The 206,291-nt window shown below is 50.1% G+C and carries 208 protein-coding genes, 1 other RNA gene, 9 pseudogenes and 1 other annotated feature; of the genes and pseudogenes, 92 read left to right on the forward strand and 126 right to left on the reverse strand.

What is annotated here, in order from left to right; all coding sequences use genetic code 11:
* The first annotated feature begins 164 nt into the window (after window positions 1–164).
* Entirely contained in the window at window positions 165–401 is a 237-nt protein-coding gene (gene lpp / locus ACLJXE_RS08195) for a murein lipoprotein Lpp (RefSeq protein WP_003029373.1), read from the forward strand.
* A gap of 67 nt (window positions 402–468) precedes the next feature.
* Here lpp and ACLJXE_RS08200 read toward each other — a convergent pair whose 3' ends face one another.
* From ACLJXE_RS08200 to ACLJXE_RS08235, 8 genes are all read right to left on the reverse strand, one after another.
* Entirely contained in the window at window positions 469–1,473 is a 1,005-nt protein-coding gene (locus ACLJXE_RS08200; protein ID WP_410750724.1) for a L,D-transpeptidase family protein, read from the reverse strand.
* A gap of 123 nt (window positions 1,474–1,596) precedes the next feature.
* Complete coding sequence (sufE, locus tag ACLJXE_RS08205; RefSeq protein WP_410750600.1) at window positions 1,597–2,013, reverse strand: cysteine desulfuration protein SufE; 417 nt, start codon at window positions 2,011–2,013, stop codon at window positions 1,597–1,599.
* Window positions 2,014–2,025: 12 nt separating this feature from the next.
* Window positions 2,026–3,246, reverse strand: a complete 1,221-nt coding sequence (gene sufS / locus ACLJXE_RS08210) for a cysteine desulfurase SufS (protein ID WP_410750601.1) — start codon at window positions 3,244–3,246, stop codon at window positions 2,026–2,028.
* Window positions 3,243–4,514: a Fe-S cluster assembly protein SufD gene (sufD, locus tag ACLJXE_RS08215; protein WP_410750602.1), complete on the reverse strand. Its 1,272-nt coding sequence runs from the start codon at window positions 4,512–4,514 to the stop codon at window positions 3,243–3,245. Before sufD ends, sufS begins: the two co-directional genes overlap by 4 nt.
* Window positions 4,489–5,235 (reverse strand): Fe-S cluster assembly ATPase SufC, encoded by a 747-nt coding sequence (sufC, locus tag ACLJXE_RS08220; RefSeq protein ID WP_286630411.1) that lies wholly within the window; start codon window positions 5,233–5,235, stop codon window positions 4,489–4,491. The genes sufD and sufC overlap by 26 nt, the downstream gene beginning before the upstream one ends.
* Before the next feature lie 16 nt (window positions 5,236–5,251).
* Window positions 5,252–6,739: a Fe-S cluster assembly protein SufB gene (sufB, locus tag ACLJXE_RS08225; RefSeq protein ID WP_410750603.1), complete on the reverse strand. Its 1,488-nt coding sequence runs from the start codon at window positions 6,737–6,739 to the stop codon at window positions 5,252–5,254.
* A gap of 8 nt (window positions 6,740–6,747) precedes the next feature.
* Complete coding sequence (gene sufA / locus ACLJXE_RS08230; RefSeq protein WP_005120243.1) at window positions 6,748–7,116, reverse strand: Fe-S cluster assembly scaffold SufA; 369 nt, start codon at window positions 7,114–7,116, stop codon at window positions 6,748–6,750.
* Between the two features lie 327 nt (window positions 7,117–7,443).
* Window positions 7,444–7,623 (reverse strand): hypothetical protein, encoded by a 180-nt coding sequence (locus ACLJXE_RS08235; protein WP_410750604.1) that lies wholly within the window; start codon window positions 7,621–7,623, stop codon window positions 7,444–7,446.
* Window positions 7,624–8,131: 508 nt separating this feature from the next.
* Here ACLJXE_RS08235 and ACLJXE_RS08240 point away from each other — a divergent pair.
* Both ACLJXE_RS08240 and ACLJXE_RS08245 read left to right on the forward strand, forming a co-directional pair.
* Window positions 8,132–8,917: a hypothetical protein gene (locus ACLJXE_RS08240; protein WP_410750605.1), complete on the forward strand. Its 786-nt coding sequence runs from the start codon at window positions 8,132–8,134 to the stop codon at window positions 8,915–8,917.
* A 249-nt stretch (window positions 8,918–9,166) separates the two neighbouring features.
* Window positions 9,167–9,940: an LEM-3-like GIY-YIG domain-containing protein gene (locus ACLJXE_RS08245; RefSeq protein ID WP_410750606.1), complete on the forward strand. Its 774-nt coding sequence runs from the start codon at window positions 9,167–9,169 to the stop codon at window positions 9,938–9,940.
* 504 nt (window positions 9,941–10,444) lie between these two features.
* On the opposite strand, the gene fdnI is transcribed toward ACLJXE_RS08245, so the two are convergent.
* The 4 genes from fdnI to ACLJXE_RS08265 form a co-directional block, all read right to left on the reverse strand.
* Window positions 10,445–11,095: a formate dehydrogenase-N subunit gamma gene (gene fdnI / locus ACLJXE_RS08250; RefSeq protein ID WP_410750607.1), complete on the reverse strand. Its 651-nt coding sequence runs from the start codon at window positions 11,093–11,095 to the stop codon at window positions 10,445–10,447.
* On the reverse strand, window positions 11,088–11,969 hold the full coding sequence (gene fdxH, locus ACLJXE_RS08255; RefSeq protein WP_047462820.1) for a formate dehydrogenase subunit beta: 882 nt from the start codon (window positions 11,967–11,969) through the stop codon (window positions 11,088–11,090). The genes fdnI and fdxH overlap by 8 nt, the downstream gene beginning before the upstream one ends.
* A gap of 11 nt (window positions 11,970–11,980) precedes the next feature.
* Window positions 11,981–15,031: a formate dehydrogenase-N subunit alpha gene (gene fdnG, locus ACLJXE_RS08260; RefSeq protein ID WP_286630417.1), complete on the reverse strand. Its 3,051-nt coding sequence runs from the start codon at window positions 15,029–15,031 to the stop codon at window positions 11,981–11,983.
* A 494-nt stretch (window positions 15,032–15,525) separates the two neighbouring features.
* Window positions 15,526–15,900, reverse strand: coding sequence for a hypothetical protein (locus ACLJXE_RS08265; RefSeq protein ID WP_016150400.1), 375 nt, complete (start codon window positions 15,898–15,900; stop codon window positions 15,526–15,528).
* A gap of 216 nt (window positions 15,901–16,116) precedes the next feature.
* On the opposite strand from ACLJXE_RS08265, the gene ACLJXE_RS08270 reads away from it, so the two are divergent.
* Complete coding sequence (locus ACLJXE_RS08270) at window positions 16,117–16,479, forward strand: hypothetical protein (RefSeq protein WP_410750608.1); 363 nt, start codon at window positions 16,117–16,119, stop codon at window positions 16,477–16,479.
* A gap of 96 nt (window positions 16,480–16,575) precedes the next feature.
* Here ACLJXE_RS08270 and ACLJXE_RS08275 read toward each other — a convergent pair whose 3' ends face one another.
* From ACLJXE_RS08275 to ACLJXE_RS08310, 8 genes and pseudogenes are all read right to left on the reverse strand, one after another.
* Entirely contained in the window at window positions 16,576–16,776 is a 201-nt protein-coding gene (locus tag ACLJXE_RS08275; protein ID WP_410750609.1) for a hypothetical protein, read from the reverse strand.
* A gap of 120 nt (window positions 16,777–16,896) precedes the next feature.
* The gene (locus ACLJXE_RS08280; RefSeq protein WP_071524449.1) at window positions 16,897–17,064 is read right to left on the reverse strand and encodes a hypothetical protein; all 168 of its coding nucleotides are present in this window, start codon (window positions 17,062–17,064) and stop codon (window positions 16,897–16,899) included.
* 332 nt (window positions 17,065–17,396) lie between these two features.
* Entirely contained in the window at window positions 17,397–19,463 is a 2,067-nt protein-coding gene (locus tag ACLJXE_RS08285) for a TonB-dependent copper receptor (protein WP_410750610.1), read from the reverse strand.
* A gap of 82 nt (window positions 19,464–19,545) precedes the next feature.
* On the reverse strand, window positions 19,546–19,986 hold the full coding sequence (locus ACLJXE_RS08290) for a DUF2946 domain-containing protein (RefSeq protein WP_410750611.1): 441 nt from the start codon (window positions 19,984–19,986) through the stop codon (window positions 19,546–19,548).
* Between the two features lie 319 nt (window positions 19,987–20,305).
* Window positions 20,306–20,782 carry a DUF550 domain-containing protein gene (locus ACLJXE_RS08295; RefSeq protein WP_410750612.1) on the reverse strand — a complete coding sequence of 159 codons (477 nt, stop codon included), beginning with the start codon at window positions 20,780–20,782 and terminating at the stop codon, window positions 20,306–20,308.
* Window positions 20,779–21,290: pseudogene (locus ACLJXE_RS08300) on the reverse strand (hypothetical protein). The gene ACLJXE_RS08295 and the pseudogene ACLJXE_RS08300 overlap by 4 nt, the downstream one beginning before the upstream one ends.
* 10 nt (window positions 21,291–21,300) lie before the next feature.
* Window positions 21,301–21,603, reverse strand: a complete 303-nt coding sequence (locus tag ACLJXE_RS08305; RefSeq protein WP_410750613.1) for a hypothetical protein — start codon at window positions 21,601–21,603, stop codon at window positions 21,301–21,303.
* Between the two features lie 380 nt (window positions 21,604–21,983).
* On the reverse strand, window positions 21,984–22,859 hold the full coding sequence (locus tag ACLJXE_RS08310; RefSeq protein WP_410750614.1) for a LysR family transcriptional regulator: 876 nt from the start codon (window positions 22,857–22,859) through the stop codon (window positions 21,984–21,986).
* A 122-nt stretch (window positions 22,860–22,981) separates the two neighbouring features.
* Between ACLJXE_RS08310 and ACLJXE_RS08315 the strand changes: the two genes are divergently transcribed.
* On the forward strand, window positions 22,982–23,833 hold the full coding sequence (locus ACLJXE_RS08315) for a Vmh family MBL fold metallo-hydrolase (RefSeq protein WP_410750615.1): 852 nt from the start codon (window positions 22,982–22,984) through the stop codon (window positions 23,831–23,833).
* A 68-nt stretch (window positions 23,834–23,901) separates the two neighbouring features.
* Here ACLJXE_RS08315 and ACLJXE_RS08320 read toward each other — a convergent pair whose 3' ends face one another.
* The 3 genes from ACLJXE_RS08320 to ACLJXE_RS08330 form a co-directional block, all read right to left on the reverse strand.
* On the reverse strand, window positions 23,902–24,090 hold the full coding sequence (locus ACLJXE_RS08320) for a YdiH family protein (RefSeq protein ID WP_005120249.1): 189 nt from the start codon (window positions 24,088–24,090) through the stop codon (window positions 23,902–23,904).
* A 77-nt stretch (window positions 24,091–24,167) separates the two neighbouring features.
* Entirely contained in the window at window positions 24,168–24,578 is a 411-nt protein-coding gene (gene menI / locus ACLJXE_RS08325) for a 1,4-dihydroxy-2-naphthoyl-CoA hydrolase (RefSeq protein ID WP_286630094.1), read from the reverse strand.
* The gene (locus tag ACLJXE_RS08330; RefSeq protein ID WP_410750616.1) at window positions 24,575–27,631 is read right to left on the reverse strand and encodes an FAD-binding and (Fe-S)-binding domain-containing protein; all 3,057 of its coding nucleotides are present in this window, start codon (window positions 27,629–27,631) and stop codon (window positions 24,575–24,577) included. The genes menI and ACLJXE_RS08330 overlap by 4 nt, the downstream gene beginning before the upstream one ends.
* A 213-nt stretch (window positions 27,632–27,844) precedes the next feature.
* On the opposite strand from ACLJXE_RS08330, the gene ydiK reads away from it, so the two are divergent.
* From ydiK to ACLJXE_RS08375, 9 genes are all read left to right on the forward strand, one after another.
* A complete protein-coding gene (ydiK, locus tag ACLJXE_RS08335) occupies window positions 27,845–28,954 on the forward strand; it encodes an AI-2E family transporter YdiK (protein ID WP_271440778.1) in 1,110 nt (369 codons plus the stop codon).
* 189 nt (window positions 28,955–29,143) lie between these two features.
* Window positions 29,144–29,251: antisense sRNA RprA (gene rprA, locus ACLJXE_RS08340), an RNA gene on the forward strand.
* 195 nt (window positions 29,252–29,446) lie between these two features.
* The gene (locus tag ACLJXE_RS08345) at window positions 29,447–29,803 is read left to right on the forward strand and encodes a YdiL family protein (RefSeq protein ID WP_410750617.1); all 357 of its coding nucleotides are present in this window, start codon (window positions 29,447–29,449) and stop codon (window positions 29,801–29,803) included.
* A 148-nt stretch (window positions 29,804–29,951) separates the two neighbouring features.
* The gene (locus ACLJXE_RS08350) at window positions 29,952–31,172 is read left to right on the forward strand and encodes an MFS transporter (RefSeq protein WP_410750618.1); all 1,221 of its coding nucleotides are present in this window, start codon (window positions 29,952–29,954) and stop codon (window positions 31,170–31,172) included.
* A 243-nt stretch (window positions 31,173–31,415) separates the two neighbouring features.
* The gene (locus tag ACLJXE_RS08355) at window positions 31,416–32,651 is read left to right on the forward strand and encodes an MFS transporter (protein WP_410750619.1); all 1,236 of its coding nucleotides are present in this window, start codon (window positions 31,416–31,418) and stop codon (window positions 32,649–32,651) included.
* A gap of 21 nt (window positions 32,652–32,672) precedes the next feature.
* Window positions 32,673–33,539, forward strand: a complete 867-nt coding sequence (ydiB, locus tag ACLJXE_RS08360; protein ID WP_410750620.1) for a quinate/shikimate dehydrogenase — start codon at window positions 32,673–32,675, stop codon at window positions 33,537–33,539.
* Between the two features lie 34 nt (window positions 33,540–33,573).
* On the forward strand, window positions 33,574–34,332 hold the full coding sequence (gene aroD / locus ACLJXE_RS08365; RefSeq protein ID WP_410750621.1) for a type I 3-dehydroquinate dehydratase: 759 nt from the start codon (window positions 33,574–33,576) through the stop codon (window positions 34,330–34,332).
* Window positions 34,333–34,488: 156 nt separating this feature from the next.
* On the forward strand, window positions 34,489–36,084 hold the full coding sequence (locus tag ACLJXE_RS08370; RefSeq protein ID WP_410750622.1) for an acyl CoA:acetate/3-ketoacid CoA transferase: 1,596 nt from the start codon (window positions 34,489–34,491) through the stop codon (window positions 36,082–36,084).
* Between the two features lie 13 nt (window positions 36,085–36,097).
* On the forward strand, window positions 36,098–37,249 hold the full coding sequence (locus ACLJXE_RS08375; protein ID WP_040233722.1) for an acyl-CoA dehydrogenase: 1,152 nt from the start codon (window positions 36,098–36,100) through the stop codon (window positions 37,247–37,249).
* Window positions 37,250–37,303: 54 nt separating this feature from the next.
* Here ACLJXE_RS08375 and ACLJXE_RS08380 read toward each other — a convergent pair whose 3' ends face one another.
* Window positions 37,304–38,194, reverse strand: a complete 891-nt coding sequence (locus tag ACLJXE_RS08380; protein ID WP_286630103.1) for an AraC family transcriptional regulator — start codon at window positions 38,192–38,194, stop codon at window positions 37,304–37,306.
* A 509-nt stretch (window positions 38,195–38,703) separates the two neighbouring features.
* On the opposite strand from ACLJXE_RS08380, the gene ACLJXE_RS08385 reads away from it, so the two are divergent.
* The 5 genes from ACLJXE_RS08385 to fadK all read left to right on the forward strand — a co-directional run bounded on the left by ACLJXE_RS08385 (window position 38,704) and on the right by fadK (window position 43,790).
* Window positions 38,704–39,468: an electron transfer flavoprotein gene (locus ACLJXE_RS08385; RefSeq protein ID WP_286630104.1), complete on the forward strand. Its 765-nt coding sequence runs from the start codon at window positions 38,704–38,706 to the stop codon at window positions 39,466–39,468.
* A 21-nt stretch (window positions 39,469–39,489) separates the two neighbouring features.
* Window positions 39,490–40,425: an electron transfer flavoprotein subunit alpha gene (locus tag ACLJXE_RS08390; protein WP_410750623.1), complete on the forward strand. Its 936-nt coding sequence runs from the start codon at window positions 39,490–39,492 to the stop codon at window positions 40,423–40,425.
* 57 nt (window positions 40,426–40,482) lie between these two features.
* Window positions 40,483–41,772, forward strand: coding sequence for an FAD-dependent oxidoreductase (locus tag ACLJXE_RS08395; RefSeq protein ID WP_410750624.1), 1,290 nt, complete (start codon window positions 40,483–40,485; stop codon window positions 41,770–41,772).
* Window positions 41,769–42,062, forward strand: a complete 294-nt coding sequence (locus tag ACLJXE_RS08400) for a ferredoxin family protein (protein WP_410750625.1) — start codon at window positions 41,769–41,771, stop codon at window positions 42,060–42,062. The genes ACLJXE_RS08395 and ACLJXE_RS08400 overlap by 4 nt, the downstream gene beginning before the upstream one ends.
* A gap of 81 nt (window positions 42,063–42,143) precedes the next feature.
* Entirely contained in the window at window positions 42,144–43,790 is a 1,647-nt protein-coding gene (gene fadK, locus ACLJXE_RS08405; protein WP_410750626.1) for a medium-chain fatty-acid--CoA ligase, read from the forward strand.
* A gap of 94 nt (window positions 43,791–43,884) precedes the next feature.
* On the opposite strand, the gene ppsA is transcribed toward fadK, so the two are convergent.
* Window positions 43,885–46,263, reverse strand: a complete 2,379-nt coding sequence (ppsA, locus tag ACLJXE_RS08410; RefSeq protein ID WP_410750627.1) for a phosphoenolpyruvate synthase — start codon at window positions 46,261–46,263, stop codon at window positions 43,885–43,887.
* A 329-nt stretch (window positions 46,264–46,592) separates the two neighbouring features.
* Between ppsA and ppsR the strand changes: the two genes are divergently transcribed.
* From ppsR to ACLJXE_RS08450, 8 genes are all read left to right on the forward strand, one after another.
* Window positions 46,593–47,426, forward strand: a complete 834-nt coding sequence (ppsR, locus tag ACLJXE_RS08415) for a posphoenolpyruvate synthetase regulatory kinase/phosphorylase PpsR (RefSeq protein WP_137383349.1) — start codon at window positions 46,593–46,595, stop codon at window positions 47,424–47,426.
* Between the two features lie 126 nt (window positions 47,427–47,552).
* Window positions 47,553–48,599: a 3-deoxy-7-phosphoheptulonate synthase AroH gene (gene aroH / locus ACLJXE_RS08420; RefSeq protein WP_286630110.1), complete on the forward strand. Its 1,047-nt coding sequence runs from the start codon at window positions 47,553–47,555 to the stop codon at window positions 48,597–48,599.
* Between the two features lie 209 nt (window positions 48,600–48,808).
* On the forward strand, window positions 48,809–48,997 hold the full coding sequence (gene hemP / locus ACLJXE_RS08425; protein ID WP_410750628.1) for a hemin uptake protein HemP: 189 nt from the start codon (window positions 48,809–48,811) through the stop codon (window positions 48,995–48,997).
* Window positions 48,998–49,069: 72 nt separating this feature from the next.
* On the forward strand, window positions 49,070–51,055 hold the full coding sequence (locus ACLJXE_RS08430; RefSeq protein ID WP_410750629.1) for a TonB-dependent hemoglobin/transferrin/lactoferrin family receptor: 1,986 nt from the start codon (window positions 49,070–49,072) through the stop codon (window positions 51,053–51,055).
* Window positions 51,056–51,102: 47 nt separating this feature from the next.
* Entirely contained in the window at window positions 51,103–52,134 is a 1,032-nt protein-coding gene (gene chuS, locus ACLJXE_RS08435) for a hematinate-forming heme oxygenase ChuS (protein ID WP_410750630.1), read from the forward strand.
* Complete coding sequence (locus ACLJXE_RS08440) at window positions 52,131–52,952, forward strand: hemin ABC transporter substrate-binding protein (protein WP_410750631.1); 822 nt, start codon at window positions 52,131–52,133, stop codon at window positions 52,950–52,952. Before chuS ends, ACLJXE_RS08440 begins: the two co-directional genes overlap by 4 nt.
* On the forward strand, window positions 52,952–53,944 hold the full coding sequence (locus tag ACLJXE_RS08445) for a FecCD family ABC transporter permease (RefSeq protein WP_410750632.1): 993 nt from the start codon (window positions 52,952–52,954) through the stop codon (window positions 53,942–53,944). Before ACLJXE_RS08440 ends, ACLJXE_RS08445 begins: the two co-directional genes overlap by 1 nt.
* Window positions 53,937–54,716, forward strand: coding sequence for a heme ABC transporter ATP-binding protein (locus ACLJXE_RS08450; protein ID WP_410750633.1), 780 nt, complete (start codon window positions 53,937–53,939; stop codon window positions 54,714–54,716). The genes ACLJXE_RS08445 and ACLJXE_RS08450 overlap by 8 nt, the downstream gene beginning before the upstream one ends.
* On the opposite strand, the gene selO is transcribed toward ACLJXE_RS08450, so the two are convergent.
* The 14 genes from selO to thrS all read right to left on the reverse strand — a co-directional run bounded on the left by selO (window position 54,713) and on the right by thrS (window position 67,506).
* Entirely contained in the window at window positions 54,713–56,155 is a 1,443-nt protein-coding gene (selO, locus tag ACLJXE_RS08455; protein WP_410750634.1) for a protein adenylyltransferase SelO, read from the reverse strand. The genes ACLJXE_RS08450 and selO overlap by 4 nt on opposite strands.
* 64 nt (window positions 56,156–56,219) lie before the next feature.
* Entirely contained in the window at window positions 56,220–56,930 is a 711-nt protein-coding gene (locus tag ACLJXE_RS08460; protein WP_410750635.1) for an EAL domain-containing protein, read from the reverse strand.
* A 316-nt stretch (window positions 56,931–57,246) separates the two neighbouring features.
* Entirely contained in the window at window positions 57,247–57,711 is a 465-nt protein-coding gene (locus tag ACLJXE_RS08465) for an NlpC/P60 family protein (RefSeq protein WP_005120307.1), read from the reverse strand.
* Between the two features lie 77 nt (window positions 57,712–57,788).
* Complete coding sequence (gene btuD / locus ACLJXE_RS08470; RefSeq protein ID WP_286630118.1) at window positions 57,789–58,538, reverse strand: vitamin B12 ABC transporter ATP-binding protein BtuD; 750 nt, start codon at window positions 58,536–58,538, stop codon at window positions 57,789–57,791.
* Complete coding sequence (locus ACLJXE_RS08475; RefSeq protein ID WP_410750636.1) at window positions 58,538–59,089, reverse strand: glutathione peroxidase; 552 nt, start codon at window positions 59,087–59,089, stop codon at window positions 58,538–58,540. The genes btuD and ACLJXE_RS08475 overlap by 1 nt, the downstream gene beginning before the upstream one ends.
* Before the next feature lie 74 nt (window positions 59,090–59,163).
* A complete protein-coding gene (gene btuC / locus ACLJXE_RS08480) occupies window positions 59,164–60,144 on the reverse strand; it encodes a vitamin B12 ABC transporter permease BtuC (RefSeq protein WP_286630120.1) in 981 nt (326 codons plus the stop codon).
* 121 nt (window positions 60,145–60,265) lie between these two features.
* Window positions 60,266–60,565 (reverse strand): integration host factor subunit alpha, encoded by a 300-nt coding sequence (ihfA, locus tag ACLJXE_RS08485; protein WP_003030571.1) that lies wholly within the window; start codon window positions 60,563–60,565, stop codon window positions 60,266–60,268.
* Between the two features lie 4 nt (window positions 60,566–60,569).
* Window positions 60,570–62,957 (reverse strand): phenylalanine--tRNA ligase subunit beta, encoded by a 2,388-nt coding sequence (gene pheT, locus ACLJXE_RS08490; protein ID WP_410750637.1) that lies wholly within the window; start codon window positions 62,955–62,957, stop codon window positions 60,570–60,572.
* A gap of 15 nt (window positions 62,958–62,972) precedes the next feature.
* Complete coding sequence (gene pheS, locus ACLJXE_RS08495) at window positions 62,973–63,956, reverse strand: phenylalanine--tRNA ligase subunit alpha (protein ID WP_137383362.1); 984 nt, start codon at window positions 63,954–63,956, stop codon at window positions 62,973–62,975.
* 124 nt (window positions 63,957–64,080) lie between these two features.
* Window positions 64,081–64,205, reverse strand: a sequence feature (Phe leader region).
* Window positions 64,156–64,200 (reverse strand): pheST operon leader peptide PheM, encoded by a 45-nt coding sequence (pheM, locus tag ACLJXE_RS08500; RefSeq protein ID WP_001386830.1) that lies wholly within the window; start codon window positions 64,198–64,200, stop codon window positions 64,156–64,158. (Overlaps the previous feature by 45 nt.)
* A gap of 120 nt (window positions 64,206–64,325) precedes the next feature.
* A complete protein-coding gene (gene rplT / locus ACLJXE_RS08505; protein WP_003030578.1) occupies window positions 64,326–64,682 on the reverse strand; it encodes a 50S ribosomal protein L20 in 357 nt (118 codons plus the stop codon).
* A gap of 55 nt (window positions 64,683–64,737) precedes the next feature.
* Entirely contained in the window at window positions 64,738–64,935 is a 198-nt protein-coding gene (gene rpmI / locus ACLJXE_RS08510; RefSeq protein WP_003030583.1) for a 50S ribosomal protein L35, read from the reverse strand.
* Between the two features lie 96 nt (window positions 64,936–65,031).
* Window positions 65,032–65,574, reverse strand: a complete 543-nt coding sequence (gene infC / locus ACLJXE_RS08515) for a translation initiation factor IF-3 (protein ID WP_048997935.1) — start codon at window positions 65,572–65,574, stop codon at window positions 65,032–65,034.
* Window positions 65,575–65,577: 3 nt separating this feature from the next.
* Window positions 65,578–67,506 carry a threonine--tRNA ligase gene (gene thrS, locus ACLJXE_RS08520; RefSeq protein ID WP_040233697.1) on the reverse strand — a complete coding sequence of 643 codons (1,929 nt, stop codon included), beginning with the start codon at window positions 67,504–67,506 and terminating at the stop codon, window positions 65,578–65,580.
* 303 nt (window positions 67,507–67,809) lie between these two features.
* Here thrS and yniD point away from each other — a divergent pair, with 303 nt between their 5' ends.
* Window positions 67,810–67,917 carry a small membrane protein YniD gene (gene yniD / locus ACLJXE_RS08525; RefSeq protein WP_003030590.1) on the forward strand — a complete coding sequence of 36 codons (108 nt, stop codon included), beginning with the start codon at window positions 67,810–67,812 and terminating at the stop codon, window positions 67,915–67,917.
* 236 nt (window positions 67,918–68,153) lie between these two features.
* Here the strand turns inward: yniD and ACLJXE_RS08530 are convergent, their stop codons facing one another.
* A complete protein-coding gene (locus ACLJXE_RS08530; protein ID WP_286630123.1) occupies window positions 68,154–68,912 on the reverse strand; it encodes a YdiY family protein in 759 nt (252 codons plus the stop codon).
* Between the two features lie 287 nt (window positions 68,913–69,199).
* Between ACLJXE_RS08530 and pfkB the strand changes: the two genes are divergently transcribed.
* Both pfkB and ACLJXE_RS08540 read left to right on the forward strand, forming a co-directional pair.
* A complete protein-coding gene (gene pfkB / locus ACLJXE_RS08535) occupies window positions 69,200–70,129 on the forward strand; it encodes a 6-phosphofructokinase II (protein ID WP_410750638.1) in 930 nt (309 codons plus the stop codon).
* Window positions 70,130–70,399: 270 nt separating this feature from the next.
* Entirely contained in the window at window positions 70,400–71,260 is an 861-nt protein-coding gene (locus tag ACLJXE_RS08540) for a fructosamine kinase family protein (protein WP_286630125.1), read from the forward strand.
* 75 nt (window positions 71,261–71,335) lie between these two features.
* Here the strand turns inward: ACLJXE_RS08540 and ACLJXE_RS08545 are convergent, their stop codons facing one another.
* Complete coding sequence (locus tag ACLJXE_RS08545; protein ID WP_410750639.1) at window positions 71,336–71,872, reverse strand: YniB family protein; 537 nt, start codon at window positions 71,870–71,872, stop codon at window positions 71,336–71,338.
* A 167-nt stretch (window positions 71,873–72,039) separates the two neighbouring features.
* Between ACLJXE_RS08545 and hxpB the strand changes: the two genes are divergently transcribed.
* The 4 genes from hxpB to tcyP all read left to right on the forward strand — a co-directional run bounded on the left by hxpB (window position 72,040) and on the right by tcyP (window position 75,827).
* On the forward strand, window positions 72,040–72,708 hold the full coding sequence (hxpB, locus tag ACLJXE_RS08550) for a hexitol phosphatase HxpB (protein WP_410750640.1): 669 nt from the start codon (window positions 72,040–72,042) through the stop codon (window positions 72,706–72,708).
* A 147-nt stretch (window positions 72,709–72,855) separates the two neighbouring features.
* Window positions 72,856–73,617: a 2-dehydro-3-deoxy-D-gluconate 5-dehydrogenase KduD gene (gene kduD / locus ACLJXE_RS08555; RefSeq protein WP_286630127.1), complete on the forward strand. Its 762-nt coding sequence runs from the start codon at window positions 72,856–72,858 to the stop codon at window positions 73,615–73,617.
* A 95-nt stretch (window positions 73,618–73,712) separates the two neighbouring features.
* The gene (locus ACLJXE_RS08560) at window positions 73,713–74,300 is read left to right on the forward strand and encodes a metal-dependent hydrolase (RefSeq protein ID WP_286630128.1); all 588 of its coding nucleotides are present in this window, start codon (window positions 73,713–73,715) and stop codon (window positions 74,298–74,300) included.
* Window positions 74,301–74,435: 135 nt separating this feature from the next.
* Window positions 74,436–75,827 carry a cystine/sulfocysteine:cation symporter gene (gene tcyP, locus ACLJXE_RS08565; protein ID WP_286630129.1) on the forward strand — a complete coding sequence of 464 codons (1,392 nt, stop codon included), beginning with the start codon at window positions 74,436–74,438 and terminating at the stop codon, window positions 75,825–75,827.
* Window positions 75,828–75,892: 65 nt separating this feature from the next.
* Here tcyP and cedA read toward each other — a convergent pair whose 3' ends face one another.
* From cedA to osmE, 8 genes are all read right to left on the reverse strand, one after another.
* Window positions 75,893–76,156, reverse strand: coding sequence for a cell division activator CedA (cedA, locus tag ACLJXE_RS08570; protein ID WP_071887334.1), 264 nt, complete (start codon window positions 76,154–76,156; stop codon window positions 75,893–75,895).
* 169 nt (window positions 76,157–76,325) lie between these two features.
* Window positions 76,326–77,084, reverse strand: a complete 759-nt coding sequence (gene chbG, locus ACLJXE_RS08575; protein ID WP_410750641.1) for a chitin disaccharide deacetylase — start codon at window positions 77,082–77,084, stop codon at window positions 76,326–76,328.
* Between the two features lie 12 nt (window positions 77,085–77,096).
* On the reverse strand, window positions 77,097–78,452 hold the full coding sequence (locus ACLJXE_RS08580) for a 6-phospho-beta-glucosidase (protein ID WP_410750642.1): 1,356 nt from the start codon (window positions 78,450–78,452) through the stop codon (window positions 77,097–77,099).
* 123 nt (window positions 78,453–78,575) lie between these two features.
* Window positions 78,576–79,418: a transcriptional regulator ChbR gene (gene chbR / locus ACLJXE_RS08585; protein ID WP_286630185.1), complete on the reverse strand. Its 843-nt coding sequence runs from the start codon at window positions 79,416–79,418 to the stop codon at window positions 78,576–78,578.
* 10 nt (window positions 79,419–79,428) lie between these two features.
* Window positions 79,429–79,776: a PTS N,N'-diacetylchitobiose transporter subunit IIA gene (chbA, locus tag ACLJXE_RS08590; protein ID WP_137383373.1), complete on the reverse strand. Its 348-nt coding sequence runs from the start codon at window positions 79,774–79,776 to the stop codon at window positions 79,429–79,431.
* 54 nt (window positions 79,777–79,830) lie between these two features.
* Window positions 79,831–81,189: a PTS N,N'-diacetylchitobiose transporter subunit IIC gene (chbC, locus tag ACLJXE_RS08595; RefSeq protein ID WP_040233680.1), complete on the reverse strand. Its 1,359-nt coding sequence runs from the start codon at window positions 81,187–81,189 to the stop codon at window positions 79,831–79,833.
* An 82-nt stretch (window positions 81,190–81,271) separates the two neighbouring features.
* Window positions 81,272–81,592: a PTS N,N'-diacetylchitobiose transporter subunit IIB gene (gene chbB, locus ACLJXE_RS08600; RefSeq protein ID WP_003832547.1), complete on the reverse strand. Its 321-nt coding sequence runs from the start codon at window positions 81,590–81,592 to the stop codon at window positions 81,272–81,274.
* A gap of 301 nt (window positions 81,593–81,893) precedes the next feature.
* Entirely contained in the window at window positions 81,894–82,232 is a 339-nt protein-coding gene (gene osmE / locus ACLJXE_RS08605) for an osmotically-inducible lipoprotein OsmE (RefSeq protein ID WP_202038822.1), read from the reverse strand.
* Window positions 82,233–82,442: 210 nt separating this feature from the next.
* On the opposite strand from osmE, the gene nadE reads away from it, so the two are divergent.
* Complete coding sequence (gene nadE / locus ACLJXE_RS08610) at window positions 82,443–83,273, forward strand: ammonia-dependent NAD(+) synthetase (RefSeq protein WP_410750643.1); 831 nt, start codon at window positions 82,443–82,445, stop codon at window positions 83,271–83,273.
* A gap of 56 nt (window positions 83,274–83,329) precedes the next feature.
* Here the strand turns inward: nadE and ves are convergent, their stop codons facing one another.
* The 7 genes from ves to ACLJXE_RS08645 form a co-directional block, all read right to left on the reverse strand.
* On the reverse strand, window positions 83,330–83,905 hold the full coding sequence (gene ves / locus ACLJXE_RS08615; protein WP_286630186.1) for an environmental stress-induced protein Ves: 576 nt from the start codon (window positions 83,903–83,905) through the stop codon (window positions 83,330–83,332).
* Between the two features lie 350 nt (window positions 83,906–84,255).
* On the reverse strand, window positions 84,256–84,741 hold the full coding sequence (gene spy / locus ACLJXE_RS08620; RefSeq protein WP_286630133.1) for an ATP-independent periplasmic protein-refolding chaperone Spy: 486 nt from the start codon (window positions 84,739–84,741) through the stop codon (window positions 84,256–84,258).
* Between the two features lie 348 nt (window positions 84,742–85,089).
* On the reverse strand, window positions 85,090–86,055 hold the full coding sequence (gene astE / locus ACLJXE_RS08625; protein WP_410750644.1) for a succinylglutamate desuccinylase: 966 nt from the start codon (window positions 86,053–86,055) through the stop codon (window positions 85,090–85,092).
* Window positions 86,048–87,391: an N-succinylarginine dihydrolase gene (gene astB, locus ACLJXE_RS08630; protein WP_410750645.1), complete on the reverse strand. Its 1,344-nt coding sequence runs from the start codon at window positions 87,389–87,391 to the stop codon at window positions 86,048–86,050. Before astB ends, astE begins: the two co-directional genes overlap by 8 nt.
* Entirely contained in the window at window positions 87,388–88,866 is a 1,479-nt protein-coding gene (gene astD, locus ACLJXE_RS08635; RefSeq protein ID WP_410750646.1) for a succinylglutamate-semialdehyde dehydrogenase, read from the reverse strand. Before astD ends, astB begins: the two co-directional genes overlap by 4 nt.
* Window positions 88,863–89,897 carry an arginine N-succinyltransferase gene (gene astA, locus ACLJXE_RS08640; protein WP_286630137.1) on the reverse strand — a complete coding sequence of 345 codons (1,035 nt, stop codon included), beginning with the start codon at window positions 89,895–89,897 and terminating at the stop codon, window positions 88,863–88,865. Before astA ends, astD begins: the two co-directional genes overlap by 4 nt.
* Complete coding sequence (locus ACLJXE_RS08645) at window positions 89,894–91,114, reverse strand: aspartate aminotransferase family protein (RefSeq protein WP_410750647.1); 1,221 nt, start codon at window positions 91,112–91,114, stop codon at window positions 89,894–89,896. The genes astA and ACLJXE_RS08645 overlap by 4 nt, the downstream gene beginning before the upstream one ends.
* 444 nt (window positions 91,115–91,558) lie before the next feature.
* On the opposite strand from ACLJXE_RS08645, the gene xthA reads away from it, so the two are divergent.
* From xthA to ACLJXE_RS08680, 7 genes are all read left to right on the forward strand, one after another.
* The gene (xthA, locus tag ACLJXE_RS08650) at window positions 91,559–92,365 is read left to right on the forward strand and encodes an exodeoxyribonuclease III (protein ID WP_116360166.1); all 807 of its coding nucleotides are present in this window, start codon (window positions 91,559–91,561) and stop codon (window positions 92,363–92,365) included.
* Between the two features lie 219 nt (window positions 92,366–92,584).
* Window positions 92,585–93,244, forward strand: a complete 660-nt coding sequence (locus ACLJXE_RS08655) for a TVP38/TMEM64 family protein (RefSeq protein WP_286630140.1) — start codon at window positions 92,585–92,587, stop codon at window positions 93,242–93,244.
* Between the two features lie 14 nt (window positions 93,245–93,258).
* A complete protein-coding gene (locus tag ACLJXE_RS08660; protein ID WP_410750648.1) occupies window positions 93,259–93,951 on the forward strand; it encodes a TVP38/TMEM64 family protein in 693 nt (230 codons plus the stop codon).
* 26 nt (window positions 93,952–93,977) lie between these two features.
* Window positions 93,978–95,147, forward strand: coding sequence for an ABC transporter substrate-binding protein (locus ACLJXE_RS08665; RefSeq protein WP_410750649.1), 1,170 nt, complete (start codon window positions 93,978–93,980; stop codon window positions 95,145–95,147).
* Entirely contained in the window at window positions 95,120–96,655 is a 1,536-nt protein-coding gene (locus tag ACLJXE_RS08670) for a thiamine ABC transporter permease (RefSeq protein ID WP_410750650.1), read from the forward strand. The genes ACLJXE_RS08665 and ACLJXE_RS08670 overlap by 28 nt, the downstream gene beginning before the upstream one ends.
* Window positions 96,655–97,287 (forward strand): ATP-binding cassette domain-containing protein, encoded by a 633-nt coding sequence (locus ACLJXE_RS08675; protein WP_410750651.1) that lies wholly within the window; start codon window positions 96,655–96,657, stop codon window positions 97,285–97,287. The genes ACLJXE_RS08670 and ACLJXE_RS08675 overlap by 1 nt, the downstream gene beginning before the upstream one ends.
* A gap of 87 nt (window positions 97,288–97,374) precedes the next feature.
* Entirely contained in the window at window positions 97,375–98,682 is a 1,308-nt protein-coding gene (locus tag ACLJXE_RS08680) for a sulfurtransferase (protein WP_410750652.1), read from the forward strand.
* A 99-nt stretch (window positions 98,683–98,781) separates the two neighbouring features.
* On the opposite strand, the gene ACLJXE_RS08685 is transcribed toward ACLJXE_RS08680, so the two are convergent.
* Together ACLJXE_RS08685 and ACLJXE_RS08690 are read right to left on the reverse strand one after the other, a co-directional pair.
* Window positions 98,782–99,405, reverse strand: coding sequence for a CDP-alcohol phosphatidyltransferase family protein (locus ACLJXE_RS08685; protein WP_410750653.1), 624 nt, complete (start codon window positions 99,403–99,405; stop codon window positions 98,782–98,784).
* A complete protein-coding gene (locus tag ACLJXE_RS08690; protein ID WP_286630147.1) occupies window positions 99,398–99,967 on the reverse strand; it encodes a carboxymuconolactone decarboxylase family protein in 570 nt (189 codons plus the stop codon). Before ACLJXE_RS08690 ends, ACLJXE_RS08685 begins: the two co-directional genes overlap by 8 nt.
* 81 nt (window positions 99,968–100,048) lie before the next feature.
* Here ACLJXE_RS08690 and ACLJXE_RS08695 point away from each other — a divergent pair, with 81 nt between their 5' ends.
* Window positions 100,049–100,462: a pyrimidine (deoxy)nucleoside triphosphate diphosphatase gene (locus ACLJXE_RS08695; RefSeq protein WP_410750725.1), complete on the forward strand. Its 414-nt coding sequence runs from the start codon at window positions 100,049–100,051 to the stop codon at window positions 100,460–100,462.
* On the opposite strand, the gene ACLJXE_RS08700 is transcribed toward ACLJXE_RS08695, so the two are convergent.
* Window positions 100,422–100,697 (reverse strand): YnjH family protein, encoded by a 276-nt coding sequence (locus ACLJXE_RS08700; RefSeq protein ID WP_137383420.1) that lies wholly within the window; start codon window positions 100,695–100,697, stop codon window positions 100,422–100,424. The two genes, ACLJXE_RS08695 and ACLJXE_RS08700, sit on opposite strands and share 41 nt — an antisense overlap.
* A gap of 236 nt (window positions 100,698–100,933) precedes the next feature.
* On the opposite strand from ACLJXE_RS08700, the gene gdhA reads away from it, so the two are divergent.
* The gene (gdhA, locus tag ACLJXE_RS08705; protein ID WP_003832501.1) at window positions 100,934–102,277 is read left to right on the forward strand and encodes an NADP-specific glutamate dehydrogenase; all 1,344 of its coding nucleotides are present in this window, start codon (window positions 100,934–100,936) and stop codon (window positions 102,275–102,277) included.
* A gap of 49 nt (window positions 102,278–102,326) precedes the next feature.
* On the opposite strand, the gene ACLJXE_RS08710 is transcribed toward gdhA, so the two are convergent.
* The 3 genes from ACLJXE_RS08710 to ACLJXE_RS08720 all read right to left on the reverse strand — a co-directional run bounded on the left by ACLJXE_RS08710 (window position 102,327) and on the right by ACLJXE_RS08720 (window position 105,983).
* Window positions 102,327–104,267, reverse strand: a complete 1,941-nt coding sequence (locus tag ACLJXE_RS08710) for a DNA topoisomerase III (RefSeq protein WP_410750726.1) — start codon at window positions 104,265–104,267, stop codon at window positions 102,327–102,329.
* A 4-nt stretch (window positions 104,268–104,271) separates the two neighbouring features.
* A complete protein-coding gene (gene selD, locus ACLJXE_RS08715; protein WP_410750654.1) occupies window positions 104,272–105,315 on the reverse strand; it encodes a selenide, water dikinase SelD in 1,044 nt (347 codons plus the stop codon).
* A 116-nt stretch (window positions 105,316–105,431) separates the two neighbouring features.
* On the reverse strand, window positions 105,432–105,983 hold the full coding sequence (locus ACLJXE_RS08720) for an NAD(P)H nitroreductase (protein WP_410750655.1): 552 nt from the start codon (window positions 105,981–105,983) through the stop codon (window positions 105,432–105,434).
* 173 nt (window positions 105,984–106,156) lie between these two features.
* Here ACLJXE_RS08720 and sppA point away from each other — a divergent pair, with 173 nt between their 5' ends.
* The 5 genes from sppA (at window position 106,157) to yajD (ending at window position 111,701) form a co-directional block, all read left to right on the forward strand.
* Window positions 106,157–108,013: a signal peptide peptidase SppA gene (sppA, locus tag ACLJXE_RS08725; protein ID WP_286630150.1), complete on the forward strand. Its 1,857-nt coding sequence runs from the start codon at window positions 106,157–106,159 to the stop codon at window positions 108,011–108,013.
* 55 nt (window positions 108,014–108,068) lie between these two features.
* The gene (gene ansA / locus ACLJXE_RS08730; RefSeq protein WP_286630151.1) at window positions 108,069–109,085 is read left to right on the forward strand and encodes an asparaginase; all 1,017 of its coding nucleotides are present in this window, start codon (window positions 108,069–108,071) and stop codon (window positions 109,083–109,085) included.
* 14 nt (window positions 109,086–109,099) lie between these two features.
* A complete protein-coding gene (pncA, locus tag ACLJXE_RS08735) occupies window positions 109,100–109,738 on the forward strand; it encodes a bifunctional nicotinamidase/pyrazinamidase (protein WP_286630189.1) in 639 nt (212 codons plus the stop codon).
* A gap of 270 nt (window positions 109,739–110,008) precedes the next feature.
* Window positions 110,009–111,262 carry a glycoside hydrolase family 18 protein gene (locus ACLJXE_RS08740; RefSeq protein ID WP_410750656.1) on the forward strand — a complete coding sequence of 418 codons (1,254 nt, stop codon included), beginning with the start codon at window positions 110,009–110,011 and terminating at the stop codon, window positions 111,260–111,262.
* A 94-nt stretch (window positions 111,263–111,356) separates the two neighbouring features.
* A complete protein-coding gene (gene yajD, locus ACLJXE_RS08745; RefSeq protein WP_003832478.1) occupies window positions 111,357–111,701 on the forward strand; it encodes an HNH nuclease YajD in 345 nt (114 codons plus the stop codon).
* Between the two features lie 44 nt (window positions 111,702–111,745).
* On the opposite strand, the gene ACLJXE_RS08750 is transcribed toward yajD, so the two are convergent.
* Together ACLJXE_RS08750 and msrB are read right to left on the reverse strand one after the other, a co-directional pair.
* On the reverse strand, window positions 111,746–112,021 hold the full coding sequence (locus ACLJXE_RS08750) for a YeaC family protein (protein ID WP_005121124.1): 276 nt from the start codon (window positions 112,019–112,021) through the stop codon (window positions 111,746–111,748).
* A gap of 42 nt (window positions 112,022–112,063) precedes the next feature.
* A complete protein-coding gene (msrB, locus tag ACLJXE_RS08755; RefSeq protein WP_040233651.1) occupies window positions 112,064–112,477 on the reverse strand; it encodes a peptide-methionine (R)-S-oxide reductase MsrB in 414 nt (137 codons plus the stop codon).
* Window positions 112,478–112,818: 341 nt separating this feature from the next.
* Here msrB and gapA point away from each other — a divergent pair, with 341 nt between their 5' ends.
* Together gapA and ACLJXE_RS08765 are read left to right on the forward strand one after the other, a co-directional pair.
* Window positions 112,819–113,814 (forward strand): glyceraldehyde-3-phosphate dehydrogenase, encoded by a 996-nt coding sequence (gene gapA, locus ACLJXE_RS08760; protein ID WP_286630155.1) that lies wholly within the window; start codon window positions 112,819–112,821, stop codon window positions 113,812–113,814.
* A 73-nt stretch (window positions 113,815–113,887) separates the two neighbouring features.
* Window positions 113,888–114,772, forward strand: a complete 885-nt coding sequence (locus ACLJXE_RS08765; protein WP_410750657.1) for a D-hexose-6-phosphate mutarotase — start codon at window positions 113,888–113,890, stop codon at window positions 114,770–114,772.
* Between the two features lie 81 nt (window positions 114,773–114,853).
* On the opposite strand, the gene ACLJXE_RS08770 is transcribed toward ACLJXE_RS08765, so the two are convergent.
* The 4 genes from ACLJXE_RS08770 to ACLJXE_RS08785 all read right to left on the reverse strand — a co-directional run bounded on the left by ACLJXE_RS08770 (window position 114,854) and on the right by ACLJXE_RS08785 (window position 117,537).
* Complete coding sequence (locus ACLJXE_RS08770; protein ID WP_410750727.1) at window positions 114,854–115,708, reverse strand: aldo/keto reductase; 855 nt, start codon at window positions 115,706–115,708, stop codon at window positions 114,854–114,856.
* 215 nt (window positions 115,709–115,923) lie between these two features.
* Window positions 115,924–116,274: a hypothetical protein gene (locus ACLJXE_RS08775; protein WP_286630158.1), complete on the reverse strand. Its 351-nt coding sequence runs from the start codon at window positions 116,272–116,274 to the stop codon at window positions 115,924–115,926.
* 10 nt (window positions 116,275–116,284) lie between these two features.
* Window positions 116,285–116,527: a hypothetical protein gene (locus tag ACLJXE_RS08780; RefSeq protein WP_410750658.1), complete on the reverse strand. Its 243-nt coding sequence runs from the start codon at window positions 116,525–116,527 to the stop codon at window positions 116,285–116,287.
* Between the two features lie 263 nt (window positions 116,528–116,790).
* Window positions 116,791–117,537 (reverse strand): MipA/OmpV family protein, encoded by a 747-nt coding sequence (locus ACLJXE_RS08785; RefSeq protein WP_286630159.1) that lies wholly within the window; start codon window positions 117,535–117,537, stop codon window positions 116,791–116,793.
* A gap of 433 nt (window positions 117,538–117,970) precedes the next feature.
* On the opposite strand from ACLJXE_RS08785, the gene yeaG reads away from it, so the two are divergent.
* Together yeaG and ACLJXE_RS08795 are read left to right on the forward strand one after the other, a co-directional pair.
* Window positions 117,971–119,905: a protein kinase YeaG gene (gene yeaG, locus ACLJXE_RS08790; protein ID WP_005120355.1), complete on the forward strand. Its 1,935-nt coding sequence runs from the start codon at window positions 117,971–117,973 to the stop codon at window positions 119,903–119,905.
* A 109-nt stretch (window positions 119,906–120,014) separates the two neighbouring features.
* Entirely contained in the window at window positions 120,015–121,298 is a 1,284-nt protein-coding gene (locus ACLJXE_RS08795) for a YeaH/YhbH family protein (protein ID WP_410750659.1), read from the forward strand.
* Between the two features lie 92 nt (window positions 121,299–121,390).
* Here the strand turns inward: ACLJXE_RS08795 and ACLJXE_RS08800 are convergent, their stop codons facing one another.
* Both ACLJXE_RS08800 and ACLJXE_RS08805 read right to left on the reverse strand, forming a co-directional pair.
* The gene (locus ACLJXE_RS08800; protein WP_410750660.1) at window positions 121,391–121,801 is read right to left on the reverse strand and encodes a hemerythrin domain-containing protein; all 411 of its coding nucleotides are present in this window, start codon (window positions 121,799–121,801) and stop codon (window positions 121,391–121,393) included.
* A 13-nt stretch (window positions 121,802–121,814) separates the two neighbouring features.
* Window positions 121,815–122,585, reverse strand: a complete 771-nt coding sequence (locus ACLJXE_RS08805; RefSeq protein WP_286630162.1) for a class I SAM-dependent methyltransferase — start codon at window positions 122,583–122,585, stop codon at window positions 121,815–121,817.
* 179 nt (window positions 122,586–122,764) lie between these two features.
* Between ACLJXE_RS08805 and dgcJ the strand changes: the two genes are divergently transcribed.
* From dgcJ to ACLJXE_RS08820, 3 genes are all read left to right on the forward strand, one after another.
* The gene (gene dgcJ, locus ACLJXE_RS08810; RefSeq protein ID WP_410750661.1) at window positions 122,765–124,255 is read left to right on the forward strand and encodes a diguanylate cyclase DgcJ; all 1,491 of its coding nucleotides are present in this window, start codon (window positions 122,765–122,767) and stop codon (window positions 124,253–124,255) included.
* Window positions 124,256–124,299: 44 nt separating this feature from the next.
* Window positions 124,300–124,803: a YbaK/prolyl-tRNA synthetase associated domain-containing protein gene (locus ACLJXE_RS08815; protein WP_410750662.1), complete on the forward strand. Its 504-nt coding sequence runs from the start codon at window positions 124,300–124,302 to the stop codon at window positions 124,801–124,803.
* A gap of 139 nt (window positions 124,804–124,942) precedes the next feature.
* Window positions 124,943–125,389, forward strand: a complete 447-nt coding sequence (locus ACLJXE_RS08820; protein ID WP_410750663.1) for a DUF441 domain-containing protein — start codon at window positions 124,943–124,945, stop codon at window positions 125,387–125,389.
* A gap of 208 nt (window positions 125,390–125,597) precedes the next feature.
* Here the strand turns inward: ACLJXE_RS08820 and tnpA are convergent.
* The 9 genes and pseudogenes from tnpA to ACLJXE_RS08865 form a co-directional block, all read right to left on the reverse strand.
* Window positions 125,598–126,055, reverse strand: a pseudogene (tnpA, locus tag ACLJXE_RS08825) (IS200/IS605 family transposase).
* Window positions 126,056–126,239: 184 nt separating this feature from the next.
* Window positions 126,240–127,019, reverse strand: a complete 780-nt coding sequence (locus ACLJXE_RS08830; protein ID WP_410750664.1) for a hypothetical protein — start codon at window positions 127,017–127,019, stop codon at window positions 126,240–126,242.
* Between the two features lie 199 nt (window positions 127,020–127,218).
* The gene (locus ACLJXE_RS08835) at window positions 127,219–127,371 is read right to left on the reverse strand and encodes a hypothetical protein (RefSeq protein WP_410750665.1); all 153 of its coding nucleotides are present in this window, start codon (window positions 127,369–127,371) and stop codon (window positions 127,219–127,221) included.
* 114 nt (window positions 127,372–127,485) lie between these two features.
* Complete coding sequence (locus ACLJXE_RS08840) at window positions 127,486–127,857, reverse strand: hypothetical protein (RefSeq protein ID WP_410750666.1); 372 nt, start codon at window positions 127,855–127,857, stop codon at window positions 127,486–127,488.
* A complete protein-coding gene (locus ACLJXE_RS08845; RefSeq protein WP_410750667.1) occupies window positions 127,857–128,219 on the reverse strand; it encodes a hypothetical protein in 363 nt (120 codons plus the stop codon). Before ACLJXE_RS08845 ends, ACLJXE_RS08840 begins: the two co-directional genes overlap by 1 nt.
* Before the next feature lie 58 nt (window positions 128,220–128,277).
* Window positions 128,278–128,445, reverse strand: coding sequence for a hypothetical protein (locus ACLJXE_RS08850; RefSeq protein WP_410750668.1), 168 nt, complete (start codon window positions 128,443–128,445; stop codon window positions 128,278–128,280).
* Entirely contained in the window at window positions 128,438–128,914 is a 477-nt protein-coding gene (locus tag ACLJXE_RS08855; protein WP_410750669.1) for a hypothetical protein, read from the reverse strand. Before ACLJXE_RS08855 ends, ACLJXE_RS08850 begins: the two co-directional genes overlap by 8 nt.
* Before the next feature lie 575 nt (window positions 128,915–129,489).
* Window positions 129,490–130,125 (reverse strand): site-specific integrase, encoded by a 636-nt coding sequence (locus ACLJXE_RS08860; protein ID WP_410750670.1) that lies wholly within the window; start codon window positions 130,123–130,125, stop codon window positions 129,490–129,492.
* Window positions 130,126–130,700: 575 nt separating this feature from the next.
* The gene (locus ACLJXE_RS08865; protein ID WP_410750671.1) at window positions 130,701–131,489 is read right to left on the reverse strand and encodes an AraC family transcriptional regulator; all 789 of its coding nucleotides are present in this window, start codon (window positions 131,487–131,489) and stop codon (window positions 130,701–130,703) included.
* A 99-nt stretch (window positions 131,490–131,588) separates the two neighbouring features.
* Here ACLJXE_RS08865 and ACLJXE_RS08870 point away from each other — a divergent pair, with 99 nt between their 5' ends.
* Window positions 131,589–132,776, forward strand: coding sequence for a CynX/NimT family MFS transporter (locus ACLJXE_RS08870; protein ID WP_410750672.1), 1,188 nt, complete (start codon window positions 131,589–131,591; stop codon window positions 132,774–132,776).
* Between the two features lie 36 nt (window positions 132,777–132,812).
* Here ACLJXE_RS08870 and ACLJXE_RS08875 read toward each other — a convergent pair whose 3' ends face one another.
* Window positions 132,813–133,520 carry a CTP synthase gene (locus ACLJXE_RS08875; protein ID WP_410750673.1) on the reverse strand — a complete coding sequence of 236 codons (708 nt, stop codon included), beginning with the start codon at window positions 133,518–133,520 and terminating at the stop codon, window positions 132,813–132,815.
* A gap of 185 nt (window positions 133,521–133,705) precedes the next feature.
* Here ACLJXE_RS08875 and ACLJXE_RS08880 point away from each other — a divergent pair, with 185 nt between their 5' ends.
* A complete protein-coding gene (locus tag ACLJXE_RS08880) occupies window positions 133,706–134,053 on the forward strand; it encodes a DUF488 domain-containing protein (protein ID WP_410750674.1) in 348 nt (115 codons plus the stop codon).
* Window positions 134,054–134,060: 7 nt separating this feature from the next.
* Here the strand turns inward: ACLJXE_RS08880 and ACLJXE_RS08885 are convergent, their stop codons facing one another.
* Complete coding sequence (locus tag ACLJXE_RS08885) at window positions 134,061–134,309, reverse strand: DUF333 domain-containing protein (protein ID WP_410750675.1); 249 nt, start codon at window positions 134,307–134,309, stop codon at window positions 134,061–134,063.
* A gap of 186 nt (window positions 134,310–134,495) precedes the next feature.
* Here ACLJXE_RS08885 and ACLJXE_RS08890 point away from each other — a divergent pair, with 186 nt between their 5' ends.
* The 3 genes from ACLJXE_RS08890 to yoaJ are packed head-to-tail and all read left to right on the forward strand — an operon-like array spanning window position 134,496 to window position 135,744.
* Window positions 134,496–135,521, forward strand: a complete 1,026-nt coding sequence (locus ACLJXE_RS08890) for a diguanylate cyclase domain-containing protein (protein ID WP_410750676.1) — start codon at window positions 134,496–134,498, stop codon at window positions 135,519–135,521.
* A gap of 47 nt (window positions 135,522–135,568) precedes the next feature.
* A complete protein-coding gene (locus ACLJXE_RS08895; RefSeq protein WP_086523648.1) occupies window positions 135,569–135,667 on the forward strand; it encodes a YoaK family small membrane protein in 99 nt (32 codons plus the stop codon).
* A gap of 2 nt (window positions 135,668–135,669) precedes the next feature.
* On the forward strand, window positions 135,670–135,744 hold the full coding sequence (gene yoaJ / locus ACLJXE_RS08900) for a protein YoaJ (RefSeq protein ID WP_286630190.1): 75 nt from the start codon (window positions 135,670–135,672) through the stop codon (window positions 135,742–135,744).
* Between the two features lie 49 nt (window positions 135,745–135,793).
* Here the strand turns inward: yoaJ and ACLJXE_RS08905 are convergent, their stop codons facing one another.
* Window positions 135,794–136,042 carry a GlsB/YeaQ/YmgE family stress response membrane protein gene (locus tag ACLJXE_RS08905; protein WP_137382921.1) on the reverse strand — a complete coding sequence of 83 codons (249 nt, stop codon included), beginning with the start codon at window positions 136,040–136,042 and terminating at the stop codon, window positions 135,794–135,796.
* 361 nt (window positions 136,043–136,403) lie between these two features.
* On the opposite strand from ACLJXE_RS08905, the gene fdhF reads away from it, so the two are divergent.
* The gene (fdhF, locus tag ACLJXE_RS08910; RefSeq protein WP_286630171.1) at window positions 136,404–138,551 is read left to right on the forward strand and encodes a formate dehydrogenase subunit alpha; all 2,148 of its coding nucleotides are present in this window, start codon (window positions 136,404–136,406) and stop codon (window positions 138,549–138,551) included.
* 55 nt (window positions 138,552–138,606) lie between these two features.
* On the opposite strand, the gene ACLJXE_RS08915 is transcribed toward fdhF, so the two are convergent.
* The 4 genes from ACLJXE_RS08915 to leuE all read right to left on the reverse strand — a co-directional run bounded on the left by ACLJXE_RS08915 (window position 138,607) and on the right by leuE (window position 140,845).
* Complete coding sequence (locus ACLJXE_RS08915) at window positions 138,607–139,251, reverse strand: hypothetical protein (RefSeq protein ID WP_410750677.1); 645 nt, start codon at window positions 139,249–139,251, stop codon at window positions 138,607–138,609.
* Window positions 139,252–139,476: 225 nt separating this feature from the next.
* Entirely contained in the window at window positions 139,477–139,659 is a 183-nt protein-coding gene (locus ACLJXE_RS08920) for a DUF1869 domain-containing protein (RefSeq protein ID WP_410750678.1), read from the reverse strand.
* Between the two features lie 3 nt (window positions 139,660–139,662).
* Window positions 139,663–140,025, reverse strand: coding sequence for a DUF1971 domain-containing protein YeaR (gene yeaR / locus ACLJXE_RS08925; RefSeq protein WP_045441926.1), 363 nt, complete (start codon window positions 140,023–140,025; stop codon window positions 139,663–139,665).
* 181 nt (window positions 140,026–140,206) lie between these two features.
* Window positions 140,207–140,845, reverse strand: coding sequence for a leucine efflux protein LeuE (gene leuE / locus ACLJXE_RS08930; protein WP_048212597.1), 639 nt, complete (start codon window positions 140,843–140,845; stop codon window positions 140,207–140,209).
* A 247-nt stretch (window positions 140,846–141,092) separates the two neighbouring features.
* On the opposite strand from leuE, the gene ycaC reads away from it, so the two are divergent.
* The gene (gene ycaC / locus ACLJXE_RS08935; protein ID WP_005120379.1) at window positions 141,093–141,719 is read left to right on the forward strand and encodes an isochorismate family cysteine hydrolase YcaC; all 627 of its coding nucleotides are present in this window, start codon (window positions 141,093–141,095) and stop codon (window positions 141,717–141,719) included.
* A gap of 70 nt (window positions 141,720–141,789) precedes the next feature.
* On the opposite strand, the gene zinT is transcribed toward ycaC, so the two are convergent.
* From zinT to ACLJXE_RS08970, 7 genes are all read right to left on the reverse strand, one after another.
* A complete protein-coding gene (gene zinT, locus ACLJXE_RS08940; protein WP_410750679.1) occupies window positions 141,790–142,434 on the reverse strand; it encodes a metal-binding protein ZinT in 645 nt (214 codons plus the stop codon).
* Window positions 142,435–142,518: 84 nt separating this feature from the next.
* Window positions 142,519–143,034 (reverse strand): phospholipase D family protein, encoded by a 516-nt coding sequence (locus tag ACLJXE_RS08945; protein WP_286630173.1) that lies wholly within the window; start codon window positions 143,032–143,034, stop codon window positions 142,519–142,521.
* Between the two features lie 20 nt (window positions 143,035–143,054).
* Complete coding sequence (locus ACLJXE_RS08950) at window positions 143,055–143,660, reverse strand: ATP-binding cassette domain-containing protein (RefSeq protein ID WP_410750680.1); 606 nt, start codon at window positions 143,658–143,660, stop codon at window positions 143,055–143,057.
* Entirely contained in the window at window positions 143,644–144,438 is a 795-nt protein-coding gene (locus ACLJXE_RS08955) for an ATP-binding cassette domain-containing protein (RefSeq protein ID WP_410750681.1), read from the reverse strand. The genes ACLJXE_RS08950 and ACLJXE_RS08955 overlap by 17 nt, the downstream gene beginning before the upstream one ends.
* The gene (locus ACLJXE_RS08960; protein WP_410750682.1) at window positions 144,432–145,244 is read right to left on the reverse strand and encodes an ABC transporter permease; all 813 of its coding nucleotides are present in this window, start codon (window positions 145,242–145,244) and stop codon (window positions 144,432–144,434) included. Before ACLJXE_RS08960 ends, ACLJXE_RS08955 begins: the two co-directional genes overlap by 7 nt.
* Entirely contained in the window at window positions 145,234–146,208 is a 975-nt protein-coding gene (locus ACLJXE_RS08965) for an ABC transporter permease (protein WP_410750683.1), read from the reverse strand. The genes ACLJXE_RS08960 and ACLJXE_RS08965 overlap by 11 nt, the downstream gene beginning before the upstream one ends.
* Entirely contained in the window at window positions 146,208–147,794 is a 1,587-nt protein-coding gene (locus ACLJXE_RS08970; protein WP_410750684.1) for an ABC transporter substrate-binding protein, read from the reverse strand. The genes ACLJXE_RS08965 and ACLJXE_RS08970 overlap by 1 nt, the downstream gene beginning before the upstream one ends.
* A 432-nt stretch (window positions 147,795–148,226) precedes the next feature.
* Here ACLJXE_RS08970 and ACLJXE_RS08975 point away from each other — a divergent pair, with 432 nt between their 5' ends.
* Together ACLJXE_RS08975 and ACLJXE_RS08980 are read left to right on the forward strand one after the other, a co-directional pair.
* On the forward strand, window positions 148,227–150,314 hold the full coding sequence (locus ACLJXE_RS08975) for a TonB-dependent receptor (RefSeq protein ID WP_410750685.1): 2,088 nt from the start codon (window positions 148,227–148,229) through the stop codon (window positions 150,312–150,314).
* A 102-nt stretch (window positions 150,315–150,416) separates the two neighbouring features.
* Window positions 150,417–150,659, forward strand: coding sequence for a helix-hairpin-helix domain-containing protein (locus ACLJXE_RS08980; protein WP_286630180.1), 243 nt, complete (start codon window positions 150,417–150,419; stop codon window positions 150,657–150,659).
* Window positions 150,660–150,696: 37 nt separating this feature from the next.
* Here the strand turns inward: ACLJXE_RS08980 and ACLJXE_RS08985 are convergent, their stop codons facing one another.
* Window positions 150,697–152,625, reverse strand: a complete 1,929-nt coding sequence (locus ACLJXE_RS08985) for a putative bifunctional diguanylate cyclase/phosphodiesterase (protein ID WP_410750686.1) — start codon at window positions 152,623–152,625, stop codon at window positions 150,697–150,699.
* A gap of 17 nt (window positions 152,626–152,642) precedes the next feature.
* Window positions 152,643–153,137: a molybdopterin-dependent oxidoreductase gene (locus tag ACLJXE_RS08990; RefSeq protein ID WP_286630182.1), complete on the reverse strand. Its 495-nt coding sequence runs from the start codon at window positions 153,135–153,137 to the stop codon at window positions 152,643–152,645.
* Window positions 153,138–153,519: 382 nt separating this feature from the next.
* Between ACLJXE_RS08990 and ACLJXE_RS08995 the strand changes: the two are divergent.
* Window positions 153,520–153,855 (forward strand): annotated as a pseudogene (locus ACLJXE_RS08995) (Tn3 family transposase); the annotation flags it as partial.
* Window positions 153,856–154,019: 164 nt separating this feature from the next.
* Here ACLJXE_RS08995 and ACLJXE_RS09000 read toward each other — a convergent pair.
* The 3 genes and pseudogenes from ACLJXE_RS09000 to ACLJXE_RS09010 all read right to left on the reverse strand — a co-directional run bounded on the left by ACLJXE_RS09000 (window position 154,020) and on the right by ACLJXE_RS09010 (window position 157,821).
* Window positions 154,020–155,813: a hypothetical protein gene (locus ACLJXE_RS09000; protein WP_410750687.1), complete on the reverse strand. Its 1,794-nt coding sequence runs from the start codon at window positions 155,811–155,813 to the stop codon at window positions 154,020–154,022.
* Between the two features lie 758 nt (window positions 155,814–156,571).
* A pseudogene (locus tag ACLJXE_RS09005) lies at window positions 156,572–156,901 on the reverse strand (alpha/beta hydrolase); the annotation flags it as partial.
* Entirely contained in the window at window positions 156,901–157,821 is a 921-nt protein-coding gene (locus tag ACLJXE_RS09010; protein ID WP_410750688.1) for an alpha/beta hydrolase, read from the reverse strand. The gene ACLJXE_RS09010 and the pseudogene ACLJXE_RS09005, both read right to left, overlap by 1 nt.
* A gap of 138 nt (window positions 157,822–157,959) precedes the next feature.
* On the opposite strand from ACLJXE_RS09010, the gene ACLJXE_RS09015 reads away from it, so the two are divergent.
* Window positions 157,960–158,859 (forward strand): LysR family transcriptional regulator, encoded by a 900-nt coding sequence (locus ACLJXE_RS09015; RefSeq protein ID WP_410750689.1) that lies wholly within the window; start codon window positions 157,960–157,962, stop codon window positions 158,857–158,859.
* Window positions 158,860–158,888: 29 nt separating this feature from the next.
* Here ACLJXE_RS09015 and ACLJXE_RS09020 read toward each other — a convergent pair.
* From ACLJXE_RS09020 to icd, 3 genes and pseudogenes are all read right to left on the reverse strand, one after another.
* Window positions 158,889–159,904: pseudogene (locus ACLJXE_RS09020) on the reverse strand (AIDA repeat-containing protein); the annotation flags it as partial.
* A gap of 809 nt (window positions 159,905–160,713) precedes the next feature.
* Window positions 160,714–160,905 (reverse strand): DUF4222 domain-containing protein, encoded by a 192-nt coding sequence (locus ACLJXE_RS09025; protein ID WP_410750690.1) that lies wholly within the window; start codon window positions 160,903–160,905, stop codon window positions 160,714–160,716.
* A 900-nt stretch (window positions 160,906–161,805) separates the two neighbouring features.
* Entirely contained in the window at window positions 161,806–163,056 is a 1,251-nt protein-coding gene (gene icd, locus ACLJXE_RS09030) for an NADP-dependent isocitrate dehydrogenase (protein ID WP_003030769.1), read from the reverse strand.
* A 202-nt stretch (window positions 163,057–163,258) separates the two neighbouring features.
* Here icd and rluE point away from each other — a divergent pair, with 202 nt between their 5' ends.
* From rluE to ACLJXE_RS09060, 6 genes are all read left to right on the forward strand, one after another.
* A complete protein-coding gene (rluE, locus tag ACLJXE_RS09035; protein ID WP_410750691.1) occupies window positions 163,259–163,882 on the forward strand; it encodes a 23S rRNA pseudouridine(2457) synthase RluE in 624 nt (207 codons plus the stop codon).
* A 9-nt stretch (window positions 163,883–163,891) separates the two neighbouring features.
* A complete protein-coding gene (locus ACLJXE_RS09040) occupies window positions 163,892–164,353 on the forward strand; it encodes an NUDIX hydrolase (RefSeq protein ID WP_410750692.1) in 462 nt (153 codons plus the stop codon).
* 53 nt (window positions 164,354–164,406) lie between these two features.
* Window positions 164,407–165,513 carry a tRNA 2-thiouridine(34) synthase MnmA gene (gene mnmA / locus ACLJXE_RS09045; protein WP_410750693.1) on the forward strand — a complete coding sequence of 369 codons (1,107 nt, stop codon included), beginning with the start codon at window positions 164,407–164,409 and terminating at the stop codon, window positions 165,511–165,513.
* Window positions 165,514–165,547: 34 nt separating this feature from the next.
* Window positions 165,548–166,189 (forward strand): high frequency lysogenization protein HflD, encoded by a 642-nt coding sequence (hflD, locus tag ACLJXE_RS09050; protein ID WP_005120991.1) that lies wholly within the window; start codon window positions 165,548–165,550, stop codon window positions 166,187–166,189.
* Between the two features lie 3 nt (window positions 166,190–166,192).
* On the forward strand, window positions 166,193–167,563 hold the full coding sequence (gene purB / locus ACLJXE_RS09055; protein ID WP_286628732.1) for an adenylosuccinate lyase: 1,371 nt from the start codon (window positions 166,193–166,195) through the stop codon (window positions 167,561–167,563).
* 498 nt (window positions 167,564–168,061) lie between these two features.
* Window positions 168,062–168,922: a helix-turn-helix transcriptional regulator gene (locus ACLJXE_RS09060; RefSeq protein WP_410750694.1), complete on the forward strand. Its 861-nt coding sequence runs from the start codon at window positions 168,062–168,064 to the stop codon at window positions 168,920–168,922.
* Here the strand turns inward: ACLJXE_RS09060 and ACLJXE_RS09065 are convergent.
* The gene (locus ACLJXE_RS09065) at window positions 168,901–169,452 is read right to left on the reverse strand and encodes a tyrosine-type recombinase/integrase (RefSeq protein WP_410750695.1); all 552 of its coding nucleotides are present in this window, start codon (window positions 169,450–169,452) and stop codon (window positions 168,901–168,903) included. The genes ACLJXE_RS09060 and ACLJXE_RS09065 overlap by 22 nt on opposite strands.
* Before the next feature lie 107 nt (window positions 169,453–169,559).
* Window positions 169,560–169,760: a hypothetical protein gene (locus tag ACLJXE_RS09070; RefSeq protein ID WP_410750696.1), complete on the reverse strand. Its 201-nt coding sequence runs from the start codon at window positions 169,758–169,760 to the stop codon at window positions 169,560–169,562.
* 940 nt (window positions 169,761–170,700) lie between these two features.
* Here ACLJXE_RS09070 and ACLJXE_RS09075 point away from each other — a divergent pair.
* Window positions 170,701–171,786: an FUSC family protein gene (locus tag ACLJXE_RS09075; RefSeq protein ID WP_410750697.1), complete on the forward strand. Its 1,086-nt coding sequence runs from the start codon at window positions 170,701–170,703 to the stop codon at window positions 171,784–171,786.
* Window positions 171,787–172,250: 464 nt separating this feature from the next.
* Here ACLJXE_RS09075 and ACLJXE_RS09080 read toward each other — a convergent pair whose 3' ends face one another.
* The 3 genes and pseudogenes from ACLJXE_RS09080 to ACLJXE_RS09090 form a co-directional block, all read right to left on the reverse strand.
* Window positions 172,251–172,478: a DinI-like family protein gene (locus ACLJXE_RS09080; RefSeq protein ID WP_410750728.1), complete on the reverse strand. Its 228-nt coding sequence runs from the start codon at window positions 172,476–172,478 to the stop codon at window positions 172,251–172,253.
* Window positions 172,479–172,601: 123 nt separating this feature from the next.
* Window positions 172,602–173,054, reverse strand: a complete 453-nt coding sequence (locus ACLJXE_RS09085) for an NUDIX hydrolase (RefSeq protein WP_410750698.1) — start codon at window positions 173,052–173,054, stop codon at window positions 172,602–172,604.
* A gap of 213 nt (window positions 173,055–173,267) precedes the next feature.
* Window positions 173,268–173,572: pseudogene (locus tag ACLJXE_RS09090) on the reverse strand (arsenical resistance protein ArsH); the annotation flags it as partial.
* A gap of 69 nt (window positions 173,573–173,641) precedes the next feature.
* On the opposite strand from ACLJXE_RS09090, the gene ACLJXE_RS09095 reads away from it, so the two are divergent.
* From ACLJXE_RS09095 to roxA, 7 genes are all read left to right on the forward strand, one after another.
* Entirely contained in the window at window positions 173,642–173,962 is a 321-nt protein-coding gene (locus tag ACLJXE_RS09095) for a transcriptional regulator (RefSeq protein ID WP_410750699.1), read from the forward strand.
* Window positions 173,963–174,008: 46 nt separating this feature from the next.
* Entirely contained in the window at window positions 174,009–175,298 is a 1,290-nt protein-coding gene (locus ACLJXE_RS09100) for an arsenic transporter (RefSeq protein WP_410750700.1), read from the forward strand.
* A gap of 12 nt (window positions 175,299–175,310) precedes the next feature.
* Window positions 175,311–175,736 (forward strand): glutaredoxin-dependent arsenate reductase, encoded by a 426-nt coding sequence (arsC, locus tag ACLJXE_RS09105; protein ID WP_286628721.1) that lies wholly within the window; start codon window positions 175,311–175,313, stop codon window positions 175,734–175,736.
* Between the two features lie 234 nt (window positions 175,737–175,970).
* Window positions 175,971–176,573 carry a hypothetical protein gene (locus tag ACLJXE_RS09110; RefSeq protein WP_286628720.1) on the forward strand — a complete coding sequence of 201 codons (603 nt, stop codon included), beginning with the start codon at window positions 175,971–175,973 and terminating at the stop codon, window positions 176,571–176,573.
* Window positions 176,574–176,607: 34 nt separating this feature from the next.
* Complete coding sequence (phoP, locus tag ACLJXE_RS09115; protein WP_137382962.1) at window positions 176,608–177,279, forward strand: two-component system response regulator PhoP; 672 nt, start codon at window positions 176,608–176,610, stop codon at window positions 177,277–177,279.
* Window positions 177,279–178,742, forward strand: a complete 1,464-nt coding sequence (gene phoQ / locus ACLJXE_RS09120; RefSeq protein WP_410750701.1) for a two-component system sensor histidine kinase PhoQ — start codon at window positions 177,279–177,281, stop codon at window positions 178,740–178,742. The genes phoP and phoQ overlap by 1 nt, the downstream gene beginning before the upstream one ends.
* Window positions 178,743–178,834: 92 nt before the next feature.
* Entirely contained in the window at window positions 178,835–179,956 is a 1,122-nt protein-coding gene (roxA, locus tag ACLJXE_RS09125) for a [50S ribosomal protein L16]-arginine 3-hydroxylase (protein WP_061067742.1), read from the forward strand.
* 53 nt (window positions 179,957–180,009) lie between these two features.
* Here roxA and pepT read toward each other — a convergent pair whose 3' ends face one another.
* Complete coding sequence (gene pepT / locus ACLJXE_RS09130) at window positions 180,010–181,239, reverse strand: peptidase T (RefSeq protein WP_410750702.1); 1,230 nt, start codon at window positions 181,237–181,239, stop codon at window positions 180,010–180,012.
* 249 nt (window positions 181,240–181,488) lie between these two features.
* On the opposite strand from pepT, the gene potA reads away from it, so the two are divergent.
* The 10 genes and pseudogenes from potA to ACLJXE_RS09180 form a co-directional block, all read left to right on the forward strand.
* Window positions 181,489–182,625 carry a spermidine/putrescine ABC transporter ATP-binding protein PotA gene (potA, locus tag ACLJXE_RS09135; RefSeq protein ID WP_410750703.1) on the forward strand — a complete coding sequence of 379 codons (1,137 nt, stop codon included), beginning with the start codon at window positions 181,489–181,491 and terminating at the stop codon, window positions 182,623–182,625.
* The gene (gene potB / locus ACLJXE_RS09140; protein ID WP_040231977.1) at window positions 182,609–183,472 is read left to right on the forward strand and encodes a spermidine/putrescine ABC transporter permease PotB; all 864 of its coding nucleotides are present in this window, start codon (window positions 182,609–182,611) and stop codon (window positions 183,470–183,472) included. Before potA ends, potB begins: the two co-directional genes overlap by 17 nt.
* A 515-nt stretch (window positions 183,473–183,987) precedes the next feature.
* The gene (gene nikA / locus ACLJXE_RS09145) at window positions 183,988–185,562 is read left to right on the forward strand and encodes a nickel ABC transporter substrate-binding protein (protein ID WP_286628742.1); all 1,575 of its coding nucleotides are present in this window, start codon (window positions 183,988–183,990) and stop codon (window positions 185,560–185,562) included.
* Entirely contained in the window at window positions 185,562–186,506 is a 945-nt protein-coding gene (gene nikB, locus ACLJXE_RS09150; protein ID WP_286628716.1) for a nickel ABC transporter permease subunit NikB, read from the forward strand. The genes nikA and nikB overlap by 1 nt, the downstream gene beginning before the upstream one ends.
* Window positions 186,503–187,336, forward strand: a complete 834-nt coding sequence (nikC, locus tag ACLJXE_RS09155) for a nickel ABC transporter permease subunit NikC (RefSeq protein ID WP_286628714.1) — start codon at window positions 186,503–186,505, stop codon at window positions 187,334–187,336. The genes nikB and nikC overlap by 4 nt, the downstream gene beginning before the upstream one ends.
* Complete coding sequence (gene nikD / locus ACLJXE_RS09160; protein ID WP_286628713.1) at window positions 187,336–188,100, forward strand: nickel import ATP-binding protein NikD; 765 nt, start codon at window positions 187,336–187,338, stop codon at window positions 188,098–188,100. The genes nikC and nikD overlap by 1 nt, the downstream gene beginning before the upstream one ends.
* Window positions 188,097–188,882, forward strand: coding sequence for a nickel import ATP-binding protein NikE (gene nikE / locus ACLJXE_RS09165; protein WP_286628712.1), 786 nt, complete (start codon window positions 188,097–188,099; stop codon window positions 188,880–188,882). The genes nikD and nikE overlap by 4 nt, the downstream gene beginning before the upstream one ends.
* A gap of 26 nt (window positions 188,883–188,908) precedes the next feature.
* A pseudogene (locus ACLJXE_RS09170) lies at window positions 188,909–189,055 on the forward strand (DinI-like family protein); the annotation flags it as partial.
* A gap of 471 nt (window positions 189,056–189,526) precedes the next feature.
* Window positions 189,527–190,141, forward strand: coding sequence for a YagU family protein (locus ACLJXE_RS09175; RefSeq protein WP_040231974.1), 615 nt, complete (start codon window positions 189,527–189,529; stop codon window positions 190,139–190,141).
* A 68-nt stretch (window positions 190,142–190,209) separates the two neighbouring features.
* Window positions 190,210–190,311 (forward strand): annotated as a pseudogene (locus ACLJXE_RS09180) (DinI-like family protein); the annotation flags it as partial.
* 53 nt (window positions 190,312–190,364) lie between these two features.
* Here ACLJXE_RS09180 and ACLJXE_RS09185 read toward each other — a convergent pair.
* The 5 genes from ACLJXE_RS09185 to ACLJXE_RS09205 form a co-directional block, all read right to left on the reverse strand.
* Window positions 190,365–191,768 carry a phage tail protein gene (locus ACLJXE_RS09185; protein WP_410750704.1) on the reverse strand — a complete coding sequence of 468 codons (1,404 nt, stop codon included), beginning with the start codon at window positions 191,766–191,768 and terminating at the stop codon, window positions 190,365–190,367.
* A 59-nt stretch (window positions 191,769–191,827) separates the two neighbouring features.
* A complete protein-coding gene (locus ACLJXE_RS09190) occupies window positions 191,828–192,067 on the reverse strand; it encodes a cor protein (protein WP_286627954.1) in 240 nt (79 codons plus the stop codon).
* 108 nt (window positions 192,068–192,175) lie between these two features.
* Window positions 192,176–192,853, reverse strand: a complete 678-nt coding sequence (locus ACLJXE_RS09195; protein ID WP_286627955.1) for a hypothetical protein — start codon at window positions 192,851–192,853, stop codon at window positions 192,176–192,178.
* Entirely contained in the window at window positions 192,854–193,159 is a 306-nt protein-coding gene (locus ACLJXE_RS09200; RefSeq protein ID WP_286627956.1) for a hypothetical protein, read from the reverse strand. It abuts the gene before it with no gap.
* Window positions 193,159–196,344: a host specificity protein J gene (locus tag ACLJXE_RS09205; protein WP_410750705.1), complete on the reverse strand. Its 3,186-nt coding sequence runs from the start codon at window positions 196,342–196,344 to the stop codon at window positions 193,159–193,161. The genes ACLJXE_RS09200 and ACLJXE_RS09205 overlap by 1 nt, the downstream gene beginning before the upstream one ends.
* A gap of 162 nt (window positions 196,345–196,506) precedes the next feature.
* On the opposite strand from ACLJXE_RS09205, the gene ACLJXE_RS09210 reads away from it, so the two are divergent.
* A complete protein-coding gene (locus ACLJXE_RS09210; RefSeq protein ID WP_008784487.1) occupies window positions 196,507–197,139 on the forward strand; it encodes a hypothetical protein in 633 nt (210 codons plus the stop codon).
* 83 nt (window positions 197,140–197,222) lie between these two features.
* Here ACLJXE_RS09210 and ACLJXE_RS09215 read toward each other — a convergent pair whose 3' ends face one another.
* The 14 genes and pseudogenes from ACLJXE_RS09215 to ACLJXE_RS09280 form a co-directional block, all read right to left on the reverse strand.
* Window positions 197,223–197,813 carry a tail assembly protein gene (locus ACLJXE_RS09215; RefSeq protein ID WP_410750706.1) on the reverse strand — a complete coding sequence of 197 codons (591 nt, stop codon included), beginning with the start codon at window positions 197,811–197,813 and terminating at the stop codon, window positions 197,223–197,225.
* 54 nt (window positions 197,814–197,867) lie between these two features.
* Complete coding sequence (locus tag ACLJXE_RS09220) at window positions 197,868–198,278, reverse strand: hypothetical protein (RefSeq protein WP_410750707.1); 411 nt, start codon at window positions 198,276–198,278, stop codon at window positions 197,868–197,870.
* Window positions 198,279–198,307: 29 nt separating this feature from the next.
* Window positions 198,308–199,018 (reverse strand): C40 family peptidase, encoded by a 711-nt coding sequence (locus tag ACLJXE_RS09225; protein WP_410750708.1) that lies wholly within the window; start codon window positions 199,016–199,018, stop codon window positions 198,308–198,310.
* A gap of 1 nt (window position 199,019) precedes the next feature.
* The gene (locus tag ACLJXE_RS09230) at window positions 199,020–199,775 is read right to left on the reverse strand and encodes a phage minor tail protein L (RefSeq protein ID WP_410750709.1); all 756 of its coding nucleotides are present in this window, start codon (window positions 199,773–199,775) and stop codon (window positions 199,020–199,022) included.
* On the reverse strand, window positions 199,772–200,110 hold the full coding sequence (locus ACLJXE_RS09235; RefSeq protein WP_410750710.1) for a phage tail protein: 339 nt from the start codon (window positions 200,108–200,110) through the stop codon (window positions 199,772–199,774). Before ACLJXE_RS09235 ends, ACLJXE_RS09230 begins: the two co-directional genes overlap by 4 nt.
* Window positions 200,110–203,088, reverse strand: coding sequence for a phage tail tape measure protein (locus tag ACLJXE_RS09240; RefSeq protein ID WP_410750711.1), 2,979 nt, complete (start codon window positions 203,086–203,088; stop codon window positions 200,110–200,112). Before ACLJXE_RS09240 ends, ACLJXE_RS09235 begins: the two co-directional genes overlap by 1 nt.
* Window positions 203,085–203,318: a hypothetical protein gene (locus ACLJXE_RS09245; protein WP_410750712.1), complete on the reverse strand. Its 234-nt coding sequence runs from the start codon at window positions 203,316–203,318 to the stop codon at window positions 203,085–203,087. The genes ACLJXE_RS09240 and ACLJXE_RS09245 overlap by 4 nt, the downstream gene beginning before the upstream one ends.
* Window positions 203,318–203,665, reverse strand: a complete 348-nt coding sequence (locus tag ACLJXE_RS09250; RefSeq protein WP_410750713.1) for a phage tail protein — start codon at window positions 203,663–203,665, stop codon at window positions 203,318–203,320. The genes ACLJXE_RS09245 and ACLJXE_RS09250 overlap by 1 nt, the downstream gene beginning before the upstream one ends.
* A 66-nt stretch (window positions 203,666–203,731) precedes the next feature.
* Window positions 203,732–204,187 carry a phage tail protein gene (locus ACLJXE_RS09255; protein WP_410750714.1) on the reverse strand — a complete coding sequence of 152 codons (456 nt, stop codon included), beginning with the start codon at window positions 204,185–204,187 and terminating at the stop codon, window positions 203,732–203,734.
* A 14-nt stretch (window positions 204,188–204,201) separates the two neighbouring features.
* A complete protein-coding gene (locus ACLJXE_RS09260; RefSeq protein WP_410750715.1) occupies window positions 204,202–204,612 on the reverse strand; it encodes an HK97-gp10 family putative phage morphogenesis protein in 411 nt (136 codons plus the stop codon).
* A gap of 2 nt (window positions 204,613–204,614) precedes the next feature.
* Window positions 204,615–204,998: a hypothetical protein gene (locus ACLJXE_RS09265; RefSeq protein ID WP_410750716.1), complete on the reverse strand. Its 384-nt coding sequence runs from the start codon at window positions 204,996–204,998 to the stop codon at window positions 204,615–204,617.
* Window positions 204,979–205,323: a head-tail adaptor protein gene (locus ACLJXE_RS09270; protein WP_410750717.1), complete on the reverse strand. Its 345-nt coding sequence runs from the start codon at window positions 205,321–205,323 to the stop codon at window positions 204,979–204,981. Before ACLJXE_RS09270 ends, ACLJXE_RS09265 begins: the two co-directional genes overlap by 20 nt.
* Window positions 205,324–205,335: 12 nt before the next feature.
* Window positions 205,336–205,662 carry a head-tail connector protein gene (locus tag ACLJXE_RS09275; protein ID WP_410750718.1) on the reverse strand — a complete coding sequence of 109 codons (327 nt, stop codon included), beginning with the start codon at window positions 205,660–205,662 and terminating at the stop codon, window positions 205,336–205,338.
* Window positions 205,659–206,291, reverse strand: a pseudogene (locus ACLJXE_RS09280) (phage gp6-like head-tail connector protein); the annotation flags it as partial. The gene ACLJXE_RS09275 and the pseudogene ACLJXE_RS09280, both read right to left, overlap by 4 nt.

Below are 206,291 nucleotides of genomic sequence, written 5' to 3' on the forward strand. Positions count from 1 at the left end.
GTTTTCTCTCGGGTTTTTAGCTGTTTTTGCACAATTCGATGCTTCTTTGAGCGAACGATCAAAAATAAGTGCATTCCCATCAAAAAAATATTCTCAACATAAAAAACTTTGTGTAATACTTGTAACGCTACATGGAGATTAACTCAATCTAGAGGGTATTAATAATGAATCGTACTAAACTGGTACTGGGCGCGGTAATCCTGGGTTCTACTCTGCTGGCAGGTTGCTCCAGCAACGCTAAAATCGATCAGCTGTCTTCTGACGTTCAGACTCTGAACGCTAAAGTTGACCAGCTGAGCAACGACGTGAACGCAATGCGTTCCGACGTTCAGGCTGCTAAAGATGACGCAGCTCGCGCTAACCAGCGTCTGGACAACGCAGCTACTAAATACCGCAAGTAATAGTATCTGTGTAATAAAAATGGCGCACATTGTGCGCCATTTTTTTTGCCCGTGATTTCCTTCCCTGTTACTGCGTTGTGCGCATCTGCGCATCCTCCCCTGGCGCACCGTTCTGCGCTGACTTCACTTCGGGTCCATTGGCAACAACAGGTGTCTGCCCGGCACTTACAGTCACGGGATAACCCGCACGGCGATACAGTGCCCTGTCCACCAGACTATGATCAACGGCTTTACTGTCTTTAAACTGGGTAAAACCTGCTGGTAGCACATAGGGCATGGTCTGAACGTTTTGTTCCTCTTCCGGTGACAACGGCCTGTGCACCTCAACATAGCGCATACCATTTGGCTCAACGGCGTACTTTATCGGCTCGTTGATCACTCTGACAGGCGTACCGGGTCGCACCTGCTCGAACAACGCTTTGATATCCGGCGCGTTCATACGGATACATCCAGAGCTTACGCGCAGACCAACACTGTCAGGAGCACTGGTCCCATGGATAAGGTATTCACCATTTCCATGCGCCAGACGCAATGCAAAGCGTCCTAACGGGTTATTTGGCCCCGCAGGCACTACCGGCGGTAATGTTATGCCGCGCTCCAGAGAGCGCTTACGGATGCCCGGTGTAGGCGTCCAGGTCGGGTTGGGTATTTTTTGCCCTACACGGGTTTCCATCACCGGTGTTTCCAGCCCCTGCAAACCAATGCCAATGGGGAATACCTGAACCTTATTTTCTCCCGGCGGGAAGTAATACAAACGCAGTTCCGCCAGATTCACAATAATGCCTTCGCGTGGCACATCCGGTAGCAATAATTGCGAGGGAATGGTGATCAGGGTTCCAGGCCTGGGTACGGGGGCTATGGTGTTATTTGCTTCAAGGATCAGCATTGCAGCGGTGTCAAAACGCCGGGCTATCGCCTGGAGATTCTTATCACCTTCCTGCACGGTGTATGTTTGATTTTGCCCAACAAGACGGCTATTCGCCGGAGGCAACGGATAATCGACCGCCCAAGCGGTCTGTATAGCGCTGTAAGCGCCGATCAGCATTAACGTAATAATAGACGCGCGTTTCATACTCACTCACCCCCCTGGCGTTATTGCCGGATGACGGCAAGCGTCCGATCCGGCCTACGAGTCATTGCGGTGCCTTTCACGGAATCATTCCAGTCAGCCTGAAAGATGACGTGTTTTATCAGTTTAGCTAAGAGTTGCGGCTTTGGTGCGGATCGCCCGTATCATCGCTTCCAGCCCCTGTGAACGTGAAGGTGTGAGATGCTGTGCGAGCGCCATTTTTTCGAACCACGGACGCACATCAAAATTCACAATATCCTGAGCCGTCATCCGGTCATACAAAATGAAAACGACGGCGATAAGTCCTTTCACAATTGCCGCATCACTGTCGCCCTGTAATTCCATAATACCTTCAGCATTCTGCCGCATAACAATCCATACCTGACTTTGACATCCCTGAATGCTATTTTCCGGGCAGCGATCGTCGGCATTTAATTCCGGCAGCCGCTGACCCAGTTCAATGATGTACAGGTATTTCTCTTCCCAATTAGCGCAACGCAGAAAATTACGCAACAGTTTTTCTTTATCCGGTAGCGCAGCCATAATGCCTCCCTGTTATCCCAACAAGTGATGAATACGCTTGAGTCCCGTCACCAGGCGATCCACTTCTTCATGGGTGTTATACATGGCAATGGAAGCCCGACACATAGCGGGAACGTTATAATAAGCCATCAACGGCATAGCACAGTGATGTCCCGTGCGAACGGCAATGCCATAGTTATCAAGAAAGCTACCGACGTCATACGCGTGATGTTTGCCAAGGTTAAAGGCGATCACGCCTAAACGATTCTCCGGGCCGTAGAGCGTCAAATCAGGGACCTCCGCCAGTTGCTCCAACGCATAACGCATCATGAACTGCTCATATTCACTGATTTCTGCCAGCCCCAGCGCGCTAACATATTCAATGGCCGCCCCCAGACCGATAATCCCTCCGGTGTTCGGCGTTCCGGCTTCAAAACGCCAGGGGGCTTTGGCCCACGTCGTTCCCTGGCTCAGACTGACGGTTGCTATCATCGAGCCACCGCCTTCCCACGGCGGCATTTCCTGCAGCAGCGATTCTCTGGCATACAGCACGCCAATGCCGGTGGGTCCATAAAGCTTATGTCCGGAGAAAACATAAAAGTCACAATCCAGTGCCTGCACATCCACCGGGTGGTGCATGACCGCCTGCGCGCCATCTACCAGCACTTTTGCGCCGTACTGATGCGCCAGCGCGATCATCTCCGGCAGCGGGTTTTCCGTGCCCAGGACATTCGATACGTGAGTAATGGCCAGCAGTTGAGTGCGGTCATCAAACAGCGTCGGCAACGTTTCCAGTTGCAACGTCCCGTCGGCATTCAGTGGGATAACGCGCAGTTCCGCACCTACACGGGCGCACAGCATCTGCCAGGGGACAATATTGGCGTGGTGTTCCATTTCACTGATGATGATGTTATCCCCAGCCCGTACGTTGCCGGTTCCCCAGCTGTTCGCCACCAGGTTGATACCCTCCGTCGTACCGCGGACAAACACCAGCTCTTCGGCTGAACGCGCGTTAATAAACAATGACGCCAGCTTGCGGACATTCTCCATTTTTTCCGTAGCCTGGGCGCTGAGCGTATGAATACCCCGATGGACTGCCGCATAGCCATGCCGATAAAACTCAGCCTCGGCATCAATCACCTGGTTGGGTTTTTGCGCACTGGCAGCACTGTCGAGGTAAGCCAGCGGTAAGCCGTTGACCTCACGCGTCAGGACCGGAAAGTCCGCCCGTACTTTTTCAATGGGAAATGTCATGCTACGCCTCCCGGCAGACGTTGGGCTATCCGCGCCAGTACCTGTTGTTTCAGCGTTTCATCGCTCAGAGCTTCCGTCAGCTCAGCGGCAAACGCGTAGAGAATCATCTGTTGGGCATCCTGCTGGCCAATCCCACGTGAACGCAGATAGAACATCTGTTCATCGTCGATCCGCCCTACCGTCGCCCCGTGGCTGCATTTCACGTCATCAGCGTAGATTTCCAGTTGCGGCTTGGTATCCACTTCTGCCAGTTTACCGAGCAGTAAATTATTGTTCGTCATCTGGCCATCAGTTTTAATGGCATGCTGCGCCACGTTAATCAGGCCATTAAACACCGCACGGCCTTTATCGCTGACAATCGTTTTATGTAGCTGGCGGCTGTTGCAATACCCTTTATGGTGTGCAAGCCAGGTTCGGGTATCGCAAACCTCATTTTTCACCGGCATCGCCAGGCTGTTAAGGCGCAGCGTGCTGTTCTCCCCATTAAGCTGGGTACTGGTGTTATGGCGTAATACCGCACCACCGAGTAAGAAGCTGTAGCTCACCGCCGTCGCATCTGCTCCTAACTGGATATCGTTATGCGCGAAATGGTGGCTAACCGGATTCTCAAACGCCAGTTTGATATGGTGCAGATGCGCATTTGCCGCCACGTTCATCGTTAAGCGTGCACCAGTAAAATGTCGATGCGCATTCAGGCTAACATAGTGCTCAATGACGGTAGCTTCTGCGCCTTCAGCCAGTTCAAGATGGTGGCGATAGTGCGCAGTATTCACCTCATCACCCGCCAGTCCCTGGGTGATGTGCATCAACAGCAGCGGTTTCGCCGGATGTTGATGACGTTTAACCTGAATGCGGGTGACGCTGCGTGAGAGGCTTTCGGTCAGATGCAGAAACACCTCTGGCTGGATAGCCGCAGGAAGTGCCTGATGCGCATCATCAACGGTAATGTCAAAGCCGCTACCGTCAATGCTGTCGCTAAGCGCCTCGCAAAACTGACCGTCAACAAACACCAGACGTAGGGCATCAATAGCGCAGCTCAGTGCGTCACACTGTGCTGAAGTTATTGCAGAAAAACGACTGACAAACTGGCTGTTGGTTAACCCTTCCAGCGGCGTATATTTCCAGTCCTCATGTTTACGCGTCGGCAACCCCAGACGCAACATCTGTTGCAGGTGTTGTTGCGCATGCTGTGAGCGACGCTCACCCTGCGCTTCAAACAGATGATGCCACTGCTGGAGCGCGTTACTGCTGTTCACTGAGCCAGCCATACCCTTGCTCCTCCAGCTGTTTAACCAGCGTAAAATCACCAGACTTCACAATGCGCCCCTGGTAGAGAACGTGGACGTAATCGGGTTTGATATAGTCGAGGATTCGCTGGTAGTGGGTGACAATAACAAACGAACGCTTTCCGTCACGCAATGCGTTCACGCCATCTGCCACGATTTTCAGCGCATCGATATCCAGACCAGAGTCAGACTCATCAAGAATGCACAGCTGTGGTTCCAGTACCGCCATTTGCAGAATGTCATTACGTTTTTTCTCACCACCGGAGAAACCCACATTCACGGAGCGGGTGAGCAAATCTGCCGGCATCTTCAGCAACGCAATCTTCTCTTCCATCAGGTCCTGGAAGTCAAACCTGTCCAGCGACTCTTCGCCACGGTAACTGCGCACGGCATTCAGTGCCGTTTGCAGGAAAAACTGATTGCTGACGCCGGGGATCTCCACTGGATACTGAAACGCCATAAAGATACCTTCACCGGCCCGGTCTTCCGGTGACAGTTCCAGCAAGTTCTTACCGTTAAATTCAACCGTCCCGCCAGTGACTTCATAATCTTCTCGTCCGGCGAGTGTCGCAGACAACGTGCTTTTCCCGGAACCGTTCGGCCCCATAATGGCGTGTACTTCCCCGGGGCGAATCTCAAGACTCAGCCCACGCAGGATCGCCTTTTCTTCCACACTGACCTGTAAATCTTTAATGCTTAACATGTGCTTTCCTTAAATTTTAGCCGACGCTGTGTTCAAGACTTATGGCGAGAAGTTTTTGCGCTTCCACAGCGAATTCCAGCGGCAGCTCAGAGAACACGTCTTTACAGAAGCCATTGACGATCATTGAGATAGCATCTTCTTCGCTGATGCCTCGTTGCAGGCAGTAGAACAGCTGGTCTTCACCAATGCGCGAGGTCGTCGCTTCGTGTTCAAGCTGAGCGCTGTTGTTACGACACTCAACATACGGGAAGGTATGCGCCCCACAGTCCGCACCAATCAACATGGAGTCACATTGGGTGTAGTTACGGGCGTTAGTCGCGGTAGGCATAATTTTCACTAAGCCACGATAGCTGTTCTGGCTATGTCCGGCGGAAATCCCTTTCGAGATAATGGTCGATTTCGTGTTCTTGCCGATATGAATCATTTTGGTGCCGGTATCAGCCTGCTGATGCCCGCTGGTCAGCGCAACGGAATAGAATTCACCGATCGAATTATCACCGCGCAGAATACAGCTCGGGTATTTCCAGGTAATGGCTGAACCGGTCTCTGACTGCGTCCATGACATTTTGCTGTTTTCACCGTCACACAGCGCACGTTTGGTCACGAAATTCAGGATGCCGCCGGTATTGCCATCGCCGGGGAACCAGTTTTGTACCGTTGAATACTTCACTTCAGCATCTTTATGGATGATCACCTCAACCACTGCCGCATGCAGCTGGTAACTGTCACGTACCGGAGCCGAACAACCTTCGATATAACTGACGTAACTCCCCTCATCCGCCACCAGAATTGTGCGTTCAAACTGTCCGGTTTTTTCTGCATTGATACGGAAATAGGTCGACAGTTCCATTGGGCAACGCACACCTTTCGGCACATAAATAAACGTGCCGTCCGATGCCACCGCCGCATTCAGCGCGGCAAAGAAATTGTCATTCCCCGGGACGACGGTACCGAGGTATTTTTTTACCAGTTCGGGATGATCGTGGATGGCCTCGCCGAACGAGCAGAAAATAATACCTTGTTCCGCCAGCTTATCGCGGTAGGTCGTTGCGACTGATACCGAATCGAAAATGGCATCCACCGCCACTTCTTTGCCTTCACGGACCGGTACGCCAAGCTGCTCGAACGCGTCTTCAACCTCTTTGCTTAAAAACGCATTTGCGCCCGTTTGCTGAACTGCTCCCGGCTCAGAGGCGCAGGTTTCATCACAGTTGCCGCAAGAAGGCGCAGAGTAATAGCTGTAATCCTGATAGTTCAGTTTGTCATAGTGCGCTTTTAGCCAGTGTGGTTCTTCCATCGTCAGCCACGCTTTAAACGCATTCAGACGGAATTCCAGCATCCAGTCGGGTTCATTTCGTTTTGCCGAAATTGCCCGTACAACCTCTTCGTTGATCCCTTTGGCCAGTTCATCGGTTTTGAGTTGGGTAAAGAACCCCTCTTTGTAGTTGAGGTGCCCGCCAGCCCAGGTGTTGACATCGTCAGTTGCTTCAGTGTTACGAGACATAGTACCGCCTATACCCCAAAACTTTCGCCACAGCCACATTCGTTCTGGGCTTTCGGGTTATGAAATTTAAATAACTGATTTAATCCTTCACGAACGAAATCGACTTCAGTTCCATCGATAAACGGCATCGCCTGTAACGGGACATAAAGTCTGGCGCCCTCTGTTTCAAATAGCAGATCGTCTTTCTCAGGTTGCTTGACGGTGTCCAGCACATAACCGAATCCCGCGCACCCGGTTTGTTTCACGCCTAACCGCACGCCCAACATATCGGGTTGCCTTGCCACCAGTTCACGAATATGCGCCGCTGCCGCTGGCGTTAACGTCAGCCCGCGCCACGCAAAGTCGTTGGGATTAAATGTTCCTGAATGCAATTCCATAGGGTTACCTCGAGTCATTAGCTTTCACGCTATAACACCATGTTAGTGATAATGATTATCACTTCAACCCCTCAACAGCAGGGGCATTCGGGTTAACCGCCCTTTTTGACGACTTTTATTAAGCATAGACCCTGCGGCGAGGGTTAACAGAGATGGATTTTTTTGTTCAATACATTGATTAATAATAGATTATGAATGCGTAATCGTTCCGGCAGGTCAAACGCTAAAAGATGTATAGATAATGTCTATTTATGTGATAGCTTTTAAAAGTTTAATCAAATCATGCAATTACAACATAATCAGTGGCTTAGCTTTTTTACTATGCGGTCAGTTGCAGACATTTACGGGCTTTTTAATGCCCTTAATTACGCCCCAAATGCCATTTTGCCCCCAAATCTGCCCCCAAAAAATAACGCAAGCATGAGAAAAAGCAGATAAGCCGGACTGTTCAGGAAATGTTTGAAGAGGAAGTTCTTTCATGCGATCAATGGTTAATTCAACTTTCATAATGGCCTCCATTGCACACACTGTGTTTTTATACAGCATACCTGTGCACAGAAATGATCAACGTTTTAAGAGCACAAATTGTTAATTTTCTGTCAGGAGTAAAAAAGAAAACAAGCCATAGCGGGTTGAATTAGCAGTGTTTTATTAAGCCGCTATTCGTTTCTGCTGATACAACCCCGAGAGATTCGCCCTCACTAACGCCTCATCAATGAGCAACTGTGTAACCATGAGGCAAAGCGTTATCCAACTTTCATTCATATTTTTCAATCGCAATGGGGCTGGTTAGTGCCAGAAGCGGACCTTATGGAGGCTGTCATATGAAATACGCTTGTAACCTGACTCCAGACTCACTGATTGTCTCAACGACAGACAATGTGTGATTGTCCCTACCAAAAGAAGTGGGAGAACATACTACCTGCTAATGTTCGCACACAGAATGCCGTTTTATTTTGCAATGCCCCAATTTCAGGTGGCAAGGATCCGTTTCGGAATGCAAAAGGAAAAATTAATGCACATTAAAATGGGTAATTCTCAAAATCCAATTACGACCTATACCTCCGCCTCATCAACGACGGGGCAAAAAACTGAATCATCGACAACCGCTAAATCGACATCGTTAACTTCCGCCACGCAGACCACCTTTTCAAGCCAGGCGAGTCTGCTCAGCGATGCGGCAACCCGGGCAGAAATACGTGATGCATCCAGCAGTCGCAGCCAGTTGCAAAGCATGGCTGAGTCGCTGTTAACGGTGATTGATGGCCCGATTTATACCCAGAATAAGGCGAAACACGATCAGGAAATCCCTGATACGCAAGGCACTGAACTTCTGCAACTGGCGAGCAAAGCGACAGATTTTCTCAACGGCAAAACCACCAATCCGTTTGCAGGCATGCAGCGCGAACAGCTCGCACTGATTGCCTATGATGATGGCAGTGCATTTACCGTCAATGAGCGACGCGCGGCCTTAAAAGAGATCGGCAGTCAGGAAGATAAATGGACGCAACAATTTATCAGTAGTGCGCAAAAAGAGATCAGCGCTTCCGGCAGCTACAAAAAATCTTATAGTGCGCTGCTGAGTCACTATCGTGAGCTGCCGGCTATTGAACAGGCGCAATACTCTGAAGGTCTGGAACAACAACTGGTAAGCAAGGTGGCTAAATCCACAAGTGACAGTACCGGCGAAAATACGGTCTTTACCGACGCCTTACTGACGTTGCAAAAACAGCAAATTTCCTCCATGCGGATGCAAATCTCCTCCCTGAGCCTGTTTTCGCTGACTGCGAATAAACGTTAATCACCACGGCCAGGACGGCGCTCCGTTATCAACATGAAGGGCCATGTCAGTTTGTCCAGAGCCAGCGCTGGTTTCTTGCCGTTACACTATCTGTTAAAGCTAAGTTCGGATGTCCGCACTGTGCCAGAAGCGGACGTTGCTTTTACTTCGGTATATCAATCATAGGGGAGATTAACTGGTAATATTAGTTGTTAATCGACATTGCTATGTTAGCTTATGCCTCATTAATCAAGTACTAGGAGTTATGCCATGGATATCAAGGAGTTTCCTCCGGGAGTGATGGAACATCTTGGCTGGTATGTATACCGATTAATTGATCCAAGGGATGGAAGTACCTTTTATGTGGGGAAAGGAAAAGGGAATCGAGTATTTGCTCATATGCGCGGTGAAGTCGCTGCGGTTGATGATGATGAATTGCTCAGTAATAAACTCAAGCAACTTCGAGAGATAAGGTTGGCTGGTCTTGAGGTCATCCATGTAATCCACCGACACGGTATGGCAGATGAAAAGACCGCGTACGAGGTTGAAGCTGCACTTATCGACGCCTACCCCGGTTTAACTAACATCATGAGCGGTGCTGGCAGTAATGAATATGGTGCAGCACACATCAAAGAATTGATCGCAACATATCAACCCGAAACAGTCGTGTTCCAACATAAAGTCCTGATGATTTCCGTAAATAGAAGTTCAAAGGATGTAGACCTCTATGATGCCGTACGATTTAGCTGGCGTGTGCGTGTTGAGCGTGCTCGCAAGGCTGAATTTATACTGGCTACAGTTAGGGGAATCGTCAGAGGGGTTTATATAGCTGATGAGTGGCTCGAATCTACCCGTGAGAATTTCCCTGAGATGCCTTCATGGAATGCAGATGAGGAGTTTGAATCTACTCAAAAATCCCGCTTTGGATTCAGGGGAAGACTCGCCCCTCCTGATATAGCAAAAATTTATCTTGGTAAAAAGATTCCGGACGTTCTTAGAAAGAAAGGCGCTATGTCTCCTGTAAAATACTCTCCAGATTTTTGATGTCTGAATAGTGAAAGGCACTATTTCTGTTAGTGCTTTTTTGGGAAAAAGTGGCAACGTCTGCTCCTCGCTCTTAGCTGACATGATCGATCGGGAAAATCTTCCGCACATATCTCCCGACTGTAACTATGAAGCACAGGTTTAAGCTCAGAAAATTTTGGTTTATTAAGTATGGGTAAACGCGTAACTCATTAATTTATAATAAGTGTAATATTGCGGATACACCAGCACGGAAAGTTAACGTGTTGACAATAAATTCGGTATCGAAAACCGGGTTAGGTACAAGTCTACCGAGGTTAAAATCCCTGTCTCTCGGCGATTATTCAAGAAGTAACCCTTCCTGTTGATAGTGACACATACCGTTGAGAAAAAATGGGAAAAACCAGTGAAAAAAAATAGCGCCAGAGTAATGACTGACGCTACAGTGTTAATCACATTTTTATGTTCAGGGTTGAGCTTATTTTTACCTTTCTGTCGTATACGAGAACCTGAGATTCATGGATGTTATTTGGTCTTTTCTTGTACTTCTTTTTCAGCAGCTTCAACATCACGATACCAGCGAGGATGATGTTTCTTAGCCCACCGTCGACTGACTTTTCCTTCGATCATGCCGGTGATGGAGCCTTTCACCCAGAACGCCATATACATATGAATCAAAATAGCGTGGATCAGCACGATAGCCGCAGTTGCGTGAATCAATAAACCCCAGCGAACGACGACGATTGGAAAATAATGGGTAAAGTAAGGTCGCCAGATAATGCCCCCCGTCACCAGTAGTACAAAGATCAGGCTCATGATGCTCCAGAACATCATTTTCTGTCCGGCATTATATTTCCCGACATCCGCGACTTTATGTTCATTTCCTTTCAGTACCTCGACAATACCTTTAATCCATGGAATATCTTGTTTATCAGGGATATTGTGATGGACAAAACGGACGAACATAAACATCAGTACGACGAAGATCAGCACGCCGAAGAAGGGATGCAATATCCTTCCCATCTGCGGTGTACCAAAGGTTTCGGTCAACCATTGCAGAGTAGGGAAGAACAGAGCGATACCAGAAAGCGCTACCAGAAAGAAACTGATTACTACTGTCCAGTGACAGGCACGATCAATGAACTTCGTTCTCAGGATCATTTTGCTTTTACTCATGAGCGTTTTCCTCATCATCTGTCTCTTTGTTGGGCCCAATCCCTACATAGTGGTAAATCAGCCCAGCAAAGGTAGCGATAAATCCAGCAGCGGAAAGCGGTTTGAGGATCCCTTTCCATAGATTCACCGGGGTAGCAATATGCGGATCGTTCGGTAAGTTATGGTAAAGTTCCGGCTGATCGGCATGGTGCAAAACATACATCACATGAGTACCGCCCACACCTTGCGGGTTGTACACACCCGCGTTGGTGTATCCGCGTTTTTTTAGTTGTGTTGCACGGGTTTCCGCTACGTTCAGCATCTCTTTCTTGGTGCCAAACTGGATGGCACCTGTCGGGCAGGTTTTCACACAGGCTGGCTCCTGGCCGACGCTGATCCTGTCCACGCAGAGCGTGCATTTATAGACACGATTATCTTCAGGGTTCAGCCGTGGGACATTAAACGGGCAACCGGCAATACAGTAACCACAACCGATACAGTGCTCAGACTGAAAATCGACGATACCGTTGGCGTACTGGATGATTGCTCCTGCAGATGGACATGCTTTAAGACAGCCAGGATCCGCGCAGTGCATGCAGCCATCTTTGCGGATCAACCATTCCAGCTTCTCATTCTGGGTGGTTTCGCTAAAACGCATCACAGTCCAGGATTTGGCACTGAGATCTGTAGGGTTGTCATATACACCGTTGCAATATCCGACGTCATCGCGGATGTCGTTCCATTCGGAGCAGGCTACCTGACAGCCCTTGCAGCCAATACAGGTCGTGACATCAATGAGTTTTGCCACTTCGGCACGAAAATCCCGTGCATGCGGCGGTGGAGTAATATTGTTGGTTGCAGAGCGTTTAATAATATCTTGTGATTGCATAGCCATTAGATCCTCCCTTACGCTCGCTCAATGTTAACCAGGAATGCTTTGTATTCTGGTGTTTGTGAGTTGGCGTCGCCGACGGATGGCGTCAGCGTGTTAGCGAGGAACCCTTTGCGTGTAGCCCCTTCAAATCCCCAGTGGCATGGGATCCCAATTGTATCCACCTGCCTGCCATCAATTGTCAGCGTTTGCAGGCGTTTGGTTACAACGGCTTTCGCTTTGATAAAACCACGTTTGGACATGACCTTCACTGTGTCGCCTGCCGTAATCCCCTTCTTGCTCGCCAGCGCTTCGCCAATTTCGACGAACTGATCAGGTTGGGCGATGGCGTTCAGAAGAGCATGTTTAGTCCAGTGACGGAATAGCTCGGTAATCGAGTACGTGGTCGCGACGTATGGGAAAATGTCGGATTTGCCCATATTAGCGATATCTCCAGGGTAGATGCGCACAACCGGACTGGAAACAACATCCGGATGAAGCGGGTTGGTACCAATAGGTGATTCAATGGGTTCGTAATGTTCCGGGAATGGCCCGTCGTTCATTTTGTCGAGCGAAAACAGACGTGCGACACCTTCCGGATTCATGATAAAGGGCCCAACGTTACTGCCCGGAGCGGCCTGACTGTAGTCCGCCACATCCATTCCGGTCCATTTATTACCGTCCCAGTGTAGAAGGGCCCGTTTGACATCCCATGGCTTGCCGGCTGGGTCAGCTGAAGCGCGGTTGTAGAGAATTCGGCGATTCGCCGGCCAGGACCATGCCCAACCTGGCGTACAGCCCAGACCATACGGATCGCTGTTATCGCGATTGGCCATTTGGTTACCTTGCTCGGTCCAGCTTCCACAGTAGACCCAACAGAAGCTGCTGGTCGAGCCATCATCACGAAGCTGAGCAAAGCTGCTCAATTGTTGACCTTTCTTCGCGATCAATTGCCCTTTATCATCGTAGAGGTCTGCCAGCGCTATTCCGTTGGCTTCGCGGGCAATTTCTTCCGGATGTGGGTCATACGGGTCTTTATAGTTCCAGTTGATGCTCATAAGCGGTTCCGGATTCGCACCACCTTCTTGTTGGTATAGCTCACGCAGACGCATAAACAGACGGCCGAGAATTTTGCCATCATGCAACGCCTCACCCGGCGGTTCGGCTGCGGCCCAATGCCACTGTAACCATCGTCCAGAGTTAGCAATTGAACCGTTCTCCTCTGCAAAACAGGATGACGGCAGGCGGAACACTTCTGTCTGGATATCTTCCGGTTTAACCTCGTTCATTTCACCGTGGTGCTGCCAGAAGTTAGATGATTCGGTAACCAGTGGATCGATAACCACCATATACTTCAGCTTCGAAAGTGCGCGGGACGATTTGTTTTTATCGGGAAATGCAGCCAGTGGATTGAAGCCCTGAACGATGTAGCCGTTTATTTTGCCTTCCAGCATCAGCTCGGCCTGAGTCATCACGTCATAAAGACGATCCCATTTAGGCAGCCAGTCATAACCCCAGCTATTTTCCGCAGTTGCATGATCACCCCAGAAGCTTTTCATCATGCTGACAAAGAACTTCGGCGTATTCTGCCAGTAGTTCACTTCATTTACGCCCAACGCAGGTGGGGTAATTTGCGAGATATAGGTCTGATAGTCCGGCTGTTTTTCGGAAGGCAGCGGCATATACCCGGGGAGGTTGGTCGACAGCAGGCCAAGGTCAGTATAGCCCTGAATGTTTGAGTGGCCACGCAGGGCGTTTACGCCACCGCCAGCCATACCGATATTGCCCAATAGCAGTTGCAGCATTCCGGCCGCACGAATGATCTGCGCCCCGGCAGAATGGTGTGTCCAGCCCAACGCGTACAGAATAGTCGCGGTGCGGTCAGGTACGCTGGTGCTGGCGAGAATGTCGCAAATACGGTTGAAGTCCTCCACCGATGTTCCGCACAGGCGACTCACCATTTCCGGGGTGTAACGATCGACATGAGTTTTGAGTAAATTCCAGACACAGCGGGGATGACTCAGCGTTTCATCACGCAGGGCATTTTCCTGCTCATCAAGCTGATAGAACCAACTCGATTTATCATATTGCCGTTTTTTAGGGTCATAGCCGCTGAATAATCCGTCATTGAACTGATAGTCTTCGCGGATCAGTAGAGCAGCATTGGTGTAATGGAGTACGTATTCGTACTGTACGCGCTTGTGTTTCAGCAGATACCGAATGACACCCAGCAGGAACGCGGTATCCGAACCCGCACGGATCGGTGCATAGAGATCGGCAACAGCGGCGCTACGGTTAAAACGTGGGTCGACCACCACAACGGTGGCGTCATTTTTGGTCTGTGCTTCAACCACCCATTTAAAACCAACTGGGTGAGCTTCAGCCGCGTTGCCGCCCATAATCAGCACCACGTTGGCGTTTTTAATATCCACCCAGTTGTTGGTCATTGCGCCACGACCAAACGTTGGTGCCAGCGCAGAAACAGTTGGACCATGGCACAGACGAGCCTGGCAGTCGATGGCGACCATCCCCAGGCTACGGGTAAATTTGTCGTCGAGGATACCGGTTTCATTGCTGGCTGCCGAAGAACACAGCATGCCTGTGGTCGTCCAGCGATTGACGGTCACACCCTGCGCATTTTTCTCGATGAAATTAGCATCGCGATCATCCTTCATTAACCGCGCGATACGGTTGATGGCATCATCCCAACTGATACGTTCCCATTTATCAGAACCAGGGGCGCGATATTCGGGATACTGCAGGCGTGTTTCACTGTGAATATAATCCAACACGCCAGCACCTTTCGGACACAAAGAACCGCGGCTGACCGGATGATCAGGATCACCTTCAATGTGGTAGATGCTTTCTTTGACGTTTTTAGCTGTATCGCCAAGACTGTACATCAGCATGCCGCAACCTACTGAGCAATAAGTACAGTTATTACGAGTCTCTTTTGCTTTTAAGAGTTTGTACTGACGTGTTTCCGCATGAACGGAAAAAGATGATAAGAATCCGAGAGATGCAACAGTTGTTCCTGCCATACCACCCGCGCAGATTCGAAAGAACTGCCTCCGGCTGAGCTCCATTTTTTCTCCAGCTTAAACTTAAGACATGAAAAAGTTCGGTTATTGTAAGGTTAAATCGAATGATAAACCATTAACTTTTAGTGGTTATTGACATGATGAAATATTGTTTTTTTGATCTCGAGGGGATTGCCAGGTAAAGAGTTGAACTGATATCTGATGATGGAGAAGCGCTAGAAGGGTTGGCGCTGGATGGTGTCGAACTATTAGGCATCGTGACATACTTCATCAACCGTAGGAGTAATGATAATTGCCCGGTGATCTGACATCGATTCGCGTCGGGATAATACCCCCGGTTTTACCGCAACAATACCTCGCATAAAAAACCAGCATAACAGGCTAGTTCTTAAGGGGAATTTTGGTCGGCACGAGAAGATTTGAACTTCCGCCTCCCTGGCACCTTATAATGGAGCTGAAGGCTGCTATGTGCCATTAGCGGACGTTGTCAATAACAAGTCTTAGTTGAACAACGGGGAGCTGGTCAGTATTTCTGCTCTTCACTTTCGCAGACCAAACCGTATATAATTATGAGGGAATAAAGGTTTAATCATTATTTTATCATTAAAAATAAATAGGTTAGGCGATATGGCGATGACATCGTAGATATTATCGACAATGAGTTGTAGATGGGTTCTGAACACGGGTACATTCGCATCATCCGCTATGACAAATACAGTTTCATTGCCTAAACCGCCCCCGTTAAACATATCATGACTAAGTTCATAATCGCTGAAGTCCATTTCCGACCATCTGAGATTACCGCTATGCCATGGATATTGATGAAAAATATCCATTATCGCGCTCAAATCATCCCCTTCCACAACATTAAAATCTGTCTTGAGCAGTTCCTTACATTCCTCAAACAATGTCATGTCCACTCCCTTTAGGCTTTATGGCTTTATGGCTGTATCTTTTATCATAACCTCCCTGGAGGATTGTCTAAAGGAATTACGAACTTCTGCTCCTCGCGCACAGCCGATCTTCAGCATAGATTGCCTGTCCTCTTCGAGCCAGAATAGAAAGTTGCCTACCCTTATAAGATTGTGTTTACTTGATATCCGATGACGACTTTAGGTTAGGGAGCAATTATGAAGATCAACAGGGTGGTATTAGCGAGTGTAGTGATGTTAACAGGCTGCGTGGTCGCCGATATGGACTCATCCAATTACGACTACGTCCCCTGGGTTCAAGTATTCCAGAAGCCGGAGGCTTCTGGCTTAACCAATGTTGCACAACGTAAAGTCGATCTGTATGCCTGCGGTGTTAACCCAAGGGCAAACCTTGACGGAGCTAACTGGAGTCTGAATGGAATAGAACCTGGAGAGACATTTGAAAGTTTTAATACCAGGCGCGATCACATCCTGAGCTGCATGGAGGAAAAGGGATATAAAGTGTATGGCTTTGCGGCGTGCGGTCCGAAAAAAGCCCCGACGGGACTTTGTCCTAATTAGCCAGAACAGAGATGCTGAGTCGACACGTTTAAACTAAACCCAATAAGCAGAAATCCATAGTGAATGACAGGACGCTCCGGGCATCGCCATACTAATTCAGTTCCTGGCGGAGGTTGTCTCATGACGGGATGAGTGCTCACGCCAGACAATCCATGCTACAGCCGCTTCCCATGATATATATCCGTTATTGCCATGTTTCGCCCTACGGAGCTCAACTGCATCACCAAACCTTTCAATGCTTTCAATGATGATTTTTTCAAATTCTATGCGTTTTTCTTCGTCGTTCGTTGAATCCATGTTCTCCCCAGCAGCATCCTACTACTCGCTCTTAATGCATAAAAAATAACATATCCGTTAGAGAGTGAAAAACCCGCAAAAGCGGGTTTAATTTTGATGGTGAATGCCATTTTTCGGCAACTATTTCTGACAAACCTTCTTAGATTTGCTGATTGAGCCATCATTACAAACAAACTTTTCGCCCGAGCAATGCGATATTCCGCCTTTCTTACCTGAGCATGGTTTGTTTGCTGCCGTTGCTGTCAGTGAGAAAAGTGACACCAATAAAACAACAAGAACTTTCTTCATATCCCTATCCCATCAGTAAAAGACAGGGAATCGTAGCAGGAATTGATGAAGCGAAAAAGAAAACCTGCCGTAGCGGGTTGAATTAGAAATTTTTTATTAAGCCGCTATTTGTTTCTGCTGACAAAGCTCCGGCAAATTAGCACGCACCAGAGCTTCAGCGAAGAGCGGCGAAACCACTTTACCGCAACAGGCTACCGACTAGCCTTTCGCATACTTCACACTACGGAAGTCCTGGTCAATAATATAATACTGCTCCGATAAACGCTGGAGCAGTACATATAGTTATCAAGGCAAAACATAAGTAGCACTTTTACTGCCATGCAAAAATGTCATTAAAAAGTGAGATTAATTTTACCCCAAAAGGTTCTGCCCGATTCATTAACTGATGTGTTTGATGAATAACCGAAACTGCTGTTTCCAGCAAGATTCAGGTGTTCGCTGTACGTTTTGTCAAACAAGTTATCAACGCCGGCGCTAATTTTAACGTACTTATTAACTTTGTATGCAGCATTCGCCGAAAACACAGCAAAACCAGGACTACTATTAAAATCTTTACCAACGACGTTGCCTTCGTTAATAGCAACACGGTTCTGACTGCTAACAAGACGCAAAAGGCCAGTACTGCTCCAGTCGCCCCGTTCCCAGGTCAGCCCCAGACGGACTTCAAGCGGTGGCGTCTGTGGTAAAGGCTGATGGTTGGATGTATTTTCCCCCCAGGAATAAGCAAGGCTGGCATCCGTTTTCCATGAGTCTGACCATTTATATGCAATACCTGCCTCCCCCCCCATAATGGTTGCATTGACGTTATCAACCTGGCTGATAGATGCATTATCAGGATCATAGCGGAACAGAATAAAATCATTTACACGACCAATATAAGCGGAGACCCAAGTGTTTATACGTTCACCGTTGTACTGAGCGCCTATATCAATCTGAGTTGTTTTTTCCGTTTTGAGTTTATCGAAGGCATCACCAGAACCTCCAGGCCCATAAGTCGGCGAAAAAAGCTCCCAGTAATCGGGGAAACGCTCCGTGTAGCCTATCCCTGCATAAAACATAACCGGTATGTCAGCCATATTATGTTCGAAGCGAACAAAACCGGCCGGTAATGTATCAGTCCGTTTTGCTGAACCCACATCAGTGTAATTATCAACCAGAACGCGATCGAGACGTGCGCCCCCCTTCACCTTGTTCTGCTCTGTTACACTCCAGGTCAGTTCGCTGAAAAGACCGTAATCGTGGAAACGGGCGTCTTTATTCCAGCGATCATCAATTTTATTACGGTGTGTACTAAGTTGTGTATCTGCGCCACTGCGAAGCTCAAAATCTGAGAAAAGGAAGGTTCCCATCATTCTTCCACCAACAGTGCGACGGTCAACCTCCATCGCCATTGGCATACTCATATTCATCGAAGAGTCTGAGTCCATTGAGGAACCCATAGCATCTCCCATCTCATCACCTGACATCCCCCACGACATACTACTGCCCGGAGAGCGCAGGGAATAGTTATCCATAGTATGATCTGCATAGTTGTAATATACATTTGCCTCAAACTTATCGAATACCTCGCCAATACCGGATTTTTCAAAGCGCATTCCTAAGCTTTCCCTCTTAAACTGCGAACCATCCATACCGCGACCAGCATAGCTTGCTTCACCATCGCCTTTACCTGCAGTAAGCTCGAGAAGTGTGTCTTTGTCTGGTGTCCAGCCTATAGCCATATCGCCATTCCACTTATCCCATCTGGAGGGCACGCGGTCTCCATTTCCATCCTTGTAGTCATCCGAACGTGACTTATTGCCAATGAGGCGAAGATATCCCTCCTCTCCGCCCAGACTGACATCAGCATTTTCATCCCAGCGATTGTTTGACGCAGCAAGAAGACTGGCAGTACCCTGCCCCCCCGCCTTTTCAAAGCGTGGCTGTTCACGATCAAAACGGATAGTTCCCGCCGAGTTTCCAGACCCCCAGAGCACAGTTTGTGGGCCTTTAATCAGAGTTAATACATCAAAGCTTTCAGGAGAAATATAGGAGCTTGGTGCATCCATGCGTGCCGGACAAGCACCAGGCATTTCACCATTATCAGTCAGAATTCTAAGACGAGAGCCAAACATGCCACGAAACACAGGATCACCGTTGGTTCCACCGTTACGTATCTGTGAGAACCCAGGAATAGTTTTCAGATAATCCGAGCCGTCGCTTGCCGGAACTGGCTGACGGGGTATTTTGGGCGAGGTCACAATTTCGAGCGGAGTGGAAACTGGCGCAGTTACAATCATCACAGAATCATTCTCTATCTGAGAATGGTCGTGCTTTTCTTCTGCAAAAGTAGCGTCTGACATCAACGCCAGCAGGACAAGAGAAGCAAGTGGCGTACGTACAAAATAGTGGGGGTTCATAAAGTACCTTACTGTTTTTCAGGTGTAACAAAATCTGCCCTTAAAAAATGAGCATGACGTTACTGACTTACTGTTTTGTTGTTTAAAACGAAGACTGAAATACAGCAGGTGGGGCACGAGCACGCTGTGGTGCCCAGGGTTGAAAGAGCGTGACGCAGTTAAGCGGAATTAATGAGAAGCGAAGGACAAAAAGCAGGAGTAACCACAACAAAACTACAAGCGCAAACTGGATAAACGGTAGTTGTACAAGTAGCTGACAATAACCGCAGGCAATCTCTTCCATCGGAGACATAGCCTTACCAGACATCATCTGCTGATCCATCAGCGAAGACGGTTCACAGACCGCAGACATCGCCATGTCATGGTGTATCCCTGACATGGTCCCTGGCATAGAATGCGTGATGTGCTGGCAACCTGTCCGGTGGGCTATCGTTCTGGAGATGGCCGGTGCAACGAACAGCATGGCGACAGCAATCAGCGCCAGCCATGCGGCTATGTGATTAGTTCGTATGCGCCCTTGCAAAATGTTTCCAGCTATTAATTTATCTGCCGAAAGTGTATCTGATTTAATCTTTGAGTGTCACAAAAAGTTGAATGGTAACAATAAGTATTCTTATTATCTGGAGAGTGTAGGATTATGTGCTATTAAAGTGGAAGAACAAGAATCACTTTCGAAATATTTGCAATTACATAGCGAATATTGCTGCCATCACGTTGTATTGAAGCTTAATAGCTAAAACATATGCTGACTTCCGCTGGACCGACGGTTTCAGGAACATCAGCCAGTGGGAGGTTTTCCAGCTCGATAACCCTGTTGGTGGCCTATTGCAGTAGCTGCCCCATCACTTGTGCTCCTGCTGTTGATCAGCTTTGATGTGCAGCCGTGGTTCTCCGTCTTTCGGCTCCGGCCAATGGCGCGCCATATTCACCGCCAACTTTTCTTCCATCGCCAGGGTAATCTGCTCGTCACTGATACCGGCACGACGTTGCGCATCCCATAACAAGAAGTGCATGTCAGCCCATTCGCTAAGGTCGCCTGGTTCAGCAGCAGCCTCGAGCGCTTCTTTGGAAAGGTGCTTCAGCGGACCAACTGGACCGACATCGCCGAAAGTAGCCGGTGACCATGCTGCATGTTCACGGCGTACTTGTTCACGGACTATCGACTCCAGAACTCCATCAATCACCTTCACGGCATCAGCCATTGCGTATCCGCAGTTACCGCCGTCGCTTTGTGCTGCTGCTTTGCTGAGGATTTCGCGTATCTGGTGCAGGCGATCGAGTGATACAGGACCGTGCGCCGGGTGGTTGTTAGTTGTCATGCTGCGGTTCCTTCTGTCTTATTAGCGATTACGCCATCGTAAACCTCTTTAAGATGCCCACGTAAATCCATGCGACGTAGAGCGCTAAACATGTAATCGCATTCGGCCTGTTTGTTGGCCTGAAATGGTTTGCTATCCCGATTAACCCAAAGCCCGTTACCAGGCCATCCGTGCACCTTCTTAACCCGACCTTTAATAACGTGAAGTAAGCCCAGCCTGACGGAAGGTCTTCAACATTCACAATTCCCGGCTCGCTAATCATGAAGCGCCAATCTCCCATGCCCTTCTCGGGTTCAATCCGGAAAGGCTTCTTACGGTCTGCTAACAGGTCAGAGCGAGAGTATTTAGCCTCAATCAGACAGCTAGCGCCGTTGCGAAATCCGATAGCATCAGCCTGTTCGCCATAAAGTGTCCATGCACGGAACCGGTCATGAAACGCCACTTTGAAGCCGTTATTCTGAAGAAAGCGCCAGGCGATTTGGCAGAGCTCGTCGTGCGTTAATGGTATTAAGTCCATCTCACTCTCCCTTCACGCCAATGCCAGCGGCGATTAGCGCCTCTTTGTCGGCCTTTCCACGAGCATTCCACCCCTCATCAAACCAAGCGGTTGCGTCGTCTTCTGATAATTCAGATTCTGCCGCATTATCTGCTGGCAGCTTCACGGTGACGGGCATTGGGCGGCATACCAATAGCGCGAGAAGTTCACGTAGGCACGCTATTTCAAATTGCTGCTGCGGAACAGCCGTTCCCACGCCGCGCGCATTCAGTCCCTCCAGAAAGGAAAGACGCGCACGGACGCTATCAATGGTTACGGTTTTCATTCGACCTCCAACTTGATGCCAGCGGCTGGAGCATGGCAATACCAACAGCAATGCCCCCATCGCGCCCCAAAGCTAATGGTCGATTAAAAAAAGTTGTTTAGATTTAGCATAATACATTCAACTTACATAATTAATGTCTATTTAAGAGATAGGTGGGGATGACTACGGAGGCAATGCGGTTCAAAAGCCTGTGGGCCATAAAAAACCCTTAAGTCTGCTTGCTGGCAGACTTAAGGGTTCCGGCCCCATCCGGCGCTTATCTCCGGCACTCACAATGGCTTAGCTCTTGAAGGGGCGATCAGAACAATCTCATACACTAATAAATTTTTTTTAACACAAATTGCGCTTTGACTATTTTACAAACGCATTCAATCACATAGTTAGCGCTGAGTCTCATTCAGTGCGTCCAGCAACAGTCGCAGCCCCGCAGGCTGGTGATCACGGGAAAGATATAAACCATAAATTGGCAGGCGTTTAGGCTGTAGTTGCGGTAGAAGTCGTATTAATCTCCCTTGCACCAGCCCATCTCTCGCCTCCTGCTCAGGTACCAACGCAATCCCCATCCCCGTCAGGGCGGATTCACATAGCAGTGACGAGATACCGGCGCTTAAATTACCTTTAATAGCCACAGTGACGGCTTGCCCTTGCGCATCCAGAAAATGCCATGACTTTCCGGCGAATCCGCTGTAATAAAGGCAATTATGCTGCGCAAGATCGTCGACGGTTTTTGGGATGCCATGCTGGTTAAGGTAATCCACAGAGGCACATAACACCGACTCACAATCCCCTAAGCGCCGGGCAATCGTTCCGGGTTCGGGATTTTCCGTGATGCGGATCGCCACATCGATACGCTCCCCAACCAGGCTTACCGGTTGATTGTTGATCTCAACTTCAATGCGGAGTTCAGGATAGCGCGCAAGAAACGCGGGTAGCACCGGCGCCAGAATATGTATGGCAGTAAAATGTGCACACGCCACCCGTAGCGTGCCCGAGGGGGTTTGCGCGAGTCCGGCGGCACCGATATCTCGCGAAAGCTGTGCCAGGGTGCGGGTTTTCACCAACGCTTCTTCGCCGGCAGGTGTGATTGTCAACCGTCGTGACGAACGATGGATAAGCCGCGCCCCGGCCCACTTTTCCATTTCGTCCAGATAGCGACTGACCATCGGTCGGGAAAGCCCCAGCGCACGCGCGGCGGCACTCAAACTGCCTAAATCACAGATATGGTTAAAAACTGTTGCCGCCATAACTCTGTCCATTGCATCCCATCCGATCGTTTTATGAAACTCAGCATGTCCTGATAAGGGAATTCTAACAGATCCGAATTTCCTTAAAATACGGGAACGATCAAAAGACAATTTCCTGCACAAGGTTACCCATTATGAAAATCAATACGCTGGCTATGCTGCTCCCCCTGTTTGCCTCTTCGGCATTTGCCGCTCCACTACAGCTGGATGTCTATAATCCGCAGGAAAAGGCTATTTTCCCGGTCTCTTCTACGCTGGTGTCCGGCCCGAAAGAAGCAATTTTGTTTGATGCCCAATTCAGCACCAAAGACGGTGAAAAGCTGGTGCAAATGATTCGCTCCAGCGGTAAGACGCTGAAAGCCATTGTGATCACGTCTGGCGATCCGGATTTCTATTTTGGCCTTGAGCCACTCGTCAAAGCCTTCCCCGGTGTCAACGTGCTGGCTACGCCGCACGTGGTGGATCATATTCGTGCCACCAAAGAAGCCAAATTACAGTTCTGGGGCCCACAGATGAAAGACGGTGCACCCACTTCGCTCACTGTACCGCAGGCCACCACACAAACTCGCTTTACGGTTGATGGCGAAACGCTGGAATTACGTCATCCTAATGACTATGCGGCATATGTCTGGATCCCTGCGAACCGCGCCATCATTGGCGGAACCGGTATCGCTTCAGGTATTCACGTCTGGACTGCGGACACGCAGTCATCGGCAGAGCGCATGGCATGGCGTAACGTGCTGAGCGAAATGCAGCAATTACATCCTGCCCAGGTGGTTCCAGGTCATTATATTGGTGAACGCCCGGCGGGTGATAAGGCAATTCGCTTCACCCAGGATTACCTTCAGTCGTTTGAACAGGCGTTGGGTGCGAAAAAAGGTTCAGCCTACGTGATAAAAACAATGACCGCAGCATGGCCTGGCCTTGCAGACGAAAGCTCTCTGGAACTGAGTGCAAAAGTGAATACAGGTGAGATGAAGTGGTAAACAAGATGTAAGGCAAAAAATAACCCCGAACATGTGTCGGGGTTTTTATTACGACAGGCATACCGGAATCAATGAACGCCCAGGCGCCAGGCAAAATAGATCTCTTCTTTCAGTTCAGTCGAAGAGAGCGTTAATAAATCGGCAAACTCCAGCTCTAATTGTTTCAGTCTTTTCAGGTACTGAGCTGGTGAAAGATCGGTTTTATCACGACGTAAAAATTCTATTGCCAGTTGGGCCGGGTCTAATTGGGTAGACATATCATCCTCGCTTGTGTTCAGAACCTGCACAGTATAACACCATTACCTGCGCAGATAATGACCAAACTCAACATGCATCACAAAATAGCAGTCGTCAGTCGCGAGGTGCAGCATAACCGGCCCTGCTCATCGAAGATTTCGATTTGCCACACCTGATGACGTGAACCGGTATGCACAGGGCTGCACACCCCTCTGACAAGCCCTTCACGTGCAGAACGAACGTGGTTGGCGTTAATCTCAAGGCCCACCACCTTCTGATCGCCCTGCGTACACAGATATCCGGCCACCGAGCCAATGCTTTCAGCCAGTACGACAGACGCCCCGCCGTGAAGCAAACCAAAGGGCTGTTTGGTGCGATGGTCCACGGGCATTGTGGCTTCCAGAGTCGTGTCGCCGATATGCACAAAACGAATATCGAGCAGCCCTACCATATTCCCTTCACCCATGGCGTTAAGCGCCTCAAGTGTGACTTCACGTTTCCAGATCATCCTATAATCTCCAGTAATGCCTGTAATGGGTGGCGAACGCCCGTGCCTTCTACCCGTTTAACCTGGCTGCGACATGAATACCCGGCAGCCAGACAACGATTACGCGGCAATCGTTGCATTGCCTGGTGCCATGATAACTCATAGATCCCTAAAGAGTTCTGGTGATTCTTCACTTCATGGCCATACGTACCCGCCATCCCGCAGCACCCCACGCTGACATTTTCCAGTTTGGCCCCAAACCGGGCAAAAATCGTGGCCCACTGCGCAGGCGCTCCCGGCAGAGCGGTCACTTCGGTACAGTGTCCGAAGAAGTACCACGGTTCACCACCAATAGCGACCGGCGGTTGTGACGCCAGTACAGCCGATAGCCATTCATTGACCAGTAAGACATGGAAATCGCCGCGCTGCTCGCCGAGCGCCAGCTTGTATTCATCGCGATAGCATAGCACCAGCGCCGGATCGACACCGACCATCGGGATATTCAGCTTTGCCACCCGGTTGAGGAAATCAGCGGTCTTTTTCGCCGTTTTCGCAAACCGGTTTAAAAAGCCCTTTATATGCTGCGCTTTGCCGTTAGGCGAGAATGGCAACAGCACCGGCTGTAAACCCAATTTTTCTACCAGGCGGATGAAATCAGCCACTACCTGTGCATCGTAATAGCTGGTGAAAGGGTCCTGCACCACCAGCACCGTACGTGCTTTTTGCTCCTGGCTGAGAACTTCAAGCTGTTCCAGCGTCATATTCGCCGATCGATGCCCGACCAGCTGTCGTTGTAATGATGGCGCAGACAACAGCGGCAAATCCACCATGCCGATGTGTTTTTTAGCCAGATTACGTACCAACGGTTGATTGATGAAAAAGTTGAACGTTTTAGGTGCGCGCGCCATTAGCGGTGCATAACTCTCAACGGTTGCTACCATGTGATCGCGGAGCGGGCGCAGATAGCGCGTGTGATACAACTGCAGGAAGCGTGAGCGGAACTCCGGAACGTCAATTTTTATCGGGCACTGCGTAGAACATGCTTTACATGCCAAACACCCGGACATTGCCTCTTTCACTTCATGCGAGAAATCATATTCGCCCTTACGTGCATGCCAGCTGTTCCGGGTTCGGGCGATGAGTGTACGTAAACTGGCACGTTTTTCTGGCAACTCTTTTTCCAGTTTCACGGGGTCGATCCCACGATCGGCCAACAGACGCAACCATTCCCGTACCAGCGTTGCCCGCCCTTTTGGTGAGTGAATGCGATTGAGGCTAATTTTCATCGACGGACACATCGGGCTTTTCGCATCGAAGTTAAAGCATAACCCGTTGCCGTTACACTCCATTGCCCCACGCCACTCCTGTCGAACGGCCAGCGGGATCTGACGATCGTAAGTCCCACGTTTAACCGCATCCACTTTCATCATTGGCGCATCGATGGCTTCCGGAGGGCAAATCTTCCCCGGATTGAGCCGGTTTTGCGGATCAAACGCCGACTTCACTTTGCGCAGTTCGCGATACAGTTCCTCGCCAAAGAACGCCGGGCTGTATTCAGCACGGAAACCTTTCCCGTGTTCGCCCCACAGCAGACCACCGTATTTTGCCGTCAGCGCCACCACATCATCAGAGATGCGTTTCATCAGCACTTCTTGTTGCGGATCGCACATATCCAGCGCGGGTCTAACGTGCAGTACCCCGGCATCCACGTGACCAAACATGCCATAGCTCAGGCCATGACTATCGAGTAGCGCACGAAACTCGGCAATATAGTCAGCCAGGTGTTCCGGCGGTACGCAGGTATCTTCGGCAAACGGAATCGGCTTCGCAGAGCCTTTGGCATTACCCAGCAGGCCAACGGCCTTTTTCCGCATGGCGTAGATGCGCTCGACACCGGCCAGTTCGGTACACTGTTGCCAGCCAATCACACCGGCTTCCTGTCGGGCAATTAGCCCGTCCAGGCGTTCACACAGCGCACTGACCTGCGAATCAATTAATGCTTCATCGTCACCAGCAAACTCGACGATATTCAGCCCGAGCATCGTTTTATCCGGGACATCGGTGATCAATTCGCTGACCGAGTGCCAGACAATATCTTCACGCGCCAGATTAAGCACTTTGGAATCGACGGTTTCGACCGACAGCGCACGCGCTTCCACCATCACCGGCGCATTACGCAATGCAGAGTCAAACGAATCGTATTTGACGTTGACCAGTCGCCGAACTTTAGGCAGCGGCGTGATATCAAGGCGGGCTTCAGTGATAAATGCCAGCGTACCTTCAGACCCCGTAAGGATGCGGGTTAAATCAAACTCGGTCATCTCATCATTGAAGACATGCCGCAGGTCGTAGCCGGTTAAAAAACGATTGAGCTTTGGAAACTTGTCAATGATCAACTGCCGATTCTCACGGCACCGTTCATAAACCGTTTTATAGATACGCCCAATCGCCGTATTGTTTTTACCGAGCATTTCTGCAAACTCCACCGGCATCGGCTGAGTATCGAGAATATCCCCGCCCATCAATACCGCGCGAATACCCAGCACGTGATCGGACGTTTTACCGTAGACCAGCGAACCTTGCCCGGACGCGTCGGTGTTAATCATCCCCCCCAACGTCGCCCGGTTACTGGTGGATAATTCCGGCGCAAAGAAATAGCCGTAGGGTTTCAGATACTGGTTAAGCTGATCTTTTATCACCCCCGCCTCTACCCGCACCCAACCTTCCTGCGGATTGATTTCGATGATGCGGCTCATGTAACGGGACATATCAACAATAATGCCCTGATTAAGCGCCTGACCGTTGGTGCCAGTGCCGCCGCCGCGAGGGGTAAATATCAACGACGAAAAGAGCGGTTCTGACGCCAGGCGGGCGATAAGCGCCACATCAGCCGTCGAACGAGGGAAAACCACGGCATCAGGCAGAAGTTGATAAATGCTGTTATCCGTCGACATTGTCAGACGATCGGCATAGCTCGTTGCCGTATCGCCTGTGAACCCTTGCTGCTCCAGCGCCTGCAAAAAATTGAGCACCAGTTGAACGACACCTGGCGCCTGAGAAATTTGTGGAATCATTATAGTGACCCTTTCCTGCGGTCTGTGTTGTGGATTTAATCGTTTGCGTGTTGCTTTGTTTGTTGTATCACATTTTTTTCTAATACGCTCAGCAGATTTACAGGCAGAATCCGCCTGTTCAAAACCGCTGAAATTGCTCATCATTATAGAGTGTGATTAACGTGTTCACGTCGCGTCAACGTTCTGACGCAAAGACAAAGGTGAAAAGTATTTATGGTAAATTTCCGTCAGCCCAGGGATATTGCACAAGTGCTACTATCGGTGCTGTTTTTAGCCATCATGATTGTGGCCTGTCTCTGGATTGTGCAACCCTTTATCCTCGGTTTTGCCTGGGCAGGTACGGTGGTCATTGCGACCTGGCCCATCCTGATACGTATACAAAAATTGCTGTGGGGACGCCGCTCGCTGGCCGTGCTGGTGATGACCCTGTTGTTAGTTCTGTTATTCATTATTCCTATCGCTCTGTTGGTCAACAGCATCGTTGATGGCAGTGGTCCTCTGATTCATGCCGTTACCGCCGGCGATATGACGCTGCCGGACCTGGCGTGGCTAAACAGTATTCCTCTGGTGGGTGCCAAACTCTACGGCGCATGGCACAGCCTGTTGGATATGGGCGGTTCGGCTATCATGGCTAAGGTTCGTCCCTATATCGGTACCACAACCACCTGGTTTGTTGGTCAGGCCGCGCATATTGGCCGCTTTATGATGCACTGTGGCTTGATGTTGCTATTCAGCGCCCTGCTGTACTGGCGCGGTGAGCAGGTGGCGCTGGGTATTCGCCACTTCGCCTGCCGCCTTGCATCGAAACGCGGTGACGCTGCAATCCTGCTGGCAGCACAGGCCATTCGTGCGGTTGCATTAGGCGTGGTCGTCACTGCGCTGGTGCAGGCCGTCCTCGGTGGCATTGGTCTGGCGGTAACGGGGGTACCTTACGCTACGCTACTGGCGGTGTTGATGATCCTCTCCTGTCTGGTGCAACTGGGGCCTTTACCGGTACTGGTTCCTGCCATTATCTGGCTTTACTGGACAGGTGACTCTACCTGGGGCACGGTGCTACTTGTGTGGAGCGGCGTAGTCGGAACACTGGATAACGTTATTCGTCCCATGCTGATTCGTATGGGTGCTGATTTGCCATTGATCCTCATTCTTTCCGGGGTTATCGGTGGGTTGATTGCATTCGGTATGATTGGTCTGTTTATCGGCCCTGTGGTGCTGGCTGTTTCATGGCGCCTGTTCTCCGCATGGGTCAACGAAGCCCCTGCGCCGGGCACCGACCCGGATCAAATCCTCGAAGAAATCGCTGAAATCGAAAGCAATAAGTAATACAGCATCAGGCGGCAACATTGCCGCCTGATTGTTTAATGTTGCTTATCATCACCTCACCGTTCCCCGAACCAACCCCCCACGCCAGCCCTGTGTGAATACTCATTTATGTCGCAAATTCTTTACAGTTTTTAAACTATTGAGATGAATCTGATCGACGTGAAAAACCGGCATGCCTACTATTACCCCAAGGCTTTAGATCAACACATTGATTTATAAGCATGGAAATCCCCTGAGTGAAACAACGAATTGCTGTGTGTAGTCTTTGCCCATCTCCCACGATGGGCTTTTTTTTATCCTGCCCCCCCTAACGACCTCCATCACATTGGCTAGCCAATTGCTTTATTTCACTCTCTCACTCTCACACCAAATGCACTGACTTCACAGACTAATAACAAATAATATTGCACAAGATACTGTGACTCTCTTCAAGCCGAAATATCCACAGTAATGTTATTACTACTCCACCGTCTTTTATAAAGTGATCAAATAATGAACGCATTAGAATTGCAGGCTATCCGCCATATTTTTGCTATGACGGTGGAAGAAAGCGCCGCGTATATCGCGTGTGATGGCGACATTGTCGCCTGGCAACAATGGGAAAACGGGGAAAAAGAAATCCCGGAGAACATTGCGCGCATTTGTACGGAAATGAAAGCAAAGAGAAAGTTAAGAATTAACGCGATCATCGAAAAAATTAATAATCGTATTGGTAATAACACGATGCGTTTTTTCCCCGATCTGGTTTCTTTTCAGGCAGTTTATAGCCACGACAATTTTCTCGACTGGAAAATCTATCAATCGGCTGCTGTGGAACTCTATGCACACAACCTTGAGCGTTTGTGTTAAGCGGTTATAAAACATCACCACTACGTTGCAACACTGGCACCCGGCATGATGCCCTCGCTCACGCGCAGTCTGCATACTATTTGGGCTAATACGCCCTACGCGACATAGAACACAACATCCATTTAGCCTCTTCGCTGAGTAACACATTATGAAAAACACCTATTTCTCCACTGCGATAGGGCTGTACCTTAATTACCTGGTTCACGGTATGGGGGTCATTCTAATGTCCCTCAATATGTCCTCACTTGAACAGCAGTGGCAAACCAATGCCGCGGGGGTCTCGATTGTCATCTCCTCCCTTGGTATCGGTCGGTTAAGCGTCTTATTCGTTGCAGGCATGCTCTCCGATCGCTATGGCCGCAGACCGTTTATAATTTTTGGTATGATCTGCTACCTCATCTTCTTTTTTGGCATCATCAATACTCACAGCATTGTGATTGCCTACGCCTTTGGTTTTTTAGCGGGAATGGCAAACAGTTTTCTTGATGCCGGAACCTACCCAAGCCTGATGGAAGCCTTCCCCCGTTCGCCCGGCACCGCCAATATCCTGATTAAAGCCTTTGTGTCCAGCGGCCAGTTTCTGTTGCCGATGGTTATCAGCCTGCTGGTATGGGCTGAACTCTGGTTTGGCTGGTCCTTCTTGCTGGCGGCAGGAATTATGGCGGTCAACGGCATATTTTTGTTTCGCTGCCGCTTCCCCTCCCCCCCAGGTCCGAAGCATTCCATCGCGCCATCATCCGTTATACAGGAACCGATTCAACCAGAGCGCCGTTGTTCCCTTCTCGATCTGGGGAGTTACACTTTGTATGGCTATATCTCGATGGCCACATTTTATCTGGTTAGCCAGTGGCTGGCACAGTATGGTCAGTTTGTCGCCGGTATGCCGTATACGTTATCTATCAAGCTGTTAAGTATTTACACCTGTGGTTCGCTGCTGTGCGTATTCATTACTGCTCCCCTGGCGAGAAAAGCGGGTCGTGCAACATCTCTGTTGATGCTGTACACCTTTATCTCCTTTGTCGCGCTGCTGGCGGTTTGCCTGCATCCTACGACCTGGGTCGTGATTACATTCGCCTTTGTCATCGGGTTCTCTTCAGCCGGGGGCGTCGTGCAAATCGGTCTAACGCTAATGGCCGCTCGCTTTCCGCATGCGAAAGGTAAAGCTACCGGTATTTACTACAGCGCGGGCAGTATCGCGACCTTCACGATCCCATTGATTACCGCCAGGCTCTCCGAAACCAGCATTGCTCACATCATGTGGTTTGATGCGGGCATTGCTGCGCTCGGCTTCCTGCTGGCACTGTTTATTGGTTATCGCAGTCGACTTGCAGCAAAGCATCAGTTAAACATGGCACCACTCGCACAATAGCGTGGATGCAATATTGTTCCCCCTCTTATGCAAAATAATTGGACGTACTTTTAAAATAACGGCAAAACGTCGGTCTGGTGAATTAGGTTTCACAGTTTGATATGCAATATACCTGGTAACTTAAACGCCATGCTATGTAGGTACAATAACTACTGCCCGGTATATTAATCACAAGGTCGCCGAAATTTAAACTACACCGACGAGCACAGAATAATTTTAAAATCCGCAAGGAGTTGTGAAAAAATGTCTCAGAAAAAGACCTTTAACACGCCATTTCTTCTGGCGATAATCTGTATTTATTTAAGTTATTTTTTACACGGCATTAGCGTCATCACACTGGCGCAAAATATGACATCCCTGGCTGCAAAGTTTTCAACCGATAATGCAGGGATTGCCTATCTAATTTCCGGCATTGGTCTTGGTCGACTGGTCAGTATTTTATTCTTTAGCGTTCTCTCAGATAAGTTCGGTCGTCGGGCTATCATTCTGTTAGGCGTTATTCTCTATATGCTGTTCTTCTTCGGTATTCCCGCCAGCCCCAATCTGATGATTGCCTTTATTCTGGCTGTATGCGTTGGCGTAGCAAATTCAGCGCTGGATACCGGCGGTTATCCGGCGTTAATGGAATGTTTCCCCAAAGCATCCGGCTCGGCGGTTATTCTGGTTAAAGCCATGGTGTCGTTTGGCCAGATGATTTACCCCATCATCGTCAGTACCATGCTGCTCAACCATGTGTGGTACGGCTATGCAGTCATCATCCCGGGTATTCTGTTCGTGGTCATCACTCTGATGCTGTTAAAAAGTCGCTTTCCCAGCCAGATGGTGGATGCGGGTCTCGCCAAAGATCTGCCTCAGATGAACAGTAAACCCCTGGTCTGGTTGGAAGGTGTCGCCTCCGTGCTGTTTGGGGTTGCCGCATTCTCAACCTTTTATGTCATCGTGGTCTGGATGCCGAAATATGCCATGGCATTTGCTGGCATGGCAGAAACTGACGCCTTAAAAACCATCTCTTACTACAGTATGGGATCGCTGGTCTGCGTATTCATCTTTGCAGCCCTCCTGAAGAAAATGGTTCGCCCCATTTGGGCTAACGTTTTTAACGCGGGTCTGGCAAGCATTACCGCTGCGGTCATTTATTTGTATCCCTCTCCGCTGGTTTGTAACGCAGGATCGTTTCTGATTGGTTTCTCTGCTGCTGGCGGTATTTTACAGCTCGGCGTCTCGGTGATGTCAGAGTTTTTCCCGAAGAGCAAAGCCAAAGTCACCAGTGTTTATATGATGATGGGGGGTGTAGCCAACTTTATTATCCCACTGATCACCGGATACCTTTCTAACATCGGCCTGCAATACATCATTTTGCTGGACCTTGCATTTGCTCTGCTGGCATTCATCACCGCCATCATCGTCTTTATTCGCTATTACCGCGTATTTGATATCCCCAAAAATGATGTGCGGTTGGGCGAACGTTATTTTCAATAAATTGTTTAGAAGGAGTATCAAATGGACGTAACTGCAAAATATGAACTGATTGGTCTGATGGCCTACCCTATCAGACACAGTCTGTCCCCTGAAATGCAAAATAAAGCATTAGAGAAAGCGGGTCTGCCTTTTACATACATGGCATTTGAAGTCGATAACTCAACATTTGCTAATGCAATTGCCGGTTTAAAAGCGTTAAAAATGCGCGGCACCGGGGTTTCCATGCCCAATAAACAGTTGGCCTGTGAATATGTTGATGAATTAACACCTGCCGCCAAACTGGTTGGAGCCATCAACACCATCGTTAATGATGATGGCTACCTGCGTGGTTACAACACCGACGGCACCGGCCATATTCGCGCGATTAAAGAAAGTGGCTTCGATATTAAAGGTAAAACCATGGTACTGTTGGGTGCGGGCGGCGCGTCTACAGCCATTGGCGCTCAGGCAGCCATTGAAGGCATCAAAGAAATTAAGATCTTTAACCGTAAAGATGAGTTCTTTGAAAAGGCGCAGGCATTCGCCAAACGTGTTAATGAAAACACCAACTGCCTTGTCACCGTTATCGACCTTGCCGATCGCCAGGCTTTTGCTGAGGCACTGGCCAGCGCGGATATTTTGACCAACGGCACGAAAGTCGGCATGAAACCGCTGGATAACGAATCTATTGTGACCGACGTTTCCCTGCTTCGCCCGGAACTGCTGGTGACAGAATGTGTGTATAACCCGCATATGACCAAGTTATTGCAACAGGCACAACATGCCGGTTGCAAAACGATTGATGGTTACGGCATGTTGTTGTGGCAAGGGGCTGAGCAGTTCAAGCTCTGGACCGGGAAAGATTTCCCGCTGGAGTATGTCAAACAGGTTATGGGTTTTGCGGCCTGATGGGCAGTATTTGTGAATAGTTAAAGGGTAATCAATGAAAACCGTAACCGTAAGAAACCTCGTGATTGGCGAGGGTGCGCCGAAGATCATTGTCTCACTGATGGGTAAAGACATCTCAACGGTAAAAAGCGAAGCACTGGCCTATCGCGAAGCGGATTTCGACATCCTGGAATGGCGTGTTGACCATTTCGCAGATGTCGCTTCCATTGACGCAGTACTGGAAGCCGCACGCGCGATCCGTGATGTGATGGCTGATAAACCGTTGCTGTTCACCTTCCGTAGTGCACAGGAAGGGGGTGAACAGGCACTGTCCATCGAAAACTATATTGCATTAAACCGCGCAGCAGTGGACAGCGGTCTGGTGGATATGATCGACCTGGAGCTTTTCACCGGTGATGACCTGGTTAAAGCCACCGTCGAGCATGCACACGCGAAAAATGTCTTCGTTATTATGTCGAACCATGATTTTCACAAAACACCTGCGGCCGATGATATTGTCCAGCGACTGCGTAAAATGCAGGAACTTGGTGCTGATATTCCTAAAATCGCGTTGATGCCGCAAAGCAAAACGGATGTGCTGACATTGCTTAGCGCAACGCTGGAGATGCAGGAACGTTACGCCGACCGCCCAATTATTACCATGTCAATGGCGAAAACCGGTGTGATCTCTCGACTGTCCGGCGAAGTCTTCGGCTCAGCGGCGACGTTTGGTGCGGTGAAAAAAGCCTCGGCCCCAGGACAAATCTCCGTCACCGATCTACGCACCGTTCTGACAATATTACACCAGGCTTAATAGCCGAATATTATTAAATTGCAATAAATAACGCCCTGCCCCAGATATTCGTTTTACCACGAATATCTGGCAGACGATTAAATATTTTCAAATAACGCAAAACACTATTATCGAATATAGCGATAGGTATTCGCACGAATATAACCTGGAGTTTATATGAAACTTTCAAGACCGACACGTTTAGATGGTCGGGTACCGGTACTCTCTGCAGCTGACGCAATTGATTATATTCCTGATGAAGCCACAATCTGCGTATTAGGCGCTGGCGGTGGGATACTTGAAGCTACAACATTAATTAATGCACTGGCCGAGAAATATAAAAATAGCCAATCCCCACGTAATTTGTCGATAATTAGCCCAACAGGACTGGGCGACCGCGCAGACCGGGGTATTAGTCCACTGGCACAGGAAGGTTTAGTTAAATGGGCGTTGTGCGGCCACTGGGGACAATCTCCACGGATATCCGACCTCGCGGAACAAAATAAAATTGCGGCCTACAACTATCCACAAGGCGTATTAACTCAAACCCTGCGTGCCTCTGCGGCCCATCAGCCAGGTATTTTGAGTGACATCGGCATTGGCACGTTTGTCGATCCTCGCCAACAAGGTGGCAAACTCAATGAAGTGACCACCGAAGATCTGATCAAACTGGTAGAAATTGATAACAAAGAGTATCTCTACTACAAAGCCATTGCGCCCAATATCGCCTTTATTCGCGCCACCACCTGTGACAGCGAAGGCTACGCCACCTTTGAAGACGAAGTGATGTATCTCGATGCGCTGGTCATTGCGCAGGCCGTGCATAACAACGGCGGCATCGTCATGATGCAGGTACAAAAAATGGTCAAGAAAGCCACACTGCACCCTAAAGCAGTGCGGATCCCTGGCTATCTGGTGGATATCGTCGTTATCGATCCTGAACAGACTCAATTGTATGGCGGAGCGCCGGTTAACCGCTTTATTTCAGGCGATTTCGTCCTTGATGACAGCCTGCAAACTGCCCTGCCGCTTAACCAACGTAAACTGGTAGCCAGACGTGCTCTGTTCGAAATGCGGAAAGGTGCAGTGGGTAACGTTGGCGTAGGAATTGCCGATGGTATTGGTCTCGTCGCGCGTGAAGAAGGCTGCGCCGATGACTTCATACTGACGGTTGAAACCGGGCCAATCGGTGGTATTACCTCGCAGGGTATTGCTTTTGGGGCCAACGTCAACACCCGCGCTATTCTGGATATGACCTCCCAGTTTGACTTCTATCACGGCGGCGGGCTTGATGTGTGCTATTTAAGTTTCGCCGAAGTCGATCAGCACGGCAACGTCGGTGTGCATAAATTCAATGGCAAAATAATGGGCACTGGCGGTTTTATTGATATAAGCGCCACCTCGAAGAAAATTATTTTCTGCGGCACCCTGACAGCCGGAAGTCTGAAAACAAATGTTGCCGACGGCAAATTGAATATCGTGCAGGAAGGTCGGGTGAAGAAATTCGTTAGCGAATTACCTGAAATCACCTTCAGTGGAAAAATTGCCCTCGAACGTGGACTGGATGTGCGTTACATCACCGAGCGCGCCGTATTTACGTTAAAAGAAGATGGTCTCCATTTAGTGGAAATTGCCCCGGGAGTTTCTTTACAAGAAGACATTTTGGACAAAATGGATTTCACTCCCGTTATTTCTCCAGACCTGAAACTGATGGACGAAAGATTATTTATCGATGCCACGATGGGTTTTGTTTTGCCCGACGCTGCCAATTAAAAGGAGTATCCTGATGGACTTTTCATTAACTGAAGAACAAGAGCTGCTGCTTGCCAGCATTCGGGAACTGATCACCAGTAATTTCCCGGAAGAATATTTCCGCACCTGTGATCAAACCTCCACCTACCCTAAAGAATTTATGCGCGCGCTTGCGGATAACGGCATTTCGATGCTGGGCGTTCCGGAAGAATTCGGTGGCATTCCGGCAGATTACGTCACGCAAATGCTGGCACTGATGGAAGTCTCAAAATGTGGTGCACCTGCCTTTCTGATCACTAACGGTCAGTGTATCCACAGTATGCGCCGTTTTGGCTCCGCAGAGCAGCTACGTAAAACCGCTGAAAGCACCATGGAAACGGGCGATCCGGCCTATGCGCTGGCGTTAACCGAACCGGGAGCTGGCTCAGATAACAACAGCGCCACCACCAGCTACACCCGCAAAAACGGCAAGGTGTACCTTAACGGGCAAAAAACCTTTATTACCGGTGCCAAAGAATACCCGTATATGCTGGTCCTGGCTCGCGATCCCGAGCCGAAAGATCCGAAGAAAGCTTTTACCTTGTGGTGGGTGGATTCGAAGAAACCCGGCATCAAAGTTAATCCGCTGCATAAAATCGGCTGGCACATGTTAAGTACCTGCGAAGTCTATCTTGATGACGTTGAAGTTGACGAAAGTGATATGGTCGGCGAAGAGGGTATGGGCTTCCTCAACGTGATGTACAACTTCGAGATGGAGCGCCTGATAAACGCAGCACGCAGCACCGGCTTTGCCGAATGTGCTTTCGAGGATGCCGCTCGTTACGCCAATCAGCGTATCGCCTTTGGTAAACCGATTGGCCATAACCAGATGATCCAGGAAAAACTGGCGCTGATGGCGGTTAAAATCGAAAACATGCGTAATATGGTATTGAAAGTCGCCTGGCAGGCCGATCAGGAACAATCACTGCGTACCAGTGCGGCGCTGGCAAAACTGTACTGCGCGCGCACAGCGATGGAAGTTATCGACGATGCGATTCAGATAATGGGGGGGCTGGGTTATACCGATGAAGCCCGTGTATCCCGGTTCTGGCGTGATGTGCGCTGTGAACGCATTGGCGGTGGCACCGATGAAATCATGATCTACGTCGCCGGGCGTCAGATCCTGAAAGATTATCAAAACAAGTAAGCCGTTCTGTCATCCGGATAGTGGATAAACGCTATCCGGACTTTCGACAGAAAATCAGACTTCCGGCTGCAGGCATTCCTGCTCAGTCAGATTGTTTTTAAACTGCTTACGATAATCGCTGGGAGTACACCCTACGTGTCGCTGAAAAAGTTTGGCAAAATGATCAACATTCTCATACCCTACCCGCCACGAGATTTCCGCTAACGACGCTTCCGTATTCGTCAGCGAAAATTTTGCTTCCGTCATCCGCCGTTGAATAACATAATTTATCGGCGAAATACGATATTCTTTAGTGAATTCGTGACAGATATAACTCACACTGGCGCGAAATTTTTTAGACAACTGATCAAGTGTGATTTTTTCGCGAAAGTTGTTATTCAAATACACCAGAACATCTTTAATTAACACGTCTTTTTTAATATACCCCTGTTCTGAACGATAAGCATTTTTAAAGTTTTCGTAATACAAGACGGTTAATGCGTAGGCAAAGGCATCATAAGCAGAGGATGACAGATTATTTTTACACTGCGGTATCATAATACTCAGTTCATTAAAAATGCTCTTAATTACCTCCTTTCCCTGGCCGACGCTGATGACCGGACACGAATGTAATTGCAACAACTGGTTATCCTGCCAGCCATTGAAACGAAAACCATACAGTGCACAGGTATAGGTAGTGGCAGGCGCGCTACTATCCGAGGCGACGGCGTGTAACCGCCCTTGTTCTATCACTACAATATCCCCGGCGTGAGCGACGTACAATGAAGAATCAATGATTAATCGCGCGACACCTTTTTTGACAAAGATAAGTTCTGTTTCATTGTCATGCACATGGTGACCAGACTCCCAGTTAGGATCATCACTGATGACGAATCGCGAAAATCTGGGGGTCTTCCCCTGCTCAAAAAGGGTTTCCATGGCATTATCAAAACATCGTTGATACATGACAGCCTCCACCTTTAGATGGTAAATACGCGGAAAGTTAATAGTGTTAAATGAAAACGATTAACTACGTTATACAACGATATTCTATCCAGGCGAAACAAAATTATTTGCACCGGTTGCAAGATGACACTTCTTGCTCAAGAACGCTGTTAGCCTGCGTTATTTACGTTTTATCCTCATTGAAAATAATAAATGTTATTAACTCAACATTAACGATTTACATATCAGAAACAAACACCCCCAGATATCGATTAAAAATATGATGCTTTTCTCAATTCTCCTCTCGACTCTTGTTTTCGTGGTGTAATCTTCTGTACACAATATTTACCCCTCGCTTAAAAACCGAGCATTCCCATTGCACATTTTTCTGCAAGATTGTTGGGAATGAAAACAGATTGCCCCGTCGAAAACAGGCCCCGCTCTGCCGCACACTATTTTCAGTCAAATTTTCCCTACTGCCGATAATGACGCGCACCGTCATCATCCGAACGTGACTCACTGGAGATGCCATGAAAATAATAACCTGCTTTAAGTTGGTGCCTGAAGAACAGGACATTGTTGTTACCCCAGAGCGCTCGCTTAACTTTGATCGGGCCGATGCCAAAATCAGTCAATTTGATCTGAATGCGATCGAAGCCGCCACACAACTTACCGCTGAAGGCGATGAGATTGTCGCCTTAACGGTGGGCGGCTCCTTGTTGCAAAATTCTAAAGTACGTAAAGACGTGCTATCCCGCGGTCCGGATAGCCTGTTTATGGTGCAGGACCCACAACTGGAACATGCGCTGCCACGCGATACTGCCCAGGCACTGGCTTGTGCGGCTAAAAACATTGAATTCGATCTGATGCTGTTCGGTGAAGGGTCCGGCGATATCTACGCACAACAGGTCGGTTTACTGGTAGGCGAGCTCCTACAGCTTCCTGTGATTAACGCGGTAAGCAACATCCAACGTAGCGGCGACCGCATTCTGGTTGAGCGCACCCTTGAAGATGAAGTCGAAGTCATTGACCTGTCGCTCCCGGCAGTAATTTGTGTGACCTCAGATATCAATACACCGCGGATTCCATCAATGAAAGCCATTCTTGGTGCCGGCAAAAAACCCGTCACACCATGGCAGGCCAGCGATATTGGCTGGACGCCAGCGTCACCACTAGCGGAATTAGTCAGCCTTAGCGTTCCACCGCAGACAGAACGCAAGCACATCATTTTGGAAAATGACTCAGCAGAAGCCATTGCCGAACTGGCCGAACATCTGAAAAAAGCCCTGAACTAAGCCCAACGGAGAACAATCATCATGAGTAAATTAGCCAACGTATGGGTGTTTAGCGATAACGTAGAACGCTATGCGGAATTAATGACCGGTGCCCGCCAGTGGGGCGAGCAGGTACACCTTATTGTACAGGGCAACGAACAGGTCGATCAGGTTAAAGCGCTGGGTGCCGATGACATCATCGTGCTCGAACACGCCAGTGGACTGCAGCGTGTTGAAAACTACGCCGAGACTGTCTCAGCCTTACTGCAAACGCACACCGGCCTATTGCTGATGCCTGCGTCTAAACGCGCAAAATCACTGGGCGCGCGGTTAAGCATTCAACTCAATGCGGCGATGGTAAACGACGCCACAACGGTCACTCTCGATGCCGGTGCGCTGTTTGCAGAACACCGTATGTATGGCGGTCTGGCATTCGGTAAAGAAAAACTGAATAGCGCACTGGCGATTATCACACTTGCCCCTGGCATGTTTGAACCAGTAGAAGCAAATCCTGCGCACACTTGCCCTGTCGTCTCAGCACCTTATATCACGCCGCTTCATGAAATTGTTTGCCAGGAACGTCGGGCCAAATCCCTCAGCAGCGTGGATCTCAGTAAAGCCAAACGCGTGGTTGGCGTCGGTCGTGGCCTGGTGGCCGAGAGCGATCTGCAGATGGTACGCAATCTTGCCGCCGTTCTGGGTGCCGAAGTGGGTTGTTCACGCCCTATTGCCGAAGGTGAAAACTGGATGGAGCGCGAGCGCTATATTGGCGTTTCCGGTGTGCTGTTGAAATCAGATTTGTACCTGACACTGGGCATCTCAGGACAAATTCAACATATGGTCGGCGGGAACGGCGCGAAGATTATAGTCGCCATCAATAAAGATAAAAAAGCCCCTATCTTCAACTACGCCGATTACGGTCTGGTTGGTGACATTTACAAAGTCGTCCCGGCCCTTATCGAACAGCTCAGTCGCTAACTGCCACATTTAACGCACATATCCCGCTGCACTCGCGGCGGGAAAGGAGCAAATAACATGTCAGATGAGAAATTTGATGCCATTGTGGTCGGTGCTGGCGTGGCGGGTGCAGTAGCGGGTTACGTGATGGCCCAGGCAGGGCTGGACGTGCTGGTTATTGAACGCGGAAACAGTGCTGGCAGCAAAAATATGACCGGTGGACGGCTCTACACACATAGCCTTGAGCACATTATGCCCGGCTTCGCAGTGGAAGCCCCTGTCGAACGGATAGTTACCCGCGAAAAAATCTCTTTCCTTACCGAAGAAAGTGCCGTCACCCTCGATTTCCATCGTGAAAAAGACAATAGCCCGGCGCAGGACTCATATACCGTATTGCGCAACAGGCTTGATCCCTGGTTGATGGAAAAGGCCGAACAGGCCGGGGCTCAATTTATTCCTGGCGTTCGCGTCGATTCCCTGATTCGGGAAGGGAACAAAGTCACTGGCGTGCAGGCAGGTGACGATATCCTGGAAGCCAATATCGTTATCCTGGCTGATGGCGTCAATTCTATGCTGGGACGTTCACTGGGAATGGTACCGACCTCTTCGGCGCAGCATTATGCCGTTGGCGTAAAAGAGCTGATCGGCCTGCCACCAGCTGTCATTGCAGATCGTTTTAACCTATCAGGAAATGAAGGTGCCGCCTGGTTGTTTGCCGGTTCGCCATCTCATGGTCTGATGGGCGGGGGTTTCCTGTACACCAACAAAGACTCCCTCTCTCTGGGACTGGTATGTGGTCTGGGCGATATCGAGCATGCGACAAAAAGCATTCCACAAATGCTGGAAGATTTTAAACAACACCCTACTATTCGCCCACTGATCGCCGGCGGTGAGCTGCTGGAGTATTCTGCGCACATGGTGCCGGAAGGCGGTCTGGCGATGGTACCGAAGCTGGTTGATGACGGTGTGATGATCGTCGGCGACGCCGCCGGTTTTTGTCTGAACCTGGGCTACACCGTGCGCGGCATGGATTTAGCGATTGCTTCAGCAGAGGCTGCGGCCAAAACCGCTATTGCAGCGAAAGAACGTCAGGATTTCTCCGCCAGCAGCCTGATGGACTACAAACGCGCCCTTGAACAGGGTTGTGTGATGCGTGATTTACAGCATTTCCGTAAGATCCCCGCGCTCATGGAAAACCCCCGTTTGTTTACCCAATATCCGCGCATGGTGGCCGATATCATGAGTGATATGTTCACCGTTGATGGCAGCCCAAACCAGCCAGTTCGCAAGACTATTTTGTCCCATGCGAAGAAGATTGGGCTGATGAATCTACTGAAAGACGGCATCAAGGGAGCAACCGCGCTATGAGTCAGGACAACACCGTAAATGTTGACGTCAAACTGGGCGTTAACAAATTCAATGTCGATGAGGGGCATCCGCACATCATCCTTGCCGAACATCCTGACATGAAAGAATTTGGCAAATTGCTGAAAGCCTGTCCTGCTGGACTGTATAAGCAGGACGAAAGTGGAAATATCCATTTTGATTCCGCAGGCTGCCTGGAATGTGGTACCTGCCGGGTTCTGTGCGGTTCCACTATCCTCGAACAATGGGAATACCCGGCTGGGACATTTGGTGTGGATTTCCGTTACGGCTAACACGTATCGCCTGTTGTACGCCGGATACAGCACACCTGTTATCCGGCAGGACGTGTACCGAAATTATCCAGGGAATAACTCATGAGTGTCACATTAACGTTTAATGCCGAACGTCGGGAAGCTTATCGACAACAAGGATTTTGGGGGGATGCATCGCTGGGTGATTACTGGAGCCAGACCGCCCAGGCGATGCCGGACAAAATCGCGGTGGTCGATAACCACGGCGATTCATACACCTACGCCGCGCTCGACAGTGCGGCCAGCCGTCTGGCGACCTGGTTGTTAGCCTGCGGAATCCAGCCAGGTGACCGCATCGCCTTTCAATTGCCCGGCTGGTGTGAATTTACCCTTATCTATCTGGCCTGTCTGAAAACTGGGGCGGTTTCCGTACCACTACTTCCTGCCTGGCGCGAAGCCGAGCTGGTATGGGTATTGAACAAATGCAAGGCAAAGATTTTTTTCGCACCTACGCTGTTTAAACAAACCCGGCCAGTGGATCTGATCCTGCCCTTGCAAAATCAGCTGCCACATCTGCAACAGATTGTTGCCGTTGATAAGCTGGCACCTGCGACAGACTCACTGGCACTCAGCCAGCTTCTTTTATCACCACCATTAACTCAGCCCATTAGTGTGCATGCCGATGAGCTGGCTGCGGTACTGTTTACCTCCGGAACGGAGGGGATGCCCAAAGGGGTAATGCTGACCCACAACAACATCCTGGCCAGTGAACGCACCTATTGTGCCCGTCTTAATCTCACCTGGCTGGATGTATTTTTAATGCCCGCGCCACTTGGCCATGCTACCGGTTTTTTACATGGCGTGACCGCACCGTTTTTAATTGGTGCACGCAGCGTACTGCTGGATATTTTCACTCCCGAAGCCTGTCTCGAATTGCTGGTACAACAGCGCTGTACCTGCGTACTCGGCGCCACACCGTTCGTCTATGACATGCTGTGTAGCGTGGAAAAACATCCCTACGATCTCTCGTCGTTACGCTTTTTCTTATGCGGCGGCACCACTATTCCGAAAAAAATAGCCCGCGATTGTCAGCAGCTCGGCATTAAACTTTTAAGCGTCTATGGCTCAACAGAAAGCTCGCCGCACGCAGTGGTCAATCTTGATGATTCGCTTTCCCGCATGATGAACACCGACGGATATGCCGCAGCCGGCGTGGAAATTAAAGTCGTCGATGAGGCACGTAACACGTTGCCTGCGGGCATGGAAGGAGAAGAGGCATCCCGCGGACCCAATGTTTTTATGGGCTACTTTGATGAACCTGAACTGACCGCCCGAGCACTGGATAATGACGGCTGGTATTACAGCGGCGATTTATGCCGAATGGACGAGGCCGGATACATCAAAATCACCGGGCGTAAGAAAGATATTATTGTGCGCGGTGGAGAAAATATCAGTAGCCGCGAGGTCGAGGATATTCTGTTGCAGCATCCGCGTATCCATGATGCCTGCGTTGTGGCAATGCCGGACGATCGTTTAGGCGAAAGATCGTGTGCGTATGTAGTGCTAAAACATCCGCACCATTCGCTGTCGCTGGAGTCTGTCGTGGCCTTTTTTAGCCGTAAACGGGTAGCAAAATACAAGTACCCGGAGCACATCGTGGTTGTCGAGAAGTTACCGCGCACGGCGTCTGGTAAGATCCAAAAATTTCAGCTACGTAAGGATATTATTCAGCGCTTAAGCGTGGAGAACATGGAGAGCGTTGAAGGGTAAAGTGCCGGATGGCGATGCTAACGCGTCTTACCCGGCCTACGTTGAATGCCAATCGTAGGCTGGTAAGGCGTTTACGCCGCCATCCGGCATCATGTTACTTGTTCAGTTCAGCCAGACTCAGCCAGGTCTGCACAACGGTGTCCGGGTTGAGCGACAGGCTGTCGATCCCTTCTTCCATCAACCAGGCCGCGAAGTCTTCGTGGTCAGATGGACCCTGGCCACAAATACCAACGTATTTGCCCTGTTTCTTAGCGGCACGAATCGCCATCGACAACAGTGCTTTCACCGCATCGTTACGCTCGTCAAACAGTTCAGAAACCACGCCAGAGTCACGGTCCAGACCCAGCGCCAGCTGGGTCATGTCGTTAGACCCTATAGAGAAGCCGTCGAAGTACTCGAGGAACTGTTCAGCCAGCAAGGCGTTGGATGGGATCTCACACATCATGATGATCTTCAGTCCATTTTCGCCACGCTTCAGCCCCTGACGTGCCAGCTCTTCCACGACCGCTTTCGCCTGGGCAACGGTACGAACAAACGGTACCATGACTTCCACGTTAGTCAGCCCCATGTCGTTACGGACGCGTTTTACGGCATCACATTCCAGCGCAAAACAGTCACGGAAGCTATCCGCAACATAACGCCCCGCACCACGGAAGCCCAACATCGGGTTCTCTTCATGCGGTTCATAACGCTCACCGCCGACCAGGTTGGCATATTCGTTGGACTTAAAGTCCGACATACGCACGATGACGCGTTTTGGATAAAACGCCGCACCCAGCGTCGCGATCCCTTCAGTCAGGCGACCCACGTAGAACTCACGTGGTGAATCAAACCCTTTCATCATCGCGCGGATTTCGTTTTGCAGTTCCGGCGTTTGATCATCGAATTCCAGCAGTGCACGTGGGTGCACGCCAATCATACGGTTGATAATAAATTCGAGACGCGCCAGACCGACACCTTCGTTTGGCAGACAAGCGAAGTCAAAAGCGCGGTCTGGGTTACCGACGTTCATCATCACCTTCAACGGCAGATCCGGCATGGTTTCCACGCTGGAGCTCTTCACGCTGAAGTCCAGCATGTCGGCATACACGTAGCCGGTGTCGCCTTCCGCACAGGAGACAGTGACTTTCTCACCGTCTTTCATGCGTTCGGTCGCGTCGCCACAGCCAACAACCGCCGGAATGCCCAGTTCACGGGCAATAATCGCCGCATGACAGGTACGACCGCCGCGGTTGGTGACAATCGCCGCCGCTTTTTTCATGATCGGTTCCCAGTCCGGGTCGGTCATGTCGGTAACCAGCACATCGCCTGGCTCGATACGGTTCATTTCGCTGATGTCATGAATGACTTTTACCGGGCCAGCACCGATGCGGTGACCGATGGCGCGACCTTCAGCAATAATTTTACCCTGAGCATGCAGCGTATAGCGCTCCATCACCTGGCCACGAGAACGCACAGTTTCCGGACGAGCCTGTACAATGAACAGCTTGCCGGTATGACCGTCCTTAGCCCATTCGATGTCCATCGGACGACCGTAGTGTTTCTCGATTTGTACCGCCTGCTTCGCCAGCGCCTGCACTTCCTCGTTGGTCAGTGAGAAAATATCACGTTGCGCCTGCGGAACGTCTTCAATGGTAACCTGCTTGCCATGCTCCTGAGTCGGCGCATAAATCATGCGGATTTTCTTAGAACCCATAGTACGACGCACGATGGACGGGCGGTTGGCCGCCAGGGTCGGTTTGTGCACGTAGAATTCATCCGGGTTCACAGCGCCCTGCACCACCATCTCACCCAGTCCCCACGCGGAGGTGATAAACACCACCTGATCGAAACCGGATTCGGTATCAATGGAGAACATGACGCCGGAAGACGCCAGGTCAGAACGCACCATACGCTGAACGCCCGCAGAGAGCGCTACGCCGCGGTGATCATAGCCCTGATGAACACGATAGGAGATTGCGCGGTCGTTAAACAGCGAGGCAAACACGTGTTTGACAGCGACCAGTACTGCATCAAACCCCTGGACGTTAAGGAAAGTTTCCTGCTGGCCCGCGAATGACGCATCTGGCATATCTTCTGCAGTAGCGGAGGAACGCACGGCAAAAGAAGCATTGGCATCGTCCGCTGACAGCTGCGCGTAGGCATCGCGGACGGCATTTTCCAGTTCAGGCTGGAAAGGAGTGTCGATAATCCACTGGCGGATCTGTGCACCCGCTTTTGCAAGCGCGGTAACATCGTCGATATCCGTTTTATCCAGCAGCTCATAAATGCGCTGGTTTACGCCGCTTTGGTCCAGAAACTGGTTAAACGCATCGGCGGTCGTTGCAAAACCATTCGGTACGGAAACGCCCATACCTGAAAGGTTAGTAATCATTTCACCCAGGGAGGCATTTTTGCCCCCAACTCTGTCTACATCATTCATGCCGAGTTGGTTATACCAAAGCACCAGCGGTGACGAGCCATTGTTGGACATCGAACAATCCTTATATATGAACGAGGTTAGGAAACTCAATTTTGCGTAATTATCTTGGCATATTTACTTCAGCGAAAAAAACGGTGAATCGTTCAAGCAACTTTATTTTTTATTTTTTCAGATTCTTTACGCATTTGCGCAAACCCGCGAACGGCACGGGATCACCACAAAATCAGTCGGTATAAACATTTGTTCCGAAAAATGAAATGTACTTTTCATTAAATATAAAAATACTGTTTCAATTTATAAAATAGATGCAGCAATATTCGCTTCTGACGAATTTTAATTTATGCTTTCAGAGAATTATGTCTACCTCCAGGATGAGCAAAATGGATAATGCTGTTGATCGTCATGTATTTTATATTTCTGATGGCACAGCCATCACCGCAGAGGTATTGGGTCACGCGGTAATGTCGCAATTTCCGGTCACGATCAGCAGCATTACGCTGCCGTTTGTTGAAAATGAGAGCCGTGCTCGTGCGGTTAAAGACCAGATTGACGCCATTTATCAACAAACGGGTGTGCGTCCTCTGGTGTTCTACTCCATCGTGTTGCCGGAAATTCGCTCGATCATTTTACAAAGTGAGGGTTTTTGCCAGGACATCGTCCAGGCACTGGTCGCCCCACTGCAACACGAGATGAAACTCGACCCCACACCGATCGCGCATCGCACGCACGGACTGAATCCGGGCAACCTCAACAAGTACGATGCGCGTATTGCAGCCATTGATTATACCCTCGCGCACGACGACGGTATCTCGTTGCGCAACCTTGATCAGGCGCAGGTGATTCTACTTGGCGTTTCCCGCTGCGGAAAAACGCCTACCAGCTTATACCTGGCAATGCAGTTTGGTATCCGGGCCGCTAACTACCCCTTTATTGCCGATGATATGGATAATCTGGTGCTGCCCGCCTCTCTGAAGCCGTTACAACACAAACTGTTTGGTCTGACGATTGACCCTGAACGCCTGACGGCGATCCGCGAAGAACGCCGTGAAAACAGTCGCTACGCCTCACTGCGCCAGTGCCGTATGGAAGTTGCTGAAGTAGAGGCGCTGTACCGGAAAAATCAAATTCCGTGGTTGAACAGTACCAATTATTCAGTAGAAGAGATTGCCACCAAGATCCTCGACATCATGGGGCTGAATCGCCGCATGTACTAGAATGCTAGTGCATTGGTTCGATTTTTTGCTATTATGCTCGCCACCAGGCAGGATGAGTGTGTTATTGTGATGCACATCACTTCCCGGTAGTCCTGCCGTTGAAGCAACAAATTTCTGAGATAAGTAATGAACAGAACCGATGAACTCCGTACTGCGCGTATTGACAACCTGGTCACTCCAGCAGAGCTTGCGCAACGGCATCCTGTCTCGTCCTCCGTCGCCCGCCATGTTACGGACTCCCGACGTCGGATAGAAAAAATTTTGAATGGTGAAGATCCTCGCTTGCTGGTCATCGTTGGTCCTTGCTCGATTCACGATCTCGATGCCGCCATGGAATACGCCACGCGTTTGCAGGCACTGCGCACTAAGCACCAGGCGCGTCTGGAAATCGTGATGCGTACCTATTTTGAAAAACCGCGTACCGTCGTGGGCTGGAAAGGCCTCATTTCCGACCCGGATTTGAATGGCAGCTATCGTGTAAATCATGGTATTGAGCTGGCACGTAAACTGCTGTTACAGGTCAACGAACTGGGTGTACCGACGGCCACTGAGTTCCTTGATATGGTGACAGGTCAGTTTATTGCCGATCTGATCAGTTGGGGCGCTATTGGCGCACGCACCACAGAGAGCCAAATTCACCGTGAAATGGCTTCCGCGCTCTCCTGTCCTGTCGGGTTCAAAAACGGGACTGATGGCAATACACGTATCGCCGTCGATGCTATTCGCGCGTCACGCGCCAGCCACATGTTCCTCTCACCGGATAAAACCGGTCAGATGACTATCTATCAGACCAGCGGCAACCCCTACGGTCATATCATCATGCGCGGTGGTAAAAAGCCGAACTACTCTGCCGAAGATATTGCCGCGGCCTGCGATACGCTGCATGAATTCTCTTTGCCGGAGCATCTGGTGGTGGATTTCAGCCATGGCAATTGCCAGAAGCAACATCGCCGTCAGTTAGACGTGTGCGATGACGTCTGTCAGCAGATCCGCAATGGTTCGACGGCAATAGCCGGGATCATGGCGGAAAGTTTCTTACGCGAAGGTACGCAAAAAATCGTCAGCGGCCAGCCACTGGTTTATGGTCAGTCAATCACCGATCCCTGCCTGAACTGGGAAGATACGGAACTGCTGGTCGAAAAACTCGCCGCGGCGGTAGACAGTCGATTCTAAAATCATGCCCGGGTGGCGGTTTCGCCTGACCCAACCTACGGTTCGTGCCCATCCAGGCCCGGTCAGCGTAATGCTACCGGGCTTTTTTAATGCCGCACAATCCCGCAAATTTGATCCCGTCACAATTATTTCACAAAAAGGCTTGATGCAAATTCTCAGTTTATTGATAATGATTATCATTGTTACATTGATTGTTATTTTTAAACACTATGTCACGTATGGATAACACTACAGCAACGCCTGCAAAAGAAAAAACACCGCCTCCTGTCACGTCTAACGAACGTCGGATTGACAGTAAAAGTCTGCTGGGAAATGAAGGACGAGTGATCATAGAACATGCTGGTCAGCACTACCTGTTGCGCCAGACACATGCCGGTAAACTCATTCTGACTAAATAAATACCTATTACGCCAGCCACCCAGGTGATACCCAGGCAGCCAGCGCTTTCGATTTTCTAATGGAGAGTTGCTATGCCACACCTGCACACGACATCGCTGCGCCCATCGCTTTTGGCGCTGGCGATCGTAAGTAGCCTTCCCGTCGCCGCATTTGCGGCGGCTGAAGATATAACGGTCACCGCCACCGGCAATGCCCGCAGTGCCTTTGAATCGCCAATGATGGTCAGCGTTATTGATGCGACCGCGCCGGAAAACCAGACTGCCAGTTCAGCGGCAGATCTGTTACGTAAAGTGCCTGGACTTACCCTTGACGGTACGGGACGGACCAACGGTCAGGACGTCAATCTGCGCGGCTATGACCGACGTGGAGTTCTGGTGCTGGTAGACGGCGTACGTCAGGGAACCGACACCGGACACCTGAACAGCACATTTCTTGATCCGGCGCTCATTAAACGTATCGAAGTGGTGCGTGGCCCTTCGGCTCTGCTGTATGGCAGCGGTGCGCTCGGCGGGGTAATCGCCTATGACACAGCAGATGCTAAAGACTTACTTGAAGCGGATAAAAACAGCGGTTACCGCGTGTTCGGTACTGCTGCCTCGGGCGATCATAGCCTCGGCATGGGTGCCAGCGCGTTTGGTCGAACCGACACGCTGGACGGTCTGCTCGCCTGGTCAACTCGCGATCGCGGTGACTTACGCCAGAGCGACGGTACCACCGCACCGAACGATGAAGCAATAAACAATATGCTGGCAAAAGGGAGCTGGAAAATTGACAGTGCCCAGACGCTGGCAGGTTCACTACGCTATTACAACAATGATGCACGTGAGCCCAAAAATCCGCAAACCAGCGCAGCAGATACCAGTAACAACCCGATGACCGATCGCTCAACGATCCAGCGTGACGCACAGTTGACCTACACGCTCGCCCCTGCGGACAATGACTGGCTGAACGCTGATGCACGCATTTACTGGTCCGAGGCTCGCATTAATGCCCAGAATCCGGATGCGACTAATGAGTTTCGCAAACAAACGACCAAAGGCGGGAAAATTGATAACCGCAGCCGGTTGTTTTCCGACTCCTTTGCTTCTCACCTGTTAACTTACGGTGGGGAATACTATCGCCAGGAACAACGCCCCGGTGGTGCGACGACCGGTTTCCCTGAGGCAAAAATTGATTTCAGCTCCGGCTGGCTACAGGATGAAATCACCCTACGGGATATGCCAGTAACATTACTGGGTGGTACACGCTATGACTCATATCGCGGTAGCAGCGAGGGTTATGCGGATGTCGATGCCGACAAATGGTCGTCCCGCGCAGGAATGACCGTCACGCCGGCCGACTGGCTGATGCTGTTCGGATCATGGGCTCAGGCTTTCCGCGCGCCGACAATGGGCGAGATGTACAACGATGCAAAACACTTCTCCATCGGCCGTTTTTACACCAACTATTGGGTACCCAATCCTAACCTGCGTCCGGAAACCAACGAAACGCAGGAGTATGGCTTCGGTTTGCGCTTTGACGATTTGCTGATGGTAAGCGATGCGCTCGAATTTAAAGCCAGCTATTTCGATACCAAAGCGAAAGATTACATCTCCACCAGCGTCAATTTTGCTGCCGCGACAACCATGTCCTATAACGTACCCAATGCCAAAATCTGGGGCTGGGACGTGATGGCGAAGTACTCCGCCGATCTGTTCAGTTTAGACATGGCCTACAACCGTACACGAGGCGAAGATACCGACACCGGTGAATACATTTCCAGCATTAACCCGGACACCGTCACCAGCAAACTGGACATACCCGTGGCACACAGCGGTTTCTCAGTCGGCTGGATAGGCACGTTTGCGGACCGTTCAACCCATATCAGCAGCAGCTACACCAAACAGCCCGGCTATGCAGTAAACGACTTTTACGTGAGCTATCAGGGTCAACAGGCACTGAAAGGTATGACCACCACACTGGTACTGGGTAACGCTTTTGATAAAGAGTACTGGTCTCCACAAGGCATTCCGCAAGATGGCCGTAACGGCAAAGTTTTCGTGAGTTATCAGTGGTAATCACCCTGCCCCGACAAGCCGGGGCAGCAATCTGGAAGGAAGAGGCAATGAATCACTACACACGCTGGCTGGAACTGAAAAAAGAACATCCTGGAAAATATGCGCGTGACATCGCGGGGTTGATGAACATTAGCGAAGCTGAGCTGACCTTTGCACGCGTCGGTCATGACGCGTGGCGTTTACGTGGCGAAGTGCGCGAAATCCTCGGCGCTCTGGAAACCGTAGGCGAAACAAAATGTATTTGCCGTAATGAGTATGCGGTGCATGAACAGGTTGGCGCTTTTACCAATCAGCACCTGAACGGTCATGCCGGACTGGTTCTTAATCCGCGCGCCCTCGACCTGCGCCTGTTCCTTAATCAGTGGGCAAGCGCCTTTCATATCAGTGAGACCACCGCCCACGGCGAGCGTCAGAGCATTCAGTTCTTTGACCATCAGGGGGATGCGTTACTGAAAGTCTATGTCACACAGAATACCCTCGTTGAGGAATGGGCTGCGTTGCTGACCCGTTTCATCTTCGCTGAAAACCCGCCACTGGTACTGCAACCTGCCGACACTTCTGCACCAGCCACCATCACGGTCGATGCGAAGACGGTTGATCAAGAGTGGCGAGCCATGACCGATGTACATCAGTTCTTTGGTCTGCTGAAACGCCACGATCTCACCCGTCAACAGGCATTTAATCTCGTTGGCGACGATCTGGCCTGTAAAGTTTCTAATAGCGCACTGGCGCAATTACTTGATACCGCGCGCCAGGATGGCAATGAAATTATGGTCTTCGTGGGTAATCGCGGCTGCGTACAGATTTTTACCGGCGTGATAGAAAAACTGGTGCCGATGAAAGGCTGGCTAAATATATTCAACCCGGCATTTACCTTACATCTGCTGGAAGAGAGCGTGGCAGAAACGTGGGTAACGCGCAAACCGACCGCCGATGGCCACGTCACCAGTCTGGAACTGTTTGCTGCCGACGGTACGCAAATCGCCCAGCTGTATGGTCAACGTACGGAAGGCGAACCAGAGCAGACGCAATGGCGCGCGCAGATTGACGCGCTCACGCCTAAAGGGCTGGCCGCATGAAAAAACTGCTGGTCCTGATTGCGTTGTTCCCCGTCGCGGCGCTGGCAGCGCCTGAAGAAAGGGTTGTGGCTCTCGGTGGCGATGTCACCGAAATTGTGTATGCGCTGGATGCGCAATCATCCCTCGTGGCACGTGACAGCACCAGCCAGTGGCCACAGGAAGCGACCCAATTACCCGATGTAGGCTATTTACGTCAGCTCAACGCCGAAGGTATCCTGGCTACCCGCCCTACGCTGGTGCTAGCCAGCGCACAAGCGCAGCCTTCTCTGGCCCTGAAGCAGGTCGAGCACAGCAACGTCAGGGTTGTCATGGTCCCTGCCAGCAATACGCTTAGCGTGATTGATGAGAAAGTGCGGGTTATTGCGCAGGCTACACACCAGGAGGCTAAAGGCGAAGCCCTGCGCAACAGGTTACGCCAGGAACTCGCAGCATTACCCGCCACGGAGCTTAATAAACGCGTCCTGTTTATTCTCAATCATGGTGGAATGACCGCAATGGCTGCAGGGCAGGAAACGGGGGCTGATGCCGCTATTCGCGCAGCTGGCTTACGTAACGCAATGCAGGGTTTTAGCCGTTACCAGCCGTTATCACAAGAAGGCGTAATAGCCAGCCAGCCCGACCTGGTGGTGATCTCGCGGGATGGTATTCAGGCCGTTGGTGGTGAAGCTAACCTGTGGGCACTGCCAGGGCTTGCGCAAACGCCTGCCGGGCGCAATAAGCAGGTGCTGCAGATTGATGATATGGCATTACTGGGCTTTAGCGTTCGTACGGCACAGGCCATTTTGCAGCTACGCGCCAAAGCGGAGCAATTGCCCTGATGGCCCGACGAATCACCTGCTCGTTATGGACGCTGGCCTTTCTGCTGGGTGTAGTGACGATACTGGCGACCGGTTTTGGCGCGTTGCGCCTGCCGGTAAGCCTGCTCTGGCTGGACGGAGATGATGCGTTGCGTCAAATCTGGCTCACCATTCGGCTACCACGCGTTCTGCTGGCGCTGGTGATTGGCGGCTCACTGGCACTGGCTGGTTGCGTCATGCAGGGATTGTTTCGCAACCCGCTTGCCGACCCAGGGCTACTGGGCATTAGCAGCGGTGCGGCCTGCGCCGTCGCCCTGTGGGTGGTGTTACCTGTCTCATTACCCGCGTTACTCATGCTGTATGCGCCAATGATGGCGGCATTTCTCGGTGCGCTGGCTGCCACCGTGGTGATTTTTATCCTCAGCCAGCAGCGTGACGGTTCGCTATCGCGTCTGTTGTTGGTCGGAATTGCCATCAACGCACTCTGCGGGGCCGCGGTCGGCGTTCTGTCGTGGATCAGCAATGATGCGCAGCTGCGGCAGCTGTCACTTTGGGGGATGGGCAGTTTGGGTTCTGCGCAGTGGTCAACACTACTGGCTGTCACCTCGCTAATGCTCCCAACAGTACTGGTTATCTGGCGCCTGGCCACGGCACTGAACCTGCTACAACTGGGTGAGGAGGAGGCGCATTATCTCGGCATTGATGTTCGGACGATCCAACGTATTTTGTTGTTGTGCAGCGCATTACTCGTGGCCGCTGCTGTAGCGGTCAGCGGAGTCATTGGGTTCATCGGTTTGGTTGTTCCGCATTTAATGCGTATGTGGCTCGGATCAGACCATCGTGCCGTGATCCCCGGCTCTGTTCTGGCTGGCGCGTTGTTACTACTGATTGCCGATACTCTCGCCCGCACCGCAGTTGCGCCTGCGGAAATGCCCGTTGGTCTGCTGACCAGTATTCTCGGTGCGCCATGGTTTTTATGGCTTATTTTTCGTCAGCGAGGAGCGCATGGCTGAACATTTTATTGCCGAAGGACTTCACTATCGCCTTGCTGAGCGCTCGGTTATTGACGACGTATCGCTCAAACTCGCTAAAGGTGAACTGGTCGTGTTAATCGGGCCGAATGGTGCGGGAAAATCCACCCTGCTACGTCTGTTGACCGGCTTTCTTAAACCGACTGCCGGACACTGTTTGTTAGATGGCAAATCACTGGCTGACTGGAGTACGCAGTCGCTGTCGCGCCATCGTGCGGTTATGCGTCAGCAAACACAGGTAGGTTTTGACTGGCAGACAGAAGCCGTCATCGCGATGGGCCGTGCCCCCTGGTCCCAACATCCCGAGCCCGAGCTTATCGCTCAGGTAATGGCAATCACCGGCTGCACACCGTTGGCGGGCAGGCAATACGCTGCGCTTTCCGGTGGCGAACAACAACGCGTTCAGTTAGCCCGTGCGCTGGCGCAATTGTGGTGCAACACCGGACCCCGCGGTTGGCTATTTCTCGACGAACCGACGTCAGCGTTAGATCTTTACCATCAGCAGCATCTGCTGAGATTACTAAAGACACTCACCGCTGCAGGAGAATTGCATGTTTGCATCATCCTTCACGATCTCAATCTGGCTGCACTGTGGGCTGACCGGATCATACTGCTCCATCAAGGAAGCATTGTGTCTCAAGGGACGCCCGACGCCGTGTTACAGGCTGATGATCTGATACGCTGGTACGGTGCCCAGGTTCACGTTGGCCAACACCCGGCCAACGCATCCCCACACGTTTTTCTCGCACCTTAGCTGGAACAACTCACCTCCAGCCGTTTACCCCAGTCAGGTGGACGGCTGATATAATCATCATCCCGATCGATGAACGGCGTACGTAACGCAGCGTGTAACCGATGTAGTTCGCTATAATCACCCTGCTCTGCCTGGCTTATTGCCCGCTGCGCCAGCCAGTTACGTAGCACCATCGCCGGATTCGCCGTCTTCATCTGCGCTTGTCTGGCAACGTCAGCCACATTGTCTTGTTGCAGACGCGTGCGGTAACGTGTGAACCAGTCGTCAAATGCCGCACGGTCAATAAACTCATCGCGCAGTGGGGACAAGGCGCTGTGTTGCTCAGTTTGGCTGAGCATGCGGAACGTTCGCGTGTAGTCGCTACCTTCCCGCGCCATCAGGCTAAACAGTTCGCTAAGGATTTCGTTATCGTTTTTCTGCTCGCTAAAGAAACCCAGTTTTTGCCGCATGCGTTGCCCATAGCGGGTTAGCAAGGCCAGTTGATAACCGTCCAGCGCATCATTGAGCACATCAACCGGGATGAATGGTGAAAGCGTCTGCGCCAGACGTTGCAGGTTCCACAAAGCCGCAGCAGGCTGATTATCAAAACTATAGCGCCCCTGATGATCGGAGTGGTTGCAGATAAAATCTGGCACGTAATCATCAAGGAAACCGAAGGGACCATAATCCATCGTCAGGCCAAGAATCGACATGTTGTCCGTGTTCATCACCCCATGCGCAAAGCCTACGGCTTGCCAGTCGGCCATTAACGTCGCCGTGCGCGTAACAACATCCGCAAACCACAACTGATACTTATCCGCCTCTTCCTGCCATTGTGGCCAGTAATGACGGATCGCAAAGTCAGCAAGCTGGCGTACTTTTTCCGGTTCACGACGATAATAAAAGTGCTCAAAATGGCCAAAACGCATATGGCTTTGTGCCACGCGAATGAGCATCGCGCCTGCTTCAGTGGTCTCTCGCTGCACCGGAGTCTCGCTGGTGACAATCGACAAGGCCCGGGTTGTAGGTATCCCCAGATAATGCATGGCTTCACTGGCCAGACTCTCTCTAATCGTCGAGCGCAGCACGGCGCGCCCATCCCCCATGCGGGAATAAGGCGTTAATCCAGCGCCTTTCAGATGCCAGTCAAGGGTTGTGCCATCGGCAAGCAATTGCTCACCCAGCAAAATCCCTCGTCCATCGCCAAGCTGCCCAGCCCAGACACCGAACTGATGCCCGCTGTAGACTTGTGCCAAAGGCAACATCCCAGGTAATAGCGATTCGCCCCCCCATACACCTGCCCCACCAGAAGCATCAAACAACGCAGCTGGAATACCCAATTGCGCAGCCAGAGCATCGTTATGCCAGATGATGCGCGCGTTTTTCAGGGGGGTGGGCGAAAGAGCGGTATAGGTTGCTGGTAATTCATCATGCCAGCGAGTAGTAAAAGACAGGGTCATAGGGCCTCCTGTCTCTAGTGTAGACTGTTAATAGTCTGTTAAACACCAGCAAATAAAAGGGTTATCATTTTACCAGTGAAATGATCTTTGCAGGTGATACCGCCGGCCACAGCCCCCCTTGCATCGCGCTGAATCCCAAAGGTAATACCCGCGCCAGCATCTCTTGTGTATCAATACCGCTAATGATGATTGATTCACAACTGGGGGATAATTGCGCCAGAATAGCCCGCATAAACGGCTCAAACGAAATATGTGTAATCCTCTGTTGAACAAAGTTTTTATCCAGCACGACACGTTTAAACAGACCATCAAAAATTGCCCGCGTGGATATGCCCCCGGCTCCGTAGTTTGTCAGTATTAATGGGAATCGCGCAGCCAGGGCAGCCAGTGTGGGATTTTCTTTGCCACTGTTTAACTCCGGATAACTTTCATTAATCGTCAGTTCAATAAATGAAAATCGTTCAACACGTGAAGCATATTCAGCATCTGATAATAAAGTATTAGCAACCGCTGGCGTTAAATTAAGCCAGGCAGGAATTTTGCGTTGAATAAAAAAATGTTGGCACGTTTCGATTAATTCCAGCTTCTCGGCAAATAAACGACATTGATCGTCGTCTGACATCCGGGGCATCACCAGCTCTGTTGGCATGCGTACGTTGCCATCGGCACTGACAAAATTTGTAACAATATCGACGTACTCAAGGTCGCCTTTTTCACTTCGTGCAGGAAGAAAAGAGAACTCTGAATGATAAAGATAATCCAGTGAAACAATCATTGTGCCAGCCCCTCTGCATGGGTGTAATCCGGGATCCTGTAGCAAAGGATGGAAAAATACGTTGCTGCTGATACAAATAGAGGCCCTTTCATTTTTCCCTTTTTAGCCAGTAAATCGAATCCTTTTTTTTTAGCTTATCCTGATTATAAACGAATATCCAGCTTTGCACTTTTTAATATCTCGGGATAAATCATATTTTTAGCAAGATACGCTCTTAACGTTTGGGGTTATTGACCGACAAACAGCAGAAGTGAAAGTTGGCATTTAAAATGAGGATGACGAGACAACCGCGCGCCGATCTCGTCATCCGTAATGATTAAATTCGGCGTGCCTGCCAAAAGTTTTTACGCCAGTAGACGTTATCCAGCGAAGAACGCATCACTCCGCGACTGGTTGAAGCATGGATAAATTGATTATTGGTATCGTAGATTCCGACATGCAGACCACTTTCACCGGAACCCGTTTTAAAGAAAACCAGATCGCCGGGTAGCAAATCATCTTTATCGATCTCGGTACCAATCTTTGATTGAGTACGCGTATCTCGCGGTAATTGAAGATCGAATTGGTCACGCATCGTCATCAACACAAATCCCGAACAATCCACCCCGCTACGGCTCATGCCGCCATAGCGATAGGGAGTTCCATGCCAGGTTTGCAACTGATCGTTAAGACCCGCGATAACAGCGATAGAGTCCGACAGTCGGGCATTCGGCGCAGGAGCACGATGGCTGCTGCACCCCGCCAAAAACAATGCTGTGATGAAAAGGAGCCAAAAGCGCATTCAGGACGAATCCTCTGATTTTTATTTTTGTGTCAATTTAGCGTGGAAATTATGTGATTTTCAAGAACCCATTTAACTTAAGTGGTTGATATGAGCATTCTGTGGCCTTCAATATCCAGGCGACGGAAATTTACACCATAGGCCAACGACAGATTTGCTGGCGTCAACACCACATCACGCGAACCGCTCGCCAGCAGCTTTCCGCGTTTGAGCAACCACGCCTTGTGCGCATGGCGTAGCGTATGGTTAAGATCATGACTACTCATCACAATGGCGATTCCCTGCAGACACAGCTGGCTCAACACTCTATCCAGCGCGTTTTGTTGCGCCACATCCAGGCTATTCATCGGCTCATCCAGCAACAAAAGTTGCCCATGCGGATTAGACTGCGGACTCATTTGCAGGATGACGGCCGCCAGACGCACACGTTGCCATTCCCCCCCTGAAAGCTGATTAACACCACGTCCCAGTTTATCTCCCAGCCCAAGCGCATCAGCCACCTCCTGCAGCAGGTCTGTTCGCGCTTTATCAGACTGATGCAGCGTCAGAAAATGCCAGACCGGCATCGCAAATGGCGGATTTTGCTGTTGCGCAAGATAAGCACGATATTGCGCCAGCTTCGCTGCCGGCCAGTCACCGAGCGGTATATCACCGAAGGTGATGCTCCCCTCTCCGGTCGTCAGTCCCGCCATTCGCGCCAACAACGTACTTTTCCCCGCGCCGTTGGGGCCCACTAAATGCAGGATCTCGCCTGCTTTAATTTCACCAGATAGCGGGCCGAGTCGGGTCGATTCAGCAACATCCTGTAGCAGCATTAATCGGGACATTAGTTGGCCAATGCAGTCTTTATAGCGTGTACAAGAATCGGGTCCTCAGGCGTCATATCAGGTGAATAACGTTGCAGCACCTGTCCATCCCGACCGACTAAGAACTTTTCGAAGTTCCACAGAATATCGTCCGGGTAGAGCGGTGCCCGGCCTTTACTCGCCATACGCGCATAAAATCCGCTATCTGCCGGTGCAACCGCAGTGGGTGCCGCATCAATCAGCTTCTGATACAACGGATGGCGGGCTTCGCCATTGACATCAATCTTACTGAACATCGGGAAAGTAACACCCCAGGTTGTGCTGCAATACATCTTAATCTCGTCTTCACTGCCGGGCTCCTGCCCCAGAAACTGGTTGCAGGGGAATCCCAGAACGGTGAAACCCTGCCCATGCCAGGCTTTCTGCAGGTTTTCCAGTTGCTCATACTGTGGCGTTAACCCACATTTTGAGGCTACGTTGACAATTAACAGTACATTTCCGGCATACGCCTGTAATGAGGTCGCCTCGCCGTCGATGGTTGTCACTTCCGTATTAAAAAGCGTGTTTTGCATAGCATCTCCAGAACAACAGGTGAATAGTGGAATGACCCTGTTCAGCTTGTAAGCATAGACCGAATCTGCACTTTCTAGCGCGCAGCTTTTAACAATAACCAGATAAATACCGGTGCGCCCATCGTGGCCGTCACTACGCCAATGGGTAACTCAGCCGATGCCAGTACCAGACGTGCGACGACATCAGCAAACAGTAGTGCAATTGCCCCCGCCAACGCACACCCAGGGAGTAAAACGCGGTGATCGGTTAATCCACACAGTCGCAGAATATGGGGGATCACCAGCCCGATAAAACCAATTGCCCCTGCCAGCGCCACGCTCACACCCACCATCCATCCCGTGGCAACCACCAGCAGGTTGCGCCAGAACCATAAAGGCAGCCCCAGCTGGCGCGCGGAGGTTTCCCCCAGCGCCAGCATATTCATCGGCTGCGACTGGCAGCAAATCCACAGCAATACGGGGAGCAACGCGACCATGAGCCAGGCCTGATGCCAGTCTACGCCACCGAAGCCCCCCATCATCCAGTACATCAACTGTCGAAGATCGAAAGAGGTGGAAAAATAGATAGCCCAGGTCATCAGAGCGCTGCAGATAATCCCCAGCGCCACGCCGGCCAGCAGCAAACGACTGGTCGATAAATGTCGACGGGCAAAACGAAGAAGAATGAGGGTGATAATCAGCGCACCAGCAATGGCGCATAGGCCCAATGCCCAGCCGGGCAATTGCCCCTGCCCCAACAGAACAGCCGCAATAAGCCCTACCCCCGCGCCATTAGACACGCCGAGTAAGCCAGGCTCCGCGAGTGGGTTTTCAAACAGCGCCTGCATCACTGCGCCAGAGAGTGCCAGTGCGGCACCGACCAGCAATACGGCAAGTGTACGGGGAAGTCGAATTTGCCAGACGAACAGATCGCCGCGAGCGCTAAACCAATCACCGGGAGCAATCCACTGTTCTCCTGCGCATAAACTTATAATTGTTGCCAGCAGCATCAGCACTGACAGAGACAGTATCCAGCGCACGTTTCGTCGCTGTTGTTGATGGGCAAAAGTCAGCATGTTTTCCATTCTGCTGAAAAGAGATGGGGGTGATTCTACGGTGCTGATTCAGTAGTGAAAAGGAAAAAGGCCGCATAGCGGCCTTTTTAGTTATACGCGTCATACTTTGCGTATCGTTAAATCACTCTTCTTTGGGCGTTGCGTTTTCAACCCGGCTTTTTAACTTCTGCCCGGGTCTGAAGGTCACCACGCGCCGTGCTGTAATGGGAATATCTTCGCCCGTTTTCGGATTACGGCCCGGACGTTGATTCTTATCACGCAGATCGAAGTTACCAAAACCAGAGAGTTTTACCTGCTCACCATTTTCCAGAGCACGACGGATCTCTTCGAAAAATAGCTCGACCAGTTCTTTGGCATCCCGCTTGCTAAGCCCAAGCTTATCAAACAGATATTCTGACATTTCAGCTTTTGTAAGCGCCATAGGTTCAATCCCTCAATGATGCCTGGAATCGCTCTTTTAATGCCTCTACACATTTGGCGACGGTAGCGGCAATCTCCTCTTCTTCAAGTGTACGGCTGGTATCCTGAAGGATCAGGCTGATAGCGAGGCTCTTATAACCCTCCGCAACACCCTTACCGCGGTACACGTCAAACAAGTTTACGCCAACTACCTGATTTACGCCAACTTTCTTACATTCGGATAAAATATCCGCTGCGGGAACGTTTTCAGCCACAACAACGGCGATGTCACGGCGGTTCGCCGGGAAGCGAGAAACTTCACGCGCCTGAGGCACCACGCGGTCTGCGAGCTTATTCCACTCCAGTTCGAACACCAGAGTGCGACCGTTCAGATCCAGTTTACGTTCCAGTTCAGGATGAACAACCCCAATGAAACCAATACGTTCACCTTTCAGATAAATCGCCGCAGACTGGCCCGGATGCAGGGCTGGATTCGCTTCAGCTTTGAACTGGATGTCCGCCAGTTTACCGGTCAGGTCGAGAACAGCTTCCAGATCGCCCTTCAGATCATAGAAATCAACCGTCTCTTTCGCCAGATTCCAGTGTTCATCGTGGCGGTTGCCGCAGATCACGCCAGCCAGCATCAGATCCTGACGGATACCGAGGTTAGCCTGCGTATCCGGTACAAAACGCAAACCCGTTTCAAAAATGCGCACACGGTTTTGCTGACGGTTTTGGTTATAAACCACCGTTGACAGCAAACCGGTCCACAGAGAAAGACGCATTGCTGACATATCGATAGAGATTGGGCTTGGCAGCAGCAGCGCCTCTTCTCCCGGATGCAACAGCGACTGGACTTTAGGATCAACAAAGCTGTAGGTAATAACTTCCTGGTAGCCTTTGTCATTCAGCATGGTTTTAACACGTTTCAGCGAGAGGTCCGCTTCACGATGTTCACCCATGATAAGTCCTGCCTGAATTGGGGTATTTGGGATATTGTCGTAACCGTATACGCGGGCAATTTCTTCGACCAGATCTTCTTCAATCTCCATATCGAAACGCCAGCTTGGCGCGACCGCCTGCCACTCGTCCTGGCCAACGGTCACTTCACAACCCAGACGGGTCAGGATATCAGCCACCTGATCATCGGCAATATGATGGCCAATCAGACGGTTCAGCTTGCTACGACGCAGGGTGATGGTCGCGCGCTTCGGCAACGTCGCTTCGTTGGTCACATCGATCACCGGGCCGGCTTCGCCGCCACAGATATCAATCAGCAGACGCGTTGCTCGCTCCATTGCTTTGTACTGCAGCGCAGGATCGACACCACGCTCATAGCGGTGAGAAGCATCGGTGTGCAGGCCGTGACGGCGCGCACGACCAGTAATAGACAGTGGGCTGAAGAACGCGCATTCCAGCAGAACGTTTTGCGTTTCATCATTCACACCAGAGTGCTCACCACCAAAGATCCCCCCCATGGCCAGCGCTTTGTTGTGGTCAGCAATCACCAGCGTATCCGCACTCAGTTTTGCTTCACTGCCGTCGAGCAGGACCAGGGTTTCCCCTTCTTTTGCCATACGCACGACAATTCCGCCTTCAATGCGGTCTTTGTCGAATGCGTGCATCGGCTGGCCCAGTTCGAGCAGTACATAGTTAGTCACGTCAACCACTGCATCGATGGAGCGAATACCGCAACGGCGCAGTTTCTCTTTCATCCACAGTGGCGTTGGCGCTTTCACGTTGATACCTTTCACCACCCGTCCCAAATAGCGTGGGCACGCGTCAGCAGCATCAACCTGAATAGGCAGCACATCGTTAATGGTCGCCGCTACCGGAGTGATTTCCGGTTCAACCAGTGGAGCTTTGTTCAGCACAGCCACATCACGCGCAACACCGATAATGCCTAAGCAGTCGGCACGGTTCGGCGTAACGCTGATTTCAATGGTGTTATCGTTGAGTTTCAGATATTCACGAATGTCGGTGCCAATCGGCGCATCAGCAGGCAGTTCAATAATACCGTTATGATCGTCGGAAATACCCAGTTCAGAGAAGGAGCACAGCATCCCCTCAGACGGCTCACCGCGAAGCTTAGCCGCTTTGATTTTAAAATCACCAGGCAGAACGGCACCAATGGTCGCTACCGCAACTTTCAGTCCCTGGCGGCAGTTCGGCGCACCACAGACGATATCCAGCAGGCGATCGCCACCGACGTTCACTTTAGTGACACGCAGCTTGTCAGCGTTCGGGTGCTGACCGCACTCAACCACTTCACCGACAACAACACCGTTAAATTCACCGGCAACGGCTTCCACACCGTCAACTTCCAGGCCCGCCATCGTAATTTGGTTTGACAGCGCATCGCTATCAATTGCTGGGTTAACCCATTCGCGTAACCACAGTTCACTGAATTTCATTGTATTACCCTGCCTTTATTTAAACTGTTTGAGGAAACGCAGATCGTTTTCGAAGAATGAACGCAGATCGGTAACGCCATAACGCAACATGGTCAGACGCTCCATCCCCATGCCGAAGGCAAAACCGGAGTAGATTTCTGGATCGATACCGACGTTGCGCAGCACGTTAGGGTGGACCATACCGCAGCCCAGTACTTCCAGCCATTTTCCGTTTTTACCCATGACGTCAACTTCCGCAGAAGGTTCAGTGAACGGGAAGTAAGAAGGACGGAAACGAACCTGCAGATCTTCTTCAAAGAAGTTACGCAGGAAATCGTGCAGCGTACCTTTCAGGTTGGTGAAGTTGATATTGGTATCAACGATCAGGCCTTCCATCTGATGGAACATCGGGGTGTGCGTCTGATCGTAGTCGTTACGATATACACGGCCCGGCGCAATGATGCGGATCGGCGGCTGTTTTTCTTTCATGGTGCGGATCTGTACGCCGGAGGTCTGCGTGCGCAGCAGACGCGTTGCGTCAAACCAGAAGGTATCGTGGTCAGCACGCGCTGGGTGATGGCCAGGAATATTCAACGCGTCAAAGTTATGATAATCGTCCTCAATCTCCGGACCCGTCGCCACGGTAAAGCCCAGCTCACCGAAGAAACTTTCAATCCTGTCGATAGTACGCGTTACCGGGTGCAGTCCACCATTTTCGATACGGCGTCCCGGCAGGGAGATATCGATAGTTTCTTCAGCCAGGCGCGCGTTCAGTGCCGCATTTTCTAATTCGGCTTTACGCGCATTCAGCGCTTGCTGTACCTGCTCTTTGGCTTCGTTGATTACCGCACCTGCTGCCGGGCGCTCTTCTGGTGGCAGCTCGCGCAGGGTTGTCATCTGAAGGGTCAAGTGCCCTTTCTTGCCCAAATATTCGACGCGGACATTGTCTAACGCGGCAACATCTGAAGCCTGGTTAATGGCGGCCGTTGCACTGGCAACCAGCTCTGCGAGATGTGACATGGTTTTCCTCGTTATGTTGCGATATTCACTAGTCGCTCGTATATACGCAAAATCATTCAAGTTGTATCAACGCGGCAAAAGAGCGAATGCAGCCAACACAGAGACAACCTGAAGGATGGCGCGTATAAAAAAAGCCTCCACCAGGGAGGCTTTTAGGCGCTGTTTTCCGTTTCTTCTTTCACGCGCAAGCCTCCTGAGTTCAGGTGCTAAAGTAAAAGAAGAAGCGGAAAATAGCAGCATTCATGCTTGCGTTACCTTGTGTGGTAAAAACCGGACAACCTTTATTGAAAAGGCTTACGGATAAATTGTCAACCAATTGATTGAACTACAAATAAAAGAGAGGGAGCCAGGCTCCCTCTTTTCACCGGCTTATGCCAGAGCTGCTTTCGCTTTTTCGACCAGAGCGGTGAACGCTACTTTGTCGAATACTGCGATGTCAGCCAGGATCTTACGGTCGATTTCAACAGAGGCTTTTTTCAGGCCGTTGATGAATTTGCTGTAAGAAATACCGTTCTGACGTGCTGCTGCGTTGATACGCGCAATCCACAGTTGACGGAACTGACGCTTTTTCTGACGACGGTCACGATAAGCGTACTGACCAGCTTTGATAACAGCCTGGAAGGCAACGCGGTATACGCGAGAACGCGCACCGTAGTAGCCTTTAGCTTGTTTCAAAATTTTCTTGTGACGTGCACGGGCAACTACACCACGTTTTACGCGAGCCATATGTGCTCTCCTGTATCTATATTCTTAGTAAAAAAATTAATTAAACGTTAACGGCTTATGCGTACGGCAAGCACGCGATAACCAGACCCAGATCGCCTTTAGAAACGAGGCCTTTTGGACGCAGGTGACGTTTACGCTTAGTAGATTTTTTGGTCAGAATATGACGCAGGTTTGCGTGCTTACGCTTAAATCCACCACCACCGGTTTTTTTGAAACGCTTAGCAGCACCGCGTACGGTCTTAATTTTTGGCATTTTAATAACTTCCACTTCGCATTGTTAATAAACGAAACGTAGGCGAACAACGGCTGTGGAACCCGCAGGCTCCACAGACATTGCTACTTGAAGGCCTTACTGTTTCTTCTTAGGAGCGAGCACCATGATCATCTGACGGCCTTCGATCTTCGTTGGGAAGGATTCGACTACTGCCAGTTCACTCAGATCGTCACGGACGCGGTTGAGCACTTCCATACCGATCTGTTGGTGGGCCATCTCACGACCGCGAAAACGCAGCGTGATCTTAGCCTTATCGCCATCTTCCAGAAAGCGTACCAGGCTGCGGAGTTTTACCTGGTAATCGCCATCGTCGGTGCCAGGACGGAATTTAATTTCCTTAACCTGGATAACTTTTTGCTTTTTCTTCTGTTCCTTAGAAGACTTACTCTTTTCATAAAGGAACTTGCCGTAGTCCATAATACGACAAACTGGCGGTTCGGCGTTAGGGCTGATTTCAACTAAATCTACTCCAGCTTCTTCAGCCTTTTCGATCGCTTCTCTCAGACTCACAATACCCAAAGCTTCGCCTTCCAGACCTGTTAAGCGAACTTCCAGGGCGCGAATCTCGCCATTGATACGATTCGGACGTGCCGTTTGAACTCGTTTTCCGCCTTTAATACCTTATTCCTCCAGTTGTTGAAGACTGCGGCTGCGAATCTCTTGTTGCAGCTTCTCAATCACTTCATTTACGTCCAGGCTGCCCAAGTCTTTGCCACGACGGGTGCGCACGGCAACTTTGCCTGCTTCTACCTCTTTGTCGCCACAGACCAACATGTAAGGGACACGACGTAAAGTGTGCTCGCGGATTTTAAAGCCTATCTTCTCATTTCTCAAGTCTGCTTTTACACGAATACCCGCATTTTGTAGTTTCTGCGTTAATTCGTTGACGTATTCAGACTGAGAATCGGTAATGTTCATGACCACAACCTGAACCGGCGCAAGCCAGGTCGGGAAGAAGCCGGCGAACTCTTCAGTCAGGATACCGATGAAACGTTCCATAGACCCAAGAATTGCGCGGTGAATCATAACCGGCACCTGACGTTCGTTGTTCTCACCCACATAAGAGGCGCTCAAACGAGACGGCAGGGAGAAGTCCAGCTGTACAGTACCGCACTGCCATGCACGATCGAGGCAGTCATACAGGGTAAATTCAATTTTCGGACCGTAGAACGCGCCCTCACCCAGTTGGAACTCAAACGGGATGTTATTTTCTTCCAACGCAACGGCCAGGTCAGCTTCAGCACGGTCCCACATTTCATCGCTACCGATACGTTTTTCGGGGCGAGTGGACAGTTTGACGACGATTTTCTCGAAGCCAAAAGTGCTGTACATATCGTAGACCATACGAATGCAAGCGTTAACTTCATCACGAATCTGCTCTTCAGTACAGAAGATATGAGCATCATCCTGAGTAAAGCCACGTACACGCATCAGACCGTGCAGCGCACCTGACGGCTCGTTACGGTGACAGCTACCAAATTCAGCCATACGCAACGGCAGATCACGATAGGATTTCAGACCCTGATTAAAGATCTGAACGTGGCCGGGGCAGTTCATTGGTTTAATGCAGTATTCACGGTTCTCAGACGAGGTAGTGAACATTGCATCTTTGTAGTTGTCCCAGTGACCTGTTTTTTCCCACAGCACACGGTCCATCATGAACGGACCTTTAACTTCCTGATACTGATATTCTTTCAGTTTCGAGCGAACAAAAACTTCCAGCTCGCGGAAGATAGTCCAGCCATCGTTATGCCAGAACACCATACCCGGTGCTTCTTCCTGCATATGATACAGGTCAAGCTGCTTACCGATTTTGCGGTGGTCACGCTTGGCCGCTTCTTCCAGGCGTTGCAGGTATGCATTCAGGGCTTTTTTATCGGCCCATGCAGTACCATAAATACGCTGCAGCATCTTGTTGTTGCTGTCGCCGCGCCAGTATGCCCCTGCGGTCTTCATCAGTTTGAAGTGATGGCAGAAACGCATGTTCGGCACGTGCGGGCCACGGCACATATCGACGTATTCTTCATGATGGTACAAGCCTGGCTTGTCATCATGGGCAATGTTTTCATCAAGAATAGAGACTTTATAGGTCTCACCACGCTTCACGAAGGTTTCGCGCGCTTCGTACCAGCTGACTTTCTTCTTAATGACATCGTAGTTTTTCTCAGCGAGCTCGTGCATCCGCTTCTCGAGCGCGTCGACATCTTCCTGGGTTAACGTACGGTCAAGATCGATATCGTAGTAAAAACCGTTGTCAACAACCGGTCCGATCGCCATTTTGGTGTTCGGCCAAAGTTGTTTGATAGCATGCCCTAACAGGTGCGCACAAGAGTGACGAATGATCTCCAGACCTTCTTCATCTTTCGCGGTGATAATGGAGAGTTTCGCATCATGTTCAATCAGATCGGAAGCATCTACCAGCTCACCGTTAACACGGCCAGCAATAGTCGCTTTTGCCAGACCTGGACCGATGTCCAGCGCAACATCCATGGGGCTTACAGCGTGGTCGTAATGGCGTTGGCTGCCATCAGGAAGAGTAATAACAGGCATGTTATATCCTTATTTGCAGTGGTGCCCCACACGTAAGAGCACATACAAAGATTCAATATTTAAAATTATCAAAAAGGTCTGGGCTGATTCCCGCTTCACTCTGCGAAATATGTCACAGGTCACCTGACAGGCAACGCTGGACCTACGCCCGTTTTTTGATAACACCGTTTGACAGTGTACACGGCATTACGAGCCGATCAAAGCTGCAATCACAGCGCTTTCCATGATGTAAATCAATTCACGCACACCCTTCCATCTTTGTTACACTAAGCAGAATGGTCTGACCTGGGCAGGAAAAGAACAATGCCAACAAATCGTTTTGCCAAAAAACACTGGAAGATGGTTGTAATACTGCTGGTTATTTGTGCGGCAATGTTGATGCTACGCTGGGCAGCCATGATCTGGGGTTAAACGTCAGAAGCACTACGCCAGCCTGAGCAGATATATTCTACAGACTGTTAATTGTGTTTAATTATGATGGTAATGCTGGAATGCCATTTTCAGAACAGCCTATTTATTCATTAAATTGAAAGCATCTAAAAATGCGGGATGTCAGAAAAGCATAAAAAATAAAGCGCGGTCAGGATAATAAAAAGACTTAACGTTAATTTATAAAAGCCGGGCCATTTAAGTGGCCCGGTTAACTATTACATCCGATAGCCGAGCGAAAGCGTCGTGCGGCGATCGGTATGCTCCGGCGCGGTTGCCGGCGGTTCAGAGTTCCAGGTCACGTTGTACGCAACCTTCAATCCAAAGTGTTCGTTAATAGCAACATTCAAAGCCGTTTCAGAATTCAGCGTTGTATCATCGGCACCAAATACCGACACACCCTGCGTAAACTTGGTGTTATCCGTCATCTGCCACGCATAAGCCCCGGACGCATAACCTAACGGCTGCGTTTCAGTGGTGCCATCAGTGTGCTCGTCATAACGTACACCAGGACCGAATTCAAAGCGGAAACTGTGCACCGGTCCATTAAGAAACTGGCGACCATAACCGGCCGTTAGCACGTCACGCTCACGGTATCCGTTATAACGGTCTGTTAACCAACTGCCCTGACCAAAGAGATAGTCATAGTCAGTCATGTTGTAACGACTACGACCACCTACAGCATATTTCTCAGATGAACGCTCATCATTTGAGGAGGTGTTGCTGGCATTTCCCCACAGAGACCACGCCGTAGATTGACCATACCAGGTCATGGTGGTGTCTGCAGTTAAAGAAGAACTTTTTGTGTTGCCTGACTGGGCAAGATATCCCGCGTTCAGGTTACCTTCAAAAGGTTTTTTCGCGCTGGAAGGGTCATCCATGACAGTAAAAACGGAATCATCGGCGGCGGCATGCATTGACGCAAACACGCACCCCGTCAGCAATACTGCTGCGGGCACTGTCTTCAAAAGCTTCATTTATAAAGAGTCCGTACAACAAAAAAAGAGACCATAACGGTCTCGGAAACTTTCATGTGGATCAATGACAAAAGACCCTTGAAAGGTAACAAATTATAAAAAGACTCGAATAACATAGCAATAAATTCTTATTTCATTTTTTGAATAAGAGCGTTCCTAATCCTTTATTTTATTTATATATCTTTGGCACGAGAATTTTAAATAAATCTGCGAGAAATCATGTTGTTAATTACTTCACTTTCGTGTCGTTAAGTGCCAGACTGGAGTCAGCCTAACAGGAGGTAAAGATGGTACGTATCTATACGTTAACACTTGCGCCCTCTCTCGATAGCGCAACAATCACTCCACAAATCTACCCCGAAGGTAAACTTCGCTGTACCTCACCGGTTTTTGAACCTGGCGGCGGAGGCATCAACGTCGCCCGCGCTATTGCACATCTTGGCGGAACTGCAACGGCCATCTTTCCGGTCGGTGGTGCGACCGGCGAGCACTTAGTTTCTTTACTTGCCGACGAAAATGTTCCCGTCTCTACTGTCGAGGCCAAAGACTGGACCCGACAAAATCTCCATGTCCACGTCGAATCCAGCGGCGAGCAGTATCGTTTTGTCATGCCCGGTGCCGCGCTGACTGATGACGAATTCTACCAACTGCAGGATCAGGTACTGGAAATTGAATCGGGTGCGATACTGGTCATTAGCGGCAGTTTGCCGCCCGGTGTACAAATAGAGAAACTGACACGGCTCATCACCACCGCACAAAAACAGGGCATTCGCTGCATTGTCGATAGCTCCGGTGAGGCGCTAACGGCGGCATTAGCCATCGGCGGCATCGAACTGGTAAAACCCAACCTCAAAGAATTGAGTGCGCTGGTGAAGCGCGAACTCACACAACCCGATGACGTCCGCAAAGCGGCACAGGAGATTGTACAAAGCGGCAAAGCACTTCGCGTTGTCGTCTCTCTTGGGCCACAAGGGGCATTGGGCGTCAATAAAGAAACATGCGTTCAGGTCGTCCCTCCGCCGGTGAAAAACCAAAGTACCGTTGGCGCAGGCGACAGTATGGTCGGCGCGATGACGTTGAAACTGGCAGAAAATGCCCCTTTTGAAGAGATTGTGCGTTTTGGCGTCGCTGCGGGTAGCGCAGCAACGCTGAATCAGGGCACACGTCTGTGCGCTTTGGACGATACGCAAAAAATATATTCGTATCTTGCCCGGTAATTACCCCCTCCCCCTTATCAAGCATTAAGGGGGATTAACCCAAAAACTGTCGGCATGCGTATTATGCGTCTATGATAAAAAATCACGTGATTACAAAGAAGTGAATCATGTTAAACCGAAAGTCGCAATTTCTCAGGGAGGTGTGGAAGAACGACATACAATAAGTGCCTTTCCAGCGATGACGCGTCTACGGTGTGCGTCAGTTCGTGTTTTTTTACCGCATTCTTGCGCTAACCTTATGATCTGGCAGACAACATGGGGAGAGACATCATGTGGCAGGCTATCAGTCGTCTTTTAAGCGAGCAATTAGGTGAAGGCGAAATCGAACTGCGTAATGAACTGCCCGGCGGAGAGATCCACGCCGCATGGCATTTACGCTATGCGGGGCGCGATTTTTTCGTCAAATGTGATGAAAGAGAGCTGTTGTCTGGCTTTACGGCGGAGGCCGACCAGTTGGAACTGCTTTCCCGGAGTCAAACCGTTTCTGTTCCCAAAGTCTGGGCAGTGGGTGCTGACAGAGATTACAGTTTTCTGGTAATGGATTTCCTCCCTCCCCGCCCGCTTGATGCCCACAACGCGTTTATTCTCGGACAACAACTTGCACATTTGCACGAATGGAGCGATCAGCCACAGTTCGGCCTCGACTTCGATAATGCCCTCTCCACTACACCGCAACCCAATGCCTGGCAGCGTCGCTGGTCAACCTTCTTCGCCGAGCAACGCATCGGCTGGCAACTGGAACTTGCGGCGGAAAAAGGAATCGCGTTTGGCAATATTGACGCCATTGTCGATCATGTTCAGCAACGACTCGCCGCCCATCAGCCACAGCCTTCTCTCCTGCACGGTGATTTGTGGTCGGCAAACTGTGCGCTTGGACCGAATGGCCCCTACATCTTTGACCCTGCCTGTTACTGGGGCGACAGAGAGTGCGACCTGGCAATGTTGCCGTTACATACCGATCAGCCACCGCAGATTTATGACGGTTATCAGTCTGTGTCGCCGCTACCGTTAGATTTTCTCGACAGGCAGCCTATCTATCAGCTGTATACGTTGCTTAATCGGGCCATCCTGTTTGGCGGGCAGCACCTGGTGGTGGCGCAAAAAGCGATGGAAAGATTACTGGCGGCTTAACGTATAGACATACCGAAGGCAGCTTTGCTTATCAGGCCTGACGCTTCACGTAGCCCAGGCCTGATAATATCGGACTTACAAAAAGCCCAGTAATGAAAAGAAGAAATAGCCGATCACAATAACGATCACCGGCAAAATATAGAGCGGGAAGATTTGTAAAAAGATCGTATGGTGCGGCACGACAATGCGCGACTCAATTTGCTGACGCGATAACCCTTCACTGCCCTTTGCCTGTTCCAGAATCAACTGATCTTCAACTCCCTCGCGTAAAAAACGCGCCTGACGACTCATTCTGGCGCCAGAGTCCTGCAATGCCAGACCGATGAATATCAGAATAAAAATCAACCAAAAAACAAGATTCAGTCCGGTCTGAAAATCCGGTGTCGGTGAGTTATACCAAAACAGGTTAAGAAATGGCGTATTTACTCGCATCATGTCGATCATCACATGGGCAAAATCGAGCATTACCGCATTAATCCCTTCCTGCTTTTCGCTGTGCGCATACATAAACTTCAGTACTGAAACCAGTGTTGAAATCAGCGCCGGGATGAAAATTACCCATCCCAGCAACCTTTTCAAGACAGCAATGCGTCCAGCTTGTTGATACGTCATGAGTTCCCCTTGATAAAGACGTGTCCTTTTGGCCTAAGTTTACCCGTTGATAACCGTTTTCGCCTGCTCTTTAAAGGCGGTATACTGCCAAATTAGCCATAATGAACGCTTAGAGCTCGTTCTGGTGGGCTCTTAATCCCTGTTATCACCCTATAGGAGAGGTTGTGATGTCAACCCCGCGTCAAATTCTTGCTGCAATTTTCGATATGGATGGATTACTGGTCGATTCAGAACCACTCTGGGATCAGGCTGAACTGGATGTGATTGCAAGTTTAGGCGTAGATATCACCCGCCGCCATGAACTTCCCGATACGCTTGGTTTACGTATCGATATGGTTGTTGACCTTTGGTTCGCGCAACAACCGTGGAAAGGTCCCTCCCGTCAGGAGGTGACGGAACGCATCATTACACGGGCGATTGCACTGGTAGAAGAAACAAGACCCCTGTTGCCGGGCGTACGTGAAGCTGTGGCACTGTGCAAATCCCAGGGGATGCAGGTAGGACTGGCCTCCGCGTCACCGCTGCATATGCTGGAAATAGTGCTGACCATGTTTGATCTGCGCGATAGCTTTGACGCGCTGGCCTCTGCAGAAAAACTACCTTACAGCAAACCGCACCCGCAGGTTTACCTCGATTGTGCCCAGAAGCTGGGCGTATCCCCATTATCTTGTGTCGCGCTGGAAGATTCCGTGAACGGGATGATTGCGTCGAAAGCAGCCCGAATGCGCTCAATTGTTGTCCCCGCCCATGAAAATGAGGATGATCCCCGTTTTGTGCTTGCCGACGTCAAACTGGCCTCGTTGACTGAGCTCACTGCCGCGCATCTTCACGGTTAATCTCCCGCCGGGCAATAACTCTATTGCCCTTTTCTTTGCTTGCTTAATATTTTTGAAACGCAGTTTCAAAAATATTGTATTCTTGTTCAACCTCTTCTATTCTTCTCCTGTAGCAATGCATTAACAGTAAAAATAGCTGAGGTGAACATGGTTCTGGACGCTTTTCGTCTTAAGGATAAAGTTGCAATCGTCACCGGTTGTGATACCGGACTTGGGCAAGGAATGGCCCTGGCGCTGGCTGAAGCCGGATGTGACGTGGTTGGCGTAAACCGCAAAATCCCGCATGACACTGAGGAAAAAGTCACCGCAGTGGGTCGGCGCTTTATGGCCATTCAGGCCGACCTCAGCCAACAGAAAGCGCTGTCCAGCGTGGTTACGCAAACTGTGGCGGCATTTGGTCGGGTCGATATTCTGGTCAACAATGCTGGTACGATTCGTCGCCAGGACGCGCTGGATTTTAGTGAAAAAGACTGGGATGACGTAATGAACCTGAATCTCAAATCCGTTTTCTTTCTGTCGCAAGCGGTGGCGCGTCAGTTCCTGGCGCAGGGTAACGGCGGTAAAATTATCAATATTGCCTCAATGCTCTCTTTTCAGGGGGGGATCCGCGTTCCGTCCTACACCGCATCAAAAAGTGGCGTGCTTGGGATCACCCGCTTACTGGCTAATGAGTGGGCAGCTCAGGGAATTAATGTCAATGCCATCGCACCAGGTTATATGGCGACAAACAATACGCAGCAGTTGCGTGAAGACAGTGCGCGTAATCAGCAAATTGTCGATCGCATTCCCGCAGGGCGCTGGGGAACACCGGATGACTTGCAAGGCCCGGTCGTTTTTCTCGCCAGCCAGGCTTCTGATTATATTAATGGTTACACGCTTGCCGTGGACGGCGGTTGGTTGGCGCGTTAATCGTGCATTTGTGATAAAGGGTTACAACGTCACCTCTTCCGCCTACTGTATAAAACCCCTATACTGTATGAATTGACAGTTTATTGGGTTTTATCATGACGGCGGAAGGCCACCTTCTTTTTTCTATTGCCTGTGCGGTATTTGCCAAAAATGCCGAGCTGACGCCCGTTCTCGCTCAGGGTGACTGGTGGCATATTGTTCCTTCGGCCATTCTAACGTGTCTGCTGCCCGATATCGATCACCCGAAATCCCTGCTTGGGCAGCGGCTGAAGTGGATATCAAAGCCTGTTGCCCGGGCATTTGGCCATCGCGGGTTTACACACAGTCTGCTGGCCGTTTTTGCCCTGCTGGCCACATTTTACCTGAAAGTGCCGGATAGCTGGATAATCCCGGCCGATGCGCTACAAGGCATGGTGTTGGGCTATCTCAGTCACATACTGGCCGATATGCTGACCCCGGCAGGCGTGCCGCTGCTTTGGCCCTGTCGCTGGCGCTTCCGCCTGCCAATCCTCGTCCCGCAGAAGGGAAATCAGCTGGAGCGCTTTTTGTGCATGGCGCTGTTTGCATGGGCCATCTGGATGCCTCAGACGATGCCGGAGAACAGCGCGGTGCGCTGGTCATCGCAGATGATTAACACGCTACAGATGCAGTTTAATCGGTTTATAAAGCACCAGGCTGATTAATAAAACAGCCAAAATGTCATTTTAGGCATAAACAATTCCATTTGAATATAAGAGGCAAGTCACAGTTCTGCTAATCTTGCGCCAACAGAATCACCATAACACGGTGATACGCATAATAAGATCAGGAGAACGGGGATGAACTTTCCATTAATCGCGAACATTATCGTGTTCGTAGTACTGCTGTTCGTGCTGGCGCAAGCCCGCCACAAACAGTGGAGTCTGGCCAAAAAAGTACTGGTCGGTCTGGTCATGGGCGTGGTGTTTGGTCTCGCCCTGCACACCATTTACGGGTCCGACAGTCAGGTACTGAAAGATTCCGTACAGTGGTTTAACATTGTTGGCAACGGTTACGTGCAACTGCTGCAAATGATTGTCATGCCGTTGGTTTTTGCCTCTATTCTCAGTGCCGTTGCGCGTCTGCACAACGCCTCTCAGTTAGGCAAAATCAGTTTCCTCACTATCGGAACACTGCTGTTTACCACTCTGATCGCCGCGCTGGTGGGGGTTCTGGTGACAAACCTGTTTGGTCTGACTGCTGAAGGGCTGGTGCAAGGAGGCGCTGAAACCGCACGTCTGACCGCCATTGAAACCAATTATGTGGGTAAAGTTGCCGACCTCAGCGTGCCGCAGTTGGTGCTGTCGTTTATCCCGAAAAACCCATTTGCCGATCTTACTGGTGCAAACCCGACGTCGATTATCAGCGTCGTTATTTTCGCGGCCTTCCTGGGCGTTGCGGCACTTAAACTGTTGAAAGATGATGCGCCGAAAGGCGAGCGCGTATTAACGGCTATCGATACCCTGCAGAGCTGGGTGATGAAGCTGGTTCGTCTGGTGATGCAACTGACGCCGTACGGTGTTCTGGCGCTGATGACCAAAGTGGTTGCCGGTTCCAATCTGCAGGACATCATCAAGCTGGGTAGCTTCGTCGTTGCCTCGTATCTCGGCCTGGGCATTATGTTCGTCGTACACGGCATCCTGCTGGGTATTAACGGCATTAGCCCACTGAAATACTTCCGCAAAGTCTGGCCAGTACTGACTTTCGCCTTCACCAGCCGCTCCAGCGCCGCGTCTATTCCACTGAACGTCGAAGCGCAAACCCGCCGTCTGGGCGTCCCTGAGTCCATCGCCAGCTTTGCAGCCTCTTTTGGTGCAACGATTGGTCAAAACGGTTGTGCGGGTCTGTACCCGGCGATGCTGGCCGTGATGGTGGCACCGACTGTCGGTATTAACCCGCTTGACCCAATGTGGATTGCCACGCTGGTGGGTATCGTGACCGTCAGTTCCGCAGGGGTTGCGGGTGTGGGCGGTGGCGCGACCTTCGCGGCACTGATCGTACTGCCTGCCATGGGGCTGCCGGTCACACTGGTTGCTCTGCTGATCTCTGTTGAACCACTGATCGATATGGGCCGTACTGCATTGAACGTTAGCGGTTCCATGACCGCTGGTACGCTTACCAGCCAATGGCTGAAACAGACCGATAAAACAATTCTGGACAGCGACGATCACGCCGAACTGGCGCATCGCTAAAAGCCTGTCTGTGTAAAACAAAAAACCGCCGGTGAGTTATGCTCCGGCGGTTTTTTTATATCCGATTAATCGCTCAGTTCGTTTTCCTGGCGAATTTGGTTAGCCCAGCGCTGTGCCGACTCCGGAACCGTAAATGCAGGCGAACGCTGAAACGCCTCCCCCATTAAGACAAAAGCGACATATTTTCCGCGCAGTATCCATACGTCACGAAACGCATCCATTTTCACCGCATGCTCTGGTGGAGCGGGCTCCACACGAGGAACATAGCTGATAACCGGACGATTTTGTTGGCGAAGAGGTTTCATAATCAGTTGCTTCACTAAAGACAAATTCTAAAAATCTGAAAAACGCTATCTTAGCTGATTTTACCCTCGGACGGTGCAAAAACAGTGAATTCGTGAAGTGGGTGGCGGTAACGGGGGAGACAAACAGGTTGCAGCAAATATCAATGACGCAGACAAAAAAATGCGGCGCACCGACGCGCCGCCAACTCAGGAATTAAACGTTCAGAAAACTGCCAAGACGATAACCGCGCTCCGCAATAGCGTATTTCAATGACGAAGACGTCAGTACGTCAAGCTCAGTTAAGCGGGGGTAACAGTAGGCACTTTGTCGAATGATGTCATCGATAAACGCCGGATGACACATCACTTCCAGCGAGGACTCTCCCCGGTCTGCGGACGCGTCCAGTGTCTGCAGAAACAGGGCCTCAGAAATCGCGTCGCCATAAAACTCACTGCTAAATCCCTGGGAGGTACGCAACGTTTCCGGTAAATCAGATGCCAGGAACACTGTCTGCCGATCGATCCGCAACGCAACGCCCCTCTCCGCGGCAAAACTGGCGACAATCGGGAAAATCTGCGGGAACATATGCACGTGGTGATGACTATCCAGATGCGTCGGCTCCCGCCCGAACTGGTCAATAAAACGCTGATACTGTGCAGTCAGCTCCTGAGAAATCTCTTCCAGCGGCAACGTATCTTCCTCTGCCATCTGCCAGATCCATTTCCCTAACACACCGTCACGCGTCAGACCCGGCATAGCCGTTAACGGTTTGCCAAGCGTCAGGACAAAATGCATCCCAACGGCAAGTTCCGGTATATCGCGACTAAGCTGTACCGCATGCTCTATCGCCTCGCCATTCACCAGAGCAGTGGTTGAGGTGACAACGCCATTGCGACAGGCTTCAACAATGCCGTAGTTTTGTCCTTTGCTCAGGCCAAAATCATCCGCATTCACAATCAGTACGCGTTCCATAGCCAACCTCAGTTAGTGTTGTTCGCTTTTAAGCTTCTCGATGCATTCGGCGAAGTTTGGCAGCCATTTTTCATGCGCCAGGATCAGCTCGCGGGCAAGAATTTCAGCATCAGTATCTGAATGCACCAGTGGGCTCAGGTTTAACGCCAACAGTACATCATTCAATTCGCCGCTCAGTGCTGCGTTGCTCGCCGCCACTTCAAAACCTTTAATGGTATAGATAAGGCCCAGAACCTTTTCATCGAAATGGGTGATACGTGGGTGCGGAGTTGCACCATTGTGTCCCAGCGTGCAGGTCATCTCAACGGCCCAGTCCGCAGGAATGTTATCAACATGGCCATGATGAGGAATGTTGACGTAATGTTCGGTCTGTTTGTCGTTGTAGATAGCATTGATCACTTCACACGCAGCATCAGAGTAATAAGCCCCGCCACGCTGTTCCAGCTCTTTCGGCTTAACATTCAACTCAGGATTTTTATACAGATCAAACAGTTGTTTCTCAACTTTCTGTACTACCTGTGCACGTGCGCCACCTTTGTAATATTCGCCCATTTCAATCGCCAGCATCTCTTTTGGCTTGAAGTAGTACAGCAAATACGAGCACGGCAGCAGTCTCAGTGAACGAATCAGCCCTTCACTGAACGGCAGATCGAAGATGTTCTTCACGCCAGAGGCTTTCAACTGACCCGATGCTACGCCGTCCAGCAGTTCATCAAAACGTGACACACCGTTGACCAGAACATCCCTAATGAAGACCATATGGTTCAGACCAAACAGATCGATGGATAAATCATCGCTCTCTTTCAGCGCCAGTACATCGCTGATAAACATCTTCATACCGATCGGAATATTGCACACGCCGATAAACTTCTTGAAGTTAGTATGGCGATAGACCGCTTCAGTTACCATGCCAGCCGGGTTGGTAAAGTTAATCACCCACGCATTCGGACACAGTTCTTCCACATCTTTCACAATGTCAAAGATCACCGGAATGGTACGTAGTCCTTTAAACAGGCCTCCAGCACCGTTAGTTTCCTGCCCCAGATAGCCATGGCTCAGAGGGATACGTTCATCCTGTTCACGAGCCTTAAGTTGTCCTACGCGCAACTGCGTGGTGACAAAATCAGCATCTTTCAGCGCTTCCCGGCGATCCAGCGTTTTATACACTTTCATCGGGACGCCAGCTTTATCAATCATGCGCTGGCAGAGGTCAAAAATAATGTCCAGCTTCTCTTTACCACCGTCGACATCCACCAGCCACAATTCAGAGACCGGTAATTCATGATAACGTTTAATAAAGCCTTCAAGTAATTCAGGGGTGTAGCTGCTCCCGCCACCGATAGTGACGACTTTTAATTTCTGGCTCATAATTTCTCCCTTCAGTGTAAAAACACTGACACGTATTATGCTCAACCCATTCGTCAGGTATAGCGTGGCAGTCCCAGCGCTATTTTGGGCAAGCTATAAAAATTGGTTATTGGCAAATAAAATTTACTGATTAAATTCCGTTAATTTCTTACGGTAGCTATTTGGTGTAAACGACGTCAGCTTCTTAAACGTTTTAATAAACAGGCTCGGACTGCTGTAACCAGCCTCATAGGCAATATCAGTTACAGAATAGTTAGTCATTTCCAGCTGTTTTTTAGCAAAATTAATGCGAATTTCATTAATAATCTGCATTGGCGTTTTACTGTAATAACGCTGGGTTGCACGGGTCAGATACTCCTGGGATTTTGCGGACAGGTGTATCATATTTTCCAGCGCACTTTCGCTGAACAGCCTTTTGTCATGCATGCTTTCCACGGTAGTTTTAAGCCATTGTGGAATATCATCCAGCACCTGCTCTTCTCGATGATGGCGTAACCGATTAATAATATAGAAGGTGACCACTTCTACAAATTCATCCAGTCCGCTTTCACGAAAGTTCAGTGATGCTATAACCGTTTCGATGTAGGTAAGGAACGAACTGTTCGCCCGATACACCTGCGATGCAACGAAACAAAATGGCAGCAACGGGTGGTAGTGCTGTTCAAAAAAACGTTTACTGATACCAACGTTAAGAATACGCGTCGCGCCGAAATCATAGAAACTTTGATGATGCGATCCCAACGGGATAAAGACAAAGTCTCCGCGCTCAAGCAGTACACGCTTACCGTTGATCTCCTGATAGTAACGTCCAGTTAAGACAAGGGTAAATTCGTAGTAATCATGCTGATGCAGCCCACTGATGCTCTCAGTTTTGTTATAGATGAACACATGAAAATTTTTACCATTAAAAAGCTGCTGCTCATAGACGGTTTTGATTTCCGGTGCGTTAATCTGTAGCTGCATAATGCACTCCTCGCTATTTCAGCTTCTCGTGAAGCTCAATCAGTTCTGTCACCAGTTCACGCGCCAGCATCGACGTCATCAGGTGGTCCTGTGCATGGACCAGCACCAGGCTGACTTTCATTTTACCTTCACCCTGATCACCTTCAATCAGTTTGGTCTGGACAAGGTGTGCTTCGTTCAGCGCCATGCGGGACTGTTCCATCATGGTCTTCGCTGACTCAAAATCACCCTGTTTGGCCAATTTGAGCGCACCGTACGCCAGACTACGTGCCTGACCCGAGTTGATGATGAGCCCCATCACCACTTCTTCAAGCTCTTCAGCCTCTGACTGCGTATCGACGATATTTTCGATATCTAACATACTCTTTTCCTCTGGTTCAGTCCGGCATGGCCGCATAGCCATGCCGGATTAAATTTAGAATTTCAATGCGTTAGCGATATCTTCTTCGCTTTCTTCTTTATCAATGACGTTCTGAGCTTTGTTGGCGACGACCACGAATGGCAGGTACACCAGCGTTGCGATACCAAGGTTAAACAACGCGACCAGCAGAGCGGCGACGCTACCGTTGGTGTTAAAGAATGCGCCCAACCCGGTTGGCATAGTCCACGGTGCAATGTTGGTAATCGGTGGAATAATGCCTGTGTAATAAGCGGCCAGTGTAATCGCGGCCAGAATCGGCTGAACCAGGATGAACGGAATAAACATAACCGGGTTCATGATAATCGGCAGACCGAACAGAATGGGTTCGTTAATCTGGAACAGACCTGATGGCAGTGCCAGTTTTGCTACCTGACGATAATCAGCACGACGAGAAGCCAGGAAGATAGCAATAATCAGACCCAGCGTTGCCCCACTCCCTCCCAGGAAAATATAGGAGTCCAGCATCGGCTTCGCCCAGACGTGGAACGTCTTACCCGCTTCCAGGGCCGCGTCTACGGAACCAAACTGTTGGTAGATAGAGATGTTTTCCAGCGCCCAGGGGGTCATGATACCGCTGTCCAGTGCAGTCAGTGCCAAAGAACCGTGAATACCAAAGAACCACAACAGCGGAACAAAAATCACGTACGCCCAACCCACCACGCTACCCAGTGACGCCAGCGGAGTCGAAATGGAATCCATGATGATCTGGTGGAAGTTCGTTCCCCAGGTGTTCAACGCCCAGGCGATGATGCCCATAATAGAGAGGATAATGAAGCCAGGAATCAATGCAGAAAACGAGCGAGAAACAGAAGCCGGAACGCTATCAGGTAATTTAATAACCCAATTACGATGCACGACGAAGGTGAACATTTCCGCGACCACCAGGCCGATAATAATACCGGAAATAATGTTCGCACCGCCCAGCCAGTTAGCCCCCACGGCATAGGCTTCGCCCACGCTGTATGGCGTGACTGTCATAAAGGCGGCGACAGATAATAAACCAGCAGCCAGTGCATCGACTTTGCGTTCTTCCGCCAGCGCCATACCGATAAAGAATGGCGCCATCAATGACATAATACCCAGCGTACCGTTATAGACGTTCCCACCGATGCCTTTTAAACTATTTAGCGTTTCAATAGTTGAAGCATCAAGTCGAATGCCCATGGAATAAAAAAATGACCCCTCCCCAAAGCTCAGGAAAACGTTATTGATTAATACAAACATTGCCCCTGCGAGGGTTAACGGCATTAAACGAATAAAACCATTTTTGATTGCATTAACGTGTGGCTGCTTTCCAATTTTTACAGCAAAAGGAAGGAGTACCTTTTCAAGTGAAGCAATAGCGTTACTCATAGAAAAATACCCTTAAATACCGCAACTAACAATTGCGGTGAATGTTAATGAAATAACTCTTTGACGGGAAAATTTAAAATAATTAATTTGCTGCGGCTTTTTTAATTGCTGCAACTGCAGCCTTAAGCACGCCTAAACCATCGACTTTGCCATACAACAGCGAGTCAATCACTTCTACAGGTTTGTTTGGTAACAAACGCTGAATTTCGGGCAACATATAAGCAATCTGTGGACCTAATAACACCACATCGGCTACTGGGCCTTTTTCTCCGGCCAGCGTTTCGGGAAACGCTTCAATGATAACCGGCACTTCGTATTTTTCAGCCTGAGCACGCATCTTCGAGACCAACAAAGAAGTCGACATGCCCGCAGAACAAAACAGATAAATGTGTTTCTTTTCCATTAAAACGATCCTCATGTGCGATTATCTGTGTACCAGACACTCCGCAAGCCATAACCTGCATCCATGCTCTGGGTAACTTGCGTCAGCTAAATTACTTTTTTAGGTGGCTGAAATGAGTATACGGGATTGCATCAGCGGATGGTATTTCATTGACCTACTAAATTGTCTCTCCTTGACCTGTGGTTATGACACCCCTCACACTTCAGGCAAATAATTCGCGACAATAAATAAGATCGCATGACACAAAAAAACCGGCACAGCGGCCGGTTCTTCAGAGTGCTCAGGCAATAAACAGAGGCAACTACTTCGCAGACTGCGGGTCGGTGTCGTACTCCGCACAGGTCTGGTAGCCGGAATTGATCACATGCCCAGTATCATCTAATGCAACAAAATAGGTCTCTGCTTTACCATCTCGTTGACCCAGGATGTAGGTCTGACATGTACCACGCGCATGGATCATGCTGACTTCAGATGACGGTTTGCCGGCAATCTGCGCCACTTGCGCCCGGCTCATCCCTTTCTTCACATCTTTCACCACGGGCTGCACAAATTGGTCTTTGGTACGATCGTAAGCCGTACACCCTGCCAGCATAGTCAATACCGCCGCTGCGCTCAGAATTCCTGTTAGATTCTTGTTCATATTCCGTCCTCTTGTTTTTCAGCGTGTTATATAAGCCTGGAGCACAACAACGCATTTTTCAAGCTGTCAGTTGATACTCGGGCCATTTCAGAAAATTCCATCAAAACAAAATGATGTTATATCCGGCTGCATCCCTTGTCGTTTGGGCGTCAACGCGTTAGCTTTAACACATCATTATTTTTGATCATTTCATTTTTCACAGGGGGTCAAATGACTCTGCAGCAAGAGATAATTCGGGCACTTGGTGCCAAACCACACATTAATGCAGAAGAGGAAATTCGCCGCAGCGTGGATTTTCTGAAATCGTACCTCAAAACCTACCCTTTCCTTAAATCACTGGTGTTAGGGATTAGCGGTGGGCAGGATTCAACCCTGGCCGGAAAGTTATGCCAAATGGCGATTTCCGAGTTACGCGAAGAAACAGGTAACGATGCTTTGCAGTTTATTGCTGTGCGACTGCCTTATGGTATGCAGGCCGATGAACAGGACTGTCAGGACGCGATAGCGTTCATACAACCTGACCGGGTGCTCACCGTCAACATCAAAGGCGCGGTATTGGCCAGTGAGCAGGCATTGCGTGAAGCAGGTATCGAACTGAGCGATTTTGTGCGCGGCAATGAAAAAGCCCGCGAGCGTATGAAGGCGCAATACAGTATCGCCGGAATGACCAGCGGTGTTGTCGTGGGTACCGATCACGCCGCAGAAGCCATTACCGGTTTCTTTACCAAGTATGGCGATGGCGGCACTGACATTAACCCACTATTCCGCCTCAACAAGCGCCAGGGTAAGCAGCTTCTTGCTGCATTGGGTTGCCCTGAGCACTTATATAAGAAAGCGCCAACCGCCGATCTCGAAGACGATCGTCCCTCTCTGCCAGATGAGGTCGCATTAGGCGTTACCTACGACAACATTGACGATTACCTGGAAGGAAAAACGTTGGATGCCGATGTTGCGAAGAAAATTGAAGGCTGGTACGTGAAGACAGAACACAAACGTCGCCCACCGATTACGGTGTTTGACGACTTCTGGAAAAAATCGTAATTCGCTGATTTACCCGAGCCGGATAACCACAAAATGGGTATCCGGCCCAAACAACGTCATTGCACCGAATCAGGCGAAAAACCTGGCTTCCAGTTAATCTCACTAAACAACAACTTCCCCTCGCGCTCCAACAGTCGCAACGTATGCTTACCGTCATGCCAGCACGCTCCCTGGTCAGCCGTCAGCAACTTATCCCCCAGTTGCCAGGCTCCGCTAATAACAAATACCACGCCGCCACGCGAACCAAAGGTCGTAAACGTCCGGTCAGCCACACGAACTTTAGCCTGGCAAACATCCCGACGGGTCATGATATTAAAATCCATCGACATCTGCCCTTCCGTCAGCTTCGCTTTTACCACACGGTCACCGGCGAAAGTAAAAGGCTGATGCTGTTTTAGCGTATGCGGTTGCGTGTTAGCGCCTTCCAGCGTGACTTCGCCCCCTTCCAGCAGCGTAATAACACGCTCAACGCCTGGGAAAAGTGAAAATTCGCCGTTCGCAGCAATGGAGGCAATACTCGCCCGCCAGTGAAAATCGCGTGTTGCTGGCGGAAAACAACATATTTCACGCGTTTCTCCCGCACCATTACGCCAGAGATTAACCGGCATTTTGCGGATATCAAAGTACTCCATCATCCCTCCAGAAAGGCACTGTGCGCCGACAAGCCGTCATCAGGCAGCCAAATCATCATTGTTATCATTCACCCTGCTCGTTGTTATCGGCAGCAGAGTTGATTTGCCTTAGCGATGACCATAGCGTTTTGCAAAAAAGTTTAACGCGCTGATCCAGGTAGCATTTTCGCGGACCTCAGGAGCATAACGTGTCCGAAGCGCTGTGCAATAGGTGGGAAAGAAAAAACCGCCGATCCTGCCCACATCGTTAAACGTGTTGTGGACAAGGCCGGCGGTCTTGAGTTTTTTTCACGCTGTCCGGGGCAACGGCTCCGACACAGCGTGAATGATTGAGTATAGACGCCTACCGATTATTCGGCAGCCTGTGGCATTTTACCTTTCTGCGCTGCACGTTCTGTCAGACGCTTCTCAAAATTGGCATTAAACTGTTTTTTCTGTTCCGGGGTCAGAATGTTGTAAATTTTGTTCTGCGTTTCCATATGCGCCAGCATGTTAGCTTTGCGCTGCTCTTCCATCTTCGCAATCTGCGCTTCAGCTTTCGCTTTATCGAAGCTATCGCTGGCGATGATATCGTGCATTGCACGGCGTTCTTCCAGCGGAGGACGTTTCATCTGATCGCGCTGACCTTTCATGATGTCGCGGATCTGCTGTTTCTGTGCATCGGTCAGGTTCAGGTCTTTAAACATCATGTCATGATGCGGGGCAAACTTACCGTTGTGGTGCATCATCGGTTTGGCATCTGCCGGAGCTGCTGTGGTCGTGTCAGCGGCATGCGCCAGATTTGCAGCGCCCAGCGCCAGGGTAGAGGCAACAATCAGAGCAGTCAGTTTACGCATAATTTCTATCCTTCCTTTCAGTTATTCTTACGACATTCATGCAACTCTTATGCAATGTGATGTCGTGTTGACGAGATTAACTTTACCGGCTTAAGCGTCAATTAATCAGAGCAACGGTAAAACAATGAAAGTGTAAAAAACAAACTTTCATCAATTATGAAGAAAAAAAGAATAAATTGCGGAGAGTTGAAATAAAAAATTACAACAAGATGATTTTGAAAGAATTATGAAGAACTATACCTGAACTCTGGTTATTAAGAAAGCAACTTACCAGGAATAATCCGTAATAAATATAAACAGCACGCAAAAATAAGCCCTCAGAGATTAATCCGAGGGCGGATATATCTGTTACAACCTTTCCAGCATCAGTCCCGCGCGTAAACCACAAGCCACATTTGGATTAGGAAAGAGAACATATTCAACGTCATGGGTGACGATAAAACGCTCATCACCATCCTGGGCCAGCACGGTTCCCTCTTTAAACGCGGTAAAGTTCAGCGTCTGGTTGTCCATGTAGAGAATAAAATCGTCGCTACGCCGTGTAATTTGCGCCACCACGCGATAGCGTAACGGCGGCGTCTCAGCTGCCGTTACGGGTCTGCCAGTCAACAACATTGTCAGCGCCTGCGCAGTGCGGGCAAACTGTGACAGGTTGTTTTGCCCAAACGGCAGCGCCTTACCCAGCTCCAGCGTGCAGGCCAGCGCGCCAAAATGTTCCCCACTAAAATGGGTAAACGTTCCGCCCGGTGCCTGGTGGAACACCAAAGCCTCCAGCCCCGCATCCCCCAGCCAGTGAAGAAACGCCTCATCCCATGCCACATCACGCTGCGGTAGTACGCCAAAACGCAAGTGACGTGACCCGCGAATAGCCGTGTGGAGATCGAGATGCCAGCGAACTGATGACGTTGCACGCGCGTAAAAATCCTCCAGACACAGCTCAAGCTCGCGGGCACGCCGTGTTTCACCGCTCTCATCAAAGCGCTGCCAGCGGCCGCCAAACATACGGTTCAGATCGCTATGACAATAGCGTTTGCCCGCAGCTAAGGCCTGCGGATTGCCAAGGATCACCAATAGCCGCCATGTCAGCGGCAGCTTGCCGCTAAACAACCCGGACAACAAGGTGTCCAGTATTTCTACTGGTGCGGTTTCATTACCATGAATGCCCGCAGACAAAACCAGCGAACGCTCAATCGGCACAACCGGCGTCAGCTCCAGCATGCCATGCCCAATCCATTGCCAGTCAAAACCGTGAGCTCTCCCCCGGGAGGTATCTGGCGAGTCCCCCGCAAGCGTCAGCATCAGGAAATTATCCATGACGGGTACGCTCCTGCTGGAAGGGATACACCGAACCGAGGTTGAGTAATTGTGTCAACGTATCCAGTGCTTCACGCCCTTCGCGCAGCAACTGCGGGTCAGCAAGATCGGCTGCGGTAAGGCGATCGCGATAGTAACGATCAACCCAGTTATTCAGCGTGTTAAACAGCGCATCATTCATGAGAACCGCCGGGTTCACCGCCTGTTGCTCCTGTGGGGTTAACACGACCCGAAGGCGCAGACACGCCGGGCCACCACCGTTGGACATGCTTTCGCGCAGATCGAATACCCGCAGATCGTCAATCGGGTTGTCATCTTCAAGCAGACGGTTTAAATAATGCCATACCCCCGCATGCTCCCGGCATTCCTGCGGCAAGACCAACATCATTGAACCGTCATCACGACTGAGTAGCTGGCTGTTAAACAGATACGTTGCCACGGCATCCTGCACTGACACCTCCCCCAGGGGAACTTCCAGCGCCGTAAATCCCGCCACCTGGCTACGCAACTGCTGTAACAAAGCCTGCTGGTTGGCAAACGCCAATTCATGACAAAACAGCACCTGACGATTTGATACCGCAATAACATCGTTATGAAACACACCAAGATCGATAACATCCGGGTTTTGCTGAGCAAAGATAATCTGATTAGGATTCACCTGATTCAGGCGCGCAACAGCTTCGCTGGCCTCACGTGATTGCCTCGCCGGATAACGCTTCGGCTGCACGCCGTTGCCCTCTTCACGGCCATAGACAAACACCTGTACACCGGGATCACCATAATCACCGCCGAGGCGGTTATGGTTTGCCGCACCTTCATCCCCCAGTAACGCAACCTGTGGCAATGCACTATGGACCGTAAAGCGGCTCTCATCGCGGAAGATCGCGCTGAGTAACGCTTCAGTGGTCGGAGCCTCCAGCGAACGGTGAAACTTGTTATTCAGGTTGGCGACTGTCAGATGCACTTTCCCGTCCAGTGAATCTGCCGAAGGACAGACCGTTGCCGCATTCGCCACCCACATCGGCGAAGCGGAACTGGCACTGGAGAGCCAGTGAGGTGCCTGCCGTGCCACCTTTTCCAGCACCTGTTCGTCACTGCCGCTAAATCCCAACTGGCGCAGCACGGGAATACAGGGACGCTCGTGAGGTGGGATCACCGCCTGCGGGAATCCGGCATCGGCCAACGCCTTCATCTTCAATAAGCCCTGTTTCGCCGCCAGACGGGGATTCGACACCTGAAAGCGGTGTCGGGTTGAGGCTTCATTGCCAAATGACAACCCCGCATAATGGTGAGTCAGTCCCACCAGACCGTCGAAATTTACTTCGCGCGCTTTCATGGCTTATCCTCGCATGAAAAATCGAGTCCTGGGCTAAGCGCTGTCGGCAGCGTCAGGGTCGGAGATTCCAGGCTCGCCATCGGCCAGGCGCAATAATCTGCGGCATACCACGCACTGGCGCGATGGTTGCCTGAGGCACCAATCCCACCGAAGGGCGCAGTGCTTGCCGCTCCGGTCAGCGGCTTATTCCAGTTGACGATGCCCGCACGAGCTTCCAGTAACAATTGGTCAAACTGATTACGATCCGGTGAAACCAGCCCGCACGACAAACCAAAGCGCGTATTGTTGGCCATGCGAATCGCATCATCAAAGCGGTCATAACGCCAGACACCGAGCAGCGGGCCGAAGACCTCTTCATCCGCGACATTCGCCACGCCGGTCAGTTCAATAATGCCGGGGGTCAACAGTGAAGTCCCCGCTTGCACTTGACGTGGTGCCAGTAGCGTTCGCCCTCCCTGCGCTTCAAGGCGTTGCCAGGCGTCACAAACATGTTGCGCGGCCTGTTCAGAAATAAGCCCGCCAATAAACGGCTGCGGTTCAGCATCCCAGTTACCTGGCATTAAACGCTGACTGACATCCACCAGCCGCGCCAGAAACGCATCGCCCTGCGCCCCTTTTTTAACCAGCAGACGACGGGCACAGGTACACCGTTGCCCGGCTGTAACAAACGCTGACTGAATAGTCAGATGTACCGCCGCATCAATATCTTCGGGGTTCTCGATAATCAGCGGGTTGTTCCCTCCCATCTCCAGCGCGAGGATCTTCTCCGGCTGGCCAGATAGCTGACGATGCAGCTGATAACCCGTATTTGCGCTACCGGTAAACAGCAGACCATCAAGGTCCTCCAGTGCACTCAGTGCCTGCCCTGTTTCACGCCCGCCCTGCACCAGGTTCAATACGCCCGGCGGTAATCCCGCCTGTTCCCACAGTTTGATCACCGCCTCACCGGTCCACGGCGTCAGCTCGCTGGGCTTGAAAACCAGCGTATTGCCAGCCAACAGCGCCGGAACGATATGACCATTAGGTAAATGACCAGGAAAGTTATACGGGCCAAACACAGCCAGCACACCGTGTGGGCGATGACGTAACGTCGCTGCGCCATCTGGCAGCGCGTTATGCTGTTCCCCGGTACGGGTGTGATACGCCTTCACTGAGATCGCAATTTTATTGATCATCGCCGTCAGCTCGGTTGCAGCTTCCCAGCGCGGCTTGCCGGTTTCCCGTGCAATGATTGCCGTCAGTTCTACTTTATGGCTCTCCAGCAGCGTCGCGAATTTCTCGATAATGTCCTGGCGGGCAGCAAATGCCTGTTTAGCCCAGCCCGGAAAGGCTGCCCGCGCCGCCTGGCATGCCAGTGCTACCTGAGTCGCATCGGCATCATTGCCTTGCCAAAGCACGTCCCCGCTCACCGGGTTCGTTTTCACCCGACGTGCGCCCAGCCCGGTCACCCAGTCACCGTTTATCCATAATGTCATGCTGCTTTCTCCTCTGCACAAAGACGCACAAAACGTACATGGTCCCCCGCGTGGCATTTCAGGGCGTCCAGTTGCGCTGCCGTCAGTACCAGTCGCTGGGTATTCGGGTCGGCACGCACTAACATGACGCGGAAGTTTTGGTAATTTTCATTAGCAACCAGGCAGGCAGGATATTCGCCCGGTGCAGGCTGACCTTCAGCCACCTCCACCAGTCGACTTTTGCGGATGGCACGTACCCGGTCAATATCGCATTCCAGCGTCGGCCCGCCGTCGAAAATATCGATATAGTTGCGGTAGCGAAACCCTTCTTTCTCGAGTACCGCACGGGCTGGCGCCGTTTGCGGATGCACTTCGCCAATCACGCTTTGTGCTTCCTCCGACAGGAAGTGGGTGTATATAGGATGTTTAGGCATCAGCTCAGCAATAAACGCTTTTTGTCCGGTGCCACAGAGAAAATCTGCGCGGCTGAATTCCATCGAGAAAAAGCGCTTGCCAAGGCTTTGCCAGAATGGCGAATAACCGTGCTCATCAATGACACCACGCATCTCTGCAACGACTTTTTCGTTAAAACGATCACGAAACGCCGCCATAAACATAAAGCGCGACTTCGACAACAAATAACCGTTACCTTCTTTACGCCAGTCCGGATCGAGAAACAGAGTGCAAAGCTCACTGCTTCCGGTGTGATCGTTACTGAGAAACAGCGTCGGCAATGCGTTATAGACATTCAATTCTTTCGAAGCATGAACCAGCGTGCCAACACGGTAGTTGTACCAGGGATCGTTAAGCCCTACCGCCACTTCAATAGCACAAATCCCCGCCACGGTTCCGGTGGCACTGTCTTCCAATACAAAAACGTAGCCCTGCTCGCTTTTAGGCAACTCGCCTCGCCAGGTTTTCAACGAACGATCAATACGCGCCGCCAGCGTGGCTTCATTTGCGGGCAATGACGTCAACCCACCGCCGGTCTTACTGGCAAGCTGCATTAACGCGGTGATATCCGCGTGTTCAATGGGACGGATCACCATCATGATGAACCTCCTGCTTTAATGCGTTCGCATGCCAGCGCAAAACGGTCGAGCCCGGTGGACACCTCTTCCTGGCTGACGTTCAGCGCTGGCGCAAAACGCACCACGTTACCGCCGGCAATCAACACCATCACGCCAGCATTGGCCGCTTCCTGGGAGATCTGTTTCGCTTTTCCGGCAAATTCCGCATTCAGCACACAACCGATCAGCAGCCCAAGACCACGGATTTCACTAAACAGTCCAAAACGTTCGTTAATGGCGTTAATACGCGCCACAAACCAGTCATGACGCTGTTTCACACCATTGAGGACTTCCGGCGTGTTAACAATGTCCAACAGCTTACCCGCCACGGCAGTGGCTAATGGGTTTCCGCCGTAAGTTGTGCCGTGAGTGCCCACGGTCATCACGCTGCTGCAACGTTCTGTGGTCAATAACGCGCCAATAGGGAACCCACCGCCAAGCGCTTTCGCCGTCGTCAGCAGGTCAGGCGTCACACCGTAGTGCATATAGGCATACAGTTCGCCGGTACGCCCGACGCCGGTCTGTACCTCATCAAAAATCAGCAGCGCATTATGACGATCGCATAATTCACGCAGCCCCTGTAAAAACGCGGTGGTTGCAGGCACGACGCCGCCTTCCCCCTGCACTGGCTCCACAATCACCGCACAGGTGGTGTCATCAATCAATTGGCTGGCGGAGTCGAGGTCGTTATACACCGCGTGACGGATATCCGGCGGCAGTGGCGCGAAATCCTGTGAATAGGCTGGCTGCCCCCCAGCACTGACGGTAAACAGCGTGCGACCGTGGAAGGCGTTTTTAAATGCCACAATGCCGCTTTTTTGGCTGCCAAACCGATCGTGCGCAAATTTACGCGCCAGTTTTAGTGCAGCTTCGTTGGCCTCTGCGCCGGAATTGCAGAAGAAAACACGCTCGGCAAACGTCGCGTCGATAAGCTTCTTCGCCAGACGCAATACCGGTTCGTTGGTGTAACCGTTGCCGGTGTGCCAGAATTTGCTGGCCTGGTCGTTTAATGCCTCACGCAATGCCGGATGAGCATGCCCCAGTGCGTTAACCGCAATCCCCCCCGCGAAATCGATATATTCTTTACCCTGTTGATCCCACAGACGTGAACCTTCACCACGCACCGGAATAAAAGGCGCTGGAGCATAGACAGGCATCATCCATTCATCAAAATTTTCACGCGTAACTGACAGAGACATAGCGACCTCAACGGTAAATAAAAGGTTATTTATATGTTAATAAATATAGTGTTTGCGGTGTAAATGTAGATTGCAGGGTTCGTGCCAGCCAGCGAAAAAAGTGCATAAACGGGGTCGAAGAACGGAATATCAACAAGTTACAACACAGAGATATTCACTATACGTGCATATAAAGTGAATATGTTTGCGTATCAGATGACGAAATAGAGGAAAAACCGCAATTTTATTCAGTCACCAAATATAATTCTGGAATTGTGATCGTATACGAAATTTATCGGAAATTATTGCCCCATAGCGACGCGCTTCGCGCCAAAACGGTGCAGTTTTTGCTCCATCGTTAACACCATTAGCAATCATTGTTGGAATCAGGTGACAAGAAGCAGTCAGTTCGTGGAAATTCTGCTACCATCCTTGCACTATTCATCTTACAAAGTGGCAGCGACTATGAAATTTGTCTCTTTTAATATCAACGGCCTGCGTGCCCGTCCTCATCAACTGGCAGCCATTGTCGAAAAACACCAACCGGATGTTATTGGCTTACAGGAGACAAAAGTTCACGACGATATGTTCCCTCTCGAAGAGGTAGCAAAACTGGGCTACAACGTTTTCTATCACGGTCAGAAAGGCCATTACGGTGTGGCACTGTTGACCAAAGAAACGCCGATTGCAGTGCGCCGTGGTTTCCCGAATGATGACGAAGAGGCTCAGCGCCGTATCATTATGGCGGAGATCCCGTCTCCGCTTGGCAACATCACCGTCATCAACGGCTACTTCCCACAGGGCGAAAGCCGCGACCATGAAACTAAATTCCCGGCGAAAGCGGCGTTCTATCAGAACTTACAAAACTATCTTGAGACGGAGCTGAAACGCGATAATCCGGTGCTGATCATGGGTGATATGAATATCAGCCCAACCGACCTGGATATCGGCATCGGTGAAGAGAATCGCAAACGCTGGCTGCGTACCGGGAAATGTTCCTTCCTGCCGGAAGAACGCGAGTGGATGGAGCGTCTGTTAGGTTGGGGGCTGGTGGACACCTATCGTCACGCGCATCCTGATAAAAACGACCAGTTTTCGTGGTTTGATTACCGCTCGAAAGGCTTCGACGATAACCGTGGTCTGCGTATTGATCTGCTGCTGGCAAGCAATCCGCTGGCGGAACGCTGTGAAGAAACGGGTATCGACTATGAGATCCGCAGCATGGAAAAACCGTCCGACCACGCGCCAGTGTGGGCAAAATTCCGCGTCTAATCATCTGCATTTTTTCGCTCTCCGGGCCTCGCCTGGAGAGTCAGTATATTCTGTGCAAAATCAATAAAGCGACGGTAATACATTGTTGCGAGCGGCATTTTAATATATCTTCGCGCGCACTTTTCGCTGGTGAAAACGCGTCATTACCCACGGATTTACAGGAGCCCCCCATGAAAAAGAAGTTCGCATAAGGCAGAATACCGACTGCTGATTGTGGCAGTGCTATTCTGCGCCCTGGCTGGGGTTTTCCACTATTTTGGTCTGTCTGATCTGATAACCAATCTCCATCATTTACAGGATGTCATCCGCCAAAGCGGCCTGTTCGGCTACGCGCTTTATATTCTGCTATTTATCGTCGCGGCGCTGAGCCTGATACCCGGCAGCATTCTGGTGATTGTCGGCGGTATCCTTTTCGGCCCGCTGGTTGGCACGCTTATCTCTTTATTGGCAGCAACCGTTGCCTCGGCATTGTCATTTTTACTGGCACGCTGGCTTGGGCGGGAACTATTACTGAAACATGCCGGACATACGGCGACGTTTCAGGCGATCGAAAAAGGGATTGCCCATAGCGGTATCGACTTTCTGATTCTGACCCGCCTCGTTCCACTGTTTCCTTATAATATTCAAAATTATGCTTACGGACTGACGGCCATTCCGTTCTGGTCATTTACGCTGATTTCAGCTGTCACCACGTTACCTGGCATCTTTATCTATACGCTGATGTCACACGAACTCGCCAGTGAAGGCATCACCTGGGCGTTTATCGTTAAACTCAGTGTTGCAGGCTTTGCCTTGTTTGCCCTTGTGCAGGCGGCAAAAGCCTGGGCCCGATATAAACATGTCGACCCCTCTGCAAATCGAGAGCTTGCCGGTAAATGAGAACGTTGAATAAAATGCAGATCAGAACGTGTTGCCGGGTTGGGTTAATTGCCCTGTTGGTAGCCGCGTTGATAGCGTGGGCATGGCTGCCCGACGTGAGAGACTTTCTCACGCAGAGCCTGACTGCGTTTACCACGCTTGATCAGCTTGCTCTTGAAAATTTTATTCGTTCCTGGGGACCTCAGGCAGCGATCGTATCGTTCTTCCTGATGATTTTACAGGCGATCATCGCCCCGCTTCCCGCCTTCCTGATCACCTTTGCGAATGCCTCATTATTTGGCGCATTCTGGGGAGGTGTTCTCTCCTGGACCAGTGCGATGGCAGGTGCAGCACTCTGCTTTTTTATCGCCCGGGTGTTCGGTCGCAGCGCAGTAGAAAGATTAACCGGTAAAACGGTGCTGAAAAATATGGACGCTTTTTTTGAACGCTACGGTAAACACGCCATTCTGGTCTGCCGCCTGTTACCTTTCGTTCCGTTCGATCCGGTCAGCTACGCCGCCGGCCTGACGTCCATCCGCTTTCGTCATTTTTTCATCGCCACCGGTATTGGCCAGTTGCCTGCCACTATCGTTTACTCATGGGCCGGTAGCCTGCTGACCGGCGGCACATATTGGTGCGTGACCGGGCTGTTTATTCTGTTTGCCCTGAGTGTTGTGATTTCAGTGGCAAGAGGCTTTTACCTTGAGCGACACAGGAAGCGTTCCTGAAGCCTCCATAAACGATTGGAGATACTATGCGTTACTGTTTATTGTGCCTGAGTTTGCTGCTCTCTCCGCTGGCAACCTTTGCGCAGAGCGATAACTGGCAGCAAATCAAAAACGACGCCCGGGGTCAGACGGTGTGGTTTAACGCCTGGGGAGGCGATAACGCCGTTAATCAGTATCTCGACTGGGTTAGCGGTGAAATGAAAACACACTACGCCATTAACCTGAAAATTGTCCGTCTGGCGGATGCAGCCGATGCGGTAAAACGCATCCAGACCGAAGCAGCATCAGGGCGTAAAACAGGCGGTTCGGTTGATCTCCTGTGGGTCAATGGCGAGAATTTTCGCGCGCTGAAAGATGCTGACCTGCTGCAAACGCAGTGGGCACAAATGCTGCCCAACTGGCACTACGTCGATACCCAACAACCGGTGACTGAAGACTTCGCCATTCCGACAGAGGGCGCCGAATCTCCGTGGGGTGGCGCGCAGTTAACCTTTATCGCCAATCGGGATATCACCGAACAACCACCTCGTTCTGCGCAGGCACTGCTGGAATTTGCGCGAGCGCATCCCGGCACGGTGACCTATCCGCGCCCACCCGACTTTACCGGCACCGCTTTTCTCGAACAGTTGCTGATTACGCTCACCGCTAAACCACAAGCACTGAAAAGTGCTCCCGATACAGCCACGTTCGCCGAGGTTACCGCCCCATTGTGGCAATATCTTGATGCTTTACATCCCGTACTTTGGCGCGAAGGGAAAGACTTTCCCCCTACGCCTGCCCGGATGGATGCCCTGCTGAATACCGGCACGCTGCGGCTATCGTTAACCTTTAACCCCGCGCATGCACAGCAAAAAATCGCTCGCGGCGAGTTACCGAAAAACAGCTATAGTTTTGGCTTCTCTCAGGGCATGCTGGGCAATGTGCATTTTGTCACCATTCCCGCTAATGCGCGTGCCAGTGCCGGGGCGAAGGTAGTGGCTAACTTCCTGCTCTCGCCCGAAGCGCAGCTCCGCAAAGCTGACCCCACCTTTTGGGGCGATCCTTCAGTGCTTGACCCCCAAAAATTACCAGACCAACAGCGGGAAGCGCTACTGGCTCGAATCCCGAATGGACTCCCGGCTGTCCTGCCTGAGCCACACGCAGCCTGGGTAAATGCACTGGAACAAGAATGGCTACGCCGTTACGGTACACATTAATTCTGCTGCTCTGGACCTTCATGGCGGCAATCTATTTACCGCTGGTCCCTGCGGCTTTTACGCTAATTGCACCCGCGCTTGCCATTGCACACTGGCTGGCGTTGTTTGCCGATCCCCAACTCCTGCAGGCGTTACTGGCGACGTTGGTTTCTGTCACGCTGGCAGCCACTGGCGCGCTCAGTATCGCCCTGCTGACCGTCCTTGCATTCTGGCCCGGCGCCAGATGGGCACGGCTTTGTACTCGCCTCCCCTGGCTGCTGGCGGTTCCGCATGTTGCTTTTGCCACCAGCACGCTGTTGCTTTTCGCCGAGGGCGGCATGCTCTACCGTATATTGCCGTTTCTCAGCCCACTGTTGGACCGCTACGGTGTAGGTCTGGGCATCACATTGGCGGTGAAAGAAAGCGCCTTTTTACTCTGGATCCTTTCCGCTTTATTGAGTGAAAAGCAGTTGTCACAACAGGTCATCGTGCTGGACTCTCTGGGTTACAGCCGGTTGCAGTGTCTGAACTGGCTGGTATTGCCCTCTATCGCGCCGGCGCTAGGGAAAGTTATGCTGGCGATTGTCGCGTGGTCGCTCTCCGTCGTTGATGTCGCCATCATCCTTGGACCCGGCAACCCGCCAACGCTTGCTGTGTTGAGCTGGCAATGGTTAAGCCAGGGCGACGCCGACCAGCAGACAAAAGGCGCGCTCGCCAGTTTGCTGCTGGTGCTGTTACTGGTCATTTTTGCGCTGGTGGGCTATCTGCTCTGGCGCGGCTGGCGACGCACAATTCCGGCAATCAGCGGTGTACGCCTGCATTTTTCATCCTGTACAGCCGGACGTTCGCTGATACAACTTCTGCCCATCAGCGGCGTTGTGTGCGCAGTCGTTCTGCTCCTGATGGCGGAATACTCATCGCTGAACAGAGATGCGCTGATCAACAGCCTGCAAATGGGGGTTCTGGCCAGTACACTTGCCCTGGTCACACTGTTGATATGGCTGGAATGGGGGCCACAAACCGGACATCGTTGGGTCTGGTTGCCCATTATCTTACCCGCGTTACCGCTGGTCACCGGACAATATACGCTGGCGCTATATGCTGAACAGGATGGCCAGTTCATCACGGTGGTCTGGGGGCATTTATTGTGGGTAACACCGTGGATGTTGTTTGTGCTTAAACCTGCATGGCAGCGTATTGACGCGCGCCTTATTGTGATTGCGCAAACGCTGGGCTGGACACAAAACCGAATCTTCTGGCAGGTAAAATGCCCGTTGATTCTACGCCCGGCACTGATTGCCTTCGCCGTAGGATTTTCGGTTAGTATTGCCCAGTACATGCCAACCTTATGGTTAGGCGCAGGTCGTTATCCCACACTTACGACCGAAGCCGTAGCATTAAGCAGCGGTGGCAGCACCGCTATTCTGGCGGCACAGGCACTATGGCAATTGCTGTTACCGTTGGTTGTTTTCGCACTCGCAGCCTCGCTTTCCGCCTGGGTTGGCCGCTTTCGACAAGGACTCCGCTAATGCTCATAGTGCAAAATGTTTCCCTGTACCAGGGTTCAACTCCGCTTCTGACGGGCGTCAACCTCCAGGCCAACAAAGGTGACATTGTCACTATTATGGGACCTTCGGGAAGCGGCAAGTCTTCACTATTTTCGTGGATGATTGGTGCGCTCTCCGATCAATTTCGTGCATCCGGTCAACTATGGCTCAATGAGCGGCGCATTGACACATTACCTACCGCGCAGCGCCAGATTGGTATTCTGTTCCAGGATGCCCTGCTGTTTGATCATTTCAGTGTTGGACAAAATTTATCACTGGCGCTACCCGCAGACCTGAAAGGTACGGCGAGACGCGATGAAGTGGAACATGCCCTTGAGCGCGCTGACCTGGCAGGCTTTTACCATCGCGACCCGGCATCGCTGTCCGGAGGGCAACGCTCACGCATTGCCCTGCTTCGCGCCCTGCTGGCACAACCGCAGGCTTTGCTGCTGGATGAACCCTTCAGTCGCCTGGATACGTCACTGCGGGATACGTTTCGCCAGTGGGTTTTCACCGAAGTGCGCAAGTTGGGGATCCCTGTGGTGCAAGTCACCCATGATACACAAGACGTTCCCCCCGCAGGCCGTGTATTACAAATGAACGCCTGGGCGTGAATGTGGTGTTATGCTGCGTTAACGCAAGGATTTTACTTAACTGGCGGCACAAAATGTCGTCCTCTTTTTTCAACGTCGGGCTATTCGATGAAACGTGTTTCTCAAATGACCGCGCTGGCACTGGCTTTAGGGCTCGCTTGCGCTTCTTCATGGGCTGCTGAAACAGCACAGACGCTTACCCTCAACCAGTTACAGCAAAAACAAGGCGCGGCAATCGATACCCGTCAGAGCGCTTTTTATAACGGCTGGCCTCAGTCGCTCAATGGCCCTTCCGGGCACGAACCCTCCGCACTGAATCTGTCTGCCGCCTGGCTCGACAAGATGAACGATGAACAACTTACCGCCTGGGTTCAGGCACATCAGTTAAAAACCGATGCGCCAGTGGCACTGTATGGCAACGACAGCGATGTGAAAGCCGTCAAAGCCCGCCTGCAAAAAGTGGGTTTTAACTCTATTTCGACCCTTAGCGACGCGCTACAGGACCCTGCACGCTTGCAGCGTCTGCCGCACTTCGAACAATTAGTCTACCCACAATGGCTACACGATCTTCAGCAAGGCAAAGACGTTACCGCAAAACCGGCTGGTGACTGGAAAGTCATTGAAGCGGCCTGGGGTGCGCCAAAATTTTATCTGCTGAGCCATATTCCGGGTGCGGGATACATTGACACTAACGAAGTGGAAAGCGAACCGCTGTGGAATAAAGTCTCCGACGAACAGCTAAAAGCGATGCTGGCTAAACACGGTATCCGCCATGACACCACGGTATTTTTGTATGGCCGCGATGTGTACGCCGCCGCACGCGTGGCGCAAATCATGCTGTATGCGGGCGTAAAAGATGTTCGCCTGCTCGACGGTGGCTGGCAAACCTGGTCCGACGCAGGTTTACCCGTAGAACGCGGCACCCCGCCGACGGTCAAACCAGAACCGGATTTTGGCGTCACTATCCCCGCCCAACCACAATTGATGCTGGATATGGCACAGGCTCGCGGCTTGCTGCATCGCCAGGATGCATCACTGGTCAGCATCCGTTCGTGGCCAGAGTTTATCGGCACCACCAGTGGATACAGCTACATCAAGCCAAAAGGTGAAATCGCTGGCGCGCGTTGGGGACATGCAGGAAGTGACTCCACCCACATGGAAGATTTCCATAATCCGGATGGCACGATGCGCAGTGCAGACGACATCGCCGCCATGTGGAAGCAATGGAACATTCTGCCGGATCAGCAGGTCTCTTTTTATTGCGGTACCGGTTGGCGCGCCTCAGAAACCTTTATGTACGCCCGCGCAATGGGCTGGCAAAACGTGTCGGTCTATGATGGCGGTTGGTATGAATGGAGCAGCGATCCGAAGAACCCGGTAGCCAGCGGTGAACGTGGTCCGGACAGCAGCAAGTAAGACTGTCATGATTGCCGGATACGGCGAAAATGCTTTCCCGGCCTACATCAGCCATCGTTGTAGGCCGGATAAGCGTCGGACATCCGGCAACGCAATACGTTACGCCTGACGCGAAACCGCTTTCAGCGTCAAATATCCACTCCGGATCCGGGTGAGTGTTGTCATCCAGCACAGTGCGCCAAATATCCATGCCATCAGGGCAAAATATCCTGGGAACAGACAGCCCAGCACAAACAGCAAAATGGTCTCGGTTCCTTCGGTCAGCCCGCCCAGATAATAAAACGACTTATGCGCATAACCCGGATTATCAATCTGGTGTTTCGCCGCCAACGCGGCAAAGGCGAGAAAGCTGCTACCCGTTCCGATAAAGGCAAACAACAGCCAGCTTCCGGCCAGCGCATTCAGCTCCGGTGCGGCCAGAATAAAACCAAACGGTACTAAGGCGTAAAAAAGAAAGTCGAGCGAGATATCGAGAAACCCGCCGGCATCAGTAAGCCCCCTGCGCCGCGCCAGCGCACCGTCCAGTCCATCAAACAGTCGATTTAGCACGATAACCACCAACGCCGCCTGATACCAGCCTAAAGCCAGAAACGGCAACGCCAGCACGCCAATGGCAAAACCAACCAGTGTCAGGCCATCCGGCGTAATTGCGGGCTTATCGATAACCAGCACACACCTATGCAAAAGCGGTTTTAAGCGTGGATGAAGATGGCGATCAAGCATGTGGGCGTCCTTTGACGGTGTCGCACAGTCCCTGCGAAGGAATATCAAGGGCGGCATTAAAGCGCGCCGAGAGATTTTGGAACGCAATCAGCGCGGTCATTTCAGTAATTGCATCCTCGGTAAAATGCAGCTTCATTTGCGCCTTTAATGCCTCATCAACCCGAGGCGGCGTGGCAGTAACGGCATCAGCATAAGCCAGTGCGACACGTTCTTCTTCACTGAACAGCGCCGATTCTTGCCAGGCAGCAACCTGCCATACTTTATCCAGTGCGCCACAGCGTTCAGCCAGACGTAAACTGTTGGCATCCACACAAAAGGCGCAATGGCACACCTGAGAAACACGTGTCATCAACAATGCTCGCATTACCGGCGTTAAGCGCGCCCGCTTACGCTCCAGGAAACCAACAAACAGCGCCACCAGCCAGAACAGAAATGGCATTCGCCCCCACCAGCGTGTGGGATGTAGTACATCGCCATAGTGTTTTTTCTGTGTTGCAACAAGCGGTTTCAAACTGGAAGGAATGCGTGTCAACGGTTTTACCCATGACTGAGGTTCATTCAACGGTTGCTCCTGAATACTTTTGGTCAAACCCATGGTTAACTATATTATGTCATTTTCTGCTGTTAGATCCTGATGAATATGATGAAAACCCTCGACGTGGTCGCCGCGATTATTGAACGTGATGGCAAAATTTTACTGGCGCAACGCCCGCAGCATGCAGATCAGTCCGGCATGTGGGAATTTGCTGGTGGTAAGGTTGAACCGGGAGAGAGCCAACCACAGGCGCTGGTCCGTGAATTACGAGAGGAATTGGGTATCGAGGCTATCGTAGGGGCCTACATCGCCAGTCATCAGCGTGAAGTGTCAGGCCGATTGATACATCTGCATGCCTGGCACGTGCCGGCTTATCAGGGCGAGCTTTGCGCCCATGAGCATCAGGATTTGGTCTGGTGCTCACCCGAAGAGGCGCTGCGTTATCCACTCGCGCCTGCCGATATCCCGCTATTAGAAGCGTTTATTCTTTTACACGCCGCCAGACCAGCGGATTCGTGCTGATGGTTTTCTCATCGCGCTGGCACTGTAGCAGCACGCCATCGGCTTTCACCACCGCCCCTTCTGAATAGTTTTGATCCTGATAAATGCAGCACTGATTACAGGGCTGCGCGCGCTGGCCGCTGGAACTGAACACTTCCGGCGGCACATTCACTTGCACATCCGGACGATAAAGCTGATTTGCCAGTACCCCGTTGGATAACATCACCAACGCACCTGCCATGATTAAACGGCGCATATTCGTTCCTTTTTAACTGACATCTATGCTCAGTATAACGGTATAAACCGGCAGAAACTTTAGTTCCTCCATCATCGTTTTTGGTTATGAGCAACGCTGCGATATTAATTTACTTAGCGGGATTAATTTTTTCTTGCGTCTCGTCACACCGCTGATGGTATAGTCAAAAACTGCAAAACACTTAACACAAATATCAAAAATATAACCATATCAATACATAAGAGGTTCTTATATCTATGGATCAGACATGTTCTCTGGAGTCGTTTCTCAACCATGTACAAAAGCGCGACCCGAATCAGACCGAGTTCGCGCAAGCCGTTCGTGAGGTAATGACGACACTGTGGCCGTTCCTTGAGCAAAACCCGCGTTATCGTCAAATGTCATTGCTGGAACGTCTGGTTGAACCGGAGCGCGTGATCCAGTTCCGCGTGGTCTGGCTCGACGATCGTAATCAGGTACAGGTTAACCGTGCGTGGCGCGTACAGTTCAGCTCCGCGATTGGCCCGTATAAAGGCGGCATGCGTTTCCATCCTTCGGTGAACCTGTCTATCCTGAAGTTCCTCGGCTTCGAGCAGACCTTTAAAAACGCACTCACCACGCTGCCGATGGGCGGTGGTAAAGGCGGCAGCGACTTTGACCCGAAAGGTAAAAGCGAAGGCGAAATCATGCGTTTTTGTCAGGCGCTGATGACGGAACTGTTCCGCCATTTAGGGCCCGATACCGACGTCCCTGCGGGTGATATCGGCGTGGGCGGTCGTGAGGTCGGCTTTATGGCCGGGATGATGAAAAAGCTGTCCAATAACAGCGCCTGCGTCTTCACCGGAAAAGGCCTTTCTTTCGGTGGCAGCCTGATTCGCCCGGAAGCAACTGGCTACGGCCTGGTGTACTTCACCGAAGCGATGCTCAAACGTCATGGTCTGGGTTTTGAAGGGATGCGTGTGGCGGTCTCCGGCTCCGGTAACGTTGCACAATTCGCTATTGAGAAGGCGATGGAGTTTGGTGCGCGCGTGGTTACTGCCTCCGATTCCAGCGGTACCGTAGTTGATGAAAGCGGATTTACAAAAGAAAAACTGGCGCGTCTGTGCGCGATTAAAGACAGCCGTGACGGTCGCGTGGCGGATTACGCCCGTGAGTTTGGTCTGACCTACCTGGAAGGGAAACAACCATGGTCTGTTCCGGTTGATATCGCCCTGCCATGCGCAACCCAGAACGAGCTGGATGTCGATGCAGCACGCGTACTGATCGCCAATGGCGTGAAAGCCGTCGCCGAAGGCGCCAATATGCCAACGACCATCGAGGCCACCGATCTGTTCCTGGAAGCTGGCGTTTTGTTCGCGCCAGGCAAAGCCGCTAACGCGGGTGGTGTAGCCACATCCGGTCTGGAAATGGCGCAGAATGCCGCGCGTCTGGGCTGGAAGGCAGAGAAAGTCGATGCCCGTCTGCACCATATAATGCTGGATATTCACCATGCCTGTGTCGAGTACGGCGGTGAAAGCAAACAAACCAACTATGTGCGCGGCGCCAACATCGCGGGCTTCGTAAAAGTTGCCGACGCAATGCTGGGCCAGGGTGTGATTTAATTCACCCCATACGCCGGATGCGGCACACGTGCCTTATCCGGCCTACACATTACACGCCTGCCTCTTCGGATGGCGGGCTTTTTTTCGCCGGGCGTTTACGCGGCACACTCTTTTTCTTCTCACTACCGCCAGGTGCAGCAATCCCCCGGAACCGGCGAACTGGTGTACTACGAGCCTGGTCGATTAGCTGATACAGCGTTCCGACCAGCGGTTGCATAAAGTCCTGATAACGACACTGTTTTTCACTAATTTGTGTCAGAATCGACTCCCAGTGTGCGGTCATATCCGGGCGCGTCGCCATTTCAGGCAGCGAGTGGAACAGCGCTTTTCCGGCATCGGTCGAATGGATATAGCGCCCTTTTTTCACCAGGAATCCGCGTTTAAACAGTAATTCGATAATCCCGGCTCGTGTTGCTTCTGTTCCCAGTCCGTCTGTCGCGCGGAGGATCTTTTTCAGATCTTTATCCTGCACAAAACGCGCGATCCCGGTCATTGCCGACAACAACGTCGCATCGGTAAAGTGGCGCGGCGGCTGGGTCTGGCGTTCAACCACTTCGCCTTTTTCACACAGCAACTCATCGTCTTTTGCCACCACTGGCAGCGGCGTACCGTCGTTATCTTCATCGCGCTCTTTGTTACCGAGCAGCGTACGCCATCCGGCCTCGGCCAGGAAACGCGCCTTGGCAACAAACTTGCCTTTCGCAATATCCAGCTCAATAACGCACTTACGAAAAACAGCATCCGCGCAGAACTGCATCAGATACTGACGCGCAATCAGGTTGTAAATCTTCGACTCATTGTCATTGAGATTGATAGTTGAGCTACGCGCTGTCGGAATAATAGCGTGGTGCGCATCCACCTTTTTATCGTCCCAACAACGATTTCGCGTATCAGGATTCACAGCAGGCTGCGGTAACAGATCCGGCGCATGGATGCTAATCGCATTCATCACCGCATGGCGTCCGGCAAAGTGTTCTTCCGGCAGATAGCGACTATCCGAGCGCGGGTAGGTGATCAGCTTGTGGGTTTCGTACAGTTTCTGGCAGATATCCAGAACATTTTGCGCACTTAAACCGAAGCGTTTCGCGGCTTCAATCTGCAACGCCGACAGTGAAAACGGCAGCGGCGCGGATTCTGATTCCCGTTTATCATTATAGTTGGTGACTATCGCCGGCTGACCATTGATGCGCTTCACCACATGCTCAGCCAGCGTACGATTCAGTAAACGCCCTTCTTCGTCCTGATAAGGTTCACAGGCCTCACTGGGTTGCCAGATGGCGGTAAAACGCTCATCGGCGGGCGTCACGATATGCGCTTTCACCTCAAAAAAATCTTTCGCGACAAAGTTCTCGATCTCTTCATCACGACGCACGACCAGGCCAAGCACCGGTGTCTGTACACGGCCTACAGAGAGGACGCCCTGGTAACCTGCGTTGCGCCCGAGAATAGTGTAGGCCCGCGTCATATTGATGCCGTACAGCCAGTCCGCGCGTGCACGTGCCAGTGCCGACACGCACAGTGGGATGAAATCGCTGTTTGCACGTAGGCGCTCTATCGCCCGCTCCACGGCCTGTGGGTTCAGATCGTTAATCAGGCAACGTTGCACCTGCTGGCGTTTTTCGGGGGCAAGCTGCAGGTAATCCAGTACCTCGTCCACCAGCAATTGTCCTTCACGATCGGGGTCTCCGGCGTGAATAACTTCGCTGGCTTCATGTAAAAAGCGTTTAATGACGTTGAGTTGTTTGGTCACAGAGGGACGCGGCTGTAGTTGCCACTTTTCCGGAACAATCGGCAGATCGGCCAGGCTCCAGCGAGCATAACGACTGTCGTAGGCGTCTGGCTGCGCCTGTTCAAGCAGGTGACCGATACACCAGGTCACCACTTGCCCATTTCCGCATTCAATAAAACCGTCACCTTTACGATGTGGCTTGGGTAGCACATCGGCGATGGCGCGCGCCAGACTCGGTTTTTCGGCAATAAACAACCGCATTGGGTTAACGAATCTCAACCATGGCGCGACCGCCGCGGGCTTCCACCAGCTCACCGATAGCCGTGAGATCGATACCAAACTGCGCAGCTACGGCTTTGACCTCAGCCTCAGATTCCGGTGTTACAGCCAGCAGCAAGCCGCCGGACGTTTGCGGATCGCACAACAGATCGCGCACCGATTGCGGCATTTCCCCCATCAGGTGCCCATAGCTCGCGTAGTTACGCTGCGTACCGCCCGGCACCGCGCCCTGTGCGATGTATTCTTCAACACCAGGAAGCTTAGGAATGTCCTGGTAGACGATCTGCGCCTGAACGCCTGCCCCCTGGCACATCTCGCTCAGATGGCCCAGCAGACCAAAACCGGTTACATCCGTCATGGCTTTCACACCGTCGATGTCGGCAAATGCCGCACCTGCGATGTTCATCCGGCACATCACTTCCGTCGCCAGTCCGACGTGTTCCGGTTTCAGCAGCGATTTCTTCTCTGCGGTGGTCAGTACACCAATACCCAGCGGTTTGGTGAGGAACAGCTTACATCCAGCCTCGGCGGTGCTGTTTTTCTTCACACGTTCGGTTGGCACAATACCCGTCACCGCAAGGCCAAAGATAGGTTCAGGGGCATCAATAGAGTGTCCACCTGCCAGTGCAATCCCCGCCTGACGACAGGCAAAACGCCCGCCTTCGGTGACTTCGCGGGCTATTTCCGGCGCCAGTTTATCAAGAGGCCAGCCCAGAATAGCGATTGCCATAATCGGTTTGCCGCCCATCGCAAAAATGTCGCTGATCGCGTTGGTCGCAGCGATGCGGCCAAAATCAAACGGATTATCGACAATCGGCATAAAGAAATCGGTGGTGCTGATAACGCTGGTACCGTTACCCAGATCGTATACCGCCGCGTCATCGCGGGTTTCATTACCCACGAGTAAATTCGGATCAACAAACTTCGCCTGCTCGCTGTGCAGGATGGTTTCCAACACTTTCGGGGAAATTTTACAACCGCAACCGGCTCCGTGGCTGTATTGCGTTAAACGAATAGCTTGCTCGCTCATGGACATCTCCTGTCATTGCAATGCGGATATGGTAGCGCTCATTCCATGATGTGGTAAGAGTGACTGTCTGAATTAGAGTGTCTTTGCTCATAATCCAGACAGTTTTGCCGTTGATGTCAGAAATAACGGACGAATGAGGTCGGATCGGCAAGATTAATCGAGGTGGAGGCTTTTAGCTGCGGCGTTCCCAGATAGAGAAAACCGACGATTTTATCCTGTGGACGACAGTCAAACGCTTCACGGACTACCGTACTTTCCGTTAAGGCTCCGCTGCGCCAGATCCCGCCAAACCCTTGTGCAATCGCTGCCATTTGCATCGCCATTACCGCGCAGCCTGCAGACATTTCTTGTTCCCACATCGGGACCTTGTCGCTTTCTTCACATTTCGCCACCACAGCGATAATCAGCGGCGCGCGAAACGGTGCTGTACGGGCTTTTTCCTGTGCTTTTTCATCACTTCCGGCAGCAATCGCGCCTTTTTCAAGCACGGCACTAAAACGTTCGCGCCCTGCACCTTCAATCACAAAAAATTGCCACGGTTGTAGTGATTTATGGTCTGGCGCACGCATACCGGCACGCAGAATATTTTGCAGTTGCTCTCCCTTCGGGGCCGGTTCAACAAGACGAGAAGCGCTACGACGGGTCATAAGTAATTCGAGTGCATCCATTTGCTTAACTCCAACAATGATATTTATTCACAAAATTAACACGCGGGCGGATTTTGTTACAGCACAGGTGGTGATTCCTGCTGACAAGTGCCTGTCGGGTCATTACGATAGCCACATCTTAACGCCTTTCTCGTGGCTCACGTGGGCGTGTTGTTAATCGATAGGGAGAATACATGCGAACCCTGTGGCGATTTATTGCCGGATTTTTTAAATGGACATGGCGATTACTCAATTTCGTCCGTGAATTTGTGCTTAACCTGTTCTTTATCTTTTTAGTACTGGTGGGTGTTGGGATCTGGATGCAGGTCAGTAGCAGCAACACCAGCGAACATGCTGAACGTGGCGCACTGCTGCTGGATATCTCGGGGGTTATTGTTGATAAACCTTCAAGCACCAGTCGGTTAAGTGCCATCGGTCGTCAGCTGTTTGGCGCAAGTTCCGATCGTCTACAGGAAAACTCCCTGTTCGATATCGTGAATACCATTCGACAGGCCAAAGATGACCGCAACATTACCGGTATCGTGATGGACTTGAAAAACTTCGCCGGTGCCGACCAACCGTCGATGCAATATATCGGCAAAGCACTCCGCGAGTTCCGCGACAGCGGTAAGCCTGTCTTTGCTGTAGGCGATAACTTCAGCCAGGGGCAGTATTACCTGGCAAGTTTTGCCAACAAAATTTGGCTATCTCCGCAGGGTTCCGTTGATCTGCACGGCTTTGCCACTAACGGTCTGTACTACAAATCTCTGCTGGATAAGCTGAAGGTCTCAACACACGTATTCCGCGTGGGTACCTATAAATCCGCCGTCGAGCCGTTTATCCGTGATGATATGTCACCTGCCGCGCGTGAGGCTGACAGTCGCTGGATTGGCGAGCTGTGGCAGAACTATCTCGATACGGTCGCCGCTAACCGTCAGATCCCGGCGCAACAGGTATTCCCTGGGGCGCAAGCGATGCTGGACGGTCTGACGAAAGTCGACGGTGATACCGCGAAATACGCTCTCGATAACAAATTGGTAGATGCTCTCGCTTCCAGTGCTGAAGTCGAAAAGTTGCTGACCAAACAGTTTGGCTGGAGCAAAGCGGATAAAAACTACCGCTCTGTCAGCTACTACGATTACACACTGAAAGCACCCGCTGATACCGGGGACAGTATCGGTGTCGTCTTCGCCAACGGTGCCATTATGGACGGAGAAGAAACGCCAGGGAATGTGGGTGGCGATACTACCGCTGCACAGATCCGTGAAGCACGCCTCGATCCGAAAGTGAAGGCCATTGTTCTGCGCGTGAATAGCCCAGGCGGTAGCGTCAGCGCCTCGGAAGTGATCCGTTCTGAGCTGGCAGCAGCAAAAGCAGCGGGCAAACCGGTTGTCGTTTCCATGGGCGGCATGGCGGCGTCCGGGGGGTACTGGATCTCCACGCCTGCAAGCTACATCGTGGCAAACCCCAGCACCCTGACCGGTTCCATCGGTATCTTTGGTGTTATCAATACGGTGGAAAACAGCCTGGATTCAATAGGCGTGCATACTGACGGTGTTGCAACTTCCCCACTGGCGGATATCTCCATCACCAAAGCGTTACCGTCAGAAGTACAGCAAATGATGCAGTTAAGCATTGAGAACGGCTATAAGCGCTTTATCACGTTGGTTGCGGATGCTCGTAAGACGACACCGGAGCAGATTGATAAAATTGCTCAGGGTCACGTCTGGACGGGTCAGGATGCGAAAGCAAACGGACTGGTAGACAGCCTGGGCGATTTTGATGATGCCGTCGCAAAAGCTGCAGAGCTGGCAAAACTGAAACAGTGGCACATTGAGTATTACCAGGACGAGCCTACCTTCGTGGATATGGTGATGGACAGTATGTCAGGTTCGGTGCGCGCCATGTTGCCAGAAGCCCTTCAGGCAATGCTCCCGGCGCCACTGGCTTCAGCTGCCAGCGTGGTAAAAGCTGAAGGAGATAAACTGGCTGCGTTTAACGATCCGCAAAACCGTTATGCGTTCTGCCTGACCTGCGCCAACGTTCGCTAACTATTGACCCCTCTTCGGGATGAAGAGGGGTTTTCTTTGAGACAGAAGAAAAGTCATGCAGAAAAAATCAATTTACGTTGCCTATACCGGCGGCACCATAGGTATGCAGCGCTCTGAACAGGGTTACATTCCGGTTTCGGGTCACCTGCAGCGCCAACTGGCATTGATGCCTGAATTCCACCGTCCGGAGATGCCAGACTTCACCATCCACGAATACGCCCCGCTGATGGATTCCTCCGATATGACGCCGGAAGACTGGCAGCATATTGCGGAAGACATTAAAGCGCACTACGACGATTACGATGGTTTTGTCATTCTGCACGGCACCGACACCATGGCATTTACCGCCTCGGCACTCTCTTTTATGCTGGAGAATCTGGGCAAACCCGTTATTGTGACAGGGTCACAAATCCCACTGGCAGAGCTACGCTCGGACGGACAAATCAATTTGCTGAATGCATTGTACGTTGCGGCAAATTACCCGATTAATGAAGTCACCCTGTTTTTCAACAATCGTCTGTTTCGCGGCAATCGTACAACTAAAGCCCATGCTGACGGTTTTGACGCCTTCGCCTCCCCGAACCTTGCTCCACTACTGGAAGCGGGGATCCACATCCGCCGGCTGGGGACGCCACCCGCACCGCATGGTGCGGGTGATCTGATTGTTCACCCCATCACCCCGCAGCCGATCGGCGTGGTCACGATTTATCCAGGGATCTCTGCTGACGTGGTGCGAAATTTCCTGCGCCAGCCCGTGAAAGCGTTAATTCTTCGCTCTTACGGTGTCGGTAATGCACCACAAAACAAAGAGTTTTTGAAAGAACTTGAAGATGCAAGTTCGCGTGGCATTGTGGTGGTGAATCTCACCCAATGCATGTCCGGCAAGGTCAATATGGGCGGTTACGCGACGGGGAATGCGCTGGCGCACGCTGGTGTCATTGGCGGCGCGGATATGACCGTCGAGGCTACGCTGACCAAGCTGCATTATTTGCTGAGTCAGAACCTGGATACCCAGGCTATTCGCGAAGCGATGACGCAAAATCTGCGTGGCGAGCTCACGCCAGACGAGTAAAGGAGTCTATGACGATGGCCCGAGCCTTATTGCTGGTCGATTTACAGAATGATTTTTGTGCAGGTGGTGCACTTGCCGTCCCGCAAGGCGACAGCACAATAGAGATAGCCAACCGTCTGATTGACTGGTGTGCCATACGCGGCGATGCAATTGTCGCCAGCCAGGACTGGCACCCGGCAAATCATGGTAGTTTTGCCAGCCAACATCAGGTTGCGCCATACAGCCAGGGACAACTGGACGGACTGCCACAGACGTTCTGGCCCGATCACTGTGTGCAAAACAGTGAAGGTGCCGCGCTACACCCGCTGCTTAACCAGACAGCAATTAATCAGACTTTCTGTAAGGGCGAGGATCCACTGGTCGACAGTTACAGCGCATTTTTTGATAACGGCCGTCGCCAGGCAACTGCGCTTAATGCCTGGCTGCTGGAAAATCGAATGGCTGAACTGATCATCATGGGTCTGGCAACCGACTATTGCGTAAAATTTACCGTGCTTGATGCGCTCGATCTTGGCTATACCGTCAGCGTCATTACTGACGGTTGCCGTGGGGTAAATATTCAGCCAGAGGACAGTGCACACGCCTTTATGGAAATGGCTGCGGCCGGAGCAACGCTCTACACGCTGGCTGACTGGGAAGAAACGCAGCGCTAATGTTTTGCCTGATGGCGACGTAAAACGCGCTTATCAGGCTTATTCAGATGGCATATTTACTCAATTCTGTAGGCCGGATAAGGCGCTTGCGCCGCCATCCGGCAATCAACAACCCTACTGCACCTACAAAAATTGGTACACCGCTTCGCCAGCACGGCGTGAATCCCTTCGCATTTTTCCTCTTTTGAAACTGCTAGTCTGCGAGAGCTGTTTTTCGCCACGCCATTTCCGTGGCGTGTTTGCATTTTTAATTGTCAAAGAGGAACTCCGATGAAACTTTTGCCTTTGTTGGCAGCATTACCCCTGCTCTGTGCCAGCGTTGTTTCCGCTAACTCACTGATGTCTGTCGGCTACTTCAACGGCGGCGGCGACGTCACTGCCGGTCCTGGCGGTGATATTGACAAACTGGATGTTCGCCAGATAACCCACCTGAACTACTCATTTGGCCTGATCTATAACAACGAGAAGGACGAGACCAATGACGCGCTAAAAGATGCCAGTAAGCTGCATCAAATTTGGCTTTCAGAAAAAGTGCAGTCTGATCTGCAAAAGATCCCGGAATTGCGCAAACAGAACCCGAATCTTAACGTTTTGCTTTCCGTTGGCGGTTGGGGGGCGCGTGGATTCTCAGGCGCGGCGGCCACAAAAGAATCCCGGGCGGTATTTATTCAGTCGGTGCAGGACATCATTGCGAAATATGGCCTGGATGGTATCGACCTCGACTGGGAGTATCCGGTAAACGGTGCATGGGGATTAGTTGAAAGTAAACCGGCCGATCGTGCAAACTTTACTATGCTGCTGAAGGAGTTACGTACCGCAGTGGGGCATAAAAAACTGGTGACCATCGCGGTTGGTGCCAACGCAGAAAGCCCGAAAAGCTGGGTAGACGTCAAAGCCATTGCGCCATTGCTCGATTACATCAATCTGATGACCTACGATATGGCTTACGGTACTCAATACTTCAACTCAAACCTGTACGATTCGACAACGTGGCCAACGGTCGCCGAAGCGGATAAGTACAGCGCCGATTTTGTCGTCAATAACTACCTCGCAACAGGGCTAAAGCCAGCTCAGATGAACCTGGGTATTGGGTTCTACGGTCGCGTGCCTAAACGTGCCGTTGAGCCGGGGATTGACTGGAGCAAACCCGACGCACAGAAAAATCCCGCCACTCAGCCCTATTTTGAACCACAACAAATTGCGTTGTTCAAATCACTGGGCGTTGATCTGACCAAAGATACCTATGTGAAGTACAACGACATTGTGGCGAAGCTCATCAACGATCCGCAAAAGCGCTTTACCCAGCACTGGGACGATGAAGCAAAAGTACCGTGGCTGTCGGTGCAGTCTGCCGACGGAAAGGCACTTTTCGCCCTCTCCTACGAGAATCCGCGCTCTGTTGCCATCAAAGCGGACTACATCAAAAACAAGGGACTGGGAGGCGCTATGTTCTGGGAGTATGGTGCGGATGATAAAAACCAGTTAGCGAAGCAGTTGGCCGATTCATTGGGTATCAAACACTGATCCCAACGCTTGCCACAATAGGTTATGATTATCGCAATCCGCTGCGCCATTCGCTGGCGCAGCTTTTCATCTTCTACTGGAGGCATGAGCTGGTATGGCTTTCATCCCTAAAAATTACGCCCGTCTGGAAGTCGGTTATCGGGAAAAGGCACTTAAGCTCTTTCCCTGGGTCTGTGGACGTTGTTCCCGCGAATTCGTGTACTCAAATCTGCGCGAATTGACCGTACACCATATCGATCACGACCACTCTAACAACCCGGAAGATGGTAGCAACTGGGAGATGTTGTGCCTGTACTGCCACGATCATGAGCATTCCAAATATACGGAAGCGGACCAGTATGGTTCAACAGTGGTTGCCGGAGAAGACGCGCAGAAGGCCGTCGGCGAAGCGAAATATAATCCGTTTGCTGACCTTAAAGCGATGATGAACAAAAAGTAGTCTACTGCATATGCCCGGCATACACACTCACCGGGCATCTACCATCAGGATTTGAACGTCGCAATCGGCTCAGGCGTAATGCCGAACTCCACTTTAAGTTGCTGTTTACTCTTCATCACCATCTCACCGTTGGTATCGATAGTCATGTGTTGTGCATTCGTGTTGTTACGTGCCTGCCATAACATCACCAGTTGCAAACTGTTCTCTTTTTGTTCTGCGGTCAGCGCGACGCCATCCGGCCATTTTCCCAGTTCAACGGCAGTCGATAAGCGCTGATAAACTTCCGGCGTCATGCTGTTGATCATCTCATCAAGATTCATGTTAAATCCACTCTCCGTAGAATAATTAGCTGAATCGTTTCTTCAGCCTTTCGTTTGCTCACCGTTTTCACCGTCTGTGAAGTTCAATGACGCTGAATTAACGCAGTAACGCTCGCCTGTGGGCTGAGGCCCATCCGGAAAGACATGCCCCAGATGCGCATCACAGTTTCCACAGCGGATTTCAATGCGCTGCATGCCGTGAGACGTGTCTTTTATGTAACGGATAGCCTCTTCGCTCACCGGCTCGTAAAAGCTAGGCCAGCCGCAGCCAGAGTCGTATTTTGTCTCTGAACGAAACAAGGGATTATCGCAGATCAGACAATGGTAGATGCCATCACGCTTATTGTGCAGCAAACGCCCGGTAAATGGCGGTTCTGTCCCATGATTTTGTGTCACGTAAAACTGCATTTCGGACAAATTTTTTTTCAGTTCTTCTGGGGAAGGTTGCTTAGCCATTTGCTCACATCTCGCTTTATCTAAACTCACATTGCGAGACAGATTCTAACAAAACATTAACACCATAGTGCGAACTTTTGTTCTAAACTTGATCCGTGCGAAATGGCAGCCCAGGAATCGTGAGCGACATCACGTTTTTATCTTGATTGCCCTTTAAAATTCGGGCCGCCGCCCCCATGTGGTTTCAAGCCCAAAGGAAGAGTGAGGCGAGTCAGTTGCGCAAAGCTTAAGCAGCAGTTTGATTTGTCGCAATGATTGACACGATTCCGCTTGACGCTGCGTAAGGTTTTTGTAATTTTACAGGCAACCTTTTATTCACTAACAAATAGCTGGTGGAATATATGACTATCAAAGTAGGTATCAACGGTTTTGGCCGTATCGGTCGCATTGTTTTCCGTGCTGCTCAGGAACGTTCTGACATCGAGATCGTTGCAATCAACGACCTGTTAGACGCTGACTACATGGCTTACATGCTGAAATATGACTCCACTCACGGCCGTTTCAACGGTACCGTTGAAGTGAAAGACGGTCATCTGATCGTAAACGGTAAAAAAATCCGTGTTACCGCTGAACGTGATCCGGCTAACCTGAAATGGGACGAAGTTGGTGTTGACGTAGTAGCTGAAGCTACTGGCCTGTTCCTGACAGATGAAACCGCTCGTAAGCACATCACTGCTGGCGCGAAAAAAGTTGTTCTGACTGGTCCTTCCAAAGACAACACTCCGATGTTTGTTAAAGGCGCTAACTTTGACAAATACGAAGGCCAGGACATCGTTTCTAACGCTTCCTGCACCACTAACTGCCTGGCTCCGCTGGCTAAAGTTATCAACGACAACTTCGGTATCATCGAAGGTCTGATGACAACTGTTCACGCGACCACCGCAACTCAGAAAACCGTTGATGGCCCGTCTCACAAAGACTGGCGCGGCGGCCGCGGCGCATCCCAGAACATCATCCCGTCCTCTACCGGTGCTGCTAAAGCTGTAGGTAAAGTACTGCCAGAACTGAATGGCAAACTGACTGGTATGGCGTTCCGCGTTCCTACTCCGAACGTATCCGTTGTTGACCTGACCGTTCGTCTGGAAAAAGCTGCTTCTTACGAAGAAATTAAGAAAGCAATCAAAGCTGCTTCCGAAGGCGCAATGAAAGGCGTTCTGGGTTACACCGAAGACGACGTTGTATCTACCGATTTCAACGGTGAAGTTTGCACTTCCGTGTTCGATGCTAAAGCAGGTATCGCACTGAACGACAACTTCGTGAAACTGGTTTCCTGGTACGACAACGAAACTGGCTACTCCAACAAAGTTCTGGATCTGATTGCTCACATCTCCAAATAAGTTGAGATGAGACAGTAATCTGTAAGAGCGACTCTGGTCGCTCTTTTTTTTGCTCAAAATAAAGGATTGCGTAATGATTAATAAAATTTTTGCACTTCCGATAATCGAACAAATTACCCCAGTCCTCTCCCGCCGTCAGCTTGATGAGCTTGAGATTGTGGTTGTCGATCACCCGCAGGTCAAAGCCTCTTTCGCACTGCAGGGCGCACATCTTCTTTCCTGGAAACCTAACGGCGAAGACGAAGTCCTGTGGTTAAGCAATAACACACCGTTTAAAACGGGCGTGGCGCTGCGGGGTGGCGTACCCATTTGTTGGCCGTGGTTTGGCCCGGCGGCTCAGCAAGGTCTGCCTTCTCACGGCTTCGCACGTAACCTGCCCTGGACGCTGAAGGCGCACAACGAAGATGACAACGGCGTGGTTCTGACGTTTGAGCTGCAAAGCAAGGCTGAAACGCGTCAGCTATGGCCGCACGACTTTACCCTGCTGGCCCGCTTCAAAGTCGGTGCAACCTGTGAAATGGAACTGGAAGCCCACGGCGAGTTTGAAACCACCTCCGCACTGCATACCTACTTCAACGTGGGTGATATTGCCGCAGTGAAAGTAAGTGGTCTTGGCGACCGCCTGATCGATAAAGTGAACAATGCAAAAGAAGATACGCTGGCCGATGGTATCCAGACCTTCCCGGATCGTACTGACCGCGTTTATCTGAACCCGGAAGCATGCAGTGTCATCCATGATGATTCGCTCAAGCGTAATATCGATGTCGTGCACCACCACCATCTGAACGTTGTGGGCTGGAACCCGGGTCCGGCGCTGTCTGTCAGCATGGGTGACATGCCGGACGATGGCTACAAAACGTTTGTTTGCGTAGAAACAGCGTACGCAACAGCACCGCAGAAGACCACTGCAGAGAAACCTTCTCGTCTGGCGCAAACTATTCGTGTTGCGAAACGATAAGATTTTGCCTGTTGCCTGATGGCGACTTATCCGGCCTACTGACGCATTGCATAGGCCGGACAAGAGAAGTAAACATCGCTATCAGGCCATATCCAATACTGTTTTGCCTGCTGGAGCAGGCCAGGCCTGATCTAATAACCTTAACTCATCAGTAGAGAGCGTTATCTCTAACGCGGCCGCATTCTGTTCGACGTGCGCCACACTCGCCGCTTTTGGAATCGCGATCACGCCTGGTTGACGAATAACCCATGCCAGCAAGATCTGGGCGGCAGTGGCATCGTGTGCACGTGCAATGTCGTTAATCACCGAATGCGTGAGCAGACCACTGCGCAACCGTCCTGCCTGTGCCAACGGGCTATAGGCCATAACCGGCATCTGCTGTTGCTGACACCATGGTAGCAAGTCATATTCAATGCCGCGCGATGCTAAATGATATAACACCTGGTTAGTGGCGCATTGCCGTCCACCCGCAACCTGCCATAGGGCCTGCATCTCGTCATAATCGAGATTTGAAACACCCCACCGACGAATTTTCCCCTGAGCGATGAGTTTTTCCATAGCGCTGACGGTTTCTTCATAAGTAAAGTCACCCGTCCAGTGCAGCAAATAGAGATCCAGATAGTCGGTTTTCAGTCGGCGCAGACTCCCTTCGCAGGCCGCAATCGCTTTTTGTCCCCCGGCATTCCATGGATACACTTTTGACACCAAAAACGCCTCATCGCGCCGACCGTTCAGCGCCTCTCCCACGATCTTTTCTGCTGCACCATCAGCATACATTTCTGCGGTATCAATAAGCCGCAAGCCAAGATCTAACCCTGCCTGCAATGCGGCCACTTCATCCCGACGGCGGCTGGTATTCTCGCCCATATACCACGTCCCCTGCCCTATGGCCGGAAGTCTTACCTGCTGCGTAAAAATCACCTGCTTGTCAGTCATCATCCCCTCCTGTCTTTACGCACCACAATAGCGCAAAGTCACGGGTGTCGCCTTATGACGGTGCACAAAATGCACCATCACTCATTGGGCGGTGTATTGAACTGAGGCAGTAACGGAGAGATTAAAGAATGAAACATATTGAAAATACAAAATAAAAACCCGGAGAGCGTATATCCCCGGGCTTAAATAACCTATGGCTTATTATCAATGCAGGCTTATTTTAAACGCCCTAAATATTTTCCCTGTTGCATTGCTTCAATTTTACCATTTTTATACATAATAACAGTAATTAAACCTGCGCTATACGTTTGTGCTGTCGCTGTATTCTCATCGTTTGATGCGGGTTTGCCATTAATATAGGCAATACCATCAGCACCACGTTTGAAATCGACACCCAGTTTTTTCACATGTACAGGTTTTGCATTGCTGGCATGAACGGGTGCGCTGGCTTCGCTGACCATCGTTTTATGTTCATGTTCTAACTGCTGGCGGTAGGCCTCGCTAATGGCATAGGCTGGCGCGACAGATGACGCCACCAGTGCAGCGATAATGATATACTTTTTCATCGGCTAAACCTTAATCGTTGTTATGCTTTTGGTGATGGTGGGAGTTGCCACCATTCGTGCTGTAGAGGTTTTGCGCGTTCTCCATCGCCTGTTTTTCCGCAGCAGCGTTGATGGTTGCCTGACGGTTTTGTTCCGCAACATAACACGCGTCGCGGCTGATCCCCTTGTTTTGGCAGTCATTCATGCGGGAGGCTTCCGAGGAGCACCCGGCCAGGAGTCCGCCCATTACAGCTATCATAATTAACTTTTTCATTGAATATCCGATGCGAATAATTTTCTTCGCTGTATTTTAAGAGTTGAGTAATATCTGCAATTCAATATTTAATGTCAATTCCATTTTTCAGACCATTACCTAAAAAAGCAAAATAAATATATTAAACAGGTTTCGAATAAAAGATAACTTTCACCGTTAAATAAAATGAAGAAATACGTTATCAAAACCAGGCAGCTGCGGTAAAAATAAAAAGCCCGCATTCTGCGGGCCTGAAATTATTATCTGTTTCTCGTTTAGCGAAATCAGAATTTATAGGTGATACCGGTTGAGATCAGACCCGTCCAGGATTTGTCTACCATCGGGCTGTCTGTCACCTCATCAGACAGACGGGTGTAACGCGCAGTACCGTACACGCTCCAGTCGCCTAAGAAATTATAGTTAGCGCTGAGTTCAAGGTACGGATTCCAGCTGCTTTCGGGATCGTAGCTACGTAAACCACTGCGGGACGATTCGTGACGCGATACACCATAGTAGTACTGGTTCTGGTTTTCACTGTTCCACTCAACACCAATCCCCGGTGTCAGTGTCAGGCCCCCGTTGGTATAACGGTACAGCCATGCCAGATCCCATACGATACCATTACTGTTATCCAGTGCGTCTCCCGCGAGGCTAGTACGCAGGAAACCATATTGCGTGTTATGTACGTAAGAAAGCCCGGCCATCATGGTGCTCTTACGCTTATCGAGATTGCGCAGACGGCTATCGTCGCTGTCGCCCGGCTTGAAGTACAGTGGCGACCAGTACGCCATAACAGATAATTTATCTGTATTATCATTCCACAGGTAGTATCCGCCGCCCAGACCACGGAACCAGAAGTTGTCGCTTTCATAGGTCACAACAGGGATCGGGTAAACGTCACTATCGTAGTTTTTGTAAGGGTGTTCAACCACACCAACGCCTGCGCCCAGCGTCAGGTTGCTTTCTGCTTGCGCGACGCTCGCGGACGTGGCAATGAGCACGCCAAGTGCCAGAAGTTTGAGTTTGGTCACAATCCATAATTCCTTATTCAAATGTTTAGCGACGAAAGTGTAACCGCCAATACGCTTCAGCCCAACTATTTTACGTATTACCTGCCCAATGTAACCCCCTAATTTCTCAGCGAGTGATGACATTTTGCTTGCAGTACGGTGAACACCACATGAATTCAGCCCCATTTCTTTACATAACATGTGCTTTTTTTGCTGATGAGTTATTGATATGCCATTGAAATTCACTTGCGCGTACAGGCAAGTTTTGCAAATGCCATCTACGCTTAGATTTAGAAGGTGTATCACCGAATACGTTGATCTCCTGACCATCGAAATGGCATGAGAGTTGCTTATTTCTTCAGCAGTGACGTCGTTCAGTTTACCTCTTCAGGGGCCTCTACTATTCATATGAACGGCTCTTAACATGTGCTAAAAAACGAAAGGACGGCATACCATGAATATATTCGATCACTATCGCCAGCGTTATGAAGCTGCCAAGGACGAAGAGTTCACGCTGCAGGAGTTTCTTACCACTTGTCGGCAAGATCGCAGTGCTTATGCCAACGCGGCAGAGCGGCTATTAATGGCTATTGGTGAGCCTGTCATGGTTGACACTGCCCACGAACCTCGACTTTCTCGACTCTTTTCGAATCGGGTGATTGCACGTTATCCCGCTTTTGAAGAGTTTTACGGCATGGAAGACGCAATTGAACAGATTGTTTCTTATCTGAAACATGCGGCTCAGGGGCTGGAAGAGAAGAAGCAGATCCTGTATCTGCTGGGGCCGGTGGGAGGGGGAAAATCATCGCTTGCAGAACGACTGAAATCGCTGATGCAAAGAGTGCCCATTTATGTTCTCAGCGCTAATGGTGAACGTAGCCCGGTTAACGATCATCCGTTATGCCTGTTTAATCCGCAGGAAGATGCACAGATCCTGGAAAAAGAGTATGGGGTCCCGCGTCGCTATCTCGGTACGATCATGTCGCCGTGGGCCGCGAAGCGTTTGCATGATTTCGGCGGGGACATCACTAAATTCCGCGTTGTCAAAGTCTGGCCGTCTATTCTGGAGCAAATCGCCATCGCTAAAACGGAGCCTGGTGATGAAAACAACCAGGATATTTCCGCTCTGGTCGGGAAAGTGGATATTCGTAAACTCGAACACCATGCACAGAACGATCCTGATGCCTACGGCTACTCAGGTGCGTTATGCCGCTCCAACCAGGGGATTATGGAATTCGTAGAGATGTTTAAAGCACCGATTAAAGTGCTGCATCCTCTGCTGACTGCAACCCAGGAAGGAAACTACAACGGGACAGAAGGTATCTCTGCCCTGCCGTTTAACGGGATTATTCTCGCCCACTCGAACGAATCTGAATGGGTGACGTTCCGCAACAACAAAAATAACGAAGCCTTCCTCGACCGTGTATATATCGTGAAGGTCCCGTATTGCTTACGTATATCTGAAGAGATCAAGATCTACGAAAAACTGCTTAACCACAGTGAGTTGACCCATGCGCCTTGCGCACCGGGCACGCTGGAAACGCTCTCTCGCTTCACTATTCTTTCTCGTCTGAAAGAACCTGAAAACTCGAGCATTTATTCGAAGATGCGCGTTTATGACGGTGAAAGCCTGAAAGATACCGATCCTAAAGCAAAATCTTATCAGGAGTACCGGGATTACGCCGGAGTTGATGAGGGGATGAACGGTCTGTCCACGCGTTTCGCGTTTAAGATCCTCTCCCGCGTGTTCAACTTTGACCATGCCGAAGTCGCGGCAAACCCGGTGCACCTGTTCTATGTGCTTGAGCAGCAAATCGAGCGTGAGCAATTCCCTCAGGAGCAGGCCGAACGTTATCTTGAGTTCCTGAAGGGCTATCTGATCCCGAAATACGCCGAGTTTATTGGCAAAGAGATCCAGACGGCTTACCTCGAGTCCTATTCAGAATATGGACAGAACATTTTCGACCGTTATGTTACCTATGCGGATTTTTGGATTCAGGATCAGGAGTATCGCGACCCGGATACCGGTCAGTTGTTCGATCGCGAGTCACTGAACTCCGAACTGGAGAAAATTGAAAAACCGGCGGGTATCAGTAACCCGAAAGACTTCCGTAACGAGATCGTCAACTTTGTTCTGCGTGCGAGAGCGAATAACAGCGGTCGTAATCCGAACTGGACCAGTTACGAAAAACTGCGCACGGTTATTGAGAAGAAAATGTTCTCGAATACCGAAGAGTTGTTGCCGGTCATTTCGTTTAACGCCAAAACCTCGACTGACGAGCAGAAAAAACACGACGACTTTGTCGATCGGATGATGGAAAAAGGCTACACGCGTAAACAGGTGCGTTTACTGTGCGAATGGTATTTGCGCGTACGTAAATCGTCTTAACTTTCATGCCCGATGTTGCCGGGCTTATAACGACACTCTGTAGGCCGGATAAGCTTAACGCTATCCGGCATCTACAGAATCTGCGAATAGTTGGCAGTACGGGGGGCATATGACCTGGTTCATAGACCGACGTCTTAACGGCAAAAACAAGAGCACGGTAAACCGTCAGCGCTTCTTACGCCGTTATAAATCGCAAATCAAACAGTCGATCTCCGAGGCCATTAACAAGCGTTCGGTGACTGATGTCGATAGCGGCGAGTCTGTCTCTATCCCGACCGATGATATTAGCGAACCGATGTTTCATCAGGGGCGTGGTGGCCTGCGTCATCGCGTGCATCCGGGTAACGATCATTTTGTACAGAATGACCGTATCGAACGTCCGCAGGGGGGCGGCGGCGGTTCAGGAAGCGGACAAGGCCAGGCCAGTCAGGATGGAGAGGGTCAGGATGAGTTCGTCTTTCAGATATCTAAAGATGAATATCTTGATCTGCTGTTCGAAGATTTAGCACTCCCTAACCTGAAGCAGAATCAGCAGCGTCAGTTAACGGAGTTTAAAACGCACCGCGCAGGATTTACCTCCAACGGTGTGCCCGCCAACATCAGCGTGGTGCGCTCCCTGCAGAACTCACTGGCACGCCGCACAGCAATGACGGCGGGTAAACGTCGTGAACTGCATGCGCTTGAGGCCGATCTTGAAACCATCGCCAACAGTGAGCCTGCGCAGTTACTGGAGGAAGAACGGTTACGCAAAGAGATTGCTGAATTACGGGCAAAAATCGAACGCGTACCGTTTATTGATACCTTTGATTTACGCTACAAGAATTATGAGAAACGACCCGATCCTTCCAGCCAGGCCGTGATGTTCTGCCTGATGGATGTCTCTGGGTCAATGGACCAGTCGACTAAAGATATGGCAAAACGGTTTTATATCCTGCTGTATCTGTTCTTAAGCCGCACTTACAAGAACGTGGAGGTTGTCTATATTCGCCATCATACTCAGGCAAAAGAGGTTGATGAACACGAGTTCTTCTACTCTCAGGAAACGGGGGGAACCATCGTTTCCAGCGCCCTGAAGTTAATGGATGAAGTGGTAAAAGATCGCTACAACCCTGCCCAGTGGAATATCTATGCCGCTCAGGCATCGGATGGCGATAACTGGGCAGATGATTCACCACTGTGTCATGAAATTTTGGCGAAAAAGCTGCTGCCGGTGGTGCGATATTATAGCTATATTGAAATCACCCGGCGTGCACACCAGACCCTGTGGCGTGAGTATGAGCATCTGCAATCTACCTTTGATAACTTTGCGATGCAGCATATTCGCGACCAGGATGATATTTATCCGGTATTCCGCGAACTGTTCCATAAGCAAAGCGCCACTAGCAATAGTTAGCGGGTAGTGACGTAAAAAATCAGCCAGTTTTTCTTCTCTGGCTGATTTTTTCTTGCCGGGTGCGGTGCGTTGCGTTCATACGTAAAATGACGCTACATTCTTTCCACCAGTGGATAGAAGTCTTTATTTTCCCGTTGCATACGCTCATACACTTTACGCAAAACATTGTTGGCGTCGCGTCTGAACGCGTCATCGTTGCCCATCAACTTACTGGCAATATTCCAGCGGCGGGAGAAAACCTCATATTCACTAACGATGTCTGCCATTTCACGCTTAAATTTTGTGCTGACTTGCCGAAGTGCATTATTACCATCCTGTTCAATATGCGGATAAAGGAACTGATCTTCAGCAGATAAATGCGTTTTAATGATCGCACTCATGCTCACTATCGCAGTAGCGATTTCCTGAGCATTGGCTGAAACGCCAGCGAGGCTTAACTGACGCAAAAATGATATTTTTTCCAGTATATCAACATGCTGGCTTTTCATTTTATCAATATTCATCCGTTTATCCTTTTTATTTTCCTTTGATGGAACAGCAGGCAATGTAGTTTAGTTGGTGACGTTGCGAGTGGAAGAAACGAAACATTTTCAAGAATCGGCGACGATTTTCGTACGTCCGCATACCGTTAAACGCAATTTTAATCGCACCCTTTACTCCTTCATCGCGAATTAATCCGCGCGGTGACATCAACGACATTTTGCCATTCTGTTGTATGACCTGTTCAAATCCCGCACTCATCAACAGGTCACTCCATCCTTGTTTCGTCATCGGACTGACGTTTGATTTCACCACCTGAACCAACTGATATTGGTCACCTTCTTCCAGTTTTTGCGCAGTGAACATAATGTCGTGGGTCAACAAACGTCCACCGGGTTTCAGCACCCGATGATATTCCGCAATCAATTTCGCTTTAGCTTTGTCTGCATACATCGTCAGCATGGCTTCGTTAATCACTACGTCGAAGCTGTTATCCGCAAAAGGCAGAGTACTGGCGTTTGCCGCCATGACATGAATGTAATTTTCCAGTCCGTTGAGCGCCACATTGCTTCTGGCCTTGCTCAGTACATTTTTATCCATATCAATGGCATAGACTGTACATCCAAAGCGCTGTACCAGTTCGATGGCCGTCGTAGCCATATTGCAGGCCACTTCAAGGACCTGGCTGTCAGGTGTCAGTTGGGACTGCCGGAACAACCATTCCGTCGCTTCAACCCCGCCTGGGCGCAGGCGGGTTTTTCCCAGGCTGGCTAAAAATGTATGGCCCGCTTTTTCAGTCGCGCTCATTCGCCTGTCTCCTTTTCTATAAGTTGCATTATAAATACAACATTAAAGATTAAAGGTGAAGAGCACGAATGATTTTTATTACAAATAATGCACAATCCTGCAGGATTTTCCGTACTGTTAGAGTGGATGTATGCCGTGTGATAGACTGATGTATCTGACTTACAGGGTTGTAAATCATTATGAAATTGCATCATAAAGCGCTTCGGCACTTTATCTCCGTAAGCGTTATTGTTTTGACATCTTCTTTTTTGGTTTATGAACTTGTTGCCAACGATCGGGCAATGAGCGCGTATATGCGCTACATCATAGAGAAAGCAGATTCATCCTTTCTCTATGATAAATATACTAATCAGAGCATTGCCGCCCATATGATGCGCCAATTTTCATCCCCGAAAAAGCCCATCACAGTCGAACAACGAAAAGCGCTGTGTACCGCTTTCGAAACCGTTAACGGCATACATGGATTCAATCTCACTGCCCATGATTATCTTCCGTTACGCGGTACGTTACAGACCCACTCATCGAGTTGTATTGAACAACTTGACGATATTTTTCTGCTCCCCGCCTTCGATCAGGCCGTAAACGCAAATCGTGAACGGGTAGATTATGGTCAGGGATTAGGCACCATGGAATACAAGTTTCGCTATTACATTGACCTGAAAAACGACTACATCTATTTCTACAACCTGATAAATTCATATCAATTTGCCATGAATCACTGGTCTTTTTTACAGAAAGGTACACTGGGAATTAACCAGAACGATATTGATGATGTTTTTACTGGCCGAACCGTCATTTCCAGTATTTATCAGGACGATCTCACCCAGGAGAAAGTGATGAGTTTTTTGACCCCGGTCTACTATACCGGCAAGCTAAAAGGCGTCGTCATGGTGGATATTAACAAAGACAATTTAAAGAACATATTTTATACCAACGACCGTCCCCTCGTCTGGCGCTATCTCAATGTGACCTTATCTGACATCAACTCAGGTAAAGAGATTATCATTCACCAAAGTGAGAGCGACTTGTTTAAGTATGTTCATTATATTAATGACATCCCAGGCGGAATGCGCATTACATTGTCGCTTGATTTTATGTATTTTATTGTTGCTTCCTGGAAGATATTTGCCTTCTATTTACTGGCAACGGCACTGCTGCTGAACATGGTCAGAATGCATTTTCGTTTGTATCACAACGTCACACGCGAAAATATCAGTGATGCGATGACCGGGCTTTATAACCGTAAAATATTAACGCCCACGCTTGAGCAGCGTTTGCAGCAGTTGATCAACACCGGAACCTGCGTAACTTTTATTGCTATTGATTGCGATAAACTAAAGACAATTAATGACACACTCGGACACCAGGAAGGTGACCGCATTATCACCATTCTGGCCAAAGCTATTCAGGCCTCTATTCGCAAAAGTGACTATGCCATCCGTCTCGGCGGAGATGAGTTTTGTATTATCCTTGTCGATTATGCCCCTGAACTCACCCCCCAACTACTGGATCGTATTCGCGATAACTTACACACTATTGCTCCGGATACCTCCGTCAGTTTTTCCGCGGGGATTTATAACATGCAGCCAAACGACACTATTGATGACGCTTATAAGGCATCAGATGTACAGCTCTATCTGAACAAACAGAAAAAATACCACCGTGAGTGATATTGTATTCGTCAGGATTTTCATCGTAGTACCAGGAGTAAGAAATGACAGATGTAAATAAAGGCAACGCGACGCACCAACGTTTAATTTCGCTGTTGTCAGAACAAGGCGCGACGTATCGTGTGCTCAGCCATGAAGCCGTTGGCAAATGTGAAGCTGTCTCGGAAATTCGCGGTACAGCACTGGGTCAGGGAGCAAAAGCCCTCGTCTGTAAAGTAAAAGGCAACGGCGTCAATCAGCATGTGCTGGCCATTCTCCCGGCTGACCAACAGGCTGACCTGAACCAGCTTGCCGGACATATCGGCGGTTTACGCGCATCACTTGCCAGCCCGGCGGAAGTGGATGAACTGACCGGCTGCGTGTTCGGCGCTATCCCACCGTTTAGTTTCCATCCAAAACTCAAGCTGGTTGCCGATCCGCTGTTGTTTGAGCGCTTTACTGAAATTGCGTTCAACGCCGGACTGCTCGAAAAGTCCGTGATCATGGACACCAAAGATTATTTGCGCATTGCGCAACCTGAATTAGTCCCATTCCATCGCACACAATAGCAAGCCCGTAACATCAGTATCAAAACGCGATATTATGCGTTCGCCCAAAAATAATAATAATCAATAAAAAAGCCTGTTCCGTCACGCATTTACGCGTACAGTAAGCAGGCTTATTTTTTCTTTTGGCAAGGAAACTACGATGTTTGATGTCACACTGCTGATCCTGCTTGGACTGGCAGCTCTGGGCCTTGTCAGCCACAACACCACTGTCGCCGTTTCAATTCTGGTGCTGATAATCGTCCGTGTTACTCCGCTGAATACATTCTTCCCGTGGATTGAAAAACAGGGACTTACCGTTGGGATTATTATTCTGACGATCGGCGTCATGGCTCCCATCGCCAGCGGCACGCTGCCCCCCCCCACGCTTATTCACTCCTTTGTAAACTGGAAATCTCTGGTCGCCATCGCCATCGGCGTTGTTGTCTCCTGGCTTGGCGGGCGCGGCGTCACGCTGATGGGCAGCCAACCTCAACTCGTCGCCGGTTTACTGGTGGGCACAGTATTGGGCGTTGCCCTCTTTCGCGGCGTGCCGGTGGGTCCGCTTATTGCGGCAGGTCTGGTGTCGCTGATTGTTGGGAAGCAGTAGCCAAGCTCGCCAGATAGCGACCTGGTGTTTGACCTAATCTGATATTTTTTATATCAATAAGTTAACCATTAATGGGGTGCTATAAGGGGTACTGTACAGACAAAATATCCTCCGGCATAGCCGGAGGTTTTTCTGATGCGCCTATAAGGCTCTCTTACCAGCCGCGCCCTAACAGGCGCATACGATCTGACATTTGCATCAGACTTCGTTACTTACGGCCCGTAAACGGGCTACCCGGATAAGGGATCGATAACTGCTCCCCATTTTATCCTCTTCAAGCTGGTGCTTTATGTATTCCTGTATCTTCGCCGTGTTCTTACCTACCGTGTCGACGTAGTACCCTCTACACCAGAACTCCCTGTTCCTGTATTTGAATTTCATATCTCCAAACTGCTCGTAAAGCATCAGACTGCTTTTTCCCTTCAGATATCCCATGAAGCTCGACACACTCATCTTGGGTGGGATCTCCAGAAGCATATGGATATGATCTGCACAGCACTCTGCTTCCAGAATTCGTACTTTTTTCCATTCGCACAACTTTCTTAAGATTCTGCCCACTGCCCTGCGCTTCTCTCCGTAGAACGTCTGTCTTCGGTATTTTGGCGCAAAAACTATATGATATTTACAGTTCCATCGGGTGTGCGCTAAGCTCTTTTCGTCCCCCATTGGGACCCCCTTTTGATTTCTTGTTGAACTTTTGCAGTTGCCAGACCGCAAGGTGTTTTAACAAATCAAAAGGGGTTTTGATAACTGGCTCAAAGCTGAAAGCTTTCCGGAACCCCCAGCCTAGCTGGGGGCTTTCTGTGCACAACAAAAAAATCCCCCGAAGGGGATTTACTTTCATATGTGCTTACATTTCCTGATTACCCATTTTATTTACCTCGGCTCGACTAATCACCCCTGAATCCACACGTCTGTCAATTTCCAATTCACATTGATATGACGAACTAGCACCCTCCTTAAGAAGTTCGCCGCTCTGCGGCGAAACAACCGAGTGCTCACAATCCACCAACCCCTGCAGTGATGCGTAAGCCAACTTTGAACTGGACGCTGACGCCCCTTTAGGTGATTGCGATTGTGTTAGCTGCTGCTCTTGCTTGTTAAGTAACTTATCCACCTTGGCGCGACTAACCTTCCCTGAATCTACTCGCCTATCAAGCTCACTCCTACACGCCCCCTCTACCAAGACCTTAACATCGTTCGCGATCTTCTCTCCACCCTCACCCCTCGCACAACTTACCAGGTCTTTCAGTGGATCATTACGCATCTTTTTCTGCATCTCTGGGGCGCTCAGCGCTTCCAGCATTTTTCTTTTTCTCACCTCTGCCTCCGCTTGCTCCTGCACCTGTATCCGCTCCCTACTCGCCTCTTGTTCCGTTTCTTGCAATTGCTGCTGATACTGCTGTTGCTGATTCACTAAATCAAACATCTCTTCACAGCGCTCATACTGACGCTCATCCATATCCGCCCTGACTTGGTCTATATATCTGCCTGTCAGAGCTGCGCCAAATTGAGATCCAGCCGCACCCGCCTTAAGGCTTTGGCATTGCGGGTGATTTGCTTTTCCCACACACCCAGAAAGTAGCATCGCAGCAAGCGGAAATATCAGCAGTAATGACTTATTGGTCATAAGAACAATACCCTCCCTTATGATGCGAACCGATTCCCCCGTGGGGATGCTCACCCTTTGGGCAAGCCATTGCAGATGCCGCAACCAGCAGCAAACCTAAGCACATAATCATTTTTTTGATTTTCATGAGATTTTTCCTAGCCAATAAAAAACCCGCACATCATGCGCGGGTTATCGTTGGGTTTTGTTGCTTAGCGTGCTAATGATTGAGGCGCTTCACCCCTTCCGTGCCGTATTCGATAAGTTTGATCGCCTCTTCTGTCTGTCCGGCCTTTAGCAGCCTGTGCAGTTCAAACAGCATTCCTACCAACTCTGCTACGGCCTTTTCTCTGTGCGTTCCTTGTTTTTCCATGCCACCCTCCTTGAACCAGGCTATTCCTTGAGCTGGTTTTCTACAACCGGAACAATTATGCCCGCGTTTAGCGCCAGCAGTTCGCCATAGATTTCCGCTTTTATAGACTCTCTCTCAAGCGCGATGCTCATTCCCACGAAACTTTCCATCAGCGACACCGACGAAAGAATATTTCCGTTTAACCGGCTTGAGAGCTTCGCTTGCCCAATCAGACAACCCCCACCCCGAAGACGCCGCGCCCAACCCAGCGCCTACAGAATTAGAGGCGCTCATTCCAACACCGCTCATTGCTGGCGTATTAGGAACTAACTCACTAACAGCCCCTCCCACAACCTGCTTAGCCTCCGCCGCAGTGTCGCCCATCCCAAGAAAATCGGCCGCATCGCCTACACCACCAACAATTGCCGAACCAACCGCCTCTACCCCATCAACGATTTCTGGTGCGTACTCTGCTGCAGCCGCGCCCACATCAACCCAAAAACCCATTAGAGCAACCCTCCACCACTTTGCTTGGATGTTGACGTGGTGTTGGTTGTCGTATCAATACCCGCCGCTGGTAAGATTTCCTGCATCAAAACAGAGAAATCAATCAAATCCATGTTGTTGTTAATCATGCCGTTTTTGCGGTTGTTGTTGGCGGTCTGCTGATTGAACCATTGCTCAAACAACCCGGCGTTAAACTGGTTCTTCTCTCCGCTCGATGCAATTTTCGCGCCCGTCTGGAAGATGGAACCACCAGCGCCCATAAGCTGATCCAGAAGACCAACCTCACCTCTCATCGCGCCAGTTGTCAGGCCAATGGAGCCGGAGAGGATTTTTGCAGCAAGGTCGCTTTCCTGCTGAACCATGCTGTTAGCACCGGAGGCGAGAATGCTGTTTGTCGCGTTCTGCGCGGTACTGGAACCACTACGGTTTAAAGAAATCCAGCTTATAGAACTTGTTGAAGTGCGCCGACAACCTGAGCAGATGAATATGCTCGCGCATCTTCCCCTTGCCCTGAGAGACAATCATCACCGCGAGCGAGCGAACCCGGTCACGGTATTCTCTGGTTGTGAACTCCTGGCGCTCAGTCACTGACAGCACCCTTCATGACGTCGCGCTCGATAGCGTCGAGATCTGAATCAGAGAGATACGCATCAGATTGACCAGCAAGCGCGGCCCGTGATTTATCAGCCAATGTTGGAGCGAGAGACACAAGGCGCGTGGCGGTTGTTGCGAGATTGGCGAATGCGGTAGCTTTGATGTTTGGTGATTCCAAATGGTCAAAGATTCGCGTCATCAAGCCACCACGTTCAACAAACACAGCAACTTCATTGTTGAGTGCGCTTGCGCGTGTTGCCATTGACAATGTTTCAAGGTGGGCGGCGTAGCGCTCAAAGTGTTTTTGAGTGACTACACCTTTGCGAGGTGCAAAGCCAAGCTTGCGCATTTCCCGTAATTGAGCCTTGCCCACTTCGGATGCTGCTTGCTTGACCTGCTCCCTACGGAGTGCGGACTTTTGGTTCTGCTGCTCTTTGCGAGCATGTGCAGGTTTACTACTCATCACCAGCTCTCGCTAGCGACGGGCCTCATGCCCCTTGAGTTAAACTCATGAATAGAATCTGTCAGGCGAACCCGAGCAGTAAAAAAAATATTTCTGCGACTTGGCTGAGTGAGTGCGAATTGGGATTCGCGCCTCAGAGAAACGGCTCAAGAAACAGAAGTGACAAAGGTTGCCATTTTTTAGGACTAACCAATGTCACTTAACTCTCTGGAATTCTCGTCTCGGGAGGGTCCGTATACGAAGTTTCCAGCCCAACCCCAACGACCAAGGCGTGCCAGATGGGTGATGCAACGTTAGGGCTTATCCTGTCAGCCCCGCCCGGTGTGCACCGACTTAGGAACCTATCCCGGAACTCAATCCGTGAGGTTCTTAAACTAAATCACGAGTCACCGATGGGGTGTGGCGTTCCAAGTACTCCATTTCTCTCGCCATAGTCCTCGTAACCAAGCCAGTGACAGCCTCACCGCCGACTATGACTCTACAGCAGACACGTACCGACACGCGGAAACAATAGCCTGTGCAGCAAGCCGACTTTCCCGGCTCCTTTTTAGGGAAGCACGGAATATTCCATGCTGTCAATCTTTCGTATTGTTGCGTTTTTGTAGCTCATTGAAACGGTCATGAATGGTTTTGGGGTACAACTCAGTGTATACAGTCCAGAGCGTTTGCAAATTGCGATGCCCCGTAACCTGAGCGACTTCTTCAATCGAAAATCCCATTTCAAATAAACGACTAGCACCTTCACGCCGCAAATCATGATAGTGCAAATTATCTATTTCAAGCTCTTTGCAAATAATTGCAAACTTATCGCTTATTGTTTTTGAACGGTAGGGGAAAAAACGCCCATCAACGCTATCTGGACGGTTGTTCACTATATCCCACGCACGACCAAGAAGAGGGACAAAAATATGATTTCCAATCTTTTTTACCGCGTCCTTTCTATCCCTAACCAGAACAGCTCGCTGACCCTCATCAATATCAGATTTTAATATCCGGCATATTTCCCCAATTCTCATACGAGACAATATTGATAACTCAAAAATATCGTCAAAAGGAATGTCCTTATATGAATTGCGGCGTCGGTTTTTTAATTCAGAATACAACAGCTCTATTTCTTCCCCGTTTGGTCGCCTACTTCTTTTATTTGACCTGCCGCTAATCTTTTTCTTTTTCGAGTACAACCTGGCCTCAGCCAACTGCCCACTATCCACCTCAACACCAAAGAACGGGCGTGCGGCTTCCAGAACTGTGGATAGGTGCCCGTAGTACTCTGTAACTGTTTTTGGCGATCTGTCTGTTGCTCGGAGCCAACGCGCGAACTCAATGTAATGAACCGCCCTTATGTCGCTAAGCTACATGCTGCCTAGCTCGGTTCGTTGAATTACTCGCAACTGACTTTCTTTGGAATAGTTCGGCCTCAAGTCAGAATGTGCGATGAATCGCTCTATGAGCGACGATAGAGACTCCCCCTTGTCAGGGGTTGGCATTCCACTTGTTTCAAGCTCAGCGACCCTTTTGGCGCCCCACGATTTAGCGAGAGCCGGCCTTGCAAAAGTTTGGTTTTCGCGGTATTCGTATACGCCACCCTCCTTAATTCCTACAGTGCATCTGTAGCGGGGTGTACCATCCTTTCTCAGTCTCTTCTCAATCGTATAAAAAGCCATTATTCAAAATCTCCGGGGTGCTGTGCGGGGAACTGACGCACATAAAATAGAGATTTTGGGAGGCTTTGCGTGATTTTAAGTGCTAAATAGTCACCACAAAAAAAACCACAACATAATGATATTTAACTAATTTTATTTAAACCCGAAATGTAAGCGCCTGGTGTTTGACCCAGGCCTTTCTTGAACATGGTGATAAACGCGGTCGTTGAATCGTAACCGAGCATTTGAGCGACCTGTTGTACATTGTGCCCGTCGATCAGTGCCTGCAGCGCCAGGATCAGTTGCAACTGATGGCGCCAGCGGCGAAAACTTAGCCCCGTTTCTTTGACGACCAGACGGGCAAGGTTACGCTCACTCATGGCAAACACGTTGGCCCACTGCCCCAGTGTTTGCCATTGTGCAGGCTCCTGCGCCATCGTCGCCACCATCTTGCGAATTTTCGGGTGATCGGATACCGGTAACTGCATTTGCTCCTGTGGCTGCTGTGGTAGTTCGTCAAACAACACCTGCGTTAACCGCTGGGTGGCTGGTTCACAGAGCTGGGCATCCGTTTTGTTCGCCAGCGCAAGAATAAGCTCCCGGCATAATGGCGTTATTTTCAGCGTACAACAGCGTTCCGGCATCACTACTGCATGAGGTTCAATGAATAAAAAGCACAATTGCGCGCCAACGGTAACGTGGTTGCTGTGCGGAATTTCACCTGGTATCCACACAGCATATTGCGGCGGCACCATCCACATGGCGTTCTCAACTTCGCACGTAATTGCGCCATGCAACGCCAGGATTAACTGGCCTTTGCGGTGTTGATGCAGTGGGCTGAAAAGTTCGTCTTCCTGAGCCTGAATACAAAAAGCCACAGCGGCATCGTGGTAAAGATCGGGTTGATACCCGTCCAGCCTCAGTCCAAACATAAGAATGTCCGATTTTAGCGATAAACTGTCATTTTAGCTTGATTCATCCACAGAGTAAAAACGCTAAGGTAACGCCTCGCCTGACGATATGAGAAAAAAATGACTAACTCCCCTTCTTCCCGCGGTAAAAACGGTGCGCTGTTAATTGCGGGTATCCTGATGATCGCGACCACACTACGCGTTACGTTTACCGGCGCAGCCCCTTTACTGGACGCGATTCGCACTGACTACGGTCTGACCACCGCCCAGACGGGACTCCTGACCACGCTACCACTGCTTGCTTTTGCGCTGGTGTCGCCTCTGGCGGCAACCGTCGCTCGCCGTTGGGGTATTGAGCGCAGTCTGTTAGCCGCCATGCTGCTGATCTGTGTGGGTATTGCTATACGTTCACTCCCTTCATCCGGAGCCCTGTTTGGCGGGACGGCAGTTATTGGCTGTGGCATCGCACTGGGAAATGTCCTTTTGCCGGGCCTCATTAAGCGTGATTTTTCACAGCATGTGGCAAAGCTCACCGGGGCGTATTCGTTAACAATGGGCGCTGCAGCAGCGCTGGGTTCGGCAATGGTCGTGCCGCTGGCGTTAAATGGCTTTGGCTGGCGCGGTGCGCTGATGATGTTAATGGTCTTTCCGCTGCTGGCGTTATTGATCTGGTTACCTCAGTGGCGCCAGACGGCCAATGCCAGCCTCAGCAATTCGCGAGCGTTGCACTCCCGCGCAATCTGGCGCTCCAGTCTCGCCTGGCAGGTCACGCTGTTTTTGGGCATCAACTCGCTTATTTATTACGTTATTATCGGCTGGCTACCCGCCATTATGATCAGTCACGGCTACAGTGAAGCTCAGGCGGGGTCGCTGCATGGCTTGCTACAACTGGCGACCGCAGCGCCCGGGCTACTGATCCCCCTCGTTCTGTATCGGTTTAAAGATCAGCGTACTATCGCCGCACTGGTCTCGTTAATGTGCGCTGTTGGCGCGACAGGGTTTGCTGTCATGCCTGGCCAGGCGGCCCTGTGGACCGTGTTGTTTGGCTTTGGCTCCGGTGCCACGATGATCCTTGGCCTCACCTTCATCGGGCTACGTGCAAGCTCTGCGCACCAGGCCGCCGCACTATCGGGCATGGCGCAATCTGTCGGGTATTTACTGGCCGCATGTGGGCCGCCAATGATGGGGAAAATTCACGATCTTAACGATAGCTGGCAGATCCCGCTGGTTGGCGTCGCGCTGCTAGCCCTCGTCATGGCCGTGTTTGGCGTCTGTTCAGGACGCGAGAAAGAGATCGCCTGCACGTAATACATCGGGCAGGCGAATAACCAACCTGGCCGGTTGTTATCCTCTGGCCGCGCGCAGCAGTGCCTGGACGAGTGGCACAGGCTTTCCTGCCAGTGCCCCTCGTTCGTGCTGAAAAAGCGTCCCGACATAAAACGGATGTGTCACCAGTTCAATTGCGCGAACGTCACCAGCGTCATCCCAGCCCGTCACTCGCAGATCGCCGCTTTCAAGCTCAGCGGCAAAAGCTTCCGAAACGCCATAGTTACAGTGATACCCCTCTGTAATGACATCCCGTCCGTAGGCCCTGGCGATCAGCGTATTCGCACGCAGTTCAATATCATCCGTCTTTTCGACCAACGAGCAGCTCAGCGGTGCAATCACCATACGCCCCGTGGTATCTGTTTCCGCATGTGCGGCATCACGCCAGCCCAGCACATTGCGAGCATACTCGAGAATGGCATGCTGAAAACCGCCACAAGTGCCCAAAAAGGGAATGCTGTTTTCGCGTGCGTAACGAATTGCCGTCAGCGCGCCTTCCGGGTGCTGGTAAGGACTGCCGGGGACCACCCAGATGGCATCATAGCCGACTAAATCTTCGCCACTACTAATATCGGATGTGGTGAGCCAGTCATAATCAGCCACTAATTCCAGAACGGCAGCAGCATCATCGATGGCAAGGGGAATAGCCTGATGCGCCAGAATATCGGGGCTGTAATCGCCTACCAGCGCAATGCGAAGCGTATCTTTAACAGGGGAAATGTCCATTAGCTTTCCTTATGTCCAAACAATGAGGGACAACATAAGGAGCCTCAGCCTACCGATTTTTTGTTGTTATCACAATCCCTTAAATTGAGAGTCTGTGTGGCCAAAATGCTATAATGGTCACGTTTTACGATCTTATTTAACCGTAATGAAGACGGGTTCAGTGGCTTAGCGGAGCGGATTAAAAGATGAATATTCAGTGTAAACGCGTGTATGACCCGGCAGAAAAAAGTGATGGCTATCGTGTTCTGGTCGACAGGCTGTGGCCGCGCGGGGTGAAAAAAACCGATCTTGTTTTCAATGAATGGGATAAAGCGCTGACGCCCTCGTCTGATTTACGTAAGGCATTCCACGCAGATGTCATCGATTTTGCCCATTTCGCCGAGCAATACCGCGCAGAACTTGCCCAGCAACAGCAGGAAGGCAAGCGGCTCGCGGATATTGCCCGGCAACAGCCGTTAACGCTGCTGTATGCGGCGAAGGATACGCAGCAAAACCATGCGCAGGTTCTGGCTGAGTGGTTACGTCAATGGTGACAGTGGGTTATTTGCCCGTTGCCGGATGATCTCTGCGCCAAAGCGCCCATTCATCAATAATTTCGCCACCGGGGAGTTTGCAATCTGACCTTACGCCTTGCGGTGTCTGCACCGCAATCAGCACGCCGCCCTTTTGCTCACAATATACGGATGCCGGGTTCGCCATGCCAACTTTCGGTGGTACGGGTGCTTCAGGTGATGTGGAACACCCCGCCAGCACCAAAATGCCGGGCACAACAATAGAGGCCAGTTTCATATTAACTCCTGTTATAAACGTTACACTGGGAGAGTACCCCTACTCTCCACCTATCTCCATGTTTTACTGATGTGTTTCAAACCCATGTATACATTTTGCCCCGGATAGCGTGTTTCATCTTTCCCTCCGATGTTCTATTATGCGGGCAATACAGGACTTATCAGCATTCTGGAGTATTTACCTCTCATGTCAGACATGATCCTCGCCCGAGTCTCACAATCATTAGCCACGGAGCAGTCTGTTGAGAGTCTGGTTCGGCAACTTCTGGAGATGCTGGAGGTAGTGACTGAGATGGAATCGACCTATCTTACTAAGGTCGATTTAGATGCGCGTCTGCAGCATATTCTGTATGCGCGTAATAGTAAGCAAATGCAGATCCCCGAAGGACTGTCGGTGCCATGGGATGAGACACTCTGCAAGCGCGCAATAGACGCAAACTGTCTGTATAGCGATAACGTTCCCGCGCGTTGGCCAGAATGTACCGCCGCACGCGCACTGGAGATCACAACCTTTCTGAGTACTCCAGTTCATCTGCCCGATGGCACATTCTATGGTACCCTCTGCGCAACCAGTCGTCAGCAACAACCGCTAAGCGAACGAGGTGAGCAGGTACTGCATCTGTTCGCGGGCCTGATTGCGCAGTCTATCCAGAAAGAATCTCTGGTTGCTCAGTTACGTGAAGCGAATGCTGCGCTGATAGCCCACTCCTACACTGACGTTCTGACCGGGCTACCTAACCGTCGGGCAATATTTGAAAATATCGAAACCCTCTTCTCGCTGGCACGCCACCTCAGACACAAAATTATTGTCGCCTATATTGATTTAGATGATTTCAAACTGATCAACGATCGTTTTGGGCACGAAGTCGGTGACCAGTTTTTGATCCAAATTGGCCAGCGTTTACGCCGTGGGTGCAGTGAGAATGATATTCTTGGTCGTCTGGGCGGTGATGAATTTTTAGTCGCCAGCCTGTCAGTGGAAAACGAAATGTCGCCGTGTGTTCGTTTGCAAAGCGTGAAAAACCACTTACAGCAGCTAATTTGTGGTGACTATGACCTGGGTGAAATCTGTCTGTATTATCCGGGAGCCAGTCTGGGCGTTGTGGAAATAGACCCGCTGGAGACAGACGTCAACTGTGCGCTTCATCTTGCAGACAGTGTGATGTATCAGGATAAGAAACGTCAGGATAAAACCGCTTTTGTCGTACATTAAGCCCTGTTATGCTTAATCGTCTTTAAATTATTCTGGCAGATAAGCGTATGCGACTCGGTATTATTTTCCCCGTTATTATTTTCATTTCCGCTGTCGTTTTCCTGTCCTGGTTCTTTATTGGCGGCTACGCCTCACCAGGAGCATAACGATGAAAAAAACAACGCTTATTATGATTGGCGTGGCCATTGTTGTCGTGCTGGGAACGGAACTGGGCTGGTGGTAACCAAAAATGAAGGCCACAAAAATGTGGCCTTTATTGTCTTTTTCGTTACTTAGCTTTTGATTTTTCTGTAGATAAACAACACTACAATTGCGCCAATAATTGCCACGACAAAGCTGCCGAAGTTGAAACCATCAACTTTACCAAATCCAAAGAATGTACTGATCCATCCGCCCACAACGGCACCAACAACCCCTAAGATAATGGTCATAAAGAAACCGCCGCCATCTTTCCCTGGCATGATCCATTTTGCCAGGATCCCCGCGATAAGACCAAAAATCACCCATGAAATAATACCCATTATTTTCCTCGCTTATGTTTTTACGTGAACGATTTACTCGTTGTATAAAAGCATAGCATAGCGCCGAAAAATTAAAATTTGTGATCAGGGTCACTTTGATTTTTCATCTTTATCTGATGTTTCATGAGGTTAAACCACGCAAAAACGGTGATATTTACTGACGTTTGTCGTCATTAGTGTCGAATCGTCAGTCATTATTCTGCTATTTTTGCTTTCGCTCCCTGCCATTGCTGAGTTTTCAATTCTGGCACAGTTTATGCTTTACACAGCCCGTCGCTACGACAAATCGTAGTCCGCGAAAACGCTCGCGAGACTCCGTCTACAATTCGCGCTATTTCAGCATTTAACAGGTCTGTTATTGATGAAAAAAATCACCAGTGTTTGCCCGTACTGTGGGGCCGGGTGCAAGCTCAAGCTTGTTGTTGAAAATAACAAAATCATCCGCGCTGAAGCCGCTGAGGGTGTAACGAACCAAAACCAGCTATGTCTGAAAGGCTACTATGGCTGGGACTTTCTGAACGACACTCGCCTTTTGACTCCCCGTCTGACCAGACCAATGATCCGTTATGAAAAAGGTGGGAAATTCACGCCCGTCAGTTGGGATGAAGCCATCCGCTATACCGCAAAACGCTTATCCGATATCAAAAATACCTATGGTCCTCGCGCCATCATGACTACGGGTTCGTCTCGTGGAACCGGGAATGAGACCAACTACGTGATGCAAAAATTTGCACGTGGCGTACTCCACACCAACAATGTCGATTGCTGCGCCCGCGTATGCCACGGTCCATCCGTCGCGGGGCTGCAGGAAACGCTGGGCAATGGTGCGATGAGTAACTCAATTAGCGACATTGAAAACTCAAAATGCCTGCTCATCTTTGGCTATAATTGCGCCGACTCCCACCCGATTGTGGCTCGTCGGGTGATCAAAGCCCGCCAGAACGGGGCAAAAATCATTGTCTGCGATCCCCGCCGCATTGAAACAGCCCGAATAGCAGACCAGCATCTGCAGTTGAAAAACGGTTGTAACATGGCGCTGGTCAACGCGTTTGGCCACGTGCTTATCGAAGAGAAGCTGTATGATCACGAGTATGTGCAAAAACATGCCGAAGGCCTCGAAACCTACTGGGAAACTGTCAAGGATTACGCGCCCGAAGCCGTTGAACATTTAACGGGTGTGCCTGCACAGCAGGTTCGTCAGGCAATGCGTACGTTCGCTTCCGCCCCCTCGGCGACCGTGATGTGGGGAATGGGCGTGACCCAGTTTGGTCAGGCGGTTGACGTGGTTCGTGGTCTGTCGAGTCTGGCATTGCTGACCGGAAACCTGGGGCGTCCAAATGTCGGCGTTGGCCCGGTGCGCGGGCAAAATAACGTGCAGGGCGCGTGTGATATGGGCGTACTGCCGAACCAGTTCCCGGGCTATCAGGACGTTACCGATTTCGCCGTGAGAGAGAAGTTTGCCAACGCATGGGGTATTGACGTAAATCTGATGGATGACAAGGTCGGCACCCGGATCACTGAAGTCCCCCATCTGGCAATCGAAGGTAAAGTCAAAGCCTACTACATCATGGGTGAAGATCCGCTGCAAACTGAGGCCGATCTGGGCCTGGTCCGTGAAGGCTTTAACGCGCTCGATTTTATCGTGGTACAAGACATCTTCATGACTAAGACGGCAGAAATGGCTGACGTTCTCCTGCCCGCAACATCGTGGGGCGAACACGGCGGCGTCTTTACCTGCGCCGACCGCGGATTCCAGCGGTTTGAACAGGCGATTGAACCGACGGGGGATGTCAAACGCGACTGGGAAATCATCAGTCTGCTTGCCACCGCAATGGGCTATCCGATGCAGTATCAAAATAACCAGCAAATCTGGGATGAGATGCGCGAGCTATGCCCGCTCTTCTACGGTGTGACTTACGAAAAGATGGGTGACATGGGCCACGTTCAGTGGCCATGTCCGGAGCTTGATCACCCAGGCACGCCATATCTGTATGCACACAGCCAGTTTGATACCGCCAATGGCAAAGGTAAATTGTTTGCCGCACAGTGGCGTGCTCCTGCAGAAGTGCCTGATGAAAAGTACCCAATGGTATTATGCACTGTGCGAGAAGTCGGCCACTATTCGTGCCGCTCAATGACCGGCAACTGCGCAGCATTGCAGGCCCTGGCCGATGAGCCGGGCTATGTTCAAATCAGCACGCGTGATGCGGAAAACCTTGGTATCCGTCATCGTGATCTGGTTTGGGTGAGCTCGCGTCGTGGCAAGGTTATCAGTCGGGCTGATGTCTCTGAACGCATCAATCCCGGAACCGTGTACATGACCTATCAATGGTGGATTGGCGCGTGTAATGAGTTGACCCAGGATAATCTGGACCCCATCTCAAAAACCCCGGAAACCAAATATTGCGCCGTCAATGTTGAGCACATCACCGATCAAGGTTGGGCGGAGAACTATGCCGCGAGATCTTACAGCGAGATGAAATCACGTCTGTGTGAAGCCATCGCGTAAGCAACCTGCACCTTTGCCTGAGCCGCCCTTCCTGGCTCAGGCAAATGCCATTGCGTTACTTCGCCAACTGCGGATCGTTAAAATGAATAGCCATATATTCCGCCTGCTTATCCCTTGCCATAAAGTTAAAACTCATCAGAAATAGCCCAACCATAAACGGCAATTCGTACAGCTCTTCAATCAGATCGCCATACTGCGCGTTGTGAAGAAATACGGGAGCCAGCAGACGATGGTGCTCGACCGTGTCGGAGATCAAAAACGCGCAGCTGGTGATCGCAAACAACCAGAGCGGTAGCGATTCATTGCGCAAGCGATTAACGATCTCCCGGCGCAGGTTCACTGATATCACTACCGGCAAGATAATCATGGCGATTAATACCACTGAGATAGCCCTGAATAACAACCTGGGGTGGTCGGGAAAATAATCGCGCCCCCAACTGGTGCTTCGTCCCAGCAAAACCAACCACCACAGCGCAGCCCACAGCCAAAATTGCTTCTCGCCATCAGGACGCGAAAAAGGCCGGATATAGCAGAAAGTAAACACGGCACCAAATAACAACCAAAGCGCCTGACCATTTTCAATCCATCTGACGACGCCGCCATTTAGCAAGGGGAGATTCAGATTGGCAGTAAACGGAATCAACACAGTGACCAGCCCCAGCAGGAGTGTCGGGCATGTTAACCGGGTATCAAGTTTCATAAGCACGATGTTCTGTTGAATGAAAGACGGCCGATCATAACCCCTGTGAAATTTACGCCATTAGCAATCAATGCGATTTTCTTAAGGTTTTCTTAAGAAAACTTTTACCAAAAATGAACTGGAAAAATATGCATAATGAATAAAAAAACCGCATCGCGCCGTCAAAGCGCAATGCGGTTTTAATTCCAAAATGAATGCAATCAAGCAATAGCAGAGATGAAAACCCTACCAGCCGCAGACTTCGTGCTCATTCTCGGTATCGTATGAACGAACCGTATTGACCAGGTCTTTAACAACGTCAGCGGCCACATCCGGAATCAACAATGTCATCGGCGCTTCAGTTTCATAATCGACAGACACGCCATTGCTGTTATTGGTGACTGTAACGGTGTAGGTTGCTTTACCCATGATTTACTCCTTGCCGGTACGCACAACTTTTCGTTGATTTGCGCTCTCCATCAACACTTCGGGCGCCACGAAAAAGTCGATATTAAAGTAGGTGTCGTCGGTCATCACTTCGATGTTATGCCATTTCTCCGGTGGAAAAACGCCGAACTGACCGGCTTCGATAATCATCACCTCTTCGGGCTCCGGGCTGTGTTCATCTGCAAATCCGAGATATTTGACCGCCCCCTGCATCACAGAAAGTCGAGGATAAACCCCGGCACGGGTACCCTTATCAAGGTGGCGTTCGAAAATTCCGGCGGGTGCAGTTTCTTTGTTCCAGAACGGAGTTGAGCGTGTATGAATATGATTCTGTGGAATTTGAAGCATTTTTCTTCCCTTTTCCAGTCGACAACCAGCGAGTCTTATTGAATCGCTGCTGTGAACAGGGTACGCCTCAAAATATATATTTAAAATACCATTTATTGGTTATAACAATCACATCTTTCAATTTTCAATGAAAGGAACAGCTTAATACAGCAAGCCCGCCGTCAACAGCGGGCCAATAGCGTTACGACTGAAGCGTCGCCAGACGTGCGGCAAAACCGACAAAGATCAAGCCAATGAGGGAATTCCCAACTTTAGCCAGTTTTTTCTTCGTGCGAATATACTGTGTCACAAACGCACCGGAGAAAATAAGGAAGCTCAGATAAAAAAAGCTCACTATTTCAAGCGTCATAGCCAAAATAAAGAACGACAACCCTGAGTGAGTCGCGTTGACATCAATAAACTGTACGAAAAACGATACATAAAACAAAATGGCTTTCGGATTCGTCAGACTCAAAATTAATGCACGTTTGAAAATCGCACCAAACGGAACTTCTTCTGGCGCAGCGTCGCTGGCTTTCGATTTCAGTGTGGCATACAGGATCTTCGCACCGAGATACAGCAGATAAAATGCGCCGAGATAACGAACGATATTGAACAATACGGGCGTTGTTTTGATAAGCGCAGCTACGCCGGCATAAGCCAGAAACATCAATACGGCATCACCGATAAACACACCGCTTGCTGCCAGATAACCGCCCTTCACTCCACGACCGACGCTGTTCTTCAGCACAAATATCGTATTCGGCCCCGGTACCAACACGATAAAAATAGCCCCCACCAGATACGTCCAGTAATTCAGAACTCCATACTCTGCGAACACGTTAACCTCTTCCTGAAAAAACACATGCACTTGCTGCGAGACAATATGCTAACGAATGCGCCAGGGGATGGAAAGAGAAGCTTTAGAATATAGCATTCTGTTTCAGTCCGGTTGCAACATCATTATTCGTTCCAGATTTGCAACGATGAAACCCACTTTTGCGCCTACCCAATGCCCCGTTTAGCCACTAATGTTTATCAGTAGATTCAGCCCGCAAGGCCCCCTCTCATCACATGGAGAAAGAAAAATGACTATTGCTTATAAACGTCTTGATAAAGATCAGGCTGCCGTACTACTGGTCGATCACCAAACGGGTTTACTTTCACTGGTCCGTGACATCGATCCAGACAAGTTCAAAAACAACGTACTGGCATTAGGCGATCTGGCGAAATATTTCAAACTCCCGACTATTCTGACCACCAGCTTTGAAACGGGTCCTAACGGTCCATTAGTTCCTGAACTGAAAGAACTGTTCCCCGATGCCCCTTACATCGCACGTCCTGGCCAGATTAATGCCTGGGATAACGAAGATTTTGTTAACGCGATCAAAGCAACAGGCAAAAAGCAGCTAATTATCGCCGGGGTAGTAACTGAAGTCTGCGTCGCATTCCCTGCGCTTTCTGCCATTGAAGCCGGTTTCGACGTGTTTGTGGTCACCGATGCATCCGGTACGTTTAATCCGCTGACCCGTGATTCCGCGTGGAATCGTATGTCATCTGCTGGCGTACAATTAATGACATGGTTCGGTCTGGCCTGTGAATTACACCGTGACTGGCGCAACGATATTGAAGGGCTGGGAACATTGTTCTCCAACCATATTCCTGACTATCGCAACCTGATGACCAGCTACAACACGCTGACCTCCGGAAAATAATGTTCCTGTCAGTGTAATACACAGAAACCCGCCAACATCGGCGGGTTTCATTGAACAGTTTCAGTCGGGATTAGTGGTGCAGCATTTCATCCACCACCTCTTCTCCCTTGAGCTGATAAGGGTAATAGGTTGGCCAGTTATCCATCTCTTCAAGCAGGGCAGCCTGCGAGGTATTCCCCATAAAGATATGGAAGTGGCTCGACTTACGTGGCGCAATAATGTGATCGCTGAATTGCACGTATTTCGGCGCGTCGCTGCCAGCGTCTTTACACTCGAACAGATAACGCACACCTTTCTTGCCTGACGGATAGTTCAAAATTTTATATCCGGCATAATCATACTTACACGATGCCACCTTTTTACCGGTATGAAACTCCATTACGCCGTTTTCAATACCAATCGTGTCAACATCGGTCGCATAACCCTTACGGTAATAGGCTTTAACCTGTTCTGCCGTTTTGCTCTTATCTTTCTCCGCTTTCTTTTTGAATACCGGATCCAGTTCGCCACTCACCAGATACGGATAGACAGACTGCCACATGCCATCCCAGTCGGCTAGCGTACGGTTCTGCACATTTTTGTCATCAAAAACGCCTTCTGCCGCCTTTTGTTCTATTTCGCTCATTGGTGCACCATGGGAATGGTGACCATGCGCCAGTACCTGACTACTAACAAAAAGCATCCCCAGAGCGACTGCCAATTTTTCCAAATGCATAGCCAAAATTTCACCCTCACATCATTTTTGATGTGAAATGTTATAATATAACATTACAATTTAATCAATAGCGTTTTACGCCACTCAATCATGCTGGCGCGCAATTTTCCAACGGCTGTCAAAATGGGCCTGGTACTGGGCCACAACGTCAGGCTCTCCACGGATCACCAACACGTTTTCAGAATTCGCAAATTCGGCGGATTTGGCAAAATTAAACGAGCCGGTCTCCAGCGTGTCACCATCAATAATCATGGTCTTGTCGTGTTGTATGTGATAATGGTCATCCAGCTCGATATCGATACCGTTGGCCGTCGCAAACGCGATCGCTTTCTGGCTGACTTTCCCCTGATTTCGTTTTTTATCGATCACTGCCCGAACAACAACGCCTCTTTTTTCTGCATCTACCAGCGCCTGAACAATATCCGCAGACTGAAAGGAATACGCCATCACGTCGATGGTGTGTCGCGCATGACGAATGGTGTCGAGAACCAAGCCCCGCGCCGAACCTTCCGGTGAAAAACCTACCTGAACAGAGGCATTTGCCATCGGCACCGCGGCCCACAACAGGGTCACGGCCATAGCCATTGATTTTATCTTCATGTTAGTGACCAGTGAGTGGTTTAATCTGAGGAGCGACCCGGACAGAGTAGCGTTCGCGTGCAAATCTGATCAAGCAATGCCTGTTGATGGCTGATAATTAACATACCTAACGGACGGCGCTGACACTCTTCAAGCAGCAGCGCCCAGATATCCCGTTGGATAGAGGGATCGAGCTGCGCAGTTATTTCATCGGCAATCAGAAAACGCGTACGCGGGTCGAGCGCCCGCAGTATGGCAATTCGTGCCAACTCACCGCCCGAAAGTTGTCCGGGACGACGCGTTAGCCACTCCGGCTTAATATGCAGTCGGGTAAGCGTTTCTGCATCTGGCCGCCAGGCATCATGAACCGCATCACCGGTACTCCGTCTGGGGTTAAAGGTTAATTCCGGATGCTGCGGCACGAGCTGCACCGGGCAATATTGATGGCGCGGCAACGGTTGGTCATCAACCAGAACGTCGCCGGATGTCGGCTTTTGCCACCCCGCGAGCACACGTCCCAGCGTTGTTTTTCCGGTTCCACTGGGTGCGCAAATCCCAATACGTTCCCCAGGCGAAAGCGAGAACGAGAGATTTTGCCACAGTATTTTGCCTCCCTGACGAATGAACACATCACGACAGCACAGCATACCGCTCTCCAAAAAGTTGATTTCTTTCGGGCAGCGCTCGCCATTGCCGTTGCAGATGTTCACTAATCTCACCGCGCACCAGCTGTTCCCGACTGACATTATCCGACACCGTTCCATGATGCAGCGCGACAATGCGATCTGCGTGACGTGCGGCCAGAGTGAGATCATGTGTCACCCATAAAACGCCAGCTCCCTGCTCGCACAGGCCGCGTAGCTGTTCCAGCAGTTGATTTGCCAGAGGTGCATCAAGCCAGGCGGTAATCTCATCAGCAAGAATATAACGAGCCTGACTGAGCGCGGCGTGACACGCCAGAATGCGTTTGGCCATCCCTCCCGAAAGCTGACGCGGGAAAGCCTCTAGCACGGTGGTTTCCAGATGATTACGTTCGAGCAAGCGTTCAATTTTCCCTGCGTTCCATTCCTGACCGGAAAGCTGGCTGGCTCTTCGTAAATGCTTTTCAATAGACAGCAGCGGATTCAGCGCCTGCACACCTTGCGGAACGTAGCTAAACGTATTGCCACGACATGCCCTGATGTCATTGTTATTCAGCATTTTTCCATCAAGGGTGATATTGCCATGAAAGCGCAAATTTTCCGGCAATAGATCAAGTAAGCATTGCAGCAGCAGGCTCTTACCCTCACCGCTGCCCCCCACTAACGCCACCATCTGGCCCGGCGCAACATCAAAGGAGACATCCTGCAGCAACGAGGACCATTTTTTTGCGCCGTACCAGCGATAACGCGCCACTTCCAGCGAAATCTGCCGCAAACTCAACATGTATCACCTCTCAACCATAAACGATGTACCGCCCGGGCAAGTTGATCAAATAGCATCACAAGGAGAAATAGCATCAGCCCTGGAAACAGCACCAGCCACCAGTCACCATGACTGATAAACCGCAGCGCATCTGCCAGCAACAGTCCCAGCGAAGGTTCGTGTGGTGCCAGCCCGAAGCCAAGAAAACTTAACGCTGCACTGTGCAATACCGCGTGAGGGAACATCAGCAACGTTCCCGTTAGCCACTGGGGCAATAGCGCGGGTAAATAGTGATGTCGCCAGCAGTAAAAGTGGCCATGCCCCAATCGCCAGGTGAGTGTCAGGTAATCACTGTGGGCCACGCGTTCCGCTTCAGCACGTAAAATCAATGCCAGCCGCGGCCAGTGTGTGAGCGCAACCGCCATAATCACCCCGCTTTTCCCGCCGCCCAACGTAAAACAGATCAAAATCAGCAGCAGAAGGTGCGGCATGGACAACATCGCATCGGTGATCAGACGCATAACGACATCCAGGCGTGGATGCAAACGGGAAATCGCCGCCATCAGTAACGCAATGAACCCGCTGCACAGGGCCGCGCCAATACCGATTTGCAGGCTGGTAAGCGCCCCCTGAAAGCAACGAACCCACAAGTCGCGCCCCAGATTGTCGGTACCAAACCAGTGCAGCGCATCAGGCGGAAGATGACGGGCAAGAAGATTCACGTTCAGCGGATTATCCAGCATGGCCGCGCCATATACTGCAATAAATAACAGACCACTCACGGACAGCAGAAGACGAACAAGCGTCGGCGTCGGGTTATAGAGCATCGGGTCGCTCCAGCGCACGATTCAAAACATGGACAAACCAGGCAGAGAGAGAATTACCCATAAACACCAGCACGGTACTGAACAAGACAATCCCCATTAGTAACGGCAGGTCACCGCGTAACCCGGCATCGATGGTAGCCTGCCCCAGCCCCGGATAGGCAAAAACCTTTTCAGCCAGCAATGCCCCCCCCAACAGTTCGCCCAACGAAGCAAACTGTAGACATAGCGCTGGGGTGATGGCGTGTCGCAGAACCTGGTGTCGCAACAGCGACCACCCCTTGTCCCCCTGCGAACGCGCAAAGCGGACAAATTCGCTTTTCATCACGCTGGCGATACTTTCCCGCGTGTGCAACGTAATTTGCCCCAACCCCAGCAGGCTAAGTGCGCAAACAGGGAGCACCAGATGGCGCAGACGTTCAGGCAGCGTTGCCATATCGCTGTTATTTCCCGGCTCCCACGCACAACAGACCGGGAACAACGGCCAGCGCACCGCAAATACCGCCAACAGCAGCATGCCAATCCAGAAGGTCGGTAAGGAAGAAAGCAGATAGCTAAGTCGGCAGATGGCTTTATCCGGCCAACGGTTCAGGTAGCGGCCGGCAACAAACCCCATTGTCGTTCCCAATAAACCGGAAACCAACCACGCACCGCTCAGCAGCGCAAACGAAGTCGCAAACCGCTCCTTAATCACGCTGGCAACAGGGGCATTGAACAACATCGAGTAACCCAGATCGCCCTGTAGCACGCGTGAGAACCAGTGGAAAAAACGCTCCCACAACGGTTGATCCAGGCCCCAACGAGCAGCAATACGTGCATATTGCTCCGGCGGAACATGCAGCAAATCGTTGCCAATATAGGCACGGATTGGATCGACCGGAGAAAAGCTGAGCAAGATGAAAGTGCCAGCCGCGACCAGCACTAACAACACTATCAGCCGTAATACATGGCCTAAAACAGACTTCATCAACGGCAGGTCCAGGTCCATTCATCAAGATTGTTGAGCAATGACCAGCTACCATGAATTTCCGGTGCACCTTTGCCCAGATTAATGCACGGATTCGCCAGATAGGTGTGCTGAATATTCAGCAGCCATGCCCATGCGGCATCCCCCTGTACGCCTGCGCCTTGTTTACCATCCCACTCAACCTGTTGCCAGAAAGGCAACGCTTTTTGCCAGTCTGGTGCATCAATGGCCTGCTTGAGATGTTGCTCGACCACTGGATTGCTGTAGTAGCCCGGGTTGTAATACTCCACCCCCGCAGCCTGCCCGCTGTAGTGATGGAAAAGCTCCATCGGATCCAGGCTTCCCCAACCGAACAGCGTTGGGTTCGCATGCATGTGGCGCTCAACGGTTTCCCAGCTTCCTGATTGCAGTGACACCGCAATGCCCACCGGTTCCAGCATTGCCCGCACAGCTTCGGCTAAATCCCGACGCGTACTGTCGCCGCTGGCATACCATAAGGTCAGGCGCGCTTCTTTGCCGTCTTTCACACGAACACCGTCGTTGCCCACCTTCCAGCCGGCCTGTTCCAGGATTGTCCGTGCTTTTTCAATGTCGCCATCTTTGAATGCCACCGACGTCCCCTGCCATGGAAGTCCCTGGACTGCGCTATAAGCTGGGATCGCATGGCCTTCCATAACCTGCCCGGCAAGCTGCTTACGATCGATGGCGTAGTTGATGGCGCGTCTGATGGCAACATCGGCCGTAATATCGTTACCCACCGGATAGCCATTAGCATCTTTTTTCCCTGCCGGAACCATTGGGAAAACAATACCGCGGTTTTCTACACTGTCGCGAACCCACAGTTTTAAATTCTGCTGTGCTGGTGTTACCGCCATCGACGGCGCAATGCGTACCAGTCCCAGTTGACCACTACGCGCTGCAGCGTATGCGTTATCCTCATCGAGGAATACAAACACTAGCCGATTGAAATCATTCTTCTTACCGGCATACCACGGGTTTGCTTCCACGATCAGTTGCTGCCCCGGCTGAAAGCTCACCAGGCGATAAGGACCTGCGCCAATCGGATTTTTGGCAAATGTTTTTTCGTCATACTGTTTTGCCGGAACAATGCCTAAAGAGCCGAGCACGTTCACGAAGGTACTCTGAGGACTGCTCAGGGTAATTTCTGCCGTGCGGTTGTCTATCACGCGGGCATGGGTGAAGTTCCCCATGTCAATTTTTCCACCACTTTTTGCGGCTTTGTTATAGGTGAAGACCACATCTTCAGCCGTTAGCGGTGAACCATCAGAGAATTTGAGATCGGGCTTAAGCGTCAGCATCCAGGTTTTGCCGTCGGCACTGGTCACCACGTTTTCCGTCAGCAGGTTTCCCCAGCTCATATCCGCATTTTGCTTTAACAAAGGTGCATGCAACAGCAGATAGCTGCCATGACTCCAGCCCAACATCGGGTCAAATCCCTCCGTCGGCTCGGGCCCAATTGCCAGTTTTAACGTCCGGCCTTCGTCTGCATTTTGCGCAGCGAGGAGTGGTGAGGTTAATGCGAGAGTCAGTGCGCACGTCAGCAGTGCCAGCTTACCTTTAATCATTCTCTTATCCAGATTTACGTTATTTTTATCTCGTTTAACGAATCATTTACGTTAGACGGTCTCCTGGGGAAGGGATTATGGCGGACAGTAATGCCGAAAAAAATGATACAGCGCAGAAAAGTATGACGATTTTTAAAAAACATCATACGACTTTCTAATACCCGGTGCTTTCACCTTTCACTTCGCTGGAGTGGCTAAGCAAAATCACCGTATTTATTCGGCTTTATATTAAATAAGAAGCAATAGTTGCAGGGAAAACTATTCACCCACTTCGGTTTTTGCCTGCCTCAAATTCATGACAATTTATGTATATTTATTAAAAAAAGACACAGTAAGTGACAAGTTATGTAAATATATAATGATAATTATTTGTATTACTATTTTCATCAATTATCTTATTGCCTTTGAATTTTTAACAAAGGAAGTTTGACTATGCGTTTAAAACCTGTTGCCTCTGTTGTTCTGTCCTGCATAGGGTTTACCAGCCCCGTTGTCTTCGCTGAAGACGTGATGGTAGTAACCGCTTCGGGTTACGAAAAAAAGATCACCAACGCGGCTGCCAGCGTTTCCGTTATTTCGCAGCAAGAGTTACAAACCAATAAATATAACGACTTAGGTGAGGCTCTACGCTCAGTGGAAGGTGTGGATGTCGAAAGCAGCACGGGGAAAACCGGCGGTCTGGAAATTAGCATCCGTGGTATGCCAGCCAGCTATACCCTGCTCTTGATTGACGGTATCCGTCAAAATGGAAGCAGCGACGTGACACCAAACGGCTTTTCGGCCATGAACACCAGCTTTATGCCTCCACTGGCGGCGATCGACCATATTGAAGTGATCCGCGGTCCGATGTCGACGCTATACGGATCCGATGCCATTGGCGGCGTCGTCAATATCATTACCAAAAAGAGCACCGATAAATGGAGCACGTCCATTAATACTGGCGTTAACCTGCAAGAAAGTAATAAATGGGGTAACAGCACGGTCGCCAACTTCTGGTCAAGCGGCCCATTGATCGCCGGTGTACTGGATATGCAGGTTCGCGGCAGCACCACGCAACGCCAGGGCTCCAGTGTCACTTCTCTGAGTGATACTTCTTCCACTCGCGTGCCGTATCCTACGGAATCCGAGAATTACAATATCGGTACTCGTCTGGACTGGAAAACCAGCGACAGCAATACGTTGTGGCTGGATCTCGATTCTGCCAGACAACGCTACGATAACGATGATGGGCAGCTTGGCAATCTGACCGGCGGATATGATAAGACCCTGCGTTATGAGCGTAACAAAGTGACGCTCGGCCACGATACCGCATTAACATTTGGTACCTGGAAGTCCTCTGTAGGCTGGAATGAAACCGAGAACAAAGGCCGCCAGTTGGTCTCCTCGGCACTGACACCAGAGAACGCGAGCCGGGCTGGCGACGCGCGTGAACTGAAGAACACCAACGTTATTCTGGATTCCATGTTGCTGACGCCGTTAGGTGACTCGCACCTGTTGACCCTCGGGGGGGAATACTGGGATGCTCGCATGAAGGACGGTGTCGTGCTGGCCAATACCGGCGAGACATTCCACCAGAAAACATGGTCGGCCTATGCTGAAGATGAATGGCATATCCTCGATTCTCTGGCCTTAACCGTGGGGACACGCTATGAACATAACGACGTCTTTGGCGGGCACCTCAGCCCACGTGCCTATATGGTCTGGGATGTATCCGACGAGTGGACCCTCAAAGGCGGTGTCACAACAGGCTATAAAGCGCTATCGCTCAGCCAACTTCATAATGGCATCAGCGGTGTAACGGCACAGGGAACCGTCAATACCGTCGGGAACCCGAACCTTAAACCTGAAGAGAGTACCAGTTACGAAACCGGGCTTTACTATGAGAATGATGCTGGGCTGAACGCCAACGTGACAGGTTTCTATACTGAATACAAAAATAAAATCGTTTCGTATTCTATCGATGATAATACCAACAGCTACACCAACAGCGGTAAAGCGAGAACCGATGGTATCGAGTTTGCCAGTACATTCCCGCTGTGGTCGGACTCGCTGAGTTTATCTCTCAACTACACCTATACCCAGAGCAAGCAAAAAGATGGCGAGAATAAAGGCGCGCCACTGAGCTATACCCCGAAACACATGGCGAACGCCCGTCTGAACTGGCAGGCAACGGAAGATATGAACGCCTGGCTGAGCGCCCGCTACCGCGGTAAGGCTCCACGCTATACGGAGAATTACGACAACCTCAGCGCCGTCCAAAAAGCGGTGTATGACGACAAAGGTGCAAACTTAAAAGCCTGGACCGTTCTGGACATGGGGATGTCTTATAAGCTGACCAAAGAACTGACGCTGAATACCGCGGTGAACAACGTACTGGATAAAGACTTTAGTGACGTCACACTGTATCAGGTTGGCCGCAATAGTACTTATGCGGGCGACTACTATCAGACGGCGCAATCCACGACCGGATACGTCAACCCGGGCCGTAACTACTGGGTCTCCTTAAACTACCAGTTCTAGTTTTGCTGAACTCTGTTGGCCAGGCTATAACTGATAGTCTGGCCGCTATTAGCGTATATTCTTAAGCGGATTGTTAGTATTGCGCATACGTAAGGAGAGACAATGCCCTTTTCAACCACTGAGCGTCAGGCACTCCTGTCATTAAATGGCGTTGGCCCCAAAGTCATCGAGCGGCTTGAGCAACTTGGTTTCCACTCGCTTGCCGATCTCAAAAACGCTACTGTAGACGAGATAACCCACCAGGCGGCATCTCTGGTCGGCTCGACGTGCTGGAAAAACAGTCCGCAGGCGAAAGCGGCAATTGCCAGCGTCTTAGCGCTTGCCAGCGCTAAGACGTTAAGCTGATATAGCGCATCACCAGCGCACGAGGAACGTGCGCGATTTAACCGTTTCTGATTTTCCCATTGATACCCGGCTGCGGTTTACCAAACAGATACCCTTGCGCAAAATCGCAGCCCAGAGCCTGAAGGCTCGCCAGCTGTTCCTCCGTTTCAACACCTTCTGCAACAGCTTTCATATTCAGCGATTTCGCCATACCAGTAATAAGCCTGATGATATTAAGGGCGTCTTCCTGCGTGGATATCGAATGCACAAAGGACTTGTCTATTTTGATTTTATCGAAGGCAAGCCGACTCAGCCGCGAAAGAGAAGAGTATCCGGTACCAAAATCATCAATGGAGATTCTTACACCCAGGGCTCTGAGCTTGTTAAGTGTATTCATCGGCGTATTGCTCTCCGTAAACAGAGAGGATTCCGTCACTTCTAACTCGAGACGTTCAGCCGGAAGTCCCGTCTCTTTCAGAATGGACAGCACGATTCCGGCGAAAGCCTTGCTGCTTAGCTGGACAGGTGAAACATTGACTGAAATTTTAACCGGTACCGCCCAGGAAGCCGCTTCCCTGCATGCAATTTCAAGCACAGATTTTCCCATCTCGTTAATCATTCCTGTTTTTTCAGCGACAGGAATAAAACTATCCGGCGGCAGAAGTCCCTTTAGAGGATGTATCCAACGAATAAGAGCTTCATAGCTGTAAATTTCCCGGCTGAAAGAATCAACAATAGGCTGATAATAAACCACGAACTCTTTATTCACTATGGCCATTGCCATATCATGCTCAAGGGTTCTGCTTTCTTGCAGCTTTTCTAACATCCGCTGCCGGAAGACTTTTATTTTACCCGAGCCTTCATTTTTCGCCTCATAAAGCGCCAGATCGGCAAATTTATAAAGATAGTCGGAACGGCGTTCAGTTTCTGAGATAACAATGCCAACACAAGTGGTTATATTTATAATTGCGTTATAAATAGTGTAGGGTTGGTTGATAAAATCACATATTTTTTGAGCACGAGAAACGGCGCGACTCTCTGTCAGACCACTCGAAAGAAACGCAAATTCATCCCCACCTAAACGATATAGCGTATCTGAAGCCTGGCTCATAGAAATCAAACGATGGGATATCTGACGTAATAACATATCACCGGCATCATGACCATACGTGTCATTTACCTCTTTGAATCGATCTAAATCAAACAACATCACCGTCACCGAGTCATTGTTTTTTTCTGCCATCTGAATGGTTTTATTTAAATCCCCCCAGAACAACTGGCGGTTATTCATCTCGGTGAGAGAGTCATGATAGACGTCATATTCCAGTTTTGCATTCTGGATCTGCAGTTTTTCTTTAGATTCCTGAAGCTCCTCAGCAAGGCACTTAACCTGGAGATGTGCTCTCAAAATGTTTCTGTTCTGAAAAAAAATCAGAACCCCCAGTATCGCACTCAATATTATAAGCAATACTGAAGTCGCCGAATAAATATAGTACAGAGTTTGAATGTTAGTGTTTGTATTATTAACTGAGCTAACATCTTTATCTAACGCACCGGATGAAAGACGGGCTAACGGTGCATCAAGTGTATGCATTTCTTTCAAATACGCCTTGAGTTCTGAACGGTTCATTTTCTCAAGATGAACATCCAGATAATTAAGCATCTTTTCAAGCTGTATCGCCAGTTCATAATGCGCTTGATTGCTTCCTATATAATGTCCTAAATCGCCTTCTTTTATTAAATCGCTCTGGCTGAGCATAATGTCGAGACGCAGACGCACAACATCAAGCGCCATCGTATCATCGCTAATGTACAGACCAAGCCACGATTCAAATCGGTAATATTCTGATACCATTTGAACAGCAGACCATGAGTCGGTGTAGTGAGTCAGTTTCTGTAATTCTTGTTGTCTTTCATGCACAAGGGAAGATATATATCCGGTAGATATAAAAAGGAAGAATATAATGCCAGCCAGTATTCTGTTCATGATGCTCCTCTGAACCCCTACTCAATATTCATTGAGCTGACCTGCCATGCTGACCTTGAATAAAAAATCTGATTATTCAGTTCAGGAATGCTGTCATAGGGATACACGATGAATAGCGGGCCTTTATCACGGATGCGCATATATTCTCCGTTGATTTTTAGAGCAAGAATAACATTGTATTTTTTGAAATCACTGAGTGGGATAACGGTGGTGTAGTCATTGAGCGCAGTGACCTTAACAACAGAACCTTTCGCCCCGACATAATCCATGAGCTTTTGCAGTGGGATACCCGTAAAGGTAGTGCGTCCATTATACCAGGGTGAGGTAGTCTGGAAACTTACCGTGCCCAGTTTCTCGAGACTGGCGATATCAAAAACGGCTTTCCCCCCTTCATTGGTATTTTCTATATTACCGGACAGTGTTAAAAGGACTTTACCGACAGGCTTGGGAAGTTCACCAGCCCAGACCTGAGTAGTGACGACGAAGCTTAACAACATAACAATTAACCGCATTCTTACCTCACCAATCTATCGAATGTAAGAGAATTATAATTTAGTTGTTATGCTATTTACACATGCTACCCAGCGATTATTGAAACAGTAAGCCCAAACACCTTTTAACCCATTAAAATCAAAGATTTAAATCGAAATTATTTTCTGGAGTTGTTTAAAAAAGGTCGTTGCTGTTATTTGAGACACAGCAAATTTCGCTACCACCGTACAAAAAATAAGCTACCTGTTTAGTCAGCAAAAATAAACACACATAAATATAAAGGTCTATATTTTTATGCAACAACAGGATATTGTTTTTCCAACCGAGGGCTTCACGTGTAAGTACCCCGGTTTACCGGACCATTCACGTTTAGAGATCTTCCGGCATACTGGCTATATCCCTGGAGAAGGACGCCATGCCATGGCTCGAGCCATTTGCTACAGACAACGTGGTGAGATGAGAAAACACTATTATGAAGGACAGGAAGATCAACCAGGTGCTCTGTGAATAGTGACCAATGGGGTTGTGCTGTGGAACACACTTTACATGTAGGAGGCGTTATCACATCTTCGCAAATCGGGGGAAACGCCTGCAGAGGAGCATTTGGCAAGATTATCGCCGTTAATATATGGCCATATAAATATGCTTGGGCATTACACCTTTTCGTTATCGGAAGGTATTCTGAAGAGCGAGCTAAGACCTCTAAGTTTCAATATAAACAATAAACTAAGCTCTTAGCGTGATTTTTACAACATTGGCCCCCGAAGTCCTAAACCAGCGTTTAATTATTATAAATTTACTATGCGCTGTCGGAGTGATCAAAACAAGCCAAAGCCGCAATTGCGGCGTATTTCAGCGTGAGCTGCATGAAGGTGCAGTTAAGGCTTTCAAAGAAAAATAGTTTAGTTAAGAAGATTATTGATCATGAAAATACAGTCCCAACCCATAGAATCTTTCCAGGCCTGGTCTGACTCTGCGCGTTCCCAACTCCATTGATACCATTCAGTCTTCGCGCTATCAACGATACACTTCCTCTTAACGAGGTCGACAACTCGTGCATCTTTTCCACGAGCCAGAAATACGTAAAACGGATTTTCAGGCTGGCGACCAACAAGGATCTCAGCTGCAGCATCGATTCTTGGATCTGTAATTCCAAGTTTTTTGGCAATATAGATTTCGATAGCTACTAGATGGACACGGTAGCCCAGCTTGTTAATCATCGCCTTCCAGGGCAACATGCCAACAGGATCCCCAAACTTAGCAATATAATCTCTGGCATCTGCCGGTATCTGAGAGTTTACACCAAATCGGTCAGCAAATATGTTTAACCATCGCCATTCTTCATCGATTAGGTTGCATTTGCCTCCAGGATCCATCGTGCAGCCATTATACATGCGTACAAGATTTGTTGCTTTACTGGGATATGGAGTCCATTTTTTGCTTATTCTATTCAGATAAGATGTAAAAGATTGGATATCTCCAGTTTTAGCCCAAAATGCGGCAATACCTTTGAACTGATCGCCACTAAACTGATCATCGGTATCTGAATTTGCTCGAGCGGGGGAACGCCAGAACTCGCCATTTAATCCTTGACTCCGCCGGACAAGTTCACAGCCCTCCGGCTCACCTGAGAGACAAAGTAGTCCACCAAATATGGTCATATCTCCATCATCGTATTGTCCTCCATGGATTTTGGCCGGAAATGCATATCCGTTCGGGTCATTAGGCAATGGCATACGTGGAGATATTTTTCGTAATTCTTCTCGTAGTTCTGCGAGGCCAGAAATGTCAGCGGGTGTAGTAGCCGGTGGCACGGAAGCTCGCACTGCATTTCGATGGTCACCCAAGCTTCTTTGAGGCCAACTTACTTTCAAACATATCCCAGGTGGGAACGGTGCTTCGCAATCTGTTCCGCCGATCCATGCCTGTTCAAGTAGGGTTTTAAGGGCCGGATCATCAACGACCCAATCGTTAAAGTCTTCCTCATTAATCACAGCCCCCACCAAACCAACAGCCTGAGATGCCAAGGTTGAGCGTATTGTGCCGGCCATAAGAGCATCAAGCCCAAAGGCGTGGCTAAAAAATCCTGAAGCATCACAAGAGCTGTCGGCTCCTTGAATCCATATGCCAACCTTTGTGCCGGCGGTGACCGGGGAAGCAGGAAATGAAAATCCAACCTTAACTGTGCAGTCGACATTTTCAGCGATACTCTTCAAACTAACTTTAAGACTCAGATCAAATCGTTCTTTAAATTTCTCACTCGTATTACTTTGATGTACAGATACATGTGCATCTGAAACTTTCCATGAATATATGAGCCACACACCATCTTTTTGGGCATTAAGCTCTGATTCTAGTATTCCGAATGGTAAAGCAATTGTCAGTTCCGGAAAATTGTCAACGAAGGAGAACGGAAATACACCATTGAATTTGCCTGAATAGTCAAATGGTTCAGCGGAAGGTGGGTCTTTTTGAACGATTTTTGGTTCAAAACGAGGAATTGTTACTTTGCAGCGAACGGCTGCTTTCCGGTCAAGACCAAACTGGCTTTCAGCCTTGGCCACTATGCAAAACTGTCGTGGAAATGAAGGATTTTTCCGGCCCGGAAAATAAAGATAATTGTTGAATAGGATATAGCAAGCTCGTTCAATGCCCTCTTCATTACTTTTATCTACCTGAATTTGGCTATCAACCAAGCCGCGCCCATCCAATGGGCCCTTTGGGAAACATACAGTTTGGCTACACCGCGCTATACCTGCAGCTGAATAATCAGAACATTCGACCGTTTCAGTTTGGGATGGCGCTACAGGTCCTGGCCAGACAGGGCCCGCATTTGCGATTGTGGTATTAACCAAAATCACGAGCATGGGTATAAAATACCACAATGAACGAATTACAATAAAATGCATCCGTCTCACCCAATTTATATGGTTACTACAGCAAACTTTAGTTGGTATCTTTAAGAATACAAATCAACTAATGGGTGAGTAAGTCAGGTGTAATTGACTTATTCCTACTACGAAATTACAGCACGGGTGATAATAACGTCTGGCTTTGACCTAACCTACAACCACAACCAAACCTTGTGTATTTTCCAGTACTCATACACCCAGGAAAGGTTACGAATATGATTTTTTGTGGGCTTTGAGAACCTTTTATGGCACTGAGCTGCAGTGATTTATATGCGCCAACGGTGCATGTAGGTGCCAGCTGTATCTGAAGGGGGCTGCAATGTGTTCAGCCCAAAAGTACTGACCGTTAATCTTGAGAACCCAGTAATTAGTGCAGAGAATTACCTGGCAAGCGACAAATTGATGTTTCATCTTCCAAATAATCACAGGCAAAACGGTATATTCCAGAATTACCTGTACTGATGTCTGGTTATTCAGGTCTTGTTTATGTCGGGAACCATCCGGGAGTCTTCTGAATCACATGCCATAGTTTTTCAGGGATCGCCAATCCGGTCAGCATCGACGTAAGGCAGCGTTACGGCGTAATCAATAACGCGACTGATATCTTCCACGCGCTGAGTCGGATCCTCCACCCAGCTTAGAGAGCCGCCGGATTCCCCTTGGAAACTGGCGTCATAGGGGATCACGACATAACCTGTTTCAGCCAGCGCTTTTCCGTAGACATTGCCGGACGTCTGTTCCTCACAGCTGCCAAAAGGGTGGACGCTGATAATTGTCGGATACTGTTTTGACTCATCGAACGCCGGTGGAAACTGAACGTTGGCGGCAATGTGCCAGGCCATATCGGCGTTCTGGATTTGAACATGTTTCATTACAGCGTCTCCCCGAAGAATGGGGCTAATACGGAAACGGCTTCAGCGACGTATGCTTTACCGTCATACAAGTCCATGTGGTTGGCGCATTCGACAATGTGGTACCGCTTGTCCAGGCTTGAGGCACGATCGTACAGATCGTCGCTCATCCATTTACTTCCCGCCGCGCTACCTGCAACAATTTGCAGCGGCTGGGTCAGGTAAACCTCCGCCATATGGTACGCGTCGTAGGTAATGATTTGGTTGAGGCTTCGCAGCGTGGCGTATCCGGGTGCCGTCGGGTACTGTGCCCGTGGCGTATGGTAATACTCCCAGGCCTGACGCAATTCTTCATTTGGAGCATCAGACTCCTTCATGGGCGCCAGCGGCATGGTGGCACACTCACCGCTGCTAATATCGGTACTACGGGCATTTGAACCCGCTTCAACGTACGGCAGCGCATCAATGGATTTCACATTGTTTTCCCAGCCATTTCGGAACATCGAACCGATATTGACGGCGCTGACGGTTCCGATTGCCTTGATGCGACGATCCTGAATTGCGGCATTGGCGGTATAGCCTGCACCGGCGCAAATTCCCATTGCGCCAATTCGCGCGGTGTCGACATAAGGCAGTGTGGTCAGGTAATCAATCACTGCGCTGACATCTTCAGTACGGATGTACGGGTTTTCCAGCTGGCGCGGCTCTCCGCCACTTTCGCCCTGATAAGACGCATCGTAAGCCACAGTCACAAACCCTTTTTCTGCCAGCCTTTCGGCATAGGTACCGGCGGTTTGTTCCTTAACGCCGCCTCCCGGATGAGAAACCACAATAGCCGGGTACTTGCGGCTTTCATCAAATGCGGGTGGGAAGTAAAGCACGGCTGACAAAGAGATTGTCGGGATATTGCTGTTGGTGAAACTGATTTTCTGATTCATCATCCGGTTCCTCATTGGGCTGTCGGTTATCTGTAACGCTTGATGGGATCACTATAGCCATTGATTATTAAGATGATTAGACCCAAAATAATGATTGGACTTATCATTTAAATGATTAATTGCCCGGATGAAAACACAGAGATGAAACGCGATGAGATAGCAGATCTGATGGCATTTGTGGCCGTCGCCGAAGAGCGTAGCTTCACCCGGGCTGCTGCCCGTCTGGGCATGGCCCAGTCAGCGTTAAGTCAGATAGTTCGTCGCACGGAAGAGCGGTTAGGGTTACGGCTTTTAACGCGAACCACACGCAGCGTGGTACCGACGAAAGCAGGTGAACAACTTTTGTCTGTCCTTGGTCCAATGCAGCACGACATAGACTCGACTCTGGCCTCATTAGGTGATCTGCGTGACCGCCCCTCTGGCACAATACGCATTACCACAGTTGAACATGCCGCAAAGACCATATTGTTGCCCGCCATGCGCACGCTGTTGAAATCTCACCCTGACATTAATGTGCAGCTCCTTATCGATTACGGCCTGACTGATGTCGTCTCTGAGCGCTTTGATGCCGGCGTTCGCCTGGGGGGAGAGATGGATAAGGATATGATTGCTGTTCGAATCGGGGCCGATATTCCGATGGCAATTGTTGGCGCGCCGGATTATCTCTCGCGAAGAGGTACTCCAGTGTCTGTGGCGCACCTGGTCGATCATCAGGCTATTAATCTGTACCTTCCCTCATCGGGCACCGCAAATCGCTGGAGATTAATGCGTGGAGGGCGCGAAGTCAGGGTTCGCATGGAAGGCCAGCTTTTATTAAATACAATAGATCTGATCCTCGACGCAGCCATTGCCGGGCACGGTCTGGCATACCTGCCTTATGACCAGGTTCAGCAGGCTATTGAAGAAAAAAAACTGACCCGCGTTCTGGAGAAATTTACCCCTGCCTTACCAGGGTATCATCTGTACTATCCACACCGCCGCCATGCGGGAACGGCATTTTCTCTGTTCATTGATGTACTTAAGTATAAGGGAGCTGTTTAGATATCTTTTCGATGATGAGTTCAGGCATTCAGGGGAAACGCCGCATCACCGCCGCCGGTCTGCACCACCTGAAGCGGTGCACCAGCAGATACTGGCTCCAGGCCGGTGTTTTTGATATCCAGCACAAAGTTACCGCTGGCATTGCCCGTTACCTTCAGCATATCCCCGGTATGCGATGCAATATCCGTGTTCATCCGGAACGTCCTGTTACCCGACAGTGTATCAAGCGCCAGCGAGACCGCCCTGAACACTGGCGTCAGACGCGTGGTTGTTGGCGGACGGAAATCAACGGTCCCGTTATCCAGCGTTAATGCACCGACAGTGGAGTCACCATCAAGATACCAGACAGACGCACCTTTAACCGCCATATCACCTGCGCCGGTGCTGTCTCCCGCAACGTTCCCCGTCAGGCTGCCTGTGAAGGTCGCAGCACTGTTGTTGAGGAAATACAGATTCCCTTCATTTGTAACTACGTCACCGACGAGCATCCCTTTATCAGTCAGGGTGGTGGTGCCGTAGAGCACACCGCCGCTGTGAACCCCAGCGTCCCGTTGCTGCCAACAGTTGTATTGCTGGCCTGGTGACCGCTAAATACCGTCAGATAGCCGTCGTTTTCCAGCAGCATATTGACTGCACTGCCGCCAGCGATACTAAAACTGCCTTTATCGCTGGTACCACTCAGGAATGCACTGGTATTGGTGACGACTGCCCGCCACTGTTCTGGGTAACCTTAGAGGCTGAACCACCGGCCTCCACCTGCAGCATGCCGCCGCTTGTAATGGTCGTTTCTGTGACATTGCCGCCGATGTAAACATGCTGACGCCCACCACTGTTAACGGTTGTGTCAGTGGTACTGCCGCCGCTGTAGACATATTGGCTCCCTCCGCTGTTAATGAGAGTGACCGTGGCAACACCGCCACCAGAGACAGCCTGGACACCACCACTGTTAAGTGGTAGTGCTCGTGGCACTGCCCCCGGAGACACTCTGCATTCCGCCATTTATCATGGTGTTATTGGTGCTTCCGTAGACAAGCTGTAGCCCACCATGGCACCTGCAGTCACCTTTGAGTAGGGATTATCCCGTGGTGATTGATGCGTATGTCAGGTGAAATGCTGAGGAATAAGCCTTACCAGTAATTCAGGTTAATATTTGTATTTAAACCAGAAAATTTAATTTATATACTCTTGTTACTTCCCGAGCGGGGAAGTTTAAAAGAGAGGAAATTCTTTAGTATCACGGACCTTGTCCCGCGGCTTCTGATCCGACAGCCGCGCTCTTTTTTACTCGTTTTCATCGTAGTTATTCTCGGACTTTGTCCCGCGGCCAGATTCATTTGGTCGTGCCTTTTTTTATCCTGGAAAAAGCAGCAGACAAAAACGACAAAACCCGCACGATGGCGGGCTCTGACAAACATACGCTACATTAATATCTCCATAATAAATTCGGATGGGCCATCCCCGAAGTATTTCCCTATGCTCGCCTCAACCACTCTTTCGGAAATGGCCCATTCGAATTCTATCCAAGTAAGTTCAGCTACAAGATATGGCTTACCCATCTTTGAAATTAAGTTTACTCTCAGAATAAGAAAGAAAGAGTTATTATCAATATTCCAGAAATAATCGTTACATCAGCTATCAACATTTTCGAGTATTTATCTGCCAGATGTGCAACAAAGAAGCAAAACATCCCGCTTAATACAAACCCTATCCCCATAGATTTTCTCCTTATCCACTGATGCAGCAAAACATGACAACTGTTAGCAACACTTCCGATCTTTGGGTGTTGGATGCAGCCCTGAATAACCACCACTCTATTACATAAAAACAAATTAAATATCGTTCATCGCTTGCTAATCAAGCAGAGCATCTTTCAGAAATCTTCTTAAATTTCGCAAGAAAGTTGTACATTGGTCTCATACAGGGATGAGGGTATCCCTCACGCATGAAAACAACGCGCCTCTCATCAACACTGATTATTGTTACCTGTGTGCCACGGTCGTCTTTATAACGTTGCTGAGGGCTCGGAAAATCGTTCGAGTTAAGCATACAACACAATTTACATTTAAAAAAAACCACCTCACAGGAGGTGGAGGTCAACGCATGAAAAATATTTCATTATTATTGGTCGTATCGCCTACCACATGTGATAAGCGTTACAGGGTTGAGGTGTCGGGTGCCGCCCGAAACATATTACCTGCCTCAAGATCTAATATGTCAATGGCCTTCGGCTGAAGCTGTCCCGGCCATCCCGCACTTGGGAACACCTCAAAATTATGCCGCACCTGGTGCCGACTACCGGAATCGAACGGCTGACCCACTGATTATAAGTCAATCATTCTAGCCACTGAGCTCAGTCGGCATTAATTGGTTCCTCAGGACCAGGCTTGACCAAGCAATAAAAGTCATCCCCTTTGTAACCGGAAGGCATAATAACGGAGAAAAAATTCACTCCCATAAAAAAAATCCGAAAATTCTTAAAGATAAGTAAAGATATGTTTTGTTTTTTCTTAATTTAAGCTCCAAACAAAAACCAAAAAAATTAATTAAAAAATTGATTTAATTTCATTAACAGTTTTCCTAAATCCATATACAAATGTATACTTATTAATCGGAAAGATTTGTAATATCCGCTCCCGGCTGTTAGTTCAATGGGTCGATGCACTCTATCCTTAAACAAGAAGGGCGTTACCCTGAAACGAAGATCGCCGATCTTACAGCCTTTAAAGACAATCAATTACCAAAAGGCGTGAAGACAGAACAACCGTGATAAATATATTCGCACCTCCGATAACTAATTGTATTATTTCAGACAGTGCGTTTCCCATTCTTTTATAGCAAACGTATCTACCAGGGGATTTTGATAACTTATTTTGATAACCGTTAGCAGCCTGACAAAAAACAACGGGAGCGTTACGCTCCCGTTAATAAATTTAACAAATTACGGCATTACATGTTTTCGATGATCGCGTCACCAAACTCTGAACATTTCAGCAGCTTAGCGCCGTCCATCAGACGTTCGAAGTCATAGGTTACGGTTTTCGCGTTAATCGCGCCTTCCATACCTTTAACGATCAGGTCAGCCGCTTCTACCCAACCCATGTGGCGCAGCATCATTTCTGCAGACAGGATGATGGAACCTGGGTTCACTTTATCCTGACCCGCGTACTTCGGTGCAGTACCGTGGGTTGCTTCGAACAGTGCACATTCGTCACCAATGTTGGCTCCCGGTGCGATACCAATCCCGCCAACCTGTGCTGCCAGCGCATCAGAGATATAGTCGCCGTTCAGGTTCATACAGGCGATAACGTCGTACTCTGCCGGGCGCAGCAGGATCTGTTGCAGGAACGCATCGGCGATAACGTCCTTAACCACGATCTCTTTACCGGTTTTCGGGTTCTTGATTTTAACCCACGGACCGCCATCGATCAGTTCACCACCGAATTCTTCACGCGCCAACTGGTAACCCCAGTCTTTGAATGCACCTTCGGTGAATTTCATAATGTTACCTTTATGAACCAGGGTAACAGAATCACGATCGTTAGCGATGGCGTACTCAATCGCTGCACGAACCAGACGCTTGGTCCCTTCTTCGGAGCATGGCTTGATACCGATACCGCAATGTTCCGGGAAGCGGATTTTCTTCACGCCCATCTCTTCGCGCAGGAATTTAATCACTTTCTCAGCATCAGCGGAGTCAGCTTTCCACTCAATACCCGCATAGATGTCTTCTGAGTTTTCACGGAAAATGACCATATCGGTCAGTTCAGGATGTTTAACCGGGCTTGGGGTGCCCTGGTAGTAACGAACCGGGCGCAGACACACGTACAGGTCAAGTTCCTGACGCAGTGCAACGTTCAGAGAGCGAATACCGCCGCCAACTGGGGTGGTCAGTGGGCCTTTGATGGCAACACGATACTCACGAATAAGATCCAGGGTTTCAGCAGGCAGCCAGACATCCTGGCCATAAACCTGAGTGGATTTCTCACCGGTGTAGATTTCCATCCAGGAGATTTTACGCTCGCCTTTATAGGCTTTCTCGACAGCAGCATCGACAACTTTGATCATCGGTGGGGTTACATCAACGCCGATACCGTCGCCTTCAATGAACGGGATAATCGGATTTTCAGGAACGTTGAGTTTGCCGTTTTGCAGGGTGATCTTCTTACCTTCCGCCGGAACAACTACTTTGCTTTCCATTCACCTCTCCTTCGAGCGCTTCTGGTTCTGCTCGTCTGTCATCACGCTGCATGTGCATTTGCGTCCTGCTACACGGATGCGTTAGAGCAACTTTTTGTTAATGATTTGTAATGAGCGTGTCAATACTACCCTATTGTTCGTCGCCATGAAAGACACTCGTTCTTAGGCTATAATGCGGCAATTGATATAATCTGAAAATACCATGCAAAAAACTTCTTTTAGAAATCACCGGGTTGAGCGATTCAGCTCAAGACAAGTCACTAAACAGCGTAAAGAAAACCAGCCAAAACGGGTGGTTTTGTTCAATAAACCATACGATGTTTTGCCACAATTTACTGACGAAGCAGGACGCAAAACGTTAAAAGATTTTATTCCTGTTCAGGGTGTCTATGCTGCTGGTCGTCTTGACCGCGACAGCGAAGGACTTCTGGTGCTGACCAACGACGGCGCGCTGCAGGCCCGGTTGACACAACCCGGTAAACGTACGGGGAAAATCTATTATGTCCAGGTGGAAGGTGAGCCAACATCCGAAGCGCTGAACGCTCTGCGCACCGGCGTAACGCTGAACGATGGCCCCACACTGCCAGCAGGTATTGAATTGGTGGCAGAGCCAGAATGGTTGTGGCCGCGAACCCCGCCCATTCGCGAGCGGAAAAATATCCCTACCACCTGGTTAAAAGTGACCTTATATGAAGGCCGTAATCGTCAGGTACGTCGCATGACTGCACACGTCGGCTTTCCTACACTGCGGTTAATTCGTTATGCGATGGGGAATTACACGCTGGATAATCTCGCTAATGGTCAATGGCGGGATGCAACTGTATAAGGAACAGGTATGTTTAAACCGCACGTCACCGTTGCCTGCATTGTGCATGCAGAAGATAAGTTTTTAGTCGTTGAGGAAACCATCAACGGCAAAGCTTTGTGGAATCAACCCGCCGGGCACCTGGAAGCCGATGAAACACTGATACAAGCCGCTGCACGCGAACTGTGGGAAGAAACCGGGATAAAAGCGCAACCACAACACTTTATCCGAATGCATCAATGGATTGCCCCAGACAGAACACCCTTTTTACGCTTTCTGTTTTCTATTGAGCTTGCCAATATGTGCGTTACTGAACCTCATGACAGCGATATCGATTGCTGCCATTGGGTCAGCGCCGAAGAGATTTTACAGGCGTCAAATCTGCGCTCACCGCTGGTGGCGGAAAGTATTCGTTGTTATCAAAGCGGACAGCGTTATCCTCTCGCAATGATTGGCGAATTTAACTGGCCGTTTACAGAGGGTGTCAAGTAAAGGGCTGCGTGCTAGAATATGCCGCCTTGAAGTTCAATGTCGTGAGTATTCCTATGTCTGAAAGCCAAAAAAAAGTAATCGTCGGCATGTCCGGCGGTGTCGATTCCTCCGTTTCTGCCTGGCTGTTGCAACAACAGGGTTATCAGGTAGAAGGCCTGTTCATGAAGAACTGGGAAGAGGACGATGGTGAGGAATACTGCACAGCGGCCGCCGATCTTGCGGATGCGCAGGCCGTCTGCGACAAACTCGGCATTGAACTGCATACCGTTAACTTTGCTGCAGAATACTGGGACAACGTCTTTGAATTGTTCCTTGAAGAGTACAAAGCGGGTCGAACGCCGAACCCGGATATTCTGTGCAATAAAGAAATCAAGTTTAAAGCCTTCCTCGAATTTGCCGCTGAAGATTTAGGTGCCGATTACATTGCTACTGGCCACTACGTGCGTCGCGCGGACGTGGACGGCAAAAGCCGCCTGCTGCGGGGACTCGATGGTAACAAGGACCAGAGCTACTTCCTCTATACCCTCGGCCATGAGCAGATCGCACAAAGTCTGTTCCCGGTAGGTGAACTGGAAAAACCACAGGTACGCAAAATTGCCGAAGATCTGGGTCTGGTTACTGCGAAGAAAAAAGACTCCACCGGTATTTGCTTTATCGGCGAGCGCAAATTCCGCGAGTTCCTCGGTCGTTACCTTCCGGCACAACCAGGCAAGATCATTACCGTTGATGGTGAAGAAATTGGCCAGCATCAGGGGCTGATGTATCACACCCTGGGTCAGCGTAAAGGTCTGGGTATTGGTGGAACAAAAGAAGGTACTGAAGATCCATGGTATGTCGTGGATAAAGACGTTGAGAACAATATTCTGGTTGTGGCTCAGGGTCATGAACACCCGCGCCTGATGTCCGTTGGCCTGATTGCACAGCAATTACATTGGGTCGACCGTCAACCGTTCACCGGCACCATGCGCTGCACAGTGAAAACCCGCTATCGTCAAACCGACATTCCGTGCACCGTTAACGCACTGGATGCTGAGCGTATTGAAGTGATTTTTGACGAACCCGTCGCGGCGGTAACACCGGGTCAGTCGGCGGTCTTTTACAACGGTGAAGTGTGCCTCGGCGGCGGCATTATTGAGCAGCGTCTGCCTCTGCCGGTATAATTATTTACACATTTGATACAAGGAAGCAGTGAACGTGGCAAAGAATTATTATGACATCACCCTCGCCCTGGCAGGTATTTGCCAGTCGGCACGCCTGGTACAAGAACTGGCGCACCAGGGGCATTGTGATGCCGATGCACTACACGTTTCACTGAACAGTGTCATCGATATGAATCCCAGCTCTACGCTGGGCGTGTTCGGCGGCAGTGAAGCCAACCTGCGCCTTGGCCTTGAAACATTGCTCGGCGTGCTTAATGCCAGCAGTCGTCAGGGACTGAATGCAGAACTCACCCGCTACACGTTAAGCCTGATGGTGTTGGAGCGTAAGCTATCAGCAGCCAAAGGCGCTATGGACACGCTGGGAGACCGTATCAACGGCTTGCAGCGCCAGTTGGACCATTTTGATTTGCAGTCAGAAACGTTGATGAGTGCGATGGCTGGTATCTATGTTGACGTCATCAGCCCACTCGGCCCACGTATTCAGGTTACGGGTTCTCCGGCCATTCTCCAGAGCCCGCAGGTTCAGGCGAAGGTTCGCGCTTCGCTTCTGGCTGGCATTCGCGCTGCCGTGCTCTGGCATCAGGTTGGTGGAGGCCGTCTGCAACTCATGTTTTCTCGTAATCGCCTGACGACTCAGGCAAAACAAATTCTTGCTCATTTAACCCCGGAGTTGTGATCTATGGAATTATCCTCACTGACCGCCGTTTCCCCTGTCGATGGACGCTACGGCGATAAAGTCAGCGCGCTGCGCGGGATTTTCAGCGAATATGGTTTGCTGAAATTCCGTGTACAGGTTGAAGTACGCTGGCTGCAAAAACTGGCCGCGCACGCAGCGATCAAGGAAGTTCCTGCTTTTGCTGCCGACGCAATCGGTTTCCTTGATGCGATCGTCGCTAACTTCAATGAAGAAGATGCTGCACGTATCAAAACCATCGAGCGTACGACCAATCATGATGTGAAGGCAGTGGAGTATTTCCTGAAAGAGAAAGTGGCGGATATCCCGGAGCTGCATGACGTTGCCGAGTTTATCCACTTCGCTTGCACCTCTGAAGACATCAACAACCTGTCTCATGCGCTGATGCTGAAAACTGCGCGTGATGAAGTGATCCTGCCTTACTGGCGCCAACTGATCGATGCGGTGAAAGACTTGTCCGTGCAGTATCGCGACATTCCACTGCTCTCCCGTACCCACGGTCAGCCGGCCACCCCATCAACACTGGGCAAAGAAATGGCCAACGTGGCTTACCGTATGGAGCGCCAGTATCGCCAGCTAAATCAGGTCGAAATTCTCGGTAAAATCAACGGTGCCGTCGGTAACTATAATGCCCACATCGCCGCTTACCCGGAAGTTGACTGGCATCAGTTCAGTGAAGAATTTGTCACGTCTCTGGGCATTCAGTGGAACCCGTACACCACACAGATTGAACCGCACGACTACATTGCTGAACTGTTTGATTGTATTGCCCGTTTTAACACTATCCTTATCGATTTCGACCGTGATGTCTGGGGTTATGTCGCGCTGAATCACTTCAAACAGAAAACCATCGCCGGCGAGATTGGTTCTTCCACCATGCCGCATAAGGTTAATCCGATCGACTTCGAAAACTCCGAAGGTAATCTGGGCCTGTCCAATGCGGTTCTGCAGCACCTGGCAAGCAAACTGCCGGTTTCACGCTGGCAGCGTGACCTGACAGATTCTACCGTACTGCGTAACCTGGGTGTGGGTATCGGCTATGCGCTGATCGCCTATCAGTCTACGTTGAAGGGGGTAAGCAAACTGGAAGTCAACCGCGATCACCTGCTGGACGAACTGGATCATAACTGGGAAGTGCTGGCTGAGCCGATTCAAACCGTGATGCGTCGTTATGGCATTGAGAAACCATACGAGAAGCTGAAAGAACTGACCCGTGGCAAGCGTGTTGATGCTGAAGGCATGAAGCAGTTTATCGACGGTCTGGCCCTGCCGGAGGAAGAGAAAATCCGCCTGAAAGCGATGACACCGGCCAACTATATTGGCCGCGCCATCACCATGGTTGATGAACTGAAATAATCAGGACAGGTGCCGGATAGCGATTTCGCCTCATCCGGCCCACTGCTGATACCATTCCCTGGCCGGATACGCGCGAACGTTATCCGGCTTGTTAGTTTTATCGCCCCAAGTCATGCCCCTGACGGATGATCCCACAAAAATCACAACGCCTAAACATCACTGATGACTCATGACAGGTCAGATCCACCACAGTGACACTTTGTTTTCCGGGGAGGCGTCTCTCAGGCATACCCGCCACCTGAATATCTCTCCGTCAGAAGTATGAAATACGAAGCACTGACATCTCTCCATTCCAGTAATAACAACAGACATCTGTTGCCGTACGTGTCGGCTTATCAGTACCGGGTAACGCGCAAATTCCGGTTTGATGAAACAGAGCAATGGAGGATGGCACGATAAAAAACACTGGTGGGGCGAAACGTGCTAACGTCGGGGAACACAGTGAAATTCGACTGTTCTTAACACTCAGCCCCTGCTGTGCCGAAAAAGAGAGAAGAGATGGACTTAATTCAGCAACTGGTGATTATCATCGAAGACAATCTGAACAGCGCCTTGCCGGTAAAAAAGCTTGCAGAACGTTCCGGCTATTCAGAACGCTGGCTGTACAGTCTGTTTCTGAAAGAGACCGGGATGAGTGTGGCACAGTATATTCGTCGCAGAAAGCTGACACTTTCGGCCTTACTGTTGCGTCATACCAGCATTCTGGCAACCGACATATCACTGATGTATGACTTCAGCTCCCTTCAGACATTCTCCCGTTCTTTCAGACAACAGTTTACACTCTCCCCTATACGATACCGGAACGCAAAGGCATGGGATATGCAGTACGCCCAGCCTGCCCTCTACAGAACGACAAAGGGTACTGAATTTAACTTAATGGAGATCGTAGAAAGAAATCTCCCCCCGGCTCTCCGGAATAAAAAACGCATTCGACTGGGAATGGACTTCATACATACAACAAAAGAGGGTCGCCTTGTTTATAACAGGAATCTTTTTCAGTCCATGATGTCAATTTACGAACCAACTTATAACATGTCACACTTTATGATTTCTGGAGAAATGGTTCCCGCTGAAGACACTGATTCAGAAATCATTTACACTTTAACAAAAATAGGCAAATCCACCCAGCCAGAAAAAATCCTACCAGGTGGCTTATACGTCAGCCAGAAATTCAAAGGAACATTCGAACATATTTTTGAGTTCCAGATGTACGATGCGATGGGGGCACTATGCGATAATAAATGCATTTTAAAAAAGGGCCCTATGTATACTTTATTCCACAGAACTGATAATAAAGATATTATGAACGTGCAGTTCCTTATTCCCTGCCTGAAGACTTATCCTTGCCAGGCCCGCTGAAAGCGCCGGGGATTACTGGCTGTATACAATACAGTATGATGAATATTCCTGTGCCCAAGATAGTCCTGGATAAGCCGCGTATCCAGTCCCTGGTTTGCAAGAGCATAACCACAAGCGTGACGTAGCATATGCGGATGAACTTTAACTTTCAGACCCGCGCGCTGACTGTATCGAGCACATAATTTATACACCCACTGCCTGGACATTTTTTTCCCGTGAGTTGACAGAAAAAGATAATCCTCTTGATTACCTTTAGCGTAAGTTTTCCTGACCTGAATCCAGCGTTGCAATAATTCTATGGTTTCTGGCTGCAATGGATGAGATGTTGACAACCCATTTTTTAGCCGCCGGATGAAAACAATTTTTTCGGTCATATCAAGATCGCTCAGCCTCAGGTCTAATAGCTCGCTGACGCGCAATCCATGGATATATGTCATCTGTAACAAGGCTTTATCGCGGATTTCATTTCGCGTACCATTTATAGCTTTAAAAAAAACCTCCCATTCGCCTCGGGTAATATATTTGCGCATAATTCCTCCCATCAGATTTATAAGCAAAATTATACTGTTAGCAGAAAAAATGACTTATCAATTTCGGAAGTCAGGTTATGTTAAAGTAGGGATGTCGCGTAATTGATTCACACGTCAGCCAACTGGATATTCAGCAATGCATTAACATCTATAAATAATGCCACCTCCGATTTCACCTGCCTCTGCTGTTCGTGAATTCTGAAGCCGAGCATCCTCATCGCCTGCATCATCGCCGCCGTTTGGCAGGCACGAATGATGATTGTCGTCTGTACTGGTAGATTGAGCAGTTCATAAAGTACTTCTGCCATTAATCTCACCATAATAATGCAAAATTCCCATTACTGGTGCAAATGCACCGCCATCGCGCCTGGCAGAAACATTATGAAATAATAAAATAGTCAGTGACTATGATTTTTTGTTTGTTGTTGACATTTAAATCTGCCATTAATTAATGACCAACTCTGTGGAGAATATTAATGCTTAAACTTTTCCATTATCACTCTCAATATTGGATATTTCTGGCTATTGCACTATCTCTTTATACAGTTGCATTTCGATGATACACATCGTTTAGTTGCATACTTTTTTTCTAATATAAGTTTATTTTATATGATGAGCTTTGGTTCAAACCTTAGCTCATAAAAAACATACAGCGATAAGAATATCAGACATTCTAATACTCATACCCTTCGTCTCATAACTGCCTGCGTAATATTATGTTTTATAAGCCTTAAATCAATTTCGACTACATACCCAGAGAATGAAGCAACCCAAAGATTAATGCCACTGACCAAAACAGTGCGACCGTTGACGCTGTAGTCATCAGAGCTGCAATTTTGTATTTGCTCATCATGCATTTTACCCAGATACTGTTGCCGATTTAAAATCGTCCAGAAACACCATCAAACCAGATTGATCTGATCGAAGAAGTCACTCATCTAAATCATGTTAACCATTTCCCAGAAACCACACAACTCTTTAATAATCATTAAAGTCAACAAGTTGAATTTATGCCAGATTATCATTCAATCTGTTCTCCACTACTTATACTCATAATAACAACCCAAAATATAAAATGAACATTACAGATCACTCCCTTCTTTATCGCTCAATTAGCAAATAATTAACAATAGTAAAGTCTTAATAGCACGCACCGGTTTTATAATTTAAAAAAGTAAGACTCCTTGTTTTTTTCAGTGTATATCTGAATATTCTTTATCGTTTGCTCTTTGTTAAAGATTTTACACAATGAAAAAGAACATTTTTTCCGTTAAACGGAACAAACCGATAAGTCCATTAGAACTTAAAATCTACCGCAACTACCGTATAGTGCATGGGATTCGAATTGCTGTAGCGTTCGTTATTACGTTCTTATTGATAAGAATGTTGAGTTTACCAGACCACTCGTGGCCCCTGATTACACTCGTTGTCGTCATGGGACCTGTAAGCTACATGGGTAACGTTATCCCCAGAGCACTTGAGCGAATGGCAGGAACTGTAGGTGGTGCAATTCTGGGGATCATTGCATTACACATTGAAATGTACTCTCTTACCCTGATGATGCTCTGGTGCGGATGCGCTGCTTTCCTTTGCGGATATCTGGCCATGAGTAAACGCCCGTATGCTGCATTACTTGTTGGGATAACGCTTGCCGTAGTCAGCAGCGCTCCTGCCGGGGACTTACAGACAGCATTATGGCGAAGCACCAATATTATTTTGGGATGTATTCTGGCTATGCTGTTTACCAGTATTTATCCCCAAAGAGCATTCATTAACTGGCGTATCCAACTTGCTGACTTTCTGGCTGATTACTTAAAAATCACTTCAGCCGGGGTCTCACGAAACGTTCTGAACCAGCCCAGAATAACCGGGCTTCAAACGCGAGCGTTGACTAATGTAGTCAAAATGCGTGGTCTGATTACACCAGTGAATAAAGAAACAAAGATTGCAAAGAGTCTGCTTGAGGATATTCAGTCAATAACCCGAGATATGATAGCTGCCCAAAAATTTCAGATAAATGCCCACTGGGCGTCGCGCAGCAGCCGGTTTCTGATATTGAACTCTCATACACTTTCCGACATGGAACAAATGACCCGCAATACTCTCAGTACGCTGGCTCACGCGCTGCATGAAGGCAACCCGTCTCCAATAGCATCAAACAGCGAACGTCTTAATGAAATCACACAAGAGTTGCATGGCCTTTTACTCGCGAATGAAAGTGATGAAGTAATGGAAAGTGCCGTTCATGGATATGTCTGGTTAAGCATCCAGCTTGCAATCCAGCTTGAAACACTTTCAACCTTGATAACTAAAGCTCTCACAGAAAATAATTGATTTTATTGTTAATTATATAATAAAAGCCCATAACCGGAAGGCACCGACAAATGCAGGGATCCCAAACGGTAAAGTGCGGGTTACCATAATCCAATGCCATTCAGAAAAACAACCAGGGAAACAATAATTATTGCAACACCTATAGATATACCGAGTCCGATCACGCTATTTCTAAAGGATATTTTTATAACGTTATCTCCCCACACCATGATAACAGTATGACAGGTTTGAGTTCAGTTGTGGTGCCGGGTGCCTCCCGGTGAGACTGCCCCGGACAACAAGCCTCGCGTTGCATCATGCGTCAAAGGGATCTTGACCTGACCGGACGCCCCACCGCACAGGGGGATTCACCACATCAATAAGTTAACTAAGCATTATTCTCTGTGTCAATAAATGAACCGAATTAAGTCCAGGATGAAACATCCCATAGTGGCTTGATGTATCTGTCAGTATTGAGGGCAGCACTATGATTTGGGAACGGAGATAGCGTGCCAGGTGAATACCCATCGTATTGCCAGAAAGCAAAAACTCCGCCGTAGCGAGGTCGGGAATGCCTGGAGGATGAATTCGATTCTCTTTTTATCGTCCTTGTCCCTACCGAAAACACATAACCCATCCGACCCGGCGCGCCGGATTGTGAGTCTGCAATTGTCATAGTGATCATTCAGGCGTTGAAGCAGTTCTTTTTCTATGCCGAAACCGCGTCTTTAGGAAGTTCTTTCATGCGATCAATCGTTAATTAAACTTTCATACATATTTTTCAATCGCAATGGGGCTGGTTAGTGCTAAGCGGATATTCAGATCATTTCAGAATGTTAAGTGCACGGGAAGTCTTCAAGTATGTTAATTATCAAATCGAGTGGAAAGATGATTTCATTGGTCTGTCTAAGCTCTTCTAAGCTCCACCAGTAGTGATCGCGAATGACTTTTTTTTCGTTGTCACTCCAACCTGAGCGGTCAATATCTGATTTATCTGCAGTAATAATAAAGAAACGTTCTTCAGCAAGAACGTTCTCACCACTTGGCAGCATCATAGGGAAGGTTCTCAAGGCTATTTGTGGTCCCGTCGTTCTTCTTGTCACGCCCGTTTCTTCAAATAATTCACGTAGCGCCGCCTGCTCAAAAGACTCGTTGTGCTCAAGTCCTCCCCCTGGCGTTGCCCAGTATGTTTTTCCTTTTAGAGCATCATCTTTATGGCAGAACCTAAAGAGCAGAACATGATTTTCCGGTGAAAGGACTATCAATCGAGAGGCTGGACGAGTACGCATATATTCTCTCTTAAATAAAATTTAAACTCTCATTCGGATTTTCATATAAACATAGATTGCAGTCTGCGAGTACTCATTAAGAATACCTTTTCTTGCAACGTCAACTGCGTTTATCGTCCGCTCACATCGGACCGTCTTCTCAGTTAGTTCTTCCGCTTTGTGCCAGGCGGACGTTGTTAAGCTCATGAAGTATGCCCTCACGAAGAACAGAGGTTATATTTTGTCCTGATTGACGCGGGATGAAAGCTCCTGATGCTCTCTTTTCGCTCGCTGTAACGATCCGCAAGATAACCGGCTTGTCCCTTCAGCAGTAGTGTGATTTTAAACAGCTCCTCGGCTACATCGACGATGCGGTCATACCATGACGAAGGTTTCATTCGTCCGTTTTCGTCGAACTCTTGCCATGCCCTGGCTACGGAAGACTGGTTGGGGATCGTAAACATCCGCATCCAGCGGCCCAGAATACGCATCTGGTTCACGGCATTGAAGGGCTGTGAACCGCCGCAGACCTGCATTACCATTTGGTGATTTCAAACTCAATACATATGATATACCATATATGTATTCTAAAGAGAACGGAGCGAAAAATGCTACAACCGGTTCAGCTTTTCAAAATCCTGTCGGATGAAACACGGCTCGCCATCGTCATGCTTCTGCGGGAGTCCGGGGAACTGTGCGTGTGCGATATCTGTGCTGCCACCTCAGAATCACAACCGAAAATATCACGTCACATGGCCGTCCTTCGCGAGGCTAAGCTTGTGCTTGATCGTCGGGAAGGGAAATGGATCCACTATCGTCTGTCACCACATATACCGGCGTGGGCCGCTGAGACAATCACGTCGTCCTGGCTGTGCCTTCGGGAGGATGTGCGCGAATGGCTGGCAAAGTCGGCCTGCACTTCCTGCTGAAGCAGGGAAACACATTCACATAATCATATATATAATGGGATCTAAAATGTTTTTGGCAGGGAGTATATTTTTACTGACGCTGATACTGGTGATCTGGCAACCCAGAGGCCTGAGTATTGGCTGGAGTGCGAGTATCGGAGCTGCGCTGGCGCTGGGAACCGGTGTCATCCATATCGCTGATATTCCCGTTGTCTGGAATATCGTCTGGAACGCGACAGCGGCATTTATTGCGGTCATCATCATCAGCCTGCTGCTCGATGAGTCTGGATTCTTTGAATGGGCGGCATTACACGTCTCCCGCTGGGGTAACGGACGTGGCCGCCTTTTGTTTACCTGGATAGTCTTGCTTGGCGCCGCTGTTGCTGCGTTGTTTGCCAATGACGGCGCCGCGCTGATCCTGACGCCGATTGTAATTGCGATGCTGCTCGCACTGGGATTCAGTCAGGGCACGACACTGGCTTTTGTCATGGCGGCAGGATTTATTGCAGATACAGCCAGCCTGCCACTCATTGTTTCTAACCTGGTTAATATCGTCTCGGCGGACTTCTTCGGTCTGGGCTTTACGCAGTACGCCTCCATTATGGTGCCCGTGAACCTTGCAGCGATTGCGGCCACGCTGGCCATGCTGCATCTCTTTTTTCGCAGGGATATTCCGGCGACATATGACGTTTCGCTGCTAAAGACGCCAGCCAGTGCGATAAAGGATCCGGCGACCTTCAGGGCGGGCTGGATTGTACTGTTATTATTGCTGGTCGGTTTCTTTGTTCTGGAGCCGATGGGGATCCCGGTCAGTGCGATAGCAGCGGTTGGCGCAGCAGTGCTGTTTGTGGTGGCGAAAAAAGGCAATGCCATCAATACCGGGAAAGTCCTGCGCGGTGCGCCATGGCAGATCGTTATTTTCTCGCTTGGCATGTACCTGGTGGTCTACGGCCTGCGCAATGCAGGGCTCACAGAGTACCTGTCTGGCGTGTTGAATCTGCTGGCAGACAAGGGGTTATGGACAGCGGCTTTCGGCACTGGCTTCCTGACGGCATTTCTCTCATCAGTGATGAACAATATGCCAACAGTGCTGATTGGCGCGCTGTCAATTGACGGGAGTACAGCGACCGGCGTCGTCAAAGAGGCAATGATTTATGCCAACGTGATTGGCTGCGATTTAGGCCCGAAAATCACCCCGATTGGCAGTCTGGCTACCCTGCTGTGGCTGCATGTGCTTGCTCAGAAAAATATAACAATTACCTGGGGATATTACTTCCGTACCGGCATTGTCATGACTGTACCCGTGCTGTTTGTCACTCTGGCCGCGCTGGCGTGGCGGCTCTCTGTCACTTTGTAATGAGATACTGATATGAGCAACATAACCATCTATCACAACCCGGCCTGTGGCACCTCTCGCAACACGCTGGAGATGATCCGCAACAGCGGCAACGAACCGACAATAATTTATTATCTCGATACTCCCCCGACCCGTGATGAGCTTATTAAACTTATTTCAGATATGGGGATTACAGTGCGCGCCTTACTGCGTAAAAACGTTGAGCCTTATGAACACCTGGGTCTTGATGATGAGAAATTTAGTGATGAGCAGTTGATTGATTTCATGATTCAACATCCGATCCTGATTAATCGGCCGGTAGTCGTTACGCCTCTTGGCACTCGTCTTTGCCGCCCTTCAGAGAGAGTGCTGGATATTCTACCGGAAGGTCAGAAAGGAGCCTTTACCAAAGAGGATGGCGAGAAGGTCACTGACGAAACGGGGAAGCGGGTTAAGTAATCTGTCCACTTCAAGATATCGGGCGCCTGTTTACGCTATGCGGGCGTTCGCTTTTCGCTGTGAGTTCAACGGGTCGATGCAACGCTATCCTTAATCAAGGGTGGACGTTGTTTGATGATGCGATGAGCGCTCACGCCAAACGCCCCATGCTACAGCCGCCTCCCATGATATAGATATCCGTTATCGCCATTTATCGCCACCACTGAACCGACCGGGACAATTATTAACCCGGCAATGCCGAATCTGGCCAGGCAGGGCCGTGCGCCCTCAACAATCAATAAACAGATGGCAGTTTTATCAGAAATGCTTAAGCTCGCAAACCGAAGCCAGTTTATATTGCATGCTCCTTATGAAGGCGTGTCGCGACTCAAGTTATCTAAAAATGATCCCGACCCACTTTTACTTCATGAGTACCAGGCACTGATAGCCGCCCTTCCCCGTTGCCAGGCATTAATCATCATTGTTGCCGTACATACGGGGATGAGGCCTGCTCTGGATGCGCGGAAGGAACAATACGCAATCACCGGCTCGAATCCGAAGCAAGACATTCGATTTCATCATCGGGAGAACAGAAAAACTGAGCAGCAATCTCTTCGCTTCGTTTTTTCACTGAGTGCAGATTCGTCATTCATAGCGAGTCAGATGGAACATGAAGATGCGCGAATGGTGTACGAGGTTTACTCCAGGTGGACTGGCGACATGAACCAGGATCAGGTCAACATGCTGAACAATCAGATGCCAACAGCACTGCCCCCAGGACGCCCCCACGGGCGAGGGAGCATGAAAAAAGTTATTTCATTTCATAGCGCTGCTTTCAATCTACATAATCAGCGTTAAACTATTCGTACCGTGAATTTGGGGAGAAACAATGATGCGCGTACTGGTTGTTGAGGATAATGCATTATTACGCCACCACCTTAAGGTTCAGCTACAGGATTTAGGCCACCAGGTGGATGATGCAGAAGATGCAAAGGAAGCAGACTATTTTCTGAATGAACACCTGCCGGATATTGCGATCGTCGATTTAGGGCTCCCCGATGAAGACGGACTGTCACTGATCCGCCGCTGGCGCAGTAATGACGTGTCATTGCCCATTCTGGTATTAACCGCGCGTGAAGGCTGGCAGGACAAAGTGGAAGTGCTCAGCGCCGGTGCAGATGATTACGTCACAAAACCGTTTCACATTGAAGAAGTGGCTGCAAGAATGCAGGCACTGATGCGCCGCAATAGTGGTCTGGCCTCGCAGATAATCTCGCTTCCGCCATTTCAGGTGGACCTTTCTCGCCGCGAACTGTCCGTGAACGATGAAGTGATCAAACTCACGGCGTTCGAATACACCATTATGGAAACGCTGATCCGTAATAGCGGCAAAGTTGTTAGTAAAGATTCGCTTATGTTACAGCTTTACCCGGACGCTGAACTGCGTGAAAGCCACACCATCGATGTATTGATGGGTCGTCTGCGCAAGAAAATTCAGGCGCAATATCCGGATGATGTGATCACCACGGTACGTGGGCAAGGTTATCTTTTTGAACTGCGCTGATGAATAAATTACTGCGTCATTTTTTCCCGTTATCGCTGCGGCTGCGCTTTTTGCTGGCAACCGCAGGCGTCGTGCTGGTCCTCTCGCTGGCTTACGGCATGGTGGCTTTGGTTGGCTACAGCGTCAGCTTTGATAAAACAACATTTCGTCTGCTGCGTGGCGAAAGTAATCTGTTCTATACACTGGCCAAATGGGAAAACGGCAAAATTAATGTCGAGCTACCTGAAAACCTCGATATGCAAAGCCCCACAATGTCGCTGATTTATAATGAAAACGGCAAACTGCTCTGGGCCCAACGCGACGTTCCCTGGCTGGTACAACGTATTCAACCGGACTGGCTAAAGACAAATGGTTTTCATGAGATTGAAGCCAATGTCGACGCCACCAGCACATTGCTACGCGAAGATCATTCGGCGCAACAGAAGCTAAGAGAAGTCAGAGAAGATGACGATAACGCAGAAATGACCCACTCCGTGGCAGTGAACATCTACCCTGCCACCGCCAGAATGCCACAACTGACCATTGTGGTTGTTGATACCATTCCTATTGAGCTCAAACGCTCATATATGGTCTGGAGCTGGTTTGTTTATGTGCTGGTTGCCAATTTGCTGTTGGTTATCCCGCTGCTGTTAGTTGCAGCCTGGTGGAGCCTGAGACCAATCGAATCACTGGCGCGCGAAGTCCGTGAGCTTGAAGAGCATCATCGCGAAATGCTTAATCCTGCCACCACGCGTGAACTCACTAGTCTGGTGCGGAACCTCAACCGCCTATTAAAGAGCGAACGTGAACGCTACGATAAATACCGCACCACGTTAACGGATCTCACCCACAGCCTGAAAACACCGTTGGCCGTGTTGCAAAGCACGCTACGTTCGATGCGTAATGACAAAATGAGCGTGAGCGATGCTGAGCCCGTCATGCTGGAGCAAATCAGCCGTATTTCTCAGCAAATTGGCTATTATCTGCATCGTGCCAGCATGCGTGGCAGTAGCGCCCTTCTCAGCCGGGAATTGCATCCGGTTGCACCGTTACTGGATAAACTGACCTCAGCATTAAACAAGGTGTACCAGCGTAAAGGGGTTAACATTAATCTCGACATTTCGCCTGAGACAAGCTTTGTGGGTGAACAGAACGATTTCGTCGAAGTGCTGGGCAATGTCCTTGATAACGCCTGTAAATATTGCCTGGAATTTGTCGAGATCTCAGCGCAATTAACGGAAGATCATCTGCACATTGTGGTAGAAGATGACGGTCCCGGCATTCCACGCAGTAAACGTGAAGTGGTGTTCGACCGTGGTCAGCGCGTGGATACCTTACGCCCCGGGCAAGGTGTGGGCCTGGCCGTCGCACGTGAGATCACCGAGCAATATGACGGGCAGATTATCGCTGGCGACAGTCTGCTGGGCGGAGCGCGCATGGAAGTTATTTTCGGCCGCCAGCATCCGGGACAAAAAGACGAGTAATCTTTATATGTAATAAATATGTACTGACTTCACGCTTGCGGTTAAGTATCCGTTATAATCGGTTGCAGATACCAGCCTGCGGGATGCTCATTATGGAATACCAACTCACTCTTAACTGGCCCGATTTTCTCGAACGTCACTGGCAAAAACGTCCGGTGGTCTTAAAACGCGGCTTTAACAACTTTATTGATCCACTCTCCCCTGACGAACTGGCTGGGCTGGCAATGGAAAGCGAAGTCGACAGCCGGTTGGTTAGCCACCAGGATGGCAAATGGCAGGTTAGCCACGGTCCTTTCGAGAGCTATGACCATCTTGGTGAAAGCAACTGGTCATTGCTGGTCCAGGCCGTAAACCACTGGCACGAACCTACCGCAGCGCTGATGCGGCCATTCCGAGAATTGCCGGACTGGCGCATTGACGATTTGATGATCTCATTTTCTGTACCCGGCGGCGGTGTTGGCCCGCATCTGGATCAATATGATGTGTTCATCATCCAGGGAACCGGTCGCCGTCGCTGGCGTGTGGGTGAAAAACTGCAGTTGAAGCAGCATTGTCCACACCCTGACCTGCTCCAGGTTGATCCGTTTGAAGCCATCATTGATGAAGAGCTGGAGCCAGGCGATATTCTGTATATTCCACCAGGATTCCCGCACGAAGGCTACGCGTTGGAAAACGCGATGAATTACTCGGTAGGTTTCCGCGCACCGAATACCCGGGAACTGATCAGCGGGTTTGCTGATTACGTTCTGCAACGCGAACTGGGTAGCACGTACTACAGCGATCCAGATCTGCCGCCGCGCGACCATCCAGCAGACGTGCTGCCACAGGAAATGGACAAGCTGCGCGAAATGATGCTGGGGCTCATTAACCAGCCGGAGCATTTTAAACAGTGGTTTGGCGAGTTTATCTCTCAGTCGCGTCATGAACTGGACGTTGCTCCGCCTGAGCCGCCTTATCAGCCTGACGAAATCTATGATGCCCTGAAACAAGGCGATGTTCTGGTCCGTCTGGGTGGGTTGCGCGTACTGCGCATTGGTGATGACGTTTATGTAAATGGTGAGAAAATTGACTCACCTCACCGTCCGGCGCTGGACGCGCTCGCCAGCCATATTGTGCTGACAGCGGAGAACTTTGAGGATGCGCTGGAAGATCCGTCTTTCCTCGCCATGCTTGCCGCACTGGTGAATAGCGGATACTGGTTCTTCGAAGGGTAATTATTGTCGTTATGCCGGATGACGCTTCGTACATCCGGCATCTGACGCAAGGCTTATTGCTGCTGTTTCGCCGTCAATTCCGCAATACGCACAATCACCTGCACGGCTTTTTCCATTCCTTCCAGTGTCACAAACTCATGCTTACCATGATAATTATAGCCACCGGTGAACAGATTCGGGCAAGGTAATCCCATGAACGACAGCTGCGCACCGTCGGTGCCACCACGAATGGGTTTAAGATCCGGCTCAATGTCACAATCACGCATTGCCTGCTGGGCGATATCCAGAACGTGCGGATGCTCGATCACTTTCTCGCGCATGTTGTAATAACTGTCTTCGATCACCAGTTCGATATAGCAGTCCGGATGTAACCCTTTACCGACCTTTTTGGCGATATCCATGATTTTGCGTTTACGCGCTTCAAACTGCTTACGGTCAAAATCACGGATAATGTAGTGCATATCCGCCCGGTCAACGGTACCTTTCATACTCGCCAGATGGTAAAAACCTTCATAGCCTTCCGTCGCTTCCGGACTCTCATCAGCGGGAACTTCAGCATGGATGCGAGCCGCCAGCGACAGCGCGTTCACCATCACCCCTTTTGCCGTACCCGGATGCACATTGTTACCGACGATCTTGATATTGACCGACGCCGCGTTGAAGTTTTCAAACTCCAGTTCGCCCACGCCGCCACCGTCGACGGTATAGGCCCACTTCGCATCAAATGCTGCAACGTCGAAATGCTTCGCGCCTTTACCGACCTCTTCATCTGGCGTAAAGGCCACACGAATATCACCGTGCGGAATATCTTTCTGTATCAACACGGCCAGGGCGGTCATAATTTCGGCAATACCGGCTTTATCATCCGCACCCAGCAGCGTTTTGCCGTCTGTGGTGATCAACGTCTGACCCAGAAGTTGATGCAGCACCGGGAACATCACCGGAGACAGAACCTCATCACCAATACCGAGCGCAATATCGCCGCCACGGTAATTTTCAACGATTTGCGGATTGACATTTTTGCCACTGAAATCCGGTGAGGTATCCACATGGGAAATAAAACCGATAGCGGGAATATTGCCGGCAACGTTTGCAGGCAACGTTGCCATCAACGTTCCCTTGTCGCTCAAGGTAATATTGACCAGCCCCATCTCTTCGAGTTGCTGCTTAAGCAACTGCAATAACTTCCACTGTCCTTCAGTGCTGGGTACCTGCCGCACGCCCGATTTTGATTGGGTGTCCAGCGACACGTAGTGTAAAAAACGCTCAAGTAGTTTATCCATGCAGTCACCCTCACTTTTTGTGACAACATTATCAATAAGCAACAAAAGACAAATATTGCGTCAGGTCACTTTTATCCCCGCAAGTGAGAATATTTCGCCATGACATCCTTCTGAATATAAAGCTAAGTCAGTAATTCGCAACAAGGATTGGCGATTACAACGCTTTGCCGTAGAATAACGGCCCTCATTAAGAGTCATCAAGGTGGTTAACCACAAACCCCGCATCGGTCAGCCATCCGTTGCGTTTACATGGGACAGAGTAAAAAATTGAATAAACAACCGCGTTCGCTTTCTCCACTGGTGCAACTAGCGGGAATTCGCAAGAGTTTCGATGGCAAAGAGGTGATTTCCAACCTGGATTTGACCATCAATCATGGCGAATTTCTCACGCTACTTGGCCCCTCTGGCTGCGGTAAAACAACCGTTCTTCGCCTGATTGCCGGTCTTGAAACGGTTGATTCCGGTCATATTATGCTGGACAACCAGGACATCACTCACGTTCCTGCGGAAAACCGCTACGTGAACACCGTATTCCAAAGTTATGCCTTATTCCCCCACATGACCGTTTTTGAAAATGTGGCCTTTGGTTTACGCATGCAAAAAACCCCCGCAGCCGATATTCCTTCGCGCGTCACCGAAGCCCTGCGCATGGTGCAACTGGAAGAGTTCGCTCAGCGAAAACCGCATCAACTCTCCGGTGGCCAACAGCAGCGCGTGGCGATTGCCCGTGCGGTGGTCAATAAACCGCGTTTGCTTTTGCTGGATGAGTCTCTCTCTGCGCTGGACTATAAACTGCGTAAGCAGATGCAGAACGAACTGAAAGCGCTACAGCGCAAACTCGGTATCACTTTTGTTTTTGTCACCCACGATCAGGAAGAAGCACTGACAATGTCAGACCGTATTGTGGTCATGCGTGATGGCAAAATTGAGCAGGACGGCACACCGCGAGAAATCTACGAGGAACCGAAGAATCTGTTCGTCGCCGGATTCATCGGTGAAATCAATATGTTTAACGCGACGGTCATTGAACGTCTGGACGAACAGCGTGTTCGTGCTAACGTTGAAGGTCGCGAGTGTAATATTTACGTGAACTTCGCGGTGGTCCCCGGACAGAAGCTGCACGTACTGTTGCGCCCGGAAGATCTGCGTGTTGACGAGATCAACGACGATAATCATATTGAAGGACTTATCGGTTACGTGCGTGAACGTAACTATAAAGGCATGACGCTGGAATCAGTTGTTGAACTGGAAAACGGCAAGATGGTCATGGTCAGCGAATTCTTCAACGAAGACGATCCTGACTTCGACCACTCGCTCGACCAGAAAATGGCGATTAACTGGGTAGAAAGCTGGGAGGTCGTACTGGCTGATGAAGAACACAAGTAAATTCCAGAGTGTGGTGATCGTCACCATTGTCGGTTGGCTTGTGTTGTTTGTCTTTCTGCCCAACCTGATGATCATCGGCACCAGCTTTTTGACCCGTGACGACGCTAATTTCGTCAAAATGGTCTTTACGCTGGAAAACTATGCACGTCTGCTCGATCCGCTCTATTTTGAGGTGCTGGTTCACTCCCTCAATATGGCGCTGATTGCCACACTCGCCTGCCTGGTACTCGGCTATCCGTTTGCCTGGTTTTTGGTAAAGCTGCCGGAGAAAGTGCGTCCACTGCTGCTCTTCCTCCTGATTGTTCCGTTCTGGACCAACTCGCTTATTCGCATCTACGGACTCAAAATTTTCCTCAGTACCAAAGGCTATCTCAACGAGTTTCTACTCTGGCTCGGCGTGATTGATACGCCCATTCGCATTATGTTTACCCCCAGCGCGGTCATTATTGGCCTGGTGTATATCCTGCTGCCATTTATGGTGATGCCGCTCTACTCCAGCATTGAGAAACTGGATAAACCGTTACTCGAAGCTGCGCGCGATCTGGGTGCCAGCAAACTTCAGACCTTTACCCGCATTATTATCCCGCTGACAATGCCGGGAATTATTGCCGGATGTTTGCTGGTTATGCTGCCAGCCATGGGGCTGTTTTACGTATCCGACCTGATGGGCGGCGCGAAAAACCTGCTGATTGGTAATGTGATTAAAGTGCAGTTCCTGAACATCCGCGACTGGCCGTTTGGGGCCGCCACCAGTATTACCCTGACCATCGTCATGGGGCTGATGTTGCTGATCTACTGGCGCGCTTCCCGCTTGCTGAACAAGAAGGTTAGCGACATAGACAGTTAATCTATATTACTCAATAGGTTAAGTTGATTTTTGGCATGCTTTTTACCTTCCAGTAAACTGCATGCCAACCCCAATAAAATCATGTAGTTGCTAATGAGTTTTGGAGAACGATTTTTCGCAGTTTGTCTCCTGAAGCCATCTGCATCCTAAGGTATCTGGGGCTCCGCACTTATCATAATTGTCATCAAGCTGTGTCATTTGTGGGTTGTGACAAGCAACCCCCTTCATCAAGAATTAACACCCCATACTTTTAGTGGTATCAGCCTCTGGTAAAAAACCAGGCCTGAACATCAATGAGCCCCCCATCAGCGAAAATCAAAACAAACGAGAGCGCAGGATACAAGTAGCATAATAAGTACTACCTATCTGACATTTCCCCATCAAGCGATTCAGATAATTTTATTTATTTTTACTGTTTAGTTTGGCGACTTTACATTGATCTGTCGCACATAAAAAGTATGATGTTTTTATATAATCATCATACTTTTTGGTTAAGAACCCTTTATAAGGTCATCATTTTGTCCGGATTAAATCGCACACTTATAGCGCTGCTGGCATGCGCATCTTTTTTTGCTCAAGCCGCCCCTTCTGATGAAATAACCACTGCATGGCCGGTGAATGTTGGGCCATTAAACCCACATCTTTATACACCTAACCAGATGTTCGCTCAGAGCATGGTCTATGAACCATTGGTGAAATATCAGGCGGATGGTTCTGTGATCCCGTGGCTGGCAAAAAGCTGGAGCCATTCGGAAAACGGTAAAGTATGGACGTTTCATTTACGTGATGATGTTAAATTTTCTAACGGTGAAGTATTTGATGCCCAGGCGGCAGCGGAAAACTTCCGGGCCGTGCTGGATAACCGTAAACGTCATGCCTGGCTGGAACTAACAAATCAAATCACGGATGTTAAAGCACTAAGTAAAACAGAACTGCAAATCACCCTGAAAGATGCCTATTATCCATTCCTGCAGGAATTAGCTCTACCGCGACCTTTCCGCTTTATCGCGCCTTCTCAGTTTAAAAACAATGAAACGCTTAACGGAATTAAAGCACCGATTGGTACCGGGCCATGGGTACTGAAGGAATCCAAACTTAATCAGTATGACGTGCTGGTGCGTAATGAACATTACTGGGGTGAGAAACCGCAGATTCAAAAGATCACCGTTAAGGTCATCCCGGATCCAACTACCCGAGCCGTGGCTTTTGAAACCGGCGATATTGATTTGTTATACGGTAATGAAGGGTTGTTGCCACTCGATACTTTTGCACGTTTTAGTCAGAACCCCGAATACAGGACACAACTTTCTGCACCTGTTGAAACCGTGATGCTTGCGCTCAACTCTGCTAAACCACCAACAAATGAACTGGCTGTACGAGAAGCATTAAACTATGCGGTTGATAAAAAAACGCTGATTAAAAACGCGTTGTACGGTACTCAGCAGGTGGCTGATACACTGTTTGCACCATCTGTACCCTACGCTGATATCGGTTTGAAGCCGCGCCAGTTTGATCCACAGAAGGCGAAATCTTTACTGGAGCAAGCTGGCTGGTCGTTGCCTGCAGGAAAAACAATCCGTGAAAAAAACGGGCAACCTTTGCATATCGAACTGGCCTATGTCGGTACCGATGCGCTTAGCAAATCAATGGCTGAGATTATGCAGGCAAATATGCGCCAGATTGGTGCAGACGTTGCTCTGGTAGGTGAAGAGGAAAGCAGTATATATGCCCGCCAGCGCGATGGTCGTTTCGGTATGATTTTTAATCGCACATGGGGTGCCCCCTATGATCCACATGCTTTTATGAGCTCAATGCGCGTACCATCCCACGCAGACTATCAGGCACAGCTTGGCCTGCCAGATAAAGTCCAGATTGATAAAGAGATTGGCGAAGTACTTATTTCCACTGATAAAACCCAACGTCAGGCGCTGTATCGTGACATTCTGACTCGGCTACACAATGAGGCGGTTTATCTGCCTATTAGTTACATGTCGATGATGGTGGTCGCCAAACCTGAGCTGGGCGAAATTCCTTACGCGCCGATCGCTTCGGAAATTCCGTTTGAACAGATAACGCCGGTGAAACCCTGATGTTTCGTTATGCTTTGCGGCGCATACTGCTGCTGATCCCGATGATTTTTGCCGCGTCGGTGATAATCTTTTTGATGCTGCGCCTGGGTACGGGTGACCCGGCGCTTGATTATCTGCGCTTATCTAACCTGCCACCCACGCCGGATATGGTTGCCTCCACACGCATTATGCTTGGCCTGGACCAGCCACTTATCGTGCAGTACGGTACTTGGCTGTGGAAAGCCCTCCATCTGGATTTTGGTATTTCGTTTGCCACTCAGCGGCCTGTGCTGGATGATGTTATGCACTTTCTGCCAGCCACACTACAACTGGCGGGGGCTGCACTGGTGCTGATCTTACTTACTTCGGTGCCGCTGGGAATTTGGGCTGCACGTCATCGTGATCGTCTGCCGGATTTCATTGTGCGGGTTATCGCCTTTCTTGGCGTATCGATGCCTAATTTCTGGCTCGCATTCCTGCTGGTAATGTTCTTCTCTGTTTATTTGAAGTGGCTGCCAGCGCTGGGATATGGCGGCTGGCAGCATATCATTTTGCCTGCAGTGTCGATTGCTTTCATGTCGCTGGCGATCAATGCTCGACTGTTACGTGCCAGCATGCTGGAAGTCGCCGGGCAACGCCATGTTACCTGGGCGCGTCTGCGCGGTCTGAACGAGAAGCAAATCGAACGTGGTCATATTCTGCGAAATGCTTCATTGCCGATGATCACCGCCGTGGGAATGCATATTGGTGAGCTGATTGGTGGGACGATGATCATAGAGAATATTTTTGCCTGGCCTGGTGTTGGTCGCTATGCGGTCTCGGCAATTTTTAACCGTGATTATCCCGTGATCCAATGCTTTACGCTAATCATGGTCGTGGTGTTCGTGGTTTGTAATCTGGTGGTTGATTTACTAAATGCAGCCGTCGATCCCCGTATTCGCCGTCATGAAGGAGCGCACTCGTGAGTTTTTTTCTCTCTTCACGCTGGTCGGTCCGTCTGGCAATCATCATCATTGCTTCACTGGCTATCATTGCGTTTACCAGTCAGTGGTGGCTGCCTTACGATCCGCAGGCCATTGATTTGCCATCCCGACTGTTGTCACCCGATAGTCAGCACTGGCTGGGCACCGACCATCTGGGCCGTGATATCTTTTCACGTCTGCTGGCGGCAACCCGCGTATCACTCGGTTCCGTGATGGCCTGCCTCGTGTTGGTACTGGCGCTGGGGCTGGTCGTCGGAGGTAGCGCAGGACTCATTGGTGGTCGCGTTGATCAGGCCACAATGCGCGTCGCTGATATGTTCATGACATTTCCCACCTCGATCTTATCTTTTTTCCTTGTCGGCGTTTTGGGGACGGGGCTAACTAACGTCATTATTGCCATCGCTTTGTCACATTGGGCATGGTATGCACGAATGGTTCGTAGCCTGGTTATCTCACTTCGTCAGCGAGAGTTCATCCTGGCTTCCCGGCTTTCAGGTGCAGGCCATATCCGGGTATTTATCGACCATCTGGCTGGGGCGGTCATCCCTTCATTGTTGGTGCTGGCAACACTTGATATTGGCCACATGATGCTGCACGTTGCCGGGATGTCATTCCTCGGCCTTGGCGTTACAGCACCAACAGCCGAATGGGGGGTAATGATTAACGACGCTCGCCAGTATATCTGGACTCAGCCATTGCAAATGTTCTGGCCTGGGCTGGCATTATTTATCAGTGTAATGGCCTTCAACCTGGTGGGGGATGCGCTGCGCGATCACCTCGATCCACATCTTGTCACGGAGCATGCCCACTGATGCCGCAACAAATTGAACTGCAAAATATTGTGCTGCATGCAGAGAAGCCATTGGTTAACGGTGTGTCGCTGTCGATTAAACGCGGGCGTGTGCTGGCACTGGTTGGGGGAAGTGGAAGCGGAAAATCACTGACATGCGCAGCCGCGCTCGGCATTCTACCTTCAGGTGTTCATCAAGTCTCAGGAACTGTTCTGGCAGATGGAAATCCCGTTTCCCCTCGTGATCTGCGCGGCGTTAAAGTCGCGACCATTATGCAGAACCCGCGCAGCGCGTTTAATCCGCTGCGAACCATGGCCGCACATGCGCGGGAAACCTGCATGGTGCTTGGTAAACCTGCAGATGAAGAAACGTTGATCACTACGCTGGAGGCTGTGGGATTAGAAAATGCCTCCCGAGTGCTGAGGCTCTATCCCTTTGAAATGAGCGGGGGAATGCTGCAACGAATGATGATCGCAATGGCTTTGCTATGTGATGTGCCATATATAGTGGCGGATGAGCCGACCACCGATCTTGATGTGGTTGCGCAGGCACGCATCCTTGACTTGCTGGACAACATCATGCAAACCCGGTCTCCGGGAATGTTGCTGGTCACTCATGATATGGGGGTTGTGGCGCGCCTGGCAGACGACGTGGCGGTTATGGATCATGGCAATATTGTTGAATATGGCGACGTCGAAACGGTGTTTAGTGCGCCTAAGCATACCGTCACACGTAATCTGGTATCGGCGCATTTAGCTTTGTACGGCCTGGAGTTAGCTTTATGACACTTCTGACGGTTACTGATATTTCGCATCAGTATAAACATGCGAATGTGAGTGGCAAAAATCAGTATCAGTCTGTACTGAAGGATGTTTCTTTAACTCTGAGAAGTGGTGAAACGGTTGCTCTACTGGGGCGCAGTGGCTGTGGGAAAAGTACGCTGGCACGTCTGCTTGTTGGTCTGGAATTTCCGACAAAGGGTTACGTCAGTTGGCAGGGGGAACCCATCTCCCAACTGAATCGTACAAAACAAAAAGCCTTTCGCCGCGATATTCAGATGGTGTTTCAGGACTCTGTCAGCGCAGTGAATCCTCGTAAAACCGTACGTGAAATATTACGTGAGCCTATGTGTCACCTGTTATCACTTAGTAAGTCAGAACAGTTCGCCCGTGCCAGTGAAATGCTTCACGCAGTCGATCTGGATGACAGCATACTTGATAAACGCCCGCCACAACTCAGCGGCGGACAACTTCAACGCGTCTGCCTTGCCCGCGCATTGAGCGTTGAACCAAAACTCTTAATTTTAGATGAAGCAGTTTCAAACCTCGATTTGGTACTGCAAGCTGGGGTAATACGTCTGCTCAAAAAACTGCAAAAACAGTTTGGCACTGCTTGCCTGTTTATCACCCACGATCTGCGCCTTGTGGAACGTTTTTGCCATCGGGTTATGGTGATGGATGAGGGACGAATTGTTGAAACACAGACTGTGGGGGAAACATTATCTTTCTCTTCAGAAGCTGGCCGAGTGTTACAAAAAGCTGTCCTTCCAGCATTCCCTGTTCGCTAGGTCATCTATCATATGCCTTACACTAGTTCTCCCCCGATGCTAATGTTCGGGTTAAACCGATGATGACACTGCCGGCGATCAACACTGACGCCAGCAAGCATGAGAAAGAACAGATAAGCCGTACTGTTCAGGAAATGTTTGAAGAGGCTGAGTTCTGGCTGGTTTCGGATTAAACATATTGATTGCCATAGCTGTACAGTTACAATTCGCCGCGACTGGCAATCATTCAATACTCGCACTATCGAACAATCGCCAGTTTGCCGCCGCCCGTTCTTGTATACGACGGCGCGGTGGCACTATGATTTTTATTGACTGAGGTAGGTTGTTGCATCCAATTTTTTCTCTTTTCGCTCTTTAATTACCACTCTAGCTATTTCACCTGCTGCAACGGCGACCTCACGATATTCTGCAAAATCATAATGATGCCGTTATTTCCAACATATACCCACTCTCAGACCTGCTCGCCATTCTTGTTACCTCCATCACCGTCTTTCTGCCGGAGCATATGAGGTAGTTTGATTTAGGGATTCCTATTACTCACTCAGGAGCAGAACATATAGCCACATACAATTCTTTACATTCATTGTTTTTTATGAATACTACTTAGTAATTACGTTGATGTAATGAAATTCAATGGATGAAATATGAATATATTTGAACAAACACCACCTAACCGCAGACGTTATGGCCTGGCTGCTTTTATCGGGTTAATCGCCGGTATCGTATCAGCATTCGTTAAATGGGGTGCTGAAGTACCCTTGCCGCCCCGTAGCCCGTCTGATATGTTCACTACTGCATGTGTTCCGGAATCATTAATCAGAGCGGCGGGACAAATTGATTGCTCCCGCAATTTCCTGAACCCTCCATATATTTTCCTTCGGGACTGGATGGGACTTGCAGATCCTAACGCAGCGGTCTACACCTTTGCCGGGCATGTGTTTAACTGGGTTGGTGTAACACACATCATTTTTTCTATTGTGTTCGCCGTAGGCTATTGTGTAGTTGCAGAAGTCTTTCCCAAAATTAAACTCTGGCAGGGGTTGTTGGCTGGTGCATTAGCCCAGCTTTTCGTACATATGATTTCCTTCCCTCTCATGGGACTGACCCCTCCTCTCGCTGACCTTCCATGGTATGAGAATGTATCCGAAATTTTTGGTCATTTAATCTGGTTCTGGTCAATCGAAATTATTCGACGAGATCTACGTAACAGGATTACTCACCAACCGGATCCGGAAATCCCTTTGGGGACAACCCGCTGATACCATCAATGAGATAGTAAAATGGCGCATATACAGCGCCATTTTTAGTATCTATGTGCTGAATACCACCAGCGATCAACACTGACGCCAGCAAGCATGAGAAAGAACAGATAAGCCGTACTGTTCAGGAATTGTTTGAAGAGGCTGATATGTGGCTGGTGTCAGATTAAGGGACAATATGCCGCAGTGACGTCATTGCATGCGACGCAGCTGCGGCAATGATCTATTGCTGAGGATCCTGTTGAATTTGCTCAAGCTCCAGTTCAGTGTTTTTCATTGCCGCCATCGCATCGGCATTACTCTTGTTCCAGATACTGTCTGATGGCATCTGCACACGAACCGAGACAAACGCATCTGTCGGTATGTCTACTGGCTCGCCATCGGTCACCGTTTCCGTAAACACACCGTGTTCATCTGTGTTTCCTATTCTGTTCTGAGCAAATAATGGCGATGATACGTGAACCCGGTGATAGGTTTTGATCAGCACCGTTCCGTCAGCATTAACCGTGTAATCCAGCCAGATACGTGGCTGCTTATTTCGATCAACTGGTATTTCAAAACCACCATCAACCCCGCCCCACGCCGCATCAGCATTCAGACCTGTACACCCACTTATCAGGTATTCCCCTGCAGACAGGCGTGCAACAACACACCCTTCTGATTCCTCATTGGTTTCAAATTGCCCATCTGAAAAAACTTTAACTACCGGGGATGCGCGCTTGATGAAGCCGTTAGAATCTACGGTCGTGTTTCTGGAATGCCATAGTCGTGACCAGCCTTTCCACTGCTCATAAGACGTTTTATCCGATCGCTTTGAGTTCAGATAATATTCATTATCAGAACCCCAGCTACTGGCCAGCGCTGTTCCAATATTGTCTGCTGTGGACGGGAAGAAATTGACGGTACTGTACTTTGCCGGAGCATCCCAGGGACCGATGTTGCTCGTATCTCCCCAACTGAACATGGCGAAGTCTCGTCTGGATGTAAACGAGGCATACCAGCTACCGCCACTACCGTCTGTTAACTGTCGGTTTGTCGTGGCAGACAGACTCTGGCGGGCTGACTCGGGACTGTTGCCCCCCGTACCACCCTGAGTAATACCTAAAGGCGTTGTTAACCCGCTGAGGCTGGTGATGTCATTGTTAGCACCTTTTTTGGCGTAATCATCAAGAGCCGTCTTATCTGCCTTTTCATCCAGGTCCGTTTTATCTGCTTTGTTGCTGACACTATTGACCAGTTTTTTCGCTGATGGCCCCGTTGTCTGGCTGGTATCTGGAAGCGTAATTGTGACATCACCCTCAGCAGTGAAAAACTGCTGCCAGTTCTGCTTGTCGTAATTCAGGCCACGAAGCGCCTCAGCACTCTGTGTCACCAGCGCGGCGGTTACCATATTCAGCGCCACGCGGGGAACGGCTGACCATGCAGCCCCCGACTGAGCAGGTCCGGTAAAGTTACTGACCATCGTCAGCCCTGTATTGCTCTCGATTGTTTTGACCGGGAGCGTATAAGGTATGCCTCCCACGGTCACAACAATAAAATCACCGGCCGACAGTTCGGTGCTAAATGCAGTTCCTTCCCCTGTCACCTGGGCAGAATTATTCGTCAGGGTGAGTGTTCCTGCTGACATGACTATCTCCTGAATTCAGATAATAAAAAACCCGCCGGAGCGGGTTATTTTTTGGTAACTCATTGAAGGCAATTCGACCTTGTGAAATTATTCTTATTCACCCATCTCCAGTTAAATGGATAACCGGCTCTGTATTCAGTCTGATTTGAGACTTTACGTACACCATAAATATCCACCGTTTGTGACTGTCCACCCAGTAAGGCCTGAGCCTGACAAACAGGAGATTGTTTCTCCAGCAATGGTCCAGAACATGCTGAAAGAATAAAACTGACGACAAACAAAATAATTATATTTCTCATTTTCGGCACCAGTGCAAGTTATTTACATTAAAATAACCGAGCTGGATAAATATTATAAATAGATTAAACAGATCAATAATCTTAAATTGATCGTTAAAAGCGATCTCATTAATCGTAATTAGCCGTGTTTATTGCCGTGATTGCCACACCTGAATTGACCGTGCCTACTGACCCGCCCCCGTTGCCGGCATTGTTAGCCGCCGCGTTTATTCTGCTTGTAGAGCCGTTATACCAGCAGCAGGTGTAGGCCTGAACAAGCACAATAGAAGGTGGCTGGGTATTATTGTTTTGCAATAACGTTCCCCCCATCGTTAGCGGCGCTACAGCCCATGAGCCAGGAAGAGTTTGATCGATATTTATCCCCCCATTATTTCCGGGCGTACCTACTGCCTGAAGATCTGAAAGCACCCTGGATTCATTGGTCAGAACGAGCTTTCTGTTCGCATCCCAGATCGCCATTCCCCATTTTGGCAAAGTCTGAGGGAAGATGGCAAAAACATAAACATCCATGGTAAAAGGTCGGTTGTATGGATTAATGCCGCCGGCACTGAATACCCCACCAAAACGCCCTGTGCTGAGCGCCACCCCACCATAGTCAGTATTTCTTACTCTGCTAAAGGCTATTGCAGGATAAGAATCATCAAGCGGAACGGTTACTGTTGCTGTCTGATAAGAGCCGTTCGCGACAGAATCAGCAGTTAACTTTCTGTACAGACAGAAAGGAGTGGAGTCAGGGGTTATAAACGGATTTCCATTCACATCGATGAGTGCCCCATAGTCAGCCATTTACGCTTTCTCCAGGTAAACAACGAGTTCACAGGCATTCGCCGGATAATTGCCGATACCTACATCGCTCGCTGACATAACCGATATCGTATTACCTGAAGCAACGATGCGCCGCCCCACAGCGGCATTACCCGATGACTCCAGTGAAACAACAAAACCAACTTTCATCCCGGCAGGGATGGTGAACGACCATGAGCCGGACGTTTGCCCGGCACTAAGCTGAATTCTGCCAACAACAGAAACAGGTTTAATTCCATAGTTATTTGGGACACCGTTAGCATCCCATGTCTGAATTCCCCACGACATCAGAACACCCCTGTTAATTTGCCGATCTGCACGCGAAGCACCCCGTTTCCGTCTTTAACACTGTAATTCAGGTTGGTCATTTTCGTTGCGCCCTCCCCGGCAACAGCCCCGTTCATTTCAAACGTCCCGTCTGATTTCATGATGGTTCCGGTTTGTCCCTGGATATAATTAGCGGAGCGCAGTTCGCCAATTTTTGCCAGCGTGATTTGACCATACTGAATAAAAGCATCGCTGATAAACACCTGACCATTAACAACAGCAAACGGAGAATATTGCGTATCACCACTGCCACTCATCAGGACAAACTGGTTAGCGTTAAACCCGACGCGGGTGACTACCGGCTTACCCGCTTCTGCCAGCACTGCTATCGACATCCCGGCGCTGTAAAAAATATCGTTGATACGCACTCCGGCTTTCAGGGTATGAATGGCCGTTGCACCTGAAGCGTCAACGGTGGCGGTAAGCTTATCCTCAAGCGAGGCGGTTACGTCCTCAATCTGCGCCTGCACCTGCGTTGACAGCTCGGCCATCGCCTTATCCACACTGGCGACCGTCGTTTTAACCACCAGGATATCCGCGCGCACCTCACCGTACTGCGCCCACTGGTGCTCTACCGTTCCATGGTTGGCCAGCGCATTCTGCAGAATACCTTCAAGGTTGGTATCAATATCCCCCGTAAGACGGTCGCCATCAGCAGACGTCAGGAAGTCATCAGCGATATCACCCAGATAATCATCGGCGTTATCGTTGGACATACCGCGGACCCAGTCGGTATATCCCGATTCGTTCCCGGTCTTATCCACCAGCTGGGCGCGGTACCAGAATTCCTGCCCCGCCTTCAACCCAAGCTGGGTGTATTCCGATGAAGGATATGGCACGTCCGAAAGTAGCAGTGGATCGGAAAAATCACTGTTTGCCGTGTACTGAATTTCCGTTTTCAGCGTGTCGGCAGTATTCGCCGGGAACCCCCAGTTAAGACGGATGCCCCAGTTGATAGCCGTCGTCGTGAAACCAACCGGCTTCGGAGGATTGCCGACCTTCCCGGTCAGGGTTTTCTCTTCTGAATACCCCCACCCGCTGGAAATTTCGGAAGCATTGATGGCCCGCACCCTTACCAGATAGCGCCCGGAGTAAATAGAGGCAACTTCGAAGGAGGTGGTGGAATTACGCGGCACATTCACCCAGTTCCCGTCGTTACGCCGCCATTGGGCCTCGTAAGAAATCGCGTTATCGGTCTTGTCCCAGTTCACACGCATCGTTTCAAGGCTGATACCCTGGTTAACAACGGAATAACTGTCGATGACGATATTTGCCGGAGCTTTCTGATTACCCGGAGGGATAACGCTTACAGGGCGCTGGTCGATGATAGCGCCGGTATCGATACGCGCATATTTATCCGGGTCATGTGCTGCGCCCGTAATGGTAAAAGTGCCGTCGTTATTATCCGCCACGCTGACCACCCGATATTGCTGGGCGTACAGTTCATCAGATTCAACAACCCACACGCATTCCGCCCCCGGCGTTTCACCGTAAGCCGTCGTGACGGTGATCGTGTTGCCGTTTATCGCCTGGATTGTCCTGCTTTGCGCCGTACCGGATGGCAGATTGAGTATCAGGCGGTCGCCAGCGACCGCATCAGCCACACGATCCAGTTCGATAACCCGACCATTTACCGCGCGAATACGCCCGCCGGTGACCTTCCCGGAGAGCAGCTCGTCAGCAACCGCAATGATGTAGCCCGGTTGCGGGATATTGCCGTCCAGCCCGACAGAGAACGTCACCACCCTGTCTTTGTTATTGGTGAGAATGCCCCACCGCCCTTTACGGTTTGCCTCAGACTGCCGCGTACAACCGATGGCTGTCATTTCGAGCTGATTGAATCCGTACCGGGCCACCAGGGGCTGCTCAAATACCGGCTCCATCGCATCAGCGTAGGCATTATCCGGATCGGACCAGGAAACCAGCGCCGTCGTATAACGCGTTTTGGTGGTGCTACTGGCGTAAGTAAACAGGCCATCAATGACGTTCGCGCGCGTGTAGGAAAAATCGATATCCCGCGGCATGTCCGCCAGCGCCACTATCTGATCGCCGCCCCAGTAGGTCATCCCCCGGAAAATAGCGGCAAAATCGCGCTGCACGGTGTAGGCATCATTCCTTTCCTGAACATAGACGTTACAGGTATAGCGTGGTTCGGTCCCGCTTCCACCCTTTCCATCCGGTACCGACTGATCGCAATACTGCGATACCTGGTACAACGTCCATTTATCGATGTTGGCTGCAGTCAGGCGATTACCCAGACCAAAGCGATCTGTAATCACCAGATCGTAAAATATCCACGCAGGGTTATCAGTCCATGCCCATTTAAAAGCCCCCTGCCATGTCCCCCCATAAGTCCGCGTGTCAGGGTCATAATTATCAGGTACGCGGATCACCCGGCCACGCGGTTCACAGGATATCTGTGGAATCGAACCATTGAACTGGCTTGAGTCGAATTCGATGTACAGCAGGGCGGTATTTGGATAGCGTAATTTGGCGTCAATAACCTCAGTGAAGCTCTGAAGTGTCATGGTATCGCCAATCTTTGCGCTGTTTGCATCAGCGGTAATCTTACGTAACCTGATTGTCCAGGTGCTGCCCGCCTGTGGTAAATCGATACGGTGGCTGCGTTCGTAGCCTGAAGTAGTTTTTCCGGTTACGCTGGTATTCAGAACGGTTTGCCAGGTTCCACCATCAGTCTGCAGGTCTATCGCATAATTGATGGAATACCCTACCAGATCGCCGTTGTCCTGCTGCTTATACAGTGAAGGCCATTTCAGTCGCAGGCGAGCTGCTGATAGTTGGGTGTTGGTGAAGGTACGCGTCCAGGCCGTTGAGCTTGAAACCTCAGTGCCCACATTAATTTCGTTTTCGGTGCCCGGAATACCCTGAATATATTTCTGCGCCTGCGTCCCGGAACGAAACTCCCACGCCACACCACTAAAGTTCTGCGAGCCATCAGCATTCACCAGCGGTGTACCATCGAGGTAAATATCCTTGCCGGTTAATTGTCCTGAGAACTCACCTTCCCCCAGTGCTACAAGTATTTTTGCCTTAGCTATAGACTGGAGATCATCTGGCTGTTCAGTCGGGGTTCGGGAACTGGAACTGCCGCCCTTTCGGCCTTTAATCTGGGTTGCTGTAACCATATGATGCCCATAAAAAAGCCACCCGAAGGTGGATACTGTTCATTTGTCAGGATGTTACTGATTTACATACCTGGTTATGTTAGGTATTCAGCCCATCAGCGGTGGGTCGTTGGTGTTTTCGGATTAAGAGGGATGGCTGAATACCTCACTTAAGGAAACGAAATGCTTATAAACTTTGATCCCTTACGAGACTCGGAAAAAGATAGGCGATCTCATCCGTGGGGGAAAACTGCTTACAACGAAAGAGCTGGGTTTTACTCAAACTTTATTGAACACCCAGAGCTTATAACTGAAGTCCTTGAAGACTTTAAGCCCCATGAGGATAAAGAAGCCGTTCAAACATTCTATACTTTTCTAAAATGGATAAATGGTTCTGAATCAGCTTTTGAAACCAATGATTGTGCATTAAGAGAAAACGTCATAGCTAACACAGACTCATTATTTAAATTCACACACAAAATTGATGGTCGTGTAGAGTTCTTTCTTAGAGAACATCAATATAACTGTCGCAAGGATATCCCTACCTGGCTGATGAGAATGTCATCGCTTTATTTGCAGGTAGAAAGGCCCGATTTCTTCAATGCACTTATCGACATCCAACTCGCGCCGACAGACTTCATCACATTGCCTACTGACCAAGGTGATGGCTACAGAATCAGGTTGGTCTTCAATGCTTATGGGAATGGTGATATTGAAGTATGGGAGGCGCTTAACACTACGCTCAACAGCATCTTTGAATCCACAAAAAGGTTGAACAACGCTCTCTCTGAAGGAGCTAGCCCCACATTTCCTTAAGGGAAAGGTTTCCAATAATTTTAACAAATGCATACGACCTCTCGTAAGGCTGATTCGTCAGCCTTTAATGCTACATTCACAGTTTACTGCTGGTCTTCGACGTATATACCAGCAGAGATGATCGCCCCGCCAATGCGTCTGCGGCCATAAAGAAGCGGAACTGGATAACCCTGAGCAGCAGTGTTAGTTACACCACCGAATGCATATGAAGCGCGGTTATCTGCACTTTGCTTACTGGCAAGACCTGAAGGTTGAGGTGATAGCATTTGAACAACACCACCAATGATCAACGCACCACCAGCCTGATAGAAGAAAGGTGAAGCCGCTGCAAAAGGCGTAAAATTTAGAACTACACCAACAGCGACTAATACTGCACCTAGAATTGTCTGCAGGACACCGGATTTTTTACTACCTATAGTAACTGGAACAATTCGGATTACTTCACCAGTCACTGGGAAACCTAAATCATCTTCCCCAATATTTTTCTTTCCACGAAATACTGCAAAGGTCAGACCACGCTGTTTACTGGTGTTCATGTACTGCTCGAAGCCTTTAATAGTGGCAGATAGCGCTCTGCATGCCTCGTGAGTAGTGCTAATCAAGCGATGATGCACTTTCCCAAAGGTTTTGCCCAAAGGCCCATGTAGCTCAATTTGAGTCATTACTTCTTGCATTTGTTAGTCCCATAAAAAAACCACCCGAAGGTGGTTCTACATATTTAATATATTTCAATTTACAGTCATTGGTAAAATATCAACATTACCACTTTGATCCGTGAATATTCTTAATATCCTCGGTGTGTCAGGTCTGATAATAAACTCCCGTTCTTTTTTTGGTGCACCGCTACATAGCCCCTTTCCAGCAAATCCCGCACCAATAATTATTTCACCCGCTGGTAAATAAGCTCTAACTTTTTCCCCTGTTTCAAGTTCAGCAACTGGCACGCCATTCACATAGGATGTAATAGCACACCCTCCAGCTACAAACCCTTTATCACGAATGATGGTAACTTCTGTCGTATTTGGTTTTTGATGAAATTCAACCGCGGCATCAACTTCTTTTGCATTTTGTGGAAGAACTGGTTCAGTTGAACAGCCCGCAACACCTATTGCGATTAGAAGCAGCAAAGTCTTTTTCATATCCCTATCCCCTTTGGTTTTGCAAAAGGTTAGCACAGAGACTTATACCGTAGAACCTTCATTGTCCGTTCCTGCCAGTATCCACCATAGGGTACACGCTGACTCAAATGGCCATAAAGATGGTGGAGTAACATGTTACCTTCCAGCAGGATCCCTGCATGATTCCACTTATTAGCCTGGACCTGCATGATAACCATATCACCTGGCCGCGGCGCACCGCTGAATTCACGGAATCCGCATTCATACCAGCAATCGTGGTAGAAGTTTTCAGGGTAACAGTCTTGCCACCAGGGATAATCGACACGGTAATCCGTCAGTTCGATACCATGCGTCTGCCGGAAGTAACTCATTACTAGTCCCCAGCAGTCAAAGTGACCGAGAACAAACGGCCGTTCGAGAAGCGGGAGTTCGCCGCGTGGGGTAATGGTGCGAATATCGCCTTCCGGCCAGCTGGCGATGTGCCAGGGTAAAAGCGTTGCATCGCATTGCGCCTTATCCAGTTCGCTGGGCTGTGTTGTCGCATCCGGGTGACTGTGGACAATGGCAATCACCGATCCCCAGTCTTCCGCCGTCGCGTAATCTTCTGGCGACAGGTGAAAGTGCTCGGTCGATTCAGATGCCAGATTGCGGCAGGGAATATACCGCTGAACCCGGCTTTTCTGCACCACTACGCCGCAGCACTCCCGCGGGTATTCAGCGGCAGCGTGTGCCATGATGGCATCGATAATTTTCTGACGCATATCAGCTCCTGATCAGTGACGTCCCCGGAAAACCGCCAAACGGCAGCTCGTTGCCATCACCAAACCGAAGTTTGCACGCCGTCAGCGTACCAGAGCATTCATCCAGCGACGGATCATCAACCGGGTTGTTGTGCTTATCGAAATAGCGGGTACCGGCATAGTCACAGCCATCCCCTGAGCGATACTTGTTGCGAATGCACCAGGTACAAAGCGAATGTAGCTGCCGCGTCGGGATCATCATCCCCTGCAAATCCATCGGGCTGGTTAGCGCAAACTCAACAACTTCATTGGTTTCGCTACTCTTTGCATCGATGTAAAACACCTTCAGTTTTTCCTGCGTCGGATCTGCCGAAGGATTACCGCCGGGGAAGTTTTGCGCATCGAGGTACTGTGCCAGCGTATCGTGAATGGTGACTTTTGCCTGCAGCAGGTCATCGTAAGCCAGGCACAACGCCGTGATTGAGCTATCCAGATTGGCGACCGACAATTTAGGCTGCGCGCTGCTGCCATCGGTTGAGGTTTCAATCTCTTCAATCTGGCAGGGCCACGCTGAATATTCGTTACCCTGCCACCAGATGCTTTTTGCCGGTAGTTTCGATTCATCGCCACTGGCAGTAATGATCTCCTGCTCAGAGTGTGGAATGTTGTGATTATGGAACCGCAACACCTCGCCGGTGCCAAATCCGGTACCGTCCACCTCAAAGAGCCGCACAGCATTTCCCGGCTCCAGTTTCTGATAGTCTGCGTTAATACTCATGGTTTGAATGCCTGCGTGAATGTAGCTGTCAGGGAGAAATTCCCGGCGCCCATTGGGGTGGGTTTGTACTGCTCGCAACGATAAAGGCCTAGCGGCTCCAGCGGAGGCTTCCACTGGAAGGCTTTATAACCTTCGTGCTTGTCCAGAAAGTCTTTAATGCTCTCGATGTAGGCTTCCGTGCCTACAAAATTGAGGTCCCACTCCTGCGAGCGAGGATTGATACCATCCCCGCTTGCCTGGGTATAGCCATCACCAAATTGCGCTTTCCTGATACGCATATTTACCGTTTGGCTTGGGCTAACGCGCGGACTCCAGGTAAAGGTTTCAAGTGACATTAGCGAGTTCCTTTAGCGAGATTCCAGATAGGGGCTCCGGGGCGCATATCCGCATTTAAAAGTTTGCGGTACCGTTGGTCTACGAAACTGCCAATCTCTTTACCAAACTGCTCCCAACCACCTGACGTTTGCGTACTGGTGTTCCCGTCACCCTGTATAGTGATGTAGACAACAGGCGCAACACCTGCACCGCCGGATGATTGCCCATTCGTATCGTCAACTGCCCTGACGCCCAGAGATCCATTTGATGCGCGTGCGAGTGGCATAATGGCTTCTGGCCCTGCCTCACCAAATACTCCGGCCCCCTTCGCAAAAGCGAACACCTGCGGGGAGTTATAAACACCGCCGCTGTATGAACTGAGAGATGGAGAATCATATACGCCACCTTTCGCATTGAATTTGATGCTGGAGGCTGCATTGTCGTATGCACCAGATGGCGTACTACCACCCGATGCACCACCGACAAAAGCAGATGTTGCCGCACCGAATATGCTCTGAAGCGCACTGGACAACGCTATGCGGGTGGCGATTTTCGCCAGGTCAGAAAGAACAGAAACCGTGAAGCTTTTAAAACTAAGCTTCCCGGTCGTAGCAAACAGCGCGAGCGAATCTGTCATGCTGTCAAACAGACTTCCTGCGTAACCAGCCATCTGACTGTTAGCGTCCCGGGCACTGTCTACCCAGTTTTTCACGCCGCGCCGGAAACCGGCGGTGTAATCCTTTTCGGCATCCAGCCGATCATCAACGCTTTGCTGGGTGATCTGTAGTTCACGCTGTTTGGCAGACTCAAGATCAGCCAGGCGGGCCTGATACTCCGCTGAACTGTGATCGGTGAAATCCTTGTCCAGTGTCGCACGGCGTTGCTCGAACCGGTTGATGATGGCAAGGCGTGCATCAGCATCGGCAGATTCGCGGTCTGACTGGCTGTATTTACCCAGCCCCTGCGCAGCTTCCCTCTGCATAGCATTGGCTTCTTCCTGCCATTTGCGGCTTTCCTGTTGGTACTTCTCCGAGAGCTTGCGCAACGCAGCTTCCTTCTCCAGCAACGCGTTCGCCTGCAACTGGGCCCGAATCTGGCCCTGCATATTGACCAGGCTCTGCTGGTCAGCGGTCAGGTGCTGGCCTTTAAGCTGCGAAATTTTCTCATTGAACGCAGCAAGCTGATTGGCTGATGCTGTGAGTTTATCGCTGCTCTGTGCCTGCTCACGCAACACGGCATTTTGCTGCTGAGCCTGTGCCAGCGCACGCTGCCCCTCACTCTCTCCTGTAGCTTTGGGCTTTTTGGGCTGCTCTCTTTTAACTGCCTTGTCGTACTCGTCGTTGATGCCCTTCAGGATCCGCTTGTAATCCCCGGAATCTGACGAGTAGATGCTGCTGTTAAGCTTTTTGATCGCCTCGGCGCGCTTCTCAGCAGCACTGGTTCCGGCTTCCATATAGCTCTTTAAACCAGCGGAATTTTTAATGCGCTCGCTTTGAGCTTCAGCGTAGCCCGCTTTGCTGGCCGCCAGAAAACGCCGGGTCTGGTCATCAAAATCTTTCTGGTTTTTGCCGAGCGCATCACTCCAGGAAACGGCCTCTCCCAGACCACCAAGCACACCCCATTCCCGGCCAAGGCTTTTCAGCTTATCAAGGTAGGTATCAGCCTGTGCAGCCAGCTCCTGAAGGCGAATTTTTTCCGCATTCAGTGCCTGCTCCATGATGATTTGGGTGGCCTGTGCCGTTTGCCCTTTGCTGTTGAGGCTGACCACCTGCTGAATAATCGACTCATTCAGCGCCACGCCCTGGGCGGTAAGCTGCTGCATGGCATTAATAGGGTCGCCTTTAAGTGCCGTGATTTTACTGACCAGCTCATCAGCGTTGCCGCCGGCCTCTGCGTAAGCATTCGCGACGGTAGCAACCTCTGTTAGCATCGAGCCACTGAAGCCGCCTTTAGCTGCAGCGGTTACCGCACTTAATGAGCTTTCGGTATCACCGAGTGCAGAATTCAGTGATTTAAGATCCGATGCAGAAATACTCGCTGACGCGCGCAGGCTTAACACTGCTTCGTTAAGCTTTTTAGTCTGCTCCTCGGACTTTTTAAACTCGCTGTAGAGATAGGTGCCTGCGGCGGCCAGCGCAGTCAAACCGATACCAACAGGGCCACCCAGCAGGCTCATCGCCGCACTGAGCGCCCTGCTGCTGGTCGCGGCGACACGCTGCGTAAATGTCAGTTGCGTATTTGCTGCGGCGGCGGCTTCAGTTGCCGCCGTCAACGCTGCCTTACCTCCTGTTTCAGCCAGCTCGGCTGCGGCCACTCCAGCTTTTGCTGCCTTCAGTTTCTCCAGTCCGCTGGCTTCGAGCTTGTTGGCTTCGAGGATAGCGCGCTCATTCTTCAGGTGCTCATCCTGATAGCTGACATTCAGGCCAAATTGCTTATTTACCGCGGACTGTTTGACGTAATACTCGTCAAGAGCGATAGCCTGGTCACGCTGCGCCTTGGCGGCTGCAATCGTTTTTTCGGCAATAGCCACTTTATTGATAGCCGCCTGCCGTTCGGCCTGTGCAACAGCGATCTGGCTTTGTGCAGCAGACGCCAGTTCTGCCGCCGCACTTTTGGCGGCATCTTGTTGTGTCTTCCAGCCTCCCGCGCTGCCGTCCAGTTGCCCTTTCAGAGAATGAACCGCCGGGATGAGCGCATTGATGATGCTACTGCTGGCAACATTACTTCCGGCTGCCACCTCATGCAGTACAAAGCTCAGTTGCCCGGCACCGCGGGTAGCGCCGGAGAACTGGTCAGCATTCGCCGCCGGAAAACCAATTGCCCTCGCCGCGCTGACCGTTTTTGATATTGCATCAGCCAGCTCGTTCGCCTGTGCGGTCGCCTGACCGTTAAATTTTTTGCTGGCCTGCCCAGCTTTCTGGTATGCGTCGGTGATCTGCGATTTAAACGCCGCAGAGTTCAGGTGCAGGGCAACCGACAGGCTTGCAACATCACTCATCGTCCCAGGATCCTCATTACGTCAGCGCACTGGCCTGCCATATCAGAAACAGGCGGAATGGTTGCTGCCGGGGTTTGCGCCGGAGTGTTCACTACCGCGTTACCCGTCAGGGATAGCCAGGCTTGCCAGTGAAGTAGAATTTCAGCCGGCAAACTGGCTATTTTTCGTGGATCTGGTTCCCCGAGGCGATCGGCAAGGCTGAAAATCACCATCAACCAGGGGGAGTCCATCAGTTTTTTTTCGCGTCTTCCAGCGTGCCCCAGCTGTGTCGGGTTATTACGTTCACAGCTTCAATAAGGGCCGCATTGCTGCGCGATTTCAGAAGTTCGTCCGGCGCTGGCAGGTTTTCGACAGGAACAGGCACCCCGTTTTCATCCACCAACGCGCTGAGGATAAACGAGGCCGCTTCTATAGCGATCCCGCGGGAATTGTTTTCAGCACGTAGCTCTGCCTGCTTTTCGTCATACGCTTCTGCTTCAAACGCAGTAATGCGGCGAATAAATACATCGGCACCCAGAATTTTCACGGGCTGGGCAGTATTTTCGGGGGTCAGCAGAAGTGATTTCAGATCATTCATTAAAATTCTCCATTAAAAAAGCCGCCATCGGGCGGCCTGGAAGGTCTGTATAGAAGGTATGGTTTATCAGCTGCCAGGTTGGTTATAGCCCCAGTTGATATTGTTCTGTTTACCATTCACCGTGACCTGAATGACTTCACTGGCCGGGGCGTTGACTTCATTAAGTTGCCAGCCAGAAAGCGCCATAATCATCGTCGCAGTTCGCCCGTTTGGAAGCTCAATGTAATACTGCACAGTTCGTCGCTGTTCAGCCGCATTCAGAAAAGCGGTAAAGCTGGTATTTGATGGGTCATCCACGAATCCCAGTGATTTTTCAGGGCCTTCAGGAAGATCAGAAATAAACTGTTTTTGAGTGTCAATCAGGGTGGTGCAATCAACAAAAGAGCCTGTGGCTCCTGTTGCTCCCAGAGCCTTACAGTTAACAAGCGGCTGGAAGTCTGCAACGGCCTCTCCCAGTTCACCCCATTTGACAACTGTACCGGCGGGGAGCATCGCGTATTCCGGAGAACTTTTATCTGCCATATTCATTACCTCTGTTAACGATTGTTTTCTATCCCCTCACGGATGCTTACTGAGAGAATACGTAATATCTTTGTGCGGTTGTAATCGAGTGCAGGGCGCATAAACGGGCTGGCGACCTGTTTAACTGTGCCAAATTCCTGGGCCAGTGCTTTCATGGCGTGTTCTTTTGACGGGCCGACTCGGATAGTCACGACGGTTAGCCAGCGCGTATCCTTCATACGGTTACGGGAGCTGACTTTGATGCTGTCACGCATGTGAGGGCCATTGCTGCCTTCGTCATAGCCCGCATGCTGCTGCATATCCTCCTGAACGATTTCCATCGCCTCTTTGCCAGCAGCGGCCATCACCTTGCCAGCAACTTTTTCGCCCAACGCCTGCAACTGGCGCTCAAGATCCTGAAGCCCTTTTACCTCCATGCGAATCATGATTACTCCTCATAAAAATAAAGTACGTAATCGCGGATAAGCCTGTACTGAACTTGGTTGCTGGTAAGGGTCGCCTTGTCCTGCAGAATATTTCCACGCTGAACATATTGAACCGGATAACCTTCAAGCTCTCCGTGGATAATGCCTTTCCAGTGAGACCAGATAGCCCTATCCAGTTGAACAAGGCCCGTGTAGTCATCCACTTTGTACATCGAAATCTGGAATCGCCCGGCGATGAGCCCTGTTCGCACCATGCCGTTTTCGATGCCCGGGTCTGAAATGCGCTGAAAAGTAATGCCGTTTTGCTTGCTGTCAGGCATCAGAAGCGGGTAAACCGCCATGCCGGAAATGCGCTCAAGCGAGGTTTTAATTGCCAGTTCGATCATGGCGACCATCCCTTTCAGCTTTGATTTCAACCCGATCGGAGTGGCTGCGGTCGACCGCAACGACAGTGAACGAACCGTTCTGCCACTGGATCTTCCAGTCAATGTCAATATCGCTGCGCGGACCAACGGTGAACAGCCATGTCTCGACGACCTGTTTCTGATCCAGCGTCCTTATTTTACGGTTAGATTTCAGTTCTGCGCGGGCCCAGACCGTTGCCACATCAACAAGATGGCCGGGTAGCACCTCTCCAAGGGTTCCGCGCCCGTTCTCAGGCCGCTGCAGAAGTATTCTCTTATTGAGATCACCTGAATACAGGAAAGACATATTTCACTCTCTTCACAGAATGGTGGGTAAGCGTAGATCCCAGATAAGCATGGTCACATCAAAGGGAAGTTCGCCCTGCTTTAAGTCCCTCATAGTTGCGCCATCAGGATCGCGATAGAGTTTAGTGACAAGACGCAATGTCGCCTCTTTTGCCAGCGAGCATTCTTCACTTTTCAGTGGTCGGTTACTGGCATCCACGATTTTTTCCCTGCTACCCTGACAAAAGCGAATAATCGCGGAACTGGCTGCCCTGATCTTCCCGGTCAAATCGTTGTCGCTGTAGTCACCATCAATACGGCAGTGATCTTTAACCTCATCAAGAGTAACAAGCTCAATCACGTTTTATCCCTCCCGTCACGACCGCGCTTGGCGGCCAGTGTCCAGCCTTTAGAGCCTGTTTCACCTGGCTTATCCTGCGTCTGTTCGTCACAGTGCCAGAGAGAGCCGCCCCACGTAATCGTATCTCCAGGCAGATATTCATCGCCTGATTTAAATACGCCCCGGTACACCATAACCGGCACATCGAAAGCTTTTTTCTCACTGGCGCCACTGGCGCGGTTGACGGTGACAGTGAAGTTGCGCATCCCCTCCATGCTGACATCAACACCAGCCACACCATCAACGATGCATTCCCAGCCACGCATGCCGTGAGTTTTCTCATAAGCCCGCCAGAGTCCGCCGTTATGGGTGGCATACGAACCACGGGGGTAACTTTTTGAGTCATCAATAAAAGGCAGTAATTCCAGCGCAAGTGCATCACGGCCATCTTCGCCGGGCTTGCCCGGTTTCGGCGCGGGAATCTCTGCGATCGCCTCACTGATGAGAGATTTAACATCAGGAATTTCCGGCATCGCAGCCGTAATGAGTTCCTGCAACACCAGCCTGACGTCATCCGCCGTCACGCTTTTACCGTCCTGCGGTGCGGGAATTTCCGCTACGGCTTCACTGACAGCATCGTCAACGGCCTG

It is taken from the genome of Citrobacter sp. U14242, from assembly GCF_046555775.1.
GTDB lineage: Bacteria > Pseudomonadota > Gammaproteobacteria > Enterobacterales > Enterobacteriaceae > Citrobacter.

What these genes read in the sequence shown, in the direction of transcription:
- ACLJXE_RS08430 (WP_410750629.1), top strand. Translation starts at nt 49,070, where the DNA reads ATGCCACACCTGCACACGACATCGCTGCGCCCATCGCTTTTGGCGCTG.
- ACLJXE_RS08345 (WP_410750617.1), top strand. Translation starts at nt 29,447, where the DNA reads ATGAACGCATTAGAATTGCAGGCTATCCGCCATATTTTTGCTATGACG.
- astA (WP_286630137.1), bottom strand. Translation starts at nt 89,897, where the DNA reads ATGATGGTGATCCGTCCCATTGAACACGCGGATATCACCGCGTTAATG.
- selO (WP_410750634.1), bottom strand. Translation starts at nt 56,155, where the DNA reads ATGACCCTGTCTTTTACTACTCGCTGGCATGATGAATTACCAGCAACC.
- ACLJXE_RS09250 (WP_410750713.1), bottom strand. Translation starts at nt 203,665, where the DNA reads ATGAATGATCTGAAATCACTTCTGCTGACCCCCGAAAATACTGCCCAG.
- ACLJXE_RS08720 (WP_410750655.1), bottom strand. Translation starts at nt 105,983, where the DNA reads ATGGATGCACTCGAATTACTTATGACCCGTCGTAGCGCTTCTCGTCTT.
- ACLJXE_RS09270 (WP_410750717.1), bottom strand. Translation starts at nt 205,323, where the DNA reads ATGTCTTTCCTGTATTCAGGTGATCTCAATAAGAGAATACTTCTGCAG.
- chuS (WP_410750630.1), top strand. Translation starts at nt 51,103, where the DNA reads ATGAATCACTACACACGCTGGCTGGAACTGAAAAAAGAACATCCTGGA.
- yajD (WP_003832478.1), top strand. Translation starts at nt 111,357, where the DNA reads ATGGCTTTCATCCCTAAAAATTACGCCCGTCTGGAAGTCGGTTATCGG.
- ACLJXE_RS08955 (WP_410750681.1), bottom strand. Translation starts at nt 144,438, where the DNA reads ATGTTGAGTTTGCGGCAGATTTCGCTGGAAGTGGCGCGTTATCGCTGG.
- rplT (WP_003030578.1), bottom strand. Translation starts at nt 64,682, where the DNA reads ATGGCTCGCGTAAAACGTGGTGTAGTTGCCCGTGCACGTCACAAGAAA.
- ACLJXE_RS08395 (WP_410750624.1), top strand. Translation starts at nt 40,483, where the DNA reads ATGTCAGATGAGAAATTTGATGCCATTGTGGTCGGTGCTGGCGTGGCG.
- ACLJXE_RS08780 (WP_410750658.1), bottom strand. Translation starts at nt 116,527, where the DNA reads ATGAAAAAGTTAATTATGATAGCTGTAATGGGCGGACTCCTGGCCGGG.
- tcyP (WP_286630129.1), top strand. Translation starts at nt 74,436, where the DNA reads ATGAACTTTCCATTAATCGCGAACATTATCGTGTTCGTAGTACTGCTG.
- ACLJXE_RS09205 (WP_410750705.1), bottom strand. Translation starts at nt 196,344, where the DNA reads ATGGTTACAGCAACCCAGATTAAAGGCCGAAAGGGCGGCAGTTCCAGT.
- ACLJXE_RS08560 (WP_286630128.1), top strand. Translation starts at nt 73,713, where the DNA reads ATGACGGCGGAAGGCCACCTTCTTTTTTCTATTGCCTGTGCGGTATTT.
- ycaC (WP_005120379.1), top strand. Translation starts at nt 141,093, where the DNA reads ATGACTATTGCTTATAAACGTCTTGATAAAGATCAGGCTGCCGTACTA.
- ansA (WP_286630151.1), top strand. Translation starts at nt 108,069, where the DNA reads ATGCAGAAAAAATCAATTTACGTTGCCTATACCGGCGGCACCATAGGT.
- fdxH (WP_047462820.1), bottom strand. Translation starts at nt 11,969, where the DNA reads ATGGCTATGCAATCACAAGATATTATTAAACGCTCTGCAACCAACAAT.
- ACLJXE_RS09075 (WP_410750697.1), top strand. Translation starts at nt 170,701, where the DNA reads ATGAAAAAGAACATTTTTTCCGTTAAACGGAACAAACCGATAAGTCCA.
- ACLJXE_RS08645 (WP_410750647.1), bottom strand. Translation starts at nt 91,114, where the DNA reads ATGTCTCTGTCAGTTACGCGTGAAAATTTTGATGAATGGATGATGCCT.
- chbB (WP_003832547.1), bottom strand. Translation starts at nt 81,592, where the DNA reads ATGGAAAAGAAACACATTTATCTGTTTTGTTCTGCGGGCATGTCGACT.
- ACLJXE_RS09175 (WP_040231974.1), top strand. Translation starts at nt 189,527, where the DNA reads ATGAATATATTTGAACAAACACCACCTAACCGCAGACGTTATGGCCTG.
- ACLJXE_RS08770 (WP_410750727.1), bottom strand. Translation starts at nt 115,708, where the DNA reads ATGACTGACAAGCAGGTGATTTTTACGCAGCAGGTAAGACTTCCGGCC.
- ACLJXE_RS08700 (WP_137383420.1), bottom strand. Translation starts at nt 100,697, where the DNA reads ATGCGCCGTTTAATCATGGCAGGTGCGTTGGTGATGTTATCCAACGGG.
- ACLJXE_RS08840 (WP_410750666.1), bottom strand. Translation starts at nt 127,857, where the DNA reads ATGGGTTTTTGGGTTGATGTGGGCGCGGCTGCAGCAGAGTACGCACCA.
- purB (WP_286628732.1), top strand. Translation starts at nt 166,193, where the DNA reads ATGGAATTATCCTCACTGACCGCCGTTTCCCCTGTCGATGGACGCTAC.
- ACLJXE_RS08680 (WP_410750652.1), top strand. Translation starts at nt 97,375, where the DNA reads ATGAAACGTGTTTCTCAAATGACCGCGCTGGCACTGGCTTTAGGGCTC.
- ACLJXE_RS09110 (WP_286628720.1), top strand. Translation starts at nt 175,971, where the DNA reads ATGCCGAATCTGGCCAGGCAGGGCCGTGCGCCCTCAACAATCAATAAA.
- ACLJXE_RS09185 (WP_410750704.1), bottom strand. Translation starts at nt 191,768, where the DNA reads ATGTCAGCAGGAACACTCACCCTGACGAATAATTCTGCCCAGGTGACA.
- potB (WP_040231977.1), top strand. Translation starts at nt 182,609, where the DNA reads ATGAAGAACACAAGTAAATTCCAGAGTGTGGTGATCGTCACCATTGTC.
- ACLJXE_RS09065 (WP_410750695.1), bottom strand. Translation starts at nt 169,452, where the DNA reads ATGCGCAAATATATTACCCGAGGCGAATGGGAGGTTTTTTTTAAAGCT.
- ACLJXE_RS09100 (WP_410750700.1), top strand. Translation starts at nt 174,009, where the DNA reads ATGTTTTTGGCAGGGAGTATATTTTTACTGACGCTGATACTGGTGATC.
- ACLJXE_RS08200 (WP_410750724.1), bottom strand. Translation starts at nt 1,473, where the DNA reads ATGAAACGCGCGTCTATTATTACGTTAATGCTGATCGGCGCTTACAGC.
- ACLJXE_RS08330 (WP_410750616.1), bottom strand. Translation starts at nt 27,631, where the DNA reads ATGATTCCACAAATTTCTCAGGCGCCAGGTGTCGTTCAACTGGTGCTC.
- ACLJXE_RS08670 (WP_410750650.1), top strand. Translation starts at nt 95,120, where the DNA reads ATGGCTACGCCGTTACGGTACACATTAATTCTGCTGCTCTGGACCTTC.
- ppsA (WP_410750627.1), bottom strand. Translation starts at nt 46,263, where the DNA reads ATGTCCAACAATGGCTCGTCACCGCTGGTGCTTTGGTATAACCAACTC.
- ACLJXE_RS08965 (WP_410750683.1), bottom strand. Translation starts at nt 146,208, where the DNA reads ATGAAGTCTGTTTTAGGCCATGTATTACGGCTGATAGTGTTGTTAGTG.
- ACLJXE_RS09195 (WP_286627955.1), bottom strand. Translation starts at nt 192,853, where the DNA reads ATGGCTGACTATGGGGCACTCATCGATGTGAATGGAAATCCGTTTATA.
- ACLJXE_RS08835 (WP_410750665.1), bottom strand. Translation starts at nt 127,371, where the DNA reads ATGGAAAAACAAGGAACGCACAGAGAAAAGGCCGTAGCAGAGTTGGTA.
- ACLJXE_RS08950 (WP_410750680.1), bottom strand. Translation starts at nt 143,660, where the DNA reads ATGCTGTGCTGTCGTGATGTGTTCATTCGTCAGGGAGGCAAAATACTG.
- pheT (WP_410750637.1), bottom strand. Translation starts at nt 62,957, where the DNA reads ATGAAATTCAGTGAACTGTGGTTACGCGAATGGGTTAACCCAGCAATT.
- ACLJXE_RS09265 (WP_410750716.1), bottom strand. Translation starts at nt 204,998, where the DNA reads ATGATCGAACTGGCAATTAAAACCTCGCTTGAGCGCATTTCCGGCATG.
- ACLJXE_RS08710 (WP_410750726.1), bottom strand. Translation starts at nt 104,267, where the DNA reads ATGCGGTTGTTTATTGCCGAAAAACCGAGTCTGGCGCGCGCCATCGCC.
- ACLJXE_RS09240 (WP_410750711.1), bottom strand. Translation starts at nt 203,088, where the DNA reads ATGAGTGATGTTGCAAGCCTGTCGGTTGCCCTGCACCTGAACTCTGCG.
- sufB (WP_410750603.1), bottom strand. Translation starts at nt 6,739, where the DNA reads ATGTCTCGTAACACTGAAGCAACTGACGATGTCAACACCTGGGCTGGC.
- nikD (WP_286628713.1), top strand. Translation starts at nt 187,336, where the DNA reads ATGCCGCAACAAATTGAACTGCAAAATATTGTGCTGCATGCAGAGAAG.
- pepT (WP_410750702.1), bottom strand. Translation starts at nt 181,239, where the DNA reads ATGGATAAACTACTTGAGCGTTTTTTACACTACGTGTCGCTGGACACC.
- ACLJXE_RS08545 (WP_410750639.1), bottom strand. Translation starts at nt 71,872, where the DNA reads ATGACGTATCAACAAGCTGGACGCATTGCTGTCTTGAAAAGGTTGCTG.
- ves (WP_286630186.1), bottom strand. Translation starts at nt 83,905, where the DNA reads ATGGAGTACTTTGATATCCGCAAAATGCCGGTTAATCTCTGGCGTAAT.
- rpmI (WP_003030583.1), bottom strand. Translation starts at nt 64,935, where the DNA reads ATGCCAAAAATTAAGACCGTACGCGGTGCTGCTAAGCGTTTCAAAAAA.
- gdhA (WP_003832501.1), top strand. Translation starts at nt 100,934, where the DNA reads ATGGATCAGACATGTTCTCTGGAGTCGTTTCTCAACCATGTACAAAAG.
- pfkB (WP_410750638.1), top strand. Translation starts at nt 69,200, where the DNA reads ATGGTACGTATCTATACGTTAACACTTGCGCCCTCTCTCGATAGCGCA.
- aroD (WP_410750621.1), top strand. Translation starts at nt 33,574, where the DNA reads ATGAAAACCGTAACCGTAAGAAACCTCGTGATTGGCGAGGGTGCGCCG.
- ACLJXE_RS09260 (WP_410750715.1), bottom strand. Translation starts at nt 204,612, where the DNA reads ATGATTCGCATGGAGGTAAAAGGGCTTCAGGATCTTGAGCGCCAGTTG.
- ACLJXE_RS08350 (WP_410750618.1), top strand. Translation starts at nt 29,952, where the DNA reads ATGAAAAACACCTATTTCTCCACTGCGATAGGGCTGTACCTTAATTAC.
- ACLJXE_RS09070 (WP_410750696.1), bottom strand. Translation starts at nt 169,760, where the DNA reads ATGGCAGAAGTACTTTATGAACTGCTCAATCTACCAGTACAGACGACA.
- ACLJXE_RS08880 (WP_410750674.1), top strand. Translation starts at nt 133,706, where the DNA reads ATGAATATTCAGTGTAAACGCGTGTATGACCCGGCAGAAAAAAGTGAT.
- gapA (WP_286630155.1), top strand. Translation starts at nt 112,819, where the DNA reads ATGACTATCAAAGTAGGTATCAACGGTTTTGGCCGTATCGGTCGCATT.
- ACLJXE_RS08765 (WP_410750657.1), top strand. Translation starts at nt 113,888, where the DNA reads ATGATTAATAAAATTTTTGCACTTCCGATAATCGAACAAATTACCCCA.
- lpp (WP_003029373.1), top strand. Translation starts at nt 165, where the DNA reads ATGAATCGTACTAAACTGGTACTGGGCGCGGTAATCCTGGGTTCTACT.
- ACLJXE_RS09255 (WP_410750714.1), bottom strand. Translation starts at nt 204,187, where the DNA reads ATGGCAGATAAAAGTTCTCCGGAATACGCGATGCTCCCCGCCGGTACA.
- ACLJXE_RS08400 (WP_410750625.1), top strand. Translation starts at nt 41,769, where the DNA reads ATGAGTCAGGACAACACCGTAAATGTTGACGTCAAACTGGGCGTTAAC.
- astB (WP_410750645.1), bottom strand. Translation starts at nt 87,391, where the DNA reads ATGAAAGCGCGCGAAGTAAATTTCGACGGTCTGGTGGGACTGACTCAC.
- sufE (WP_410750600.1), bottom strand. Translation starts at nt 2,013, where the DNA reads ATGGCTGCGCTACCGGATAAAGAAAAACTGTTGCGTAATTTTCTGCGT.
- ACLJXE_RS08295 (WP_410750612.1), bottom strand. Translation starts at nt 20,782, where the DNA reads ATGACAACTAACAACCACCCGGCGCACGGTCCTGTATCACTCGATCGC.
- ACLJXE_RS08270 (WP_410750608.1), top strand. Translation starts at nt 16,117, where the DNA reads ATGAAGATCAACAGGGTGGTATTAGCGAGTGTAGTGATGTTAACAGGC.
- ACLJXE_RS09225 (WP_410750708.1), bottom strand. Translation starts at nt 199,018, where the DNA reads ATGCGTCAGAAAATTATCGATGCCATCATGGCACACGCTGCCGCTGAA.
- sufA (WP_005120243.1), bottom strand. Translation starts at nt 7,116, where the DNA reads ATGGAATTGCATTCAGGAACATTTAATCCCAACGACTTTGCGTGGCGC.
- nikE (WP_286628712.1), top strand. Translation starts at nt 188,097, where the DNA reads ATGACACTTCTGACGGTTACTGATATTTCGCATCAGTATAAACATGCG.
- spy (WP_286630133.1), bottom strand. Translation starts at nt 84,741, where the DNA reads ATGCGTAAACTGACTGCTCTGATTGTTGCCTCTACCCTGGCGCTGGGC.
- zinT (WP_410750679.1), bottom strand. Translation starts at nt 142,434, where the DNA reads ATGCATTTGGAAAAATTGGCAGTCGCTCTGGGGATGCTTTTTGTTAGT.
- ACLJXE_RS09040 (WP_410750692.1), top strand. Translation starts at nt 163,892, where the DNA reads ATGTTTAAACCGCACGTCACCGTTGCCTGCATTGTGCATGCAGAAGAT.
- ACLJXE_RS09235 (WP_410750710.1), bottom strand. Translation starts at nt 200,110, where the DNA reads ATGTCACTTGAAACCTTTACCTGGAGTCCGCGCGTTAGCCCAAGCCAA.
- ACLJXE_RS08820 (WP_410750663.1), top strand. Translation starts at nt 124,943, where the DNA reads ATGTTTGATGTCACACTGCTGATCCTGCTTGGACTGGCAGCTCTGGGC.
- ACLJXE_RS08265 (WP_016150400.1), bottom strand. Translation starts at nt 15,900, where the DNA reads ATGACATTGTTTGAGGAATGTAAGGAACTGCTCAAGACAGATTTTAAT.
- ACLJXE_RS08450 (WP_410750633.1), top strand. Translation starts at nt 53,937, where the DNA reads ATGGCTGAACATTTTATTGCCGAAGGACTTCACTATCGCCTTGCTGAG.
- ACLJXE_RS09200 (WP_286627956.1), bottom strand. Translation starts at nt 193,159, where the DNA reads ATGTCGTGGGGAATTCAGACATGGGATGCTAACGGTGTCCCAAATAAC.
- ACLJXE_RS09210 (WP_008784487.1), top strand. Translation starts at nt 196,507, where the DNA reads ATGCTTATAAACTTTGATCCCTTACGAGACTCGGAAAAAGATAGGCGA.
- ACLJXE_RS08970 (WP_410750684.1), bottom strand. Translation starts at nt 147,794, where the DNA reads ATGATTAAAGGTAAGCTGGCACTGCTGACGTGCGCACTGACTCTCGCA.
- ACLJXE_RS09095 (WP_410750699.1), top strand. Translation starts at nt 173,642, where the DNA reads ATGCTACAACCGGTTCAGCTTTTCAAAATCCTGTCGGATGAAACACGG.
- ACLJXE_RS08895 (WP_086523648.1), top strand. Translation starts at nt 135,569, where the DNA reads ATGCGACTCGGTATTATTTTCCCCGTTATTATTTTCATTTCCGCTGTC.
- ACLJXE_RS09085 (WP_410750698.1), bottom strand. Translation starts at nt 173,054, where the DNA reads ATGCGTACTCGTCCAGCCTCTCGATTGATAGTCCTTTCACCGGAAAAT.
- fdnI (WP_410750607.1), bottom strand. Translation starts at nt 11,095, where the DNA reads ATGAGTAAAAGCAAAATGATCCTGAGAACGAAGTTCATTGATCGTGCC.
- hxpB (WP_410750640.1), top strand. Translation starts at nt 72,040, where the DNA reads ATGTCAACCCCGCGTCAAATTCTTGCTGCAATTTTCGATATGGATGGA.
- nikB (WP_286628716.1), top strand. Translation starts at nt 185,562, where the DNA reads ATGTTTCGTTATGCTTTGCGGCGCATACTGCTGCTGATCCCGATGATT.
- ACLJXE_RS08380 (WP_286630103.1), bottom strand. Translation starts at nt 38,194, where the DNA reads ATGTATCAACGATGTTTTGATAATGCCATGGAAACCCTTTTTGAGCAG.
- ACLJXE_RS08580 (WP_410750642.1), bottom strand. Translation starts at nt 78,452, where the DNA reads ATGAGCCAGAAATTAAAAGTCGTCACTATCGGTGGCGGGAGCAGCTAC.
- nadE (WP_410750643.1), top strand. Translation starts at nt 82,443, where the DNA reads ATGACTCTGCAGCAAGAGATAATTCGGGCACTTGGTGCCAAACCACAC.
- ACLJXE_RS08920 (WP_410750678.1), bottom strand. Translation starts at nt 139,659, where the DNA reads ATGGGTAAAGCAACCTACACCGTTACAGTCACCAATAACAGCAATGGC.
- ACLJXE_RS08665 (WP_410750649.1), top strand. Translation starts at nt 93,978, where the DNA reads ATGCGTTACTGTTTATTGTGCCTGAGTTTGCTGCTCTCTCCGCTGGCA.
- yniD (WP_003030590.1), top strand. Translation starts at nt 67,810, where the DNA reads ATGCCAACAAATCGTTTTGCCAAAAAACACTGGAAGATGGTTGTAATA.
- ACLJXE_RS08310 (WP_410750614.1), bottom strand. Translation starts at nt 22,859, where the DNA reads ATGGACAGAGTTATGGCGGCAACAGTTTTTAACCATATCTGTGATTTA.
- ACLJXE_RS08775 (WP_286630158.1), bottom strand. Translation starts at nt 116,274, where the DNA reads ATGAAAAAGTATATCATTATCGCTGCACTGGTGGCGTCATCTGTCGCG.
- ACLJXE_RS08355 (WP_410750619.1), top strand. Translation starts at nt 31,416, where the DNA reads ATGTCTCAGAAAAAGACCTTTAACACGCCATTTCTTCTGGCGATAATC.
- ACLJXE_RS09015 (WP_410750689.1), top strand. Translation starts at nt 157,960, where the DNA reads ATGAAACGCGATGAGATAGCAGATCTGATGGCATTTGTGGCCGTCGCC.
- sufC (WP_286630411.1), bottom strand. Translation starts at nt 5,235, where the DNA reads ATGTTAAGCATTAAAGATTTACAGGTCAGTGTGGAAGAAAAGGCGATC.
- sufD (WP_410750602.1), bottom strand. Translation starts at nt 4,514, where the DNA reads ATGGCTGGCTCAGTGAACAGCAGTAACGCGCTCCAGCAGTGGCATCAT.
- yeaG (WP_005120355.1), top strand. Translation starts at nt 117,971, where the DNA reads ATGAATATATTCGATCACTATCGCCAGCGTTATGAAGCTGCCAAGGAC.
- ACLJXE_RS08445 (WP_410750632.1), top strand. Translation starts at nt 52,952, where the DNA reads ATGGCCCGACGAATCACCTGCTCGTTATGGACGCTGGCCTTTCTGCTG.
- osmE (WP_202038822.1), bottom strand. Translation starts at nt 82,232, where the DNA reads ATGAACAAGAATCTAACAGGAATTCTGAGCGCAGCGGCGGTATTGACT.
- dgcJ (WP_410750661.1), top strand. Translation starts at nt 122,765, where the DNA reads ATGAAATTGCATCATAAAGCGCTTCGGCACTTTATCTCCGTAAGCGTT.
- aroH (WP_286630110.1), top strand. Translation starts at nt 47,553, where the DNA reads ATGAACAGAACCGATGAACTCCGTACTGCGCGTATTGACAACCTGGTC.
- xthA (WP_116360166.1), top strand. Translation starts at nt 91,559, where the DNA reads ATGAAATTTGTCTCTTTTAATATCAACGGCCTGCGTGCCCGTCCTCAT.
- ACLJXE_RS08660 (WP_410750648.1), top strand. Translation starts at nt 93,259, where the DNA reads ATGCAGATCAGAACGTGTTGCCGGGTTGGGTTAATTGCCCTGTTGGTA.
- pheS (WP_137383362.1), bottom strand. Translation starts at nt 63,956, where the DNA reads ATGTCACATCTCGCAGAGCTGGTTGCCAGTGCAACGGCCGCCATTAAC.
- ACLJXE_RS08980 (WP_286630180.1), top strand. Translation starts at nt 150,417, where the DNA reads ATGCCCTTTTCAACCACTGAGCGTCAGGCACTCCTGTCATTAAATGGC.
- phoP (WP_137382962.1), top strand. Translation starts at nt 176,608, where the DNA reads ATGCGCGTACTGGTTGTTGAGGATAATGCATTATTACGCCACCACCTT.
- ACLJXE_RS08830 (WP_410750664.1), bottom strand. Translation starts at nt 127,019, where the DNA reads ATGACCAATAAGTCATTACTGCTGATATTTCCGCTTGCTGCGATGCTA.
- ACLJXE_RS08675 (WP_410750651.1), top strand. Translation starts at nt 96,655, where the DNA reads ATGCTCATAGTGCAAAATGTTTCCCTGTACCAGGGTTCAACTCCGCTT.
- fadK (WP_410750626.1), top strand. Translation starts at nt 42,144, where the DNA reads ATGAGTGTCACATTAACGTTTAATGCCGAACGTCGGGAAGCTTATCGA.
- ACLJXE_RS08750 (WP_005121124.1), bottom strand. Translation starts at nt 112,021, where the DNA reads ATGAATCTTGATGAGATGATCAACAGCATGACGCCGGAAGTTTATCAG.
- icd (WP_003030769.1), bottom strand. Translation starts at nt 163,056, where the DNA reads ATGGAAAGCAAAGTAGTTGTTCCGGCGGAAGGTAAGAAGATCACCCTG.
- ACLJXE_RS08320 (WP_005120249.1), bottom strand. Translation starts at nt 24,090, where the DNA reads ATGTCTACCCAATTAGACCCGGCCCAACTGGCAATAGAATTTTTACGT.
- ydiB (WP_410750620.1), top strand. Translation starts at nt 32,673, where the DNA reads ATGGACGTAACTGCAAAATATGAACTGATTGGTCTGATGGCCTACCCT.
- selD (WP_410750654.1), bottom strand. Translation starts at nt 105,315, where the DNA reads ATGAGCGAGCAAGCTATTCGTTTAACGCAATACAGCCACGGAGCCGGT.
- thrS (WP_040233697.1), bottom strand. Translation starts at nt 67,506, where the DNA reads ATGCCTGTTATTACTCTTCCTGATGGCAGCCAACGCCATTACGACCAC.
- ACLJXE_RS08275 (WP_410750609.1), bottom strand. Translation starts at nt 16,776, where the DNA reads ATGGATTCAACGAACGACGAAGAAAAACGCATAGAATTTGAAAAAATC.
- ACLJXE_RS08800 (WP_410750660.1), bottom strand. Translation starts at nt 121,801, where the DNA reads ATGAATATTGATAAAATGAAAAGCCAGCATGTTGATATACTGGAAAAA.
- astE (WP_410750644.1), bottom strand. Translation starts at nt 86,055, where the DNA reads ATGGATAATTTCCTGATGCTGACGCTTGCGGGGGACTCGCCAGATACC.
- btuC (WP_286630120.1), bottom strand. Translation starts at nt 60,144, where the DNA reads ATGCTGACTTTTGCCCATCAACAACAGCGACGAAACGTGCGCTGGATA.
- menI (WP_286630094.1), bottom strand. Translation starts at nt 24,578, where the DNA reads ATGATCTGGAAACGTGAAGTCACACTTGAGGCGCTTAACGCCATGGGT.
- ACLJXE_RS09230 (WP_410750709.1), bottom strand. Translation starts at nt 199,775, where the DNA reads ATGAGTATTAACGCAGACTATCAGAAACTGGAGCCGGGAAATGCTGTG.
- pncA (WP_286630189.1), top strand. Translation starts at nt 109,100, where the DNA reads ATGGCCCGAGCCTTATTGCTGGTCGATTTACAGAATGATTTTTGTGCA.
- ACLJXE_RS08885 (WP_410750675.1), bottom strand. Translation starts at nt 134,309, where the DNA reads ATGAAACTGGCCTCTATTGTTGTGCCCGGCATTTTGGTGCTGGCGGGG.
- chbC (WP_040233680.1), bottom strand. Translation starts at nt 81,189, where the DNA reads ATGAGTAACGCTATTGCTTCACTTGAAAAGGTACTCCTTCCTTTTGCT.
- hemP (WP_410750628.1), top strand. Translation starts at nt 48,809, where the DNA reads ATGTCACGTATGGATAACACTACAGCAACGCCTGCAAAAGAAAAAACA.
- ACLJXE_RS08855 (WP_410750669.1), bottom strand. Translation starts at nt 128,914, where the DNA reads ATGAGTAGTAAACCTGCACATGCTCGCAAAGAGCAGCAGAACCAAAAG.
- ACLJXE_RS08465 (WP_005120307.1), bottom strand. Translation starts at nt 57,711, where the DNA reads ATGCGCTTTTGGCTCCTTTTCATCACAGCATTGTTTTTGGCGGGGTGC.
- ACLJXE_RS08890 (WP_410750676.1), top strand. Translation starts at nt 134,496, where the DNA reads ATGTCAGACATGATCCTCGCCCGAGTCTCACAATCATTAGCCACGGAG.
- ACLJXE_RS08945 (WP_286630173.1), bottom strand. Translation starts at nt 143,034, where the DNA reads ATGAAGATAAAATCAATGGCTATGGCCGTGACCCTGTTGTGGGCCGCG.
- ACLJXE_RS08315 (WP_410750615.1), top strand. Translation starts at nt 22,982, where the DNA reads ATGAAAATCAATACGCTGGCTATGCTGCTCCCCCTGTTTGCCTCTTCG.
- ACLJXE_RS08370 (WP_410750622.1), top strand. Translation starts at nt 34,489, where the DNA reads ATGAAACTTTCAAGACCGACACGTTTAGATGGTCGGGTACCGGTACTC.
- ACLJXE_RS08305 (WP_410750613.1), bottom strand. Translation starts at nt 21,603, where the DNA reads ATGAAAACCGTAACCATTGATAGCGTCCGTGCGCGTCTTTCCTTTCTG.
- ACLJXE_RS09215 (WP_410750706.1), bottom strand. Translation starts at nt 197,813, where the DNA reads ATGCAAGAAGTAATGACTCAAATTGAGCTACATGGGCCTTTGGGCAAA.
- ACLJXE_RS08695 (WP_410750725.1), top strand. Translation starts at nt 100,049, where the DNA reads ATGAAAACCCTCGACGTGGTCGCCGCGATTATTGAACGTGATGGCAAA.
- ACLJXE_RS08375 (WP_040233722.1), top strand. Translation starts at nt 36,098, where the DNA reads ATGGACTTTTCATTAACTGAAGAACAAGAGCTGCTGCTTGCCAGCATT.
- ACLJXE_RS08905 (WP_137382921.1), bottom strand. Translation starts at nt 136,042, where the DNA reads ATGGGTATTATTTCATGGGTGATTTTTGGTCTTATCGCGGGGATCCTG.
- ACLJXE_RS08975 (WP_410750685.1), top strand. Translation starts at nt 148,227, where the DNA reads ATGCGTTTAAAACCTGTTGCCTCTGTTGTTCTGTCCTGCATAGGGTTT.
- roxA (WP_061067742.1), top strand. Translation starts at nt 178,835, where the DNA reads ATGGAATACCAACTCACTCTTAACTGGCCCGATTTTCTCGAACGTCAC.
- potA (WP_410750703.1), top strand. Translation starts at nt 181,489, where the DNA reads ATGGGACAGAGTAAAAAATTGAATAAACAACCGCGTTCGCTTTCTCCA.
- ACLJXE_RS08540 (WP_286630125.1), top strand. Translation starts at nt 70,400, where the DNA reads ATGTGGCAGGCTATCAGTCGTCTTTTAAGCGAGCAATTAGGTGAAGGC.
- fdnG (WP_286630417.1), bottom strand. Translation starts at nt 15,031, where the DNA reads ATGGAGCTCAGCCGGAGGCAGTTCTTTCGAATCTGCGCGGGTGGTATG.
- ACLJXE_RS08390 (WP_410750623.1), top strand. Translation starts at nt 39,490, where the DNA reads ATGAGTAAATTAGCCAACGTATGGGTGTTTAGCGATAACGTAGAACGC.
- ACLJXE_RS08960 (WP_410750682.1), bottom strand. Translation starts at nt 145,244, where the DNA reads ATGCTCTATAACCCGACGCCGACGCTTGTTCGTCTTCTGCTGTCCGTG.
- ACLJXE_RS09010 (WP_410750688.1), bottom strand. Translation starts at nt 157,821, where the DNA reads ATGATGAATCAGAAAATCAGTTTCACCAACAGCAATATCCCGACAATC.
- ydiK (WP_271440778.1), top strand. Translation starts at nt 27,845, where the DNA reads ATGGTAAATTTCCGTCAGCCCAGGGATATTGCACAAGTGCTACTATCG.
- fdhF (WP_286630171.1), top strand. Translation starts at nt 136,404, where the DNA reads ATGAAAAAAATCACCAGTGTTTGCCCGTACTGTGGGGCCGGGTGCAAG.
- ACLJXE_RS08985 (WP_410750686.1), bottom strand. Translation starts at nt 152,625, where the DNA reads ATGAACAGAATACTGGCTGGCATTATATTCTTCCTTTTTATATCTACC.
- ACLJXE_RS09190 (WP_286627954.1), bottom strand. Translation starts at nt 192,067, where the DNA reads ATGAGAAATATAATTATTTTGTTTGTCGTCAGTTTTATTCTTTCAGCA.
- ACLJXE_RS09245 (WP_410750712.1), bottom strand. Translation starts at nt 203,318, where the DNA reads ATGGACTCCCCCTGGTTGATGGTGATTTTCAGCCTTGCCGATCGCCTC.
- ACLJXE_RS08475 (WP_410750636.1), bottom strand. Translation starts at nt 59,089, where the DNA reads ATGCAAAACACGCTTTTTAATACGGAAGTGACAACCATCGACGGCGAG.
- yeaR (WP_045441926.1), bottom strand. Translation starts at nt 140,025, where the DNA reads ATGCTTCAAATTCCACAGAATCATATTCATACACGCTCAACTCCGTTC.
- ACLJXE_RS08990 (WP_286630182.1), bottom strand. Translation starts at nt 153,137, where the DNA reads ATGCGGTTAATTGTTATGTTGTTAAGCTTCGTCGTCACTACTCAGGTC.
- ACLJXE_RS08795 (WP_410750659.1), top strand. Translation starts at nt 120,015, where the DNA reads ATGACCTGGTTCATAGACCGACGTCTTAACGGCAAAAACAAGAGCACG.
- rluE (WP_410750691.1), top strand. Translation starts at nt 163,259, where the DNA reads ATGCAAAAAACTTCTTTTAGAAATCACCGGGTTGAGCGATTCAGCTCA.
- astD (WP_410750646.1), bottom strand. Translation starts at nt 88,866, where the DNA reads ATGACATTATGGATAAACGGTGACTGGGTGACCGGGCTGGGCGCACGT.
- mnmA (WP_410750693.1), top strand. Translation starts at nt 164,407, where the DNA reads ATGTCTGAAAGCCAAAAAAAAGTAATCGTCGGCATGTCCGGCGGTGTC.
- ppsR (WP_137383349.1), top strand. Translation starts at nt 46,593, where the DNA reads ATGGATAATGCTGTTGATCGTCATGTATTTTATATTTCTGATGGCACA.
- ACLJXE_RS08460 (WP_410750635.1), bottom strand. Translation starts at nt 56,930, where the DNA reads ATGATTGTTTCACTGGATTATCTTTATCATTCAGAGTTCTCTTTTCTT.
- ACLJXE_RS09025 (WP_410750690.1), bottom strand. Translation starts at nt 160,905, where the DNA reads ATGCTTAACTCGAACGATTTTCCGAGCCCTCAGCAACGTTATAAAGAC.
- chbA (WP_137383373.1), bottom strand. Translation starts at nt 79,776, where the DNA reads ATGTTAGATATCGAAAATATCGTCGATACGCAGTCAGAGGCTGAAGAG.
- ACLJXE_RS08235 (WP_410750604.1), bottom strand. Translation starts at nt 7,623, where the DNA reads ATGAAAGTTGAATTAACCATTGATCGCATGAAAGAACTTCCTCTTCAA.
- ACLJXE_RS08280 (WP_071524449.1), bottom strand. Translation starts at nt 17,064, where the DNA reads ATGAAGAAAGTTCTTGTTGTTTTATTGGTGTCACTTTTCTCACTGACA.
- ACLJXE_RS08685 (WP_410750653.1), bottom strand. Translation starts at nt 99,405, where the DNA reads ATGCTTGATCGCCATCTTCATCCACGCTTAAAACCGCTTTTGCATAGG.
- ACLJXE_RS09220 (WP_410750707.1), bottom strand. Translation starts at nt 198,278, where the DNA reads ATGAAAAAGACTTTGCTGCTTCTAATCGCAATAGGTGTTGCGGGCTGT.
- btuD (WP_286630118.1), bottom strand. Translation starts at nt 58,538, where the DNA reads ATGTCCCGATTAATGCTGCTACAGGATGTTGCTGAATCGACCCGACTC.
- msrB (WP_040233651.1), bottom strand. Translation starts at nt 112,477, where the DNA reads ATGGCTAAGCAACCTTCCCCAGAAGAACTGAAAAAAAATTTGTCCGAA.
- ACLJXE_RS09060 (WP_410750694.1), top strand. Translation starts at nt 168,062, where the DNA reads ATGGACTTAATTCAGCAACTGGTGATTATCATCGAAGACAATCTGAAC.
- ACLJXE_RS08875 (WP_410750673.1), bottom strand. Translation starts at nt 133,520, where the DNA reads ATGGACATTTCCCCTGTTAAAGATACGCTTCGCATTGCGCTGGTAGGC.
- phoQ (WP_410750701.1), top strand. Translation starts at nt 177,279, where the DNA reads ATGAATAAATTACTGCGTCATTTTTTCCCGTTATCGCTGCGGCTGCGC.
- ACLJXE_RS08245 (WP_410750606.1), top strand. Translation starts at nt 9,167, where the DNA reads ATGGATATCAAGGAGTTTCCTCCGGGAGTGATGGAACATCTTGGCTGG.
- arsC (WP_286628721.1), top strand. Translation starts at nt 175,311, where the DNA reads ATGAGCAACATAACCATCTATCACAACCCGGCCTGTGGCACCTCTCGC.
- chbG (WP_410750641.1), bottom strand. Translation starts at nt 77,084, where the DNA reads ATGGAACGCGTACTGATTGTGAATGCGGATGATTTTGGCCTGAGCAAA.
- ACLJXE_RS08815 (WP_410750662.1), top strand. Translation starts at nt 124,300, where the DNA reads ATGACAGATGTAAATAAAGGCAACGCGACGCACCAACGTTTAATTTCG.
- ACLJXE_RS08870 (WP_410750672.1), top strand. Translation starts at nt 131,589, where the DNA reads ATGACTAACTCCCCTTCTTCCCGCGGTAAAAACGGTGCGCTGTTAATT.
- ACLJXE_RS08805 (WP_286630162.1), bottom strand. Translation starts at nt 122,585, where the DNA reads ATGAGCGCGACTGAAAAAGCGGGCCATACATTTTTAGCCAGCCTGGGA.
- ACLJXE_RS08865 (WP_410750671.1), bottom strand. Translation starts at nt 131,489, where the DNA reads ATGTTTGGACTGAGGCTGGACGGGTATCAACCCGATCTTTACCACGAT.
- ihfA (WP_003030571.1), bottom strand. Translation starts at nt 60,565, where the DNA reads ATGGCGCTTACAAAAGCTGAAATGTCAGAATATCTGTTTGATAAGCTT.
- ACLJXE_RS08240 (WP_410750605.1), top strand. Translation starts at nt 8,132, where the DNA reads ATGCACATTAAAATGGGTAATTCTCAAAATCCAATTACGACCTATACC.
- sppA (WP_286630150.1), top strand. Translation starts at nt 106,157, where the DNA reads ATGCGAACCCTGTGGCGATTTATTGCCGGATTTTTTAAATGGACATGG.
- sufS (WP_410750601.1), bottom strand. Translation starts at nt 3,246, where the DNA reads ATGACATTTCCCATTGAAAAAGTACGGGCGGACTTTCCGGTCCTGACG.
- ACLJXE_RS08845 (WP_410750667.1), bottom strand. Translation starts at nt 128,219, where the DNA reads ATGGTTCAGCAGGAAAGCGACCTTGCTGCAAAAATCCTCTCCGGCTCC.
- ACLJXE_RS08740 (WP_410750656.1), top strand. Translation starts at nt 110,009, where the DNA reads ATGAAACTTTTGCCTTTGTTGGCAGCATTACCCCTGCTCTGTGCCAGC.
- kduD (WP_286630127.1), top strand. Translation starts at nt 72,856, where the DNA reads ATGGTTCTGGACGCTTTTCGTCTTAAGGATAAAGTTGCAATCGTCACC.
- ACLJXE_RS08530 (WP_286630123.1), bottom strand. Translation starts at nt 68,912, where the DNA reads ATGAAGCTTTTGAAGACAGTGCCCGCAGCAGTATTGCTGACGGGGTGC.
- ACLJXE_RS08915 (WP_410750677.1), bottom strand. Translation starts at nt 139,251, where the DNA reads ATGAAACTTGATACCCGGTTAACATGCCCGACACTCCTGCTGGGGCTG.
- ACLJXE_RS08385 (WP_286630104.1), top strand. Translation starts at nt 38,704, where the DNA reads ATGAAAATAATAACCTGCTTTAAGTTGGTGCCTGAAGAACAGGACATT.
- ACLJXE_RS08440 (WP_410750631.1), top strand. Translation starts at nt 52,131, where the DNA reads ATGAAAAAACTGCTGGTCCTGATTGCGTTGTTCCCCGTCGCGGCGCTG.
- ACLJXE_RS08285 (WP_410750610.1), bottom strand. Translation starts at nt 19,463, where the DNA reads ATGAACCCCCACTATTTTGTACGTACGCCACTTGCTTCTCTTGTCCTG.